Source organism: Microbulbifer variabilis, from assembly GCF_056232115.1.
Genome location: NZ_CP174325.1, coordinates 1,787,351 through 2,018,036 on the forward strand (window position 1 = coordinate 1,787,351; position 230,686 = coordinate 2,018,036).

Below are 230,686 nucleotides of genomic sequence, written 5' to 3' on the forward strand. Positions count from 1 at the left end.
CGGGCTCGTAGCCAATCTTCAAGAATAATGCGTGCGGCAATGGAGTCCACCGGGTTGTCGGCGTAACTGCCGCGGTGACCTCGCTCAGCGGCCTCTTCCTTGGCGGCACGGGTACTGAGACGTTCGTCAATCATTTCCACTGGTAACCCGGTGCGCCCGTGCAGGCGCTGGCCAAACTTGCGCGCGCGCGCGCCGAATTCACTCTCAGTGCCGTCCATATTCAGAGGAAGGCCGACCAATAGGTAGTGCGGTTGCCACTCGTCAATTAAACGCTGAACTTTTTCCCAGTCCGGCTTGCCGTCCTTCGCTGGCAGTGGGGGCAGCTCCTTGGCGCTGGCAGTCAGACTCTGGCCAAAAGCGAGGCCAATAGAGCGGGTGCCAAAATCGAAGGCGAGGGCGGTAACTGGTTTATTCATATGCCGGGCAGTTTTCATTGTAAAACATGTGGGCGGGCAGTTTACTGCAAGAGGAGTGATCAGGCGTGTCCAGCCTGTGAACCGAGGCCGGAGAGGTCAATACCGTGACGCGCCGCAGCGCTCTGCCAGCGTTTTTCCACCGGGGTGGCAAATAGGATTTCGGGTTCCGCTGGCAGGGTCAGCCAAGCGTTCTCTACCAACTCCTGTTCCAACTGTCCCGGGCCCCAGCCGGCGTAGCCGAGGGCCAGTAGCACATCGTCCGGGCCGCGTCCGGCAGCGAGAGATTCAAGAATGTCCTTGGAGGCGGTGAGACTGATATCCATATTGATTTCGGTGGTCGAGTCAAATTTGATCCCGGCGCCGTGCAGTACAAAGCCCTGCTCCGGTGACATTGGCCCCCCAAGGAGTACGGCTTCTTCGCCCCGCAGGCTGGTGTCGTCTAGGGATAACTGTTCAAACACCTCTCTCCAGTGAACCTTGCTGGGGGCATTGATCACTATACCCATGGCGCCCTCTTCATTGTGCTCGACAATAAGCGCCACAGTTTGCTTGAAGCGCGGATCCTCCATGCCGGGCATGGCCAGCAGGAACTGGCCGCGCAAGCTGCCGTGGGTTAGGTCACTGTCGATATTGGAGTTGGGCATAGCTTGATTCTAGGTTGCCTGAGTGAAACGCAAGTTTAGCCGCGCTCGGGCAGCTCACCTGCACTGGTGGAGAAGCCGGTCATCTCAAAGCGCCAAGTGCGGATGATTTCCAGGCGATCGGCGTCCTTGCGAATTTCAGCAGGAAAAGGTGCAAAGGGCGCCGCCAGGCGAACAATTTGCTGGGCGGCATCATCGAGAATTCGCTCCCCGGAGGATTCAAGGATGACTACCTCCTCTACCGCGCCCGTGGGCAGTAGGCGTACCATCATACGCAGGCTGCCAGTAATTTGTTGCTGCAGGGCCTCTTCGGGGAAGTTGTCACTGCCGATGGCCTCTACTTTCTGGCGCCAGTCGTGTAGATATGTGGCGTCTGCAGATGCTTTGGTTGCGACTGAAGTTAGGCGGCGCACCCGTGGGCGCTGGGCGATTGTCTGGCGGATTTTATCCAGGCGGGCTTGCAGGCTGGCGATCTCGGGGTTGGTGCGGGTCAAATCACTAGGAGCATCGCCACGCTTTTCTTCAGAAAATTTGTCTTCGGCAGGGAGTTCCGGAGCCTGCTGCGGGCTATTGCCAATAGTGGTGATCAGTTGTCGGCGCTGATCAGCTGGGCGAGCGGCCTGTTGCTGCGGCAAAGGGTTTACATCGTGAATTTGTGTGTCGTCAAACTCCGCGCGGCGATTGCTCGATAACTCCTTGGGGGTGTCAGCAGTGCCGCTGGCTAGTTGGTTATATTGTGCCAGATAGTCAGCGTCTTCCGGTGCTTGTGCAGAATTATGTTGGGCCAGTGTGACTTCCAGAGTAGGCGCCGCTCGGCGCCCTTCAGGATCGGTAAAGGCCACGCCAAAAATCAAAAGCGCATGAATGGCGCCGGCGAGAAATAGCGAGAACACAAAACGCTCGCGTTGGGCTGCGTTAAGTGGCGTCGTGTTGGCGGTGGAATTCATTGTTTGTTATCGATTACTGCTTTTGTTGCCGAGCTTTTGCTCGGCTTTCCGCCCGGTCCGTTCACTGGCAAACAGCCTGGGTTAATTTAAAATTAAGCGCCCAGTTTACCCTTTTTGTGCCAATCGGTGTGTGATGGCGCTCATTAGTCGTGCACCGATATCGGTATTGTAAGCCGCATCAATCTCACGCACGCATGTTGGACTGGTGACATTGATCTCGGTGAGGTAATTGCCGATCACATCCAGGCCGACAAAAAGCAGCCCTTTCTTTTTCAGAGAGGGGGCAACCTGCTCCACAATCCAATGGTCACGATCAGTAAGTGGACGCGCTTCACCACGCCCACCAGCGGCCAGATTGCCGCGTGTTTCACCCGCCTCGGGAATTCGCGCAAGGCAGAAGGGAATCGCTTCACCATCGACAACAAGAATCCGTTTATCACCATCCTTGATTTCGGGAATATAGCGTTGCGCCATGATCTGCTGGCGCCCATGTTTGGTGAGCATTTCCAATATTGCACCAAGGTTGGCACCATCAGGCTTACAGTGAAAAATACCGGCGCCACCCATGCCATCCAGTGGTTTGAAGATTACATCTTGGTGGGCCTTGTGGAATTCACGCAGCCTGCGCATATCTCTACTTACCAGAACAGGTGGGCAGCACTGCGGGAAAGTGGTAGCGAAAATTTTCTCGTTACAGTCGCGCAAGGACTGGGGGTTGTTTACTACCAGCGCACCTTCGCGTTGTGCGGCCTCGAGAATATAAGTGGAATAAATGTACTCATTGTCAAAAGGGGGATCGACACGCATCAAAATAGTATCTAGTTCGCCCAGCGGCACTTCCTGAGGCTCCTCCAGGGAAAACCAGCACTTGGAATCGTCAAATACTTTGAGGGCCCGTGCCCTGCCAATTGCCCGGCCGTTGTCCAGATACAAGTCTGTTTGCTCGAAATAAAATAACTGAAAACCGCTGTCTTGTGCGGCCTGTAACAGTGCGAGTGTCGTATCTTTTTTAAAATTGATTTGGGCGATGGGGTCCATCACCACACCGAGGGAGTAATTCATATGGGCTTCCATATTTGATGGGATATTTCATCCCGCGCCGCGGTGGTTGTGGCTTTAGTAGTATGGCCACTCCCGATTTTTAAGATGGATAAGGTAAGAGCAGCTTCGTCAAGGTGCAACTTTTTAACACCTCCGACCGGGAGGGCGTGCAAAGTGGTGATAATTTGAGCTGCATCGCTAGGGGTATGTCGACTCTGCTAGATTCACCTGGGGTTCTGTGATAAAAGTTCCATCCAGTGTGCGATCTTGGCTAAGCGAGACACCCAGGCCCCATAGGCGGTCCAAATAAGGGTGCAGGTAAAAAATTTTCGCGTGCCCGAAAATAAGTAAACAGGGGATTCAAAAAAGACTATGGAGCTTAACTGGGAAAGTCTGACTGTAATGGTGATTGACGACAGTAAGACAATTCGCCGCACTGCTGAGACGTTGTTGCAAAAGGCGGGTTGTACTGTAGTCACAGCAACCGACGGTTTTGATGCGCTGGCAAAAATCGCGGACTCCCGTCCGGATGTTATTTTTGTCGATATTATGATGCCGCGCCTTGATGGCTATCAAACCTGCGCACTGATCAAAAATAACAGTGAGTTCCGCTCTACCCCTGTTGTAATGCTGTCGAGTAAGGATGGTTTGTTCGATAAGGCAAAAGGGCGCGTAGTTGGTTGCGATCAATATCTAACCAAGCCGTTTAGCAAGAGTGAACTTTTGGGCGCTATTTCCGCCCATGCTAAGCCGCACCACGCGGCTTGACAGCGCACATAAAAAGAAAAAGGCCCTGTGGAGGCCACAAGCCTGCCGCAGGGCAGGATTTATATTGAGGGAAGCGCGATTTTTTCATCTATCAGGATGAAAAAATCCTGTAGTCAGGCAGTAAATTGGTAGTAAGTGCAGACTTGGCACACGCTAACAAAGATAATGACAATAATACCGCCAAGCGCTGTCGTTGTTGCACAGTTGCCGATTAGAAGATGTCATGGGGGAAATGATGGCAAGAGTATTAATAGTTGATGACTCTCCTACCGAAACACACAAACTCACCACGATTCTGGAAAAGAACGGCCACGCAGTAATTACTGCACCTAATGGTGAAAATGGTGTGGATGTGGCGCGTACGCAGCGCCCGGATTTAATTCTGATGGATATTGTGATGCCGGGTCTAAACGGCTTCCAAGCCACTCGCCAGTTGAGCAAGGACGGTAGCACAGCTGGAATTCCAATCATTATCGTTACCACCAAGGATCAGGACACGGATCGTGTCTGGGGGATGCGTCAGGGTGCGAAGGCCTACCTGACCAAGCCTGTGGATGAAGGCAAATTGTTGAGTGCCATTGAGGAGGTGTTGGCCTGACGGTCAGCTGCTCAAAGTGCAGTCACAAACACCTTATTTAGCTCTTGTTGATATCGCACGGCGCGCAAAGGCGCAGGCCACAGGCCTGCCTGGGCGCCGGGAAATCAAACCCTATTGGACCGGAATCGGTTTTTCTCTTCTAGACCATAACTTTGTCGCCTCTATGGATGACGTTGTGGAATTGCTCGAAGTGCCACCGTACACCTTTATTCCTGGAGTGGAACCCTGGGTAAAAGGTGTTTCCAATGTACGTGGCCGCCTGTTACCCCTGATTGATCTCGCTGCCTTTTATGGTGGCAACCTCACCGGGCCACGTCAGCAGCGTCGTGTTTTGGTGTTGGAGCGAGATAAAACCTATGTGGGACTGATTGTCGACAGGTTGCACGGAATGCAGCACCTGGCATTTGAATATGCCCGGGAAGCTCCAACAGATTTGATTGAGCCATTTGCGCCGATGGTGCATGGCCAGTTTATTTTGCAGAAGGACCGATGGCTGGTGTTCGACATGCGGGCTTTGATTAGTGATTCCCGCTTTATGGATGCCGCTGTCCATTAAAAATCCAATCTGATTATTTCCAGCATTTCGTATCGAGATGCTGGGGATGACCCGCAAGCGGTGCAGGGATGTCCGCACTGGCTGAGGGCCATTGTCGTTAAAGCGTTAAAAGTAAAAAGTGGTATTTAACCGGCCTCATGCTAGGGCCCGCTAGGAGTAAACTATGAAAACAGGCTCCCAGAGTTCCTTTTCCGCGTTGCGCAGTAACCCTGCCGCGCTGGGTTTGGGTCTGCTGGTACTCGCCGTACTGGCGGGACTGATTGTCAGTATCTATTTGGTGCAGACCCGCAGCGATCGCGATAAAGAATACCTGCAACAAGTCGCGGAACTGCGTGCACTTTCCTATCAGGTGGTTTCCTACGCACCTGCGGCTACTTCCGGTGATGATGCTGCATTTGCGGAATTGGAAAAGGTCTCTGGACAGATGGCCAGTGCCTGGAACCAGTTACAGGGTATGGATAAAGGGAGCCGAAAAGCTCTCGATGCTGAACTGGCTACCTATGGTACCGTTTGGCGCAAACTGCGCGAGCAGGTAGATACCATTATCGGTAACAAGGAAACCATTATCTTCCTAAACGATGTGGCTACCACGCTTAGTGCCTCGCTGCCTGAACTGCAGGCAGAGCACAACAATATTGTGGAGATACTGCTCGCCAACAATGCCCCGGCGAATCAGGTGGAACAGGCACAGTTGCAGGTATGGCGTGCGGAGCGTATCGGTCGGAATATCGACAAAATGCTGCAGGGCGGTGACGATGCGGAGTCGGCCGCTGATCAGTTCAATACTGATGCCAGCCTGTTCGGTAAAGTGGTGGATGGCATGAAGAGCGGTGATGTGGTGATGGGCATCTCCCGCGTTACCGATGAAGAAGCACGCCGCTCTCTGGATGAAATTACTGAGCTGTTTGAATTCGTAAGTTCCTCTGTACGCGAGATATTTGAGGCGACTCCAGCCCTGTTTGCAACACGCCAGGCCTCTGACGGCATTATCGCTTCTTCGCCGCAGCTGCTCGAAGCCCTGAGTACCCTGAATGACCGCATCGTAAACCTGGCGGACGAACGCCAGCCAAACAATATGACCATCACCATTCTGGCAGCGGCATTCGTGCTTCTGATCTTTGCGATGATGGGAATGGCGTTCTCCGGTACCCGCCGCAGCCTGATACAGGAATCCGATACCAACGAACGTAACCAGCAGGCCATTATGCAGCTGCTGGATGAGCTGGCAGACCTCGCCGATGGTGACCTGACTACCTCCGCGACAGTAACAGAAGCTTTCACCGGTGCGATTGCCGACTCCATCAACTTTACAATCGACCAGCTGCGCGTTCTGGTATCCCGAATCAACGGAGCTGCACAGGAAGTATCCGGTCTGTCCCAGGAAACCCAGCAGACCGCGCTGCATCTAGCCGAAGCCTCTGAACACCAGGCACAGGAAATTGCCGGAGCCTCTGCGGCGGTGAATGAAATGGCGGTGACCATTGACCAGGTATCTGCAAACGCCTCTGAATCTGCCCAGGTAGCCGAGCGCTCGGTACATATCGCGAGTAACGGTGCCAAGGTGGTACAGAACACCATTAAAGGCATGGATAACATCCGCGAGCAGATTCAGGACACCTCCAAGCGAATCAAGCGTCTGGGTGAATCATCCCAGGAGATTGGCGATATCGTAAGCCTGATTAACGACATTGCTGACCAGACTAACATCCTGGCCTTGAATGCAGCCATCCAGGCGAGTATGGCTGGTGATGCTGGTCGGGGCTTCGCGGTGGTTGCGGACGAGGTTCAGCGACTCGCGGAACGTTCCGCCGCCGCTACCAAGCAGATTGAAGGCCTGGTTAAAGCCATTCAGTCTGATACCAACGAAGCGGTAATTTCCATGGAACAGACCACCACTGAGGTGGTACGTGGAGCCCGCTTGGCTCAGGATGCCGGTGTTGCCCTGGAAGAGATCGAAAGCGTATCCAGTAACTTGGCATCCTTGATCCAGAACATCTCCAACGCTGCCCGCCAGCAGGCCTCTTCTGCAGGTCATATTTCCAACACGATGAACGTGATTCAGGAAATTACTTCGCAGACTTCTGCTGGTACCCAGGCTACTGCCCAGTCCATTGGTAACCTGGCACAAACCGCCAGTGCCTTGCGTGAATCTGTTGCCGGCTTCAAGCTGCCACAAGACGAGAGCATTGAGACGAACAGTGAACTGTACGATGTGGAACTGCCGGAGATGGACGCTGAGACTTTCACTATCGATAGCGAGGAATCCGATTCCTTGTCCCGTGAAGATCGGGCTCTGGCCTAACCCACTTATAAAACCCGGTAGCCAATTGGAGACCGGGCACATAGGGGCGCACGGAGTACCCTCCAGATAATCGCGGATTCAGGTTCGCATCGGGGTATAGCGCCTGTGTAGAGAATGAATTATTGGGGGCTCGGCGTGAGTCACGACAATCCGAACTTCATGGCCCTGGATTGGCTGATTGGTGAAATCAACGAGACCCTAGCGCAGGCGCGCCAGTTCCTCGAGACATTTGCCACGGATCCAGAAGCGGGTGCAACACTGCTGCAGAATAGTTTGTCCCTGGTTCACCAGGTACACGGCAGCCTGCATATGGCTCAACTCAGTGGCGCAGCGATGCTCGCCGAAGAGATGGAACAACTGGTACAGGCCCTTGCCAGTGGCAGTGTTGAAAACACCGACGAAACGCGCGAATTCCTTATGCGCGCATTGTTGGAGTTGCCGCTCTACCTTGAGAAGGTCTCTTTTCAGCGTCGTGATAACGCAGTCCTGCTGTTACCCTTACTCAATGACCTGCGTGCGGTCCGCCGTGAGCGCCTGATCACCGAGGGTGCGCTCTTCTCTCCAGACCTATCCTCCCTGGATCGTATAAGTGGCAAGCGCCAACCACTGACTGCTGATAGTGCACGTTTGCAGGAGCTTGTAACAAAGCTGCGCAAAATGTATCACGTAGCAGCTGCCGGCCTGATTCGGGATGTGAACAGTGGTGAGAGTCTGGCGTACCTGAATAAAATCATTGAGAAAATGCAGCTGCTTTATAGCGGCAGTCGGCGCCAATCTCAGTGGGAGATTTTACTGGGGCTCCTGGAGGCGCTCGGCGAGCACCGCATCAATGTCCAGCCGGCCCTTCGCCATCTGTTGCGCCGTGTAGATGTGGAATTCCGTTTATTGCAGGGGCGCGGTGCCAAGGTGTTGGATGCCCGCCTTGATGCGGATTTCCTGCGAAACCTTCTTTTTTATGTATACCTGGCGGGCCCAAATGGCCCGCGCTGTCAGGATTTATACCAGCGTTTTGCCTTGGATAAAGCGGTTCCGGGGACACCACGACCGGATACAGAGGACGTGCTGGCCATGGGCCCTGAGGCTCTGGGTACTGCGATCGCCGCACTGCGGGAAGAGTTGCAATTGGTTCGCGAGGCGCTGGAACCGAGTGGCGCCAGTGAGCAACCACCGTTAAGTGATACCGCTGCAGTTGCCAAGCGGATCGCAGATACCCTTGGCGTACTTGGCTTGGAGGCGCAGCGCGGCCGCGCCCGCGGCATCTATGAATATCTGCGTGATGCCTCCCGCGGCACCGATGTCGAGGAATACCTACTGCGTGCTGCCGGTGAGCTGGTACAGCTTGATTCGGCCCTTGCTGCCACTGTTGACCGCAATAAGCAGGTCGATGATGAACAGCCGATAATGGGAGATGCCACCGACTCAGTTTTGCGCGAGGCGCGCCTGGGCCTTGAGGCCGTGAAAGAGGCGGTAATGGAGTATGTCGCCAGCCATTGGGATATCAGCTATTTAAGCCGGGTACCGCAACGTCTGCAGGAAGTTTGTGGTGGTCTGGAAATGGTAGGCTACCAGCGTGCTGGTGAAATTATTGCCTGTTGTAACCGTTACATTAATAAATCCCTAATCGAGCAAGCTGAACAGCCTGAATGGCGCATGCTCGATACCCTGGCTGATGCGATAACCAGTGTCGAGTATTATCTGGAGCGCCGCTCAGAGGGGCTGGAAGATACTGAAATGCTGTTGGCGCTGGCTGAGGATAGCGTGGCCAACTTGGGCTTTGCCCTCGAAAGTCCTCAGATTGAGGCTTCGGAAGTAATTGCTCCCCAGGACGAAGCACCGCAGGCCACTGTGGAGAGTCAGGAGGGGGATGATGGCTTTAATCTGCTTGACCCCGAATTTGCCATATCCGGGGAAACTGGAAGTGAGTCAACCGATCACCATACTTTTGTACCTGAATCGGTAGAATCGGAAGCAGTTAATGAGTTGCCGGGTGGCAGCGACACTGATGAAGAAGCAACATTACCATTTGAGAGTGTTGCCGGTGGAGACGATGTTACCAAAGCGGAATCCATTTCCGTTTCTGCTCCACGCGTTGCCAAAGAAGAGCTTTCCACTACGGCTGATCAGGACGATGACAGGCTCTCAAATAATGGGGTAAATGCACAGGCTGAAGTAGCTACACAAGCGGTAGAGAATTCCGCTGTTGAGACTTCGGAAGTTGAGGCGCCCGTACCGGCAGGGGAGCAAACTAGTGTTCAACCCGTTGAGGGGCCGGCCCAAGAGTCTGCAGAACCCCAGGTATTTGTGGACGACAGCGAAAGCTTGATCGACGATGAGATCATTGAAATCTTCCTCGAAGAGGCCAGTGAAGTCCTTACCCATATAGGCAACTACTTCCCTGAGTGGGCGGCAAATTTTGCCAATACTGATGCTCTGGTGGAATTCCGACGTGGTTTCCACACCCTCAAAGGGTCCGGCCGTATGGTTGAGGCGCTGGACATCGGTGAGCTCGCCTGGTCAGTGGAGAATATGCTGAATCGGGTGATTGATGACAGCGTCACGCCTCAGCGGGCCCATGTACTCCTGATTGAGCAGGTCTTCCAAAAACTGCCCTCAATGGTTGAGGCTTTCCGCCTTGGCAAAGGGGACCCAGATCAGCCTCTTACCCTGCAATTGCAGGCTTGGGCTGAGCAGCTTAGTCAGGGGCAGATCCCTGAAGAGCTGTTGGCGTTGGATGTTGGTGAAGCCTCAACGAGCGATACTGTTGAAGATGACAACAGCGACGATCGCGCGCAGCTTTGGGAGATTTTCGCCCAGGAAGCTGAGACGCACCTCGCTGTTGTTGATGATTTCCTCATGGAAATGCGCGCAGTTGCCCCGGTATATGGAGTACCAAGCGATCCGCTCCATCGCGCGTTGCACACCCTCAAAGGCTCTGCCCACATGGCGGAAGTTAAGGTGGTTGCCGAGATGATGGCGCCGCTGGAGCGCTTTGCGAAAGAACTGCGCATTTATCAGGTGCCCATTGATGCGGATATCTTCGAGCTGATCGGTGATGGTGCCAGCTATGTTCGTCAGGTATTGGGGCAGATTCGCGCGGCCGAGCTCCTTCAGGTAGAAAAGTCTGAGCAGTTTGTTGCTCGCGTAGCGGAATTGCAGGAGCGCTCTGTAGGCCATCTGATACGTGAGCGCGAGGCCAACGAACCGAAAGCGGTAGACCCACAGTTGCTTGCGGTGCTGATGGCCGATGGCATGCGGGTTCTGTTGGATGCCGACCAGATGCTCAACCAATGGCGAGCGAATCCCACGGATAAAACTCAAGTCAACGAAGTTGCTGAAGAGCTGGACGTCCTGCAAGAGGCTGCCAGTCGTGCGCAGTTGCCCATTCTGGCCGAACTAGCACAATTGCTATTGGCTGTTTATCGCAAGGTGCTGGCCGGCAAGCTTGAGGAGGAGCCTGCACTTTGGGCTTCTCTGGAACAAGGACACAATGAGCTGCTCGACCTTGTTGATGCCGTGGCTGCAGCCCAGGATCTGCCAGAAGTGAGTGAAGCCGTTGAAGAGGCGCTGCGCTATCTGGCGGAGGACGAGGCAACTGTCGAGGCTGCGGAGGAAGACTACGATCTGAGTGAATTGGGGATAGAGCCCCAAGAGCTGGACTCTGTCGCATCCGCAGAAGAGGAGTCAGAGCAGGTAGCTATCGCTGTAGAGATTGAAGCGGAGCAACCAGTACTCGAGCCGGATGATTATGAGTCGCGGCCAACAGCTGAAGTCATTGAGCCGGACAGTAATATTGAAGTGGCTGAGCCCCAAGCAGAAGAGGCCCAGGAACCCACACTGGATGACCTGTATCAGGCACTCTCCGAGACTCCAGCTGATAGTCGTGCCGATAGAGCTATCACTGAGCACCCTGATCCGGAGCTTATCGATATCCCTCAGGAACTTACAATCGCGGAGGAACCTGTAACGGCGATCTCTTTGGTTGCTGAGCCAGCTGCTATCCACAGCGAAGACCGGGTTGCGGAACAACAGCGTCTGCTGGCTGACATTGATCCCGATGTGGTTGATGTCTTTATGGAGGAGGCCGGTGATCTTACCGACGAGCTGGAAGAGTTGATCCAGAGCTGGGAGGACGTGCCAGAAAGTCACGAACAAGCGGAAGCCTTGAAGCGGGTGTTGCATACCTTTAAAGGTGGTGCGCGTATGGCTGGCTTGATGGGGCTTGGTGAAGTTGCCCACCGTTTTGAAACTGTCATTGAGGGTATGCGTGATAATACGCGCCCCACGCCAGAATTTTTTGCCGATGCTCACCGTATCCACGATCGAATAGCTGACGGGGTTGAAACCATACGCGCCTGGATGGTGGGTGAGCAGCTGGAAGCTTTCGTTCAATTGCTCAGTACCGATTGGGCAGATCGACATGTTGCGTCAGCAGCTGCAGTGCAGGTTTCTGGCAGCGAAGCGCCTCTGCAGGAAATGCCCGTTGAAGCACCTCCAATCGAGGGAGAGGTAAACAACGCTGTCGAAGAGCCTATGCCGACAGTAGAGTTGCCGGGTCAGACCCCGGTCGACTCATCCGACATTCCTTCCCTGCTGCCGGAGCCAGTGGAAAACCCGGAAGGCGGGAACGTATTGCCGTTTATTCGCAAGTCCAGCACTACCAATACAGAGGTTGCGACTCCTACTCGTAACCAACCCCAGGAAATGGTACGTGTTGCCGCTGAGCTTCTGGAAGAGCTGGTTAACCTTGCCGGTGAGACTGCTATTTCACGTGGTCGCCTCGAAGAGCAGATGAGTGAGTTCGGCCTGGCCCTGGACGAGATGGATGCAACTCTGTTGCGCCTCAATGAACAGCTGCGCCGTCTGGACCGGGAAACCGAAGCACAAATTCTCTTCCGCCAGGAGCAGTTGGCGGAACAAGATGGTGACTTTGACCCACTGGAAATGGACCGCTACTCATCTATTCAACAGCTGTCCCGCTCTCTATTGGAGTCTACCTCTGACTTGATGGAACTGCGCTCAACGCTTGATAACAAAGCGCGTGATACAGAGACTTTGTTGTTGCAACAGTCACGGGTGAATACCGAGCTGCAGGAAGGCCTGATGCGCAGCCGCATGGTGCCTTTCTCCCGTCTGGTACCGCGTTTGCGTCGTATTGTGCGTCAGGTGAGTGCCGAACTTGGCAAGCAGGTTGAGCTCGTTTTCTCCAACGTGGAGGGTGAGCTGGATAGATCCATGCTCGAGCGTATGGTTGCGCCACTTGAACATATGTTACGCAACGCCGTGGACCACGGTATCGAGATGCCGGGAGAACGTCTTGCAGCTGGTAAAGCAGAGCGCGGTCGTATCGATGTAGCCCTGGCGCGAGAAGGTAGCGAAGTGGTTTTGACCATTCGCGATGATGGCGCCGGAGTTAACTTAATCAGGGTGCGGGAGAAGGCCGTCGAGAATGGCTTGATGCGCCCGGATGCTGAGCTGTCCAATAATGAGATACTGCAGTTTATCTTGCAGGCGGGGTTTACTACTGCAGAAAAGGTAACCCAGATTTCCGGTCGAGGTGTGGGTATGGACGTAGTTTCCGCCGAACTCAAGCAGATCGGTGGCAGTGTACATATCAACTCCGAAGCAGGTGCCGGAACTGAGTTTGTCGTGCGGTTGCCGTTTACGGTATCTGTTAACCGCGCCTTGATGGTAAAAATCGGTGAGGACTTATTCGCCCTACCGCTGAATACTATCGAGGGTATTGTGCGTCTCAGTCCTTTTGAGCTGGAGCATTACTACCGTTCCGAGGATGCGCGCTTTGAGTACGCCGGTGAACTTTATGAAGTGAACTACTTCGGTACCCTACTGAAGTCCGGTGCCCAGCCCAAACTCAGTGTTGACGATATGCAGCTGCCAGTTTTGCTGGTGCGTTCAGAAGGGCACGCCATGGCTTTGCAGGTTGACGCTATCCGCGGCAGCCGGGAGATTGTGGTGAAGAGCCTGGGGCCACAATTTGCAGGGGTTCAGGGAGTTTCTGGAGCTACAGTAACCGGTGATGGCACCGTAGTTGTGATTCTCGATGCACATGCCCTGCTGCGCCGCCAGGCAACTCAGCTCGCTCGCCCGGAAATGCCACAGTTGCAGCTGCAGGCTGAGCCTAAGCCCGAACCGGAAGATCGCCAGCAAACAGTGATGGTGGTGGACGACTCCGTGACGGTACGTAAGGTAACCTCGCGTTTCCTTGAGCGCGAGGGTTATTTGGTAAGTACCGCCAAAGATGGCCAGGATGCGGTGATCCAGCTTCAAGACAAGATTCCCGATTTGATTCTGCTGGATATAGAAATGCCACGTATGGATGGTTTTGAGGTTGCGCGCCATATCCGCTCCAGCAGTCGCTTAAGGGATATCCCTATCGTGATGATTACCTCGCGTACCGGTAGCAAGCACCGGGATCATGCCATGTCGCTAGGGGTAAACCATTACCTGGGCAAACCATACCAGGAAGATGTTTTACTTGAGGCAATCCGTGAATATGCAGGTGCTTCAGCTGTTGGCAGCTGAAGCGGCCTCGAAGACTATAGACAAGAGATAGGCAATGAGTGAAGTTGAAGCACTGTCAGTAGATGTTCCGCAGGAAGTGAGCAGTTTGTTGTTGCCCCTGCAACAGGGACAGATGCTGGTGCCCGTAGAAAGCCTCTCTGAGGTCATTGCGATACAGACCCCTGTGGCTGTGTACGATGCCCCCGAGTGGTATCTCGGAGACTTAATCTGGCGTGAGCAGAGGTTGCCACTGCTGTCTTTTGATGTGATGCGCGGTGAATCTCTCAGTAGCACTTCTGAAAATGGACGTATTGCGGTGCTAAGTAGTGGTAACCCTGATGGTGACCTGCCGTATTTTGCGCTCATTCTGCAGGGTACTCCTCGACTGGTACGGGTGACTCCAGAAGAGCTGGCTCTGCGTGAGCATACATTGAATCCTGGTGAGTTGATGCACGTGGCACTTTCCGGTGAAGAAGCTGTGATCCCCGATCTACAGGGACTGGAGCGGGCCTGTCTTAAGTACCGTGAGATGGACTGAGGCTACTCCCAAATAGTGCGATATCTTTTTGGATAGAGTGTTAAAAAAGGGGCCATTAGGCCCCTTTTTATTTTTGTAATTGGCAAATGCCCCTTCATATTTGCCGAAGCAAATCTACTAGAATAGTTCCTCCGGCAGGGATTCTCTCGGTTGTTCCCGTCCGGGCATATCCCGATCTTCATCCGTATAGCGGTTGCGATAGGGGTTGTAGACCTCGCGACTGGGCACCCGATTGGTGCGGAAAATTTCGAACATGCCGCCATAGGAAGTACGCAGGCCGTTCTCCGGGTTGATGCGTACGGTCTCAATGTCGTCGGGCTGGGCCAAATGACGCTCCGGCAATCCCTCCAGCGCGGCCGTCATAAAGTCTATCCAGATAGGTAGAGCTGCAGAGCCACCGTATTCATTTTTGCCCAGTTCGCCATAGGAGTCGAAGCCGACCCAAGCGCTGGTGGCCAGGTAGGGGCTGTAGCCCGAGAACCAGGCATCGCGGGGTCCGTTGGTAGTTCCGGTTTTACCAGCGATATCCCCGCGTTTCATGGCGAGTGCACGGCGGCCGGTGCCTTTCTTGATCACATCCTTGAGGATGGAATCCATGATGTACGCTGTCTCTGGTGACATGGCACGCGGCGCCAGTGGCCTTGCCTGGGATTTTGTCGGGTCCATAGGGCCGACAGGAAGAACCTCTAGTTCTGGGGGCGTCTCGCCTTGATCTGGCCCTTCCCCTTCCTGTTGCAACACTGCCAGATCCACGGGTTCCCGATTAAAACCCTGGGGTTCGTTGCCGGGCTCTGGACAGTCGTTACAAACGGTGAGCGGTAAAGCTTGGTAGAGCATTTTGCCATTAACATCCAGCACTCGGTCCACCAGGTAGGGTTCCACCCGATAACCGCCGTTGGCGAAGGCAGCATAGCCACGAACCATTTCTAATGGAGTCAGAGCCGAGCTGCCGAGCGCGATAGTCAGGTTGCGTGCCAGCTTGCTGCGCTCAAAGCCGAAGCCCTCCACAAAGCCCAAGGCATAGTCCAGTCCCAGAGCCTGCAGCAGGCGAATGGAGACCATATTGCGTGACTTGTAGAGTGCCATACGCAATCTGGTTGGGCCTAAGAATGTGCCGCCATCATTTTCGGGGCGCCATACATCTTGAAGGTTGGTTTCCTCAAAAATAATCGGGGCATCATTGATCATGCTGGCGGCAGTGTAGCCCCGCTCGATAGCCGATGCGTAGATAAAGGGTTTAAAGCTCGAACCGGGCTGACGTGCCGCCTGGGTTACCCGGTTGAAGTGACTTTGGCGGAAGTCATAACCGCCCACCAATGCGCGTATTGCGCCATCCTCAGGGGCGATGGAAACCAAGGCTCCCTGGGCGGCGGGTACCTGGGTCAGCTCCCACTCTTCGGTGACCTGGGGCTCCTGGGGATCGGGACCCTCTTCTTCAGGACTGGCGAAAGGATCGGGTTGAGGCACTTCTTCCGCCACGCTCACAGTTTGAACTGCAGCTTGGTCCTCATCAGTTTTATCAATTTCAATGCGGCGTAACCGAACGACGTCACCGGGGGCAAACATTTTGTCTGCGGACTGCAAAAGTGGTCCGCGAGCACTTTCGGAGATATAGGGGCGAATGGATTTAAGTCCATTCTCCCAGGGAACCTCTACAACCCGGCGATCCCGTAACTGAACCTGTAGGAGCTTGGGCTTTACTGCCGTTACTACCCCTGGCTCAAGCCCTCCCAGGACTGGTATTTCATTGAGAAGATCGATCAACTGGTCGCTATCGTGCAGCAGCTCAGGTGGTAGGCGTTGCTCGGGACCACGATAGCCATGGCGTGAATCATAGGTTTCCAGGCCATGCTGAAGGGCTTTGCGCGCTTCGTCCTGAAGGCGGCTATCGACAGTAGTGATGACTTGGTAGCCATCTGTATATGCGCTGTCACCAAATAGCTCCACCGCTTCCTTGCGTGCCATCTCGGCAATATAGGGGGCATCCAGGTCCAGGTCGCGGCTATGGTAGCTGGCGGTCACAGGAGCGGTAATGGAGTGTTTGTATTCATCCTGGTCGATATAGTCGAGATCGAGCATGCGTTTCAAAATCCAATTACGCCGCACCAGGGCACGGGTCGGATTGGCAATTGGATTGAATGTGGAGGGCGCCTTGGGAAGGCCCGCCATCATGGCCCACTGGGCCAGGTTCAGGTCTTTGATATCGCGGCCGTAGTACACATGAGCGGCGGCCTGGAAGCCGTAGGCGCGGTTACCCAGGAAAATTTTGTTGATATATAAGGCGAGAATTTCATCTTTGCTGAGTTCGCGCTCAATCTGTAAAGATAGCAGAATCTCATTAAACTTACGTACGAAGCGCTGTTCCCGGCTCAGGAAGAAGTTGCGCGCCACCTGCATGGTCAGGGTACTACCGCCCGATTGAATTGAGCCGGTTCGAATTAGTTGTGAAGCCGCGCGGATCAAGCCTTTGATTGAAACACCATTGTGAGAGTAAAAACTCGCATCCTCGGCAGCTAAAACCGCTTTGATAAAAGGCTCTGGCGTCTGCTCAATGGTAATCGGGTTACGTCGTTTCTCCCCGAACTCCCCAATAAGCTTCATATCCTGTGAATAGACTCGCAGGGGAGTCTGCAGGCGAATGTCGCGCAGACTCTCAACGGAGGGCAGCCCGGGCTTTAAGTAAAGATAAATGCTGGCGAGAGTCATGGCTGCGCCGGCCGTCCCGGCGAGACAGAGCCAGAGCAGTGCTAGTAGACGATTTCGGGCTTTTACGGTCATGAAACTGCTTCTGTGTACTTCATTTGTAAGATTCGGTGAATAATTATACGAATATTGTGCGCTATTACCTATGCAAATGCTGGTTGAAGCGGTAATTTAAAGTGCTATAACATCAAACTTTCATAACCCACGGAAAAGATAAGAAAAATGGGGATTTTCCCTTTTCTGGATAAAGGCCCGAAGGCCATGCTGGGACTCGATATTAGCTCGACTGCAGTGAAGTTGCTGGAGCTAAGTCGCAATGGTGATAAATATCGTGTCGAAAGTTACGCCGTGGAACCTCTTCCACCCAATGCGGTGGTAGATAAGAACATCAATGATGTTGGAGCCACAGCCGAAGCTATTCGCAAGGTGGTGCGCCGGTCCAAGACTCGTCTGCGTCGTGCCGCAGTAGCCGTTTCCGGCTCGGCAGTAATCACAAAGACTCTCGAAATGCCCGCAGATCTCTCCGATGAAGATCTGGAGGCGCGTATAGCTCTCGAAGCTGATCAGTACATCCCCTACCCACTTGAAGAGGTGAGTTTGGATTTTGAGGTGCAGGGGCCATCTGAAAAGGGTGAGGATCAGGTGGAAGTTCTGCTCGCGGCTTGTCGCAGTGAAAATATTGAGCAGCGAATTTCTGCTCTCAGCGAAGCGGAGTTGGAAGCGGGTGTTGTCGATGTGGAGGCTTATGCCATCGAGCGAACTTATACCCTGTTGGAAGATCAATTTCCGCCTCAGGAGCAAATGGTTGTCGCTGTAGTGGATATTGGTGCCACCATGAGTGCTTTGTCAGTTCTTGTTGACGGCAAGACTGTTTACACACGTGAACAGCTTTTCGGTGGCCGCCAGCTTACTGATGAAATCCAGCGCCGTTATGGTCTGTCTGCCGAGGAAGCCTCATTGGCCAAGCACCAGGGAGGCAGCGGATTGCCGGATGATTATTACGCTGAGGTACTGGAACCTTTCCGCGATGCTGTCATTCAGCAGGTTACTCGCTCACTGCAATTCTTTTACTCCTCCACCTCATATAGTGATGTGGATTACATTCTGCTCAGCGGTGGCGTCGCAGCAATGGAGGGGTTATCCGAGTTAGTTGGTGAGAAATTGGGTAAACCCACACTAGTCGCTGATCCTTTCCATGGGATGAGCCTCTCCTCGCGAATAAATCGCCAGTCTCTGGCCAATGAGGCACCTGCGTTGATGATTGCCGCAGGGTTAGCGATGCGGGAGAAGGAGTACTGATATGGCCAAAATAAACCTGCTACCCTGGCGCCAGGAGTATCGAGCTAAGAAGCAAAAGGACTTTCAACAAGTAGCTTTGCTAGTGGTAATTGCTGCAGCGCTATTAGTGTTTGCATGGATAGAGACTGTGGACGAGCAAGTTTCAAACCAAAACGCGCGTAACCAGCTTCTTCAGGAGAAAATCAGTGCGCTAAATAAACAGGTGCGTGAAATTAAAGATTTGAAGAAACGGCGCCAGGAGCTCATTGACCGCATGCGGGTGATCCAGGAGCTGCAGGGGAATAGACCTCTAGCTGTGCGCTATTTTGATGAATTGGTCCAAGCGACCCCAGAGGGGCTCTGGTTAAATTCTCTCCAGCGGAAGGGAAATAGCCTGGAAATATCTGGAATCGCTGAATCCAATAACCGGGTTTCTTCTTTTATGCGAAACCTGGATCAGTCTGATTGGTATGATTCCCCAAATCTTACTGGCGTCACTGCGAGCCCAGCTTTTGGCGAGCAAGCCAGCGCTTTTCAATTGGCGGTAAATCTCAGTGGACGAAAAAAAGAGAATGAACACGTCGATGAAGCAAATTAAAGGATCCTGATCATGGCATTGGGGGATACGTTAAAACAGCTTGAAAATCTGGATATCAATGATATCGATTTTAGCCGTGTTGGAGTTTGGCCCTTACCTGGGCGTGTTGCTCTACTAGTGATCATTACGGCAATTATAATTGGTCTCGGTTATTATTTTTGGGTTGGTGATTTATATAGCAGGCTGGATATTGCCGCTAAAAAAGAGCAGGACCTTTTTACTCAGTTTGAAAAGAAACAATTTGAAGCTGCGAACTTGGATGCTTATAGGGAACAGCTGGTAGAAATGGAGGAGACTTTCGGTGCTCTTCTTAAGCAGCTACCGAAAGATACTGAGGTCCCAGGTCTGTTAGAGGATATAGATGAGTATGGTCGTGGCAGTGGTTTAACTATTGAAAAAGTTGCTCTGCAAGACGAATTGGTAGGCGAATTTTATGTGGAGCTGCCAATTAGAATCCAGGTTCATGGTGGCTATCATGAATTTGGCTCTTTTATTAGTGGTATTGCGGGCATGCCGCGAATCGTGACTCTACATGACTTTAATATTTCAGCGAGCCGTGACAGTGGTGGTTTGCTCAATATGGTGATTAATGCCAAAACATATCGTTATAAAGACCAAGGGGATGAGGAATGATAAGACTTTCCATCCTTGTTATCGCGTTCGTTACAGTGTCAGGCTGTAGTTTGAATGCAGACCATTCAGATTTAACAGAAAGAATGGCTGAGGTTGAAAGAAGACCCCAGGGGCAGATAGAGCCAATTCCGACGTTTACTCCTTACAGCCCATATGTATACAGCGCTGCGGCACTGAGAAGCCCGTTTACAAGACCCATATTGGAGTCAGAGCAACGCTTAGTGGGACGAAAACTGGATATTGCCCCCGATATGAGCCGTCGTCGCGAGTTGCTTGAAGGTTTCAACTTTGACGCTCTTTCTATGGTGGGTACTTTGTCACGGGATGGCCAACTATGGGGGCTGATAGATGATGGTGCCGGAGGTATTCATCGAGTGACGATAGGAAACTATCTTGGAAAAAATCACGGCCGAGTGGTCAATGCTAATGCCGATCAGCTCGATGTATTGGAAATTGTACCTGATGGCACTGGTGGCTGGATTGAGAGGCCGCGGGCACTGACGTTGGAAGAAAAGGACAACGGATAATGATTAAAAAGCAACTTGCCAAGTTTTTAGCTCCGTTTCAACTATTATTGCTCGCTTTATCGGTACTTCCAGCTGCCTTACAGGCTCAAATAAATCAGCTTAATGATATCCAGTTTTCTGAGCTGCCTGGTAGCAGGGTGCAATTACGTTTAACGTTTACCGATGTACCCCCTGAGCCAACTGGATATACGATTGAGCAGCCAGCACGAATTGTGATGGATCTTGCTGGTGTAGAGAGTTCTCTGCCACAAAAGAAGTATTCTCTCGGAATAGGCGGGGCTCGAAGCGCAGTAATTGTCTCGAGTGAAGATCGAACCCGCTTGATAGTCAACCTGGACCAGCTTCCGGCTTATACCAGTGAGGTTAAAGGTAATCAGCTGGTTTTGGAGATTGGTGCCGGTTCGGTTGAGCAGGCAACGGTAGTCGCTCCTTCTGACACAATGACTCATGATAGTGGCCTTAGTATTGGAGGTGAAAAGCAGTTTCGCACTTCAGGCTCTATTGCGATTAACAATGTTGATTTTCGCCGCGGAGAAGAAGGAGAGGGCAAAGTAATAGTCAGCCTTTCTGACCCAGCAGTAAATATTGATGTAGAGCGTACCAAAGGAAAGATTTATCTAACTTTTCTGGGGGCGAAATTACCTGAGTCATTGCGTCAACGTCTTGACGTCACTGATTTTGCTACAGTGGTAAATTCAATCGTTGTTGACTACGATGGACAAAATACAGTTATAGCTGTTGACCCCACCGATGTTGATTATGATTATCTCGCCTACCAGGCAGATACGGAATATGTGCTCAGTGTTAAGCCTCTCACTGCTGAGGAGATAAAGGAGAAGGAAAAAGAGTTTCAGTTTAGTGGTAAAAAGTTATCGCTGAACTTCCAGGATATTGAAGTGCGATCTGTCCTTCAGATAATTGCCGATTTCACGGGACTGAATCTTGTAGCAAGCGATACAGTTGAGGGAAGAATTACCCTGCGACTTGATGGAGTACCTTGGGACCAAGCATTGGCTTTGATTTTGAAAGCAAAAGGTCTGGATAAGCGTCAGGAGGGCAGCGTGATCATGGTTGCGCCTGCCGCTGAGATTGCTGAGCGGGAGCGCCAAGAGCTTGAAACCCGCAAACAGCTTCAAGAACTGGCTCCATTATTAACTGAATATATCCGTGTCCGCTATGCTGATGCTGGAGAAATATTCACTTTATTTTCAGGGAAAGATAGCGATAGCTCCGGGCAAGGTGGATTTGCTGGTGGAAATAGCCGGGATGTCAATAAAGCGAGTATTTTGTCACCTCGCGGTAGCGCAATTGTAGACGAGAGAACAAACACAATTATTCTGACGGATACGGAAGATAAAATTGCTCAGTTTCGGGAGTTGATAGAGGTTATTGATATCCCAATCCGCCAGGTGATGATTGAAGCGCGCCTTGTTACAGCTAATAGTGACTTTGCCAGTGAATTGGGCGTTCAATGGAATTATGTTGGCGCTGATGAAATTAATGATAGTACTTCGGGAGTTGGCGCTGGGGGGCATTTGCCTCTTGATGAGGATGATGACGTAGGAATTGTCAATGGAGTTTTGACTGGCTCACCAAATGTATTGGACCCCTTAATGGTGGACCTTGGTGCGCCAAATGCGGTGGGAAGTTTGGCCTATGCTATCTTGAAGGACAATTTTTACCTGGGGCTCGAGCTGTCAGCTATGGAAGATGTGGGTAAGGCTGAAATAGTTTCCCAGCCTAAAGTTGTTACAGGGGATAAGCAGGAAGCAACGATTCAATCTGGTGTGGAAATCCCTTACCAGGAAAGAACCTCATCAGGTGCCGCATCTATAACTTTTAGAGAAGCCGTATTGGAGCTTACGGTACTTCCGCAAATTACCCCAGATAACAACATTATTATGGCACTAAATATCAAACAGAATAGTGTTGGTGAATTGATTGAAGTAACTGATTTTGCATCAATACCCTCAATTAATGTTAATAACCTGTCAACTAAAGTATTAGTGCGAAATGGTGAGACTATTGTCTTAGGTGGGATATTCGAAAGTAATATCCTTGAAAGTGAAACTAAAGTGCCTTTATTGGGGGATATTCCTTATTTAGGTAACCTATTCAAGAGAAGCGTTCGAACTGATGATAAGAGAGAGCTTCTCATGTTTATCACTCCTCGAATTATGGAAGATGAGAATTTTTACTCTAAGTGATTAACCGTTCCATATTTTTGGTCGGCCCCATGGGGGCCGGCAAATCTACCATCGGCAAATTGCTTGCTGCACAATTACAGCTGCCGTTTGCCGATACCGATAAGGTGCTGGAAGAGCGTACCGGTGCCGACATTCCCTGGATTTTTGATGTAGAAGGGGAGGCGGGTTTTCGACGCCGTGAAAGTGAAGTACTCGAAGAACTATGCCATGGAGAGTGTCAGATTATCGGTACTGGTGGCGGAATAGTGCTGTTGGAAGAGAACCGCCGGCAGTTGCAAAAGTACGGCCTTGTTGTCTATCTGCAGGCCAGTGTGGATCAGTTATTCGAACGTACCTCAAAAAACAGCAACCGACCGCTTCTACGGGTTCCGGACCCACGTGCGCGTATTGAGGAAATATTGCACGAGCGCGAACCTCTCTATCGTGAAGTGGCAGATGTTATTTGCGATACTGATAACCTGACACCCAAGCAGGCTGTAGCGCTGGTGGTTGAACGATTGCAGAACACCCTCTCCCAATAACCTCCCTGGACTCTGTGCTAAAGTGCCTCTCATTTACTCAGTTCGCTGAATCTCAGCGGTGGCGGGAAGGAGAGCACAATGCATTGCCTGAATGTAGAGTTGGGGGAGCGTAGCTACCCAATTATTATTGGTTCACAACTCCTGGGTGATTCACAGTATCTGCTGCCCTATATACGTGGACAGCAGATTTGTATTGTTACCAATGAAACTGTTGCCCCCTTATATCTAGAGCAATTACTCAAGGGCTTGTCCAGCTTCGACAAGGTCGATGTTGTCGAGTTACCTGATGGCGAGTCCTTTAAGACCCTCGATACACTAAATCGCATTTTCGATACTTTACTGGAGCAGCGTCATAACCGCACAACAACCCTGATTGCATTGGGTGGTGGTGTTGTTGGAGATATGTGTGGTTTTGCTGCAGCTTGCTACCAGCGCGGCGTTGATTTCATTCAAGTGCCTACGACACTCCTCGCACAGGTCGACTCTTCTGTCGGCGGTAAAACAGGTGTAAATCACCCACTTGGTAAAAATATGATTGGGGCTTTTTACCAGCCGCGCCTGGTCTTGGCGGATATGGATACTTTAGTGACCTTACCTGATCGGGAGTTCTCTGCTGGCATAGCCGAGGTCATTAAGTATGGCCTGATTTGTGATGAACCATTTTTCTCTTGGATCGAGCAAAATATTGACGCCCTGTTGAGCCGTGATCCGCAGGCGCTGGCTTACGCCGTTGACCGGTGTTGCCGGGATAAGGCTGAAGTTGTGGCCAGTGACGAGCGTGAGGCTGGACGTCGTGCCATATTGAATTTTGGCCACACATTTGGTCATGCCATTGAAGCCGTCCAAGGCTATGGACGTTGGTTACACGGAGAGGCGGTTGCCGCAGGGATGGTGATGGCACTGGAGTTATCACGATTGCAAGGCGATGTAGATGATGATTTATTAAAGCGGGTTCGAAGCCTACTAGCTAAAGCCCAACTACCGCAGCAATCCCCTGCGGATATGACCGTTGATCATTTCCTGCAAGCTATGCAGGTGGACAAAAAGGTGGTGGATGGAAAACTGCGATTGGTGCTCTTAAGGGCGTTGGGCAATGCAAAAGTCGTCGATGACACACCGAGGGAAAAGGTTATAGAAGCGCTAAAGAACTGTGGTGCTAAGTGATGACCGCCTCGAAAGATCCTAAAATCGGAGTACTGGATAACTAGAATTCGCCAATACAGGAAATATATCTGCTTAATTGGTGTTTGGCAGATAAAAAAACTACAAAATATTGAAAAGCTAGTGTTGGGCAAGTAATATTGCGCGCCCCCCGAAAATAATGGCGGGGCGTGACGACCGCCAACAAGAACAATAAAGAAAGCCCCACCAGAGGGCTTTTTTTATCTCGGGATCTTTTAGCCAGGGACCGCAGGAGAGCGTAGCGCAAAGCTTTGAGCATTTTTTGCCCATAACAGGTAGAGCTTTGGAATTACCTGTGGTCCCCCAATCGATAGTGACGAGGAATTCTATGGGTAGCAGTCTGTATCAGTTGGATGAGTTCAAAGACAACTGTGGTTTTGGTCTGATCGCTCATTTGCATGGTGTGGCGAGCCACAAATTAGTGCAGACAGCCATAGAGTCCCTTACCTGCATGACCCACCGCGGTGGTATCGCTGCCGATGGAAAAACCGGCGATGGCTGTGGCCTCCTGTTACAGAAGCCTGATGCATTTCTGCGCGGCGAAGCCCGCGACCTACTTAATGCTGAACTGACGGACGTCTATGCGGTAGGTTCGGTAATGTTGCCCCTCGATGAAGGCGAAGCCCAAAACGCCCGCCGAACAATAGAGAAAGAGCTGGAAGCCCAGACCTTGCAAGTCGTCGGCTGGCGCACCGTGCCAACCAATCCAGAGTGTCTAGGGCCTATTGCCCATGACTGCCAGCCTCGCTTCGAGCAACTGCTGATCAATGATTCCGAGGCGCCTCTGGGAGAGGCCCGTTTCAATGCGCGTTTATATGTTGCACGGCGCAAGGCCGAGCAGCAGCTGAGTAGTGATGTATATATTGCCAGCCTCTCAACCAGTGTCCTCTCCTACAAGGGCTTGATGATCCCGGCAGACCTGCCAAAGTTTTTTCCAGAGTTAGCCGATCCGCGCCTGGAAACTGCAATTTGTGTGTTTCACCAGCGCTTTTCTACTAATACCATGCCGCGCTGGCCATTGGCGCAGCCTTTTAGGATGTTGGCGCACAATGGCGAGATCAATACCATTACCGGCAACCGCAACTGGTCGGTAGCGCGTACCAACAAGTTTGTTACTGAGTTGATCCCGGAGCTGAATGAGCTGACCCCTCTGGTAAACCGTGAGGGCTCCGACTCTTCCAGTCTGGATAACATGCTGGAAATGCTGCTTGCTGGCGGGATGGAGTTACACCGTGCACTGCGCATGCTGGTACCCCCTGCGTGGCAAAATGTTGAGGGCATGGACGCAGATCTGCGCGCCTTCTACGAATATATTTCCATGCATATGGAGCCCTGGGATGGACCTGCCGGCCTGGTAATGACGGATGGCCGCTATGCCGTATGTACACTCGACCGCAATGGTCTGCGCCCATCCAGGTGGGTGATTACCAAAGACGATATTATTACCGTGGCCTCAGAGATTGGGGTTTACGATTACGCGCCTGAAGATGTGGTGGCCAAGGGGCGCCTGGGGCCAGGTCAGATGCTTTCTGTGGATACTCTGGAGGGCAAGCTGTTCCACACTGCTGATATCGACAATATGCTCAAGCGCGCCCAGCCCTATAAGCGCTGGTTGAAAGAGAAGGCGCGACGCATTCGCTCAAAACTGGTTACCGCCCCTGTAGACAACAATTTCTCCCATCAGCAGTTCAAGGTTTACCAAAAACTGTTCAGCTCTTCTCTGGAGGAGCGCGATAAGGTAGTGCGCCCGATGGCGGAAGCCGGCCAGGAAGCGGTTGGTTCCATGGGGGACGATACGCCGATGGCGGTTTTATCCCGCTACAACCGCTCCCTTTACGATTACTTTCGCCAGCAGTTTGCCCAGGTTACAAATCCGCCGATAGATCCGTTGCGCGAAACTGTGGTGATGTCCCTGGAGACTTGCCTGGGGCGTGAGAAATCTGTATTTGAAGAGACACCAGCACATGCAGACCGGGTGATACTGTCTTCCCCGGTTCTGTCCCACATGAAATACACCGCATTGCTATCCCTGGATCGCCCTGGCTTTGATGCGGAAATATTCGACCTGAATTACGACCCGGCGGAGCTGGGCCTGAAGGTTGCAATTGAGAGACTGTGCGCACGGGTTGAGGCCTCTGTCCGAGCCGGTACAGTTATTGTTGTGCTCTCTGACCGCGATATTCGCGAAGGTCAGCTGCCTATTGATGCGTTGCTCGCCACCGGTGCAGTACACCACCACTTGGTGCATGCGGGCCTACGTTGTGATTCCAATGTGGTGGTGGACACTGCCAGTGCTAGAGATCCACACCAGCTGGCTTGTCTGGTAGGTGTTGGCGCCACAGCTGTGCACCCCTATTTCTCTTACAGCATTATCAATCATCTGATCGATACCGGTGAATTGCTGCTGGATGCCGCAGAAGCGCAGAAGAATTATCGCAATGGCATTATCAAGGGTTTGCTGAAAATCCTATCGAAAATGGGAATTTCCACGGTGGCCTCGTATCGCGGCGCCCTTCTGTTCGAACTGGTGGGGCTCTCCAGAGAAGTCGTGGATCTGTGTTTCCCCGGTGCGCCAACCCGTATCGAAGGTGCCGGTTTTGCTGAACTGGAGTCGGATATGGCATCGCGTGCCAGTATTGCCTGGAAGGCGCGCAAGCCGGTCTCTCCCGGAGGGCTGCACAAATACGTGCACGGTCAGGAGTACCACACTTTTAATCCAGATGTTGTGACCGCGCTGCGCCGCGCTGCCAGTACTGGGGACTATTCCGCTTGGCGTGATTATGCGGAATTGGTAAATCAGCGTCCGGTAGCAACCCTGCGGGATATGCTCGGATTCAAAGAAAATATTGAGTCAGTACCTCTGGAAGAGGTGGAGCCAGTTGCGGCAATTGTGCGCCGCTTTGATTCTGCCGCTATGTCTCTGGGGGCCCTGTCGCCCGAGGCTCATGAATCACTGGCCCAGGCAATGAACCGGCTGGGCGGCCGTTCCAATAGTGGTGAGGGTGGTGAAGACCCGGCACGCTTTGGCACTGATAAAGTCTCCAAGATCAAACAGATCGCCTCCGGTCGCTTCGGGGTGACACCGCACTATCTGGTGAATGCCGAAGTATTGCAGATCAAGGTGGCCCAGGGTGCCAAGCCCGGTGAAGGAGGTCAGTTGCCCGGCGGTAAGGTGAATGGCCTGATCGCACGCCTGCGTTATTCTGTGCCCGGTGTGACGCTAATTTCTCCGCCACCTCACCACGATATCTATTCCATCGAGGATCTTGCCCAGCTGATTTTCGATCTAAAGCAGGTCAATCCGGACGCGTTAGTGTCGGTGAAACTGGTTTCGCGCCCGGGCGTTGGCACCATCGCTGCAGGTGTGGCCAAGGCTTATGCGGATCTGATTACCATCTCTGGCTACGACGGCGGCACTGCGGCTAGCCCTATAACTTCTATCCGTTACGCGGGATCTCCATGGGAGCTGGGCTTAGCTGAAACCCATCAGACCCTTCGCGCGAATGATTTGCGCGACAAAGTGCGGGTGCAAACTGACGGTGGTTTAAAGAGCGGTCTCGATGTGATCAAAGCAGCCATCCTGGGAGCCGAGAGCTTTGGCTTTGGTACCGCACCTATGGTGGCCATTGGCTGTAAGTACCTGCGTATTTGTCACCTGAATAACTGTGCTACCGGCATTGCTACCCAGCGTAAGAATCTGCGTGATGAGCACTATATCGGCACTGCTGAGATGGCGATGAACTTCTTCCGCTTCGTTGCCGAAGAGACCCGGGAATGGATGGCGCGGTTGGGAGTGCGCAGCCTGGAAGAACTGGTTGGCCGCGTGGATCTGTTGCGTGTGTTGGAAGGAGAGACCGACAAACAGAAGAAGCTCGATCTTTCTCCACTGTTACATACCGATGAACTGCTCGATAGCAAACCGCAAACCTGCCAGTCTGCCAGGAATGAGCCCTGGGACAAGGGCGAACTGGCCGAGCGAATGGTGGAAGAGATTTTGCCTTCCATTGAGAAACTTGCTGGTGGCGAGTTCAGCTATGACATAACCAACTGCGACCGCTCCCTGGGGGCAAGGCTGTCCGGTGAGATCGCCAAGCGTCATGGTAATCAGGGCATGGTAGAAGCACCGATCAAGCTACAGCTTAAAGGGGTGGCAGGGCAGTCGTTCGGTGTTTGGAATGCAGGTGGCTTGGAGATGTATCTGGAAGGGGATGCTAATGATTACGTCGGCAAAGGTATGGCCGGTGGCAAGCTGGTGATACGACCACCTGAAAACAGTACCTTCGCCTCCGAGGAGACCAGTATCGTCGGCAATACCTGTCTGTATGGCGCTACCGGGGGCAAGCTATTTGCTGCAGGCCGCGCTGGGGAGCGTTTTGCCGTGCGTAACTCTGGTGCTTTTGCCGTGGTAGAGGGAGCTGGCGATCATTGCTGTGAATATATGACCGGTGGCATGGTTGCAGTACTGGGTCGCACCGGCTTTAACTTTGGTGCCGGTATGACCGGTGGCTTTGCCTATGTGCTCGACCTGGAACGGGATTTCTTCGACCGTTGCAACCATGAGTTGATTGAGTTACGCCGTATTAGCAGTGAAATTCTTGAGCCGCATCAGAGCCACCTGCGCGAGGTGATAGAAGAGTATGCCGCCGAAACCGGTAGCGCCTGGGGCGCGGAGCTACTGGATAACTTTGATGACTACCTGAGTCGTTTCTGGCTGGTAAAACCCAAGGCGGCGAGCCTTGCGGATCTACTCTCTGACGTGCGCAAGCGCGGCGAATAAGGCTGGGGTGGAGAAACAATATGAAAGACAGACTGAATAACGATTTCCAGTTTATCGACGTATCCCGCATCGATCCGCCAAAGAAGGACGTCATTACTCGCACTAATGAGTTTGTAGAAATCTACCAGCCCTTCAGTGAGAATCAGGTAGCTAGCCAAGCGCACCGTTGCCTGGACTGTGGCAATCCCTACTGTGAATGGAAGTGTCCGGTGCACAACTATATTCCCAACTGGCTGAAGCTAATCAGCGAGGGGAATGTGATTGAGGCGGCAGAGCTTTGCCATGAAACTAATACGTTGCCAGAAGTCTGTGGCCGCGTTTGCCCACAAGATCGCCTGTGTGAAGGTGCCTGCACCCTTAATGATGGTTTTGGTGCCGTAACTATCGGGAATGCGGAAAAGTATATTACCGATACAGCTTTTGCGCTGGGCTGGCGGCCGGATCTGAGTCATGTGGAAAAAACGGGCAAGAAGGTTGCGATTGTTGGTGCCGGCCCCGCGGGCCTGGGCTGCGCCGATATTCTCGTGCGCAATGGTGTGCAGCCGGTAGTATTCGACAAGCACCCGGAGATCGGCGGCTTAATTACTTTCGGTATCCCAGAGTTCAAGCTGGAAAAGTCAGTGATGCAGAAGCGTCGCGAGGTTTTTGTGGAGATGGGGGTGGAGTTTTGCCTCAATACCGAAGTGGGCAAGGACATCACCTTCGAGCAACTGCTCAGCGATTACGATGCGGTATTCCTTGGAATGGGTACCTACAACTATATGAAGGGCGGCTTCCCTGGTGAAGACCTCCCTGGGGTTCACGATGCCCTGCCATTTCTGGTGGCCAATGTGAACCGCAATATGGGGTGGGAGAAAGACCCCTCGGAATTTGTTCCTGTGGAGGGTAAGCGTGTGGTGGTACTCGGTGGTGGTGATACCGCTATGGACTGTAATCGCAGCTCCATTCGCCTAGGTGCCAAGAGCGTCACCTGCGCCTACCGCCGCGACGAACAAAATATGCCCGGCTCCCGCAGAGAAGTGGCCAATGCCAAAGAGGAGGGGGTGCAATTCCTATTTAACCGCCAGCCGGTGGAAATTGTCGGTGACGGCAAGGTCTCTGGAGTTAAGGTGGTGACAACGAAATTGGGTGAGCCAGATGAGAATGGCCGCCGTCGCCCACAAGTTGTGCCTGAATCGGAGGAAGTGATCCCCGCCGATATTGTATTGGTTGCCTTCGGCTTCCGCCCGAGCCCCGCGGAGTGGTTTACTGAACACAATATTGCAGTCGCCGATTGGGGTGGCGTTGTCGCTCCGGAAAAGCAGAAGTACAAGTTTCAGACTTCAAATGAGAAGGTCTTCGCTGGCGGTGATATGGTGCGCGGCTCCGATTTGGTGGTTACCGCTATTTGGGAGGGGCGTCAGGCCGGTGAGGGTATCCTCGACTACCTGGATATCTGATGGACCTCGCAGGATAGGAGAGGGTGACACCCCTCTCCATACTTTTCTTTGTTGATCTTCCCTATCAGCTCAAGGCTGCGCACCGCTATATTTTTGCCACTCTATTTATAGTGGCCCCGCCCCCTGTACAATGGCCGCTTTTTTAGCCCGCTCGGTGTGCTTATGTCTGATATTAAATCGCCCGAATTGAAAAACGATCGTTTCCTTCGCGCCCTGCTACGCCAGCCTGTGGATCGAACACCAGTGTGGATGATGCGCCAGGCGGGTCGCTATCTGCCAGAGTATCGTGCCAGCCGTGCCGAAGCTGGTAGTTTTATGGACCTGTGCCGCAACACCGAGCTGGCTTGCGAGGTGACACTGCAACCTTTGGAGCGCTACCCTCTGGATGCGGCAATCCTATTTTCCGATATCCTTACTATCCCCGATGCCATGGGGCTGGGCCTCTATTTTTCTGAGGGCGAAGGCCCGAAATTCCACAAGCCTCTGCGCACTGCGGCAGATATTGAGTCACTGGAAGTGGTTAACAGCGAGCGGGACCTGGATTATGTGATGAATGCCGTGTCCACCATTCGCCGAGAGCTGAATGGGCGTGTACCACTGATCGGTTTTTCCGGTAGTCCTTGGACTCTGGCCACCTATATGATTGAGGGTGGCTCCAGCAAAGATTTCGCTCGCTGCAAAGAAATGCTCTATAACCGTCCTGAGTTGATGCACCAGCTGCTATCAGTATTGGCCGATTCTGTAACCGACTACCTGAATGCGCAGATACGTGCCGGTGCCCAAGCTGTGCAGATCTTTGATACCTGGGGTGGAGCGCTGAGCCACAGTGCCTACCGCGAGTTCTCCTTGCAGTATATGGCGCGTATCCTGGGCGGCTTGATTAAGGAGGTCGATGGCCGTCGTGTGCCCGCCATCCTGTTCACCAAAGGCGGTGGGCAGTGGTTGGAGGCGATGGCGGAAACTGGTGCCGATGCATTGGGCCTGGATTGGACTACAGATATTGGCAGTGCCCGTGCCCGTGTCGGTGAACGAGTTGCCCTACAGGGTAACCTTGATCCCTCAGTCCTCTATGCCAGCCCCGAGCGTATCCGCCAGGAAGTGGAAACTATCCTGCAGGCATTCGGTCATGGTAGTGGCCATGTATTTAACCTCGGTCACGGAATTACTCCAAAGGTCGATCCCGCCCATGCCGGTGCCATGATTGAGGCGGTAGTAGAGCTTTCTGCGAAGTATCACGCTTAATGGTGGTAACTAGTGTCTGAGTCTGTGAATGCAGTCTCACTTTGGGCGGGTGCTCGCCAATATCTCTCCGTGATATAAATGTGCGCCTGCCCAGAGGGTTCCGAGTTAGGCACCCTGCTCCTTGGCATTGGGCGGCTTTCAGAAAATTATCTCAGTGGTCGGCACCTCTCCAAGTGGCAATCGAACAGGCAAAAATCTCCGTCGGTGACCTACAGCGCGGCATGTTTGTTTCCAGGCTGGACAGGCCCTGGACACGAACACCTTTTGCGCTGCAGGGCTTTTATATCCGCGACCTGGAGGAAATACGGCAGCTGCAAAAATGCTGCCGCTTTGTCTATGTAGATGTTCACAAGACCGTTGGTAGTGCTGGTGCGACCCTACGCCGCCTGGTCGGTGGCAGCGGTGCTGGTATAGTTGGTGAAGGTCGCACCCCCCGCGTTACTGTCCCCTGTCGTCCAGTGGCAATTTCTCACAAAGCATACCCTCCGCCACAGCCTGCCCGGCGCGAAGCCAGTAATGCACGCAAACTGCATGGGCAGATATTGCAGGGCATGGGGCAGGTGATGGGGTTAGTGGCGAGCAACCGGCCGCTACCGGTACAACAGGTCAACCGGGTGGTGGAAGACCTTGTGGATAGTGTGTTGCGCAGCCCCGATGCTTTCGCCTGGCTGGCTCGGGTGCGGGATAAAGATGAGCATACCTATAGCCACTCGGTGAGGGCGAGTATCTGGGCAGTACTGTTTGGCCGCCATATCGGTTTAGGGCGACGTGAACTATTACAGCTGGGGGTGGCGACTCTTCTAAAGGATGTCGGTAAATTGGCTATCCCTGCGGAAGTGTTGCAGATGAAGCAACGAGATCCACGCAGTGAGCTGGAGTATCGAAAGTTTGTGCTGCACAGTGCGAATATGCTTGCTGCCGATGTACAGATGGACCCACAAGTAATTAATATTGTTCGCTGCCACCGCGAACGTCACGATGGAAGTGGTTATCCGAAAGGCCTGCGGGGTGACAAGATTCCCGTGTTAGCGCGTATGTGCGGGATTGTGACCTTTTACGATGAAGCAACTAACCCCCGTGGTGTTAGCGAACCTATAGCTCCATCTCGTGCCGTGGCGGGCCTGTATGACTTGCGAGGTATCGCCTACCAGGAGCAGCTGGTAGTGGAGTTTATTCAGGCGATAGGCCTTTACCCAACGGGTACCCAGGTGGAGCTTTCCAATGGTGAAGTGGGCGTGGTAGTGGAGCAAACTTACGATCGTCGCCTTAGGCCGAAGGTGATGATTGTACTGGATGAGAACAAGCGCCAATTGAATAAACCTCGCCTTCTCGACCTGGCTGAGACTGAGGATCGTGCGAAGAAGCTGATTGAGCGAGGAAAGATGAGTGCTCAGGCGCAAGTGAGTATTTTGCGTGATATCGAGCCCGGCGCTTACCCCCAGGTGGATACTGCTGCGGTGCGGGATACTTATTTATTTAAAGGTAATGGGCAGCTATCCCGTTTGATTTCCCGCCTGGCGAAATAACTGCTGCTACTCACTACCCAGACTATCCACGATGGGCGGTTTATGCCGCCCCTCTCAAGTTCAGTCATTCTCAGCGATAAGGTTTCCGAAGTGCTCACCCATTCGTACGGTGGTTTCCGCATCCAATGAGTCCAGCCAGCGCACTTGCTCCTTGCCGAACAACATAATAACGGTGGATCCCAGTTTAAAGCGGCCCATCTCTTCGCCCTTTTTCAGGTGGATTGGTGCGGTGTCTAGATAATTGGTGCTACGCACATCGCGCTTGTGTGGGGTTACCTGGCCTGCCCATACGGTTTCGATACCGGCAACGATCATAGCGCCGACAAGAATCATAGCCATGGGGCCTGCCGCAGTATCGAATACACACACCAGCCGCTCATTGCGGGCGAACAGGCGAGGAACATTTTCCGCTGTCACTGTGTTGACTGAAAAGAGTTGGCCCGGCACATAGATCATGCTGCGCAAGGTGCCGGCCATAGGCATATGCACACGGTGGTAATCCTTGGGCGACAGATAAACTGTGGCGAAATGGCCGTCGTTAAACTGTGCTGCCAGCTCCGGATCACCGCCCACAAGTTCGAGCAGGCTGTAATCGTGCCCCTTAGCCTGGAATATGCGGCCGTTGTGAATGCCTCCCAGCTGACTGATGGCACCATCCGCCGGGCAAGCAAGGCTGTGCTCACCGCTGACGATTGGGCGTACGCCTTCTTTTAGTTCGCGGGTGAAAAAATCGTTAAAGGTGCGATAGGCGGTACAGTCGGTCTCCTTTGCCTCCTGCATATTGACACCGTACTTATCCACAAACCAGCGGGTGAAGGGATCTTTGATCGATTTGATCTGTGTGTTCGCCAGCCAGCCGGCAGCACGTGAAAAGGCATGCTGTGGGGTCAGGTACTGCAGTGTGGCAAAGAGTTTTGGATTCATAGAATTACAACGTTTCTTGATGATTCTTACTGTTCTACCGGTGTATCGGGCAGGTTACCCCACTCGCTCCAGGAACCGGGATAGGCGTGTATATCAAAGCCCAGGGATTTACCCACCAGCCAGGTGAAGCCAGAGCGGTGATGGCTTTGGCAATGGGTAACGATTTTGTGCTTGTCGTCAATTCCCAGCTTGGCAAGAAATTCCCGTGCATCGGTGCGGATACGCAAGTCGCGCTGAGGATCCATTAGCTGGGTCCACTCGCAGTTGATAGCTCCGGGAATATGGCCACCTTTCATGGCTAATACCCGTTCACCAGAATATTCCTGCGGTGAGCGCGCATCCCAAATAATGAAATCCGGGTTGCCTAGTTGTGCCTGGATTTGTTCGGCGTCAATGGACGGGGTTGAATCGATGGATATTTCGATATCGCTGGGGTTGGCTTGTGATTCGTCAGTGGAGAGAGGCAGGCCAGCACTGCGCCAGGCGTGCATACCACCATTCAGATAGCTGTAGTTATGGTGGCCTATCATCTCCAGGGTCCACAGAAAGCGTCCAGCCCAGCCGCCTCCTTCATCGTCGCAGGCGACGACATGGGTTTCTGGGCGCAAGCCAATTGCGCGGAATATTCGGGTCAATTGTTCCAGGTCTGGCAATTTACCGGGCGCTGGAGGGGTACCGGCCATCAAAGCCTGGAAAGGCAGGTGCAAGGCGCCGGGAATATGGCCGCTCAAATAGTTTTGGTTGGAGCTGAGGTCGACAATTAGCAGCTCCTCACGCTCTAGTTCGGCAGCGAGATCTTCCGCTTCGATAATCAGGTTCAAAATTTATTCTCCGATTCCAGGCTGTTGCGCAGGTGTAAGAAACTGTTCATGCGGCGTTCGGTGATGTCGCCACTGGACAGTGCTTTGTGGATGGCGCAACCGGGTTCACCCTGGTGACGGCAGTCCCTAAAGCGACAGTGGCCGATAAAGGGGCGGAACTCTACAAAACCTTCCAGCAGCGCAGTTTCCTCCATATGCCAGAGGCCAAATTCACGGATGCCAGGGGAGTCTATCAAATCGCCGCCACTTGGCAGGTGAAACAGTTCCGCCGCAGTAGTGGTGTGCGTGCCTTTCAAGGTGGCTTGTGAAAGCGCACCAGTACGTGCGCCGGCACTTGGGAGCAGTGCGTTCACCAATGATGATTTTCCCACGCCGGATTGTCCTACAAAAACACTGCTGCCCAGGGCCAGGGTTTCCAGTAATTGGGGTAAGCCCTCACCGGTTTTCGTGGAGAGTTTTAGTACCGGATAACCCAGGTCTGGGTAAGGGGCCAGCAACTCATCCAGTGCTTCGCGGTTACTGTCGTTGATCAGGTCGATTTTGTTGAGCAATAAAATAGGTGGAATGCCGGTGGTTTCTGCCGCTACCAGGTAGCGATCGATAGCATTGGCGAAGGGCTCGGGATAGGGTGCTATAACGATGACAATACGATCGATATTGGCGGCGACGGTTTTTAAATCGCCGTAGCGATCTGGTCGCTGTAATTCCGATGTACGGGGTAGGCGTGCACCGACCACACCATACCCACCATCGCTGTCACTCGTGGCCGGGCGCCAGGCAACATGATCGCCGGTAACCAATGTCTCAATATTGGCGCGCAGGTGGCAGCGCTGGCGCAGGGAGGAATCACTTTCACTCTCTACCAATATCTGGGTGCCATAATTGGCGATCACCAGGCCGGTCTGTTCCTGGGCCAGCTGACCTTCATCCATCGCTTGTTCCGCCGACTGCTCGCGCTTGCGCGCGCGGGCCTCGCGTTCCTGCTGGATTTTGGCGATACGCCATTGCTGGCGCCGGTTCAATTTGCGTTTACTCATGCATTGGTACCTGGGGATCAGCGGCGGATTATAGCTATTGCCGGGTAGTTACGGTAACTTGCGCGGAAAGTTTGAGGAGACCCCCTGTGGATCAGAACAACCTGATCTGGATCGATCTGGAGATGACCGGCCTCGATCCAGAGAAAGAGCGCATTATCGAGATTGCTACCATTGTGACCGATTCGCGCCTAAATGTTCTCGCTGAAGGCCCTGCAATGGTAATTCATCAGAGTGATGCTCTGTTGAATGCAATGGATGATTGGAACACTGAACAACACGGTGGTTCTGGTCTGGTAGCACGGGTGAAGGAGTCGACCATATCCGAGCGAGAAGCGGAGCGTGAAACTATTGAATTCTTGCGCCACTGGGTACCGGAGGGTGCGTCCCCTATGTGTGGTAACTCTATTGGCCAAGACCGCCGCTTTTTAGTCAAATATATGCCGCAGTTGGAATCCTACTTCCACTATCGCAACCTGGATGTGAGTTCGGTGAAGGAGCTGGCCAGGCGCTGGCGCCCGGAAGTGCTGGAAGGGGTAAAGAAGCACAGTAACCACCTGGCTCTTGATGATATCCGCGATTCGATCGGAGAGCTGCGCCATTACCGCGAGACTTTTTTTCGTCTCTAATTCTTGCCCCTTAGCTTTGCGTGTCGCTGCGCGGCCTAGGTGGGAGCGCGCTTGATCTTGCGCTTGCGCTTTCGGCCACCACGCAGGCGTGCCAGGGCCCAGTCAATATGTTCAAGCACTAATGGCGTGGCGGTTTGCCGCGCTTGTTCCAGGGTGTCCAGGACTCTATCGACGGGTTCGCCATTGCCGAGGGCAACCGCCAGATTGCGTTGCCAGCGTTCGTAACCAATACGGCGAATGGGGGAGCCTTCAGTTTTGCGCAGAAACTCCTCTTCGCTCCAGTTGAATAGTGCCAACAGCTCGCCGTTATCCAGTCCGTGGCGTGGGTGGAAATCCTGTTCGGCGGTGGGTTTGGCGAATTTGTTCCAGGGGCAGATCGTCTGGCAGTCATCGCAGCCAAATACACGGTTTCCGATGGGCTCGCGAAATTCTTCGGGTATCGGCCCTTTATTTTCGATGGTCAGGTAGGAGATACAGCGGCCCGCATCCAGGGTTCGAGGACCGATAAAGGCATCGGTTGGGCATACCCGGAGACAGGCCACGCAGTCGCCGCACTCATCGACGAAGTCACCTTCGTCGATAGGTAGCGGTAGGTTGATATAGATTTCTCCGAGGAAAAAGAACGAGCCGGCTTTAGAGTTAATCAGTAGGCAGTTCTTGCCCACCCAGCCGAGTCCGGCTTTGCGAGCTAATGCCCTTTCCAATACCGGGGCGCTATCGGTAAATGCACGCCCTTTGGATTCGATCCCGTGCTCGGCACAAAAAGCATCAATTTTCTTGGCCAGGTTAGCCAGGCGTTTGCGAATCAGCTTGTGGTAATCGCGCCCGTTGGCATAACGTGAGACATAGGCTTTACTGGAGTCTTTCAGTATTTTGATGGGTTGGGTATCCGGTGGAAGGTAGTCGAGACGCACACTGATGGCGCGGATAGTACCTTCCTCCAGGAGTGCTGGGCGCCAGCGCTTTTCCCCATGAGCACCCATCCATTCCATATCTGCGCTGTAACCGGCATCAATCCATGCGCGTAGGCGCTCGCCATCCTCCTCCAGCTGGCAATCAGTAATGCCAACTTGCTGGAAGCCCAGCTCCCGCCCCCAGGTTTTAATCAGGTTGGCTAATTCTGCGAGCAGTGAATCGGTCATAGGTAAAAGCGGCTCGATATCCCAGGCAAGCACATTGATTGGCCGGGGCGGTATACTCTGCTGACAGAGCAACTGACAGCGATGCAATCGCCTATTTTGCCACAGATGAATTCTTGACCACATTGCGGGAGCCGCATGGACACGCCTCAATCTCTGTACAGTGCCGAATCGGTACGGGAACTCGACCGACAAACCATAGCTGCGCTGGAAATTCCCTCTATTCAATTAATGAAACGCGCCGGCCGCGCGGCCTTCAAGCATTTGCAGGCACAGTGGCCCGATATTGGCCGAATACAGGTCTTTTGTGGCGGTGGTAATAACGGTGGGGATGGCTATGTGATTGCGGCCCTGGCTGCGCAGAAAAAGATCCCGGTTACGGTTTATGCCTGTACTGAGCCGGGCAAGCTGAAAGGTGATGCGCGAGAAGCCTGTGAATATGCCCTTCGAGAAGGCGTACAGGTGTTGACTTCCTTAGCAGAGTTGGACAATGCCGATGGCAATACCCTGATCGTGGATGCCCTGCTTGGTACTGGGTTTAGTGGGGCTTTGCGCGAGGATGTCGCCCATGCGGTGGAGAGAATTAAGAAGAGTCCTGGGCCGATATTGGCTGTGGATATCCCGTCCGGTCTAAGCGCCGATACGGGAACCGCTGACCTCGCTGTACATGCGGATATGACGGTGACTTTTATCGGGCGCAAACTCGGCCTCTATTGTGGTCGAGGCCCGGCGCTATGCGGTGAGGTCCAGTTCGAGGATCTGGGCGCGCCAGCGCAGGCCTACTGTGATGTTGATGTCTCAGTGCACCGCTACACGGCGGAGGGTATTAAACGCTTGCCAGTGCGTGCTGCGGACAGCTTTAAAAACCAGTTTGGCCATATTCTGATCGTTGGAGGCGATAGCGGCTTTGGCGGTGCTGCACTTATGGCTGCTCAGTCCAGCGCGCGGGCTGGAGCCGGTCTGATTTCTCTGGCGACTCGCCCTGAGCACCTCTCTGCAGCTTTGACTCGTTGCCCTGAAGTTATGGCTTATCCGGTAATTTCCGGCCAGGAGCTGGAGCCACTGCTGGACGGCCCCAGTGTTATAGCTGTTGGTCCCGGCCTCGGGCGCTCGCCCTGGAGCGAACAGCTGTTAGCCCGCGCGGGGCGAGCAGAGGTGCCATTAGTGGTGGATGCGGATGGGTTAAATATCCTGTCCGAAGGGCGGGTATTGGCCGGCGTGAAACGGAATGATTGGGTACTGACGCCCCATGTGGGAGAGGCGGCACGCCTGCTCGGTTGTGACACTGCCGATGTACTGGTCGATCCCCGTGAAGCAGCTGCCGCAGTTCAGGAGAAGTTCAGTGGTGTGGTGATACTTAAGGGCGCAGGTACCCTGATTGCCCACGATGGTGGTGTAGATCTGATAAATAGCGGTAATCCGGGTATGGCCTCTGGTGGTATGGGCGATCTGCTTACCGGTATCGTCGCTGCACTGATCGGGCAGCACCTGCCCCTGGTTGAAGCGGCCCGTCTGGCAGTTTGGCTGCATGGAGAAGCCGGTAATCGCGCTGCTGAGGATGGCCAGCGAGGTTTGTTGGCCACCGATTTATTGCCTTGGATTCGACGGTTGGTAGATTGATAGTGAGTGAACTCAAAATACATTTGGCGGACGAAGAAGCAACAGTCGCCAGTGGAGAGGCGCTGGGGCGCGCATGCCTGGCCAGTGGCCTGCAGCATGGACTGACCCTGTATCTGAATGGCCAGTTGGGTGCTGGGAAAACCACTTTTTGCCGTGGCGTGTTAAGGGCTTTTGGTCATGACGGCGCAGTAAAGAGTCCCACCTATACGTTGGTGGAGCCCTATGAGCTGGGTACGCAACGGGTTTATCACTTTGATCTATACCGGCTGGGTGACGCCGAGGAGCTGGAGTTTATGGGGGTGCGGGATTATTTCGCTGCCCACAGTCTGAGTCTGGTGGAGTGGCCGGAGCGCGGTGCTGGTGTTTTACCGGAGCCGGATTTGCAATTGGACCTGGAGGTGCCAGATAGCGGAAGACAGTTATTGCTGATTGCTCACTCCAAACAGGGCACAGTAGTGCTCGATACGCTGGAAAAATTGCTGCAATAGTATCGGCAGACCTTAATTCGAGGGTGTGTGAATAACAATAAGCGAAAGGACTGAGATGTAATGAGTTTGATGTGGCGGTCACTTTTGGCCCTGATTTTTGGGCTGGTGATAGTAGTGCCGTTAAAGGCGGCAGAAGTGGAAGGTGTACGCCTGTGGCGTGCGCCGGATCACACACGCCTGGTTTTTGATTTGAGTGGGCCGGCGGAGCACAAGCTCTTTACCCTGAGTGGACCACACCGGGTAGTGGTGGATATTACTGATACCAAATTGAAAGCTCAGTTGGATGCACTGGATTTAAAAGACACCCCTATTGCTCAGGTACGTCACGCGCGCCACAACAAGAAAGATCTGCGTGTGGTGCTCGATCTCAAACAGCAGATCAATCCACGTAGTTTTGCCCTGCGTCGCCACGAGAAATTACCAGATCGACTGGTAATCGATCTTTACGACAAAGTTGAAAACCAAGAAAAAACTCTACTACAAGTAAGTAGTGAACGAGATATCGTTATTGCTGTAAATGCTGGTCACGGGGGCGAGGATCCGGGGGCTCTAGGTCCTGGAGGTCTGCGGGAGAAGGATGTAGTGCTGGCGATCGCGCGCAAACTTCAGCGGGAACTCGATCGAGAGCGGGGGTTTAGCGCGAAATTGGTAAGAACAGGTGATTATTTTATCCCCCTGAGACAGCGAGTGAAAAAAGGGCGCAAAATGCGCGCTGATTTATATGTCTCGATTCACGCCGATGCCTTTACCCGTAAAGAGGCTCGTGGTGCTGGTGTCTACGCAGTTTCCTCTCGAGGAGCGACCAGTGAGACGGCTCGCTTCTTGGCCCAGCGAGAAAATGAGTCTGATTTAATTGGGGGAGCGGGAGACCTGAGTCTGGATGACAAGGATGATACTCTTGCCGGGGTGTTATTGGACCTGTCGATGACTGCGACTATGAATGCGAGTCTTGACGTTGGTGCCAGCGTACTGAGCTCCCTGGGTAGTTTTACCCATTTGCACAAAAAGAAAGTGGAGCAGGCAAATTTCTCAGAGCTACGTAATCCCGATGTACCTTCAATCCTCGTAGAAACAGGTTTTATCACTAATCCCTATGAGTCTCGACGCTTGAGTGACCCTAAATTCCAGCAGCGCATGGCAGAAAAACTCAGCGAAGGTATAGTGGGCTACTTCAGCCGTCGTCCACCGGCAGGCACTTGGCTAGCAGCTAACCAGGGCACCAAGTCGCGGCGTCATATAATTGCCCGAGGTGAGACACTATCCGGGATAGCTGCGCGGTATAATGTCTCTGTTACAGCCCTAATGAGGGCTAACGGCATTAAAAACTCAGTGATTCGCGTGGGTCAAACCCTGAGTATTCCCTCGGGGTAAGATCGAATTCCATAGCCTTTCAGGCCGGTCAAATAAGCGTTAACAGGCCAGTGTCATGCACGAACGTATCCAGCAATTATCGCCCCGCCTTGCCAACCAAATCGCCGCTGGCGAGGTGGTAGAGCGCCCGGCTTCAGTTATCAAGGAGCTGCTGGAAAACAGTCTCGATGCAGGTGCCACGCGTTTGGAGGTGGATGTCGATAGCGGCGGTATCAAACGTATGAAAGTGCGCGATAACGGTAAAGGTATCGAACGCGAAGACCTGCCTATGGCTCTGGCCCGCCACGCTACTTCAAAGATTCATGTGTTGGAAGACCTCGAGGCTGTAGCGACCCTTGGTTTTCGCGGTGAGGCTCTCGCCAGTATTTCCTCAGTAGCGCGCTTGGCGCTGACCAGCAGCCGTGATGAGAGTGGCAAGGGTTGGCAGGTGAGTGCAGAAGGGCGTGATATGCAGGCGCAGCTATCCCCGGCTGCCCACCCTCGCGGTACCACCGTGGATGTGCGTGATCTATTTTTTAATACCCCTGCGAGACGCAAATTCCTGCGTACCGAGAAGACTGAATTTAACCGCATTGATGACACCATTAAGCGCTTGGCCCTGTCCCGTTTTGATGTCTCCATCAGTTTGCGCCATAACGGCAAAGGAGTGCATAACCTGCGAGCAGGCAGTGGCCGTGTTGAAATGGAACGCCGTGTTGCCCAGGTTTGCGGCCCGGCTTTTATGCAAAATGCCCTGCATATTGATGTGGAACGAAATGGTCTGCGTCTCTGGGGTTGGGTGGCTGAGCCTGCATTCTCACGCTCCCAGGCCGACTTGCAGTTTTTCTATGTCAATGGCCGTGCAATTCGCGACAAGGTAGTGAGCCATGCGGTGCGCCGTGCTTTTGCCGATGTGCTCTATCACGGTCGCCATCCTGCATTTGTACTCTACTTGGAACTGGACCCCGCATCAGTGGATGTTAACGTGCACCCAACCAAGCACGAGGTGCGCTTTCGCGATGGCCGTTTGGTGCATGATTTCCTGTTTGGCAGTTTGCACCGGGCCCTGGCTGATGTGCGACCAGGACAGCGTGAAGAGGCCGTAGAGGAGGCGGCTGAGGATACAGAAGTTGCGAGTGCAGACAGAGTTACTGGTATCCAGGCCGGGGAGTTTGCCGGACAGCAGAAGATGCCGCTGAGCAATAAACCTTCTCCTGGAAACCTGCAGCAGCAGATGAAGGCCTACGGTACTTTGCACCAACCCTATCAAGGGAGTGGAGCGGTGGCTGAGCTTGTAACTAGGGGGGCTGAATCTGGCAGTATGGCAGCGGTGGCACCGGCACCTCTGGGGGGGGAAGTAAGTTCTGGAGAAGAGGCGCCACCTCTGGGTTTTGCTATTGCCCAGTTGCACGGGATTTACATTCTCGCGCAGAACGAGCAGGGCATGGTTGTGGTGGATATGCATGCCGCCCATGAGCGTATTGTTTACGAGCAGATGAAGGTCGCTCACGCTGCCGGGGGTATCCAGGCCCAGCCGTTACTGGTGCCGGTGAGTCTTGCAGTAAGCCAGCGCGAAGCGGATTGCTTCGAGGAGCGCAGTGAAGTCTTTACGTCTCTTGGCTTTGTATTACAGCGCGCCGGTCCTGAGACCCTGCTGGTGCGCCAAGTGCCTACCATGTTGCATGGCGCGGAGGTGGAGCAGTTGGTGCGTGATGTCCTTTCCGATTTATTGGGGCAGGGTGATAGTGAACGTATCGGTGAGCGCATTAACGAAGTGCTTGGCACCATGGCCTGCCACGGTTCAGTGCGTGCCAATCGCCGTCTGACGGTGCCTGAAATGAATGCCCTGTTACGGGATATGGAGCGCACCGAGCGTAGCGGCCAGTGCAATCACGGCCGCCCCACCTGGACCCAGGTTAAACTGGCAGATATGGATAAGTGGTTTATGCGCGGTCAGTAGCCGTGAACTGGAAGTAGGTGGTGATTTGAACAAGCGCATTTTGGGTGACAAACCCCGCGCAATTTTCCTGATGGGCCCCACGGCATCGGGCAAGACGGATCTGGCAATGGCGCTGGCGGACAATCTGCCGGTGGAGTTGATCAGTGTGGATTCTGCTTTGGTGTATCGAGGTCTGGATCTGGGTTCCGCAAAACCATCCCAGGAAGAGTTAGTGCGCTATCCTCATCGCCTAATCGATATTTGTGATACCAGTGAATCCTATTCCGCAGGTCGATTTCGAAAAGATGCCCTGGAAGCTATGGACGAAATCAGTGCAGCAGGTAAGATCCCTCTTCTGGTAGGCGGAACTATGTTGTATTTCCGTGCTCTCCTGGAAGGTATGGCAAAACTACCTGAAGCCGATGCACAATTGCGTGCAGAAATTGAGGCTCGTGCTGAACAAGAAGGTTGGCCAGCCCTGCACGCAGAGTTGGCTGAAGTGGATCCGGATTTGGCGGCGGAGTTACATCCGAATCACTCGGTACGAATCGAGAGAGGGCTGGAGGTTTACCGTCTCACCGGAGTGCCCATGTCCCAGTTGCGTCGCGAGCAGGCCGGTAGTGGGGTACAGAAACGCTACCAGCTGAGCCAGTTGGCGATTATGCCGAGGGATAGGTTGTTGCTGCACCAGCGTATTGAATTGCGCTTTAAGAGGATGCTTGAAGCCGGGTTTGTCGATGAGGTGCGTGGGCTACGTGCTCGGGATGATTTGCACGAGGACCTCCCGGCGATTCGCGCTGTGGGTTATCGTCAAGTTTGGCATTACCTGGATGGCCGCTGTGATTATGATGAAATGGTTGCGGCGGGTGTTGCGGCTACACGTCAGCTGGCCAAGCGACAGCTGACTTGGTTGCGACGCTGGCCAGACCTGCAAACTTTGTATACTCAGGATGCCGATGGCAGGGTGCGTGAGAATGACGAAATATTGGCGGAAGCCTTGAAATTTCTCGCCTGAGCATCCATAACGTGGTTGGGCTAATAAACGACAAGCTCATTCAGTCAGTTTTCAAAGGGCCGGCCTTTTCCGGCTTACTACTACACTACTTACACGCGTATTCAACCTCAGTCGTTCTTTGATCCGCGCTCTTCGCGGATGCGATTGCGGCCTGCATACCGCATTCAGCTTTTTGACAAGGAGAAAAAAGATGTCAAAAGGGCATAGCTTACAAGACCCTTACCTCAACGTACTGCGCAAAGAGCGTATCCCGGTTTCTATCTATCTGGTAAACGGCATCAAGCTCCAAGGGCAAATTGAATCTTTCGACCAGTTTGTGGTGTTACTAAAAAACACCGTTAGCCAAATGGTCTATAAGCACGCTATTTCCACTGTTGTTCCGTCCCGAGCTGTGCGTGTGCCCTTGCTGAATCCGGCGGCACAACACGGTGGTGAAGGTAACGGTGAGGGCGGAGAGCGCGAATCCTTTAGCTGATAAGCCACCTATTTTGACCAGCGCCTCTTTACGAGGGGTGCCTGCAGCGGGTGAGCCCTGAATGACTTGCCCACTGCCACTTCAGTCTGGAAGGTGGATTGCTGTCCACTTCCGCATATAGAGATTTCCCATTGTTTTTCGATCGACCGGAATCCGGTGAGCTGGCGGTGCTGGTTCACCTAGAACTCTCCGCAATCGACAGTCCCGAAGACCCTCGTGAATTTGAGGAGTTGGCCCTCTCTGCCGGAGCAGATCCGGTCAGTTTTATTTTTGGCCAGCGCGCAACGCCGGACCCGAAAACTTTTGTCGGGCGCGGTAAGCTGGAAGAAATTCGCCAGGTGGTAAAAGAGCAGGGCGCGGAGCTTGTGATCTTTGATCACATTCTTTCTCCTAGTCAGGAGCGCAATATTGAGCGTGAGTTGAAATGTCGGGTGCTAGACCGTACAGGACTGATCCTGGACATTTTTGCCCAGCGCGCACGTACTCATGAGGGTAAGTTACAGGTAGAGTTGGCACAGCTACGCCATATGGCTACCCGGCTTGTGCGCGGTTGGACTCACTTGGAGCGCCAGAAGGGTGGTATTGGCCTGCGTGGACCAGGTGAAACGCAGCTGGAAACTGACCGCCGCTTGTTGCGTGCGAGGATTGATTCTATCGAAAAGCGCCTGGAGAAAGTCAGGCGACAGCGGGAGCAGGGCCGGCGCGCGCGCTCCCGTGCGGATGTGGCCACGGTATCCTTGGTGGGTTATACCAATGCCGGCAAGTCCACTCTGTTTAATCGCCTCACCGATGCAGAAGTTTATGTGCGTGACCAGCTGTTCGCTACGCTGGACCCGACCATGCGCCGGGTTGAATTACCCAATGTTGGCGCCATGGTATTGGCTGACACGGTTGGTTTTGTCTCCCATTTGCCTCATAAACTGGTCGAGGCATTTCGTGCCACGCTAGAGGAGGCTGCTCAGGCAACCCTGTTACTGCATGTGGTAGATGCCTCGGCAGAAGACCGTCTGCATCTGATAGAGGAGGTGCAGAATGTTCTCGAAGAAATTGGCGCAGCGGACCTGCCACAGCTGTTGGTGTATAACAAAATTGACCTCCTGGCCGATTGTGAGCCCCGTATCGATCGTGATGAGGATGGTATACCGCGCGCGGTATGGCTATCCGCAGCTACTGGAGCAGGATGTGAGCTTCTGATAGAGGCTATTGCTGAACGCTTGGGAGAACAGATGGTGCGTGGTCTGTTGGTGGTAAAACCTCAACAGTCCCGACTGCGAGCGCAGCTTTACCAGGTTAACGCAATCCAAAGTGAGGTGTATCGCGATAATGGCGACTGTGAATTAGAGCTGCTGTTGCCGCGTAGCGACTTCCAGCGCCTGCTGGCCCAGTTTACCGTCGATGGTGAGGGCCCCGAGTGGTTACCACAAGAATGTGAGGGGGAGGACAATGGAGAGGCAGAATATTAGCGCTCCTGGTGTCATAGTGTTGGTGCTATAGAGAAAGGTTTCTGCGCAACTACGGTTGCGACAAACTTGCCACCAGTTGAGTCCTGGCGGCAATATTTTGCCGGCGGGGGATGCTAGAATCCGCCGGAGACAAAGCTTAAATGATCAGAGTTGGAGTAAGTTAGATGGCCTGGAATGAGCCGGGTGGTAAAGATAAAGACCCGTGGGGTGGTGGCGGTGGCAATCGCAATAATGATGGACCGCCGGACCTTGATGAACTATTTCGTAAAGTCCAGCAAAAGTTAGGTGGTCTGTTTGGAGGCGGTAGCCCCAGTACTGGTACAGGCAACTTTCCTTGGATGCTGGTGATTGGTGTCGCCGTATTAATCTATGCGGGCCTGGGAATCTATCAGGTGAACGCCAATGAACAGGCAGTAGTATTACGCCTGGGTAAGTACCACTCTACAGAATCTGCGGGATTGCACTGGAATCCGCCCCTGATTGATAGTGTCACTAAGGTCAATATGACCGAGGTGCGTACTGAGCGTACGACAGGTCAGATGCTGACGGAAGACGCCAATATCGTTGAAGTCGTATTGACCGTGCAATGGCAGGTTGGTGATGCGGAATCCTTTGTTCTGCGTGTGCGCGATCCTGTGAAGAGCCTGCAAGAGGCCACGGACAGTGCCCTGCGCCATGTGGTCGGCTCCTTGACCTTAAACGGCGTTATCTCTCAAAACCGTACCCAGGTATCCACAGATACCCAACAGCGTCTTCAGGAGTACCTCGATCTTTACCAGACGGGAATTCGTGTCGATGTGGTTAACCTGACTGATGCCAAGGCGCCGCGCGAAGTTCAGGATGCGTTTGACGATGTTACCAAGGCTCGTGAAGACGAGGTACGTTTGCAGAATGAAGCCCAGGCCTATGCAAACCAGGTGATTCCGGTGGCCCGTGGTCAGGCCCAGCGGATTATTGAAGAGGCAGAAGGCTATAAGGCCCGCGTAGTGGAGAGTGCCCGCGGTGAGGCGGTTCGCTTCGAGAAATTGCTGGCTGAATATGAGCGTGCCCCGGAAGTGACCCGCGAGCGTCTCTACCTGGATGCGGTCCAGGAGGTGATGTCCAGCACCTCGAAAGTGATGGTGGATGTCGAAGGTGGCAATAACATGATGTATTTGCCATTGGACAAGTTGGCCCAGGAAAGCACCAGCAAGGCGGTACAGCGCAAAGACACCTCACCGATCGTGATTGAGGAAGTCTACCAGCGCATTGTCGAGCGTTTGCGCCAGGATGCTGCCAATGGCCGTCGCAGCCAGTCTGTCCGCTAGGAGGTGATGGAATGAACAACAAGACTTTGGGAATCATTGCCATACTGCTGGTTGGCATACTGGTGGTATCTTCCAGCGCTTTTGTGGTGAAGGAAACTGAAAAGGGCGTACTGCTGCGATTTGGTGAACTGATACGCACCTATAACGAACCGGGACTTTATTTCAAAATCCCGTTTGCAGAGAAACTGCGCAAATTTGATGCGCGTATCCAGACTGTGGACTCCAGCCCGGTGCGTATGCTTAATAGCGAAAACAAGTTCATGATGGTGGACTCGTATGCTAAGTACCGTATCTCCGATGTGAGCAAGTTTTACATCGCAACCCGTGGTGATGAGCGCAACGCTGTTCGCCTGCTGTCCGAGCAGATCAATGACCGATTACGTAACCAGTTTGGTGTGCGAGACCTGCACGAAGTGGTCAGTGGTGAGCGCGATGAGCTGATGGCAGAGATCACAAAAAACCTGAATCAGGTAGCGCAGAAAAACCTCGGTGTGGAAGTGATTGATGTGCGTGTTAAGCGTATTGACCTGCCACCGGAAGTGTCCGAATCAGTGTTCCAGCGTATGCGCGCCGGACGTGAGCTGGAAGCACGGGATCACCGCGCTAAAGGCCAGGAAGCCAGTGAGCGCATCCGCGCTAATGCCGACCGCCAAAAAGTGGTTATTGAGTCTGAGGCCTATCGCCAGTCTGAGGAGTTGCGTGGTGCCGGCGATGCAGAAGCTGCGGCTATTTATGCCTCGGCTTACAACAAGAACCCCGAGTTCTATCGCTTTACCCGCAGCTTGCAGGCGTACAAAGAGTCTTTCCAGAGTAAATCGGACATGCTATTGGTGGACCCGGACAGTGAATTTTTCCGCTATCTGAAGGATCCTAAAGGGCAATAAACCTTATTAGGGGTTAAACGGCAGCTGATTACTCATTTCAGCTCGCCGTTTTCGGCGAATCCAATCTGTCGTCATCAATACCCCCAATAGCCCTACCTTCCCAGCAGCACTTGATGCTAAAATCACGCAAACCGGGCCTAGCCCGGTTTTTTTGTGGAAGCTGCTGGCTCGCCTTATTAACCCTGATAAACCCGTTTCACCATGACTCAAGCTGATCGCTGGATGTTGCCGGATGGCATCGCGGAAATTTTGCCTGCGGATGCCATTCAGGTTGAGACCCTGCGCCGCCAACTGCTGGACCTCTACTCCTGCTGGGGGTACGAGTTGGTAATACCGCCAATGCTGGAATTCACCGAATCCCTGTTGATCGGGATGGGGCGTGATGTGGATCTGAGTACCTTCAAGGTTACTGATCAGATCTCCGGCCGCACTCTCGGTATTCGCGCTGATATCACTCCGCAAACCGCGCGTATTGATGCGCACAGTTTTCCCCGCGTAGGCGCTAACCGCCTGTGCTATGCGGGTCATGTTCTCTATACCCGACCGCGTACTGCTATGGGCTCGAGGGCTCCAATTCAGGTTGGTGCGGAGCTGTTTGGTGTGGATAGCCTCAGTGGTGATATAGAGGTGATCTCCCTGATGCTGGAGAGCCTGCAGGTCGCTGGGATTGAACAGATTTACCTGGACCTGGGCCATGTTGCCATTTACCGCAGTCTTGCCGAGGCGGCAGGATTGGGTGAGGTTCAGCAGGATGAGTTGTCGGCGCTGCTACAGAACAAGGCGAGTGCCGATGTGCATAGTTGGGTCGCTGCAAACGTTGCAGATGCGCAGGTAGCGAACTGGTTGCAAGCGCTACCTGGCCTTGCCGGGGGTTCGGACTGCTTGGAGAGAGCCCGCGAGTTGCTTAGCGGCGCTCCAGAGCCGCTCCTGGCAGCGCTATCCGACTTGTACCAAGTCGCCGAGGCGCTGGGAGAGCGCTACCCGATGGTAGAGCTGTTTTTTGATTTGAGCGAAGTGCGTGGTTACGACTATGAAACCGGATTGGTTTTTGCTGCCTATAGTCCGGGCCATGGCCAAGCCCTTGCTAATGGTGGGCGTTACAACGGTATAGGTGCTGTGTTCGGACGGGATCGTCCGGCTACTGGCTTTAGTAGTGATTTAGTGGCCCTGAATACCTTGGGTAATAGAGCTGAGCCCAAGGGTGGCGCCATTCTCGCGCCGGAAGTCAGTGGCCCGGACGGTGTTGGACTTTGGCATGCAGTTGATGAGTTGCGCAGGCAGGGAGAGGTAGTAATCGCTACCTTGTCCGACGGCGCGGACAGTGATCTCCACTCGCGTTGCGACCGCGAGCTGGTGCTCGAAAGTGGTTCCTGGATAGTAAAAAGCCGCGGGACTGATTGAGGGCGGGCGCAGTGGAAGTGCCAGTATAGGTGCGGTGTTCACCGCAAGATCCATTGATGTCGGGGGCTCCAAGCACCCGCCGAGAGAAACCTGAGTTAGAGATTTATACAGATGGGCAAGAACGTAGTAGTGCTGGGAACCCAGTGGGGTGATGAAGGCAAGGGCAAAATTGTCGATTTGCTGACAGAGCAGGTCTCCCTGGTAGTGCGCTTTCAGGGCGGACACAACGCCGGCCACACGCTAGTGATCGATGGTGAAAAAACCGTACTGCACCTGATTCCCTCCGGTATCCTGCGCCCCAGCGTAACCTGCCTCATTGGCAACGGCGTGGTGCTATCCCCTGAAGCGTTGCTCAAGGAAATGAAGGCGCTGGAAGAGCGCGGTGTACCTGTGCGTGAACGCCTGCGTCTGTCGCCGGCTTGTCCACTGATCCTCCCAGTGCATGTGGCACTGGACCAGGCTCGTGAAAAAGCCCGCGGTGACAAGGCGATTGGCACCACCGGCCGGGGTATTGGTCCTGCCTATGAGGACAAGGTGGCTCGCCGTGGCTTGCGACTCGGCGACCTGTGTAACTGGGAAAGTTTCTGCAGCCAGCTCAAAGAGCTGATCGATTACCACAACTTTGCTTTGACCCAGTATTACCAAGTGGCGCCGGTGAGTTACGAAGAGACTTTGGAGGAGGCGAAGATCTGGCGTGAACAGCTGATGCCGATGATTACCGACGTTGCGGATCACCTGCATAAGACCCGTGAACAAGGTGAACATATTCTGTTTGAAGGCGCTCAGGGTTCGCTGTTGGATATCGATCACGGCACTTACCCCTATGTAACCTCCTCCAATACCACTGCAGGTGGAACCGCTACAGGTTCTGGCTTTGGTCCACTTTATCTCGATTACGTTCTGGGTATTACCAAGGCTTACACCACCCGTGTTGGTAGCGGCCCGTTCCCAACTGAACTGGACTGCGAAGTGGGCCGTCATCTGGGCGAGAAAGGCCACGAGTTTGGTGCCACTACCGGCCGCCAGCGCCGCACAGGTTGGTTTGATGCGGTGGCGGTACGCCATGCAATTCGTATCAACAGTATCTCGGGCCTGTGTTTGACCAAGTTGGATGTGCTCGATGGTCTCGAGGAAGTGAAAATCTGCATTGGTTACCGCAATAGTGCCGGTGAAGAAGTTCCGGTGCCCTTCGATGCCGCCGGCTGGGAGGGAGTTGAGCCAGTTTATGAAAGCATGCCCGGCTGGGAAGAGACCACAGAAGGTGCACGCCGTGAGTCAGATCTGCCGGCCAATGCCAAGGCCTATATAGCCCGCATTGAAGAGCTGGTTGGTGCGCCTGTAGATATTGTTTCTACCGGACCTGACAGAAATGAGACCATTGTTCGCGCTTCTTCCGCTCTGTGTGAAATGGGAATCCATAACGCCAGCGAATAAGTGGTTATGGTCCGGTTGTGAACCCCTGGTCTGATCCTGGCCTTGCTATTTTGGGTGAGGCCTCTGATCATTAGACCTGATTCAAGTTATTGGTCGAGTGCCGTTGATGTACTTATGACCAGAATTCAGCCGGGCCAATTTATGACTTCGACCGTTTCCGTTGCCAGCCGCTATAGCTTCGCAGAAGAGATTGCCAATAGCGTTACTCACGGTGTCGGGGCCCTACTGGCTATCGCCGGCCTGGGTGTTCTCACAGGTTTCGCCGCATTGCGCGGTGATGCTTGGCATATCGTCAGCTCCAGCGTTTACGCCTCTACACTGATTCTCTGCTTCCTTGCCTCGACTCTGTACCATGCTGTCAGTCATATCGGTGCCAAGGCGATCTTGCGTACCCTGGATCACTCCTCAATTTTCCTTTTAATAGCGGGGACTTATACGCCGTTCACCCTGGTGACTCTCCGCGGTCCATGGGGTTGGTGGTTATTTGGGATTATCTGGGGACTGGCACTGCTCGGGTTGATAATTCAGTTCACCCCGCTGAAAAAAATTCGCGCCCTGTCTATCACTTTAAGCGCCTTAATGGGCTGGGTAGTTATCGCTGCAATCAAGCCACTGGCGAATAGTCTTGAGACTGGTGGTTTGTGGCTGCTGGTTTTGGGTGGGCTCTGTTATACAGGTGGTATCGCTTTCTACCTGTGGCGCAGTCTGCGTTTCCATCATGCGATCTGGCACTTGTTTGTACTCGCAGGAGGGATCTTGCACTTCTTTGCAGTTCTTTTCTATGTAATCCCATAGTTTTGTGGCCCTGACAACAGGGCTGTGACACAAGCAGAACTTTCCCGCAGGTTTATCTGTCAACATTGATGACTGGTCGGGCGGATGACACCATTTGATAAATCCGCCTTTCGGAAAAGGGAGGCTCGTCCTAACCTTGAGCGAGCAAAAAGTTGTGTCAAAGGTACTCTCATGCCCAGATTGTCCAGGTTCCCCACGCTTTCCTATTTTCTCGCCCTATACCTGGCGCTGATATCGCTAGGTGTTCACTCAGCAGATAAGCCGGACCCGGCCTTTGAGAAATGGGTTCGGGACTTTCGCCAGACGGCGATAAAGAGTGGTATTTCCCCCCAGGTTTATGATCAGGCATTTAAGGGCATAACCTCTCCTGACCAGTGGGTATTGGATCGTGCCAGCTACCAGCCCGAATTCAAGGCACCGGTATGGCAGTATTTCGACAACAGGGTACAGAAACGAGCTATAGAGCGGGGTAAGCAGGAAAAAGAGAAGATGAAGCCCTGGCTCGACAAGATCCAAAAGCGCTTTGGAGTTGACCCAGATATCCTTTTGGCGATCTGGTCGGTGGAGTCGAGTTTTGGTGGCATCCTCGGTAATGACAAAGTCATGCGTAGTGTGATCCGGTCCCTGGCTACCCTTGCCTACGCAGACCCTCAGCGCAAGAAGTTTGGTCGCCAGCAGTTACTCGCGGCTCTGAAGATATTACAGGCCGGGGATGTCGAGGGGCAGCACCTGTTGGGGTCCTGGGCCGGGGCCATGGGGCACACCCAGTTTATCCCCACCAGTTATCAAGCCTATGCGGTAGATATCGATGGCGATGGCAAACGTGATATCTGGAATTCGGTGCCAGATGCACTGGCTACAGCGGCCAACCTGCTGTCGAGCAATGGGTGGCAAAAGGGCAAGCCCTGGGGCTATGAGGTCACTATACCCTCGCGCAAGATGCCGGGAGGTAAGTTGACTGTAGCAGAGTGGGAAAAGCTCGGGGTCAAACGCGCCAATGGTGAATCATTCCCAAATAAGAAAGCTGTGGCAGAGCTGAAGCTGCCGGATGGACGTAACGGTCCCGCCTTTCTGGTTTTCAAAAACTTCTTTGTACTGAAGCGCTACAACAACTCCGATCGTTATGCGACCGCTATTGGCCTTTTGGCGGATCGCATCGGTGGCGCACCACCTCTGGTAAAGGACTGGAATCGACCCTTTACCCCACTCGATGGCAGCCAGGTGGAAGAGTTACAGAAGTTGCTGAAACAGAAGGGGTTTTATACAGGTGAAGTCGATGGTAAGGCCGGCCCTGGCACGCGCAAGGCTATTCGGGAGTTTGAAAAACGCGCTGGTGTCGAAGTGAAAGGGTTTCCCAGTAAGGAAGTACTGGAGTTATTACAGCAGCAATAGCGCCCTAGAAATTTTCGTCTGGCAGCAGGCTGTCCTGAAGCAATTCGAGGTTTTCAACTACTTCCTGTGGCTTGCGGAAATAGGCGATGTGATACATCGCCTCGCCCTCGAGCACCAGGGGAATGTTCTGCTTGCCAATAATGATCCCCTCCCCGTTAGATCGCACCTGGTCGAGTTCCTTGCCGTAAGGGTCGGTAATAGTGGCTAGTAATTCGCCCTCGTATATGTGATCCCCCAGAGCCTTGATATGTTTTGCGATACCACTATCTCCAGCACGCAGCCAACCGCTGCTACGGGCAATAAACGGCTCTATCGAATTGCCACTGCGGCCTTTTGGCAGCATTTCCAGGTGCCGCATTACGTTGATTACGCCCTTGACCCCTGCGCGAATACACAATTCATCAAAACGCAGCGCTTCGCCTGCTTCATAAAGCAGGATTCTTACTCCAAGATCGGCGGCGGCCTGGCGCAGGGAACCATCGCGGATGGAGGCGTTGAGCAGTACCGGTACACCAAAAGCTCTGGCCATGGCACGAGTGTCGGTATCGTCCAGGTTGGCGCGGACCTGAGGTAAGTTGCTGCGGTGCGCAGCGCCGGTGTGAAGGTCGATGCCGTAATCACATTTGGCCACTATCTCCCGCAGGAATACATAGGCCATACGAGCGGCCAGGGAGCCCTTGGCTGAGCCGGGGAAAGATCGGTTCAGGTCGCGCCGATCGGGTAAGTAGCGAGTGTGTTGAAGCACGCCGTAGACATTGACCATGGGAACAGCAATCAGAGTGCCGCGCAGGGACTTGAGTCCGCGGCTCTGAATCAGGCGGCTGATTATCTCGATGCCATTAAGTTCATCTCCGTGTACCGCCGCACAGACAAAAATTGTAGGGCCGGTCCGCTTGCCGCGCTGTACATAGACAGGGATTGCCATATCCGTATTGGTATACAGGCTAACCACTGGCAGGTTTATACGACGGGACTCCCCCCTGGCCACTTCAATACCGCCGATTTCAAAGTCCGGGGAATCTCGCATATCTCAGCCACTCTATTGGACTTAATTGATTGTAGAGGGCGGAAGGGGAAGCCCTGTGGAGTCTTCCCGATAGGTTGTATCAGGCCACTGACCTTAAAGTTTGGCCAGAGAAGAGTCGGGTGTCGAGCGGGCAAAAACCTGGGTGCCATTCAACCAAATATTCAGCGCCGGGTTCCAATATCCTGAGGTATGGTACCAGAGGCCGGTTTCGATATCGGCAATGAGGTTGGCACCACGCCAGGGGCTGGGTTCCTGGCCAAAGCCGCGGTTGGCAGTAACTCCGGCCTCGCTGCCGCGGGACCATTGTATCGAGCCCTGCGACTCAAAGATGGCCAGGGGCTTGCCCTCCGGATCGGTCAAATAGTGCTCGCTGGTACCTGAACTCCAGTGGCAGAGAAGTGAGCCGCTCAAGGGGTGTTGTATCCAGTGTCCGATACCGCGTGATTTTCCATCAATCTGGTGTGCTTCCGCCCAGATGCCAAGACCGCTCCAGCTGGTAGTCACACGGCGTTGGCGTGTCGACTTGCGATGCGTACAGGTTTTACTCAGACGGCGCCCAAACGGGTCATAGCGGAAATAGGTTTTGAACTCACCACACTCTGCGTTACTCATCAGACCCCAGCCATCGTACTGGTATTGGTAGTCCTTGCGTCCGGGAATCTCCCGCTCAATGGTGATATTGCCGCGTTGATCTCGCTCGATATGTGCCTGGGCGAATCCAGCCTGGCGAATAGGCGTCGTGAGTTGCAGCGGCGCTTGTCGATCAAATTGCCAGGTTAAGGCGAGGCCACTGTCCAGGGCTGCTAGCCGGCCTGCGTCAAATTTATAGGTGCTGCGAATATCCCCCTGGACATGTATATGGTTTTGTCCGTCTATTTCAGTGCGGAGGATTGGCTCACCATTGGCGTCAATACCGTACAGGGAACCACAAGGTGTCAGGGTATAGGCTAGATCGAGATTATCGGAGCTGGCACTTTTCAGCCATCCGCGTGAGTCGTACTGATATCTCAGGCTGAAATCGCGAACGTCGCTGCTGTCGTGGTTCTCGGCGATCACCCGGTTGCGCTGGTCGTATTTAAAACGCACGGAAGAGTGTAAATTGTTGGCCTGGATCAGGCGCTGGTGCGCATCGTAATGAAATTCACTGCTCTGGCCGTTGTTGTTTCGGATTCCGGCAATGGAGCCATTTTCATTGTAATTAAAATACCAGCGGCAGTCGTTGTCGCAGTATTCGCTGATGCTGCCATCAGTATTGTAGTGCCAGCGCAATTGGCGTTTATCCGGTGTGTGAAATGAGACTAACTGGCCGACGGGGTCGTAGTGCCAGCGGTAGCTCCCTTTAGCAGTATCCAACTGGGTTAACTGGCCGTGGGCATTGCAGTGCAGTTCCCAGCTGTTGCCATCGGCAAATTGGATCTGGCATATATTGCCGGCACTATCGTATTCGCAGTGCAGGCTCTGGCTGTTGCCGGCGTGAATTGCGTAGGGTAGTCCCCGCTCTGAGTAATCCAGGCCATATTGGTGCATGCCAATTCGGGACTCACGCAATTCACCTTCCGGACCATAGCGCCATTCGCACCAAGTGTCCTCATTGACAACCAGTGCACTCATTCGCTGCCAGTGATCGTACTCAAACCCCCAAGCTTTATCCCCGTAGCGTACGGTTTGCAGCTGACCCTGCCCATCCCAGGTGAAGTCCACCCGGCCGCCCTCAGGGTCGACGATCTGCGTCAACTGCCCGCGATCGCTGTAGAGGAATTTCCACTCCTGTTTTCCTGGGTCGACGATTGTCAGCGGCCGGCCTTTATCACTAAAGCGATACAGCCATGGCTGGTCCCCATTGAGTAGTATGCCTTCGGGGAAGCCGTTCTCATCGTATTGATAACGATTGCTGGTGCCTGCGCAAGTGCTGCGTCGGATTCGTCCCAATTCATCGTAGCGGAGGAAGGTGTTCAGCCCATCTGCTCCGATATGTTGGCAGAGATTGCCGTAGGTGTCATAGAGCCAACTGCACTGGCGCTGGCCCTGGACTTCATGAATCAGTTGGCCGAAGCGATCAAAGCGAAGCTGCTGTGATTCCCTGTCGATGGTTTCTACAAGGCAGGTATTGTGCGTGTGCTGCCAGCTGAGGAGGGTCTCTGTCTCCTCTCTTCTCAACTTATGGCAGCGGCCCTGGTGGTCGTACTCAAACTGGGTACTGCCATTTCGGCTGCTGTGCGCCTCAACCAGAGAGAGATCATGGTAACTGTAGTGTTCCCTCTCGCGACCCCGGGAAACACCAGTGAGCAGCCCACCGTGAAAATCGTAAGCACACAAAGTTTGTTGCTCTTCAGGGGCGTGGCTGTTGAGCAGCCTGCTAATGCGACCACCGTGGCTGTGGAATTCCAGTACTCGCCCCCAGGAGCTTACAATTTTCCTGGGCAGTCCCTCGCTGTAGTCGATGGTCAGGGCATTGCCAAACTGATCCCGGATTTCGGTAAGAGGCAGGGCGCTGTTGACCCCGTCGGCTCGAAAAATTTTGTGAGGCTCGCTAAATGCCGTGAGGCGATAGCTATGCAGGCTCTGGCGAAACAGCAGCAGGCGCTCAAAACGGTTGTAACAACCGTGGCCAATCGCGGGCAGTTGAAAGTGGACCCTACGCCCCTCCGCAGTGTGTAATTCGACGGTATTGCCCTGTACTGACAGTTTTTCGCTAAGGGAGTGGCGCCAGCCGGTGCCGATGCCACAGTCGTCGCTAATTGAGGAGCGATAGTAGCGTTTCCATTGGAAGGGCAGTGGGCCCGGTAGTGCTAAGTCAATGCTTTCGAAAGCCAGCTCGCCACTTGCCCCGTTAACCCAGCCCTCAATGCGCAGGCTGCGCTGCATTGGCGGGACACAGGTGTCGAGGGGATTGACTCCGGGAATATTGATCAGGCTTGTCGGGCCATCGCCGATACCGGGAAGTAATTGCCCCGCAGGTGCTGAGGCGAGGGTGTAGGTATTAACTGATACGTCAGGAGCCTGTGGCCACAACGGGTGGATATGATCGGTAGTATCGGTTGGTGAAAGTAAGTTCTGAATTTCAGCCAGCCAAAGGCAAGCCGCGGCCGGGTCCCCCTGTGAGAAAGTAACAGGGGGAGGGCTAAGGGTTTTGAACAGGTTGGGTACTAGCTGGGTGAGACGTTCCGGTGTCATGCTTCAGCTTCCGGCAAACAGGTTTAGCGTTGTGATTTACGGATAGTCACATCAGGTGACTGCGGTCTTTGAGTCACACTCTGCTCTTGTGCGAGCATCTGTGGCATAGATTGGGAGGAGTATTCGAGGATGCCTGCACTGATATTGTCTCGTCCCCCCAGTCTGTTGGCATCGTCGATAAAGCGGTATACGCATTCCAGAGCGGGGCGATGAGTGGCAAGGACCCGCTCGATTGCATGGTCGTCCAGATATTCAGTTAGGCCATCACTACATACAAGCAGCAGCGCGTTTTCAGTTAGTTTCCAACTGTTAATTTCTGCTTCCACACTGCTGGAGATACCCAGGGCGCGGGTAATATGATTGCGCACATTGGACTGCTTGGCCTGTTCCGGGGTCATTTGACCGCTATCGACCATTTCCTGTACCACGCTGTGATCTCGTGTAAGGCGCTGTAACCCGTAGTTGTTCCATAAATACGCCCTTGAATCCCCTATATGGGCAACGATCAGGAAGTCGCGCCACATAACTGCAACAACAATAGTTGTTCCCATTTTGGAAAATTGGGGGTTCATATTTTTGGTATTCAGAAGCGCACTATTGGCATTGTTGATGGCATCAATCAGGGTCGCGCGTAAAATCAGTTGTTGCTGTTCAGGTGTGCAGGAAATAAAGGTGTGTTCAAGCAGATTGTCCAGGTGGGATTGAATGGTCTCAGCCGCGATTTTGCTTGCTGTGGCACCGCCCGTATAGCCTCCCATACCGTCGGCTACGACCATGTAGGCGAAGGGTTTATCCGCGCTAGCATGCCAGCGGATGCTATCTTCATTTTCCTCGCGAACTTGACCGATGTCAGTGCGCCCGTTGACCGCCAGACTTATCTGATCCATGTCTGGTGCAACTCCCCTTTATTAAATAGCAATAAAATGCGGCGTAACATTATTACAACCGAATAACCAGTTCTTATGTTAACTTGGCCGCAGACTAAGTTTGAAATTTTTTTCCTTGGTTTGCGATAATAAAACCTTTAATCATCACTAGAAAAGGCACTGCGCCTGTTTAATAAGGATTCGCTGGCAAAATGCCCCGTTTGCCTAGGCTCAATCTGATAAATATTCCCCAGCACATAGTGCAGGTTGGTCACAATAACCTGCCTTGTTTCTTTGATGAGGAAGATTATCAATATTATTTGATTAGTTTGCGTAATGCCGCTGACCAGTACAGCGTAGATGTTCACGCATACGTTTTGTTACCCAATATGATCCAGATTATTGCGTCGCCACGGATTCCCGATGGAATATCCTCAATGATGCAGTCCCTGGGGCGTCGCTACGTCCAGTTTGTAAATCACCGTTACAAACGCTCCGGTACCCTCTGGAGAGGGCGCTATAAATCAAGCCTGATTGACTCCGATGCCTACCTGCTGACCTGTTACAGGTATGTCGAGTTGCGCCCTCTCTATCTGGGATTGGCGGACTCCCTTGGGAACTACCAATGGTCGAGTTTTAATCATCATGTGAACGATAAACATGACCATTTGATTAAGGATCACCATTTATACACCGCCCTGGGAGAAAGTGCTCAGGAGCGTGCTCAGGCATACAGAAAACTTTTCCGTTACAGCTTTGATAGACGTCTGCTCGATTACATTGCAGAAACCATTAAATTAGGGCATGTATTGGGTGGCGATGCGTTTAAAGAGAAAATTGAACAAATTGCGAATCAGCGAGTACGGCCATTAAAGCGAGGCCGCCCCAGAAAGACAAAAAAAATCGAAAAAGAAGCTATAGAAACCGAATAAATAAAAACGCATGATGGGTACAGGGAAGTAGCGCTAATCGCTGCGTAGTTTTTGCCGCCATTGGAATCTTAAAAAGTGAGTAGAGCCACCATAGCGACGGGATTTGAAATTCCCGGCGACAATAAAAAAGGAAGAAATATGGATTTGGGCACTGATAATCTGAAGGTCGCAATTATCGGCGATTTTAGTGGGCGAGCCAGCCGTCGCCAGTGTGAGCCGGATACTATTGCCGAGCGCCGTGTTTACTTGTTAAACCGTGACACTTTTGAAGGCGTATTCGCCGACCTGGGGGTGAGCCTACAGCTGCCGGTTATGGAGAAACCACTGTTTCTTCCCTGTTTTGATGACTTGCACCCGGACTACCTGTACAGCCGCCTGCCGCTATTCAAAAAATTTATTGAGCTGGAGCAGCGCCTGCGCGACCCAGTGCAATTCCAGCAGGCCGCAGAGGAAATTCAGCAGTGGAAGCCCGAATTACGTGAGCCTTCTACTGAGGCTACCTCCTACTCTGCTGATCAATCCTTTCTTGATGAAATTCTTGCAGCGGGTCGCGAGCGCCATGCCAGAGAGAATGGCAACAGCCTCGAAGTGGACCAGTTGATAAAGGATATCGTTGCGCCCTATGTGCAGAAGAGTGCCGACCCTCGCCAGGGTGAATACCTTGATGCACTTACTGAAGCTACTTCGGATGTGATGCGCAAGTTGATGCATCACAGTGATTTTCGCCAGCTGGAGGCAAGCTGGCTCAGCCTGCAGTTTTTACTCAGGCGTTTAGAAGAACATCCCAATTTACAACTGTACCTAATCGACATTAGTAAAGAGGAGTTGCTTGCCGACTTTGCCAGTGCGGAGAGTGACCTGGAAAATTCACAGGTCTTCAAATTGCTGGTCGAAAGGGAGACCGTATCAGGTAGTCGCCCATACAATTTGGTTCTAGGTGATTTTTATATCACTGATGAGGAGCGGGACCTGCATCTGCTGATCGACCTTTCAACGATCGCTGAAGCGGCTGGCAGTGCTTTGTTGTTAGGTGGTGATACCAAATTGGCGGGCTGTCCCAATCTGGCAGGGTCCGTTGACCCCGATGATTGGTATTACCCCTTGAGTGAACGTTTTGCAGAGAGCTGGCAAGCCGTGCGGGAGTACTCCGGGAGTGAGTATGTGGCGTTGGCGGCCCCCCGGTTTATGTTGCGTCTGCCTTTTGGCAGCGAAACATCTACTACTGAGCACTTTGATTTCGAGGAGTTGACTCCCGAGCAAGGGCACCAGTATTACCTGTGGGGTAACAGCGTTTATCTGCTGGCTTTGGCTATATGCCAAGGGTTCTCCGCAAGTGGCAGACTTCGTGCGCCGTCATCGGCCACTTATGAAAGCCTGCCGTTGCATTTGCGCAAACTCCCCCAGGGACAGTGGATTACGCCCTGTGCCGAGGCTTTGCTTACCGATCGCGGAGCAACAAGATTTATGCAAGCGGGGCTCAGTACCATGCGCTCTGTACAGGGACGGGACCAGATTATTCTGCCCCGATTAAGTTCCCTTGCCGGTGGGGCCCTGAAAGGCCCCTGGGACTAAAAGAAATGAACTGGATTGTCTTTGGCAGCCCGGATTAATTGACATGACTGGCAGATTTTTCCCGATCATTTTGCGTGACTTGGCGGCTTCCGGAAGCCGCCTGTGTTATTGCAAAGTCTATTAACAGCGTGAGTCAGGAAGACATGGATCTAATTCTCTCGGTATTGGCGGATCCCGCAGGGGCCAATATGCTCAAGCATACAAAACTGTTCACGAAAGAGGGGGGCAGTTTAGGTCGCTCTGCAGATAACTACTGGGTGTTACCTGATCCCGATCGCGTCGTCTCTTCCAAGCACGCACAGATCTCTTTCAGTGAGAATCAGTTTTTCCTGATAGATACCAGTACTAATGGCACCTATCACAATGATGGTGACAGCCCCTTGGGCAAGGGCAATAAAATAGCGCTTAAAGAGGGGGATATTGTTAATGTGGGAGAGTATCGACTCAAAGTGACGCTGCGAAAACCGCAGGCGCAAAGTGACTTGCCCAAGGGGCTGGACAGCGCAGATTTTCTCGATACTTCGGATCGCACAACTTTTAATGCCAGTGCCATGGCAAAGATGCAGAGCCAGGCAGAGGCTAAGCAGTTGGATAACTGGCTGGAACCTGGTGCTGGCAGCAATAGTGATATCTCTCAGACCGGTGAGTGGGGTTATGTTACTTCAGGCAGCCAGAGTGCGCCTTCAGGAGATAGCCTTCTCGGTGCGGATTCTGGGCCCCTGGATCCACTTTCTACTTTTGACAAGCCACAGGCTTTTGCTGGCACAGAGGCTCCCGGCCTGGGATCACTGCCCGGATCCACCGGCCAGAATGATTCGAGCCAGTGGTCGGACGATGAATGGTGGAAAGATGGTAGTGATCAGGACCATGTACCAGCGGATCGTCATGCAGTACATATCGCTCCAGAGCCACAGCCTGTGGAGCCAATGCCTCCCGTACAGCCGCAGGTAACACCACCACAACAGTTCCAGGCTCCCCCTGTGCAGCCTCAGTTGGCGCAACCGCAAGCGCCAATGGCTCAACCGCAGACACCTGTCACGCCTCCTCAACCCCAGGCGCCTCCGGCCCAGGTCCAACCGCAGGTAGCTCCTCAAACTCCACAAGATAACCCGTTCGCCGATTCCTTTGCGGCGATACAGGGGCAGCAGGTTGAAGGTGCTCCAGGTTTTGATACGTCTCAGGGGCTGGCGAGCGGCCCGGCCAATTTTGCCGCGCAGGGGCAGAGTTTTTCCCAGCTACAGCAGCCGCAAGCTCAACCACAGGTGCCCGAACCGCAGCCCGAACCACAACCACAAGCGGTGGCACCACCATCCGTCCCTAGTGCTGGTGTGTTGGCCTCGACCCTGGGCCTGAATATAAACCCAGCCCAACATCAGTTGGCCGATCAGCAGGCGGCGGAGATTGTACGCGAGACCGTTGCGCGCCTGATTGACCTGCTGCGTGCGCGTACCAGCATTAAAAATGAGTTGCGTGTACAGCGCACCATGATACAGACCGAGGCCAATAACCCGCTTAAATTCAGTGCTACAGAGCGCGATGCCCTCGAAGCGATGTTTGCCGGCAATGGGGCCTTTATGCAACCTAAAGAGGCTGTGCGCGATAGCTTCGATGATTTGTCGGATCATCAGGTGGCAGTGCTCGCCGGAATGCGTGCAGGTTACAGTGCGATGCTGAAATATTTCAGCCCTGACAATATCGAGCGTCGCCTGGGAAACACCTCGGGGATGTTTGGCAATAAAAATGCAAAAAAGTGGGAAGGTTTCAGTGCGATGTATCGCGACCTGGTTGGCGATCCCGATGCCTGTTATCGCAAGTTATTTGGCGATGAATTTGCAGTGACTTATGAAAATCAACTGTCTGAGCTGAAAAATGCCAGACAATTGAAAAATTAATTAATTGATCGAAAAGAGGGAGTTGGTCGTGTCGATAAGAAAATTATTGCATTTTACTTTGCTGGGAATATTAGTGATTACCCTGACGGCTTGCCAGACCACCAGGCGTACCCTGAATCTGGAGACCAGTGTGGAGTTGTCGGTAAATATCCGCGAGGACGTCAATCCCGATGATGATGGGCGGGCTTCGCCAGTTGTGGTGCGGGTATTTATGCTGGCGGATGACCGTCAGTTTGCCCGCGAGGATTTTCTGAACCTATATGAAAATGCACAGTCGCGGCTGGGCAAGGATTTGTTGGATACCGTAATCCTGAAAGAGTTTGCACCCGGAGAGCAGCGTATAGAAGAATTGCAGCTGACTCCAGATGTAAAATATATCGGCCTTCTTGCTGAATTTGTGCAGTATCAAAAGGCCGACGCTCTGCTGGTCTTGCCGATTACGGATCACAAGAAAAATGAGTACCGCGTAGCCCTGGCCGATACCCGTATCGGTACGCCAGATGATATTAATAAGCGCCGTCGCGGAATTGTTTCTCCTTTGTCTCGTCAGGATTCCGGAAAGCGCCAGAGCGATACTGTGACTATTTCCAGCGAAGATTATGAGGCGATGCAAAAACGCCTGCAGGAAATGGAAAAATCTAAATAGATCGGTAAACCTTTCTGATCAGCCCCTTTTATTGAGCCCCTCCTGAAGCGAGATGGGCCCTGCAAGGAAGACTTATGTCGGCAAACAACAAGGTGATCTGGAGCGAGGGTATGTTTTTACGCCCTCAGCATTTTCAACAGCAGGATCGCTATCTTGAACAGTTGGTTGAGGCGCGCACGGCCTCGCTGGGGCCCTATACCTGGGGTGTGATTGAGCTGGGCATCGACAGTGAGCCGCTGTCTATGGGTAAAATTTCCGTGTCCCGCGTACGCGCTATCTTTCCTGATGGTACCCCGATATTGGCACCGGAAAACGAGCACCTGCCTGACGTTTTGGATGTACCGATCAATACGCGCGATGAAGTGGTTTACCTCTGTGTGCCGATGAAACGGCCGGGTAGCCAGGAATCCATACGGGATCAGGAAGATTTTCCCCAGGCGCGCTATCAAACGGCCAATTTCGACGCGCGTAACAGCGCCGCTGCTTCTGGTGAGTCTGCCCGCATCCAGGTGGGTAAGTTGCGTGTGTGTCTCAAGCTGGAAAGTGATGACCTGAGCGGCTATGCCGCGATCGGTATTGCGCGTATACGTGAGCGCCAGCCAGAGAAGCCGGTGGAATTGGATGCGGACTATATTCCACCGCTTTTAAATACAGAAACCTCGGCGGTAATTAAAGCCTATATCGAGGAGGTTAAGGGGCTACTCGACCATCGTGGTTCGGCTCTCGGGCACCGCCTCAGTGATAGTGGCAGAAGCGGCTCTGCGGAGATCGCCGATTACCTTTTACTGCAAGTGATTAACCGTTTCGAGCCACTACTGAAACAGATTACTGCCCAGCCGCGCTTGCATCCGCACTGTCTGTTTGTGGAACTTCTCCAGCTGGCTGGTGAGCTATCGACTTTCACTTCATCGACCAAACGCCCGCCGGATATTCCCAGTTATGCGCATGAAAACCTGCAACTTAGCTTTGCCGGGCTGTTTTCGGCTCTTCGCCAGTCGCTCTCTACCGTGCTGGAGCAGACAGCCATTCCCATGGAGCTGGTGCAGAGAAAATTTGGTATTTATGTCGCGCCAGTTACCGATCCCTCACTACTAAAGGGCGCCAGCTTTGTGATGGCCGCGAAAGCGGATATGCCTGGTGACCTGCTGCGCAGCCGTTTCCCCACCCAGTCCAAAGTGGCACCGGTAGAAGCTATTCGCGAATTGATTTCTGCGCAGTTACCCGGCTTGAAATTGCGCCCACTGCCTGTGGCGCCACGGCAAATTCCCTATCATGCCGGGTTTACTTATTTTGAGTTGGAGCGCAGCGGTGAGCTGTGGCAGGCGATGTTACGGTCTGGCGGTTTTGCCGTGCATCTCGGAGCGGAGTTCCCCGGGCTGACCATGGAGCTCTGGGCGATAAGGAATAACTGATATGAGCAATGAAAGCTTTACTCCACCGCCGACACCCAATGCGGGTGACAGAACCGTAATGATTCCAACTCCGGGTGCGGCAGCCCCGGCGCAGCCGGCAGCGCCGTCCCAGCAGCCATTTTTTGCCAGCCCTGGTGGCAGTGTGGATATGCAGATCCGCAACAGCTTAAACCCGCTGGTTTCTGCCGCCTCCAAATTGCTCGGTGTGATCATCAAGCTGCGCACAACCATGAATCATTCCAATGTGCCGGATTTACACAAGCGCTTGACCAAGGAAATCCAGGCGTTTGAACGAGAGGCCAAACAGTTGGCTCTGGCTCCGGAGTCGGTTCTCACTGCGCGCTACCTGCTGTGTACCGTAGTAGATGAAGTGGTGCTTACTACTCCCTGGGGAACCGCCAGTGGCTGGAGCCAGCACTCGTTGTTAAGTCTGTTCCATAAAGAGACTTTTGGTGGAGAAAAATGCTTTGCTATTTTGCAGCGCATGCTCGAAACGCCGGCCTCCCATCTGGAACTGCTGGAGCTTTTCTACTTGTGCCTAAGCCTCGGCTTCCAGGGCAAGTACCGATTGGTGCAGCGCGGCCACGAACAGATCGAACAGATACGCGATGAACTGTACCGAACGATTGAGCAACACAAGCCGGCTATGGACCGGGACCTGTCCCCCCGCTGGCAGGGCTGTGTCGAGCGCAAATCAGGCCTGATTCACTACGTGCCCTTATGGGTCGTTATGAGTGTTGCCTTGGGCCTGTTGGTCGCCACTTATAGCGGCTATCGCTGGTGGCTATACGAAACGACGACGCCAGTGGCTGATCGCGTTGTAGATCTCACAGGCAGTGACAGCGAAGCCCCGCAAGGGGAAGAAGGGTAACACTCGGACTGAACCGATCCGGCGCGGCAAAGCCCCGGGGAGATGGAGCTATTCATGAAACGCTTGCGCGACTTTTTTACCAATAAATGGGTGCTAGGACTGATCGGACTGTCAGCACTCTCTGTGCTCATTTGGTTTGGGGCGGATTACATCAAATTTGGCAGTGAAAACGCCACTCTTTCGCCAACTATTCGTATCACAATAATCGTATTTATTTTCGCCCTCTGGCTGGTGTGGAACTTGAGCCAGTGGTTGGTGGAGCGCCGCCAGAATCAGGCATTAATTAAGGGCATTGAAGAGTCTCAGGAGGCAGCACAGGATCCGGATGAGGAGCACTCCCGCGAGGAACTGGATGCACTGTCGGGGCGTTTCCGTGAAGCTATGGAAGTGTTGCGCAACGCCCGCTTCAAGTCAGACAAAGGTAAGATATCTCTATATCAGTTGCCCTGGTACATCATTATTGGTCCGCCTGGATGTGGTAAAACCACGGCTCTGGTGAATTCCGGCTTGGAGTTCCCCCTTGCGCAAAGTCACGGGAAAGAGGCTTTGGGTGGGGTTGGCGGTACGCGCAACTGCGATTGGTGGTTTACCAATGATGCGGTGCTGATAGATACCGCAGGCCGCTATACCACTCAAGATAGTCATAGGGTATATGACAACAGTGCTTGGAAGGCTTTCCTGGGGTTATTGAAGCGCTATCGTCGCCGCCGCCCGATCAACGGCGCCATGGTTGCTATCAGTTTGCAGGATTTGATGGTGCAAACTGAGGAGCAGCGCCAGCATCAGGCAAAAACAATTCGCCAACGCGTAAATGAACTGCAGCAGGAATTGGGCATTCGCTTTCCTATCTATCTCACCTTCACCAAGTGTGACCTGGTGGCGGGCTTTAGTGAGTTCTTTGATAACCTGTCCCAAGCTGAGCGTGAGCAGGTTTGGGGCGTGAGTTTCCCACGCGAAACCAATGCTACGATCGGTGCGCCTTTGGATAACTTCAAGGCGGAATTCAACCAATTGATAGAGCGCCTGAATCAGCGCGTTTTGTGGCGAGTGCACCAGGAGCGCAATGTAGAGAAGCGCGCTTTATTGCAGGGTTTCCCTGCTCGAATGGAAAATCTCGCAGATATTCTGGCCGACTTTATCAAGCAATCCTTCGAGCCAAACCGCTACGAAACTGTGCCAATGGTAAGGGGCATTTACTTTACCAGTGGTACCCAAGAGGGTAGCCCGGTAGACAGAATGATGGCTTCGGTCACCGCAGACTTTGGTCTTGAGCGCAGTGTTGCGCACAAATTCCAAGGGGCGGGGAAGAGCTTTTTCCTACACCGCTTACTCAAGGATGTTATTTTTCCAGAGGCGGAGCTGGTTGGCGTTAACCGCAGGGTAGAAACAGCCAATCAGTGGCTGCGCAGAGCGGTGTATGCCACGCTGGCGGCGGTATTCGTGGGCTCGATTTTCCTTTGGAGTGGCAGTCTTGCGTCAAATAAGCTGTCTATGGGGGAGGTTAATGACAGCCTGGCTGCCTATCAACAGGCTGAGGATGAGCTCAAGGGTAAACGGCCCACGCCAGCAAATACCTTGAAAATGCTTGAACCCCTGCGCCGGGCAACCTCAGTGTACGATCGCGAGGAGCACCCCTGGATATCTAACCTGGGTTTGTATGACAAACGCATCGACCAGGCGGTAGACCAGCTCTACCGTCATAAATTGGAAACTGTTTTCCTGCCGGCATTGTTGCGCGATATTGAGAGTAACCTCAGCCGCTTGGGCAGTGATGACCCGGCTCTGGTCAGTACGCTGAAAACTTACTTGATGTTCTTTAACCCGGACAAGCTCGATATTGCCAGTGTTGAGGGTTACTACAATTCACGCTGGGAGCGACAGTTGCCGGGGGAGGCCGGTGAGCAGGAGAATTTGCGCTATCACCTCGACCAGTTGTTAGCCCAAGCGATCCCCGCAAGTGTCCAGCAGAATGATCGCGTAGTGGCGCGTGCGCGCCAGCAGCTGCGACGTATCCCGGTACCGCAGCGTCTTTTCGCCCAGCTACAAAATAGCGATCTGGGTCAGACCTCGGTAGATCTTTATCAGGAGATTGGAGGTGATACCCAGCAGGTTTTTGGTGTAGCAGCTAACGATCCACGATTCAGTATCCCCTTCTTGTATACCAAAGCCGGATACAAGGAAATGGACTTCGGGGCCGATTCCCAGCTGATGACAAACATGGCTGAGGAGCGCTGGATTTATGGTGGCGATCTCACTGGTGAGGACTTTACCGAGGCAGATCGCGCGAAACTTGGCGAGGATGTGAAGCGTATTTATTTGAGTGAATATCTGCAACAGTGGCAGTCTTTCCTCGGCGGTTTCAGTATCCGGAGATTTAACAGTACCTCCCAGGCTCTGGAGGTTCTCTCGACATTATCTGATCCCATCTATTCACCACTACTGGCCGTGACAGAAATCACAGCGGATAACACTCGTCTGACCCCTCGCCCTGAACTGCCCGTAGATGCTAAAGGCGTGCCGCTGCCGGTATCCAGCACTACTCGCAGGCTCGGGGGCGCTGCGCTGGATAGTGCTGCAGGTGCCCTTAAAGACCACTACAAGCCCAATATTGTCGATGTGCGTTTTGAAGAGGTGCAGCGCATTACCCAAAGTGAAAAGGGCAGGCCGGCGAGGATTCAGGAGTACCTTGTCACCATCAACAAGATTCAGGAGTACCTGACTGAGATTGATAGTGCACCCGATTCCAATGAGGCCGCTTTTGCTAGCGCCAAGAGTCGTTTTGCAGGGGGCGGTGACGCTATCAAGCAGCTGAGGGTTAAAGCGGCCAATGCGCCAGCTCCCTTTGATAGGTGGCTAACAGATATTGCTGACGGCACCTGGGCACTGGTGATGAGCAAGGCAAAAGGCCATCTCAACCGGGTGTGGCGGGAGCAGGTCTATTTCAGTTATGCCAATACCCTGGCCAACCGCTACCCACTGCGCAGTGACCGCGACCAGGAAGTACCGGTGATGGAATTTAATCAATACTTCAAACCGGGTGGCATTCAGCAGAAGTTTGTCGACGAATACCTGAAGCCATTTGTCGATACTAGAAACTGGAAAGTGAAATATGTGGAGGGACAAGGCATGAGTCTTTCCCAGGAGACTCTGTCACAGTTGCGACGTGCGGAAAAAATCCGCAAGACCTTCTTCGCTGCAGGAGCAAACGCATCCTATTCGTTTCGCATTGAGCCGACCAAGTTGGATTCCAGTGTGAGACTGTTTGAGCTGGAGCTGGGAGACCAACGGGTTCCTTATTCCCATGGGCCCAAGACCAGTAAGAAACTCACTTGGCGCGGTGGTGAGAGCAACAGGGCGCGGATTATTTTTGAAGACCTGAATGAAACTGTGCACCGCAAACATTTTGAAGGGGACTGGGCATGGTACCGTCTTCTCGCCAGTTCTGATGTGGAATCTGGCCGCAGTAATGCTGAGCGATTAGTGACCTTCTCAGAAGAAGGGCGTAAGGCACAGTTCAGGCTGATCGCCTCCAATGTAAACAATCCGTTTGATCGCAGCCTGCTGCGTGGGTACAGGTGTCCAGAGACCCTGTGAGCAGAGAGAGAGTAATTTGCAAAACTCTATAGGTATTTTTGGCAAGCTGCCGGGACATGGGGATTTTATCCAACGCCAGTTACCCGCCAGCTTTGTCAGTGTGTGGGATGAATGGCTACAGCGCGTTGTACATGGCTCCCGAGAGATTATGGGCAATGAGTGGCTGGATTATTATTTAACCAGCCCGGTCTGGCGCTTTGTGCATGCTAAGGGAGTGATTGATGAAAGCGCCTGGGCGGGGATCCTGGTTCCCAGTGTGGATAGCGTTGGCCGTTATTTTCCGCTAACGATCACGGCACCGTTGCCCGCAGCTACCGATGCATTTACCTTCATGGCGCATGAAAAAGACTGGTTTCAGGGACTCTCTGAACTGGCGATCGGCGCTCTGCAAAATATGCTGCATGTCGATCAGCTATCTGTGGCTTTTGCACCAGTTCCTACGGGGTTATATACGACGATTTTGCCCGGACCTCAATCAGACTTTTATGTATCCAGTGGTGATGCATCGGGTATTGAGAGCAGTTATGCGGGGCTGCTAGGACAGTTGTGTAAAAAGAGCTTTGCCAGCTACAGCTTGTGGTGGTGTGAAGGGTCACAACATCTGGCTCCGACCAGTCTGTTATGTCCGTCACTGCCGAGTCCTGAGTTCTACTGTTCCATGCTGGGTGCAAGGCAGCCGCAAGTGGCGATGTAAGAAGTGGAGGGAAATATCGCGTGGCACAAATGATTATATTGGACAAGAACAAACACCACAGGCACAGCGTTCTGGTGGGGGATATTTCTCATAGTGATAAGCGACATATCTGTCCGGTTTACCCTGGTGAATTCCATACGGTAGCGCAGGACTGTCCAGTTGTGTTTGCCAAGTCCGATGACGGCCAGGCGCTGGAAAGCTGTGCCATGTTGGGAATCAAGCCTGGCAAGAATCTGTTTTGGCAGGAGGGGAAGTGGCAGGGCACTTATATACCGGCAGTATTGAGAGCCCATCCCTTCTACTTACATTATCAGGATGTGGACTCCAAAAGTGCGGTGATTTGTATTGATTCATCGGCATTGTCGGCGGAAGCTGGTGAGACAGCCCACAAACTTTTTGAGGAAAACGGCGAGCCAACTCAGCATTTAGCTGGGGCCAGGAATCTGTTGTACAAAATTCATCAGCAGAAGTTGCAGGGTAAAGAGTTTATCCGCTGTCTCACTGAGTTGGATCTGTTGCAGGAGCAGGTTGTATTAGTTGACCTGCCGGGTAATACAAAACACCACCTCACCGGGGTGTTTTGTGTATCAGAGAAGCGCCTGAATGAGCTGGATGAGCGGGATTTTTTAACTTTGCGAAAGCGTGGTTATTTAGCATATATCTATGCTCATATTTTCAGTTTGAAGCAGTCAGTGAATTTGAGTGGCTTGTTTAAAAAATATCACGCTCGTTCACTACATTGATTTATCGGGTCATAAGTATGGAACTCAATTAATAATAGAGTGATTGAGTTGAGAAAATAATTGATCGATGGTCTCCCCTATGGGGGGTATCGCTTGTTGGCAGGACATGCGGAGTGTGTCCAGAGGTTGCCTACCTATCAATCGCTGCAGGAAGCTAGGGTTAGGGTATGTCTTACGTGGTGGTATTTACAGGGGAAATAAGGAAGCTTTATGAAAGGCGCCGGGCAATTGCGGCACTGGATAGTGATTTTGGATTTAGTTTCAGTCAAATAAAAGCCCTGATGGCCAGCTCCAGGTCACGATTAAAGAAAACTGATGATAGGGCGGAAGCCTGTCGATTTATGCACAAATTGTGGAACTCCGGTTGGCACTCTCAATTGTACTTGGACGTTGAGCTTTTGCACTGCACTAAAGCATCCAGTGAAAGTGGTGGATCGGAGTTGCCAGTAGTACTGGGTAAACTGCACAGTACAGATCCCGGAATTTCTGTGAGTGCGCCGCGCAGCTGGAGTTCATGTGATAACCTGAATCCTGGTGCGGTGATTCAGGCTGGAAATGTAGAGGCCAATCGCTATCTGATTGTTTTGGCGCAGAACCGTTCAGAGCTTCCTGCTGAACTCACGCTTGCCGATTACGGTGAAGCGCAGATGAAGCAGTGCCTGGAGAAGGTTGCTGGCGGAGAGCGGTTGAGTGGCCCCGATCCGGTGGAACACTCATGGCAAACAGGACTTTTGTACGAGATGAGTGCGAATATTGGCCAGGATTCCGTGCAGTATCTGGTCGCTTTTTTTCAGAATTCGCAGAGTTTTTATACCTTGTTTTTGTGGACCGATTTGCAAAGCTTTACACAGAGCAAAGTAGAATTTATTCAGGTAGTGGCTACTTTCCAGTCATTACATCCTGATTCAGGTACCGCAGAAAATAAGGGCTCAGCTGTAATCACCGTGTAATGACTCCTGAAAAAATCCTAAATACTAAAAATTTAACAAAAATAATTTGCACAACTTTGTGCTTCATGCACTTTTTTTAGGGTAATGTTGGCTCATCGTGTCATTTGCCTTGATTAGATCTTTACAACGTGTACTCTTCTCGAGATTCTTATTGAAGGAATTGTTTCGGTAGAAGGGACTTATTTTCATGGCATTCCCAAATACAATAAATATCGAAGAACTCATTGCTCCAATCACCTCGGACAGCCCCGTCGGAGAGGATATCCGAGAGGATCGCTCTCCAACCTCGGATTACTACTCCATCAAGGATGCGCGCAATAGCGCCCGGGCTGCTGAGCGCTCGGCTATGTTCGATGAAACAGATGCTGATCTTCTGGCGCCCTGGCGTGATGTAGCTAAATCTGCCGAAAAGATTCTTACCAAGAAAGGTAAGGATCTGGAGGTGGCCAGTTGGTATACCGAGGCACTTATCCGGCTGCATGGCTTTACTGGGCTGCGCGACGGTTTCCAATTGATAGACCAGCTTATAGAAGAATTTTGGGATGGCTTATTCCCGTTGCCGGATGAGGATGGCATTGAGACAAAAGTTGCCCCCCTGACAGGCCTCAACGGTGATGGCGGCGATGGTACTCTAATGATGCCGATCCGCAGTGCACCGGTCACTCCCGAAGGAGACTACGGAGATTTCTCCTTCTTCCAGCACCAGCAGGCGCGAGATGCTGATCGCATTGCTGATGACGATGCTAAAGCCGCACGAATTGAAACTTTGGGTTATAGTTTTGAGGACGTCAATCAGTGTGTGAACAGTGCGAGTAATGAGTGGGCTCAGAACCTGATTGAGACAATAGAGTCCAGCATTGCTCACTACAAAAATATTAATGATGTGCTGCGTAAGAGTTGCGGCCATGATGCCCCTCCTTCGACCAATATTTCCTCTCTTTTGGATGAAGTGCTGCGCACAGCCAGATTTATTTATAAAACCCAGTTGGAATCGATAGCGGCTCAGGCTGAAGCAACAACGACCCAAGGTGATGAGTTAGCATCAGCTGAGGCTGTCTCAGATGATGCTGTCCCAAATGTTGCGGCCACATTGGTGGCCAATGCTATCGCGGCACCTACAGGGCCTGTGTCCTCGCGTGAGGATGCACTTCGCCTGTTAGAGCAGGCCGCCAAGTATTTCAGGACTTACGAGCCCCATACTCCGCTGGCACCAGGTCTGGAACGACTGATTGGCTGGGGGCGTATGACGGTTTCAGAATTGATGACAGAGTTGCTGCCGGATGAGCAGTCCCGAGCGCTCTATTCCCAGCTCACAGGAGTGCGCCTGGATGGCACCGATACTCAGCGCTACGTGGCGCCACCAGTATCGAGCAGCACCCCTTCGTCTGCACCGGCTGCATCTGAGCCTGCGCCTGCCACTTCTGAGCCAGCGCCTGCCTCCGATGATGCTTGGGGCGGTCAACCACAAGAAGAAGCCAGCACAGGTTGGTAGTTAATTGAGAACAGCAGTCCCTAAATCTAGGAAAGGAGACCTGAGATGTCTGAAAGCATCCACAATAAACTAAAGCGTGTGCGCAAGCCGCGTGTACATATTACTTATGATGTTGAAACTAATGGCGCAGAAGTCAAAAAGGAGCTTCCTTTCGTGGCGGGCGTTATGGGCGATTATTCAGGTGATAACACTGAAAATCGCAAGGCGTTGAAAGATCGTAAATTCGTTCAAATCGATCGTGACAATTTCAACGATGTAATGACCAAGGTAAACCCGAAGTTGAACCTACAGGTGGAGAACACCCTGTCAGGTGACGGCAGTAAAATGGCCGTGGATCTCGATTTCAGACAAATGGACGACTTTTCCCCAGAGCAGATTGTGGATCAGGTTGAGCCGCTCAAGCAGCTTTTGGAGGCGCGCAGTAAATTGCGTGACCTATTGAGCAAGGCTGACCGTTCAGAAGAGCTGGAGAAAGTTCTGGAAGATATTCTGAAGAGCACGGAAAACGTAGGCGCTATTTCCGAGCAGCTGGGCCTGAACAAGGATAAAGGAGAGGACTCAGAATGAGCACAGAAGTAGAAAATGTAGCGGAAAGCGAAGCTGAGGAACAATCTTCCAGCCTGTTGGACCAGGCGATTGCCGCAACTAAGCAAACTGAGCCTCAAGAAGCGCAAGACCTGATTGCAAACCTCACTGAACAGGTCCTAAAAGGTACCGTTACCTGGGATCGCAACCTGACTCAGACCATTAAAACTGCGGTTAGCGCGATTGACCAGGCTATGTCCAAGCAGCTGTCCGCAATCCTGCACGATGAAAAATTCCAAAAGCTGGAAGGCTCCTGGCGTGGGCTCAACCACTTGGTGATGAACTCTGAAACCGGGGCGACAATGAAGATCCGCATGCTCAATCTGAGCAAGCGTGAACTGTTCCGTGACCTGGACAAAGCTGTTGAGTTTGACCAGAGCCAGACCTTTAAGAAAATCTATGAAGAAGAGTTTGGCACCGCTGGTGGTGAGCCTTATGGCTGCATGATTGGTGATTTCGAATTTACCAGCCACCCAGAAGATATCGAGCTGCTGAGCAAGATGTCGAATGTTGCTGCAGCGGGCTTCTGTCCGTTTATTTCCGCTGCCGGCGCCGGTATGTTCGGTTTTGATGATTACACTGAGCTGTCCAAGCCCCGCGATCTCGGCGGTATTTTTGAGTCAGCTGAATACATTAAGTGGCGCAGCTTCCGCGACAGTGATGATTCCCGTTTCGTGACTTTGGTAATGCCGCGCACCCTGGCTCGTACCCCTTATGGCGCCAACACCAAGCCCATCGAAGCTTTTGATTTTGAGGAGTTTGAAGTTGATGAGTCCGGTGTTTCCCGTCCGGCTGAGCACGACCAGTACTGCTGGATGAATGCTTCTTATGTTATGGGTACCACCATGACCAAAGCTTTCGCTGAAAACTCCTGGTGTACTGCAATTCGCGGTGCAGAGGGTGGTGGTAAGGTGGAAGGTCTGCCCTCACACGTGTTTAAAAGTGATGACGGCGATCTTGACCAGAAATGCCCTACTGAAATCGGTATTACCGACCGCCGTGAAGCGGAACTCAGTGCTCAGGGCTTCCTGCCGCTGTGCCATTATAAAAATACTGACTATTCCGTATTTTTCGGTTCCCAGAGCGCACAGAAAGCCAAGACTTATGATGACCCGGACGCAACTGCAAACGCAGCTATTTCCGCGCGTTTACCTTATCTGATGGCCACTTCTCGTATCGCCCATTACCTGAAAGTAATGGCTCGGGACAAGGTGGGTTCTTTCATGGAAGCCAGTGACTGTGAGCGCTGGTTGAACAAGTGGATTTCCCAATACACCAACTCAAATCCGGATGCGAGCCCGGAAATGAAGGCGAAGTACCCGCTCTCTGAGGCCCGTGTGGAAGTGAAGGAAATTCCAGGACAGCCTGGCTGTTACAGTGCAGTTGCTTATTTGAAGCCTTGGCTGCAGATGGAAGAGCTGACTACATCCATGCGTATGGTGGCGAATATCCCGTCCGCTGGATAATGCCACAGGCCCGCCTGTTTGAGGCGGGCCACCTCTTCAAAGGGCCTTGCTCAAGGCCAGGATTCTGTCGAATCTCTCAGGAACAATGCTTGTGGGAGTTTTCCGGTGCCTTGCGCAACACATGACCAGATAATGGAAGATCACGTAGACGTACTACCGGAAAAGTTGGCCAAGGGAGAGCAGAGCGAACTTCGGCGCTTTTTAAGTGAGCCGGATGATCTGTTTGCCTTTGAATATTGGCTAACTGAAATTTGTCCCTGCTCAAAGAAGGATAATTTTTCTGTTCGCCAGTATCTCAGCCGCGTGATTATGGAGCTGGATGAGCTTATTTGTGATCAGGTAAACCGGATCATTCATCACCCTCGCTTTCAACAACTCGAAGCAAGTTGGCGTGGTTTGTCCATGCTGGTTTTTAATACGCCGCACTCGGACAATATTAAGATCAAATTACTGGATGCCAACTGGCGGGATTTGAGCAAAGATATGGAAAGAGCTCCGGATTTTGATCAGTCCGGTCTTTTCCACCTAATCTATAACGAGGAGTTCGGCACTCCGGGTGGTGAGCCATTTGGCCTACTACTGGGCGATTACTATATCTGCCATCGACCAATGCCGGATCACCCCTACGATGACGTATTTACACTGCAGGGGATAGCGCATACGGCAGCAGCTGCTTTTGCTCCTTTCATTTGTGCCGCCACTCCGTATCTCTTTGGTATTGATCATTTCGATGACCTTGCAAAACCAATCCAGTTTTCCGAAGTTTTTCGCCAGAAAGAGTATATTCGCTGGAATAGTTTGCGCGACCTGGAAGATAGCCGCTTTGTTGCGGTTACCCTGCCGCATGTACTTATGCGCGAGCCTTACAGTGTTGAATTTTCCCGCTATCGTGGATTGCGATTTCAGGAGCAGGTTAATGCCTCTCACAACCGACACTATTTATGGGGTAATGCCTGTTTTGCCTTAGGCGCCGTGCTGCTGCGTGAATTTAGTGAGGTGGGATGGTTTTCCCATATTCGTGGCGTAGCCCGCGATCACCTGGGTGGCGGTCTGGTAACCCAGTTGCCGAAAATACCCTATAGACCGGATAGCAATCCTTCCATGGTGCGTATGTCCACCTCGATTCTGGTTACAGATTTTGCGGAAAGGGATTTGTCTGAGCTGGGATTTGCCTGCTTGAGCCACTGTTATGATACCCCTTACAGCGCATTTAATAGTGTGCCGTCTCTACAAAAGGCTAAGCAATACACCTCGAAAGCCGCCACAGCGAATGCGCGTATCAGTTCCATGTTACAGCAGATTCTTTGTGCGTCCCGCTTTGCACATTATATCAAGGTAATGATCAGGGATAAGGTTGGTGCCTATATGAATGCCGCTGACTGTGAACGCCAGTTACAACAGTGGCTCGATCGTTATACCACTGGCCGTGACGATCTTTCGTGGGAGATGCTTGCGCGCTATCCATTGCGCGAGGCACGAGTCAGGGTGGTTGATGAGCCTGGCAAGGCAGGTAGCTATCAAAGTGTTATCCACTTGAAAAGTCATTATACCGTTGATCATTTGGTTTCTGAACTGAAGCTGACTACGGCCTTGGCGACCATAGGTGTAGGAGGCACTTAGGTTTATGGCAAAGGAAAAGCGCCTGCTGGCACCGGTTCTGGACAGACTGCTGGATTCTTCTAGCAGAATGGATATACATCAATCCCATCAGGTTCTGAGGCAATTACGTGAGGGAGTGCGACGCGATCTCGAGTACCTATTTAATACGCGCTATCGCTGTATTTCTGCTCCTGATGGACTGGATAATCTTGAGCACTCTAATATTAATTATGGTCTCCCGGATTTATCCACAGTAAATTTATCTTCATTGGGCAGCAGGAAACAGTTTTGCCGGGATATAGAAAAAACAATCCTAAATTTTGAGCCAAGAATTCGCTCGGTAAAAGTCACAACCCAGGAAAAGGTTGATGTAGAGGATCCGAGTATTCGTTTTCGAGTCGAAGCTGTATTGCATGTGAATCCGGCGGCAGAAGTGATTGTGTTTGATTCGGCCCTGAACCCTGTGACCCAACTGGTAGACGTGTCTGAGATTATGTAATGAGTGAAAAATTAATCGATCTCTATGAGCGCGAATTAGCCTTTATTCAGCAAACTTCTGCTGAATTTGCTCGGATGCATCCCGCAGCGGCCTCGCGATTACAATTGGATGCGGAAACAGTTGACGATCCTCTCGTGGGACGCTTGTTATCGGGTTTCGCTTATATGAATGCGAGGGTACAGCAGAAACTCAGCGATGATTTTCCCGAGCTGACAGATGCTATGCTGGAAACCCTTTATCCGCATTATCTAAGGCCAATTCCCTCCTGCGCTATTGTACAGTTTGAGCCGGATGCAGATCTTGATGCTATCACTCCGGTGGCAGCTGGTGCTTTATTGGAAAGTGAAAGCTTTCAAGGACAGACCTGCCGCTTTACTACTAATTATCCGGTAGATATCAGTCCATTTCAGCCCGTGAGCGCTAGTCTGATGCCCAGGCCCTTTATTGCACCTGGTTGTAATGATATCCAGGGGGCAAATGCGGTTCTTAAATTGTCCTTAAAAGCTTTGAGCCCGGATTTAAGTTTTGCGGAAATGACACCGGAAAATTTGCGTTTTTTCCTGCGCGGTCAAGCTACGCACGTATATGCTCTTTACGATTTGTTGCTGACAAAGTGTGTAAAGTTGGTAGTAGCCAATGGTGAGAGTGACCCTAAACCAACATTTCTATCTCCTGATGATATCAAACAGGTAGGGCTGGACGAAGATCAGGGATTGTTGCCTTACCCCGATACAGCATTTATTGGCTATCGGCTACTGACAGAATATTTCGCTTTTCCAGAAAAATTCCTATTTCTGGATATTGCCAATTTGCAGAATGCTCTGAATGAGAGCTATGGTGATACACTAAATCTCTATTTCTATCTTTCTGAAACCCATGAAGAATTGGAAAAACAACTGGTTCCCAGTATGTTTGCCCTTGGCTGCACTCCGGTAATCAACTTATTTAGTCAGAGTGCTGATCCAATCCCCTTGAGTCACACTCAATATAATTATCATATTGTGCCCGATGCTCGCCGCAGTGATGGCTTGGAGATTTATTCCATTGACGAGGTCGCTGCGACAGATGGTGATGGAGAAACGACCAATTACCGACCATTTTATGGCATTAAGCATAGTCAGCATCATGCGGAGCAATCGGCATTCTGGTACAGCCAGCGCAGAGATGTTATTGAAGGTGAGCATCGCAATGAACAGGCTTCAGAGGTTGATATCAGCCTGGTAGATCTCGATTTTAATCCACACAGAATCAGTGACCAGACGCTGGATATTAAGCTAACTTGCTGTAATCGCAATTTGCCAAAAAAACTACCCAGTGGAAATTCGCAACCTTATCTAGAGGTGGTGGATGGAGATGTTCCAGCCAGTCGTATTTCCAGTGTGGTTGCGCCAACAGCGACATTGAGACCTCCGAGAAGAGAGCGTGGTTTCTGGCGATTAATTTCGCACCTGAATTTGAATCATCTTTCACTATCAGGTGATCAGGGTTGTGACGCCCTCAAGGAGATATTCAGGCTATATGACTTTCGCGATTCTGCCAGCACGCGCAACTTAATTGAGTCGTTGCTTAAGTTGCAAACCAAGCCTGTTACCGCACCGATACAGATCGATCAGAGTGTAGTTTTGTGCCGGGGTACTGAAGTGGAAATAGAACTCGATTCTATGATGCTTACTGGTACTAGCCCACTCTTATTTGCCAGTATTATTGAGCGCTTTTTAGGACTCTATTGCTCTATTAATTCATTTACCAAATTGATTGCCACTATGAGTGGCAGAGATGGAGACTTGAAGAGATGGCCACCTCGCGCCGGCGAAAAAGCTTTACTGTAATAGAGCGGCTGCGCCGAGAACCCTACAATTTCGACTTTTTTCAGGCTGTACGTCTGGTAGAGCGGGCAGTGTCAATGTCGGATGGCGGGTTCTGTAAAGAGCCTATTGCCGGAGCCGCACCACCATCCAAAGAATTGGTGCGTTTTAGCGCTCAATCGGGGCTTTCATTTGTTGGGTCAGACGTTCTACGACTTGAGAAAAAGCAATCCGTTGGGGCACAAGGGCAGGACTCCGATGTCAGCCAATGGCATATGGAGGTTGGGTTTACCGGTTTGATCGGTAGTCAGGGGGTTATGCCTTACTACCTGACTGAGCTTGTGCAAAAAGAGCTGAGGGAAAATAACACGGCTCTGCGTGATTTTCTCGATATGTTCAATCATCGTCATGTGTCACTGCTCTACCAAGCTTGGTACAAATATCAACTTCCAGTGAATTATGAACGGCAGCGCCTGCGCACTGAGCGTGAACCTGATCTTTTCACCCAAGCTATTGCTTCCCTGGCTGGACTCGGCACGAGTGAAATGCGTTACCGGATGCCTATACCTGATGAGGCAATGTTGGGAATGGCCGGCCACCTTGGTCAGGAGCGATGCTCTGCGGCAGCTCTGACCAGTATGATCAAGCACTACTTTAATCTTATCGTGAGTATTGAGCAGTTCCAGGGGCAATGGGATGCGTTACCCAAAGATATTCTCTGTAGACTCCCGTGTGATGAGGCTCCTGATGGGGTGAATAATTGCCTTGGTACCAACACGATCCTGGGGACTCATTGCTTCCAGGCACAGAATAAATTCCGGGTGATTATAGAACCAATGGCCTATGAGCAATTTATGACAATTGCTCCTGGAACCCAGAAATTGGAAGCATTAAAAGCGTTTATTAAGTTTAGCGCAGGTATTGAAATGGATTTTGAACTTTCCGTATCACTGCCTTCCAAGCAAGTGTCACCGGTACAGTTAAATCGGAAATCTGAACATGAGCCCCTGCTGGGATGGAATACTCATATGGCCAGTGAGCAGGAAGCTGTAGATCCAGTGCAGATTACGCTAAGTGCTGAAAATTTATCACCCGATGAAGCTTTACCAGCAGCATAAGTAATATTTAACAATAATTTTTAAAAGGACCTTTACGCCGTGATTAATATTGATCTGAAGCGGTTAGTGGATACCATGACACCGCACATGCGTGACTCTCTTGAGGGGGCTGCCGGCTTGTGTTTGGCACAGAACCAGTACAATGTAGAGTTAGAGCACTGGCTACTCAAATTGTTGGACCAGTCTGATACAGACCTGTATCACCTGCTGGAAAAACATGATTGTAACCCAGCCAATTTCGCCAAACAGTTGGCAACGGCAATTGCTGGGTTCCGTTCCGGAAGCAGCCGCCCACCGGCGCTGTCTCCGACTATTGTAGAGGCAGGTAAAAATGCCTGGATGCTTGCTTCAATTGACTATGGCCATCGTGCTATCAGTTCCGGGCATTTCCTGGCGGCGCTATTATTGGAAGAAACTTCCCGCCGACAAATCCTAGAGTCTTGTCCCGAACTCAAGAATATAGCCCCGGAATCTGTCCGTGAAACAGCTAGAGCGATGTTTGGTCAGAGCGGAGAATCCAGCCATGTAGGAGCTGCGGCAGCCAGTAGTGATGGAGCTGCTGCGGTGGCCGCAGCGGCCAGCAAGGCGCCGGCGTTGGACAAGTACACTATTAACCTCACCGAAAGAGCCAAAAAGGGTGAGATCGATCCTGTACTCGGCCGAGATGAAGAGATTCGCCAGTGTATCGATATCCTAACCCGTCGCCGACAAAATAACCCAATTCTTACCGGCGAAGCCGGTGTTGGCAAAACCGCCGTCGTGGAAGGGTTTGCATTGCGCATTGCCAGTGGTGATGTACCAGAGCCATTGCGTGGTGTCGCTGTACGTACACTCGACCTCGGCCTGTTACAGGCGGGCGCCAGCGTAAAGGGCGAGTTCGAGAATCGCTTGAAATCGGTTATCGAAGAAGTACGCGCTTCAGCTACGCCAATAATTTTATTTATTGACGAAGCCCACACCATGATTGGTGCTGGTGGTAAGGAAGGACAGGGTGATGCGGCTAACTTGCTGAAGCCTGCGTTGGCCAGGGGGGAATTGCGTACTCTCGCCGCAACGACATGGGCGGAATACAAAAAATATTTCGAGCGCGACCCAGCCCTCACCAGACGCTTCCAAGTGGTAAAAGTGGAAGAGCCAGATGAAAACAATGCTATTGATATGATGCGTGGTATTGCTACTTCCCTGGAACAGCATCACAAGGTGCGTATTCTGGATGAAGCAGTTATCGCATCAGTGAAATTGTCCCATCGCTACATTCCCGGCCGCCAGCTTCCCGATAAGTCGGTAAGTCTGTTAGACACCGCCTGTGCTCGGGTGGCTTTGAGTCAGTCGGCTACGCCGGGGGCAATTGAAGATGCTCGGATTAATATTAATCGCACTACTACCACTCTGGCCAAGTTGGAACGTGAAAATGCGGCAATGGGTGAGCACGAAGAGCAATTGGCTGAATTGAGAGAGTTTAAGCAAGCTGAAGAGCAGCGCCAGGCCTCTCTGGAGCAGCAACTTACTCAGGAAAATGAGCTGATTGAGCAGATTCAGAAACTGCGTGATCTGATTGACGCTGAGTTTGTAAAAACTCAGGGTGGTAATAGTGAAGAGACTCCCGATGCTGCCTTGTTGGCAGACTACCAAGAACAACTTAAAGTTCTTATCTCTGATCTGGAGGCGATCCAGGGAGATACACCACTCATGCAGCCTGCGGTGGACGAGCAGGCAATAGCTGCGGTAGTTGCCAACTGGACTGGAATCCCGGTAGGCAAAATGGTGAGCGATGAAATTGTTGCAGTGAAGACACTGGCCGACCGGCTGAATAAGCGTGTCATAGGACAGCCACACGCAATTGAGGCCGTTGCCCAGGCAATCCGTACCTCCCGTGCTGGGTTGACTGATCCCCGTAAGCCTGTCGGGGTATTTATGTTCTGCGGTACCAGTGGTGTGGGTAAAACCGAAACTGCGTTGGCTTTAGCGGATGAGCTATTTGGCGGTGAGCAAAGTATTACCACAATTAATATGGCTGAGTTCAAGGAAGAGCATAAAGTTTCCATGCTTCTGGGCTCTCCACCAGGGTATGTTGGTTACGGAGAAGGTGGTGTGCTCACTGAAGCTGCACGACGTAAGCCTTATTCAGTAATCCTGCTAGATGAAATGGAAAAAGCCCATCCGGGTGTGCAGGATATTTTCTACAATTTGTTTGATAAAGGCACGATTAAGGATGGTGAAGGTCGTGATATCGACTTTAAGAACACAGTTATTATCATGACTTCAAACGCTGGTGAAGACGCTATCAGAGCTATCTTTAACCAAGTTGAGGAAAAGCCTGAACCGGATGTATTGTTGGATAATATCCGTCCTCATCTGTTACAGAAATTCAAGCCGGCTTTCCTCGGCCGGGCTAATGTAGTTGCCTACTACCCGCTGGATGACGAGGATCTGGTTGAGATTTGTAAAATCAATATGCGCAAGGTTGAGAAACGAGTGCGTGAGCACTACGGAGCATCTTTCTCATATGATGAGGATGTACTTATCAATATCGTAGCGCGATGTCATGAAGCTGATACTGGCGCCCGTAATATTGAGGTGATCTTAAATAAAACTCTGTTACCTGAATTGGCTAGTGAGTGCCTGGATAAGATGGCGAAAGGTGAAGAAGTTAAGGTAATTAAAGTTTCCGCGACTGAAGAAGGTGACTTTGCCTATAACGTAGAATAATCAGAAAACTAGCCCAGTAGTGGAGTCAACTGGATTGCACTACTGGGCTGGGTACCACTTAATGCCATATTACTATAGTTACTTCTGCTAAGTCAGATTAATGAATCATTCTTCCTGCTCTCATTACTAAGTCAGAGATAGCCCGATGCATACGTAAGAACACCATGCGCATAAATGAGACCGTGATATCAACTCCTTCCACAATAGTCATACCGATTAACTGAGCAAATCTACGTATTAGCCGCATTACCCAGAAGGAAATATCTTTACTTACTTGGTAGGCGTTATGTAGGAATATTGCCAACCTGTCTAAGATGGTAAATGTTGTACTTCCTGCGACAACCAAAGAGATTCCAGCTAAATGACCGATCTTCTTTAAGACCCAGAGTAACGCCTCTCCTGCAATCCAAGCGGTATTCATGGATAATGAGAGAATACCATCTGATTTTAGCCAGGCTTCGATACTTTTATCCAAATTACCTTTAGGCTTTCTTTGTCTAACAGTATCCCAATCTAGACTCGTTTCATTTGGTGCGACAGAGTCAATATAGGTTTCGCTGCTATGATTAGTAAGAGGACTATAGCTTGGGCTTGGTAGTTCAAAATCTCCTATTCCACCGCTCGGTACATGAACAAATGGCCAAGTAGGCACCATAGGAACAGCATCGGCTCGATGATAAACTCGGTAGATATTGTGAGGAGTTAATCGGCGTTTACAATTATTGGAGAATTGATCAAGTCCAACCCTGGGGCTCCCATAGGTGTAGAGTTTTACAGTTTTTCCTGTGTTAGAGGAGAGCCAATCTGCAGCTAGAGTCGCTAGAGCCCCACCCAGGCTATGTCCAACGCAGTGTATTGTATGTATGTTAGATGGAAGATTTTGAGAAAAATTTTCTAGCTGGGGAAAGAAACTTTCAAAAGTATAGTAGAAGCCCTGATGTACTGACCCGCCAGTATGGAATCGTTTAATACCTGCATTTAGATCTGTTAATAGGTCGTAACCGCTGGCAGTTCCTTTCAGAGCTACAAAAGCCTGCCCTTTAAAGTTATCTTTACCACATGTCGCGATGCCCATTGCGTGAGTACTTTTTATTAGAGTAAAAGCACCTGTTTTCCCTTGTATTTTATTGGGGAGGTTTTCTTTTATGTCAAAGTCATCCTTGTATAGATCAAAGAAAATCTCTTGGTCATTAGGTTTCTTGATTAAGTAAATATCCGCAGCAAGCTGAGCACTATATTGTGGTGTGAGCATTATTTTGAATCCTTTTTATGGTTAAATAAATTTGCAAGAAGTCTTTACCGCTGACTTGAACTTTCTTTCTGTTTTTGGCTCGTCAGAGAGTTCACACGATAGATTAATTGGAGCACCGTTCATTTCTGAGTTTTCACCAGGATTTCTTTTTGCATAAATCCAAATTAAATAGTTATTATTTTCATATTCCACGTTTATGCTTTGTGAGGAAATAAACTCTACAGGTAGCACCTGAGTAAATGAATTTTCAAATTTTGCAGGAAGATCAACATTTCCGTCTTCATCTGAAGTAAAGAAGTCAATTTGCTCATCTTTCCAGTCAATCGTGCGAATAATTTTTGCGCCTACGGCAGGTTCACCATTTAAGGTGAGTCGGATTTTCATTTCTGAAAATGTGCATGCTTTTAGCGGGTTTAAAAATGCCATTCCGTAAGTTCCTCCTGAAATAGATAGAAGAAGTAAAATTATTAATGTGATTTTGAGGGGCAATATTTTATTGTGCATAAGCGTAAGTTTTTCATGTTAAGATTTATGGGCTGAATTTTTAGATTTATAATTTTAAAGCTGACAAGGTTTTTTCATCTTGCCTGATTCTATTTGACGCTACCTGTGGATGAATGCCATGGGTGTATGCGCTAACTGAAGAGTAATTTTTAATATTATCTATGACAAGTTAGCCTTTGTTTCCTAAGAACTATTTATCCAGTTGTAGCTGCAGGGCTGTATTCTATGAAGTGCAAGAAAAGACCTGAAGCTAATATTTGCACTTCATCCTGAGTGGATAAGAATATATAAATTTATATGCAGCTAATTAGCTTTGAAGCTAATGGATATCAGGCTAAAAAAATAAAGAGGCTACTTGTTTTTTGTACGTAGCCCAGTTTTTCGTTACTGTCACCAGATTATTTTAAGATAAATAATCGCTTGTTTGTCTAAACAACGGTAGGTTCTTTATTATTTGCTCAGACAATCTATTGTTTATATACAAGGCGCCATAGGTGGAATATTATTTAGCCACCGATCAGTACTGTGGGGCATCCGATTACAATCTTGCCGCCATGGCCAGTTGTATCTCCCATGCGGGCAGCAGGCTTCTTTTGCAGCAGTACGGTAGTGCTGCCCATAGCCACAGTATCTGGTGGTCCTACACAGGTACAGGCACTGCCAACCGTAGCTGAGGGCATTCCGCCGATAATGACCGTTGGAGCACCTGGGCTGAGGATCGGCCCGCCGACGTGAGGTACAGTACCTGTCACCATCGGACAGACATGCATATCAGTAATTCGTGAAGCAGGCTTGCCCATATTTAGTCCTCTATCCTGCCATTACCGCCACGAGCCAGATCCAACCCTTGATTCATGTATCTTGCGAATCTTTTGCCGGGATCCACTGGATCAGATAAAACTGCAGCGAGAGTGACACTACCAGCGACGGCGTGTGCATAAAGATGTTCTGGCGGCTCAACCACAGGCTCACCTTCCGCCGCCAGACTTCCATGGCACCAACTCGCTGCTGTAGCAGCCCAGCTTGCTGGGGTTTTGTGCTTGGTTTTATCGCCCAGGGTTTTGCACTTTAACCGAGTCTCTTCGCTGGGCTTTTTGGCCCAGCTTTCCGCAGCGACTAATGCATTTACATTGTCTTCATCAGTTTCTGGGCTTTGAATATCCCGAGCTGCGAGACAGGCCCACCAAACAGCTTCCCGTTTGGGGAGCCCATGTGCCAATAGTTTGATCGCATCGGGATAAAGACCCGCGTCAACCAGTTGGTTAATGCTGACCTCGGGTGCAGTATCGGGCACCAGGTGCTCTTCCGCTTCTTCACTCACCTCAAAATTTTTTAGCAGCTCCGCCGCGGTAAGTGCTTGTACTTTGATCAGGTCAGTCATTCTTAGTTAATCCCCATCAGTTGATCATAGTCACGCCGCCTTTCAGGGTGAGCATGCCGCCGCCTTTAACTTCAGCTGTAGCATCTCCCTTGCAGGAAAGCATTGTACCTTTGATGGTGATTCCCGCTGGGGTTAGCTTAATACTACTGCCCCCAACCTTTAATTCAATTGAAGCTTTTGAGGATATTTTGATAGCCCCCATAGCATCTGTGGTTTGCGATCCTTTGCTAATCTTGAGTGTGTGATTGCCTGAACCAATCGTGACAGTCTGGTTTCCTTTATCCACATTCAATTTTTGGTCACCTTTGGCAATGGTGACTACTTCGCTACCATCAGTTACGGTAATGCTACGATCCTGTTTAACTTCCAGAGTTTGCTTGTTTTCTATTTTGCCAGTTTGGTCATTATGGATAACAAAGTTGTGATCCTTACCGGCTTCCATATAGATTTCTTCGTTGCCGCCTTTGTCATCAAAGCGCAACTCGTTAAAGGTGCTGCCCTCATACTCGGTTTTCCAGCCACTTTGGGTGGCGGTGTAATTGGGGCCTGGATTATCGCCGTTATATACTGCACCGGTAATTAATGGTCTATCCGGGTCGCCATTAATGTAGGTAACAACCACTTCCTGGTTTACCCTGGGTACAAAGTTTGCCCCCCAATTTTTTCCGGCAAAAGACTGCATCACTCTGACCCAGCAACTATTTTGTTGTGAGTTCCAGGGGAACTTCACTTTCAGTTGGGTGTAGGGGTCCTGAGAGCTGTCGGATGCGGTTGCTTTTACTTCCAAGACACGTGCCACTTGTGGTGAGTGTATTTTCTTTGCAGAAACATTCGGCTGTGGGCGTGGCATTACCGCAGATGGAATACAGCTGAAGGTATTGTGGAAGTGGGTTTCGTTACTGTTACCGTCTGCAGCTGAAACATGCACAGACGTAATAAGATACTTCCCCTTTTCTGACGACAACGTGTGATCAAAATTAAAACGTCCGCCGGCAGTAAAGGAGGGGCAGTCACTACGTCCATGGCTGACATCAAATAGCGCTTCCTGTGCTTCCATAGCACGTTCTGCCAGTGCTTTATGGTAGCTATCAGTAAATTTGTGTTTGTGTTCACCATCAGCCTGGAAGTGGTTCAGGCCATATAAGCCGCGCATGTAGTTAGAAACATCATTCAGCTTACTGGTGGTTTTAACTTGCTGCTTATTGTCTTTGGTAGCAGTAAATTCACTGTAATCTTTGAGCTCAAAACCGCCGCCATGGTAGTTGAAGTTTCTTCTCCAGCTACTCACTGTGTTTTTTGTGGGATGGCTACCGCCTCCGTCATACTCAATTTTTTCACTTTCACAGTCGTAAAAATCTTGAGGATCATCGCAGAGTACAAGCTCATGCTGCCCTTCAGAGTGCTTGAAGTAGTAGGAAATACCCTCTTCAGCCATTAAGCGATTGATAAATTCAAAGTCGCTTTCATCAAACTGTACACAGTATTCACGGGTGATGTATTCGGCATTTAGCTTTAAGGTCAGTTTGATAACCTTGCTGTATTCACCGAGCACTTCTTCAAGAATTTGCTTGGCGGACTTCTTTTCGAAAACTCTGTTGGAGCCTCCGAGGCTCGTGAACCACAGGCCAGGTTGAAGAATTGCGCTATAACTACGCACGCCTTCGGCGTTTACATCGTGAAGGGAGAACTGGGTAACATAGCCGTTAATATGGCGTGGTGTCTCAGAGTGGTGAATCGAAACAGTTACTGGTTTGCCGACAAGATCTTTTTGCTCAATAGCGTGATCATCAGAAAGAAGCTGTACTTCATAGCGGAATAGCTTGGAGACATGCTCCTCGCCTTGTAAGGTCGTTGCGATCAAAGCATCCGAGCCGACTGGGCTGTCGACCGTAATCATTCTTTTATCTTGATTGAGTGTAGCCATGGGCAGCCCCAACTATCCCTACGGTGCCAAATAAGAAATGAGATTTTAGAAATCTGCAGTTCTTTAGGTCAGTGCTCGTATAAGCACTCAGCTAAAGAACTGGAGGGCGGTAGCCCGCAGGTACTCTGCAGGCCACCGTTCAACCCGAAAAGAGTCGAACCAATTACAGCGGAGTCGCTGTGGTGAGGTCGTATCCAACCTTCATGTTCTTCGGGTTCTTGTTAGTCTTATCAGCGTGGTCGAGTTCGGCTTCGATTTTGGCAAAGCTCAGAGATACGGACTCCTGAGGAGCACCGCCGGCAGAAGCACCAATGCTGTAAGAGGAGATGATTACGTCAGTCAGCTTGTAAACAGCGTACTTTTCTACAGAGTTGGCGCCGGTCTGTACAACATGAATCTCTACGGGCACACCTTCGTCGCCAGTGACAGAAGACTTGAACAAACCACCGGAAGAAGCGTCAATACGCTTGGTGAAAGTGACTTCGCTCAGGCTGGGGCGAGAGGCTTCACGGTTGGAGGTAGCACCGGCTTCCATGGTGATACCGCGGCCAACACCAAAGTTGAAGCTGTCAACTTCGATCCAGTCTTCGTAACCTTTGGCGGTGACGTTGCCTTTGGTGGCTTTGTTATTGAAGTTCATGTAGATAGCCATGGGGATTCCCTCTTGGTTGGCTTTTGATGTTGGTGGTTAATCCTTTACCACGGCGATGAGTCAGTAGCTCAGGTAACGTCGCAGTGGCAACTGGGGTGATTTAAACAGAGAGAAAAGCAAAAAAAAACCATAATTTTTCGTTATTTAATCGACTCTGGCACCAATTATCCGAAGCCCTTTTACTGTTGTTGGGTATATGCCCGCTGAGCGTATTCGACTCTGACACCAATTAAATATACAGAGAATTACGGTTTAATTTTCCGTCCCGCCAAAATTTGGAAGAAATATGAAAATATTAAGAATTGTTAGCTTCCTTACACCAATTAAAATTATTTCAATTATCGGGGTTGTTTAAAAAACATGCATGTAAGCCTATGTAATTGGTTGTATTCATTGGCAAGCATTCCGGTTAGCTGCACCACTACTGGGATAGTGTACTTATGACGCCTGTAGGCAAATTATTTTGAATATACCTTGATTGTTGCTCCTTAACCTGTTCGATATACTTTGCCACTTTAAATTACCTTAATTGATAAGCCCGTAACATTTTTGTTATGCATTTGGATATTTGGTAATACTTTCCCAAGGAGGCGGAATTGAACGATAAGACACGTATTGTTCGGCCGAGTGGCTCTCCGCCCGGCCCGGAGCAAGCTGCAGGTGGGTTAACGGAAGATGGTGATGTCACTGTCGTTGTGCGCCAGGATGCTACCGGTTCAAATGACCATCCGCCAGTTCGTGGAGCCCAAGCGATAATTCCCAATGCTGCTGCAGATTTTGGGACTGATGCTACCGTCTTTAGTCCGGCCCCGCACAAAGCTTCTGTTCAGCAAGAAGTCGGCACTAAGTTAGAAGGTGGAATACCGGCTAATCCCATCGATACTCCTGACTCTTTCGAACCCTTACCCTCAGGTGCTGTTACAAAGACCGTGATTAAAGGGCGTTTTGAGCTTGACAAACTCTTGGGTGTTGGCGGTATGGGGGCAGTTTATAAAGCTCTCGACCGCCGAAAATTAGAAGCTAACGACAGCGAACCCTATGTCGCTATTAAGCTGTTAAACGATGATTTTCAGAAGCACCCTGATGCCTTTATTTCCCTGCAACGTGAGGCGCGTAAGTCTCAAACTCTAGCCCATCCTAACATCGTAACGGTTTATGATTTTGACCGTGATGGTGACCGCGTCTTTATGACGATGGAATTCCTGGAAGGGGCACCCTTGGATAAGCTTCTGCGAGATCATGCAGATGTGGGGCTTGAACCAGAAAAAGCGCGATCCGTATTTACGGATATTTGTCAGGCACTGATCTATGCGCATTCACATAAAATCGTCCACTCCGACTTTAAACCGGGCAATATTTTCGTCACCAGTAAGAAAGGCGCAAAGGTTTTTGACTTTGGTATTGCGCGAGCAGTATCGGAAGGAGGAATTGCGAATAAAACTGGTGAGACCACTGTATTTGATGCTGGCAGTCTTGGGGCACTGACGCCCGCTTATGCGAGCTATGAGATGTTGAAAGGGGGAGAGCCAGCCCCCTCTGATGATGTTTATGCACTGGGCTGTGTGGCCTATGAATTGTTTTGTGGTCGCCATCCCTATGACAAAACTCCTGCGGATAAGGCTTTTGAGCAGAAGTTACGTCCAAAGCGCATCAAGGGGCTGAACCGCAGAGAATGGCGTGCCCTTGAGTCTGCCTTGGAGCTGAAGCGGGAAAATCGTACCGATACCGTCGAAAAGTTTGTGCAGGCATTCTTTATTAGTAATACCTGGAAATGGGTTCTGGGTAGTGCCTTTGCCATGATGCTTATTGGCGCTGGATTTGGTTATAACCACTTGGAGCAGCAGAATACCGCCGAACAAGAGAGGGTAAAAATAGAGCTTGAACGAAAATTGCAGCAGGAGCTGTTAGAGCGCCGAATCAGTGATAAGAAAGAAGCGATTAGCCGGCTGATTAACTTGAGTATCTTAACTCCCGCCTGGGAGAACGACCTCCGTCTGGAGCTGAAGGAATACTCAGAGCTGAACCCTGGTGATGATGACTTTCTGGATGCCTCACGGCGTGAGATATCTGAGCTGTTCTTAGCTGCCGCAACTGGTCAGCTTAACTTGGGTAACCTGGACCAAGCCGACCTAATGCTTCGAAGTGCTGCTAACTGGTATGGGGTATCCAGCCGGGCAGTGGCGATTAAATCCCAGTTGGCGACTGATAGGGAGAATTTACAGGCACGTCTTGAAGCTGAGCGTTTGGAGGCTGAGCGAGAAGCGGAGCGCCTGCGCTTACAAGAAGAGCGGGCCGAGCGTCGTCGTCTGGCTACAATCAAGCAGAAACAGGTAGATGCGATTCTCAATGAGATGGAAGCGGTTCTGACTTGCAGCTTTGATATGAATGTGGGGGCTATTGGGGCGCAACTTTCCCAGCTCGCGAAAGTGGACAATATCAAGGCCCAGCAGATTCGTCCGGTTATCGGTGAAGAACTCAGTACCTGTGCTTCCAATCTGGGTGCAAAAGACCCGACCCAAACAGAGGCTCTGGTGGATGAGTTTAGGGCGCTTCTCCCCAGCTATCAGCCTCTGAAAGAGCTCAAGCTGGACTTCTGTGGGCACCTGGTACCAGGAAGTGGCGGTAGAGGAGATCGCTACAGTTGTCGTGATCGTCTTGCAGATGGTAGCAAAGGCCCGGCGATGGTCGTTATCAAAGGTGTAAGTGGCAGGCCTCTTGCTGTTGGTAAATATGAAATAAGTAATCTTGATTTGAAGCAATTCTGCAGTATCACTAAGCAGTGTAATTCGCTGGAATTCGGTGCCGACAATATGCCAGCTAATAACGTGTTATTAACTAGTGCAGAGGCATACCTAAGTTGGTTAAGCGACGAAACTGGTTACAGTTACCGTCTACCCACCGAGCAGGAATGGTTTGCCGCAGCCAGTGCGAATGGTCAGGAAGAGCTGGCTGATCGAAATTGCCACCTTAAATATGGTGGTATCGAGAAGGGAGCTGAATTTGTCCCAGCGCAATCCGGCTCTTCTAATAGGTTTGGCTTGGTGAATTCAGTCGGCAATGTGCAGGAGTGGGCACGTGGCACCGATGGTGAGTTGCTGGCCTTAGGGGGTAATCGCTTGGACCCCATGAGTCGCTGCCTGGCTACAACAAAGCGGCTCCATAATGGTCAGGCAGATGAATTTACAGGGTTTCGCATCGTTAGGGATGTTAACTAAATAATTGTAATTCGGCCTTTCCCAATTAGAAGTTCAGGGGGGCAAATAAATAAGAATTTTATTTGGGGGAGTTATGTTCTGGCTCAAACAAAGCAAACTGGCACTCTTTATTAGTGCCGGTTTTATGCTACTGCAAATGCCTGCTAAAGCTCAGGAGGAGGACTCCAGCTTTCGAAGTCGTGTAAGGCAGGCATTCGATCAAAATACACCAACTGTTAGCGAAGTAGATGTAACAAAAGACTATCTCCAGCGGACTTTTGAGGCGGAGGACCCAAACCTTAATACTGAAATCCCCGAAATTTCCCAGCGTAATCAAGGGCCACGTATTACTGTCAAAGAGTTTCGGTTTCACAGGTTAGAAGAGTATCCAGAATTTGGTATTGAGCGCACCACCATCGAGAAGATGGCTGAGGATTTGCGCATTAAATATATGAAGGAAGATAAGATTCTTGCCAGTGGATATACCGTAGAAAATTTGGAAGAGCTGGCTATCTTACTGGGAAACATGAATGCCCAATTTAATCCGGGAGGCCTTGGCCCTGCAGAATTAAAAAAGCTGGTCAGTGTTATAGAGAAGCAAAATAAGGAACGTGGACTAAGTTATGGGGACCTGGAAGATATAGCTGCAGAACTTACTAACTTTTATCGCCGTCAAGGTTTGTTCCTTGCTCAAGTACAAATACCTGCGCAAGACGTTGAAAATGGTGTAGTTACTCTCACTGTTCAGGAGGGGCTGCTGGGACAGGTTGTTGCTGAAGATAATGAGCGTTACGCCCTGGATCAACTTGCAGAGCCTTTCGAAGGCCAAAGAGGGGAATTGGTGAACCATGAAAGTATTGAGGAGGGGTTATACCTTCTCAATGATCTACCGGGCTTAAATGTTACTGGGTATTTTAGCGCTGGTGATAATCCTGGAGAAACCAAACTTAATTTGAAAGCGCGTGAAACAAGCTCTTATAAGGCTTCTTTAAGGTTGGATAATCATGGTTCTCTTTATACAGGTAATGAAAGAGCCTATGCCACGGTTGATTGGCTGAATCCACTGGGTATAGGAGATGCGTTAACGGTAAGCTATTTAAAATCTGCTCTTGAAACGGATGAAAAGCTTGGTTCTGATTTGGGTCAAATTAGATATAGTTTCCCTGTATTTTCTCCTCGTACCAGACTAGAGATTTCGGCAGATCATAATGAGTTTAATCTCTACGATGAAGAAAATAAGGAAAATGTCATCAATGCACTCAATATATCCGGTGTCAATAAAAGTTATGCCGTTTCTCTAGATCATAAATTCCGTCGCTCTCGGGATTTCAATTTGACAGGCTCTTTCGGAATAACAGAGAAGGAATCTGAGCTTGAGGGGGCGATTGCTTTTACAAACGATCATGTTTATGGCGGTGAGGTTGGTGTTTATTTGGATAGTCTCTCTAATGGCCTTTTTTCCATGTTGAATATAATGAATGTGAATCTTCAATATGGTGAGCATCAGAATGATGTTGAAGCTGGCAGAGGGGATGATTTTAATAAAGTGGCGATCAATACCAGCTCTTTGCTTTTTCTTCCTATGCCTTTTATAGATGAGCAATCAAGACTTATCCTGAAAGGACGAGCACAATATAGCGAAAGCAACTTACCCGGGTTTGAACAGATGTCGTTGGGTGGGGCTAATGGTGTACGAGCATTTGCAGTGAGGGATTTTTCCGCTGATAAAGGAGCGGTCTTATCTGCAGAGTGGTACGTGAATTTTCCTGAAGCGATCAATCCGGTTCTTTTCGGACAGCGCTTAAACGACATTGTACAGGTTGCCCTTATAGCAGATGTTGGTTATGGCTTTGTTAATAACTACGAAGAAACACTTGATGATGATTGGGCCAGGTTCTCTGGGGCGGGTGTACTCTTCAAGTTCAGTTGGGATGATCGGTTCTCAAGCAAAGTTTCTATGGCTTGGCCAATTATGTCGAGTACCTCGATAACAAATATTGCTGTTGGTGAAGATGAGCCAACGGTTTATGCTGATTTTTCAATTTTTTATAACTAATTATTAAATTTCTGAATTACTAACGAAAACAAAGTTCCTCTTCGCAGGGTTCTGGTATGAAAGCTAAAAAGAAAACGCTTGAAGTAAGAAGATTAGTAACTGCAATAAAATTATCAAGCCTTGCTTATGCTGGTGTGCTTGCGGGGATTTTGAGCCCCATGGCTTATGCGGGTCCTGAGGGCGGTGTAGTGACCGGAGGTGAAGGTACGATTGATGTGGATGGTTCAACCACAACAATCGATCAGGTCACTGATTTGCTATCGATAGATTGGGAATCATTTAACCTAAGCCCGGAAGAACTGGTCAAGTTTTTACAACCTGATTCCTCATCCATCGTACTTAACCGTATTTTAGGGCAGGATCCAACTACGATTCACGGATCAATTGAGGCGAATGGACATGTAATTCTTGTTAATCCGCGAGGAGTGCTTTTTACTGAAACTGCAACAGTGAATGTAGGTGCCATCACCGCTTCTGGGCTTGATATGAATCCAGAAGACTTCATGAATGGGGATTTTATTTTCCAGGGTGAAGATGGTTCATCGGGCATTGTCGTAAACCGTGGGGTAATTAATGCATCCAGTGCGCTATTGGTAGGAAAACAGGTTACCAATGCATCTTCAGGGTTGATTAGTGCAGAGCTGGTTAGTTTGGCTGCGGCTGATGAAGCATTACTCACATTCGATGCGGATGGGCTTATTGGTCTCAAAATTACTAAAGAGGTCATGGAGAATGATCTGGGTGTAGATAGTGCCGTACTAAATGAAGGAGCTATTGAGGGCGCGCAAGTATTAATGGAGGCTAGCGTCTCTGGTGATCTATTTACAGCTGCAGTAAATAATGAAGGTACGATAAAGGCAAAAGGCATTGATACCAGCGGGGGAAAAATTCGCTTATTTGGTTCTGGTAGTGGTGTTGCCAACAGTGGAACTTTAGATGCCTCAGGCATAGCTGGTGGTGAAATTGTATTAGAGGGTGATACTGCTGAGCACACCGGACAAATAAGTGTTACGGGTAATTCCGGAAATGGTGGTTATGTTGCGGTGTTAGGTGACGAGGTTTTCCTTGCAGGCGATATTGATGCTCGTGGTACAGATTCCGGCGGTGAGGTACTTATCGGGGGAGATTATCAAGGAGTAAATCCCGAAATTCGCAATGCCGAATTTACGACGGTCACAAGTGAGGCAAATATTAATGCGAGTGGTATTGGAAATGCTAAGGGTGGCAAGGTCATCGTATGGTCCGATATTACTACGGAGTTTGGCGGGACTATCCTGGCGGAGTCAGGGGCTGCTGGCGGTGATGGTGGTTTAGTAGAAACTTCTGGTAAGCAATACCTTCATCTTGATGAAGAGGATATGTTTGTATCCACATTGAGCCATGGTGATGGAGAAACGGGTAACTGGCTACTGGATCCAGGCTGGATGGAAATTGCTGACGATCCTTGTGTCACAAACAATTGTGTTTCGGTTTCAGCTGTAGTAAGTGCACTGGCGAATAATAATATAGAGATCAGTGTTACTGATGCTAATAATGGTTCAGGTCCCGGTGGACCTGTAACCCCATCTGGCGGTGATTTTTCAGATGGAATTCTTGTTGCTGACTCCATTGCATGGACTACGGCTCATACTTTGACGCTGACCTCGTATAGCGGTGTAAAAATTGATAATGGAGTTACAGTTTCAGCAGTAAATGGTGGCCTGACAGTTAATGCTGGAGGGTCGTTTACCAATGAAGGTTCAATTACTGTTTCCGACTTCTCTCTCTCGGTTGGTGGTACAGATGACAATACGATTAATGAACTTGGTGATATCACAGTCACAAACTCCGGGACCGTTGTAGCTAACAGTGGTGACGACTTGTTTACCCTATCAGATAGCGCCGATTCCTTAATAGTCAATGGAACTAAATCTTTTTCTATCGATGCTATCTCTTTTTCTGGGGTGGAGAAGGTTGATTTGGGGGATGGCACCGACAGCGTAACTGGCGCAGACGGTGTTAACTGGGAACTCACTGGTACCGACTATCAAGCAAAAAATAGCGGGATCACCTTTAGTAATGTCGAGAATCTCACAGCGACGAATGCAGCTCTTGTGGGTACAACGAATGCAGATGCATTTATTTTACAGGCCGATGGGAATGTAAAAGCTTATGAGCTGACGGTTTCCGGCATGTCCTCCGTGAACGGCAATGGCGATAGCGATAGCCTGGATGCCAGTGCTTACAGCGATGGCCTGGCGTTGACAGGCGCTGTGAATCAAGTCACTGCTGAATCAGGCACCCTGACTTTTGATGGTATCGCCAGCGCGGTGACCGCGACGTTGACCGGCAGCAGTGGTGTCGATGCCTTTGAGATTACCGGCAACAATGCCCTGGATGTTGCGGACATCAGCTTTAGTGGGCTGAGCACTGTCAATGCAGGTTCAGGTACCGATAGTGTTGCGGCATTGGGAGTTGTGACTCTGACCGGAGTCGATAACGAAGCCTCCACAAGTTTGATCGATTTTAGCGGTATCGACAGTGTTACTGGCGGTAGCCTGGAGGGTTCTGCGAATGCAGATACCTTCGTAGTGGTTAGCAATACCAATGTCACCGCGAACAGCATCAGCTTCACTGGTTTTAGTGGGGATATTGATGCGAAGGATGGTGCCGACAGCGTAACTGGCGCAGACGGTGTTAACTGGGAACTCACTGGTACCGACTATCAAGCAAAAAATAGCGGGATCACCTTTAGCAATGTCGAAAACCTCACAGCGACGAATGCAGGTCTTGTGGGTACAACGAATGCAGATGCATTTATTTTACAGGCCGATGGGAATGTAAAAGCTTATGAGCTGACGGTTTCCGGCATGTCCTCCGTGAACGGCAATGGCGATAGCGATAGCCTGGATGCCAGTGCTTACAGCGATGGCCTGGCGTTGACAGGCGCAGTGAATCAAGTCACTGCTGAATCAGGCACCCTGACTTTTGACGGTATCGTCAGTGCGGTGACCGCGACGTTGACCGGCAGCAGTGGTGTCGATGCCTTTGAGATTACCGGCAACAGTGCCCTGGATGTTGCGGACATCAGCTTTAGTGGGCTGAGCACTGTCAATGCAGGTTCAGGTACCGATAGTGTTGTGGCATTGGGAGTTGTGACTCTGACCGGAGTCGATAACGAAGCCTCCACAAGTTTGATCGATTTTAGCGGTATCGACAGTGTTAGTGGCGGTAGCCTGGAGGGTTCTGCGAATGCAGATACCTTCGTCGTGGTTAGCAATACCAATGTCACCGCGAACAGCATCAGCTTCACTGGTTTTAGTGGTGATATTGATGCGAAGGATGGTGCCGACAGCGTAACTGGCGCAGACGGTGTTAACTGGGAACTCACTGGTACCGACTATCAAGCAAAAAATAGCGGGATCACCTTTAGTAATGTCGAGAATCTCACAGCGACGAATGCAGCTCTTGTGGGTACAACGAATGCAGATGCATTTATTTTACAGGCCGATGGGAATGTAAAAGCTTATGAGCTGACGGTTTCCGGCATGTCCTCCGTGAACGGCAATGGCGATAGCGATAGCCTGGATGCCAGTGCTTACAGCGATGGCCTGGCGTTGACAGGCGCTGTGAACCAAGTAACTGCTGAATCAGGCACCCTGACTTTTGATGGTATCGTCAGTGCGGTGACCGCGACGTTGACCGGCAGCAGTGGTGTCGATGCCTTTGAGATTACCGGCAACAGTGCCCTGGATGTTGCGGACATCAGCTTTAGTGGGCTGAGCACTGTCAATGCAGGTTCAGGTACCGATAGTGTTGTGGCATTGGGAGTTGTGACTCTGACCGGAGTCGATAACGAAGCCTCCACAAGTTTGATCGACTTTAGCGGTATCGACAGTGTTAGTGGCGGTAGCCTGGAGGGTTCTGCGAATGCAGATACCTTCGTCGTGGTTAGCAATACCAATGTCACCGCGAACAGCATCAGCTTCACTGGTTTTAGTGGTGATATTGATGCGAAGGATGGTGCCGACAGCGTAACTGGCGCAGACGGTGTTAACTGGGAACTCACTGGTACCGACTATCAAGCAAAAAATAGCGGGATCACCTTTAGCAATGTCGAAAACCTCACAGCGACGAATGCAGGTCTTGTGGGTACAACGAATGCAGATGCATTTATTTTACAGGCCGATGGGAATGTAAAAGCTTATGAGCTGACGGTTTCCGGCATGTCCTCCGTGAACGGCAATGGCGATAGCGATAGCCTGGATGCCAGTGCTTACAGCGATGGCCTGGCGTTGACAGGCGCAGTGAACCAAGTCACTGCTGAATCAGGCACCCTGACTTTTGACGGTATCGTCAGTGCAGTGACCGCGACGTTGACCGGCAGCAGTGGTGTCGATGCCTTTGAGATTACCGGCAACAGTGCCCTGGATGTTGCGGACATCAGCTTTAGTGGGCTGAGCACTGTCAATGCAGGTTCAGGTACCGATAGTGTTGTGGCATTGGGAGTTGTGACTCTGACCGGAGTCGATAACGAAGCCTCCACAAGTTTGATCGATTTTAGCGGTATCGACAGTGTTAGTGGCGGTAGCCTGGAGGGTTCTGCGAATGCAGATACCTTCGTCGTGGTTAGCAATACCAATGTCACCGCGAACAGCATCAGCTTCACTGGTTTTAGTGGTGATATTGATGCGAAGGATGGTGCCGACAGCGTAACTGGCGCCGGTGGTGCCAACTGGATCTTAACCGGCACCAGCAAACAAGCCAGTAACAGCAGTATTACCTTCTCTAATGTAGAGTCCCTCACTGCAGTCAATGCCAATCTGCTGGGCACCAGTGGCACAGATGCATTTGTGCTGCAATCCGGTGGGGATGTTGCGGTTTACGACCTGACCGTGAGTGGTATGTCTGCTGTGGACGGCAATGGCGGCGATGACAGCCTGAATGCCAGCGCCTATAGCGATGGCCTGACCCTGACCGGCACCAACAATCAGGTGGCCGCGGGCTCCCTGACCTTCGACGGCATTGTCAGTGCGGTGACTGCAGCACTGACCGGTACCGACAATGCCGATAGCTTTGTGGTGGATGGCAGCAATGCCGCCAGCAGCTACGGTATTGCCTTCAGCGGCTTGAGCACGATCAATGCCCTGGATGGCAGTGACAGTGTGATCGGTGCCGATGGTGCCAACTGGACCTTAACCGGCACCAGCAAACAAGCCAGCAACAGCAGTATTACCTTCTCCAATGTAGAGTCCCTCACCGCGGTCAATGCCAACCTGCTGGGCACAGCGAGTGTAGATGCCTTCACCCTGCAATCGAATGGGGATGTTGCGGTTTACGACCTGACCGTGAGTGGTATGTCTGCAGTGGACGGCAATGGCGGCGATGACAGCCTGAATGCCAGCGCCTATAGCGATGGCCTGACCCTGACCGGCACCAACAATCAGGTGGCCGCGGGCTCCCTGACCTTCGACGGCATTGTCAGTGCGGTGACTGCAGCACTGACCGGTACCGACAATGCCGATAGCTTTGTGGTGGATGGCAGCAATGCCGCCAGCAGCTACGGTATTGCCTTCAGCGGCTTGAGCACGATCAATGCCCTGGATGGCAGTGACAGTGTGATCGGCGCCGATGGTGCCAACTGGATCTTAACCGGCACCAGCAAACAAGCCAGCAACAGCAGTATTACCTTCTCCAATGTAGAGTCCCTCACTGCAGTCAATGCCAATCTGCTGGGCACTAATGGCACAGATGCATTTGTGCTGCAATCCGGTGGGGATGTTGCGGTTTACGACCTGACCGTGAGTGGTATGTCCGTTGTTGATGGCCAGGGTGGCGATGACAGTCTGAATGCCAGCGCTTACAGCGATGGCCTGGCGTTGACAGGCGCTGTGAACCAAGTAACTGCTGAATCAGGCACCCTGACCTTTGACGGTATCGTCAGTGCAGTGACCGCGACGTTGACCGGCAGCAGTGGTATCGATGCCTTTGAGATTACCGGCAACAGTGCTCTGGATGTTGCGGACATCAGCTTTAGTGGGCTGAGCACTGTCAATGCAGGTTCAGGTACCGATAGTGTTGTGGCATTGGGAGTTGTGACTCTGACCGGAGTCGATAACGAAGCCTCCACAAGTTTGATCGACTTTAGCGGTATCGACAGTATCAGCGGGGGTAGCCTGGAAGGCTCAGGTAATAGTGACACTTTTGTAGTCACAGGCCTGAATGCGCTGACGGCTAATAAAATTGCTTTCAGCAGTATCAGTAGTGTGGATGCAAAGGGTGGTAGTGACAGCGTAACCGGCGCCGATGGTGCCAACTGGATCTTAACCGGCAGTAGCAAACAAGCCAGCAACAGCAGTATTACCTTCTCCAATGTAGAGTCCCTCACTGCAGTCAATGCCAATCTGCTGGGCACCAGTGGCACAGATGCATTTGTGCTGCAATCCGGTGGGGATGTTGCGGTTTACGACCTGACCGTGAGTGGTATGTCTGCTGTGGACGGCAATGGCGGCGATGACAGCCTGAATGCCAGTGCTTACAGCGATGGCCTGGCGTTGACAGGCGCAGTGAATCAAGTCACTGCTGAATCAGGCACCCTGACTTTTGACGGTATCGCCAGCGCGGTGACCGCGACGTTGACCGGCAGCAGTGGTGTCGATGCCTTTGAGATTACCGGCAACAATGCCCTGGATGTTGCGGACATCAGCTTTAGTGGGCTGAGCACTGTCAATGCAGGTTCAGGTACCGATAGTGTTGTGGCATTGGGAGTTGTGACTCTGACCGGAGTCGATAACGAAGCCTCCACAAGTTTGATTGATTTTAGCGGTATCGACAGTGTTACTGGCGGTAGCCTGGAGGGTTCTGCGAATGCAGATACCTTCGTCGTGGTTAGCAATACCAATGTCACCGCGAACAGCATCAGCTTCACTGGCTTTAGTGGGGATATTGATGCGAAGGATGGTGCCGACAGCGTAACTGGCGCCGATGGTGCCAACTGGATCTTAACCGGCACCAGCAAACAAGCCAGCAACAGCAGTATTACCTTCTCCAATGTAGAGTCCCTCACCGCGGTCAATGCCAACCTGCTGGGCACAGCGAGTGTAGATGCCTTCACCCTGCAATCGAATGGGGATGTTGCGGTTTACGACCTGACCGTGAGTGGTATGTCCGTTGTTGATGGCCAGGGTGGCGATGACAGCCTGAATGCCAGCGCCTATAGCGATGGCCTGACCCTGACCGGCACCAACAATCAGGTGGCCGCGGGCTCCCTGACCTTCGACGGCATTGTCAGTGCGGTGACTGCAGCACTGACCGGTACCGACAATGCCGATAGCTTTGTGGTGGATGGCAGCAATGCCGCCAGCAGCTACGGTATTGCCTTCAGCGGCTTGAGCACGATCAATGCCCTGGATGGCAGTGACAGTGTGATCGGTGCCGATGGTGCCAACTGGACCTTAACCGGCACCAGCAAACAAGCCAGCAACAGCAGTATTACCTTCTCCAATGTAGAGTCCCTCACCGCGGTCAATGCCAACCTGCTGGGCACAGCGAGTGTAGATGCCTTCACCCTGCAATCGAATGGGGATGTTGCGGTTTACGACCTGACCGTGAGTGGTATGTCTGCAGTGGACGGCAATGGCGGCGATGACAGCCTGAATGCCAGCGCCTATAGCGATGGCCTGACCCTGACCGGCACCAACAATCAGGTGGCCGCGGGCTCCCTGACCTTCGACGGCATTGTCAGTGCGGTGACTGCAGCACTGACCGGTACCGACAATGCCGATAGCTTTGTGGTGGATGGCAGCAATGCCGCCAGCAGCTACGGTATTGCCTTCAGCGGCTTGAGCACGATCAATGCCCTGGATGGCAGTGACAGTGTGATCGGCGCCGATGGTGCCAACTGGATCTTAACCGGCACCAGCAAACAAGCCAGCAACAGCAGTATTACCTTCTCCAATGTAGAGTCCCTCACTGCAGTCAATGCCAATCTGCTGGGCACTAATGGCACAGATGCATTTGTGCTGCAATCCGGTGGGGATGTTGCGGTTTACGACCTGACCGTGAGTGGTATGTCCGTTGTTGATGGCCAGGGTGGCGATGACAGTCTGAATGCCAGCGCTTACAGCGATGGCCTGGCGTTGACAGGCGCTGTGAACCAAGTAACTGCTGAATCAGGCACCCTGACCTTTGACGGTATCGTCAGTGCAGTGACCGCGACGTTGACCGGCAGCAGTGGTATCGATGCCTTTGAGATTACCGGCAACAGTGCCCTGGATGTTGCGGACATCAGCTTTAGTGGGCTGAGCACTGTCAATGCAGGTTCAGGTACCGATAGTGTTGTGGCATTGGGAGTTGTGACTCTGACCGGAGTCGATAACGAAGCCTCCACAAGTTTGATCGACTTTAGCGGTATCGACAGTATCAGCGGGGGTAGCCTGGAAGGCTCAGGTAATAGTGACACTTTTGTAGTCACAGGCCTGAATGCGCTGACGGCTAATAAAATTGCTTTCAGCAGTATCAGTAGTGTGGATGCAAAGGGTGGTAGTGACAGCGTAACCGGCGCCGATGGTGCCAACTGGATCTTAACCGGCACCAGTAAACAAGCCAGCAACAGCAGTATTACCTTCTCCAATGTAGAGTCCCTCACTGCAGTCAATGCCAACCTGCTGGGCACCAGTGGCACAGATGCATTTGTGCTGCAATCCGGTGGGGATGTTGCGGTTTACGACCTGACCGTGAGTGGTATGTCTGCTGTGGACGGCAATGGCGGCGATGACAGCCTGAATGCCAGTGCTTACAGCGATGGCCTGGCGTTGACAGGCGCAGTGAATCAAGTCACTGCTGAATCAGGCACTCTGACTTTTGACGGTATCGCCAGCGCGGTGACCGCGACGTTGACCGGCAGCAGTGGTGTCGATGCCTTTGAGATTACCGGCAACAATGCCCTGGATGTTGCGGACATCAGCTTTAGTGGGCTGAGCACTGTCAATGCAGGTTCAGGTACCGATAGTGTTGTGGCATTGGGAGTTGTGACTCTGACCGGAGTCGATAACGAAGCCTCCACAAGTTTGATTGATTTTAGCGGTATCGACAGTGTTACTGGCGGTAGCCTGGAGGGTTCTGCGAATGCAGATACCTTCGTCGTGGTTAGCAATACCAATGTCACCGCGAACAGCATCAGCTTCACTGGTTTTAGTGGGGATATTGATGCGAAGGATGGTGCCGACAGCGTAACTGGCGCCGATGGTGCCAACTGGATCTTAACCGGCACCAGCAAACAAGCCAGCAACAGCAATATTACCTTCTCCAATGTAGAGTCCCTCACCGCGGTCAATGCCAACCTGCTGGGCACAGCGAGTGTAGATGCCTTCACCCTGCAATCGAATGGGGATGTTGCGGTTTACGACCTGACCGTGAGTGGTATGTCCGTTGTTGATGGCCAGGGTGGCGATGACAGCCTGAATGCCAGCGCCTATAGCGATGGCCTGACCCTGACCGGCACCAACAATCAGGTGGCCGCGGGCTCCCTGACCTTCGACGGTATTGTCAGTGCGGTGACTGCAGCACTGACCGGTACCGACAATGCCGATAGCTTTGTGGTTGATGGCAGCAATGCCGCCAGCAGCTACGGTATCGCCTTCAGCGGCTTGAGCACGATCAATGCCCTGGATGGCAGTGACAGTGTGATCGGCGCCGATGGTGCCAACTGGACCTTAACCGGCACCAGCAAACAAGCCAGCAACAGCAGTATTACCTTCTCCAATGTAGAGTCCCTCACCGCGGTCAATGCCAACCTGCTGGGCACAGCGAGTGTAGATGCCTTCACCCTGCAATCGAATGGGGATGTTGCGGTTTACGACCTGACCGTGAGTGGTATGTCCGCTGTTGATGGCCAGGGTGGCGATGACAGCCTGAATGCCAGCGCCTATAGCGATGGCCTGACCCTGACCGGCACCAACAATCAGGTGGCCGCGGGCTCCCTGACCTTCGACGGCATTGTCAGTGCGGTGACTGCAGCACTGACCGGTACCGACAATGCCGATAGCTTTGTGGTTGATGGCAGCAATGCCGCCAGCAGCTACGGTATTGCCTTCAGCGGCTTGAGCACGATCAATGCCCTGGATGGCAGTGACAGTGTGATCGGCGCCGATGGTGCCAACTGGACCTTAACCGGCACCAGCAAACAAGCCAGCAACAGCAGTATTACCTTCTCCAATGTAGAGTCCCTCACCGCGGTCAATGCCAACCTGCTGGGCACAGCGAGTGTAGATGCCTTCACCCTGCAATCGAATGGGGATGTTGCGGTTTACGACCTGACCGTGAGTGGTATGTCCGCTGTTGATGGCCAGGGTGGCGATGACAGCCTGAATGCCAGCGCCTATAGCGATGGCCTGACCCTGACCGGCACCAACAATCAGGTGGCCGCGGGCTCCCTGACCTTCGACGGCATTGTCAGTGCGGTGACTGCAGCACTGACCGGTACCGACAATGCCGATAGCTTTGTGGTTGATGGCAGCAATGCCGCCAGCAGCTACGGTATCGCCTTCAGCGGCTTGAGCACGATCAATGCCCTGGATGGCAGTGACAGTGTGATCGGCGCCGATGGTGCCAACTGGACCTTAACCGGCACCAGCAAACAAGCCAGCAACAGCAGTATTACCTTCTCCAATGTAGAGTCCCTCACCGCGGTCAATGCCAACCTGCTGGGCACAGCGAGTGTAGATGCCTTCACCCTGCAATCGAATGGGGATGTTGCGGTTTACGACCTGACCGTGAGTGGTATGTCCGTTGTTGATGGCCAGGGTGGCGATGACAGCCTGAATGCCAGCGCCTATAGCGATGGCCTGACCCTGACCGGCACCAACAATCAGGTGGCCGCGGGCTCCCTGACCTTCGACGGCATTGTCAGTGCGGTGACTGCAGCACTGACCGGTACCGACAATGCCGATAGCTTTGTGGTTGATGGCAGCAATGCCGCCAGCAGCTACGGTATCGCCTTCAGCGGCTTGAGCACGATCAATGCCCTGGATGGCAGTGACAGTGTGATCGGCGCCGATGGTGCCAACTGGACCTTAACCGGCACCAGTAAACAAGCCAGCAACAGCAGTATTACCTTCTCCAATGTAGAGTCCCTCACCGCGGTCAATGCCAACCTGCTGGGCACAGCGAGTGTAGATGCCTTCACCCTGCAATCGAATGGGGATGTTGCGGTTTACGACCTGACCGTGAGTGGTATGTCCGCTGTTGATGGCCAGGGTGGCGATGACAGCCTGAATGCCAGCGCCTATAGCGATGGCCTGACCCTGACCGGCACCAACAATCAGGTGGCCGCGGGCTCCCTGACCTTCGACGGTATTGTCAGTGCGGTGACTGCAGCACTGACCGGTACCGACAATGCCGATAGCTTTGTGGTTGATGGCAGCAATGCCGCCAGCAGCTACGGTATCGCCTTCAGCGGCTTGAGCACGATCAATGCCCTGGATGGCAGTGACAGTGTGATCGGCGCCGATGGTGCCAACTGGACCTTAACCGGCACCAGCAAACAAGCCAGCAACAGCAGTATTACCTTCTCCAATGTAGAGTCCCTCACCGCGGTTAATGCCAACCTGCTGGGCACAGCGAGTGTAGATGCCTTCACCCTGCAATCGAATGGGGATGTTGCGGTTTACGACCTGACCGTGAGTGGTATGTCCGCTGTTGATGGCCAGGGTGGCGATGACAGCCTGAATGCCAGCGCTTACAGCGATGGCCTGGCGTTGACAGGCGCAGTGAATCAAGTCACTGCTGAATCAGGCACCCTGACCTTTGACGGTATCGTCAGTGCGGTGACCGCGACGTTGACCGGCAGCAGTGGTATCGATGCCTTTGAGATTACCGGCAACAGTGCCCTGGATGTTGCGGACATCAGCTTTAGTGGGCTGAGCACTGTCAATGCAGGTTCAGGTACCGATAGTGTTGTGGCATTGGGAGTTGTGACTCTGACCGGAGTCGATAACGAAGCCTCCACAAGTTTGATCGACTTTAGCGGTATCGACAGTATCAGCGGGGGTAGCCTGGAAGGCTCAGGTAATAGTGACACTTTTGTAGTCACAGGCCTGAATGCGCTGACGGCTAATAAAATTGCTTTCAGCAGTATCAGTAGTGTGGATGCAAAGGGTGGTAGTGACAGCGTAACCGGCGCCGATGGTGCCAACTGGATCTTAACCGGCACCAGTAAACAAGCCAGCAACAGCAGTATTACCTTCTCCAATGTAGAGTCCCTCACTGCAGTCAATGCCAACCTGCTGGGCACCAGTGGCACAGATGCATTTGTGCTGCAATCCGGTGGGGATGTTGCGGTTTACGACCTGATCGTGAGTGGTATGTCCGTTGTTGATGGCCAGGGTGGCGATGACAGCCTGAATGCCAGCGCCTATAGCGATGGCCTGACCCTGACCGGCACCAACAATCAGGTGGCCGCGGGCTCCCTGACCTTCGACGGTATTGTCAGTGCGGTGACTGCAGCACTGACCGGTACCGACAATGCCGATAGCTTTGTGGTTGATGGCAGCAATGCCGCCAGCAGCTACGGTATCGCCTTCAGCGGCTTGAGCACGATCAATGCCCTGGATGGCAGTGACAGTGTGATCGGCGCCGATGGTGCCAACTGGACCTTAACCGGCACCAGCAAACAAGCCAGCAACAGCAGTATTACCTTCTCCAATGTAGAGTCCCTCACCGCGGTCAATGCCAACCTGCTGGGCACAGCGAGTGTAGATGCCTTCACCCTGCAATCGAATGGGGATGTTGCGGTTTACGACCTGACCGTGAGTGGTATGTCCGCTGTTGATGGCCAGGGTGGCGATGACAGCCTGAATGCCAGCGCCTATAGCGATGGCCTGACCCTGACCGGCACCAACAATCAGGTGGCCGCGGGCTCCCTGACCTTCGACGGCATTGTCAGTGCGGTGACTGCAGCACTGACCGGTACCGACAATGCCGATAGCTTTGTGGTTGATGGCAGCAATGCCGCCAGCAGCTACGGTATTGCCTTCAGCGGCTTGAGCACGATCAATGCCCTGGATGGCAGTGACAGTGTGATCGGCGCCGATGGTGCCAACTGGACCTTAACCGGCACCAGCAAACAAGCCAGCAACAGCAGTATTACCTTCTCCAATGTAGAGTCCCTCACCGCGGTCAATGCCAACCTGCTGGGCACAGCGAGTGTAGATGCCTTCACCCTGCAATCGAATGGGGATGTTGCGGTTTACGACCTGACCGTGAGTGGTATGTCCGCTGTTGATGGCCAGGGTGGCGATGACAGCCTGAATGCCAGCGCCTATAGCGATGGCCTGACCCTGACCGGCACCAACAATCAGGTGGCCGCGGGCTCCCTGACCTTCGACGGCATTGTCAGTGCGGTGACTGCAGCACTGACCGGTACCGACAATGCCGATAGCTTTGTGGTTGATGGCAGCAATGCCGCCAGCAGCTACGGTATCGCCTTCAGCGGCTTGAGCACGATCAATGCCCTGGATGGCAGTGACAGTGTGATCGGCGCCGATGGTGCCAACTGGACCTTAACCGGCACCAGCAAACAAGCCAGCAACAGCAGTATTACCTTCTCCAATGTAGAGTCCCTCACCGCGGTCAATGCCAACCTGCTGGGCACAGCGAGTGTAGATGCCTTCACCCTGCAATCGAATGGGGATGTTGCGGTTTACGACCTGACCGTGAGTGGTATGTCCGTTGTTGATGGCCAGGGTGGCGATGACAGCCTGAATGCCAGCGCCTATAGCGATGGCCTGACCCTGACCGGCACCAACAATCAGGTGGCCGCGGGCTCCCTGACCTTCGACGGCATTGTCAGTGCGGTGACTGCAGCACTGACCGGTACCGACAATGCCGATAGCTTTGTGGTTGATGGCAGCAATGCCGCCAGCAGCTACGGTATCGCCTTCAGCGGCTTGAGCACGATCAATGCCCTGGATGGCAGTGACAGTGTGATCGGCGCCGATGGTGCCAACTGGACCTTAACCGGCACCAGCAAACAAGCCAGCAACAGCAGTATTACCTTCTCCAATGTAGAGTCCCTCACCGCGGTCAATGCCAACCTGCTGGGCACAGCGAGTGTAGATGCCTTCACCCTGCAATCGAATGGGGATGTTGCGGTTTACGACCTGACCGTGAGTGGTATGTCCGCTGTTGATGGCCAGGGTGGCGATGACAGCCTGAATGCCAGCGCCTATAGCGATGGCCTGACCCTGACCGGCACCAACAATCAGGTGGCCGCGGGCTCCCTGACCTTCGACGGTATTGTCAGTGCGGTGACTGCAGCACTGACCGGTACCGACAATGCCGATAGCTTTGTGGTTGATGGCAGCAATGCCGCCAGCAGCTACGGTATCGCCTTCAGCGGCTTGAGCACGATCAATGCCCTGGATGGCAGTGACAGTGTGATCGGCGCCGATGGTGCCAACTGGACCTTAACCGGCACCAGCAAACAAGCCAGCAACAGCAGTATTACCTTCTCCAATGTAGAGTCCCTCACCGCGGTTAATGCCAACCTGCTGGGCACAGCGAGTGTAGATGCCTTCACCCTGCAATCGAATGGGGATGTTGCGGTTTACGACCTGACCGTGAGTGGTATGTCCGCTGTTGATGGCCAGGGTGGCGATGACAGCCTGAATGCCAGCGCCTATAGCGATGGCCTGACCCTGACCGGCACCAACAATCAGGTGGCCGCGGGCTCCCTGACCTTCGACGGCATTGTCAGTGCGGTGACTGCAGCACTGACCGGTACCGACAATGCCGATAGCTTTGTGGTTGATGGCAGCAATGCCGCCAGCAGCTACGGTATTGCCTTCAGCGGCTTGAGCACGATCAATGCCCTGGATGGCAGTGACAGTGTGATCGGCGCCGATGGTGCCAACTGGACCTTAACCGGCACCAGCAAACAAGCCAGCAACAGCAGTATTACCTTCTCCAATGTAGAGTCCCTCACCGCGGTCAATGCCAACCTGCTGGGCACAGCGAGTGTAGATGCCTTCACCCTGCAATCGAATGGGGATGTTGCGGTTTACGACCTGACCGTGAGTGGTATGTCCGTTGTTGATGGCCAGGGTGGCGATGACAGCCTGAATGCCAGCGCCTACAGCGATGGCCTGACCCTGACCGGCACCAACAATCAGGTGGCCGCGGGCTCCCTGACCTTCGACGGCATTGTCAGTGCGGTGACTGCAGCACTGACCGGTACCGACAATGCCGATAGCTTTGTGGTTGATGGCAGCAATGCCGCCAGCAGCTACGGTATCGCCTTCAGCGGCTTGAGCACGATCAATGCCCTGGATGGCAGTGACAGTGTGATCGGCGCCGATGGTGCCAACTGGACCTTAACCGGCACCAGCAAACAAGCCAGCAACAGCAGTATTACCTTCTCCAATGTAGAGTCCCTCACCGCGGTCAATGCCAACCTGCTGGGCACAGCGAGTGTAGATGCCTTCACCCTGCAATCGAATGGGGATGTTGCGGTTTACGACCTGACCGTGAGTGGTATGTCCGTTGTTGATGGCCAGGGTGGCGATGACAGCCTGAATGCCAGCGCCTACAGCGATGGCCTGACCCTGACCGGCACCAACAATCAGGTGGCCGCGGGCTCCCTGACCTTCGACGGCATTGTCAGTGCGGTGACTGCAGCACTGACCGGTACCGACAATGCCGATAGCTTTGTGGTTGATGGCAGCAATGCCGCCAGCAGCTACGGTATCGCCTTCAGCGGCTTGAGTACGATCAATGCCCTGGATGGCAGTGACAGTGTGATCGGTACCGATGGTGCCAACTGGATCTTAACCGGCACCAGCAAACAAGCCAGCAACAGCAGTATTACCTTCTCCAATGTAGAGTCCCTCACCGCGGTCAATGCCAACCTGCTGGGCACAGCGAGTGTAGATGCCTTCACCCTGCAATCGAATGGGGATGTTGCGGTTTACGACCTGACCGTGAGTGGTATGTCCGTTGTTGATGGCCAGGGTGGCGATGACAGCCTGAATGCCAGCGCCTATAGCGATGGCCTGACCCTGACCGGCACCAACAATCAGGTGGCCGCGGGCTCCCTGACCTTCGACGGCATTGTCAGTGCGGTGACTGCAGCACTGACCGGTACCGACAATGCCGATAGCTTTGTGGTTGATGGCAGCAATGCCGCCAGCAGCTACGGTATTGCCTTCAGCGGCTTGAGCACGATCAATGCCCTGGATGGCAGTGACAGTGTGATCGGTGCCGATGGTGCCAACTGGATCTTAACCGGCAGTAGCAAACAAGCCAGCAACAGCAGTATTACCTTCTCCAATGTAGAGTCCCTCACCGCGGTCAATGCCAGCTTGTTGGGTAGTAGCGGTGCAGATGCATTTATTCTTCAGTCTGATGGCGATGTTGAAGCCTATTCAATGGTTGTCTCTGGAATGTCTGCAGTGGATGGCCAGGGAGGAAATAACAGCCTGGATGCAGTTTCTTTTGCTGATGGTCTTGCTCTTACTGGAGCTGATAACCAAGTATCGGCCGGGAGTTTGATTTTTGATGGCATTTTTACCGCTCTCACAGGAACATTGTTCGGCACCAGTAATGCTGACAATTTTGTGGTTGATGGTAGCAATGCAGTTACAAGTTACGGTATTGCCTTTAGCGGCGTTGGTAGTGTAGATGCGCAGGGAGGCAGTGATAATGTTGTTGGGGCTAGTGGTGCAGACTGGGTTCTTGCGGGGAATAATTTCGAGGCCACTAATAGCAGCATAAGTTTTTCTGGTGTAGAAACCCTTACTGTAAATAATGCAGATTTGTTGGGCACAGGTAATGCAGATGCATTTACTTTAGTGTCTGATGGAGATGTTGAAGTGTATGGTATGACCATCACTGGAATGTCAGCGGTGGATGGCAATGGCGGTGATGACAGCTTGGATGCCAGTACCTATAGTGATGGATTAGCACTAACCGAGACTGAAAATCAGCTTGTTGCAGGCTCGCTTATATTTAGCGGCATCTTCAGCGCTAATACTCCTGTCCTGACAAATACTAACGACTCAGCGCTTTTTGAATTGCAAGGAGCCCAGGCTCTTAAAACTGCGGGGATTAACTTCAGTGGCTTGGAGACGGTAAACACCACCGGTGCGGGTAGTTTATTGCTAGGTACCGAGGATAATGATGATTTCGTGTTGGGCTCTACTGGCGATATCAGTGTGGCCGGAATTGATTTTACCGGGCTCGAAACTATAGATGGTGCTGGCGGGAACGATTCCGTTAGCTCAGATGGGGCAGTTTGGACATCAACAAGTTCAAATAACTCACTGGTAAATGGTGGGGCTGAAGCTCTGGTAAATAGTTTAACTGTAGTTTTTGAGAATCTCGAACTAGTTCAAGGTGCAGGAACATATGTAGGACAAGATGTAAGCGGTGAATACCTGTTCAGTGCTCTGGATACGATGACCATTGGAGGAGTGACTTTTGAGGGCTTGGAAAGTCTAACTGCCGGTAGCGGAAGTGATGTCATCTATGGTGCAGATATAGATGCTGAATGGAATATTAGCGACTCTCAACAGAGTGTCAGTAGCGCGGGCGAAACCCTGATCTTCAGCGGTGTAGAATCTATTTTTGCTGGTGGAGGGGGTGACCAGTTCAAACTGTCAGGCGGAACGCTCACCGAAATTGATACAGGGGCAGGCAATGATTCAGTGCTATTGGCTGGAACCACTATCAGTACTGTGTCGTTGGGTGCTGGTGATGACTATGTGCAAGTAGATGCAGATAGTGCTCAAAATACACAGTTATCCGGTGGAAGTGGGAATGACTCCTTCCAATACAATCTCTCTGGGGCCACTTGGCAGATAAATTCAAACGGTAACCTTGTTGGTAATTTTATATATGACGGTTTTGAATATCTGGATAATACCGATGGTTCGCTCACACTGGAGACAGATTTAGGTTTTGATTTCGTAAATGGAGGAGATAATTCCAGTAACTTTAATTTGGATGGGGCCGGACTCATATTCGCTGCCAGTGGTATGCGCCTTGGATATGATGGTGAAGGCGATATTAATATTACTAGCAGCTCATCGGATACTATTGGTGGCAGCCTTAAGGCTAGCAGAGCTGAGTTGACTGTTGCTGGTGATGTAAATATTGAAGTTGAAGTGAATACCCTTGCTATAGCGACATCTGGTGCAGATATTAATATCAGTGTTTTATCCCAGGGAGACCTGGTTATTGATGAGATAAATGCAGGCCGGGGTAATGTGGAATTGGCCAGCTCAAACTTTGGAGCACTAACCGCCGAGACATATGGTGATACCCATATTACGGCCTCTACTGTGAAGTTAGGCACAGATACGAAGCTGTGGACGATTATCGGTGAGTCAGTTAATCCTTTACGATTGGATGTATCTGACACTCTGGATATTTATTCAGTAAGTTACTATGAGCCGGACTTTATTGGCCAAGTCCCTACCGTTACCAGTACTGGTGATGAGCTTCAATCGATAGCAGGGTCTCAGGCCTCTCAAGGGCTGAAATCTGCGGTACAAAATGCGGTAGAGGATTTTACCCAAGTTGACCCGGCAATTTTCAGCGCTGTTAAACCGTATAGTAGCGGTGTGGATGCAGTGAACTCTCCTGAGATGCGACTTAAGTCTGGGGAGCTATTGCCCTCTACAGTTTCTGCTGGTGGTGAACCTGTTCCAGGCTCGGAATTTGATGCAGTGCTGGATGAGGGGGTCAGCGAGGCACCTGCTGACGTTGTCGGTGAGATAGTACCTTTGGCTGGCAGTGCAGGGGGCTGATTTATCTCGGTAATTAAAGTTATTCTCTGAGTGAAAAGCCGGCCCTTGAGGACCGGCTTTTTTATTTCTCTTAACTACAGCAATTTGGGGAAGATGTTTAACAGAAGAAGGTAGGGATCAAGGAGGAAGACTTGCTAAGAGTTTAAGTATTTCACAACAAAAAAAGGCCGACTCTTTCGAGTCAGCCTTTTAGGAATTGGTGCCCAGGAGAGGACTTGAACCTCCACGACCGTAAGGTCACTAGCACCTGAAGCTAGCGCGTCTACCAATTCCGCCACCTGGGCAAATCAACGTGTGTTTCGTTGAGGACGCGAACTATAAGGATCCGGAAGGGGGGTGTCAACGGTTTTGTTGCGCCTATTTCAACATATCATCTGATGCTAGGGGAAATTTGGCGAAATCGCTTATAATGCGTGCAATAGCGGCGAAATCTTGATCAATTACTCTCTATCTCTGCCGCCTGCCTTTAACCGGATAACCTCCGGATGTCACCATATAGTTGGTGGCTACCTCAACAACGGATGCTGTTTTGACACAAAAGAATACCTCAGAGCCCCTTGCTTCTGATCCGCATGCTCAGCGCGAGGCGGAGAAATATGAAAAACCTGTTCCTAGTCGTGAATTTCTACTGCAGCTTTTAGAGCAACAGGCTGGACCTGTGCCTTGGGAGACAGTAGCGGAGCTTTTGGAGCTTCAGGACGAAGATCGTCGGGAAGGGGTACGCCGTCGCCTGATTGCTATGTCTCGTGATGGACAGATTGCCAGTAATCGCGCTGGCGATTTTGGTGTGCTGGATAAAATGAGCTTGGTTCGCGGTCGTGTTATTGGCCACCGCGATGGTTTCGGGTTCGTTATCCCCGGTGATGGCGGTACGGACTTGTTTCTATCTCACCGGCAGATGCGAAAAGTATTTGATGGCGATGAAGTCCTGGTACGAGAAACCCCGGGCGGTTTTCGTGGTAAGCGAGAAGGTGCGGTGGTTCGGGTTATTAAACATAACACCGAGCAATTGGCTGGACGCTTTTATCGGGAAAATGGCATCTGCTTTGTGCGGCCTGACAATCCCCGTATTAATCTCGATATTATGGTGGCGGCGGAGGATGCCGAGGGGACGGAACACGGCCAGTATGTGGTAGTGAAAATCGTGACTCAACCGGGGCGTGACCGTGTGCCCCAGGGAGAAGTCATTGAGGTGCTCGGTGATCACTTGGCGCCGGGTATGGAGATTGATGTCGCAATTCGCAACTACGGAATTCCGCATACGTGGCCCGGCGCTCTTCAGGCAGAGGTGGATGCAATTGCTGATGAGGTGCTGGAGGAGGACAAGAGGGCGCGAGTAGATCTGCGCCAGTTGCCTCTGGTAACTATTGATGGTGAAGACGCACGAGATTTTGACGATGCCGTCTTCTGCGAGTTGCAAGCAGATGACAGCTGGAAGCTCCTGGTGGCAATTGCCGACGTGTCTCATTATGTGCGCCCTGGTTCCGCCTTGGATGAGGAGGCGCACAGTCGTGGAAATTCAGTGTATTTCCCCGATTTCGTGGTGCCCATGTTACCGGAAAAATTATCCAATGGACTCTGCTCTCTCAATCCAATGGTAGATCGGTTGTGCATGGTGTGTGAGATGCATATTGATCGAACCGGTGAAATTCTTAATTACCGTTTCTTCGAGGGTGTGATGCGCAGTCATGCCCGCCTTACCTATACCCAGGTTGGCCAAATACTCGCAGAACGCGATAACCGGGCTAGCGGTACGCGCAAGCAGTTTGCGACTCTTACTCCGCATCTAGATAACCTGCATGACTTGTATCTGGCGTTACGTGGAGCTCGTGACCGTCGTGGGGCTATCGATTTTGAGACAACCGAGACCCGTATTCTCTTCGACAGTAATCGCAAAATTGAGCGCATTATTCCTGTTGAGCGAAATGATGCCCACAAGCTAATTGAAGAGTGCATGTTGGCGGCTAATGTCTGTGCGGCGAACCTGATGGAACTATCAGGGTTGCCTTCACTTTACCGTGTGCACGATGCTCCCAAGGAAGAAAAGCTCAGTAACCTGCGCGAATACTTGGGGGAGCTGGGGCTGCGCCTGCCAGGTGGAGCCGAACCTCAGCCCAGGGATTTCCAGGAGTTGCTAGAGCAGATTGAGGGCCGTGCAGATGCTCATATTATCCAAGTGATGCTGCTGCGTTCCATGAACCAGGCGGTATACCAGCCGGAAAATCGCGGCCACTTTGGTTTGGATTATCGAGCTTACGCTCACTTTACATCACCTATCCGTCGTTATCCCGACCTCTTGTTGCATAGAGCCCTGCGCTGGTTGGTTCGTAATGGAAGCGCCAATGAGCAAGCTGTAGCCAAAAAGGTTCATGCAGTGCCGGGTGCCAAGCCTATCGGCCGGGAGCAGATACTGCCTTACGATATGCCAGCGATGTTACAGCTTGGTGAGCAATGCTCCATGACTGAGCGACGCGCTGATGACGCCACACGGGATGTGGTTAGTTGGCTTAAGTGTGAATATTTGCAGGATCATGTAGGCGAAGTCTACCCGGGGGTGATCAGTGCAGTGACCGGTTTCGGTTTGTTTGTTGAATTGGATAACCTCTATGTGGAGGGGTTGATTCATGTGACTGCGTTACCGAAGGATTATTATCGCTTTGAGCAGGCTCATCAGCGGCTGATTGGTGAGCGCAGTGGCAAGCGATATCACCTTGGCGATTCGGTTACTGTACAGGTAGCAAGAGTCGACCTGGAGGAACGTAAGGTCGATTTTATCCTTGAGGGGTTGATACCGCGCAGTAAACAAAATAGAGCGGCGAGTAAAAAGGAAGAGGCTACCAGGGTTAGTGCTCGAGCGATGGAAATGGCGGTAGAGCACCAGCAGGAGCGAGAACGTCGGAGCAAACAGAAGAAGAAAATGGGAAGTAAAGCAGTATCTAACCCCTGGGCTAAGCATGCGGAAACCTCTACGGAGGTAGCCCCTTTCCGCAAACGTAAAGTTGGCTCTAAAGAAACCGTTTTGGTTGAGGAGTCTGCGCAGTGCAAATCTTCTTCTGCGAGGAAAAAGACAGATGATGAGGCTGGGGATCAACAAAAAACAGATATTCCAGTCAAGCGTCGCGGCAGCAAGCGTACACCTACGCGTAAAGGTGGGAAGCGCCCTGCGGTAGCTGCGCGCAAAGCGGCGCAGAAAGCAGAAAAGGCCAAGACCCGCGCAGGCAAAGTAAAAAAGAAGAAGAAAACTTCTTCTAAAAGCAAAAAGAAATAGTGATCGAGGATTAAATTGAGCCAAGAACTGGTGTATGGCCTGCACGCGGTGCAGGCGTTGTTAAAAGGGTCCCCACAGCATGTGCGGGAGCTGATGTTATTGCGTGGCCGTAAAGACCAACGCTTACAAAAAATTATTCAACAGGCGGATAAAAATGACATTGCCATACGCTTTGTTGACCGCCGTGCCCTGGATGAAAAAGTTGATGAGAGTGCGAATCATCAGGGCGTTATTGCCATTTGTGCTGGTAAAACAAAAGTCCACGATGAAAAATTCCTGATGGGGATGTTGGAACAGCTTGAAAAGGAAAGTGAGGTACCCTTCCTGCTGGTCCTGGATGGCGTAACAGATCCCCATAACTTGGGAGCTTGTCTGCGCTCCGCTGAGGCAGCTGGTGTTCATGCGGTAATTGCTCCTAAGGATAAGTCCGCCGGGCTAACGCCAACTGCCCGAAAAGTTGCTTGTGGAGCTGCTGAAGTGCTGCCCTTTGTCACAGTGACTAATCTCGCACGCACTTTGCAGCAATTGCAACAGGCAGGCGTGTGGATTTTTGGTGCGGCGGGAGAGGCTACGCAGGATGTTTACCAGAGCCAACTGACAGGCCCGCTGGCATTGGTGATGGGGGCTGAAGGTAGCGGCTTACGCAGATTGACACGTGAACACTGTGATCACCTGATTAAAATTCCTATGGCAGGTGAGGTTAGCAGTTTAAATGTTTCAGTTGCCACGGGTGTCTGCCTGTTTGAAGCGGTGCGTCAACGCAGTAGCTAGGCACTGCTCTTTGCCCCTTTATCACACTTACCCCCGGCGGCTAAGGCTACCGGGGTCCTCCTTCGTCACCCAAGTTCACGCGTAAATATACCTTTTCCCTACTTCTTATTTCTACGCTGCTAGATTTCTTGCACAGCTCGCACAACGAACGCTTTTCGATTTTTTCGTCTACTTGCGCAGTGTCACTCTTTTTGTAGGCACTTGGGTGCGATTTTATTATCCAAGAAATCCGGGGGTAGTGGTTTGTACACCTGGCCAAAAGCATTGTTTCACAAACGTTCCAGCCAGGAGCATTTCTCTGGCCTGGTTTACCCATATATTCGCACCATGTATCGCATGGCTTATCGCTGGACGGGGAGTCGTGTAGACGCGGAAGACTTGGTACAGGATGTATTGTCTGGCTTGTTAAATAAAGTTTCGATCCTAGAGAAAACCGAACGCCTGGGGCCTTGGTTAGTCAAGGTGCTTTATCACCGCTATGTGGATCTTTATCGCAGACAGTGCGCATCGCCAATTGATGAAAGTTTCGACTTGCAGGATGTAGAAAGCTGCAGCGATGGAAGATCTGAGCATTGTAGCAACCTGGATCTTGAGCGCCTTTTGAATCGAGCATTGCTAATGTTGGGGCCGGGTTGGCGTGATGTTGTGCTTTTACACGATGTGGAAGGGTACACCGCCAGTGAGGTGGCAGAAATCCTCGACATAAATGTTGGTACCGTAAAATCGCGTTTGCATCGCGCCCATAAAAAATTAAAAAAAATTATTACTGAGGGAACCATTGGTGAGGTTCATCCGTGTTAACAGGTAGAGGACAAGCCAATGCAGGAAAGAGAATTTGTAAATCTGTTAAGTGATGATGAATTGCGGCGACAGTTACGTGCATTGCCACTTGATGAGCCAGATAATGGCTTTGAAATACGGTTATTGCGCAGAGCGTTACAGCAACGAGGTCCTGAATTTCGCGCGGAGATATCTGGGCTGAAAATTGTTGGTGATTCTCTGGTGCGCCTTGGATTAGTGGCACTGATTTTTCTCACCATGAGTACAGTGTTTGTACTTCTGCCAGGCATCAAGTCTCCTGTCGCCAATTACACAGCCCAGGAGCCAGTGCCAAGCAGGTTGTCGGAAGTTCGTTCCGTGCATTTTGTTCTGCACAGTAAACAGCAAATGCTTGGAGCAATAATCCGTATCGTGCTACCAGATAATGTTTCATTCGATGGCTATGAGCACAGAAGAGTCTTGCAGTGGGAAACCGATATTTTTGCCGGCAGGAATCGTCTTTCACTACCAGTGAAAATATCGAATGAAAAAGCGGCGGGAGAAATTTTGGTTGAGGTTAAATATCGCGGGTCCAGCAAATTGCTGCGTCAAAACCTAACCAAGCTTTAAGTTTCGAAAGTGTGATGACTAATTTATTGGATCTGATCTGAAAGCCGGAGGTAACGGGCAATGTGGAAAAAGGGATTATTAGCGGTAGGTATCACAGCAGCAGTGCTACATGCGGGGTCGGTAATGGGGCAGGACATGCCATCAGATCTGGATCTCACGTTGACAGTAGTCGAGGAAACTGAGGATGCTCTCGATGTGATGAACAATATCGAATTGCCTCCAAATCTGCAGGAAATTGCCGAGGAAACCATGGCTGCTGTAATGGCCGCTGTTGCAGCAGCGCGGGAAGAGGGCGGCCGGGAAAGTGAAGAACTTGAGGAAATAGTTAATGAAGCTATGGCTCGTCATCAGGAATTAATTGCCAATGCACGCCTCTCGGCAGAGGCTGCAAGAGAGGAGGCCCTACGCGCAGCTGAAACAGCCCGTGAGGGTATTGAGGAGGCGGTAAAAAGCGCACTCTCTGGTGCGGAGATACAGGGAGTCATTGAACAAATGATGCAGGACATTCTCGATAGCCTGCCTGCGGATATACGTGAGCAAATTACAGTGGATCTCAATGCTCTTTTTGAGCAGGCTCGAGAGAACTTGCCAGAGGATTCCGATACATAGTTGATTGAATGCATGGATGGCCAATAAAAGGACTTATAGAGGTAAATGGTGGTGCGGAATACTTTGGGTGGAATTGTGCTTTTGGCACAGCTGATACTTTCTCCATTGGCGGTAACGGCTGGAGAATCTTTCAATACAGGTACTGAAGCATTCAAACAGGGGAAATATAAAAAAGCACTGAAATACTTTGAAGTTGAGGTGGAGTCTGGTAACAATTCCGCAAAGCTCAGGTATAACATCGGTGTTACCCTGATGAAGCTCAAACGCTATTCCGCGGCCACAATTTATTTTCATGGTTTGTTGAATGATGCCAAGTGGCGAGATTTGGCACGTTACAATTTGGCGCTTGCTGCAGAGCGTGATAAACGTAACTTGATAGCGGCGAAGCACTATCGCATTGTACGAGAGGGCGCTGCTACGGAAAAGTTACGAAATATGGCTGCTCATCGCTTGAATTATTTAGCTGGAGATAATCGTGGCGAAAAGGAGTTGCCCTGGCTGGCAACGATGAGCCTAAGCGCTGGCCGCGATGACAATGCCTTTGCGCTGCACAATGAAATCTTGTCGGATTCAACGATAGGCGCAGACAATTTTGCGGAGCTTTTTGCCTGGGGCCAATATCGACTGAGCGGCACTAAAAATAATGGCTGGCGGGTACACGGATACGGATTTGGACGAAAATATGAGGAGTATGAGAACTTGGACCTTGCCAGCGTTCGTACGGCTCTTTCCCGTGATCGTCAATTGTTGGGTTGGAATACTGAGCTGGGACTGGCTGCTGAGATGGTTACCTTAGGTGGAGAGCCAGTCAGCCGGCAGGCATTACTGCTGGCAAAGATGGCAAAAGCCTGGGGGCGCTCGCTTGTAAGTTTCACATTTAGTCCGGGCTATTACTCAGGGGGTGAGGAGTATGCTTATCTGGATGGGTGGCGCCAGCGCGCTGAACTTAGTTGGCAGCGGCCTGTATTTTTTACTGAGACAAGATTGTTCTACCGTTACGATGATAATGACCGTGAAGGACAGGAAAAAATCGGGGGCGATTATTATAGTTACTCCCCTGCACGTCACGCGCTGGGGGGAAGCCTAGACTGGAAAATTTCTCCAAAATGGCATTTATCCACCGGAATCGAATATCGTCGCAGCCTCTACGGTGAGAAAAACCGCATTACGGATAGTCAAGGTAATGTTGACTCCTACCAGCGCGAGTCAGACCGGGTCCGCTCCTGGATGGGAGCAAAGTACAGGATTACTCCCAATTTCAGTGTAAGTGGGAAATACCAACATATCGATAATGAAGAAAATCGAGACGTATATACCTATGATAAGAGTGAATTCAGTCTCGGGATTGGTTATACCTTCTGAGTAAAAATAATAATGCCTAATTCTTTTAATATTTTAATTGGATACGCCAGCTACTGACTCTTGTTGATTAAATGGTCGGCAGCTGGTTTTCTCAAGAGCTATCCGTACTCAGAACGAATTTGATAGCCTTTATAATTTCATCGCCTCATCATTCAAATGGTTATAGTCCAGATGATGATCAAACATTCCTATTGGTGAGTAACTCTTTACTAGATTGCCTGAGAGCTGATAAAAAAGGTTATAACTAGACAGGAATAGTTCTGGTCCACTACTGAGTCTGTGAATACCAGCCTTCCAATATTGCAGGGGTGTTTCCATTCCCGGCAACAACATTAAATTAAGGGGCATAGAGATATTTTTTGTGAGGTAATGGGCATCCTCCAAAGAGGTTAGGCCCGGAATAAATCCGCCGTTGGCTCCTGCAGTTTGATATCGTGTAAGTCTTTGAGTTACTTCTACGAGTGAATCTTCGTTGTTATCTTCCTCATTCAGATAAATATCGGTGCGCGCATTAATAAAAAATGGTCGTTTCTGCAGGACAGATCTAATGGCTGTAATTTTTTCACACAGTAGTTGCGGATTTTTGTTGCCATCCTCAATATTGATTCCAGCTACACCGAGTTTGCTTAAGGTCCTGACTAGCTCGGCAACTTGTGTGGGGTTGTCGCTATAGCCGTCCTCAAGATCTATGGATACTGGTACACGGGAAACACGCAGAATACGTTTGATGGCTCCCAGATGCTCCGCTAGTGGCAGTTTGCCGCCATCGGCGTACCCCAGTGACCAGGCGAGGGCGGCACTGCTGGTGGCAATTGCGCGGGCGCCTGCTGCCTGGCAAAGCTGTGCACTGGCAGCATCCCAAATATTGGGCAAAATGAGAGGCTTGCAGCTTTGGTGCAAAGCATTGAACTGTTCTGAGTCGGTAGTTTCCATTGTTTATCCTCTGGTAATCATTTTTTGCCTGTTTGGCGGTAGAGGGGAAAATACCTTGGCAGCTTGAGAGGTGCTGGCCAGAAACGGACATGGACAGGAGAAACTGGCAGGGAAGGGAGTCGCTTAGGATTCAAGGCAGGTAATTAGAAAAGTGTCTGAACAGTTCCTGCCTGGAATCAGTATCGAATGGCTCCAGGCAGGGTTGCCTTTTAATTAGGGGGAAGTCGCGGGTTGCCGAGCCAGCCAGCTATCCACTACTGCAATTATTGGGCGTGGATTTTTGATCCAGGAGAGGTGTGGGTTTCCCTTAGGGTAGGTTGCGGACATTTCCTGGGTTTCGCCACCGACAATCGCAGCTAGCTTGCGTGCAGCCAGCATGGGGGCAAAGGGGTCCCCAGCCAATGCGATATGCAAGGTAGGATGTTTGGCTTGTTGGCGATCACCAAACGACTTTTCTGGAGCGAAGCGGCCGCTGAATATGGAGCTTGCCCAGTCTTTCATCAACCTCCTGGCCTCGCGCCAGCCAAACCCCATTCGTGCGCCAGGGAAGTAGCCAAGCAAACTGGAGGTGATGCTGGCAATCGCCGCAAAGGCTAATAAAGCGTAGCGTCTTAGCCCGTGCCAACTACGATGGTCGACATGACCTGAGGCGATGGTTACCACCCTGGCATTACCTGTGAGGCCGGCTCGTGCAGCTAAGGTGCTGGTCTGGCCGCCGATGCTGTGGCCCAGGATCAGGGCGGCACCACCGGGGAATGACTTCTCCAGCAATGCCAACAACTGTGGGATAAAGGAAAACACCAGATCGTTGTAGCCATAGTCTGCATGTCGGTTAGGACGTGGCAAGCTTTCACCGGTACCCGGCAACTCAGTGATTGCGGTGCTATAACCGAGCCGTTGTAATTCCTCCAGCAATAGCCGGTAGCGGTCAGCCGGGACGCCCATGGCGGGAATTACTAGGGCGAGGGGGCCTTCGCCATTGTGGACAGTGGTGATTGGAACCTGGAAGGCGCCAAAAGTGAGGTTATGGGTTTCTTGGGGCATGGTACTTCTCCCTTCAATGGGAGGCACTATATGCCAGTTCATCAGTGCAAACCCATGACCAGACCGCGCACTTCAGTAGCTTAATCGATGCAAATGGTGCTTCAGTTGCAAGTTCCACAAAAGGCTGTGGGCTCAGGGAGTTGATCAACCGCTTATCGGACTGGCCAAAGTACCACTCTAAAGTAATTGATCAACTTGCAACCGGGTTGGCGAAGGCACTGCCCTAAAGTAATTGATCAACTTGCAACCGGGTTGGCGAAGGCACTGCCCTAAAGTAATTGATCAACTTGCAACCAAATCCGCAACTGCCTAGAATACGCCGCCCGCAATGGGCTCGGTATTCCCGTGCTTGTTGTACTCCTTGCCTTACCGGACTGTCCGGAAGGCTGATTAACCCGTAAGGAGCTAAAATGCGTCATTACGAAATTGTATTCCTGGTTCACCCGGACCAGAGCGAACAGGTACCTGGCATGGTGGAGCGCTATACAGCTGCCATCAAGGACACTGGTGGTGAAGTTCACCGCATGGAAGACTGGGGCCGTCGCCGTCTGGCTTACCCGATCAACAAGATCCACAAAGCCCACTACATTCTGATGAATGTTGAGTGCACCGAAGAGGCTCTGGAGGAACTGACCACCAACTTCCGTTACAACGATGCGGTTATCCGTAATCTGGTAATTCGTGAAGACGAGGCGATCACTGAAGAGAGCCCGATCATGAAAGCGGAAAAAGAGAGCCGTGAGCGCAAGGCTGCACGTGCAGAGCGCACCGAGCGTCGCGAGCGCGCTGAAGAAGAAAAGCCTTCTTCTGACGCTGCAGAAGCTTCTTCCGATAACGCTGAAAGCGAAGAGTAAGGGGATTATCAGATGGCACGTTTTTTCCGTCGTCGCAAGTTCTGCCGTTTCACTGCTGAAGGTGTTAAGCGTATCGACTACAAAGATCTCGATACCCTGAAAGCCTACATCTCTGAGACTGGCAAGATTGTTCCTAGCCGTATTACCGGTACCAAAGCCAAGTATCAGCGCCAGCTGGCCACTGCGGTCAAGCGCGCTCGCTACCTGGCCCTGCTGCCGTACACGGACAGCCACGAAGCCTAAGCCGCAGTTTGCTTAGACTCATTAATAGAGAAGCTATCTAACTATGCGCGCCGTAGCTGAATTTATTATGCGCGGACGCGTCAGGGCGGTAATCCTCACTATGGTGGGGATTCCCGTGATAAGCCCGGCGATCCTCGCTCTGGTGAGTTTACGTCGAGGTGGCAGTGACGGCCTGATGGTTTTGGCCTGGGCGCTGTTATCGGTTGTCGTTGCAGGTATGAGTGGCCATGTGCCTCCCCTGGTGACTGGTGTTTCCGCCAGCTCTTTTGCAGCAGTATTTTGCGGTGCTACGGTGCTGCGCAGCAGCCGCTCTTGGGTTGCCGCACTGCTCGCATTAACGGCAATCTCGGCTGTGGGCATATTGCTCACCTCCTACTTCAGTGGTGGTCTCCTGCAGGGATTCCTTCAGGTACTGGAGACAGCTGCGGAACAACCAAACACTGTTCCGCTCGATGAGCTGAAGAAGGTATTTCCAGGCGATTTACAATTCGCCGGTTACTGGAGCTGGGTGCTGGTAATTAGTGCCACGCTGGCCCTGGTACTGGGGCGCTACTGGCAGGCGCTGTTGTACAACCCCGGTGGTTTCCGCCAGGAGTTTCACCAGCTGCGCTTGCCGCTATGGTTGGCGGCAGTAAGTATGCTGTTGTGGGTGCTCTGCCTGGTAACACCGGGCTATGCCTTCTGGGGAGCAGTTATTGCCTTCCCGTTAGAGGTAGCGGGCATCGCGCTGATTCACTGGCTGGTCGCTAGCCGCAATTGGGGGATAGCTCCCCTGGTAGCGATGTATGTGATGCTGGTGATTGGTGGGCTGCCCCTGGCTGGATTCCTGTGTGGATTGGCCCTGGTAGATAGCTGGATAGATATTCGCGGACGCTCCTCAAAGTAGGCGCGCACCGCACAATACAGAAATTGAGGAAACCGAGATGGAAGTTATTCTGCTCGATAAAGTAGGCAAACTGGGCAACGTGGGTGACCGCGTTGATGTTAAAGCCGGTTTTGGCCGCAATTTCCTGCTGCCGACTGGTAAAGCAATTCCGGCTACTGCAGCTAACGTTGCTGAGTTCGAAGCTAAGCGGGCTGAACTGGAAGCCGCTGCTGCCGCTAAGCTGGCTGAAGCTGAGAGCCGTGCTACCAAACTGGCCGACCTGGTTGTTACCATCGCAGCTAACGCTGGCGACGAAGGTAAGCTGTTCGGTTCTATCGGCACCCGCGATATCGCCGAAGCGATCACCGCTGGTGGCGTTGAAGTAGCTAAAGCTGAAGTGAAGCTGCCGGAAGGCGCTCTGCGCGAAGTGGGTGAGTACGATGTAGACGTACAGCTGCACTCTGACGTAATTGCTGCAGTTAAAGTCGTTATCGAAGCCGAGTAAGGTTTTGCTGACGAGTGGTTGGTGCCTTGAGCGCCGGCCGCGCTACAATCGGGCGCTGCTCCCTGTCGGGTCAGCGCCTGTTTTGTTTCTGGAATACAGTAAAGTCCAATGATCGACGAATACGCCAATCCTGAAGAAGAGATCCACAGTGAGGAGAGTTCACCGCTACCGCATTCGGTAGAGGCGGAACAGTCAGTGCTGGGTGGTCTGATGCTGGACCCGGGCCGTATCGATGCCGTTGCCGAACAGCTGAGTGAAGAGGACTTTTTCAGTGCCAGCCACCGCAAGATTTTTGCGGTCATGCGCGAGCTGAGTGATGGCGAGCAGCCCCTGGATATCGTCACTCTCGCTGAAGGCCTCACCAGCCGCGATCTGCTCGGTGAAGTAGGTGGCCCTGTCTACCTGGCGGAATTGGCCGAGAATACTCCCTCCGCAGCAAACATCGTCGCCTACGCCAAGATAGTGCGAGAGCGCTCCATGCTGCGCCAGCTGATCGCCGCTGCCGGTGAGATCAGCCGCACCAGTTTTAACCCCGGTGGCCTCGCCTCTGCCGATCTGTTGCAGATGGCCGAGCGCCGGGTCGCGGAAATTGCCGAGGGGCGTGCCAAAGATGGCGGCTTCGTCGGTGTGGATACCCTGCTGAAGAAGACTGTCGAGCGTATCGACGAGCTATTCAAGACCGAGGGCGATATCACCGGCCTCAGCACCGGTCTCACCGAACTGGACCAGCGCACCTCCGGCTGGCAACCGGGAGAACTGGTTATTCTCGCGGCGCGTCCTTCCATGGGCAAGACCGCGTTGGCGTTGAATTTTATTGAGAGCGCCATGTTACTGCAGGAGCGCCCGACGCTGATTTTCAGTATGGAGATGCCCTCGGATAGCCTGGTGATGCGGATGTTGTCCTCCATTGGCCGTATCGACCAAGGGAGAATCAGGAACGGCAAGCTGCAGGAAGAGGATTGGCCCAAGCTCTCCAGCGCTGTGCAGAAGATGAAGGGCAAGGCGCTGTATATTGACGATACCCCGGCGCTCAGTCCCAGTGAAGTACGCGCGCGCACCAAGCGCACCGTGCGCGATCACATCAATAAATTAATGCGTGAGAATCCCAAGCTGAGCCGTGAGGATGCAGAGGCCAAGAGTATGCCCGCCATGATTATGGTGGACTACCTGCAGCTGATGCAGGTGAAGGGCACTACCGAGGGGCGTACCCAGGAGATCTCTGAGATTTCCCGCTCTCTAAAGGCATTGGCAAAGGAATATGAATGCCCCGTGATTGCTCTGTCGCAGCTCAATCGGGGGGTGGAACAGCGCCCCAACAAGCGACCGATGAACTCAGACCTACGGGAATCTGGGGCGATTGAGCAGGACGCAGACGTAATCCTGTTTATCTACCGAGACGAGTACTACAACGAGGACAGCCCGGACAAAGGCATGGCTGAGCTGATTATCGGCAAGCAGCGTAACGGTGAGATTGGTACCTGCCGCGCGGCCTTTGTCGGTAAATATACTCGCTTCGATAACTTGGCGGCGGAATACTACCAGGGCGAGTAATCCCTTCCGCTAAGTTTGGGGCTGCCGAGCATCGGGATCCAAGGGGGTCATATATTGTTATCCGAGCAAAAGATTCGCGCCTTGGTGCTGCAGAAACAGTTTATCCACAGCCCCTGGAATGAGGGACTTTCACGGCTATTGCAACACCTGGGCGCTTTACAGCTTGATGCTATCCAGCGAATTACCAGGGCCCACCATCACCAGCTTTACATTCGCTTGCCCCGTTACCGCGAATCACACCTGGCTGAAGCGGAGCAGCGTCGCGAAATTTTCGAATACTGGTCCCACGCCGCCGCCTATCTGCCAATGGCCCACTACCCCTATGCGCGGGTGCGTATGGATCGTATTCGCGCGGGCCAGCGCCACTGGTTTGAGAAAAACGCCAAGTTATGTCGCTATGTGCTGGATCGAGTGCGTGATGAAGGCGCTTTGCGGGCCAGTGATTTTGTGCGCACCAAAAGCGGGTGGTGGGAGTGGTCCGATGAAAAGAAAGCCCTTGAGCAGCTGTTTCACGAAGGTGAATTGATGGTCAGCCACCGTGAGGGCTTTCAAAAAGTCTTCGATCTTTCGGAGCGGATACTGCCGGCAAATACACTGACCCAAGCCGCTTCGAAGCTGGAATATGGCAGCCATCTGGTGCGCACTTTTCTTGGCTGCCAAGGTATTGGCCGCATCGAGGAAATTGCCTACCTGCGCCGGGAAGATAAACCTCTTATTCAGCTGGCAGCAGATAGCATGTTGGCGACTGGAGAGCTGACCCCCCATGGTAAAGAGCTGGTACTGACCGAACAGTTGGAGCAGAGCCTGGGGCGACCATCGCGCAAGGTGCGGCTTTTATCGCCTTTTGACCCTTTGATATTGCAGCGCAAGCGCTTGCGCCGCCTGTTTGGTTTTGAATACCAGCTGGAGTGCTATGTACCGGCGGCTAAGCGTCGTTACGGCTATTTCTGCCTGCCGATTTTATACGGAGACAGATTTGTGGGGCTCGTTGATCTGAAGGCTGACCGGGACGCGGGGTTGTTGCGGGTAGAGAGTCAGCACTGGAAAGAAAAGCCCGGCGGGTCTCTCGAGGCGAGTTACCACCGGGCTCTGGGGCAGTTTGCCCGCTTTCACGGGCTGGAAAGCGAAACAGCGCTTACAGCTTGACCACTACGTAGACTTCGCGACCATCGCGCTGGGTAGGCATAAAATAGTTACCGCCATAGCGGTAGTACTGAATGCCATTGATGATCTCAGCTGCATAACCTGTAGGTAGAGTTTCCACTACCTGGCCAGGCTGAAAACCGTCGGGGCCTGGATTTGGGGTGGCGGGAACTGTGGCCGGAGCGGGAGCCGGAGCCACTGTTGGGACGGCTACTACTGGCGCTGGAACCGGTACTACAGCGACGGGAGCCGGTGGTGCTACCACCACATAAGTACGGCTGGCAGGAACCCACTGGTAATAGGCATCAGCATATCGGTAGTAGGTCGCCCCCCCCACTTGAACCTGCACGGCTCTACTTGGCAGTGTTACAACTGAAGCACCCAGAGGCGCATTAACGACGACATAACCCCTTGGGCCATGGCGATAGAAGTGTCCACCGTGGTAGTAATAAGGGTGCCCGCCTACGGCAACGCGAACATGGCCCCTGGGCAATATGGGAGCGATAAACCCAACGGAAACACGGGGGCCGCGATAGTAGCCACCACCTCGGTGATGGTGGTGATCGCCCCCGCGCTCATAGCCGCGTGCATCTGCAGAGGGGCTAAATGCAAAAGCCGCCAGCGCAATGAAGGCACTGGCGCCAAGAACTAAATTCAACTTGTTCACAGTCTCTCCAGCGAAGTGATTACTCACATCGACATACTAACCCTTATTCTGACAGCAAAGACAGGATAATTGGTTAAGAATTGTCAAAGCGCCGGAGTGGAGCCTTGGTCAGCGGTTGCGCTGGATGATACCCATCAGTTTGTACATTAGCTGTGCAGCGGCGAAGTCGTAGGCATGAAAGCCCTCGATCGGCGCGAATTCAAGCAGATCGAAGCCAATTATCTCTCTTTGCTGTGCCACAGACTCGAACAAGTTGAGGGTTTGATACCAGCCGAGGCCGCCGGGGACCGGAGTGCCGGTGGATGGGAAGACCGATGGATCCATACCATCTACATCCAGAGTAAAGAAGACTTTTTTGGGGAAATTGTCCGGTAACTGGAATTCCTGTATGTTGCTGGGTACCAGCTGGTGAGCGTCCAGGTACCCCACATTGTAGTCCTTGCGCGCCTGCATCTCCTCTTCGCAATAGGCGCGAATTCCCAGCTGGAACAGGGGCACACCGGCCTCTACCACCAGGCGCATAACACTGGCATGGCTATGTTTATGGCCCTCATAGCGATCGCGCAAGTCGGCGTGGGCATCAATTTGCACTACGCCAAAGTCAGTTTCTCCGGCATCCAGCAGACCTTTGATAATGCCCCAGGTCACTGAATGCTCGCCGCCGATGCCTACCGGCATTTTTCCCAGTGCCAGCACCTCCTTGGTTACTGTGGCGATATTATCCATCACCTGCTCTGCAGGACCGGAAACCGATACGGGTGGGCGGGTGTAGATGCCCAGATCACATGGATTGGAGAAGTTATCGAAAGTCTCCAGCTGCCAGGAGGCCTCGAGGATGGAGGCTGGGCCCTTACCGGTACCACCGCCGTAAGAGACGGTTTCTTCATAGGGTATAGGGATGATATGAAAGAGCGCATCTTCCGGTTTCGGCTGCTCAATTTCGGAGCCGAGAAAAATGGGATAATTTTTTTCTGACATTAAATTTCGTTCCTCAGTGGGTCGGGTCTCTGTGAGACCCACCGCATCTTAATCTCGATCGGCAGACGCTTAAGAGAGCCGTCCCTTGAAATCGTCGTAGTCAAAGCTTTTGATCATTTTCAGCTCGTCGGTTTCCGAGTTCCACAGGGCTATGGCAGGTAGGGGAATACCATTGAATGTGTTGGTTTTCACCATGGTGTAGTAAGCCATTTCCTCGAACACCAGGCGCTCTCCGACCCGGAGTGGATCGTGAAAACTGTACTCACCGATACTGTCTCCGGCCAGGCAGCTCTGTCCACCCAGGCGATAGGTGTGGGGCAGCTCACCGGGGCGCGCAGCACCGGTAATTTCAGGGCGGTATGGCATTTCCAGGACATCCGGCATATGGCAGGTTGCGGAGGCATCAAGAATGGCCAGATTCTGGCCATTCCAGGCGGTATCCACCACTTCTGCTACCAGAATGCCGGCAAATAGTGAGATGGCCTCACCCGGCTCAAGGTAAACCTGCACATCGTACTTGTTGGAAAAGCTGCGCACGGCTTCAACCAACTCATCCACCTGATAATCGCGGCGGGTGATATGGTGGCCGCCGCCGAAATTAATCCACTCCATCTGTGGAAGCAGATCGCCAAACCTTTCCTCCACCGCGGCGATGGTGCGCTCCAGTGGTTTGAAATCCTGCTCGCATAAGGTGTGGAAGTGCAGACCGCTGATACCTTCCAGGGATTCGTCTTCGAACAGGGAGCGCACTATGCCCAGGCGTGAGCAGGGAGCACAGGGGTCGTAGAGATCGGTGTGGCCCTCCGAGTGCTCAGGGTTGATACGCAAACCGAAGCGCAATTCCGGGCGCTGCTTTTGCATTTCCAGGCACAGCTCCCGATAGCGCTTCCACTGGGAGAAGGAATTGAAGATTACATGGTGGGCAAACTGCAGTATTTCATGCAGCTCTTCATCTTTGTAGCCGGCACTGAATACATGTACTTCTTTGCCCTGGTCACGACCACCGTATTCTTCAAAGCCGAGCCTGGCCTCATACAAACCACTGGCGCAGGTGCCAGATAGGTACTCAGCCACGATCGGCCCTGTGCTGAACATGGAAAAGGCCTTGAGAGCGGCGAGTACCTTGGCTCCGCTGCGCTCCTGTACATCGGCGAGTACTGCCAGATTATCGCGCAAGGCAGTTTCATCGACGACAAAACAGGGGGAGGGTACGCGGTGGGGATCAAAGTGACCGAAATAATCTACGCGGGGAGTGAGGTCCATGGGTGGCGTTATATCCTGATGCGACGGGATGGGCACTGGCGCCCATCCCTAGGAGTATGCGGAAAAGTGCACAATTACTGGAAGGGTTTATCCAACCAGGTTTCCTGCCAGGGTAGGCCGTACTTATTCAAGTCGTCCATAAAGGGGTCTGGGTCCAACTGCTCCATATTCCATACACCCGGCTTCATCCACTTGCCCTCCATCATCATTTTGGCACCGATCATAGCGGGTACGCCGGTGGTGTAGGATATCGCCTGGGACTGCACTTCTTTGTAGCAATCCTGATGGTCGCAGGTGTTATAGACGTAGTAGATCTTTTCTTTGCCGTCTTTGGTGCCCCGGATAATGTTGCCGATGCAGGTCTTGCCTTTGGTCAGCGGTCCCAGGCTGGCGGGATCAGGCAGCATAGCTTTGAGGAACTGGATAGGCACAATTTCCTGGCCCTGGAATTGCACAGGCTCGATGCTGGTCATGCCGACGTTTTGCAGTACTTCCAGGTGCTTCAGGTAGCTTTCCCCAAAGGTCATCCAGAAGCGCGCGCGCTCGATTTCGGGGAAGTGCTTGGACAGGGACTCAAGCTCTTCGTGATACAGCAGGTAGATGTCTTTGTCACCGATACCTTCTGGGAAGTTGAAGATACGTTTCTCTTCCATTGGTTTGGTGGTAACCCACTGGCCGTTCTCCCAGTAGCGACCGTTGGCGGTAATCTCGCGGATATTGATTTCCGGATTGAAATTAGTAGCGAACGGCAGGCCATGGTCGCCGGCATTACAGTCGAGAATATCCAGGGTTTGGATACGATCGAAATGGTGCTTCTTGGAGTAGGCGGTAAATACACTGGTTACACCGGGATCGAAACCGCTGCCCAGCAGTGCCATCAGGCCGGCCTTCTCGAACTTCTCCTGATAGGCCCACTGCCATTTGTATTCAAACTTGGCCTCTTCCGGCGGCTCGTAGTTGGCGGTGTCCAGGTAGTGCACGCCGGTTTCCAGGCAGGCATCCATGATGTGCAGATCCTGGTAAGGCAGGGCCACATTGATCACCATGTCCGGCTTCACTTTCTCGATCAATTTGACCAGCTCAGGTACGTTGTCTGCATCTACTTCGGCAGTATCGATTTTGCGCGGCAGCATGGCTGCAATCTTGTCACACTTGCTCTTGGTGCGACTGGCCAGGGTGATATTCTCAAATACATCCGCAACCTGGGCGCATTTGTGCGCAACAACCTGGCCGACGCCGCCGGCGCCGATGATCAGTACGTTGGCCATAAAGGTCTCCTCAATCTGCAGCTTTTCTTGCCGCTATCTTCTCAAAGGCGCAGGGCCTTATTTTTCAAAATAGGTGTAACCGCTCATGCTAGCGGTATAGGTCTGTAGGATCTGCTTGCGCTGCGCGGCGGTAATCAACCCCTGTTTTACCGCACGCTCCGCCAGGCGACGGAAGCGCTCGAACAGCACTTTGGGCTGGTATTCTACGTAACTCAGTACGTCTGAAATACTATCGCCGTGAATCTCGTGGCTGAAGTCGATACTGCCATCGTCCTGGATTCGCACGCTCACTACGTTAGTATCGCCAAACAGGTTGTGCAGGTCGCCAAGGGTTTCCTGATAGGCGCCGATCAGGAAGGTTCCGAGGATATAGTCCTCACCTTCTTTTAGCTCGTGCAGTGGCAGAGTTTTCTGTTCTTTTTCGCGGCCAATAAAACGGTCGATCTTGCCGTCGCAGTCACAAGTGATATCGGCAATGATGGCTGAACGTGTCGGTGCTTCGTTCAAGCGGTGGACCGGCAGAAGAGGGAACACCTGGTCGATGGCCCAGATATCCGGCACCGATTGAAATACGCTCATATTCGCGTAGTAAATATCCGACAGAACTTCTGGTAGGGCCTGTAGATCCGCTGGGATTTCCTCAGCCTCATCGAGCAGTTTGCGAATTTCCTGGGCGCCCTGCAGGAACAGGTTTTCCGCATTGGCGCGTTCGCGCAGGCTCACCTGGCCATGCAGGTAAAGGGAGCGCAATTCATCGCGGTAATAGAGGGCATCGTTGTAGCTTTCCTGCAGGTTTTTTGGAGTGATATTGCGCACCGCATCCTGCAGGTTGAGTAGCATCTGGTGATCGTCGTCACTGATCTTGGTATGTTCGAGCTCCACCGGTTCAAAACGGGTGGTATCGAGGATATCGAACAGCAACACTGAGGAGTATGCCACAGTGGCGCGACCGGACTCGGTAATAATCACCGGATGTGCCACGCCCTCACTGTCGAGGGTGCCCATAATGGCTTCCACAACATCCACACAGTACTCATCCAGGGAATAGTTCTTGGAGTGTGTGTAGTTGGTTTTCGTGCCGTCGTAGTCCACTGCCAGGCCGCCGCCCAGATCCAGGTAACCCATGGGGGCTCCTTCCTCCACAAGGTCGGCATAGTAGCGGCAGGCTTCCAGCACACCGGTGCGAATATCTCGGATATTCGGTACCTGTGAGCCCAGGTGGTAATGCAGTAGCTTGAGACAATCTAGCATATCGTGATTGCGCAATTGGTCGACCATGGCAATCAGGTCGTTACTGCCCAACCCGAAGATACTGCGGTCGCCGCTGGTGGCATTCCAATAGCCCCCCACTTTGGAGGCGAGTTTCACCCGCGCGCCGATATTGGGTCGTACCTGCTCGCGTTCCGCACAACGAATAATGGTCTCTACTTCGGAGGGGGTTTCCACTACAAAGAAAACCTGTATACCCAGGCGCTGTGCCTGCAGGCCGAGGTTAATAAATTCCTCGTCCTTGTAGCCGTTGCAGACAATCAGGGATTCGGTGTTATCCAGAATAGATAGCGCCGCAATTAGCTCCGCCTTGCTGCCGGCCTCCAGACCGTGGTTAAAGTGACTGCCAGCAGTGGCGATCTCCTCGATCACCTGACATTGCTGGTTCACTTTGATGGGGAAGACTCCACGGAATACGTTGCTGTAGCCACAGTTGTCGATAGCGCGAGCAAAGGATTCGTTGATGCGGGCGATCTGAGCATCGAGCAGGTTTTCGATACGCAATAACAGCGGCATGCCCAGGCCGCGTTCGGTGGCGCCGCGGGCAATCTCCATCAGGGAAACACTGTAGGACTCTCCGTTTTGGCCCTCTACCTGAACTGAAATTTCACCGTTTTCATTTAGATCGAAATAGCCGGCGCCCCAGTTGCGGATGCCGTAGAGTTCGGCCGAATCTTCGCAAGTCCAATCTTTTACTTGTTGCTGTTTCATGGCGCCTTTCTGTTGACCTTTGGCGGGCGCGAATCTTGGGCCCAGCAGGGCTGGAAAGCAATAACTATAGATAAAAAAACGCTAATTTTTGATACGGCAAAACCAAATGATTACTCAGTCAATTTGAGAGGTATTTGCGTGCTGTGACAATGCTGAATTTTTGATCGGATTTGAGGGGTATGGAAGTAGGGGGAATAAAAAAGCGGCCCGAGGGCCGCAGGAGTGGGGGGGTGGTATTGGGCTATAGCAGGCCGGGTCGTGGCACTACACGGTAACCGCGTCGTACATCGTCCCACAGATAGTAGGTATCGTAAGCGACGTAGTAGTTGTAGCCGCCGACAATCACGGTGAGTGCTGAGGCTGGCAAACTGTGTACTATGGCTCCATGGGGCGCATGGGTTACCACATAGCCGTGGGATGCCGGGCGGTAAAAAATACCCTCGCTGTAATAGAAGCCGGCTGCACCGATGCTAATACTGACGAAGTTGCGAGGCAGGTGGCGCCAGCGATAGCCATAACCATAGTGCGTCGGACGGTGGTGGGGGCGATGACCGCGATAACCGTGGCGGTAAAGGGGCCTATGAGCCGCGCGATGCCCATGCCGATGGCCTTTTCTGTGGCCTTTCTTGTAGCCTTTGTTGTAGCCATCATTGTAAGCATGGCGAATTTCGCGGCGATGTTTGCGTTCTTCCCTGCGCTGTTGTCTGCGCTGCTCTTTCTTGCGCTCCTGCCTGCGACGCTTTTTTTCCTGCTGGCGATCGTAGTGCTTATCGTGATGCTTTTTATGGCTGCGCTCAAAATGACGCTGCTCACGTTGAGCTCTCCCTTGCCCATGATGGTCGTGGTCTATTGCACGCTGGTATCCCTGGTTGACTTCGGACAGCGCTGGGGTTGCTATCAGCAGCAAGCCCGCAGTAGCGATGGCGGTAGCAAGGTGTCTCATGGCAGCACTCCCGAGCACGAGTGGCTCTGTTATGTCGTTTGAGGTCTTTTGTGTATCTTGGCGGGCAGTTTGCCTTGGCGGGTCTGAACACTTCCTGAACTGTAGGCAGACCTAGTCAAAAGAAAGGCAGCTGATGGGGGTGACTGACAATCCAATTGTCAATGTTTTCTCCAATCTGGGGAGTTGAGCGGTACACTCGTCGGAAACCTATAGATAGCGGCGATTTTTGCTCTGTTGAGACACCCGGTCGCAGCGAGTATTATGCCGCGCTGATTCACAGTGAGCGGTAGAGAGATGCAAGTCTTCCACCACGTAGCGAGCCTGCGCGAGACGCTGGCCAAAGCCCGCAGGGACGGCAAGACCGTTGGGTTCGTGCCTACGATGGGCAACCTTCACGATGCCCATATAGAACTGGTCAGGATTGCCCAGCAACATTGCGATCTGGTAGTGGTGTCTATCTTCGTTAACCGCCTGCAATTTGGCCTGAACGAGGATTGGGACAAGTATCCGCGTACCATGGAGCGGGATATGGCCAGGTTGCGCGAAGCCGGGTGTGATTTCCTGTTTCATCCTGATGAGAACGAAATCTACCCCAATGGCATGGATCAGCAGACCCGTGTGGTTTGCCCGGCTATGACCGATGTACTTTGTGGTGCCAGCCGTCCCGGCCACTTCGAAGGGGTGACGACGGTAGTGGCCAAGCTTTTCAATATTGTACAGCCGGATAAGGCCGTATTTGGCATCAAGGATTTCCAACAATTGGCGGTGATTCGCCGCATGGTGGAAGACCTGTGCATGCCAGTGGAAATTGTTGCGGCCCCGGTGCACCGGGAGGTGGATGGCCTGGCGATGAGTTCCCGCAATGGTTATATCACGGTGGATGAGAGGCCCAAGGTTTCTGTGTTGAACCAGTCGCTGAACTGGGCAAAAGACGAGATCATTGCGGGGCGTCGGGACTTTGCCGCCCTTGAAGAAGAGGCGCGCAAGCGTATAGAAGATAGCGGTTTTCGCGTAGATTATTTCTCCATCTGCTATAGCAAGGATTTACAGCCGGCGGCAGATGACGACAAACAAATTACGATTCTGGGAGCGATGTATACCAGCGCTGCACGCCTGATCGACAACGTTTCCCTGGAACTTTAAAGGGGCATCCAACTATGCAAATCGAAATGTTGAAGTGCAAACTGCATATGGCCGCGGTGACCCAGGCTGAACTCTGGTATGACGGCTCCTGCGCAATTGATGGAGAGCTGGTGGAGCTGGCCGGTCTGCGCGAATTCGAGAAAATCGATATTTATAATGTGAGTAATGGTGAGCGTTTTCATACCTATGTAATCCTGGCCGAGCGCGGCTCAGGAATCATCTCTATGAATGGGGCTGCAGCTCGCCGTGTCCAGGTGGGCGATCGTATTATTATCGCTTCCTATGCGCAGATGACCGAGGAACAGGCTGATAGCCATAAGCCCAAGCTGGTCTACCTGGATGAGAAAAACAAGGTTGAGCGCAGCACTAATACTATTCCGGTTCAGTTAGCGGAAGCCTGATTCTTCTCGCTACAGGGCGTTGTGCCCTGTAGCATCTCTGCCGCTTATTGACCAGACATTAATAACACTTCCTGTTTAAACCTCTTTTCCAGGTAGGACTCATCCAGGGTGTAATGCCAGAGGTTTTTCTTTTGTCCTTTAGCTAGAGCGATTTCGCCAATTCTGCCGGGGTTGTATTTAATTGGTTGACCGAGTTGGTAATCAGCGATGGGGTCCTGATAGGCCTCTTCCAAAGAAATTATTTCCCACCCCTCCAGCCTTAGTCGCTGAGCCAGATCACCAATAAACAGTGCTGTGATATCCATTTCATGCAGCAATATTACGTGTTTGGGTGAACGTCCGAGATATTTAATTGCCATATCATCGTAGTAATTAATACTTGCCATAAGGACGTCGACATAAAAGTTGGAGAGTCTCTCCAAATCAACCGGATTCCCATCTTTCACTGCCGTTTGGAAAAGCTCTTCGATATACCAGTCGTAATTATTTAAGGTGATATAGGCATTGAGATAATTATGTTCCTGCAACAGGTTTCGCATGCCATCCCGTTTTTCGACAGTCTCCCCTTCGCGCAGGTAGGGGAAGCGAAAATAAGGCTTAAAATTGTCAAATTGCTGGAGTAACTGGTGTGCCTGTAGAAACTCCTTCTGGTAGGTGGGTAGCTCTGTATTTAGAAAGTTTGGATGGCTGTGAGTGTGATTGCCAATAATATGTCCGGCTCTGTCGTATAGGCGCATTCGCTCCAAGCCTTCCTTGTCCAGGAACCGGGTATTGGAAAAAAAGGTCACTTTGCCAATCTGATGCTCTTTCAGGCTATCAATTAACGTTTTGGCTCGGGTTGGTCCGTCAAAGTATCCATCGGCTTTACGAGGGGCATCATCGAATGTAATTGCCAGTTGCTTGGCGTTAGCCACAGGGGTTGTTAACAGGCAGATTATCAACAATAAGATTGAACGCTGCATGATTTCTGTCTCTAATGAGTTTATGTATGGGCAGTTCGCTAGGACCGGTTTGACCTGTCTTGCTAATCAGGCTTTCTGTCTCAATCTGCTTGCCAGGCAACTTATCCTCACCGTGTAATCTAAAGTACACTGACCATTGAACTGGATTCCCTATTGTGTCTTCTTTGGTCGCAGGTGTATATGACCCAAATACTAGTTAGTTCCTGCCTCCTGGGGTGTGCCGTGCGTTACAACGGTACTGATGTTGAGGTCTACAACAGTGATTTTGATTGGCTTGTGGAAACCCAGGAGATAGTTCCTCTGTGTCCGGAAGTTGCGGCCGGACTGCCTATTCCGAGAGCGCCGGCGGAGATCAGCGGTGGTAATGGAGCAGACATTTTAACGGGTGCAGCCAGAGTTATAGGAAGCGAAAAAAAAGATTTAACCGACCAGTTTTTGTTGGGGGCTAAACTGGCCCTCAAACTATGTCGTCGACATAATATTCGTTATGCAGTGCTTACTGAAAATAGCCCGTCTTGCGGCAGCGGTTATATTTACGATGGCAGTTTTTCAGGAAAGAAAATAGTCGGTGTTGGTGTCGTATCTGCGCTTCTTGAAAAATCGGGAATACAGGTATTTAGCCAGCATACTGTGGGTATTCTCAGAGAACTTATCGGTTCTTCTTGACCAAATTGAGTTTTGAGCATAAATAAATTTAGACCAATGATAACTACGCATCAAAAAGTGAGTTCTGAAGTTGTCAATTTTAAAGAAAAGCTGAGTCTTTTCTCGGAACACTGGTCCCCTAAGGTAATTGCCCAGATGAATGATTACCAGTTAAAACTGGTGAAAATCCAAGGGGAGTTTACCTGGCATGATCATCCCGATACCGATGAAGTATTTATTGTAATTTCGGGCAATATGGAGATTGAATTTCGTGATAGAGTCATTTCTCTGGGGCCCGGTGAGATGACAGTAGTGCCTAAAGGTGTGGAGCATAAACCTAAGGCTGAACAGGAATGTGAAGTCCTGCTGATTGAGCCCAAAGGGGTTGTTAATACCGGTGATGCCTGTGGAGAGTTAACTGCTGAAAATGATATCTGGATTTAATCGGTATCTGCATTTTCTGCAATAAACAGGCGATTTATTAACCAATTTTATTCCATTATCTTCTTTTTTGTTGTGGCTTTATCTTACAGGGCCTGCATAGAATTATCGCCTACCAATACACTGGGCTGTGAGATGTGGAGATTATTTCGCAGTGGCTATGTTATAAAGTGGCAAGAATAAAGCTCTAATAATTTCAGGTTTCTCTAAGCTGGCCTTGCTGCGCTAATAATAAAGGAGAGGATGATGTCTGAAGTGCATACCCGCCCGGTTCCCCCCAGTTTTGCTGCCAACGCGCTTATTAGCGCTGAAGACTACGAAAGAATGTACCGCCAATCGGTGGAGAGCCCAGAGGCATTTTGGGCGCAACAGGCCAAGGACTTTTTGCAGTGGGACAAGCCGTTTACGCAAGTTCTTGAGGAGGATCTGCACAAAGGCCACGCCGCCTGGTTTTCTGATGGTCAGTTAAACGTAACCGTGAACTGTATTGACCGACATCTGGCCAACCGTGGCGAGCAGACAGCGATTCTTTGGGAAGGGGATGATCCCGCGGACAGCAAGGCAATCAGCTACCAAAGCCTATACGAAAATGTGTGCCGGCTGGCCAACCTACTGAAGTCCCGAGGGGTTAAAAAAGGGGATCGGGTTTGTATCTATATGCCGATGATCCCCGAGGCAGCCTACGCTATGCTCGCCTGTGCCCGTATCGGTGCGGTGCACTCGGTCGTGTTTGGTGGCTTCTCCCCGGTATCCCTGAAAGATCGCATCCTCGATTCCGATTGTCGCCTGGTGATTACTGCTGATGAAGCGGTCCGCGGCGGTAAGCGAGTGCCCCTGAAAGCCAATGTGGATAAAGCATTGGCAGACTGCCCCAATGTGCATACGGCGATAGTGGTTAAACATACGGGCACAGCGGTGGACTGGGACAGTAAGCGGGATATCTGGTATGCCGAGTCCGTGGTCGAAATGGAAAGTGACTGTCCGCCAGAAGTTATCGGCGCAGAGGACCCTCTCTTTATTTTGTATACCTCCGGATCCACTGGAAAGCCCAAGGGAGTTTTACACAACACTGCTGGCTATCTATTGATGGCCACTATGACTTTCAAATATGTATTCGATTACAAAGAGGGCGAGGTTTTTTGGTGTACTGCTGATGTTGGTTGGATCACAGGACACAGCTATATCGTCTATGGACCCCTGTGCGCTGGCGCTACGAGTTTAATGTTTGAGGGAGTACCCACTTACCCCGATGCATCCCGGTTCTGGCAGGTTGTAGATAAACACAAAGTAAATAGCTTTTACACGGCGCCGACAGCAATTCGCGCGCTGATGGGAGCCGGTGATAAATTTGTAACAGGTACGGATCGAAGCTCATTACGTCTGCTGGGTACCGTTGGTGAGCCGATTAATCCGGAGGCCTGGGAGTGGTACTACAAGGTAGTTGGCGATGAGCGCTGCCCAATTGTGGACACCTGGTGGCAGACTGAAACTGGTGCCCATATGATCACCCCTCTGCCTGGAGCTCTGGCACTTAAACCCGGCTCCGCTAGCAAGCCATTCTTTGGTGTCCAGCCGGCGCTTTTAGATGGGAACGGCAGGGAAATTCATGGTGTAGGTGAGGGTTCTTTGGTGATCAAGAGAAGCTGGCCCTCAATAATTCGTGGAGTTTACGGAGATCGCCAGCGCATGATCGATACCTATTTCTCCATGTATCCCGGTTATTACTTCACCGGCGATGGGGCGCGCAGGGATGAGGATGGCTACTACTGGATTACAGGCCGCATAGATGATGTATTGAATGTGTCCGGCCACCGCCTGGGCACTGCGGAAATTGAGAGTGCCCTGGTATTGCACAATGATACGGCGGAAGCGGCAGTCGTTGGCTATCCCCACGATATTAAGGGGCAGGGCATTTATGCTTTTGTTACTTTGAAGTCAGGGTGCCTTCCCTCTGATGCGCTACATCAGGAGCTGATAGATCTCTGTTCCAAAGAAATAGGTCCTATTGCCAAGCCCGATTTCATCCAGTGGGCACCTGGATTACCAAAAACCCGCTCGGGCAAAATTATGCGTCGTATTTTGCGTAAGATTGCTTGTAATGAGCTGGATAACTTGGGAGATACCTCCACACTCGCGGACCCTTCAGTAGTTGACGAGCTGGTAGAGCATCGCGAAAATCGCTAATAGAGACTTACCACATCAATGCTTTGATTAGCCGCCATAGCGCGCTGAGACATAATGCAAAAGCCGGGTTTAGCCCGGCTTTTTTACTGGCAGTAAAAACAGCCATTTTATAGCTGACAAGGCTTGAACATAACGACAAGCTTTTAGCAGATTGGGGTAAGCCCAGTTGCTCAATGCAGTAAAGGAGAATCCGTTTGGAGCAGGGACAGTATCTTTGCGAGCACTACCGTTTTGCCGCAGATCAGCGACTCAAGGTATTTAATTTCTTTGTGGTATTAACCATGTTTGTCGAGGGGGGCATCTTCACCGCGGTAGAGAAAAACTTTCATCCCCTTATCCTGGCTCTGCTGGGCGGATTTGTGGTAATCCTGGTAACTGTATTCTGGCTAATGGATATCCGAAGCCGTCAACTACTTAAACTTGCTGTGCCGGCTCTTAAAACGTTGGAGCAGAATTTTCCAGAGGAAGCCAGGATCTTTTCCAATGACGCAATACGCAGGGGGGATCTCGCTCGATATACGTTTGCATTTCGTGTGCTACTAGTTGGCCAGCTTATCTTTGGTTTTGGGGTGGCGGCCTATGGATTACATCATTGGTATGTCACCCCTTAGATGATGACGTGAATACTAAATTTTTCTGGCCAGTTTTCCTGGCCAAATTAGATATGTCATTTGAGATTTGTATACGCAATGGCATTCTCTACAGAGTTTTTTGTTCGCTTAAAGACAGTCTCATAGGCTGTAAAAGCCGACATGATTTTCCCTAAAAAGGGCACACTTCAATCCGCTGGACTATCTTGCAGGTTGTCGATATTGCCACTGCTTTACTTTGGAAGCTTATGCATGTTGGACCATATCAAAATTCCAGTTCAGGACCTTGCGCGTAGCAGTGACTTTTACCGCCAGTCCCTCACTCCTCTGGGATATGAGCTGGTGATGGAGTTTGATAATTCTGCCGGTTTTGGCTGGGCGGATAAACCTGAGTTCTGGATCTATAGTAGCGGACCTGCCAGCGGACAATTACATATCGCATTTCGCGCGGAAGAGCGCGAGGTGGTGCGTGATTTCTACCGGGCCGCGCTCCAGGCCGGAGGCACCGATAATGGTGTGCCCGACGTCTATGAGCAGTATCATCCAGACTACTATGCGGCCTACGTTTTAGATCCCGATGGCAATAACCTGGAAGTGGTCTGCCATCTTCCAGGCGACCTGCAGGGCTAGCTAAAGAGCTTAACTTTACTGATAACTGCTGGAGAGCTTTATGGATGATAATGCTCGCGCCAAGTATCTGTCTATTGCGCTGGTTGTTGTTGGCTTGATTTTTATTCTGGCTATTTTTCCAATGATGATGTGGATATGGCCTGCGGGATGGGGCTGGACTCCTCGACAACCGGAATATGAGCAGATGATAATGGGTGTATATGCCACCCTGGGAGTATTTCTAATTCGCGCGGCCAAAAACCCGGCGGCTGATGCCAGCTTAATTTGGTTTACTATTTGGTCGAGTCTGGTGCACGCAACCATTATGTTAATTCAGGCCCTTGTTGATGTTACAGAGCGAGAAAACCTGATGGGAGATATACCTGCGCTTTATTTGGTTGCTGTAATCCTTTGGTATCTGATGCCCAAGCATGTGAAAAAATAACAGGATAATTGAGGGCATTATCTCTGGAGTAATTCAACTTTCTCTCTCAATTAATCCCCGCTATAAGAACGATAATAAGGTCCAATTTCCAGCTTATTGTTCGCCCCTATAAGCTTTTCCCCTGTGATAGAAACAACTACAGGGGCAAACCCAGCGATGAAATACCTTCCCTTATTTGCATTAACTATTGGCCTCATAGGAGGCGCCAATGCTGAGACACTTACCCGCGATAATGGTGCGCCGGTGGGTGATAACCAGAACTCCCAGACTGCAGGAGAGAATGGCGGTAACCTATTACAGGATGTGCACTTAATTCAGAAATTGCAACGCTTCGCGCGAGAACGTATCCCTGAGAGAGTGGTGCATGCGCGAGGAACCGGAGTTCACGGTGAATTTGTGCCTATAGCGGATATCAGCCACTTAACGCGCGCTGCGGTCTTTGAGCCCGGTAGCAAAACTCCCGTGTTTGTGCGCTTTTCTACTGTAATTCACTCTAAGGGTTCACCGGAAACCCTGCGCGATCCGCGTGGATTTGCCACCAAATTTTATACAGAAGAAGGTAACTGGGATTTGGTAGGGAATAACCTGCCGGTATTTTTTATCCGTGATGCGATTAAATTCCCGGATATGGTTCATTCGCTGAAGCCCTCCCCGGTGACTAATCAGCAGGACCCCAATCGCTTCTTTGATTTTTTCAGCCACGTGCCGGAATCCACCCATATGTTGAGTTGGGTCTATTCCGATTACGGTACACCAGCCAACTTGCGTCAGATGGATGGCTGGGGCGTTCACGCCTATAAGCTTGTTAATGACAAGGGTGATGTGAATTATGTGAAATTTCATTGGAAAACCCGTCAGGGTATTAAAAACCTGACTGCGGAAGAGGCAGCGGAAATTCAGAGCAAGGACTTCAGTCATGCTACCCGCGATATGTATGCGGCGATTGAAAAGGGCGAATATCCCCAGTGGGACTTGTATATTAAAGTGCTGAAGCCCTCGCAGCTGAACAGCTTTAATTACAATCCGTTAGATGCCACCAAAATGTGGTTGGACGTGAAAGAAACCAAAGTCGGCACTATGACGCTCAACCGTGTGCCCACTAATTTCTTCCAGGAAACCGAGCAATCCGCGTTTGCGCCAGCCAATATTGTTCCCGGTATTGAGCCATCTGAAGACCGCTTGTTACAGGGGCGTGTGTTTTCCTACTCTGATACTCAAATGTATCGCCTGGGCGCCAACCACCAGCAGTTGCCGATCAACCGCCCCCGCGTGGCGGTAACCAACTGGAATCAGGATGGAGCAGGCAATTACGGTCAACAGGCTTCTACTGTGAATTACCAGCCGAGCCGCATCGATGTGCGCAATGAGGACCCGAAAGGCCTTTACAGCAGTAAACCTCTAAGTGGCCGCACCCAGCAAAAGGCGATTGAGAAGAAGCTGCCTTTTGCTCAGGCGGGTGCCTTCTATCGCAGTCTGAGCCCGGAAGAACGCCAGAATCTGATCGAAAACCTGGCTGGCGATCTGGGTAAAGTGCGCGATGACAATACCAAGCACATTATGCTGAGCTACTTCTACCAAGCCGACAATGATTACGGACAACGCCTGACCAAAGCTGTTGGTGGAGATTTGGTTCGAGTCAGGAAGCTGGTTCAGTAAATTTAGCTGGAGAGCGGGTGGCTTTGTCACCCGCAATATTTGAGAGATGCAACTATGAGATCAATATTATCCACGCTGCTCTTACTTGCCCTGGGTGTTCAGGCCGAAGAGCCAGGAAATGCCGGCTCTGGTTTTGCCGAACTCTCCCGGTATTATTTTGCTGCGGCCAGGGTCGGTGATACTGAAGTATTGCGTGAATTTTCCGAAGCGGGTTTCCCCCTGGACGTTCGCAATTCCAAAGGCTATACGGCCCTTATGATTGCTACTTATAACGGCAATGCGCAGGCGGTGAACTACCTATTGCAAAAGGGCGCTGACGCCTGTGTACAGGATCGGCGTGGGAATACTGCTCTGATGGCGGCGGTTTTCCGCGGTGAATTTGCCCTTGCCCGCACTTTACTTAAGCAGGATTGTGATCCACAGCAAGCCAATAAAGCTGGGCACTCTGCAGAGGATTTTGCCAAGGTGTTTGGCCGCGACCGCGTAGTTCAGCTATTGCAGCAACAGCGGGAAAATGGCGGTTAAAATTGCATAGAGCACGGCTGGTACGTCAGAGTGTCGAACCGCAGCACTGCGCTTATTTTTCTACTGAGGCCACAGCCAGGCATAACAATCTAATTCAGTGTTTGTCCCCGCCCCTGCCACCGCGTTAGCATAGCCAGCTGCAATCCAGTTGGTACCCGCTATGGCCCAGAATCACCATCCCTACGAAGCCCTCACGCCGGACGTGGTGATTGACTGCGTTGAGAGTAGTGGGCTTGTCTCTGATGCGCGTATTTTCCCTTTAAACAGCTATGAAAATCGCGTTTACCAGGTGGGTATTGAGGGTACGGAACCACTGATCGCCAAGTTTTATCGCCCGGATCGCTGGAGCGATCAGCAGATATTGGAGGAGCACCAGTTCACCCTGGAATTGGCAGAAGAGGAAATTCCCGTAGTGGCGCCCCTGCAATTTGACGGACGCACCTTGCTGGAATCCCAAGGTTTCCGCTTTGCGTTGTTTCCCCGTCGCGGTGGGCGCCAGTTGGAAATGGATAATTTTGATCACCTGGAGCAGGTGGGGACCATGCTTGGACGCATCCATGCTGTAGGTAGTGCTAAGCCGTTTAGCCATCGCCCGTCCCTGACCCTGCAGCACTTTGCCATCGACAGCCGCGAATTTATTCTCGGTGGTGATTTCCTGCCCTTGGAGAACCGGGAGGCCTATGCCTCCGTTACGGGTCATATCATTGAGCAGGTGGCCCCACTTTTTGAGCGTGACTGGGATCTGTTGCGCCTGCACGGTGACTGCCACAGCGGCAACTTCCTGTGGCGCGATGACACCCCCTGGTTTGTTGACTTGGATGATTGCCTGATGGGGCCGGCTATCCAGGATATTTGGATGTTGATCTCCGGCAACCGCGCTGAGCAAACTGCATACCTGGACACGGTTCTCGAAGGTTATGAAACCTTCTATAGTTTTGATCCCCAGCAGTTACAGCTGGTGGAACCGTTGCGTTGCCTTCGCCAGATGCATCACGCTGCCTGGCTGGCACGTCGCTGGCAGGACCCGGCATTTCCCCAGGCTTTCCCCTGGTTCAATACGGCCCGCTATTGGGCTGAACATATACTGGCATTACGCGAGCAGCAGTCAGCGCTGCTGGAACCTCCACTGACACTGGGAGCGGTCTAACATGGAAAAACCCGCAATGAATGTCACCTGCGCAGAGGCAAAGACGGACCTGTTATGGGAAAGAATTCGTACTGAAGTAGCGCAGCAAGTAGAGCAGGAGCCCATTCTCGCCAGCTTTCTGCATGCCACTATTCTCAATCACAGCTCTCTGGAGGCGGCGCTTAGCTTTCACTTGGCCAATAAACTGGATAACGCTGTAGCACCAGCATTGTTGATCCGCGAAGTGATCGATGAGGCCCTGGAGGCGGACCCAAGTATCGGTCACGCTGCCCGCGCAGACCTGAATGCTATTTACTTGCGTGACTCTGCCTGTAACTCCCTTTTTGAGCCCTTTTTATATTTCAAGGGCTTCCACGCGCTGCAGGTATACCGGGTGGCACATTGGTTGTGGAAACAGCAGCGCCGCTCACTGGCATTATTTCTACAACATCGGGTATCTGTAGTTTTCAGTGTGGATATTCACCCCGCAGCTAAGGTGGGAGAGGGGATATTATTGGATCACGCGACTGGTATTGTTATCGGTGAAACCGCAGTGGTGGAGAATAATGTCTCCATTATGCAGTCGGTGACCCTGGGTGGCACTGGTAAAGAGAGTGGCGATCGCCATCCGAAAATCCGCTGTGGCGTCCTGATTGGCGCTGGTAGCAAAGTACTTGGCAATATTGAAGTGGGTGAATGTGCCCAGGTGGCCTCCGGCAGTGTGGTACTAAAACCGGTCCCGGAAAAGACACTGGTGGCTGGGGTACCTGCCAAGGTTCAGGGGCCGGCAACTTGTGCCCAGCCGGCTATGTCCATGGATCAATGCGCCCTTTCACAAGTGGAAAAGTAGCGATTGTTACTCCGTTTGTATTGAAACAACGGGGTAACTTCTTCCCAAGGGAAACGGATAAATGGAACTATCCTTGTACCCATGAAATACAGTCTCAGCGCCAAAAACCTCGTCTGTCGAAACCTCGAGAACCACGCCAGCTATTGTGCGGGCTTACTCAATCCAAATCACACCAAGGAAATCACCGGAATAGTGCGCAGTGATAGTGGTCTACTGTCGGGTCGTCTCAACCAGGTGGTCTCAAATTCGGTAATGCCACCGCGTATACTGCAACGGTTTGCGCTGGATTATTTTGCTGAGCGCCACAGTCCTTTTACCCTTTGGCACAGTGCCTCCAAGCCTCAGGATGACAGTGCCTTGGCAGAAATGGGTTTGCAGCGCAGGCAGTCGCAAGTGGCTATGGCGGCAGAGATCCAGCGCCTCAGCCCGGATGCTGCGGCAGGAGCAGATGAAAATGAAAAATTGGTGATATCCTCCGTAAAAAAAGAGGATCTCGCCAGCTATGCAGAAGTACAGGCGGCTGGGTGTGGCAGCGTCCAGGAAGGGGCGCAGCTGAAAAAGTTTTATCGGGCGTTGGTAGATATACCTGAACAGAAACGTGCGCGGCTCAAGTTTGTTCTCGCGCGCTTGGAGGGTACCCCAGTGGCGGCGGGTTGCCTGTTTGCCTCCGCCGATGCATTGGGTCTTTATGACCTCGTTACGTTAGAGGCATACCGGAGCCGTGGAATCGGCCGTGCACTCTTTCGTCACTTGCTTCAGCAGGCCCAGGCCAGCCACCATCGCAGCCTGGTGGCACTTGCGCCGGCGAATAAACAGCAATTGCCTCTGGATTGTGGTTTTTTTGCTGTGGGCGAAGTAGCCCGCTATGTTTACTCTCCCTAACTTACTGTACACGTTAGTGAGTAGGTATCAGTAGAATTTAGGCGCGCTCTATGGGGAAGGCGATGACATCCTCGATAGAGTCATAGCCTCCTGCCAGCATCAACAGGCGGTCCACCCCTAAAGCCACACCTGCACATTCGGGCATGCCCTCTTGCATGGCAGAAACCAGGCGTTCTTCAAAGGGGTTTGCAATGCGGTTATGGGCCCTTCGGTAGGCCAAGTCTGCCTCGAAACGACGTAGCTGTTCGGTGCTGTCGGTCAACTCCCAGTAGCCGTTTGCCAATTCCAGCCCTCCGACATAGGCCTCAAAGCGACGCGCGACCGGAATGCCCTGTTCGTCTGGAATCACTTTGGCGAGTGCGGCCTGGTCAGCGGGGAAGTCGAAGAGCAGGGTAATACCCTCGCCCATGGCGGGCTCCAGGCGATGACTCATCAGTAGATCGAGGCATTCGGCACGCTCGACAGGGGTAAAGGACAACTCCACTTCCCGTTCGACACAGGCGATCAACTCTCTGTCGCTGGCGCTGTGGGGGTCCAGTTGTAGTTCACGCTGAAAAAGCGCGCGATAACTGAGGGATTGCATCTGGGAAATACCCAGTACCTTGCGGAGTAAGTCTGCTACCTCATCCATCAGGCGGTGGTCATCCCAACCGCAGCGGTACCACTCCAGCATGGTAAATTCCGGATTGTGGCGGCTACCTGCCTCGCCCTGACGAAAGGCTTTGCCCAAGTAGTAGCAGTCGCCAATGCCTGCGGCCAGCAGCCGTTTTAAGCCGAACTCCGGGCTGGTGGCGAGGTAGGCGGGAGAGCCACTACACAGGGCACTGATAGATTCGATGTGTGGATCGCTGGTAGCGCGGCGTGATAGCACCGGTACGTCCGCCTCCAAAATCTGGCGTTGGGTAAAAAAGTGGCGGATCTTTGCTAGAAGCGAGGCGCGTTGGCGCAGGGCTTTAATGGTGGCGCTGGGGCGCCATAGGTCAGTAGTCATTGAAGTGGCTCAGGCAGCGGGCGGCCGGGTGGCCGCCCACAGGGAAGGAAAAATCAGTCTTCTTTGGCGCGGCCCAGATATTCGCCGGTGCGCGTGTCCACTTTGATGGTTTCGCCAATCTCCAGGAACAGGGGCACCTTAACTACGGCGCCGGTAGCCAGGGTAGCGGGCTTGGTGCCACCCTGGGCGGTATCACCGCGCAGGCCAGGGTCGGTGTCAGTGATTTCAAGGATCACATGATTGGGGGGGGTTACTGCCAGCGGTACACCGTTGTAAAGGGTCACAGTGCAAATATCCTGTTCCTTGAGCCACTTAGCTGCATCCCCCACGGCATCTGTACTGGCCTGGTGCTGTTCGAAAGTTTCTGGCTCCATGAAATGGTAGAACTCTCCATCGTTGTAGAGGTATTCCATTTCGCGATCCATTACATCCGCGCTTTCCAGGCTCTCGCCGGAGCGGAAGGTACGTTCCCAAACTCGTCCGGTCTTCAGGTTGCGCAGTTTTACGCGGTTAAATGCCTGGCCCTTGCCAGGTTTTACGAACTCGTTTTCCACGATAGAGCAGGGGTCGCCGTCCAGCATTACCTTGAGGCCGCCCTTAAATTCGTTGGTGGAGTAACTAGCCATAGCAAATAGAGCCCTTATAAGTCGTTTATCTATATGATTTTTAACGAGTTTTTCTTCCCGTTCAGGCCGGGTAGCTCTGTTGGCTGCCGCCAAATCTGATAGCTGCGAGCGACTCGTTCGGCTCCGGCGCAAAGAATTCACCGGCAGCCCTGAAAAGATGGGGCGAGATTATACAGGAGGGGGGCGCCTTGAACGAAGCGCTACGGCTGGGCCTAGTGGTAGATTTGAAGCAGTCCGCGAACCGCAAGGCTTGCGGACTGCAGAGGGTGACAGGAGTGTGTATCAGCTCAGGGGGTTATCGCTGGTGTTATCAATGTCCCGCAGCAGGCGCCTGGCGTAATAGGCAAAGGTTGCCTGGCTGCGCTTTTCCTGCAGTATCCAATCGTGAGCCTCGCGGCCCAACTCCGGCGCTATGTCCTGAATGGTACCTGCAGATTCCGCCAGCATCTGCAGCTGGGCGGCACGCTCGCATTGCAGGGCCATGGAGCAGGCTTCCTCCACCGAGCGACATGCGATGATCAGACCATGGTGGGCAAGGAGAATGGCACGTTTGTCCCCTATTGCCTCCGCAATAATTTCGCCTTCGTTGTTTCCTACCGGTACGCCGGGCCACTCTTTGAGGAAAGCGATATCCTCATACAACATGCAGGCGTCCATATGGGAAATTTTCAGTGGACGCTCCAGCATGGACAGTGCGGAAATATGAATTGGGTGGGAATGCACAATACACTTTACATCCGGCCTTGCTCGGTAAATCCAAGTATGAAAACGGTTAGCGGGGTTAGCCATCCCTTCACCGGACAGGACATCAAGGTCTTCGTTGACTTCGAGCAGGTTGGATGCGGTAATTTCATCAAAGCCTAAGCCAAGTCGCTGGGTATAGTAATTGCCCGGGGTTTCTGCGCGGGCTGTAATTTGCCCTGCCAAACCGGAATCGTGCCCATGAGTAAATAAAATGCGGCAGGTAAGTGCAAGCTTCTCCCGCAGGGACCATTGGGGCATGTCCAAGTGTAGTTTCATGGATTTGCTGGCGCGCTCAATAAGCTCGCGTTTTTGCATGGATAGTGTTTCAGCCATGTTGTACTCCAATGCTGATAGCATAGGATTTCGAGGGGCACTGTCTTGCAGAATGCCTCTAGAAAAATCCCATTTTGAATTTATCGCAACAGGTGTGGGGTTAGTGCTATTGCCTTCACATCCTTGTGCAGTGCCCAGCTACTTTTTAGTTGCTGGGCACACACGGCTTAGGCAGGGATTGCCTGGACTTGCTCTGGGGTCATGGCGTGGTAGGCAGTTTCGATCGAGTCAAAAAACTGCTGGCGGGCTTGTACCAGGCGGCGGCCTGCATCCAGCATAACGTCGAGTTGCGAGGCATCCTGACTGCCGATCTCGATCATAATGTCACGAATGGTTTCTGCATGACCATCATCACATTCAATGTGCAGCAAGAAGAAGGTGAGATGTTTGTCAGCGATACCACAGGAGCGGAAGCCGGCAACAATATCGCTGTACAGATCCGGTACCAAGGCTTCGGCTCCCAGACACAGTGCGCCCAGACCGGAGCTTGCTCGCAGGTCGCGACAGTGCTGGAACATAGTGTCTATCAAATATTGAGTGCCCGGCAGCATTTCCGCATTTTCCAGGCTCAAGCCAAAATGCTCGAGGGTTTCACGGTAAATTTCTGCATGTGGCTTGGGGCTGTCCGGCTCCAGGCCAAGCTCCTCCATCAGGTTTTCTGCCAGTTCGTGAACCTCTTTATTACTGGGGAGATTTGCCATCATCGCACACAGGTAACGCACGAAGTAACTACTGTAAATTCCCTGTTGTACCAGGAAAATTTTCAGCTCTTCTATGGTTACAGAGCCATCGCGGCAGCGCTTGAGGAAAGGATGAGCGCGGGTCTGCTCAATCAGTAAATCTTTATTTGCCTCAAGTAATTCGAGCTGCATTTCCATCGAATTTTTCCTTTTTGTAATTCCATTTTTCTGCAGGGCTAGGTTATTACCCCGATTTAATTTTTATTGAAATTCGAGTGCACTGAATTCAAGAAAGACAAGGTTATTATTGCTTTGTCTTTGGTTAAATTAACACCGTATTAACCCTGTTGGGAATGGGGGAATTATGAAGAATTTCCTAAAGAAATTTGTACGAAAAGTAATATTTTCAATTTGATAGTTATTTTTTTACTAAGCGTGTTTCTTTATTCAAGGATAATTCTTTGTTCTCTCGGGCGGTGAAGTTGCCGCTTCGCTTCCAGGCCAAGCCCATAGGGACCTGCTGGGGCGAACCGTATTGCTACTACTGTTTTCTCAAGCCGTTTGGCGCTAGTTTATTCTTCAATTTTTTTTTACTGTTTTTGTGATGAAGTTGAATAGACAATAGTTGGAAAATATACGGATAAACTCTTGCGTTGGGCTTGCTTCATAGGGTTCAGGTCGAGCTTTTCGGCCTGGATCGATATTTGTTGGTTTGCAGTGCGCGTGACTATATGGTTCTGATCCTCTTGCTTTGATGATATTTGGCTTCGAGCCAGGCTTATTCGGGCATGCATCGCAGAGTTGCCCGGGCTGTAGTCCGCTTCTGGTACAATTGCCTCACCTCTAGTGTTTTCCCTAATGCCTGCGTAACCCTATGGCGAATCCATCACCTATCGACAGCAAACTGATCGGCACTCGTGAGTCCCGCCGCTGGCAGGATGATTTATCTGATGTGGTCACTGATCCTGCCGAGCTAATCCGGTTGTTGCAATTGGATCCAGCCCAATTACCCGAAGCCCTGAATGCTAGTAGCCAGTTTTCCTTGCGCGTGCCGCGTCCATTTATCAAGCGTATGCGACCTGCTGACCCGAAAGATCCATTACTTCTGCAGGTTTTACCCGGTGCTGCAGAGTTGGAAACAGTGGTGGGGTTTAGTGCAGACCCTCTTCAGGAGGCTGAGGCAAACCCTCTGCCCGGAGTGGTGCATAAGTATCACGGTCGCCTGCTGCTAATTACTGCAGGGCAATGTGCGGTGAATTGTCGTTACTGTTTTCGCCGCGAATTTCCCTACAGTGAGAACCACCTGAATCGAAAGCAGTGGTCGGCGGCTCTGGATTATGTGCGTGCACATACGGAGTTGCGAGAAGTGATTTTAAGCGGTGGTGATCCTTTGGTGATCAATGATCGCCAGCTCTCTTGGCTAAGTAATGAGCTGGTGCAGATAGCACATCTGGATAAACTGCGCATTCACACCCGCTTACCAATAGTGGCGCCGAGCCGTATCACCGACGAAATGCTGTCCTGGTTTACTGGCTCACGCCTGAAGCCGGTATTAGTTCTGCACTGTAATCACGCCAACGAAATTGATGATGAGGTACGTAACGCACTTTCTTGTCTTCGCGCTGCTGGAGTCACATTGCTGAATCAAGCGGTACTGTTGCGTGGTATCAATGATAGTTGTGCAGCCCTGGAAGGCCTTAGCGAAACACTGTTTGACGCGGGCGTGTTGCCTTATTACCTGCACCAGTTAGATAGGGTCAAGGGTGCGGCGCATTTTGAAGTGAGTGATAGCAGGGCGTTGCAAATAATTGAAGAACTACGTCATCGATTGCCTGGATACTTGGTACCGAAATTGGTGCGGGAAATCCCCGGTGTACCCTCCAAAACACCCATAGAGTTATCTGAAAGCAACTAGAAAATACAGAAGGTTATTCCTCCATAAAGTACCAGGATTAAAGTGCTGTAAAAATAGCGTTAAATTGATCTAGGCTAAATGTACCGACTCGCCTATCTATATAGTTGCCGCCGACCTCTGGGCTCGTCTTAGGCTGTAGGTTGAAAGAAATAAGGTTTCCAGAGCCAGTTAGTGATTACTAATTAGCAGATGATAATTCTAAGGTGTGCATTTACGACAGGGAGATTTGTGTGACTTGAGTCACGCGTACCACCCCGATGTGGCCTTGTATGCCACTACAGGGGGCCCCTAAACTTACCGCATGCGGTAGCGGTACGCTGCCCTGAATAAATAGAGCAAAAAATGAGTAGCAACGACACTATCCGACTCCTCCTGATTCACGATATGCCCTCCGAGGCGCAGCGCTTGGTCAGCATGCTGCACAACGCGGGTCGACCCAACCGGGCTCAGCATGTTGCCAGTGAAGCGGTCTTTACTCGCTTGGTACAGGATAAAACCTGGGACCTTGTGATCGCCGCAGAGGGTAGCACCCAGATTCCGCCGGCAGTGGCGCTACGCACCATCAGTAAGCTGCAAAAAGATGTACCGGTTATCCTGTTGACCGAACGCAGTGGTTCCCAGCCAATTGTGGAGGGGTTAAAACAGGGCGCACGGGATGTGGTGACAGTAGATGAGGACCAGCACCTTCTGTTGGTGATTCAGCGAGAGATGCTCGCCTTGGATAACCGTCGCCAGGCACGCCTGCATGATCGTCGTTACCACGCAACTCTCGGTCGTGCCAAAGAGCTTCTGGACAGCTCCAAGGATGCAATAGCCTATGTATCCGATGGGCTAATCGTTTATGCCAATGACTCTTTCGCCGAGCGCTTTGGCTATGAAAGTGGTGAGGATGTTGAGTACCAGCCACTGATCGACATGCTGGCTGAAAATGAGCAGGGAGGCGCACGGGATTTTCTCAAGCGTTGTGCGATCGATAACAATGAAGTGGAAGCTAAGGAGTGGAAGTTTACTGCTCGAACCGTTGCAGGTGATCCGTTACCCACTCGCGCGGAGGTACTCAGTACTACTTACGAAGAGGAGCGCTGCCTGCAAGTGCGCATCGCCATGCGCAAGGGCGACACTGAGCAATTGGAAGCCCAACTCAGTGATATTAAAAACCGCGACCCGCTAACTGGCCTGTTTAATCGACAGCACTTTTTATCGTTACTCGACTCCACGATTAAATCTGCAGCGGACTCCCATCGCACCGGTGGCCTGATGTTTATCCAGGTGGATCGCTTTGCCGAGGAGGTGCAAAAGACCGTAGGCGTTGCAGGTGCAGACGCACTGCAGAAAGCCATGGCTGAACTGCTACAGGGATGCCAGCGAAGCGGTGATACCCTGGCGCATTATAGTGATGACAGCTTCTGCCTGTTGAGCCCGGATACCACGCCGGACAGTATTGAGCAGCGCGCGCGCGATATCCTGAAGAAAATTTCCGATACCATTTTTGACGCTGCAGGCAAAACCCAGCAGGTTACTGCCTCTATTGGAATTTCCCTGCTAAGCGAGGCCTCCAGTGGTTCACAGCAGGTGCTCGAGCAGGCGCAGGTGGCTCATAAGCAAGCTCTGGGAGAGGAGAGGCAGGGTGGCAATTTTGTCCTGTATGAGCCGGATACCGAAAGTGGCGCTGATGCTGATACTTACCACCGCGCTCGGGTGGTACAGGCCCTGGAGGCGGGTAACCTAAAGCTTTTATTCCAGCCGATCCTGAGCCTGCAGGGCACTGGGGAGCAAATGTATGAAGTGCTGGTGCGTATGCTCGATGACAAGGAAGAACTGGCACCACTGGCGTTCCTTCAGGAATTGGGCGACGCTGGTCTTTCCGCCAAGATGGACCGCTGGGTGATTCTCACCGCGATTAAGGCTGCCGCTGCGGCTCGCGCTAAGGGTAAGGATGTATCGCTGATGCTGCATATGACTACAGCTTCCCTGCTCGATACGAGTTTGCCTGCCTGGCTGGGGGTGGCTTTCAAGGCCGCCAAAGTTCCGCCAAGCACGGTGATTTTCCAGTTGCGCCAGGAGGACATCACCAGCAACCTGCATGCAGCGCGTGATTTCACTACTCAGGTGCAGCAGCTCGGTTGCCGCGTGGCTGTGTGCCACTTCGGTACCGGCTTGAACCCCTTTAAAGCTCTGGAGCATGTAAAGGTGGATATGGCCAAGGTAGATCCGTCGTTTGTGCGTGAAGTCCAGGACGAGGGAGAGAGCAGCGAATCTTTAGCCGGGCTGGTACAGCGTTTGGGTGAGGCAGAGACCAAGGTGATTGTGCCTCATATCGAGCAGGCCAGCATGTTACCCACCCTGTGGCAAACCGGTACCGATTATATCCAGGGCTACTATGTGCAGGCTCCGGCAGAGGAAATGAGTTTCGACTTTAGTCTGGATTAATTTCCGCAAGCCTATATCTGTAAGAAAAGCGCGTTTCCCATCGGGTTACGCGCTTTTTTTTACAGGACCTAGCTCTGTGAGGTCATACGTTGTAGCGGTTGCGCAGGGCAGCGATAGCATTGCGGGCCAGGGCGCCATACTCAGGCGCAGGCGCCGGTGCATTCTCCGGGGCTGTGCTCTCGCTCCAAGCGCGTTGTACGTGGTTTTGGCCGGCCTTCTGTTTGTACATCCTCGCCAGGCTAGCGTTGTAGCTCTTACTGGTGACGGTATCCACATGGTACCAGTGGGCCTTGGCACGGGAGTGGGAAACATCCATCAGCAAATAGCCGCGCTGGGTGACATTGACCCACTTTAAGTGCGGAATTAATCCGTCCATGGCGATCGCGGCTACGTCAGTTAGATGTGACTTATCGAGGAAGCTGGAGGTTACGCCGGGAGTTACAAACTCTCCCCCGAGAGCACCGCGACCGGTAAGGCGTCCGTATTCGAGAATGCTGAATGGGTTGCTGGCCAAGTCCCAGGCCCAGGAACTGTGAATATCTCCGGTGAGCACAAAGAAGTTTTCGATGTTGTTGTTGGCAATGTGATCGAATAATCGAGTACGGGAGGCGGTATAACCATCCCACTGATCCATGTTAATGGAGAAATCCTTGGCCAGGGTGAGCTGCGCCATCATCACCTGTTGTCCGAGTACCCGCCAGCGTACACCGTCCGATTGAGATTGGGTGAGGCCGCGGTACAACCATTCTTCCTGCTGTCGGCCGAGTAAGCTGCGCTCTGGATTGTCGGCTGTTTTCTGGTCAAACCAGTTGGCCTGTTCATCCCTTGCGGCGATGCGGGTATCCAGCATCATCAGGTCCATCAGGTTTCCGTAACGGAAACTGCGATAAATGGCTCTATCCCCAAATACGTCCAGAATGCCGTTGTCGCGGATGGGCATCCACTCGAAGTAGGCCTTATTTGCCACTGAGCGACGCACATACCAGTCACCTTCGCCATCTTGGGGATCGTGGTTTTCTGCCCCACCGGCCCAGGCATTGTTTGTGGTTTCGTGATCGTCCCAAACACAAATAAACGGGTGTTGGCGATGGGCTTCCTGCAAGTCGGGGTCGGAACGATACTGGGCGTAGCGCAGGCGATAATCCTGGATATCCACCATTTCCTTCGCGGGGATAGGTTCGCGTCCAAGCCCGGTGCCGGTGCCAAAGCCGCCGGGGCCGTATTCATAGATGTAGTCACCCAGGTGCAGTACCACATCCAAATCGGGACGTTGAGCGATTTCACGGTAGACGTTGAAAAAGCCCATTGGATAGTTGGAGCAGCTGGTTACTGCAAAACGCAGGCGGTCCACATGACCTACAGGCAGGGTCCTGGTTCGCCCTATAGGAGAGTCCATGCTGTTGGAATAAAAACGGTAGTAGTAAGTTGTCCCAGGCTGCAGGCCACTGGCATCCACCTTGATGGTGTAGTCCACTTCGGGGCCGGTCATGCCGTTGCCGCTGTTCACTACCAGCGCCATTTCCGGGTCCAGGGCGATTTGCCAGCTATAGGGCACCATGGACTGGAATAAAGGGTCTTCCGATGGGGTAATCCTGGTCCAGAGAATCACGCGATCGGCCAGGGGATCACCGCTGGCAACGCCGTGCTGGAAAGGCTGCTGGCCGGAGCCGTAGGCCTTAAGAAGTGGCAGGGATGCCAGGCCGGCGCTGGAAAATTGCAGAAATCGCCTCCGGGACAAAGACATAGTGCTCTCCTTTTTATGTGCTTGTTATAAAGGACACGCAGTCTGTCTTCGAAAGGTGAACGCTTTGTTAATTTCCAGTCAGATTTTTTCTGAAGCAGCTCAATTAGTCGGTAAATTCGTCCGCAGCGAGCTAAAGTGAGACTTTTGTCTATTTTGAAGGCATTAAAAAGTATGACTGTCGGCTTGAGGATGCTTTGGGGGATGATCTTAGGGCTGTTACCGCCGTCGATTAACTCCCTATCATTCCGCATCTGTGCACTCTCGGGTATGCTGTGTCGCGATTAAAAACAGAATACCCTGGGAGTAGATCCATGTTGCCCCGCTTACTTTGCACCAGCCTGATTGTCGGCGGCCTCGCCGTAGCCGGCGGGTGCTCAAAGACCGAGCCGTCTAAAGTCGAAGCTGAGAGTGCAAGCGCGTCGGTAAAAGCAGCCGCCGTGATTGAAAAGAAAAGTGCCGCTGAGAAGGCGCCTGAATCCGGTGTGGATTACCACTCCTTTGCCAACAGTAATGACTACCAGGTACAGCACCTGGATCTGGACCTGACTGTAGACTTCTCCCGCAAGGTTCTCGAGGGCGAAGCCCAGCTGGACTTCAAGCGCCTCAACGACAAGAACCTGCCGATGGTGCTCGACACCCGCGAGCTGGAAGTGGTTTCTGTAGCAGCCAATGGTGCGCCGGTGAAATTCTCCATGGGCGAGAAAGACGGTCACCTGGGCACCCCGCTGAATATTGAGTTGCCGGAAGATGCCAACAGCATCACCATCCGCTATCGCACAGTCCCTGGCGCCTCTGGCGTACAGTGGCTTGAGCCTCAACAGACGGCGGGCAAGAAGCACCCGTTCTTGTTCACTCAGGCCCAGGCGATCCATGCGCGTAGCTTTATTCCGCTGCAGGACTCCCCGAAAGTTCGTATCACTTACAAGGCGACCGTTCGTACCCCGAAAGAACTGCGCGCGGTGATGAGTGCGAACAATGACCCGCAGGCGGCCAAAGATGGCGTTTACGAGTTCGAAATGCCCCAGCGCATTCCCTCCTACCTGATCGCCCTGGCGGTTGGCGACCTGCAATTCAAACCCATGGGCAAGCGCACTGGTGTCTACGCCGAACCCTCCATGTTGGAATCTGCAGCGGCGGAGTTCGCCGATACCGAATCCATGCTGGAGGTGACCGAGAAGGTTTACGGCCCCTATCATTGGGACCGCTATGACCTGCTGATCCTGCCGCCCAGCTTCCCCTTTGGCGGTATGGAAAACCCGCGTCTGAGCTTTATCACTCCAACCGTAATCGCCGGTGACAAAAGCCTGGTGGCCCTGATCGCCCACGAATTGGCCCATTCCTGGTCCGGCAATCTGGTGACCAATGCCAGCTGGCGCGACTTATGGCTGAACGAGGGCTTCACTACTTACCTGACCAACCGCATCATGCAGTTTGTCTATGGTGACGAGCGTTACCAGATGGAAATGGCCCTGGGTTATGACGATCTGCAAGCGGACCTCGCGGACAAAGAGCCCCGCGATGAGATTATGGCGATCGACCTGCGCGGCCGTGATCCCGATGAAGTGTTCTCCAATATTCCCTACGAGAAAGGTTCACTGTTCCTGTATGAGCTGGAGCAGAAAGTAGGCCGCGAAGCGTTTGACCGCTTCCTGATGGAGTACTTCAACCACTTCTCCTTCCAGAGCATCACCACTGAGGACTTCGTTAAGTACCTCGACAAGACCCTGCTGGTTGAGCACGCCGATAAACTGGATCGCGAGCGGATTCACCAGTGGATCTTCGAGCCGGGTATTCCCGAAGGTGCACCGCACCCGCAGTCCGATGCCTTCAGCAAGTTGGACCCGGTGCGTCAGCAATGGTTGGACGGCAAATTGGCGGCGAAGGATATCGATACCAAAGGCTGGACCTTCCATCAGTGGAAGTATTTCCTCGACGGTATGCCTGAGAAGCTGACGGAAGCGCAGTTGAAAGAACTGGACAGCGCCTTTGGCCTGACCAAATCCCGCAATAACGAAGTGGCCTTCAGCTGGCTGATGATTGCTGTGCGCAATGACTATGAGCCGGCCTTCGATCGTTTGGAGAGCTTCCTCACCAGCATCGGCCGCAACAAGTTCCTGCGCCCGCTGTATCGCAATATGGTTGAGTCTGGTAAACAGGATGTGGCTGCACGCATTTTCGAGCGCGCCAAGGTGGGGTATCACCCGCTGACGGTGAAAGTGAACAGCCTGGTAATTTACGGTAAGAAAGAGGGCTAGATCGACCTTCGTCGCTTGTGCGATTTTGGTGCTGTGCACCGAAATCGCCGCCCTTTATACCGATTGGGGCCAGCGCAACACTGGCTACCACCAAGTTTTCCCTGGTTTTTTATCTGCATCTTCCCGTTTTTACTCTTCCCAAAGATTAACCAAATAAATCCGCTAAAAAGGCTTTTGGGTACCGTTTGAGCGGCGGGCAATACTAAAAAATGCCTGTGTAATCTCTTGTGTAGCAAAGCTGAACGAATTGGTACAAAAAGAAGATTTTCACGTCAATTTTCTGGCATAAAAATCATTAAACTGCTGTTCAAAGTGGAACCCTTTGCGTACCCTGCTGCTCGAATAAAAATCCATTAAGGCAAAGGGAGGTACCTATGTACAGACGGATTTTAATGCTGGCTTTTCTCAGTTTTTTGGCCGTTGGCTGTGAGTATGAGCCGAGCGCCTGTTCTGATAACAGGCCGAATTCATTTCCCTTCCCACATGCAATGACCTGACTTTTCCTGGGGCAGCTTCAGGGTTGCCCCAACTCGGCAATCTGGCGGTCGTTAAGGCCGAATAGGTATAGCGCCGCATCAAGGCCGAATAGGGTGATCGCCTGTGGTGCCTCCAGGCGTACCTTAGGCTTTGGGTGAATCGCGATACCCAGGGCACCCAGGTTCAACATGGGGATATCATTGGCCCCGTCCCCGACTGCAATCACTTGTTCCAGCGACAGCCCCATATTCCTTGCTGTTTCCTCCAGCAACAACCGCTTGCGCGTGCCGTCCACGATAGGTTCTATCACTTCACCGGTGAGTGCACCCTCGGCAAATTCCAAATCATTGGCGTATATCAAATCTACGGCAAGTCGTTCCCTCTGCAGGAAGTTGGCGAAGTAAGTAAAGCCCCCGGACAGAATGACGGTTTTGCACTCAAGCTCACGCAGGCAGTACAACAGTTTCTGTGCCCCTTTCTTTAGGGGCAATTGTTGGGCAATTTCTGCCAGGCGCTGTTCGGAGAAGCCCTTGAGTAGCGCCATACGTTTTTTGAAACTATCCCGGAAATCCAGCTCGCCACGCATCGCGGCTGCGGTGATGGCTGCTACCTGATCGCCGATACCGGTAACCTTGGCCAGCTCGTCGATCACCTCCGCATCAATTAGAGTGGAATCCATGTCGAAGCCTGCCAGTGTCGGTACTCTCTGGCTGGCCCCATCCTGTAAAACCAGGTCGGCTCCGATTTCCTCGGCCAGTTGCAGGCAAGCGAAACGCGCAGGGGAAAATTCCAACTCAGCACTGAGCTGGAGGCGAATTACCGTGCACTCATGCCGGTGGGCGAGAGTGTCGATAGTGTTGATTTGCCATTGTTGTTCGGTACAAAGCTTTAGTACGCGTTGTAGCTGTGTCAGGGTGGCGGCTGGGCTCAGAAGGGTTAAACACCAAGGGGACTGTACGACTGAAGGCTTAGCACTGGGCAAGCTCAGCTCACAACTGGTGGCGTCCGGAAAAGGGTCTGCACCTCTGTATTCAAGCCCCAGTCGCGCATAGTTGCCGCTATAGGTGAGGTAGCGCACAGGGCTGTCCAGGGGCGACTGGATAACTTGTGCCAGGGGCAGATGAAATTCTTGTGCTTTTGTCTCGTCGCCCATGGCGCAGCTCCCCAATTTAATCAATAAGCGACGCATTATAGCTCTAGCGGGAATCTTCGTTAAAATCAGCGCCGCAGCCTGGGCCCGCTTATTTGTTACAAAATAAAAAAACCCGTGGAACTATTTTGTTGCCGGATCGACCAACGGCACAGGAAATTACACTGGGCCTTATTGGCTTTTTGTGAGGATAAAATACGCCGCGGCCGTAGGCCGTCGTGAGCCTAAAAACACCAGTGGGTCCATGCACCTTTGCCAGTGTTTTTTGGGCGACGTCTTTATCAGTCAGGATGATTTATAAAGACGAAAGGAAAAAGAAACGCAAGGTAATAAAAAAACAAGGCAAGGTATTTCAGCCGCTTAATATGTCTGTATCGATTATTTCTCTGTTGCGCAAGTTGCCCGAACAATTTGCACGCCTATCTAAACGTATTCGCCAGCGCCTGCTGGCCGTAGCGATTTGGGTGATTCTGGCCGTATTCTGCAGCGCTGCTCTTGGCCATTACTATGGGCAGCGACATGCTGATGCTGTGGAAAAAGACCGGGCCTCGGCGCAGGCTGCCGCCAGTTTTCTCGCAGGGCAGAGCCTGGAGCGTATCGTTGCTGATGATCGAATCAGCATGCAGCTACTGGCCCGGCAATTACTAGAGTTGCCTGCCGTCGTTGGTATCTCTATTGAAGATGTGGAGTCCAATAGTCTGGCAGAAGTGGGCGATTTAAAAAATGGTGAGACCATCAGTGTGCCAGTTGTGTTACACGATAGTATCGCTGGCAATGTTACCGTGGCCCTGGCTCCCGGTGCGGGTGTTACTTTTCCTTGGGCCAGTTTGTTACTGACCCTGGTCTTTGCTTTGCCTTTTAGTGCAGTGGCGGCACTGATGGCAGGAGGCTTCTCCGCACCGCGCAGTCTGCCTTCTGAAGAGTCTCACGCATCGGTGAATATTCCTGAAGAAAAAGGGGACTCTATAGGCCTTTACCTGCGCCCCCTGAATTGGGCTCAGTTGACCAACCAACTGAGCCGCAGTGCGCTTGAGGGAATACAGCGGGAACTGGATGGGCGCATGCAGCTACTGCGCCGAATTTACGGTGCCCACCCTCTGAGTAGCGCCGGGCCTCAGGTTGGCCTGGGGTTTTCCGGCACTGATGCAGCCTTTCGCGCGGTCTGCTGTGGTCTATTGTTGCGGGAGATGCAGAGTGTCAGCCGAGCCACTGGTCTGAAGCTGGCCCTGGCTGTGGTGCCCTGCGAGCCTGGCTCGCCGGACTTCTCCGCCGAGCAGCTGCTAAATCAATCTCGTGGATTGTTCCTGCATCCGGAGCTGCTGGAGGAAACCTCCCTGGCTGGACGCATCGAGCACCATGGCGCTGGCTGGAACCTGGAAGTTACGGGGCTGACGCCCTCGTATCAAAAGTTGCTTAACAACCAGTTGCAACAGCTATTGGGCGCCTGAATACCTACCGCTGGTCACAGCGGCGAGTAAATGACCCGTTTGCTCTCCGTAGTTATTTTTTGGCACCTGCCTTACGTTTACGTTAACGTAAACTCTTGTTAGGCTTGGTTGCGTCTCGAGGAAGTACTTATGAAAGCCAAAGCCAGTATCGTAGAGCCCCATAGTTACAGTATTTCGGAGTTGGCCCGTGAATTTGATATCACTACCCGCGCCATCCGTTTCTATGAGGACAAGGGACTGCTCAAACCTGAGCGGCGCGGCCAGACCCGTGTTTATAGCCCTGAGGAGCGGGTACGGCTGAAGCTGATTTTGCGCGGTAAGCGCTTGGGGTTCTCCCTGGATGAGAGCCGCGAGATTATCGATATGTACGATCCCGCTCATGGCAATGTGGAGCAGTTGCAGCGCCTGCTGGAGCGCATTGCCCAGAAGCGTGCACTGTTGCAGCAGCAGCTGAGAGATATAGAAAGCCTGATGGGGGAGCTGGACGAAGCCGAGGTCCGTGCACAAGCGGCCCTGGTGAAGAGCCGCAGAGAGGACAACCCCTAAACCAAAATCCTGAAAATTTCGGCAAGTGTGCGATTGCCGGTGACCTCCAGAGGTTTTACGGGGGCGCCTGATGTAACGGCAGTCGCAGGCGCGGCCAATTTAATTAAAACTCGCAAATTTAACGTGGAGTCATTATGAATACCTCCTACCCAACTCTGAATTTCGGTCTCGGTGAAGACATCGATATGCTCCGTGACATGGTTTACAAGTTCTGCCAGGCGGAGCTGGCCCCACGCGCGGCGCAGATCGATGAAGACAACCTGTTCCCAGCGGATATGTGGAAGAAGTTTGGCGAGCTGGGTCTGCTGGGCATGACCGTGGAAGAGGAGTTCGGCGGTTCCAATATGGGTTACCTGGCACACGCTGTGGCCATGGAAGAGATTTCCCGCGCCTCTGCTTCTGTGGGCTTGTCCTACGGTGCCCACTCCAACCTGTGCGTAAACCAGATCCGTAAAAATGGTACCCGCGAGCAGAAGCTCAAATACCTGCCCAAGCTGTGTTCCGGTGAACATGTAGGCGCCTTGGCCATGAGTGAACCCAACTCCGGTTCCGACGTGGTAAGTCTGCAACTGCGCGCCGAGAAGCGCGGTGATCGCTTTATTTTGAACGGCAATAAAATGTGGATCACCAACGGTCCCGATGCCGATACCTATGTGATCTACGCTCGCACTGAGCCGGGCATCAGCTCCGGTGGTATCACTGCATTTATCGTTGAGCGCGGTTTTGCCGGCTTCTCCCAGGCGCAAAAGCTCGACAAGCTGGGCATGCGCGGTTCCAACACCTGTGAGCTGGTGTTCGAAGACTGTGAAGTGCCGGAAGAAAATATCCTCGGTGAACTGAATGGCGGTGTACGCGTATTGATGAGCGGTCTCGACTACGAGCGCACCATTCTCTCCGGAGGCCCTGTCGGCATTATGCAGGCCTGCCTGGATGTGGTGGTTCCCTATATTCACGAGCGCAAGCAGTTCGGCAAGGCCATCGGTGAATTCCAGTTGATGCAGGGCAAGATCGCCGATATGTACGCTGACCTGAATGCCAGCCGCTCTTACCTGTACGCTGTGGCCCGGGCTTGTGATCGCGGTGAGGACTCGCGCAAGGACGCCGCCGCTGTAATCCTGTTTACTGCGGAGCGCGCAACACAGATGGCCCTGCAGGCTATCCAGACACTGGGTGGCAATGGCTACATCAACGAGTACGCCACTGGTCGTCTGCTGCGCGATGCCAAGCTCTACGAAATCGGCGCGGGCACTTCTGAAGTGCGCCGTATGCTGATTGGTCGCGAGCTGTTTAAAGAGACCCGCTAAGGCTGGGCATTTCTTCTCGCCGCCGGCGCCTGCCGGCGGCAGCTGTCTCCAGCCGGGCACTGCGGCAATAAGCTGCGCCCTGTGGAGGTCTTTTCTCCGGGAAAGTGAATCGGACTTTATGAATCAGTTGCAGAGCAAAATAAACACGCGCGATACCGCCTTTGGCGAAAACCGCGAGCAGATGCAGGCGCTGGTGGCAGACCTGCGCGAGAAAGTGGAAGCCATCGCCCAGGGCGGCGGCGAGCGCGCAAGGGAAAAACATCTGGCGCGAGGAAAATTATTGCCACGGGACCGTATCGATGCGCTGCTCGATCCGGGTAGCCCTTTTATGGAATTTTCCCAGCTGGCCGCTCACGAGGTTTACGGTGAGGATGTTCCGGCTGCGGGTATTATTACCGGCATCGGCACCGTCTCCGGTCAGCCCTGTGTGATAGTGGCTAACGATGCCACTGTAAAAGGTGGAACCTATTATCCCCTCACAGTAAAAAAACACCTGCGCGCGCAGACCATCGCCGAGCAGAACAATCTGCCGTGCATTTACCTGGTGGATTCCGGTGGTGCTAATTTGCCGCGCCAGGACGACGTTTTCCCAGACCGTGAGCACTTCGGTCGCATCTTCTTTAACCAAGCCAATCTCTCTGCACAGAATATTCCGCAGATCGCGGTGGTTATGGGTAGCTGCACCGCCGGTGGAGCCTATGTGCCGGCCATGGCAGACGAATCCATTATGGTGAAAGAGCAGGCCACCATCTTCCTGGCGGGCCCGCCCCTGGTGAAAGCGGCCACCGGTGAAGAAGTTTCCGCTGAGGAGCTCGGCGGTGCCGAGGTGCACTGTCGCACTTCCGGGGTTTCCGATCACTACGCCAATAACGACGTACATGCGTTGCAGTTGGCGCGCCGCTCTGTAGCGCGCCTGAACCGCATCAAAAATCCCGGCCTGGATATCCAAAAGCCAGTGGAGCCGATTTATCCACCGGAAGATATTTACGGTGTGGTGCCCAAGGATTCGCGCCAGCCTTTTGACGTGCGCGAGATTATCGCGCGGGTTGTGGACGGATCTGAGTTCGATGAATTTAAAGCGTTGTACGGCACCACTCTGGTAACTGGTTTTGCCCGTATCCAGGGCTATCCGGTGGGAATTGTTGCCAACAACGGCATCCTGTTTGCGGAGAGTGCACAGAAGGGCGCGCACTTTATTGAGCTGTGTGCGCAGCGCAAGATTCCATTGGTTTTTCTGCAAAATATCACTGGTTTCATGGTGGGCAAACAGTACGAGGCGGGCGGCATCGCCAAACACGGCGCCAAGATGGTGACCGCTGTCGCTACCGCCAAGGTGCCCAAAATTACCATCCTCATCGGCGGCTCTTTCGGCGCCGGTAACTACGGTATGTGTGGCCGCGCCTACGATCCCAACTTCCTGTTTATGTGGCCCAATGCGCGCATCTCGGTTATGGGGGGTGAACAGGCTGCTGGCGTATTGGCCCAGGTGAAGCGCGACCAGATGGCCGCTCGTGGTGAATCCTGGAGCGAAGAGGAAGAGCGCCAGTTTAAACAGCCGATTGTGGATAACTACGAACACCAGGGGCACCCCTACTACGCCTCCGCGCGCTTGTGGGATGACGGCGTTATCGATCCGGCGGATACCCGCCGCGTGCTCGGTCTGTGCCTGGCGGCGGCGAGCCACAAGGAGCCGGAAGAGACCAGGTTCGGCGTGTTCCGTATGTAAGGAACCGTGGTTGCGGCGCCAATGAAATGTTCCGGTGCCGCTTTTGAGAGACGCCCCAATCGAGGAATAACAATGAGCGATAAATTGCTGTGCGAAGTGGATAGCGAGGGCGTGGCCACGGTCACCCTGAACCGGCCGGAAATCCACAACGCTTTTGATGATGAACTGATCCACGAGCTGGCCACCACCTTTGACACCCTGGCGCAAAACCCCGCTGTACGTGTGTTGGTACTGGCTTCCAATGGCAAGAGCTTTTCTGCCGGAGCCGACCTCAACTGGATGAAGCGCATGGCGACCTACTCAGAAGAGGAAAACCGCCGAGACGCCGCTGCGCTTGCCGCCATGCTGTACAAGCTTGATACCTTCCCTGCGCCTACTATCGCGCGGGTACAGGGCGCTGCATTTGGCGGTGCTGTGGGCCTGGTGAGCTGCTGCGATATGGCCGTGGCCTCTGAGCGCGCCAGCTTCTGTTTGTCTGAAGTCAAAATCGGGCTGCTGCCCGCCACCATCAGCCCCTATGTCATCAATGCGATCGGCACCCGCCACGCGCGCCGTTACTTTGTTACGGCGGAGCGCTTCTCCGCCGAGCGCGCGGAACAAATGGGCTTGGTATCCGAAGTCTGCGCCGAGGGCGACCTGGACCTGCATGTGCAGAAATTAGTGAATGCCATCGCCGATAATGGCCCCAAAGCGGTCGCCATGGCCAAGCAACTGGCCATGTCCATGTCCAACCGGGTTATCAACGATGAATTGCAGGGCCAGACCAGCGCGCTGATCGCTGCCGTGCGTGTATCGCCGGAAGGACAGGAAGGGTTGAGTGCGTTTTTGGAAAAGCGCGCACCCAAGTGGATGAATGGTGGCGAAGGATAATTTTATGATTCGCAAACTGTTAATAGCTAATCGCGGCGAAATCGCCTGCCGTATTATAAAGACCGCCCGCCGCCTGGGGGTGGCCACCGTTGCCGTCTATTCCGATGCGGATGCCGACGCCCTGCATGTGCAGATGGCGGACGAAGCGGTACACCTGGGTCCGGCGCCGGCCAGGGATTCCTACCTGGATATTGACAAGGTATTGGGTGCTGCGAAGCAGACAGGCGCGGATGCCATCCATCCGGGTTACGGCTTCCTGTCGGAAAATGCCGAGTTTTGCCGCGCCTGCGATAGCGCCGGCATTATTTTTGTCGGCCCGCCCACCGGCGCGATTGAGGCGATGGGCTCCAAGTCCGCCGCCAAACGTATTATGGAAGAGGCCAATGTGCCCCTGGTGCCCGGTTACCACGGCACCAACCAAAATGAAGAGCTGCTGGAAGGTCACGCCAACCGCATCGGTTACCCGGTATTGCTGAAAGCCGCTGCCGGCGGTGGTGGTAAGGGCATGCGCCGTGTCGACAGTGCCGGTGAATTCCACGAAGCACTGGGCGCTGCCAAGCGTGAGGCCATGAATGCCTTTGGCGACGACATCATGCTGCTGGAGCGCTATGTGGTGAGTCCCCGCCATGTGGAAATTCAGGTGTTCTGCGATCAGCAGGGCAACGGTGTCTATCTGTTTGAGCGGGATTGCTCGGTGCAGCGCCGCCACCAAAAAGTAGTGGAGGAAGCTCCCGCACCGGGCATGACTCCGGAGCTGCGCGCCCGCATGGGTGAAGCGGCTCTGCGTGCGGCCCACGCGATTGGTTACGTGGGTGCCGGCACGGTGGAATTCCTGCTGGATGCCAGCGGTGCCTTCTACTTTATGGAAATGAATACCCGCCTGCAGGTGGAGCACCCGGTGACGGAAATGATCACTGCCCAGGACCTGGTGGCCTGGCAGCTGTCAGTTGCCGCTGGCGATACCCTGCCCATGGGCCAGGATGAGCTGCAGATCAATGGCCACGCCATGGAAGTGCGCATCTACGCCGAAGACCCGGATAATGATTTCCTGCCGGCAACTGGCGTGTTGGTGCGCCACCAGCCCCCGGCGGAAGGCGAGGGCGTGCGGGTGGACACCGGCGTGCAGACCGGCGATGAAATCAGTGTGCATTACGACCCGATGATCGCCAAATTGATCTGCCACGGCCGCACCCGCAAAGAAGCCTTGGCCAAACTGGATCGCGCATTGCGTGATTATCAGATTGCCGGTGTGCGCCACAATATCGAATTCCTGCGCAGAGTGATCAATCACCAGGCATTTGCCAGCGGTTGTATTTCGACCCATTTTATCGAGGATTACGAAGCGGAAGTACTGCACCAGGAGCAGACACTGACGCCGCTGAAATGCGCTGCTATTGCCGGTTATTTGCAGCAGCGTGAAGAGCGCGATCTGCGCAACAGCGCACCCCAGCGGGATCCTTTCTCTCCCTGGCATAATGGCGATAACTGGCGCAATGCTCTGGCTGGCAGTCGCACCCAGACGGTGGACTACCGTGGCCAGCACGCTCAAATTCGCTTTGTTGCAGAGGGCGATAGCCTGCGCTGGACTTGCGATGCCTTGCCTGAGGAACAGAACAGCGGTGACATTCGCCTGCTGCCGGGACGCGACTTGATGCTGGTGGATGGCCGTCGCATGAGTTTCTCCGCCGTGGATACCCGCGATGGTGGTGCTGTATTTATCGATGGCACCCAGGTGGAATTTAAGTTGCTGCCACCAGATATCGGTGAGAGCAATGACCAGGCCCACGGCCTCGATGCCCCCATGAACGGCACCATAATTTCGCTGCTGGTTGAGCCCGGCTCTACAGTAGAAAAAGACCAGCCGCTACTGGTCATGGAAGCCATGAAAATGGAACACACCCTGCGGGCTCCAGCAGCCGGCACTGTGCAGCAGTTCTTCTGCGCCGAAGGTGAATTAGTGGATGGCGGTAGCCTGCTGGTGGATTTTGCCGGGGAGGAGCAGTAATGACTTTGCCCAAGCAAGTCAAAATCGTCGAAGTGGGCCCCCGCGATGGGTTGCAAAATGAAAAGCAGCCTATCTCTGTGGAGACCCGTATCGCGCTGGTGGACAAGCTCAGTGCCAGCGGGCTGTCGGTTATTGAAGCCGGCAGCTTTGTCAGCCCCAAGTGGGTACCGCAAATGGCCGCCAGCGAGGAAGTGCTGGCGGGTATCCAGCGCAAAGACGGTGTTATCTACAGCGCCCTCACGCCAAACTTAAAAGGCTATGAGCGCGCAGTGGAAGCCAAAGCGGATGAGGTCGCTGTATTCGGCGCGGCCTCAGAAGCCTTCACCCAGAAAAATATTAATTGCAGTATTGCTGAGAGTCTTGAGCGCTTCCGTCCACTGGTGGAAAAAGCCAAGCAAGGCGGTATACCCGTGCGCGGATACGTATCCTGCGTACTTGGTTGCCCCTATGAAGGCGATATTGATCCGGCCAAAGTGGCAGAAGTCAGTGCCGCTCTATTGGAAATGGGTTGCTACGAAATTTCCTTGGGCGACACCATCGGTGTCGGCACCCCGGAAGCCGCCAAGCGTATGCTGAAACAGGTGATGGCCCGTGTACCTGTGGAAAAACTTGCGGTGCATTTCCACGATACCTACGGCCAGGCCTTGGCCAATATCTACGCGGCCTTACAAATGGATGTCGCAGTAGTAGATTCCGCCGTAGCTGGCCTGGGCGGCTGCCCCTATGCCCGCGGCGCTTCCGGTAATGTTGCCAGTGAGGATGTACTCTATATGCTCAATGGTATGGGTATTGAAACCGGCGTGGATTTACAGTTGCTGGCAGAGGCTGGGAACTTTATTTCTGAACAGCTGGGGCGGGAGACCAACTCCCGTGTGGCCAAGGCTTTGGTGCCTTGCTGAGAAATTTCTAGGGCGGTTGGAACACCGCCCAGATACTATGGATTCACTTATTAGCGAAGATCAGATATTTACCCGATAAATTAGTGGGTAATTATTTCCGTTACCTTCCCGGCAATCCTCTACTCCAAAACCTACAGTATTAGATTTTGCAAAATATGCAGACAAAAGTGATGAGAATTGCTCTTTCGTGTCATTATTATTTGTTCCATCATTGCGGTCGAATTCTATGACTACATGGTTGCTGGAAGCTGATGGGCAGCCTTCCCCTAATTCGTTGCCGCTAGCATTTGGTGAGAATTTAATAACTGCATAGTATTTATAGGTAGTAATGCCTTCGATAGTTTTATTAGGCTCAATGGTGCTTGATGCAAAACTGGTGCTGGCTAGTAGCGCTAGTAGTAGTCCGGAGAATAAATTTTTCATTTTCATAATATAATTAAAAACTCTTAACTCACTTAAGTGTAATGAAAATCATCTGTCAATTTTTAGCCCGGCCATTTTATGGTTAATTAAGAAAGATTGAAATCGATTTATTATTATTTTGTACCCCTCGTTTAATTGGAATTAACCGCCATATTTGCAAGTGATAGTTATTACTAGAAGCTCCCGTGCTGCGCCTAAAAAAGGAAAGAGTAGGTGTGGATAATAATTTTTAACCTGGGTTTTTTGGTTTTCTATATAGGGTTAATTGTCGCAGGTGGTAAGCTTTTTTGTTTCTATTTCAGTAAGTTTTTGTTGGTTGGTTGTTTTAAGCTGATAGCTAGAAATTGCTGTATTTGCTTCTTATTGTCTTTTTGAATTTGAGTTGTTGAATAATTATAGCGATTCAATATTCCGATTTGGGTATAAGGTTAAAGGTTACCAATTTAGTAATTATTTTTAGATTTGGGCGCTAAAACCCTAAATGGCCGCATCATATCGTAATCCTCATGGGAGAGTAGATGGCAGTGCCATACATAGAGTCCCTCGCGGTCGAATCGGGCTATTACCCGTGTTACTTGGCCGGGAAGGGCAATGACCGTATCTTTAGGGCCGCTTTCTTCCGGTTGTGGTGGAAGGGGTTTCCCCTGTAGAGATGTTACTTCCAGTCGTGCCCCCTGAAATACCTTATCGGTATGCATAAATTTCTGCGGCTTGGGGATAAGTTTGCCTTTAAAAGGCTGACGATCCAGTACCTGGAATTCCACCAGATGAATATGGATTGGATGAGCCGATACTGTAGGGTTGTATATCTCCCAGATCTCTACGGCGTTGTGCTGGATAATTTCCGTGGTAGGGTCCTCGAAAAATAGGGAGCCTTCTTTTACTGGACCTAACATCAGCAGATTACGGCCATAGGGGTCGTCCAGGCGGTAGGTGGCAAGCTGTCGTGTGTAGTTCGCTTGACTAAGCCTATTAAGTGGAGGGCGCAGGGGAGTATTCAAGGTTAGCTTTAAATCTCCAATCATATCTTTGACCGCTGCTTTCTGTTTATCGGGAGAGGCTTTTGCAGGTGCCGAAGCAATATGGAATTGCAAAACTTGGCCAGTGGTATCGGGGTCGGTAGCTGGTGTGGTGCCACCGCGTCCATCACTTAATACACGTTTACCATCAGGGTTGTATACCAGTGGAATTGAACTCTTTGGATCATTGGCCTCTACAAATCCCTTAAAAGGGATATCCGGTCCAAAATTTCGCAGTGTCAGTTTGTGTCCTTCATAACCACTGAAATCCACTAAAACATCTGCTCGCTCTGCGGGCGCCAATACCAGCTCGTTAAGTTGCACAGGGAGATCGAGAAAGCCACCGTCGCTGCCGACCTGCACAAAGGGGGTACCTTCGTCGATCCTGAGTATCAGTGTGCGTGTATCGGACGCATTGAGTAATCGCAGTCGATAAACGTGTGGTGTGACGTTGACTTTGGGCCAAGCCATGCCGTTTACCAACATAAAATTGCCAAAAAATTCGTCCAGGTGAGAAGGGTTGGGCCAATTGGCCTTCACTGCCTTGTGGGAAACCGGTGATGGAGGCTGGTCCCTCCAACCAGGAAAATAGAGCTGCCCATCTGAGCTAAACAGGCTGTCTGTAATAGCGGCAACCAAGGTACGCTCTTCTGTGGGAAGTAGTTTTTCCTGTATCAGGCGATCTTCATTGTCGTCGCCGACCAAGTAAAAACCGAATAATCCTGCATAAACATTAAGTCGGGTCATTCCCAGGGTGTGATCGTGATACCAGATAGTGGTGGCATCCTGGGAGTTGTCGTATTCGTAAATCTTTTTTTCAAATAACGGGCCCGTCTCGTGATAATTTCGTGTGTACCAAGCGAGGGGATTGCCGTCACTTTTCCATTCTGTATGCCCGCCGTGAAGATGAATAACCATGGGTACAGCTTTGGGATCTTTTACATCGGCGAGGTGAATGGATCGATCCACCGGAAATAGATGCGGCCCCGGTAGCTCATTGGCCCAGTGTACAAATACCGGTTGGCCTTCCCGGGCGCGAATAGTAGGGCCGGGAGAGTGGATGCGACCTGCATACTCAAAACCCCAGGCCTTTGTCATTAAACGTTTGCCTTCCTTATCCCGTAGCCCCATCCAAACCTGGGTGGGCCTTGCTGGCAGTTTGAGTGGAGCTGAGCTCTTGGGTCGGATCTCTACAGGTATTGGCAGCTCGTTAACGAATTTATCCACAGTTGTTGGATCCAGGAGGGTCAGGGGAGGTGCCTTGACGACGGAAATTTTTTCCTCGCTAGCAATTAGGGAAACAGGAAGTGATAACAATAGGCAGAAGAATATCCGAAGCATTGGCTGCTCATGGTGGTTCGTATTTAACAGCCAAGTATAGGTAAGGGAGTACTGTCAGATCGGAGAGACCTTAAGTGCAGACAAAGGCGCACAGGGCCCTTACCTGATGCGACCCTTCACTAGATAAAGCGATTGATCGCCGTTTTGGCATTGTCCTGATAGGTAGGGTTGTCCAGGTCCGGGAAAAGCTTCCGCTGTTCACCTAGAGGTCCTGTCAATCCGCGTTCACTGCCGTAAAAAATACCTGTGCGGAAGGATGTTGTATCCAGCAGGGCATCGATATAGCGCTTGGCGCCTATTTCGACTTTGTGGACTTTGCCCAATAGCAGCATAATCCGCATCATGCCCTTCATCATATATTGCTTGAATAACGACAGTGTATTGAAGCCCTCTGTGCCTACAGTAGCCCCCGGACTCATGGTTACGAAGCGGATATGGGGGAATTCCCGTGCCATGGAAGACATCCATAGGGCGCCCATATACTTTATCGGACCATAGGGCACCGTAGCGTCTTTGGTACTGGCATAGAGCTCTCCTTCACAGATCTGCATAAATTCCTCCACAGAGGCGCTTTTCAGGTCTGGTTGCTTCATACCCATCTCTTTTACGCCGCGAGCGGCCTCGGAGCCGGCGTAGATAGCAGCCTGGGTTAATTTATTGGCTTTCAGCAACTCGTTAGTCAGTAGTGCATGCCCGAGCAGGTTGACGGCGAAAATTTGTGTGACTCCCTCAGGGGTTTTCTTATAAAACTCTTTACCTCCAGTGCCGCCAGCATTCATAACCAGTGCATCAATTGGGGAGTCTAAGGTTTGAACCGCCTCTTTCACGGATTGTTGATCTGCGACATCGATCAGCAATACTTCGAAGATATTCCTTCCTGTTTCCGACATCAGCTCGGCCTGGGCTTTTTTGGCTCTCTGCAGATTGCGGCACCCGAGATAGATCTTGTTAATCTGCTGGTACTCCGCCAGTTGCTTGGCGCACTCCCTGCCTAAGCCTGCATTCGCTCCGGTAATCAATACACTCTTAATCATCTTTCTGTCTCTGTGGATATTGGGAACTGGTGCCCAGATATGGATATACCCGGCTGTTGGAGGGAAAGATAAGCGGTTAAGCGCCTCGGGTTTTGATATTTCTTGCTGTCCTCATGGGATACCAAGACCGCAAGAAATATCAAAAATTGGGCCTTACCGACCAATATGATTAGGTCATCTCTTCAAATACGGCAAACTAAGGTGACACTATGAATCAGGCGAGTTCTATAGAAAGAAAAATTTTCCAATTGTTAGTGGTAGCACTGGCAGTGATCTGTTTTGTTTCTGGCGGGATCAGTGCATTTGGGGGGCTGAATGGCAGTGCTGCCCTGAGTGGTGGTGCTATGCTTTTTGGCCCGGATAGCCCCTTGAGAGGATTTGGGGATAATCAATATCGATTTGCCTTTGGTGTTTTCTTTGCCCAGGGGTTGGTTCTACTGTATTTCCTGAGCAATATCGAAAAACATAAAGCATTGTTTTACTTCGTGGCTTTATCCCTCTTCATTGGCGGTCTGGGTCGCTTAAGCAATATTCTGGAATTTGGATTGGTGGATGACCAGGTTTTACCGCCTACGATTATTGAGCTTGCGATAGTTCCACTTCTGGTTTTTTTGCATAGGCGAGTGGCCTCTCAAAGTTAGTCATTAGAAGCTCTTAGTCAAGCAACTTAAAATTTTTTATGCTTAAGAGGTTATTGCTTTGTTACCAGTATTTTTACATATAGAGTCTTCACCAAACCTACAGGAATCGCAGGCTCTTCAGCAGTATATAGGTTTGGCTCCGCAATTAATGCAACAGTATGGGGGGGTGCCTATCGCCTCTTATGATGTGGAAGAAGCCCTGGACGGAGGTCGGTCACCAAAGGCATTTGTTGTGGTATCTTTTCCGGATCGGGAGGCGATCTATGCATTCTTCAATGATCCAGCCTACCAGGCGATTATTCCTTTGAGGGACAAGGCATTTGCCCATTTACGCTTTTTTATCACTAGTGAACGAATTTGATTTAAAGGCATGCTAAACCGGGAAGGTATTCCTCAAAAATCTCACCGTCCCAACGTAAATAGGCAGTAAAGGAGCCTCTCATGCAGCGATTTTTTAAAAGTATCAACTTTGTAGAGCAGCATCTATACGACAAAATTTCTGTTCACGAAATTGCCGCTGCCTCTCATTACTCCACCTACCACTTCAGCCGTATTTTTAAGGCATTAGTGGGGGACTCACCGAAAGAGTATTTGCGTAAGCGCCGATTGACCGTCGCTGCAAAGAGGTTGTTGAGTGAAGATATTGGTATTCTTGAGCTTGCCATGGAGTGCCAATTTGATTCCCAAGAAGCGTTTACTCGCGCGTTTAAAGCTTTATTTAATGTAACCCCGGCGCAGTATCGAAAGCAGCAGGACCCTTTCCGGTTGCTATATAAAGATCAATTTAGCCCCCATATGCTGCACTTCTTGAAAAATGAGCTGTCCATGGAGCCACAAATTATTTCGCGCCCAGCGATGCAATTGGTGGGGATAGCGCAGGAATACGATCATGAAAATCTCAGCTTGCCAAAGCTCTGGTCTGCATTTCGACCTTACAGGGATAAAATCCCCAATCGTATCAACGATGAATCGTTTGGCATCTATGAGTGTTATGAGGAAGCGGGTGATGAAATTCAGTTTAAGTATGTCTGCTGTGCGCCGGTTGCCGACCTGACTCAGGTACCGGAGGGAATGGTGGCGCGGGAACTACCGGAGCAGCTATATGCAAAATTTGTTCACCGCGGATCTATTACCACCCTGGAGCAGACATTGAAGTATATCTGGGGGAGCTGGCTGCCAAAGTCTAATTATGACTATATCGAGAAACCAGACTTTGAGCTCTATCCGCCCAGGTATCAGGTTGCCAACCCGACAGCCGAAATGTACCTCCATATCCCCGTTAAAGAGAGACAATGATCGTTTAACAATAACGCAGATTTATCACTATTCAACATTTTTGGCTACTTGATCTGTGCCATACCGATTTTGCAGATTGCTTCTTCGATCGAAATTTTTATGTAATAAATTTTATATTGGAGGGAAGTACTCCCTGCAGGTGTTCGCGAAAGAAGGCAAGCTTATCGGATGGAAAGGTAAATTCTGGAATTTTTCCTGGTGAAATCTGGTTGTAGGATAGGGAAAAAAATAGCCACGCTCCTCAACTGAGTCAATGGCTATCTTACTTATTTCGGATTTTTTGATTGATAAATTGCCAATAAAGGAAAACGTTTCATCGAGTCGTACATGAGAAACGGCAAAGCCGATCACTATGGTGCTATAGGAGAATGGCCCCTTTTACTTTAAGTTGTGAGAATTGTTCTGCCCTTCAAAAAGAAGAATAATTTTTAATTTCTTAAGCAGAACTCCCTTACTCTATATCTTAGTTTTCTTGGCTTCTCTAGATAATGGTTGCCAAAGTGGATAAGGCGCTATGCCCAGTGGTTTATTTTTAGAGTGGTTCTAAAGAGTAGCAACTATAAACCTTGCTGGTTTCTATCTTGGTATTTCGATCGTACTAGTTTCTGCATAATCTGCTAACATCGGCGTAAATCCTGTTGTTAGATCAATCCCTATGAAACTATTACGTTGGCTCCTGCTTATTGTGCTTGTCTTATTGGTGATTTCCGCCCTTGCGGCGCCGGGTTTCATTGGCCCCAAGGTGGAGGAGGTCTGGAAACAGCAGGTCGGTAGGTTACAAGGGGGTAATTCCACGAGTTACCAGCGTGGCTGGTTTGGTGCTGAGACTAATACTGAGGTTGGACTGCAAAATGGTACTACTGAGCTGCATACTGAAATTCACCATGGCCCTGTACTGTTTACTTCCCAAGGGCCGAGATTAGGGGTTATCTATAGTGAAACACGCTTGGAATTGGAGCAGTTAACCCCTGAACTGCGCGCACGGCTTGAGAACATATATGGCCGTTTACAGGATAGCCCATTGGTGCTGGAAACTCTTGTAACAGCCGATAACCGCGTACTGAACACACTGCGTTTTGAGCCCTTCAAAAATACCGGTACCTATGGCCAGCTGGAATTTGGTGGCGGTGAAATCACAGTAAAAACGGATTATAGCGGAGCCATGTTAGATGGCGTTATTGATTTGGGTAGCCTGCGACAGATACGGGGCGGGGTGGAGGTATTATTTACTGAGCCCCTCAAGGGTGAGTTTCAAGTAGAGCCCGGGCGCGGTGGTAAGGCGCAGCTGCAATTATCGTTGTTACGTGCTGAGTCTGATTCGGGACCTGTACAACTGCGAAATATTACTCTCGACCTGGATTTGGAAATGCTTGCTGCACAGACTTTAAAAATTGTAAGTGATTTGCAGTTGCCCAATGTAGAGTCTGCAACTCCGATCATCTCCGCTCGTCAACAGATGACCTTGCCCGAAATCACCGCTGCAGACTTGGGCCACTACCTGCGTGTGTTGTTGCCCAATCCTGAGCGCAACTGGGCCCGTGAGATGCGCCCACCTTTGCGTCTTCAACAGCAACTGGTAGTGGAGTCACATAATGGTCCGGTGTTAGTGGATGCGGATATTGACTGGAAAGGGTTACAACGTCCACCTCGTCACCGTGGGGGCAGCCCACTGAATCAATGGTTGAAACCACTGGTGGGCACCATGACATTGAGCGCGGCGGAGTCAGCCCTATTGCAGTCACCATTAGTAGCTCAAGCAATGATGTTACGAGAATATGGGCTGCTACTGGAAAAAGATGGTGAGCTGCAAATGCACCTTGAAGTAAAACGGGGACAGTTGGAAGTGAATGGCCAGGATTTGCCACCGGACCTATTTATCATGGCGCTTACCGGGCGGTTTTGATCGGAACTAAATAGGGGAGCGGCCCGTCCGCTCCCCGCATACTATCGAGTGGCCTCGATTTGATCACACAGCTGTGCTGCACTTATCTTGGAACAGGTTTCCCACTACCCTCAACCAGTATTGCGCATACCGGCTGCAATTCCGGCGATGGTAACCATTAAGGCACTTTCCAATACCGTGTCGGCCTCCCTCTCCCGCAAACGCGCCATCAGCTCTGCCTGGAGCAAGTGAAGTGGATCTGTATAGGGGTCACGTACGCGTATCGACCAACGCATTACCGGATTATTATCCAACAGACTTTCCCGCCCGGTGAGCCGCTGCAGTGCACTCACTGTGTGGCTGAGGCGCTCTCGGAGGTTCTCACCAAGGGCAATCAATTCCTGATCGTCGGTCAGTCGCTCCTCATACCAGGAGGCGACCCGTGTATCGGACTTGGCCAATACCATTTCCAGCATATCCACCACGCCTTGGAAAAAGGGCCACTGGTGGTTCATATCGCGCAGAGTATCGGCCTCGTCAGCGTGCTTTAAGGCCTGCTCCAAGGCGGTACCGGTACCCAGCCAAGCGGGTAACATTAAGCGAATCTGGGTCCATGCGAATACCCAGGGAATGGCACGCAATGTTTCCACGCCGCCACCGGGCTTTCGTCTTGCAGGGCGGCTTCCCAGAGCGAGCCGGCTCAACTCCGTTTCGGGAGTGACGGTGCGTAAGTAAGCGACCAGCGCGGGGTCGTCGCGAACAACCTCCCGGTAGCTATCGACAGAGATATCCGTAAGGCGCTCCATTTGGTTGCGCCACTCAGGTCGTGGTTGCGCGGGTGGCATTAGGGTGGCCTCAAGTGTTGCAGCCACGTACTGCTCCAGGTTATAGGCAGCAACTGCCGGACGGCCGTATTTAAAGCGGATCATTTCTCCCTGCTCGGTAACCCGGATGCGGCCGGCAACAGAACCTGGCGGCTGAGAGAGCAGAGCCATCCGCGTGGGGGAACCGCCACGGGAAATGGAGCCTCCGCGACCATGGAATAAAGTCAGTGGAATACCGTGGTTGCGAAAGATATCGGTGAGTGCTTCCTGGGTGCGAAATTGCGCCCAGGCGGCACCGAGGAAGCCGGCATCCTTGGCGGAATCTGAATAACCAATCATTACCTCCTGGCCATCCAGCACACGTTGCTTGTATTGGGAAATATTGAGCAAGGTGCTCATGGTGGTGGCAGCATTGTTCAGATCGTCGAGGGTTTCAAACAGTGGTACTACGCGCATTGGTTGTTGAACGCCGGCAATTTTTTGCAGCAGCATTACCGCCAGGACATCGGAGGATTTTTTCGCCATGGAAATCACATAGGCACCGAGACCTTCGGTGCCCTGCTCAGCGACTACCTTGCAAGTTTCCAGCACTTCGCGCACATCTTCATCGCAGAAATCTGTTTGGTAAAAATCTGCGTTGATCAATGGCCGGCGGTTGTCCAGCTCTGCCAGTAGGAACTCCAGTTTGCGCTTCTCATCCCAGGTGGCGTAGTTGCCAATACCGAGATAGCGAGTGATGGCATCGAGAGCATCTGCATGGCGAGTGGATTCCTGGCGAATGTCGAGACGTAGCAAGGTAATGCCGAAACAATTGAGACGGCGCAGGGTATCTTTAAGCTGGGCATCGGCAATTGCGGAGAGGCCCATCGAGCGGAGGGAGCGGTCGATTAGGCGCAGTTGTTCGGACAGTTGGGCGCTGGTGAAGGTTTCGCCCTTGGGCTTCGGTTGGTTATTGATGCACGCTTCTATCTGCGCGCGAGTGTTGCGCAAACGGTTGCGGATCTGGCGCAGCACCAGGCGATAAGGCTCGTGGCTAGGTCCAGTATGCGCTAATAACTCTTCGCTGGCTTTGTGCATCGATAAGTCTGCAAGCAGATTTTCCACATCCCGCAAGTAGAGATCGGCAGCCATCCAGCGCGCAAGTAGCAACACCCTACGGGTTACCGAGGCAGTGACATTGGGGTTGCCATCGCGATCGCCCCCCATCCAAGAGGCAAAGCGGATAGGCACCCAGTCTTCCGGCAGAGGCGGTAACTCCGCCAGATCAAGCTCTTTCTCAATGGCGCGCATGCTTTGGGGAACTGCCTGCCACAGGGATTGTTCGATAGTGGCAAAGCCCCACCTGGCCTCGTCGACCGGTGTCGGCCTTTCGCGCCGAATTTCATCGGTGCTCCAGGCAGAGAGAATCTGTTCATGTAAATGTCGCCGTAGCTCCTGGCTTTCCTCTACAGTGAGGTCTGGCCGGTCCAGCTTAGCGAGCAGGTCAGCAACTCGGTCGTACTTGCGGATCAAGGTGCGGCGGGTAACCTCTGTAGGGTGGGCGGTAAGGACCAGCTCTACTGACAGGTTCTGCAAAACCTTGTGAATTTCATCCGAGGGTATCTTGGCCCGTTTCAGCTCCTCCAGCACCTGGCGTAGGCCGCGATCGGTGTCTGGGTCGCCGGAGAAGCGCTGGTGCTGCCGGTGCAGGCGTTCGCGATGGCGTTGCTCAGCAATATTCGCCAAGTTCAGGAATTGGCTAAAGGCGCGCGCTACCTCGAGCAGGGTCTCATCATCGAGGGGATCAAGTAGATGACGCAGGCGATCTACCTGCATCTCTCCAGTGCTGCGGCTCTCTACAGCGGCCTGGCGTATCGTTTCGACGGTATCGAATAGCTGCTCGCCAGCCTGCTCACGCAATACCGAACCCAGCTCCTCGCCAAGCAGACGCACATCTTCCCTCAGTGGGGTATTTTGATCCTGACTCACGAATCCTATTCTCCCTAGCAAAGGCAACGAGGCGATTATCTTCGCATAATTTCACCTGCTGGGGGATTGGACTTCTAGCCATATTGAAATTCAGGGCGAATAATCCGAACAATAAGAAATTTAAATTAGTAAGTATTCAACTAATTAATAGCTGGTTGGTAGTTATTTGTCATAAATTTACACAAATTAGGGGAGGAGGCTTTTTCTAGTGGAATTAGTGAATTTAGAGAGGCAAAAACATTTTACTTCGAATAATCGAGCAGAATCTTTGTTTCTTTTGTCACTGGGTGTGTGTTCTTAGCAGTAGTGATTAAAAGGAAAATATTGGCTTTAGGAAGGCTTACAAAAATTAAAGAGAATGTAAAACCTGCGCAATATGTTGCGCAGGTAAAACGCATATTTTGAATTTATTAACTTTTGCAAAGTCAGTAGGCTGGGCGACGATCTACGAGTACCAGCCAGCCGCGGATGACACGGTAGAAAACCCAGATCCAGTTAATGGCGAGAACGATATAGCCAAGGCCAAAAATCCATACGGTGCAGATGCCTACGATGGTCCACAGCAGCCAGAACCAGAAGGTACGAATCTGCCAGCGAAAATGGGATTCTGCCAGGGTGCCGCGCACATCGCTGCGTTTAAAGTAGTTGATCAGCACACCAATAAACATTGGAACAGCAGTAAACAGGCTGATGGCCTGGATTAAATAAACCATGATGGCCAGGTCGCGTCCGCTTTGCTCTCGGGCTTCCTGGGACCGCACGGGGTACTGCTCAGACATAACTTTATTCTCTTAAGGGTTCAGTAAAATATAGTGTGGCCTGAGCGATTCAATTCAACTTAGGTGAGTTGGAATGGCAGTTATTTGCGACAATCGGATGTGGTCGCCGCCTTTGACGATATGGAGCTACCCCTTTTATTTCAAGGCCCACTCTGTGTGTACATTGCGTTCACGCCAGGCTTTTAGTTGGCGAACGGATTCACGCATAAGTTGCAGCAGCTCCGTGCGCTGTTGCCTGCAGTGCTCCCGCTCGCTGTCGATCGATAGATTGGCTGCGAGGCTGCGCAGGCGTGCGGCGACACTGTCGAGCCCAACCTCTGATGCAGCTCTGGATATATTTTGTGCCTGTTTTTCCGCATCCCGCCAGTGGCGTCCAGTCAGGGCACTGGTCAGGGTGGTTATCCGTTTGGGCAAGGTGGCACTGCGATCACTGAGGAGTTCGGCGAAAGTCAGGTGATCGAGAGTGTCCCGCTGGCGAAACAAAGTGTTGGTATTGAGAAGTTTTGCTGGCCGCGGTTTTTGTTGGATATTGGCGTCCTGGCTGCGTCGCCCGGCCCAGCTCATTAATTGCATTATTTGGCGGTCGGCGACAGGGTGAGTAAGCACCCCGGTAAAACCGCGGGCCTGGTAGCGCTCTTTGTCTCCAGTATTAGTATTTTGCAGCAGGGCAAAAATTGGGAGTTCAGCGCCGCGTTCACGGCGAATTTCACGTACTGCTTCAACACCATCCATTAGTGGTAGATGAGTGTCCGTGAGAATCAAATCAAATGTTTTTTGCAGCGCGGCACTACTGCCGTCAATACCATTACATTCCCGTTGCACATGGTGTCCCATGGATTCCAGGACTGACTGGAGGGATTCGTGTTTATTATTTTCTACTAATAACACTGAAAGGCGAGTACCGTTATTTCCAATAACTTCCTTTGGCAACTTCAGTTCCACCATTTCCACTTTTCCAACCTGGCGAAGGTCATCCAGGGATTTAAGTACCGCATTAAGTTGGCGCTTGCCGATTTCCACCAGGGCCTTGATGTTATTGTCTTCACTACGTGCCAGTAAATTAAGGGTGCCGAGTAAAGTATCTAGTGGATGGTGTAACTGGTGACGGGCGATAGTGAGTAGATCAGATTTTTCTTGTCGTAAAAGTTCCAGGCTTTCGCGAGTTTCTTCCAGTTGCTTTCCCATAGCATTAAATTCGCTATTGCGGCTGTGCACTTGCTGAAACAGACTGGTATTTTCCGCGCCCAGACTATCAATGCGTCGGTCAGTTTCCCGTTTTAATTTGCTTAGACTCAACTGTCTATTCAGTGCAAAAGCACAAACTATCAAAAACGCAATGACCGTTAAGACGAGCCAGATAATTGGCAGCTGTTGATCGAGAGTGGGCAGCTCGTAAGCCTGTGCGATACTGGAGATAAACACAGAGCCACATACTATTGAGCCGATCAGCAGGGCGTGTAATGAAACACGACGAGAGGGTACCCTCCCAGAAGATATGGTTTTTATCATCCTTGTAACCATTTTTTTGTTGGGGCGGACTAAATCCTGCAGTCCGCATTCTGTTTTTTACGGTGGGTTTCTATAGATACTCCCGAATACTTCAGACCGTTTGATACTGCAATATTGCACAGGGCACAAGAGATATTTTTTGGATGAAGGCCCTATGCAGGAGGAGAAAACAGTCATATGTATGAATGCTTTCTCTACTATCCAAGTAATATCGCGCCAATCAGGCATTGGCGATTTTTTTGTAGGGGTTAATAGGTAGGAATTGCAGCCTATTACAAAGGCTGGGAGGACAGACTTTTTTACAGGACGCGTACGAGGTTTGGCGAGTTCACAACTCAGGCTAAACGGCGCGATTCCCTGTGAATAAAACCCTGAGGCAATTAGGCGGCCTGGGGTAAACGCTCCTGCAGTAGCTGTAACATACGCTCTGAAGGGAGGAAGAGACGGATGCCATCGCAGTGGGCGAGTAGCTCCTGATAGAAATAATCAAAGTGGGTGCAACCCAGGATCAGGATTTGCACGCCGCTTTTTACCAGTGCGGCAACGAGGTCATCGAGGGCATGCTGCTGCACGATCATTTCCGCGGCGAGACCGTCCTCAATATCCTCGACAATCTGCAAGTTGCCGATGCCAATTACTTTTGCAGTTTTATTGCGCTCGAGGATTTCACGCTCGATATTGGCGCAACTCTGGCAGTTAGCTGCGAGCAGGCCAAAGTTGCGATAGCGCTGTGTCAGCTCGGCGTAGACTTCCAGGGGCGAGACAACCTCAATGGGGGAGGCGGCTTTGACTGCCGGCATATCTACCGCACCGGAAAGGGAGTTGCAGTAGATCATGGCAGCATCAGCACCTGCTTCGTGCAATTGCTTGATGGCTTCGATCAGTTGCTGAGTGAGGGCACCGCGCTCCAGGGCTTGCAGTTGGGTCTGGGCTTGTGGCGATGCTGAAAGTGAAAGGCCCAGCCCGCGAAACTGTCGTGCAGCAAGGAAATCGAGACCAAAGCGGGTATCTGTGGGGGTGCCGGCGACTATGCCAATGGTCATCGAACTCTTCTCAATGGCGTTATAGGTCAACACAGCGAATTTCCTCTCTCTCGTAATGCTCAGTCGAGTGTTATTGTTCGCCTAGGAGACCCTTCTGCTCCACAGGGAACTGACATTATTAATCCATACTCGGCGCACCCAGTCGAGATAAATCCCATAAGGGCGCCCGAGAGCGCCGGCGATTAGCATAAACGTGATACTGGCAGTGGCGATTTCATCCCAGCTGGCGCCGCCGAGGCGCATATTGCACAGATACAGAGGAAACTGAAAGCTCAGAAATACGAAGGTGTCCACGAGGTAGGCATTGACCACACCGCCTCCGCCAAATCTGTTCACAATCCAGCTGCGATAAACACTGAAAGGACGTGCTATCAGAGTGTTGAATACCAGCGCCATCAGTCGCACTTTCAGGTGTTCACTCCAGCTCATACCGGCCAGGACCAGCTCAATGGGAATTGCCACAGCCCAGGAGAAGCTGTTCATTGCGAAGATATCCAGCAGAAAGTCCCAGCGGCGAGCATTGGGCGTTTCTGTGTCGGCGTCTGGGCTGGATGGAGTGATTGCGGGCGCGGACATGGAGCTGGAAACCTCGTAGACTTCTGACCGCCTGATACAGGGTGGCGGCAAGCCGGCGATTATATCTACAATTGGCATAAATGCTAGCCCCTACATCTCGACTGGTAAGACTTGTCGAGATAAACATCCTAAATTTTTTTAGAAAATTAATCTAATTATCTTATTGGCTCCTGGTGCCTCCTGGCTATAAGGGCTATTCAGCAGTTAATATGCAACTCTTTGCATAAGCTTAATCGGAGTTCCTATGTCCTTGCGCTATGCTGTCCTCACCTTGCTGGATATCGAGCCCGGCAGCGGTTATGACCTAAAGCGCCGTTTCGAGCGCAGCGTTTCGCACTTCTGGAGCGCCAGCCACCAGCAGATGTATCGGGAACTACACAAGTTACACGCTGAAGGTCTGTTGAATTGCGTGGAACAGCCCCAGGAGGGAAAGCCGGATAAGAAAGTCTACAGCCTCACTGATAAAGGCCGAATGGAACTGCGCGACTGGGTGACCCAGCCAGCGGCGCCGCAAAAGATCCGCGAGCCCTTCTTGGTGCGTATGTTTGCCGGCCACCACCTGAGCCAGGAAGAGCTACGCTCGGCACTGAATACGCAACTAAGGCTTCACCGGGGACTTCTGGATAACTACAGTGAGCAAAACGAGCGAGTACTAAATAGTGATATTGCCCTGCAAGAGCGCTACTGGCTCGCGCACCAGACCCTGTTGTTGGGTATTGAGGCGGAGAAGACCTGGATCACCTGGGCGGAAAAGTTGCTCGAAGAGCTGGATGAGAAGTGCGAAGAGGATGGCCAGGCAGTGAAATAAAAAAACCGGGCCCGGCCCGGTTTTTTCAGGTCTGAAGTAAGTCTAATCAGACCGCGATCTTTTCTACCACCAGACTGCCGATGGAATAGCCGGCGCCGAAGGAACAGATAATGCCGCGATCTCCAACCTGCAAGTCGTCACTGTGCAGGTTGAAGGCGATTACCGAACCGGCGCTTGCGGTATTGGCATAGCGGTCGAGTACTACTGGGGCGCGCTCGATGCTGGCTTCGTCTCCCATCAGTTTCTTGGCGATCAGGTTGTTCATATTGATATTGGCCTGATGTAGCCAGTAGCGGCTCACGCTTTGCGGATTGGTATCGGTTTCCTGCAGGTGCGCCTCAATATGGGCTGCAGCCATGGGGCAAACCTCCTTAAAAACCTTGCGACCGTTCTGGCGGAACAGTTTGCCAGGGCCGAAGGGATCAACATCCGCGGCGCGCGCTGCATATCCGAAGTTTGAGCGGATATTGTTGGAGTAGACGGTCTTGGCTTTGGTGCCGAGTATTTCCCAGGCACTATCTACAGAGCATGTCTCACGGCGCTCGATTACGCTGGCTACAGCCACGTCCCCGAAGATAAAGTGACTATCGCGGTCTGTGAAGTCCACTTGAGGGGAGGCCAGCTCCGCGTTAATCACCAGCACAGTGCGCGCGGCGCCGGAGCTGATCGCATCTACCGCTCGTTGTAAGGAGAAGGTTGCTGAGGAGCAGGCGACTTCCATATCAAAGGCAAAGCCGTCGATACCGAGAGCACCCTGGATTTCGATAGCAATAGCAGGGTAGGCACGCTGCATATAAGAGGCGCCGACGATTACCATATCCACATCGGAGGCTTTCTTACCGGCTTTTTCCAGCGCCAATTTGGCAGCATTCACGCCCATCTCGGCCTGTACACAGAGATCGTCGTCATTGCGCTCGGGGATAAATGGGCGCATGCGCTCTGGGTCGAGAATCCCCTCGCGGGTAACTACATAACGGCTTTTAATCCCTGAGGCTTTCTCGATAAATTCTGCAGAGGATTGGGGTTTGGCTTGCAGTTCCCCATCTTCAATTTGCTGCGCGTGCTTCAGGTTATACTGTGTAGCGTAGGTATTGTAAGCATCTACCAACTCTTCATTGCTGATAGATTCTGGTGGGGTCCATAGGCCTGTCCCGCTGATGACAATGCCCCGTGGCAATTTGTACTCACTCATCGCTGAATTCCTGGCCCGCACCAAAAATCGTGCGAGCAATTAGTCACTGAATAGAACCTTAGCAGCGCTGGCTGATGTGGGACTTTCGTGCCAGAACGGCAAGGCATAATATTGTGACGCTATTGTGACTACTGGTCTATCTGCGGTCGCGCCGATGAGTCATGGCGTTCTGGCCAAAATAAAGGCACTTACCTTGGTTGCGCCTGCTTCAAGCAGTTTCAGCGCTGCTGCTTCCAAAGTGGCGCCGGTGGTCAACACATCATCTACCAGGCCGATGTGTAGCCTCTCAACATTCTCATCGACAGAGAAGCTATGGAGTAAATTGCGCAGGCGCTGGTTACGGCGCAATTGAGATTGTGTCTGGGTGGCACCGAATTTTCGCAGTAATCGAGGGCGTACCGGTAGTTGCCACTGCTTTCCCAACTCAGCTGCTACCAACTGCGCCTGGTTATAGCCGCGCTGCCAATAACGACGCCAGTGAAGAGGGATGGGGACAAGCAGGTCTGGCCCTTGGTTGGCTGGTTTTAACGCTTGGGCGGCCAACTGGGCAAGGCTGTGACCCGCAGCCAGGTCGCCATGGTATTTGAAGCGTTGTATCAGTTGGTTTATCGGGTAAGCATAATGCCAGGCGGCGCGGACTCGGCTGTAGTGTGGTGGCTGCCTCAGGCAGGCGGGGCAAAGCTGGGAGGGCGGCAGCAGCGGCAAAGCACAGGTCTCGCAAGCGTTTTCCAGAAAGGGCAGATCCTCTATGCAAGCGGGGCAGATCCCATAATCGCCGGCCCGGTCACCACATAAAAGGCATTGGGCCAGGTTTCGGGTAATAAACAGTGGGGAGATAATCCTGTAAACCATAATCGGGTGATTGAGTTGACAGCGATACGGGCCTGGCTAAACTGGCCAGTCTGTTTGGTCGAGTCTGCCACTGCAATTAGTGATAGTCACCACGGCCCTGCGAATAAAAAAACAGTACGAATAACTCCAGCAACTAGAGAGAGTAAGCCCTGTGACTGCCGCCCAGCAATTACCCGCCGCTGAGATCCGCCACGATTGGACCCGCCAGCAGATTCTGGACCTCTTTGCCCTGCCGTTTAGCGACCTGATATTTACCGCCCAGCAGGTGCATAGGGTGCATTTTGATGCTAACCGGGTGCAGGTGAGCACGCTCTGCTCGATTAAGACTGGCGCCTGTCCGGAAGACTGCGCCTACTGCCCCCAGAGTGCTCGCTACGATACCGGGCTGGAGCGGGAAAAGCTGATGAAGGTGGAAAAGGTTTTGGAGGAGGCCAGGGCGGCCAAAGCCGGCGGCGCTACCCGTTTCTGCATGGGTGCTGCATGGCGCTCGCCCAAGAAAAAGGACATGCCCTACGTCACCCAGATGGTGCGTGAAGTTAAAGCGCTGGGTATGGAAACCTGTATGACCCTGGGTATGCTGAATGATGACCAGGCGCAGGAATTAGCGGATGCCGGGCTCGACTATTACAACCACAATCTGGACACCTCACCGGAGTATTATGGTGAGATTATCACCACCCGCACCTACCAGGACCGTCTTGAGACTCTGGGTAGGGTGCGCGAGGTCGGTATGAAGGTCTGCGCTGGTGGCATTGTCGGTATGGGTGAGGGGGACAAAGATCGCGCAGGGCTACTGATGCAGCTGGCCAACCTGCCTGAACACCCGGAGTCGGTGCCGATCAATATGTTGGTAAAAGTAGCGGGTACGCCGTTAGAGCAGGAAAAGGATCTGGACCCCTTCGAGTTTATCCGCTGTATTGCCGTGGCCCGAATTATGATGCCCAAGTCCCATGTGCGCCTGTCTGCCGGACGTGAGCAAATGAGCGATGAAATGCAGGCAATGGCTTTCCTCGCCGGTGCCAACTCCATCTTCTATGGGGAGAAGCTGCTGACCACCGCTAACCCTGAGGCCAACAAAGATATGCAGTTGTTCAACCGCTTGGGAATCCTGCCGGAGGAATACCAGCAATACGCTGACGAATCAGAAGTGGAAGCTGAGCTGACCGCCCAGATCAGCGAGCGACAAAACGATGCCTTTTTCTACGACGCGGCCAAATGACCCTGGATCAAACCCTGCGCCAGCGCCTAGATGAGCGGCGCAGGCGTAACCTCTACCGGGAAGTCAAGACTCTGGATTCGGTGCCGGGGCCCGAGGCCAGGGTTAATGGCCGAGAGCTGCTTACTTTCAGTAGCAACGACTACTTGGGGCTGGCAACCCATCCTGAGGTCATCCGCGCCCAGCAGGCCGGAGCTGAGCTGGGCGCTGGTACCACTGCCTCTCACCTGGTCAATGGGCACTTGCAAGTCCATCAACAGCTGCAATACAGTCTTGCTGAAGTCACCGGGCGCGAGGCTGCATTGGTATTCTCCAGTGGCTATATGGCTAATGTGGGCACGCTTTGTGCGTTACTGGGCCGTGCCGACAATATTATTTCCGACAAGCTCAACCACGCTTCACTGATCGATGGAGCACGCTTGTCTGGCGCTAACAGCTTGCGCTTTCCCCACAACGACCTTATTGGTCTGGATCGCCAATTACGGCGTGCTGCCAGTCGAGGTGGCAATATCCTGGTGGCGGTCGACGGTGTTTACAGTATGGATGGTGACCTGGCGCCGCTGGCAGAGATTGCTGATCTGTGTCGTGAGTATGGTGCCTGGTTGATGGTGGATGAGGCTCACGGATTTGGGGTAATGGGCAGCGAAAAATTTCCTTTCGCTGGCAGTTGTACTGCGGCGGGTCTTGACCAGTCCCAGGCACCAGTGATCATGGGCACCCTGGGCAAGGCCGCTGGTAATGCCGGAGCCTTTGTGGCTGGTTCTCGCGAGCTGATTGATTATCTGGTGCAATTTGCCCGTACGTACATCTACACCACTGGGATGCCTCCGGCGGTGGCCGCGGGCTGTGTTGCCGCTGTTGATTTGATGCGTAGACAGCCTGAGTTGACCAGGCGCCTGGAGTCTAACATTGCCCACTTTCGCCACTGCGCCAGGCAATTGAATTTACCTCTGGCTGACTCCCCCAGCGCAATTCAGCCGCTCCTGCTCGGCTGTGAAGAAACCGCTATTTCTATTTCTGAACAGTTGGAAAAACGCGGTTTTTTGGTGAGCGCTATTCGCCCTCCGACAGTGCCCGCGGGTACTGCCCGCCTGAGAATTACCTTGAGTGCTTCACATAACCATCACCAAATCGATGCGCTTCTCAATGCCTTGGCGGAGGTCCTCCGGGAAAACAAGGCGGTGCACTTGTGAGCCAGATAGAGAACCTGGTGTTCTTGCATGGTTGGGGCGGAGACAAGGGGCCCTGGCAGCCACTATTGGAGGCTGTGCATGAACAACTGGGGCTACCGCTGATTTGTATCGAGTTACCGGGGTTTGGTGAACGCAGGGAGCAGGCATGGCCAAGGCTAGAGGTGCTTCTACAACAGCTTTACCAAGCGCTACCGCAAAATTGTGTTTTGGTAGGGCACTCCCTTGGCGGCATGTTGGCTCTGCAGATTGCCGCCAGGCCAGGACAAGAGAAAATCCATGGAGTTGTCACCATCTCCGCCAATGCTTGCTTTGTAGAGAGGGACAATTGGCCCGGCATGCCCCGTCGCACTTTTGATAGGTTCCGTAGCGCTTTCGTGCAGGATCCCTATGCTACCTGGGAGCGCTTTTGCGCCCTGCAGTCCCATGGTGATAACGCCATGCGTGACCTGGTCAAGCAACTGAAAGCGCGCAAACCCAACATTAACCCCGGAGCCTGGGTTAAGGCCCTGGACTGCCTGGCAGAGCTGGATAATCGGGATCTTCTGCAGTCGCTGGAAATCCCCGCTCTCCACCTGTTTGGCAAGCGGGATGCCCTGGTGCCGCTGGCGGCCATAGAGGAAATCCAGGCCTATGGTGCGGCAGTAGAGGTGATGGAGGGCTGCGGCCACAAACCACAGTTGTCACAACCTCGCCAAGTGGCAGAGCGATTACGACACTTTGTCGAGAGTTTATCCCCCTCTAGTGCCCTAGCGTCAGAGCCCTTTGATAAATCTGCGGTGGCGCGCTCCTTCGGCCGTGCCGCCGCCAGCTATGACGATTGCGCACATATACAGAGAGCGGTGTGCCGTCAACTGATGAAAATGGCGGAACGCCACTGGGAACCTCGTATCATTGTTGATTTGGGCAGTGGCACCGGCTTTGGCAGTGAGTTGCTGCGCCAGCATTTTCCCAAGGCAAAAATTATCGCCCTGGATCTGGCAGAGGACATGTTGCGCTTTGCCCGCACAGAGAGGCCGCTGGCAGATGGCTATATCACTGCGGATGCGGAGCAACTGCCCCTGGCGGATGGTACTGTAGATCTGGTGTTCTCCAGTATGGCACTGCAATGGTGCTACCGATTGCCGCAGTTATTCGCCGAGTTGCGTCGGGTACTTTCTCCCGCTGGACAATGTCTGGTGGCGACATTGGGGCCGGGTACCCTGGCAGAATTGCGCGATAGCTGGGCTCTGGTAGACAGCGGTGTTCACGTTAATCGCTTCCTGCCACTGGCCAACTGGCGTGAGGCAGCGGCGCAATCGCAGCTTTGTGGTGAAGTACTCGACGAGCAACGCCTGTTGCATTTCGACAGTCTGCGCCAGCTGATGAAGGAATTGAAAGGTGTGGGAGCACATAATATCAACCGCGCGGCCAAGCGAGGCATGACTGGGCGAGCCCGGTTACAGCGGTTGGCCGAAGTCTATGAAGGTCTCCGGCAGCCAAAGGGGCTGCCGGTGAGTTACGAGGTGATTTATATGAAGCTGGCCCTGGGGGGTAATCAAGGGTAGATATCGATGGGGATGGGGGTTTTCACCAGAGCCCAAATTTCATCCATCTCCCGGTTGGAAGCTACGGCGATACAGCCATCGGTCCAGTTGTTACGGCGCAGGTGGTTTTCCATATAGGCCCATTCGGGTTTGATGCCGTGGATCATGATATCGCCACCGGGGCTGACCCCCATCCTGGCCGCCCGCGCTCGGTCCTGTTTATTCGGGTAGGACACGTGGATGGAGCGGTAGAAGCGGCTATTGGGGTTTTTCCAGTCCAGGGTGTAGCGTCCTTCTGGGGTTCGCTCGTCCCCTTGGCGGACTTTGTGTCCCCTGGGGTTATCGCCGAAGGAGACTGTGTAGCTTTTCACTACCCGGCCGTCGCGAATGAGCTGCATCAGCTTCTTCGACTTGTACACAACAACATGATCGACAGGGGTTACTTTTGCTGAGGCGAGCAGTGGCATCGCCAGCAATAGGGCAAGAGTCAGGTATCGCATGGTCTCTAAGCTGCTTGAATGTTTTCAGTTATTTCGAGATTTTCCGCGTCCCTGCAGAGCATTTTCCCCTTTTGGGGGAGTTATTTTGTTAGCGCTACCCCGTGCCTTTGTTATCAGTGCTCGGCTTGATTTGTTCAAAATCTGCGCTACATGGCTAAATTATCATCAAGTTGATGGCGTGAAAAGTCACCACAAGAAAAAAATTGAACTTTTTTGATTAGCGGAGGCGATGGCCTTGGGCAGAACCTATTTTGTGGCCGGTACCGATACCGAAGTGGGCAAGACCTTTGTCAGTACAGCCCTGCTTACAGCAGGCGCAAACGCGGGATTACAAACCGCTGCGGTGAAGCCGGTAGCGTCTGGCTGTGAGCGGACTGAAGATGGATTGCGTAATGAAGATGCCCTGCTATTGCGGGAGGCGATGACCCTGCAGCTGCCTTACCAGCAGGTGAACCCTTTTGCGCTAGAGCCTGCAATCGCACCTCATATTGCCGCTATTGAGGCGGGAAAGCAGTTGAGTGTGTCACGTATGGCGGGCGTTTGCCGTGGTGTGATGTCTGCCGGCGCCGACCTGGTGCTGATTGAGGGCGCTGGAGGCTGGCGTACCCCTCTGGGACCAAGGAGCTTCCTGTCCCAGTTGCCGAGGGAACTGAATATCCCTGTGGTACTGGTGGTGGGTATGCAGCTGGGTTGTATCAACCACGCTCTACTTACTGCCGAGGCTATCCGCCGTGATGGTCTGCCGTTGGCTGGCTGGGTGGCTAACTTTGTTCGTCCGGGCATGGAGCGAGCCGAGGAGAATCTGGCCACCCTTGAAGCTCTGATACCTGCATCATTACTCGGTGTACTGCCCCATAGCGAGGGGCGGGATTATCGTGAGGCAGCCGAAAACCTGGATATCCGCCCGTTGCTACCCGCCTGAAGAACCCACCGTAAAGGCCGTTCCATCCGGGACCCGAGAGGGCCCAAACCAGTTGACTTTGCCCGCCTTCGGCCCTAGATTCAAACAAGCGTTTGAAACACTTGAATGAGGATTGGGAGCATGGCCGACTACAAGGCGCCCCTGCGGGAGATGAACTTCCTGCTGCACGAAGTCTTTGCTGCAGAAAAACTCTGGACGGAACTGCCCGGACTTGCTGGGGTGGTAGATCGCGAGACCGCAGATGCGATTCTCGAAGAAATGGCCAAGCTGGCTTCCAATACCCTGGACCCTATCAATCGCAGCGGCGATGAGGAGGGGTGTCACTGGAATGAGGGGGTTGTAACCACCCCGGAGGGCTTCAAGGAAGCCTATGCGACTTTCTGCGAGGGCGGCTGGGGCGCACTGCTGGGTAACCCGGAGTATGGCGGTATGGGTATGCCGAAAATGTTGGGTGCTCAAGTCGAGGAAATGATCAATGCCTCCAATATTTCCTTTGCTCTCTACCCGGTATTGACCAACGGCGCCTGCCTGGCGATTGATGCCCATGCCAGCGAAGAGCTGAAACAGAAATATTTGCCCAAGATGTATGAGGGCACCTGGGCTGGCGCCATGGACCTGACCGAGCCCCATGCGGGCACCGACCTTGGGATTATCCGCACCAAGGCAGAGCCCCGCGAGGATGGCAGCTACAGCATAAACGGCAGCAAGATTTTTATTACCGGCGGCGACCAGGACCTGTCCGATAACATTATTCACCTGGTACTAGCCAAGCTGCCGGACGCACCCCAGGGCCCCAAAGGCATCTCCCTTTTCCTGGTGCCGAAATACAAAGTGAACGAAGACGGCAGTGTTGGCGAGAGCAATAACGTGAATTGCGGCTCTATTGAGCACAAGATGGGCATCAAAGCCTCCGCCACCTGTGCGATGAATTTCGATGGAGCCCAGGGCTGGCTGGTGGGCGAAGAGAACAAGGGTCTCGCCGCCATGTTTACCATGATGAATTACGAGCGCCTGGGTGTAGGTATCCAGGGCCTCGGCGCTTCCGATCGCTCCTACCAGAATGCCCGGGAATACGCTCGCGACCGTATTCAGAGCCGCTCTCCGGCCGGTGCCCAGCAGCCAGAGAAAGCAGCCGATCCGATTATCGTACACCCTGACGTGCGCCGGATGCTGCTCACCCAGAAAGCTCTGGTTGGTGGTGGCCGCGCCCTGTCCACTTATGTGGCCCAGTGGTTGGATATTTCCAAGTTTGGTGAGGGTGAAGAGAAGAAGAATGCCGAATCCATGGTGGCATTACTGACCCCGGTGGCCAAGGCCTTTACCACCGATATGGGCCTGGACTGCACCGTAATCGGTCAGCAGGTATTCGGCGGCCACGGATATATTCGTGAGTGGGGTCAGGAGCAGCTGGTGCGCGATGTGCGCATCACCCAGATTTACGAAGGTACCAACGGTATCCAGGCCCTGGATCTGGTGGGCCGTAAAACTGTCGCCAGCGGTGGTGCCCTGTTTGAGCTGTTTGCCGCGGATGTACAGAAATTTATCGACAGCCAGGTGGATCGAGAGGCGATGGCGGAGTTCGTGCAGCCGTTGGCAATCGAGCTGCAGCGCCTGCGCGAGGCCACCGAGAAGATGATTGCGGCTACCCAAGAAGATCCCCACGCGCCTGGTGCGGCATCTGTAGAATACCTGCATCTATTCGGTTATGTGGCCTACGCCTTTATGTGGGCCAAGGTGGTTGCAGTAGCACTGGACCAGCAGGAGGCAGATAGCTTCTACAAAGGTCAGGTGAAAACTGCGCGATTCTATTTTGCGCGTTTGCTGCCGCGCACCCAAGCACTGGCTGCAAGTGTAAATGCCGGCAGCGCGACCCTTATGGATCTGGAGGACGAGCTGTTCTAAGGGGTCTGGAGAGAGTCCCAAAAAGCCCCGCATCGCGGGGCTTTTTTATTTTGGTTGTTTAGGTTTCAAAGCTTGTCACGGCTTGGCTTCAGCAGTCAAAGTCAGTCCGTTAAATGCTTCGTAGCCATGCAGGGCGATATACCATGTACCGGCAGAGGGGTTATTGAAAGAGCAGCTCTCAGTGTTATATCCGTTGGTGTTTCCTACCCACTCGTAAGGTACGCAATTCTTAGTATCATTCACTACGCTCCCCCTGGTCGGGCTGCTTCCGTAACTAACATAAAGGTCGACTTCACCGTTATCGTTGAATATCTCAATATCCAGGGAGGACATGCCTGGCTCTACCTCAATCTGGTATGTCAGCCAACTGCCAGACGCACCTGCAACATTAGTTTCCACAAGACTGGTGCCGTTGCCGGTATTGCCATTTCCGGTAATAGACGCTACCGCAGCCGCAGCATCGACGATGCCTGCACCACAGCCAGTACATGAAGATGGGAAGCTACGGGTAGTGTTACTGAGTACGGATTCAACTTCATCTGGAGTCAGGTTCGGGTCTACCGAGTAAAGTAAAGCGGCTACGCCGGCAACATGTGGCGCGGCCATGCTGGTGCCTTGGCTGTAGTAGTAGGCATCACTTCCGGGGCTTCTGGTACCGCTATTGTCTGTCGAGAGGATGCCATTGGAATCATTGGCGAAGCTCTGTGCGCCCCCAGGAGCGGCCATATCGACTGCATTGCCGTAATTGGAATAGTAAGCGCGGCCGCCATCGCGATCTGTTGCGGCAACGGTGATAACGCCATCACAGCTCGCCGGGGTGTATCTACTTGCGTAATCATCGTCATTACCGGCGGCCACGACAACGGTTGCGCCGAGACTGCGTGCGGTATTAATAGCCGTTTGGTAGGCCGAGCCACAGGCACCCTCACCACCGAGGCTCAGATTGAGAACCTGTGCCGGGTTGGCATTAGTCGGTACACCGGAAACACTGCCCCCTGCAGCCCAAACGATGGCATCTGCGATATCTGAAGTCAGACCGCCACAGCGGCCGAGTACTCGAACTGGGACCACCTTGGCTTTGTAAGCGACGCCGGCCACTCCCATATTATTGTTAGTAGTGGCTGCGATAGTGCCGGCAACGTGGGTACCGTGCCAGCTGCTGTCGCTTTCGTAATTTCTGGGGTCATCACTCTGGCAGGCATTGTCTGTGTGCCAGTCACCTGGGTCAGTGGCATCGCCATCACGTCCATCGCCATCGACTGAGACAAACGTATTGGAAATCATATCGTAGCCAGGTAGCAGGTTGTCGACCAGGTCGTGATGGGGGCGATAGCCGGTATCAAGGACGGCTACTACAGCGCCCTCACCCTGTGTGACATCCCAGGCTGAGGGCAGATTGAGGCCACCTGTGGATTCCCGGTAGTGCCATTGATTCCAATAACTGGGATCATTCGGAGTTGCCATTGGACGCATCAATAAATCTGGTTCTGCGTACTCGACATTGGGGTCCTGCTTTAGCCGCTCAACTATTTTTTTCAGTTCCGCCTTGCTTTTGCGGCCCTCTAGGCGCATAACTTGGGCTCCTGAAGCCATACGGCGCTTGTGGCGTAACTTGTGGCCGGCTCGCTGAGAGGCCTTATCAATAGTGTCTTGTGCGAGCTTGGCACCATGACCAATTTTTGAGTTTTTCTTGTACTTGATGATGATGCCGTCAGTCAGGCCGGTCTCATTCGCATGAGCCGCGAAAGGGGTAGCACACGCAAGCGAAACTGCCGTTGCGATTGCTGTTTTTTGCATCAGGGCTTTTATTGATGAGCGCATTATTATTGTTTTCTCCACAACTTTTGGAATTATCCGCACTGGCTACTTTGTCAGTACGTTTTTCATTGTTGGCTCCAGATGCGCTCGCTAGCCTAATAAGTTTGACTGATCCCTGAGCGGGCGGCCTTAGCCTCAAGGCTCTGTGCATGTAAGACACAGAGTCCAGGAATTTCATTCTTCAATAAATACTCACCTGGGCATATTTTGTAACGAATTCATAACGTTAGCCTTCAGGCTTTAATTGAATTTTTCTTATAAAATTATCTAATAAAGTTATTACTTGTTTGCCGGTTGAGGGTAACTTGGGCCCACTTCCCTTCGCTTGGGAAACCTGGGTATAGGGAGTGGCCCTGATATCAGTCTCCCGGGAATTTCGCTGTTTCATAATATTAAGCAATAGGAGATGGCGTTTTTTGTGGAGTCACTTTTCGCTTTCTCCTACACTCGGGACAAAACAATAACGAGCGAAAGAGCCAATGTCCGATACCCCCCAAAAGAAACTGTCCGCAGAAGACCAGGCCCGGGTCGATCAGTACCTGCAAAGTGGTGTGAATCAGGTGGAGCGAAAGCCCTTCAGGCCCTGGTTATTGCTGCTGGTGGTTGTGGTTGTACTAACTCTCTTGTCACTGCTCAGTGTGTTTATCGCACAGACCAAAGGCGTGGTTTGAGGGGCTGGATATGACGACTGAAAAAATATTCCAGCCTTTGAATTTTACCCACCTTGACGATGATGAGATGCGCCGTCGTGCCGGTGAGTTCTTCCGACTGATGCGCCGGCGCCGCTCGGTGCGGGACTTCTCTGCAAGGCCCGTACCTCGTGAAGTTATCGAGGATGCCGTGCGCGCTGCGGGCAGTGCTCCCAGCGGGGCTAATATGCAGCCTTGGCATTTTGTCGTAGTTGAAAGTGCGGAGGTCAAACGCCGCATTCGCCAGGCAGCAGAGGAGGAAGAGCGTGAGTTTTACCAGCGGCGGGCCTCTGAAGAGTGGCTCAATGCCTTGGAACCACTGGGTACGGATGCGCACAAACCTTTCCTGGAAACCGCCCCTTACCTGATCGCAATTTTCCTGAAGAAATTTTCCAGTGCGGAAAATGGTGAGCGATTAAAAAATTATTACACTGCAGAATCAGTGGGTATTGCTACTGGCATGTTGATTGCCGCTTTGCATAATGCCGGTGTGGCGACCCTTACCCACACCCCCAGCCCGATGAAATTTCTCAATGAAATTCTCGGTCGCCCGGTTGAGGAAAAGCCCTATATGATTTTGGTGGCCGGGCTGCCGGCGGAGGGCGCCCAGGTGCCGGCGATTGCCAGAAAATCCCTGGATGAAATCTCTGATTTTATTTGAGTTATGGCTAAAGCAAGCGTAGGGCTCAGTAAAAAATAGGTACACTGGCAGAATTTGAGCTTGGGGTCCTATGCCAAAAATACTGATCGTTGAAGATGAAGGCGCTATTGCCGATACCCTGGTCTATGCCCTGCAGACCGAGGGGTTTACCACTCGCTGGGTGGGGGTGGCCGGCGAGGCGCTGGTACTGCTTGAGAATGAGCCTTTCGACCTGGTGATCCTGGATGTGGGACTGCCGGATATCAGTGGCTTCGAAGCCTGTAAGCAGTTGCGTCGTTTCTCCGAAGTGCCGGTGATATTCCTCACTGCCCGCAATGCAGAAATAGACCGGGTAGTGGGGCTCGAGATCGGTGCTGATGACTATGTGGTGAAACCTTTCAGTCCGCGCGAAGTGGTGGCGCGGGTTAAGGCCATCCTTAAACGCATGACATCGGGCCCTGATAAGTCACAAAAAACAGAGCTGAAAGGGCCTTTCCGCATAGAGCAGGGGAGTTACCAGATTCATTTCCGCGAGCAGTTATTACCTCTGACGCTCAATGAATATCGCCTGCTGGAAACCCTGTTAACCCAGCCGGGACGAGTGTTTTCCCGTGCACAATTACTCGATGCACTGGGGGTGGCACTGGAGGCGGGTTATGAGCGTAATATCGATAGTCACATCAAAGGGCTGAGAGCCAAATTGCGAATGATTGCACCTGATGCCAAGCCAATACAGACCCACCGGGGCTTGGGGTATAGCTGCTGCCTGGAATCCTAAAATGTCATTGGGCATTCGTATTTTCGCTGTCTATTTCCTGTTTGTTGGCTTGGCCAGCTGGTTTGTATTGAATACGGTGATGGAGGAGATCCGTCCCGGGGTACGCCAATCCACCGAGGAAACCCTGGTAGATACTGCCAACTTGCTGGCGGAAATCCTGCGTGATGATGTCAGGAGCGGTAATCTGGCTCAGAGCCAACTACCTGAGTTGCTGGAAGCTTATGGTCGGCGTCAGCCACAGGCAAATATCTGGGGACTGACCAAGAGCCAGGTGAATCACCGAATTTATGTCACCGATGCTTTCGGCCGAGTTTTATTGGATTCCAGCGGTCGGGCGGTCGGCCAGGACTATTCTCGTTGGAATGATGTCTACCTAACCCTGCGTGGCGATTACGGTGCGCGCTCTACGCGCGAAGATCCTGACAACCCGGATTCCTCGGTGATGTATGTGGCGGCGCCCATACTCGACCGGGAAGAAATTATCGGTGTGGTCTCCGTGGCCAAGCCCAATCAAACCCTACAGCCTTATATTGATCGGTCGCAACGGCGTTTGATGTGGCTGGGGGTGGGATTGGTCGTACTGGGATTATTGGTCGGCGCCCTGTTGTCCTGGTGGCTGGGCCGCTCACTGGGAAAACTGACCCAGTATGCCCAGGCTGTGAGTGCGGGGCAACGAGTCGAGCCACCGAAAATGTCTGATGGTGAGCTGGGGCAGCTGGCACTGGCCCTGGAACAGATGCGCTCTGAGTTAGAAGGCAAGAATTATGTTGAGCGCTATGTGCATACTCTGACCCACGAATTGAAAAGTCCGCTGGCGGCCATTCGCGGTGCTGCTGAACTGCTCGATAGTGAGATGCCCGCGGATCAGCGCCGGCGTTTCATAAGCAATATTCAACAGGAGACCTCTCGTTTACAGCAGTTGAGCGAACGATTGTTGCACTTGGCCCAGGTAGAGCAGCGTCAGGGGCTGGAGGAGAGGGAGGCCATTCCACTGGCACACTTGGTGGAAGAGCTGTTGCAGGCCCGACAGGCGCGTATTACCGCTGGCGGTTTTAGTATGGAGTGGGCAGTGGAAGATACTCTGAGATTGTATGGCGAGCGTTTCTTATTGAACCAGGCCCTGGCCAATTTGCTCGACAACGCATTGGATTTCACTCCACAAGGTGGCCTGCTTCGCATTGGCGCCGGGCGGTGTGAGGGATGGATAGAAATCTGCCTATACAACCAGGCTGAAGCTATTCCCGAGTATGCCCTGGCGCGCCTGACGGAGCGTTTCTACTCACTGCCTCGTCCCAGTGGTGGACGTAAAAGTACTGGTCTGGGACTCAACTTTGTAAAGGAAGTGGCCGAACTGCACGGTGGTGAATTGACTATCGCCAATGTGGAGAGGGGTGTTGAGGTGCGCCTGACTTTGCCAGCTGATTAAGTTGAAGGCCAAAGTTCACATAATCTCCACAAAATCTCCTTTTAGACCCCATCGGCATCCCACCCGGGCCGCTCAGACTCAGCAGATCGAAATTCGACACTGAGGTCTGAACCATGAACCGAACCCTGGCATTTAAATTGGGCGCGATCGCCTTTTTGGTGTTATTGCTGTTGATACCGCTGACTATGATTGGCGGTTTGATCGATGAGCGGCAGCGATACCAGGGAGAAGTACTTCGGGATATTGCCCGAAGTTCCAGTTACAGCCAGAAAATCGTTGGGCCTATTCTGATAATGCCATATACCAGAACAGTGCAGCACCTGAAGATAAACGACCAAACTGGCGAACGTTATCAGGAGCAGCGTGAAACCAGTGGGCGGCTGTATTTTCTGCCGGAGCGATTTATTTTTGATGCCGAACTGGGCACCGAGCGCCGCGCTCGGGGTATTTATGAGGCGCTTCTTTACCATAGTGATAGCAAGGTGAGTGGGGTGTTTCGGTTGCCACAGAAGTTGGGTTTGGGTGAAAAACTGGATCAATATCGCTTTGATGCACCCTTCCTCTCCGTTGGTATCAGTGATATTCGAGGTATTCGTAAAGACCTGAAATTGCGTTTGAATAACGAAAGTCTGGAGTTCGCGCCCGGCAGTGGTACCTCTATGCTTGGCGCGGGTGTTCATGCGCAACTGCCCATGATAAATCCAGAGGGTGGTCAGGACCTGGAATTTGCCTTTGATCTGAACTTGCAGGGTACCGAGCATTTGCAGTTGGTGCCGGTAGGTCGCGATAGCCGGGTGATGCTGGCTGCTGACTGGCCCCACCCCAGCTTTATCGGCGAGTACCTACCGAGTCGCCGAGAGATCACCGATCGCGGTTTCACTGCCGAGTGGCAGACCAGTTTCTTTGCGACCAACCTGGAAGAGGTGTTGCAGCAGTGTGGGAAAGATAGCGAGTGTGCAAATTTACTCGGGCGCAGCTTTGGCGTCAGCTTTCTTGACCCTGTGGATCAGTACCTGAAGACTGATCGGGCGATTAAATATGCACTGCTATTCCTCACTTTGACCTTTGCCACTTTCTTCCTGTTTGAAGTACTCAAGCGACTGTCCGTGCATCCGGTGCAATACGCACTGGTGGGTTTGGCGCTGGCGTTGTTTTACCTATTGTTGTTATCGCTGTCGGAGCATATTGCTTTTGCCAAGGCCTATGCAGTTTCTGCAGCAGCCTGTGTCGGCCTGATTGGTTTCTATACCAGTTCTGTGTTGCGAAGCTGGCGTCGGGGTTTGGGTTTTGCCGCTCTGCTGGCAGCGCTTTACGGACTCCTGTATGGATTGCTCAGTGCTGAGGATTACGCCCTGCTGATGGGGTCACTGCTGGTATTCGCGGTACTTAGCTGCACTATGGTGTTGACCAGAAAACTTGACTGGTACAGCGTGGGACGTTCCCCTCACGAAGATAACTAAATTACCCGCAGCGGCGCCAAAGGCGTCGCTATGCCGTCAGCTTAGTCCGAGTTCGAGAATAGTGTCCCACTCACTTGCTTTTACAGGCTGTATCGACAAGCGCCCCTGCTTAACCAGTACCATCCCCTCAAGTTCAGGGATCTTCTTGATTTCGGCCAGTGGAACAGGTCGTGCAAACTCACTGCGCCAGGTTACATCGACACAGTACCAGCGAGGATCGCTGTGGCTGGCCTTGGGATCGAAGTATTTGCTCTCAGGGTCGAATTGGGCCGGGTCTGGATAGGCGGCCCTTACCACTTCGGCGGTACCCACCACCGCTGGCACCTTGCAGGCACTGTGATAGAACAATACTCCATCGCCCACTGAGACCTGATCGCGCAGGAAGTTGCGCGCCTGAAAGTTGCGGATTCCATCCCAGCGTCCGCTGCCAGTGTTTTCGGCGGCGAGGTCCTGCAGGCTGTATTCGTCCGGTTCGGATTTGAATAACCAGTATGACATGCGGCAGTTTGTCCCTGTGCTGCGCCGGTTGGTGTTTCGCCGGCGATCGACCCCATTTAGTATGAAGCCATACAAAAGTGTCAAATCGACACCATATTTTGATGTCTTCAGCGGGAGATTATGGGAAATAAAGCATTTCAGTGGCTTTCACAGCGCCTTTCGAGCCATAAGTCCCAATACTGGGCCCTGCAGCTCAGCGGTTGGGCCGGCTACACCCTAATGACTTTTATCAGTAGTTTTTTCTGGGTAAAAGACCACTGGGTCCATTCGGGCTATATCGCCATGGCCACCACTGCCGGGATTTTGCTGAGCGGTTCCATGCGCTATGGCTTCCAGCGCCTGTGGAACAAGCCCCCGGCAACCCGTTTCCTGGGGTCACTGCTCTTGGTAGTGCTGGTAGCCGCGCTCTGGGCAGCCATCAAGTTCGGAGGTTTTTTGTGGTTGTACGGTAAAGTGAGCGATGAAAACCCGGTTTGGCAAGCCACCTACTGGTTTTCCTATTCATTTATGATTCTCACCACCTGGGCGGCACTGTATTACGGCATTAAGTATTATCAAACCTCGCAGACCCAGCAGGCGAAGGCCCTGCGTGCTGAATCTATGGCGCACCAAGCCCAGCTGAAAATGTTGCGCTACCAGTTAAATCCCCACTTCCTGTTTAACACTCTCAATGCCATTTCCACACTGATCCTGGATAACGATGGGCGCACCGCCAACAATATGGTAATGCGTTTGTCACAGTTCCTGCGCCACTCCCTGGACAACGACCCCATGCAAAAGGTCACCCTGGCCAAGGAGGTGGAGGCACTGATGCTCTACCTGGATATTGAGAAAGTGCGCTTTGCCGATCGTCTCGGTGTGCGCCTGGATTTACAGGGAGAGTCGCCTCAGGCGCTGGTGCCCAGCCTGTTGCTGCAGCCTCTGGTGGAAAATGCGATTAAATACGGCATTTCCCAGTTGGAGTGGGGCGGGGAAATCGGTATCAAAGCGCGGGTCTTTGCTGGAGAGCTTCTGTTGGAAGTCACAGACAATGGTCCAGGCATGTCGGAAAAGGAGTTGCGCCTGATTGGCAAGGGCTATGGTGTTGGCATTCGCAATACCTGCGAGCGCCTGCGCGCATTGTATGGCGAGGATCAGAGAGTGCGTTTCCGCAATCGCCCGGAGGGCGGCCTGTCGGTAAACATTCGCATTCCCTATGAACAGGAATAACGAGATGAGTGCAGTTGAAAACCTGACCGCAATTATTGTCGATGACGAACCCCTGGCCCGCCGTGGCCTGCGGCTGCGCTTGGAGCAGATGCCTGGTGTAAAAGTGGTCGCGGAGAGTGGTAATGGCCGAGATGCCCTGGAAAAAATTCTCGAATTCGGGCCCGATGTGGCTTTTGTGGATATCCAGATGCCGGGCATCAATGGGCTGCAGCTTGTGCAACAGATTCCTTTAGAGAAGTTGCCGCAAGTGGTGTTTGTCACTGCTTACGATCAGTACGCTGTAGAGGCGTTTGAAGTTAATGCAGTGGACTATGTATTAAAGCCCATTGAAGAGGAGCGTTTAGCGTTGGCGCTGGCGCGCGCTCGCGAGAAAATGTCCACTGCAGATATTGCCATCCAGCGTGAGCAATTGCTGGAGGCTGTGGCGGATTTAACCAAGGAGTCTCCGGAGGCCTTAGAGCAAAAGCTGGTGAGTGGCCAGTTTGCCGGTAGTGCCTATCCAGACAAAATTGCAGTTAAGGATTCGGGGAAAATCACCCTGGTCCCAGCGCGAGAGATTGACTGGATTGATGCTGCCGGGGATTACATGTGTGTACACGCTCAGGGTGAAACCCATGTCATGCGTATCACCATGAAAGAATTGGAGCAACAGCTGGACCCTAAACTATTTCAGCGTATCCACCGCTCCACAATTGTGAATTTGAGCCGCGTGCGCGAAATTAGGGCGCATATAAATGGGGAATACCATTTGGTTTTGGATAATGGTGAGTGCCTGAAAATGAGCCGCAGCTACAAGAGCAAAGTGCAGCACTTCCTTTAACTTTCCTGTGGGCCACATCATTGGAAAATATCGGATGTGGCCTGATCGATAATTCCCGGCACTTGATCGCAAGTCTCTTGTTTGCCGTTTTTATTGCATTAGCCTTCACACTGGTTGGTCCGGCAAGCTTTTTCCGGATGAATTACGCGGCATAGGACAGTGCAGCAATAGTGTGAGCCCAAAAGCATGAAGTCTGTGTAAAAAGCTGCATGGTTTTTTCGGAAATCAGTAAACAGGGGCGGGAAGCTCCGTCTTATTCTGTATTTATAACTAAAAAACAAGGGCCTATGGAATGGCGCTGACGAGAGCCGCTTTGAAAAACCCCGCCGCAGCCGGCGTGGCTGTGGTATTGGCTGTATTACTGGGAGCTTTTCTTGCCAGTCGCCTGCCGGTACAGCTTTTCCCCGATATAGAAAACCCCCGTATTGCCATCCAAGCTGGCTGGCGTGCCGCCGCGCCGAAAGAGGTGGAGGCGGAAATAGTCGAGCCTATCGAATCGGTACTGCAGGGCCTCACTGGCCTGGAAACCATGGAGGTGAATGCAGGTCGAGGCGGCGCCTGGGTGAACCTGGAATTCACCATGGGCACCGATATGGATAAGGTGCTGATCGATGTGATCAGTCGTATGAGCAGCCTGCCGCCACTGCCGCGGGATGCGGAGCCGCCGAGGGTTATGCTTGGAGGATGGGGCGGCGATGCCACCGCTCTCACCTATTTCTTTTTGCAAAAACTGCCTGGTAACGCCAATCACCTCGATGACTATGCAGGTCTGATTGAGGATGTACTGCGGCCGGAGCTGGAGTCTGTACCGGGTGTTTCCAGTGTGGAAGCTCAGTCCGGTCGCGCCGCACAGGAGGAGCTGCAAGTCATTTTTGACCCCTGGAAAGCGGCTGAGCTGGGCATTCAGTTGCCGGCGATCAGCCGTCAGCTGGCCTCGGCGCGGGACGTCTCTGGTGGATTTACCGATGTGGGGCGTCGCCGCTACACATTGCGTTTTGTCGGTGAATATGAGCCGGCCGATTTATCTGAGCTGGTGCTGGAGTGGCGCGATGGCCAACCGGTGCGACTCGGCGATATTGCCGAGGTGCGGGTTGGACCGTCTGAGTCCCGTGGGGTTACAACGCAGAACGGCAATCCTGCGGTATCTATGCGCATTAACCGCACCAACGACGCAAATATGCTTGCCACCCTGGAGCTGGTAAAGCGGAAAGTTGCGGAGCTGAACGAAACCAAACTGAAAAACGAACAGCTGGTGCTGGTGCAGTCCTTCGATGCCTCGGTGTTTGTTTACCGCGCCCTGAATTTGCTCGGCGGCAATCTGATACTGGGCATACTGCTGGCGGTAGGGGTGCTTTGGTGGTTCTTGCGGCGTATGCGTGCCACCCTGATTGTTGCGGCGGCGATCCCTATTTCCCTGCTCTCGACCTTTGTAGTGCTGTCCGCTGCCGGACGCAGTGTGAATGTCATCTCCCTCGCCGGCCTCGCCTTTGCCACAGGTATGGTGCTCGATGCCGCGATTGTGGTGCTGGAAAATATTGTGCGTCTACGGGAAAAAGGCCTCGGCCCCGAGGAGTCATCAGAGCAGGGAGCCGGGCAGGTTTGGGGAGCACTGTTGGCGAGCACAGCAACAACTGTGGCGATCTTCCTGCCGGTATTTTTCCTCAATAGTGTCGAAGGGCAGGTATTTGGGGACTTGGCTCTGACTATTGCCGTGGCAGTGGTGTTTTCCCTACTGGCCGCTGTGGCAATAGTGCCACTGGCGGCGAAGCTTTGGCTGCCCCCTATTTCCAGCGAGGATCGCCTGGCGCGCGTTTGGGGAAAAATCACTTCCCAGGTAATGGCACTAACCAGCACACGCGCTCGTCGCTGGCAGGTCATAGGTGGCTTCCTGTTGGTACCTGTTGCCGCGACATATTTTCTTTTACCAAACCTCGATTATTTACCCCCGGTAAAAAGGGATGCGGTGGATGTGTGGATGAATTTCCCTTCGTCCACCAACACCAAAACAATCGAAAAGGAAATCGTCAATGAGCTGGACCGGCGCATGGCACCCTATATGAGTGGTGAGCGGGAGCCGGCCCTGAAGAACTATTACATTATTTCCTGGCCCAATGGCGGCACCATGGGTGTGCGCGTTAAGGATATGGACCAGGCCAAGGAGATGGAGCGGCTGCTGCGTGAGGAAATCCTGGTGGATATTCCCGATTTTCAGGGATTTGCTGCCCGCGGCAATCTGTTTGGCCAATTCGGTGGAGATCGCCGGATAGCTTTGCACTTACAGTCGCGCGATGCCGATGGCCTGATGCGTGCCGCCGCCCGTGGTGTGGAAGTCATGGAAGAGGTGATGCCGGGCACACCGGTGCAGACCAATCCGGGGCTTTCTTTATCGGAACCTGAGCTAACTGTGCGCCCGAACGACCGTGCAATGCTGGAGCAGGGCTGGAACCGCCAGGATATGGGCAGCTTGATTCGCACCCTGGGTAATGGTCTCTACGTGGGCGAATATTTTGACGGGGAAAAACGTCTGGATGTGATTTTCAAGGCACAGCCCTGGAGCACCCCGGAGCAGTTGCAGAATACCCCGCTGGTCACGCCCCGCGGTGAGGTAGTGCCGCTCAACCAGCTTGCCAATGTTGAGCGCACTGTGGGTCCGGGCAACCTGCGCAGGGTGGATGGTCGCCGCACTATTACATTGAATATTGTGCCGCCCGATGATGTGTCCCTGGAGGAAGTTCGCGCGCAGCTGGAGGCGGAAGTGCTGCCACAAATCCGCGAGGCTCTGCCGGATGATGGCAGTATTCTGGTGGGTGGTAATGCCAGTGATCTGGATAAGGCCCTGGTATCCCTGTCACAGAATTTTGTTTTGGCGTTGTTGATTCTATTCCTGTTGATGAGTGCCTTATTCCGCTCTTTGCGTGATGCTGGGCTGGTTTTGCTCACCGTGCCACTTGCCACGGTGGGTGGAGTGTTGGCTCTACAATTCCTGAATTTAATTGGCTTCCAGCCTCTCGATCTTCTCACCATGATTGGCTTCGTTATTTTGCTGGGCCTGGTAGTGAACAATGCCATTCTGTTAGTGCACCAGACCCGTGCTGCGGAAGATGCCGGCGCTAGCCGGGTAGAGGCAGTAGAGCAGGCATTGCGCCTGCGTCTGCGCCCGATCTTTATGAGTACCCTGACCAGTGTGTTTGGTATGTTACCCCTGCTGGTCGCGCCGGGTGAGGGCAGTGTGATCTATCGCGGGCTGGCTGCGGTGATCGTCGGCGGCATGGCAGTCAGTACCCTATTTACCTTGATATTGTTGCCGGCGCTGCTGCAGACCGGGCGTGTGCCACTACCGCAATTTACCCGCCTGCGCCAAAGATTGGCTGTGAGGAGTTCCCAATGAGAAAGTTTTTAGTCGGGGCCGCCTTGTCCCTGCTCATCGCCGAGCCGGTTTTGGCTCAGGGCGGGGCAGTGGCAGTCACTGTCGATAGGGCGCAAACCCGTGAAGTGGTGCCGAGCCAATGGTCTGCCGGGGAGGTGGTGAGTCGTCGCGATATCCTGATTTCCTCTGAATTGGATGGCGTGCTGGAATTTGTCGCCGAGCCGGGCAGCCTGGTGAAAAAAGGCCAGCGCCTGGCACAGTTGGATGCCACGCACTGGCGCCTTCAATTACGTAACAGCGAGAGCCGGATAGCGCAATTACAGGCACGCCTCACTTATATGGATGCCCAGCTGCAGCGGTTGAGCAAGCTGGCGGAAACCAATAGTACTTCGCGCTCGGCGCTGGAGGAACAGCACGCCGAACGCGAGGCAATGGCCCAGGATCTGCTGGCTGCGCAAATTGAAAGAGACAGGCGAGCTTACGAACTCTCCAAAACCAAAATTGATGCGCCTTTTGATACTTTGGTGGCGAGCCGTGAATTACAGGCAGGGGAGTATGTGCGCACAGGTTCCGAGTTATTGCGCGCCCTGGATATGTCGCAACTCGAAGTGGAAGCGGATATCCCGCTAGCCGCTCTGCCGTTGATCGCTGCTGGCGATACCATAGCCGTGCGCAGTGATGTGGTATCTCGCTCTGAAGGAGAGCGCACCAGCGACCAGGTTTTCACTGGCCAGGTGCGCCAGTTTGTACCCGTGGCCAGTGATAATTCGCGGCGGGTGAAGCTGATGGTGAAGTTACCGCAGAGCGCACCACAACAGTGGGACTGGATTGTAGGAATGCCGGTCCAGGTCGCTGTGCCCCTGGCCGAAGCCCGCGCGACTATGGTGGTGCCGCGGGACGCTCTGGTTCTGCGTAATGGTGACACCTTTGTATTCCGCGTGGGCGATGAGGATAAAGCGGAGCGCTTGTCGGTCCGTATTGGTAGCGGTGATGGAGAGTGGATAGCCGTTTATGGTGACCTCGATAGTGGTGACCGGGTGATTGTTCGCGGTGCTGAGCGCCTGCAGCCGGGGCAGGAAGTGAAGATACTCTCAGAGGTGGTACGTGATGAGGATGGTACCAGTATTGAGGGGGATAGCTGACCAGTTTTACGGTCACAGTTTTATTTAAATAAATTGGGGAACAGTGTTCTCTGACAATACACTTCTGCGACACTTAATTGCTCGTCGAGGTGTCTCATGCGTTTCCTGTTTGCGCTGCTGTTAATGACTATTACCTCAGCACCCCTAGCGGAAACGCAGGCGGAGCGCCTGCCGGATGGGGCGCGCCTTGTTGAAGCCAATGATGAGATTTATTTCTACGTGGGTGGATACTTCTATCGCCAGGGGCCGGATGGGTATACCCGAGTGGAACCGCCTCTGGGAGCTAGGGTGCCGGAAGTACCTACGGGTACTTCATTTTTCCTAAATGGAAAGGACTACCGGCGGGCGGGCAATGGCACCTTTTTTGAGTTTGACCCGCAGGACAACCAATTTGTCGTAGTCACACCGCCAGCTAACTGGCGCAATTACAATCGCAATCCCCTCGCACGCCAGGTGGAAATCTATCAGCGAGCCTACCCACCCAAGTATGAATCTCCCCGGCGTGTTAGTCAGCTGCGCAGTTTGCGCAGTTCGGATCGTAACATCGGCCGCAGGGAACTGTTTTGTAAGGCCAGGGCCGCCAATCTTGTGAGAAGTGTGCACCAGCCCGGCAGGGTGTCAGTGATCAGCTCGCGCGCCTATCGCAGGCAGTACCTCAATTGTATGCGTAAGTATGGTCGTAGACGTTATTGATACCACTTTGAGCCGTCTGTCCCTGGAGTCTGGTCGCTCTCGACTACACTGAAATATATGCCCTCGAGGGGGCATATTTTCTTCCTCGCGATTGTTTCTCCACGGACAGATGTAATCTATGGCGGGCGCTGGCGGTTTCTCCCTCCTTCGAAAGAATTCCACTGAATGCCCGCTGCTTCGCCTGCTTTCTCTCTTTACTCTCCTCATTGTTGTCGCGCTATTCTCTCTGCCCGCAAGTGCACAACTGCCTGGATCGAAGCCGAAGGAATTTAAACCGGAAATTCCCGACTTTGCTGAACCTTCCGCGGATTGGTGGACGGGATGGAGCAATGCCTCACCGGAGCAGCGACGCGAGTGGTTGGACGCATTGCAAACTGCTTGGTCTGAGTGGGAAGGAGAGTTACCGGAAGACGACGAAGCACTACAAAAAGGCGCGAAGAAAATTTCCCAGAGCCTGGATGGGATAGAGATAACCTGGAAGAAGCGTCAGGAATATTTAAAAGTAGAACTGATGCCGGAGGTGAAATTCCCGGAAAATCCGACAGTACTCGACTGGGCCAGAGCGGACTCGGCAATCAGTCGTGGGCGGCGACGTTTGAGTGGGGTACAGCTGGAGGCGCGGCAGCTGCGGGATACCCGCTCCCAGTCCCTGTCGCAGTTGCGCAGGCAGGTGATTGTACTGCGCGATGCCAAAGGCAAGGAGGAAGATGAAGCGGCGCAAGCACTGCTGCTGGCCCAGATTAATCACCTCAATATTATTGAGCAGCTGGCGACAGTGAATGATTTCCTCGGTACTTGGCAGGAGAAAATTGAACTGGCTGAAAGCAAGCTGCGACGCATGCTCGACGATCTGCAATTCAGCGAAAAAGATGCCAAGGAACTCGAAAAAGCTATTGCTGATACAGATAAGAAAATTGAGCGTATAGCCGCAACCCGTACCAGTATACAGAGTACCACCGAGCCCTCCACCGACCCCGATACCAATATGAAAAAAGATCTCACCCTGATGCAACTCGAGGTGGATCTGCTGGAGGAGCACCTCGGCAAGCGCAAGAGCGAATTGCTGCAGTCTATTAACACCGTACTGGACCCGGCGGCAGAGGAGCGCCCGTTAATTGTCAGCAGGGAACTCTTGGAGAATGCAAATACAGTGATTGATGCTACGTCGCGGGAACTCGCTATCCGTCAACGCCAAGTGGTGGCCTGGCGGGGCGAAGATGAGAGCGAGGACCTCAGTCGCTGGTGGAATTATTTTGAACGGATCGGCAGTGGTTTGGCTCGGGCCAACGACCTGGAGCAGGATATCCAGCGCTATGAAAAAGCACAGCTGGAAGTTTACCGCGAGCGCCAGGGTTGGTGGGCCACAGTGCGTGAGCGTGTCTCTCTGGCTGCCCGCCAGGTATACAAGCGCTGGCGCACTTTGGCTGATTACCAGTTATTTACCATCGCACAAAACCCGATTACCCTGCGCCTGATTGCCAAGATGATATTTGTCTTGGTGTGTGCCTGGCTCCTGTCGGTGTTGACCAGGGCTTTCTTGCGCCGCCTGGTGCGCAGGGAGCATGCCAGCGAATCCTCCATGTATAACCTGAGCAGGGTGTTGCACTACACCTTTGTTGCAGTCGCCCTTGTTATTGTATTGAGTATGCTTGGGCTGGATACATCCAAGCTAGCGCTGGTGGCTGGTGCGCTCTCCGTAGGTATTGGTTTTGGTTTGCAAGCCATTTTCTCCAATTTTATTTCCGGGCTTATTTTGTTGTTCGAACGGCCCTTGAAGGTGGGAGATTTGGTGGAGCTGGAGTCTGGTGTCTTTGGTCGGATTCGCGACATCAACGTGCGTTCTACCCGTATTACCACTCGGGACAATGTGGATATCCTGGTGCCTAACACCGAATTTGTTGCCGGTCGTGTAATCAACCATACCCTGGATGATCCGGTGCGACGTATCCATGTGCCTTTTGGTGTTTCATATTCCTCAGATCCAGACCTGGTACGTGAAGCAGCGCTGGAGGCTGCTGACCGGGTCAATATCACCCACACCGACTGGAAACGCAAAACCGAGGTTTGGTTGATGGAGTTCGGTGATAACTCGCTGAACTTCAAGCTGGTCGTGTGGGTAAACAGCAATATGGTCACTTCTTTGGGGGACTCATACGCGCTTTATAACCTGGAGTTGTTGAGAGAGTTTCGCGAGAAGGGGATCGAGGTGCCTTTCCCACAGCGGGACCTACACCTGCGCAGCTGGGATGTACCGGCCATTATTGGCCGAGCGGCTCGGAAATAGGCCAATAGCACCGCGGCGGGTATTCAGCCTCGGCGAATATGCGTAGTATTTTCCCTGCGGCCGATGTGACAATCGGCCCCGTCCAATTCACTTTGTATTGCTGCGTTTTGCTACCGGGCGCTCGAGCAATAGTAACAAGGAAACGCCCGTGCTGATCATCCCTATCGAGAATAAGCCGGACTGGCGCCGCCCGCCGTTGATGTGCTTTGCGTTGATACTCGCAAATTTACTGGTATTTATGTTTTACCAAGGCGGTGATGAAGCTCGTTGGCTGGAGGCTGAAGATTACTATTTTGCCAGTGATCTTCCGGATCTGGAGGAGCAGCGTTTTCTGATGTATGTCGATGAAATGCATCCCGAATGGCGCCTACAGATGGATGCGGAAGGCGAGGAGTTTGTCTACCGGGAGCTGCTGTGGAATCCGGAGTTTCACCACTGGCTGTTACCTAAATTAGAGCTGGAAGGGCAAACCCTGTGGCTGCAGCAGCGCGAGCACTTTGCCGGGTTACGTGATCGTATCAGCAGTATGGCCTTGGGCCTAACACCGGCGGAGCCGAGTATTGGAGGCATGTTTGGGCATATGTTCCTGCACGGAAGTTGGGATCATCTTATCGGCAATATGATTTTCCTGCTGCTATTTGGTTTGTCGGTAGAGCTGGCGCTTGGCGGGCTCTGGTTTATCACACTCTATTTGCTTGGGGGCCTGGCCGCTGCTGGCTTACATATGCTGGTGGAGGCTGGTAGCTATGTGCCAATGGTCGGTGCTTCTGGAGCCGTGTCGGCGATTATGGGAATGTTTGTCGCTATCTACGGAGTGCGGCGCCTGCGTTTTTTCTACACTGTTGGCTTTATGTTTGGCGAATTCAGTGCCCCGGCACTAATGGTATTGCCCTTGTGGCTCGGCAAGGAAATTTTCGGCTATCTCTACGGAGATGCCGGTATTGCTTACTGGGCTCATACCGGTGGCCTTTTGGCTGGTTTTGCCTTGGCGCTAATGTTGATTTACTGGCGTCCGCCAGTCCGGGTAATGCCAGAAGAAGAGGAAGAACTGCCGTCGCCACAAAAAAGTGCTCTCACTCGTATCGATCGCTTTCAGGAGGAGGGCAAATTGTTGGAGGCCGCCGACGCTGCGGCCGCTGCGGTGCGGCAGTACCCGGATTTTTTGCCGCTCATCCTGCGCTATATAGAACTGACCGCTGTTTCCCCGGATAGTGAGGCCTACCACCGCGCCAACCTGGCACTATTTTCCCAGGCGGCCAATTCGCGGATTGATACTTATGTCCTGGCAGATGGATATCGCAGCTATTTGCAGGCTACTCAACAACCTCACGCATTGAGCTCTAAAGCGTGCCTGTTAATGGCACGCCGCGCTGCGGAAGCTAAAAACTGGCCGTGGTTGGAGGAGCTGCTTCAGAGACTAATTTCACAGGGGGTACAGCACCCATTAATACCCAAGCTCGGTTTGGCCCTGGTAAATTATTACCGGCGTATGGGAGAGGAAGGCAGTGCGCGGAAAATGAAAGAATTAACCCAGGCAGTGGAGATACAGGGGCAGTCCTAGTAGCGACCTTTTAAATTTGGTAGGGAGAGCACAATTTTTAGGTCACCAGTAAAAGATTGGATAGGTTAAGGAAAAGCATGAGTAAAAATATTCTTAAGAATGAAGAAATTCTGGAAATGGAAGGCGAAAAGAAGGTGCACTTCCTCAATCCAAATGCCGTGCGCCGCAATAAATCTCTCGGAGATATGACCGGAATTACCGGTTTTGGATTTCATGTTATTGAAATAGAACCGGGTTATGAGTCTACGGAATTTCACTGCCATCAATTCGAGGATGAGTGTGTTTACATCCTGCAAGGTCAGGCGCAAGTTCAAATTGGTGAGAAGGTATACGGGGTATCGGAAGGGGATTTTATTGGTTATCCGGCTGGTGGACTGCCACATGCAATGAAAAATACCGGCACTGAGACCTTGCGCTGTATTGTAGTGGGCCAGCGCCTGGATCATGATGTGGCCGACTACCCCAATAAAAGTAAGAGGATTTACCGCAATAAAGGGCTGCCCTGGGAGCTGGTAAATCACGATGATATCGAGAAACCCAGGTAAATTGACCGATTTCTTTCCTCATGACCGCCAAGATTCGTGTTTTCTATAATTCCGCCTGCCCAGTGTGCAATGCGGGTATTAGTGCTCAAAAGAAAAAGCTGAGTACCTGTGAAGTAGCCTGGGAAGATGTACATCTGGATAATGCCAAGGCAGAAGAGCTCAATGTGGACCTAGAGTCTGTGCGTGAGCGTTTGCACGTGATTGATACACAAGGGAGGCTACAGGTTGGTTTCGAGGCGTTTATTACAATTTGGGAGAACTCCCCTGGCGAGCATTGGAAAGCAAAAGTGTCCAAGGTTCCAGGAGTGCGTTGGGGACTCAACAAAGCTTACAATGGATTTGCCCGCTGCCTATATCTGTGGAATAAGGCTTTAAAGCACTGGTGATCTCTTCTGTCAGATCGATCAGTTTGTGGTTTCTGCGTTACTCAAAACTTTCCACTGGCTGTGTGCTTGGTGAGTAGCAAATAAACAGCATCCAGTTGTGGATATTTTCCTTGTGAAGGCTATTTAGCATTTGTGCTACCAGTTGGTAACTGTGTTGTTGATAGAGCAATTGGAGCAGGGCGTGACAAATTCCCAGCTTTTTACACTAGAGTGGATTCCATGGCGAGATAAAGCTCGGTTGCTTTATTAGGCCTATTTAATATTGTGTGGAGAGAAGAAGACGGTAGTAATACTCTTTGAGAAATTTATCGTTGGGATAGTGGCGTAGTCGTCGAGTATTTTTGACGTACTGTTAGAATGTAAAAAGAACTGCAAAAAATTGGCATAAAGGTTTCAAGAAAGGTGTTGTATGACAAAAGCTATGCGCGTTCAGCTGGTTGAAGGTAAGGCAGGTGATCCGTGGGGCGATTCTGCGCTTTTGAGTTTTACTGGTGGCGATGCTTTTATCCATATTGGCGCAAGCAATGGTGCCTCTTTGGTAGCTGCACAACGTGCAGCTCGCCGGCTGGATGGCATGGGAGTAACCGAAGTTGCCCTGAGTGGCGACGGCTGGGATATCGAAAGCCGCTGGGCCTTTTGGGCTGGTTATTTCAATCCCAAGGTAACCAAGACTATCCATTGGGGCTCAGAGGATGACGAAGAGATAAAAGAACTGGCTGCCCGCGAAAGTGCCGCACGTTGGGTACGCGAGATTACAAACGGCACACCGGATGATGTCTCTCCCCGTGTACTGGCAGAAAGTGCTGCTGAAATGTTGCAAAAACTCGCCCCTCAGGCCTTAAGCTACCGGATTGTTGCGGGAGATGATCTGCTGCGCGAGGGCTTTGTGGGTATCCATAACGTGGGCCGTGGTAGTGTGCGTGAACCGGTGATGCTTCAGGTGGACTACAACCCAACCGGAGAGGATACTGCGCCGGTAGATACCTGTTTGGTGGGCAAAGGCATTACTTTCGACTCCGGTGGCTACAGTATTAAACCGTCAAGTAACATGGCCACCATGAAGTCTGATATGGGTGGTGCCGCCATGGTCACTGGTGGCCTCGCTCTGGCTATTGCTCGCGGTTTGAACAAGCGGGTGAAGATGTACTTATGCTGTGCTGAAAATCTGGTATCCGGTCATGCTTTCAAGCTGGGCGATATCATTAAATACAAAAATGATGTCACTGTGGAAGTACTGAATACCGATGCCGAAGGGCGTCTGGTACTCGCCGATGGACTAATCGCGGCCTCTGAGGAGCAACCGCGCTGGCTGCTAGATGCTGCTACCCTGACGGGTGCTGCGAAAATGGCTGTGGGACGTGATTTTAATTCCGTATTCAGTTTTGAGGATGAAATGGCCCGAAAAGTCCTGGATGCTGCAGCTCAGGAAAACGAAAAAGCCTGGCGGTTACCTTTAGAAAATTTCCATCTGGAGCAGACTCCCTCCAGCTTTGCGGATATATCCAATATCGGTATTGATGGCAGTCCAGGCGCCTCCACCGCAGCGGCTTTCCTGGCTCGCTTTGTGCCCAATGAAGGCCGCAACTGGGTTCATATGGATTTATCCGGTTCCTACCAGCCAGCAGCTAACGATCTTTGGGCCACTGGTGCCAAGGGCCACGGCTTACGCACTATCGCGCGCTTTTTACAGGAAAATTGACTCTTATTGCCGCACAAAACGATTACTGAGACAGTAGAAAAACGCGTCTATTATAAGGCGCGTTTTTCTATTTGGGACTGATGAAATTGGCACAGCTGGTGGTCCAGTGTTTTGTTGAATCCAGTGTGATTAATATCCAGTGGCTAGTTAACCAGCAACAAAGAATTTTGTAATACTATCCGCGCTCTGGTAAGAAAATAAAAGGGGAGATGTAAATGAGTACCTCTGGGGTAACAGAAACGAACTCGGTGAAGCAGATCCGTTGCGCCAACTGCCAGACTGAATTACTGGGGCCACACTGCTACTCCTGTGGCCAACCTATTAAGGGGATGGTTCGGCACTTTTCTTCTATAATAGGAGACCTTTTTGACACCCTGCTAGCATTAGACTCCCGTATCTGGAAAACCCTGCCATCACTTCTTTTTAAGCCTGGCTTTCTAACCACTGAATACTTTGCAGGTCGCAGGGTACGTTATGTCAGTCCTGTACGTCTGTTTATTTTTTTGTGCGTAACTACATTCTTTGTAGTGCGTATGAGTAGCGACTGGAGTATCAACTTCGGTGCTGATAGTAGTAGCTCGAAAGAGGCAGTTAATATTGCTGAAAAAAAAGTAAACGACGCCCTGGATACAGTGGAGCAGGCAAAGTTAGCTAATGCTAATAATCCAGAACTTTTAGCTGAGCTGAATAAAGTTCAACTAAATTTGACGGATGATACTGAGGCGTTGCAGGATGAGGCAGCCACTATTGAAAGTGGAACAAGTGAGCCGGAGAAATTAACGAAAGCTGAGGTTACCTCGGGCTTAAAACAGGCAATTACCGAAGTAGACCGGGATTTTTTAGAAATTGATGGTTTACCGGAGGGGTTCACGAATTGGCTTGATAAAGAGGTTGCCAGGGCACAAGATAATATTGCACGAGTCTCCGATGACCCAAATCGCTTTAAAAAGGCGTTTCTGGGTTCTCTTCCCTCTACGTTACTTATTTTGGTGCCACTCTTTGCACTAATGCTTTGGGTAATTTATCTCTTTAAGCGCCGCCTCTATATGGAGCATCTGATAGTCGCTCTTCATAGTCATGCCTTTATTTGTTTTGTATTGTTGCTGGTGACTTTACTGGGAGATCTTCAAGATTGGCTAACTAACTACAGTTTGATTGATACTTTATGTAATTGGACCCTGGTAGCACTTATCTTATGGATACCTATTTACCTTCTGCTTATGCAAAAACGGATTTACCAGCAGGGTTGGATTATAACTCTGATGAAATATTGGGCATTGGGTATTTTGTACCCTGTATTGTTGATATTTGGTGCAACCCTGACAGCCCTATATACTCTTGCTGAACTTTAAATATTGAAAATAACGAATTGGCTTTCAACGTTAACGCTCCTTTATCATAGAACGATGATATAAAAAACAGAATACACTTATAAGAAAATAGTAATCCTGGGAAAATCTAATGCAGTACTTTCTGTGATTGCTTTGGAGTGACTGTTGCTAAGGGAATCATCAATTCGCCTGAGTTTGGGGTTATATTTTGCTCTAAAATTTGATGCTTCTGAAATTAGTATATAAAAAAATCAACAAATAAGATTAATTTAGGTTGTACTTTTATAATACGTTGTTTTCTATTCTTTTCCCCTAGAAGTATTTTTGTTGGGTGGGTAGGGTTAGTTGAAGTGAGTCTGTATGTGAGTAGTTTAGCGCCAGTAACTGTTTTTGGCTCGTTTAAAGAGTTGTACCGCTTATTTCGATCGAGGTAAATATCTTTAAATTATTTGTTTTTGAATTATAAGCAGGCTATCAGGAGCTATTTCACTAGAAATATATCCTTACAGTGCTTATACATGAATTGAAACTACGCCATTATTTTTCGATAGTACATAGAAATTTATAAATGCCTCCTTAAAATCGGTTTGCTCATCAAGTAATCCTGAAACTCTTACCAGTTATTGATTGAGCATATTTTTTGATATTAATATTTCTTAGGGAGGATGATATGTTGAGGCATTTATTAGCTCTTTTGGCTTTAGGATTAACTTGGTCCTTGGTAACTGTTAGTTATGCAGATCCAATCCAGGATCTGAGTATGCAGAACTACGAGGCGGGTTGGTATCCCAATTTTTGGCAGGGTCAAGGTCCTTTGACCTGTCGTAGAACCTGTTCGATCTGGGTGGGAGGTGTGCCAGAATCAGAAATGACTAAGGATATAACTGAGGAATTTGAGCGCACTAACGTTTGTAAAATTACGCGAGATCCGGAAATTATTGAAAAGCCGATTAATGATCCGCTTTCCCATTGGCTCTATGGAAATCAATTTGATGATAAAGCCAACTGTTATGTCGGTACGCCTTATGGAGTGAAAGAGGATGATCATTATATGTGCTTGTGTGTTTGCGACAAGCCGGACTTAGTGGTGAGTAAAATATATGATCCAGTTTGGGATGGCGGATCGGGCCAGTCGGTGATAACCGTGGATATCACCAATGTCGGCGCATCGGCTTCTATAGCCAGTTTTGCCCGACTGATAGACCCAGATACTCTGGCAAATGATGTTCAGGCTACGCCGGTTATTGCTCCGGGAGCAACTGTGACACTGGTTTTTACTTTGGGCTATTGGGTGTTTGATCCAGATGCGCATCTAGAAGTCACAGCCGACTATAAGGAAATAGTCGAAGAGTGTGATGAGACCAATAATACCTTGGTGTACAGTAAGCAAGGATAAGAATATTTAAATAGGCCTCCCCAGAACAGTGATTGGGGAGGCTGGGATCAGATTAATGAGTTAGCGGGCGAGATAAACGTTAATTACTTGGCAATTTTGTTTATTGACTGTAGCAGTGGGGGAACCCCCTTCTTTCAATTTCTTGTCGAGCTTTTTTGGGACTATCAAATACATACGTGGATAGTTACGCACCAGATAGTCTTTCTTATTGGCGCTTTGCCAAGGGTATTCATAAGTAATAGCAGCTACGCCTCTAGCGAGCGCTAAACCATCGGTGCAGGTATCTGGGGTTGCACTGGTTGCAAGCAGGGCTATAGCAATAGAAGAAAGGCTCATACTCGTTTGGCTACAGTTTGAGAAAAAGTGGTACATCTCGACGAATAAGCCCGAGTATAGCGTAAGGTAGGAAATATCTATAGTACATGGCTCTAGATGCCTATCTATTTAGACGACGAAGTGATTGAAGCATGACTCAGGTGAAACTTAATCTATTTATGTTGCTAGAGGAAATTTCAGGTGCGTTTCAAGTTGGAATTTAATAGAGCTCGTTTGTTGATGTATCATCTTTGGCATAATCCAAGTGAAGCCAATAAAACAAGTATCGCTCTCAGGTTGAGATTCAGATTATTTACTTTCTCGTAAGGCTTTTACATTCAACTTTAAAATTCTTAGGTGAAATAATCTATTTCATTAACGGCAGTAAATAATCGAACTGCCTAAAAGCAGTAGACTTCCATCTCTCCTTAAGACCACATCGTCATGAAAGCCACCATCAAAGCCAGTGAAGTATTTGATATTAAGGTTTTACGATCTTTATGAGTTAGGAGTATTAAATGTCTGTTTAGGCCGTATTTGTGTCTTTTCCGACTTGGATGAAGGTTTAAAATGCAGTCACGGAGGAGGCAATATGGCTAAGAGAATAGGTTTTTTTATTGCTAATGGGTTCCAAGCTTTAGACCTTTTTGGTCCCCTGGATGCATTTATGGAGGTAAATAGCTTTGTAAGTGAGGCTTATATTTGTAGCCTGATTGGCCTTGAGGCCGGCCATGTCAAAACCGCTTATGGTCAGTCTCTAACTGTAGACGGCGATATTTATCAGCTACCTCAGTTGGACTACTTGGTTATCTGTGGTGGAATTGGCATGCGGCAACTAGAGCTGAGCTCCAAGCAGCTCAATGCGCTAAGGTTAATTGCAAATAGTGCCAGTAGGGTTGTGAGTATTTGCACCGGTGCCTTTGTTTTGGCTAAGATCTTCCCCGAGCAGAGCCACAGAGTTACTACACACTGGCGTCATTGCCAGCAACTGGCTCGGCAGGCCATTAATTACCAGGTAGAACAAGATCCATTGTTTATTGAAAGTGGAGTGATTTGGTCCTCCGCTGGTGTTTTGTCCGGTGTCGATTTGGCCTTGGAGATTATTCGTCGGGATCATGGTAATACGATTGCAGCGAGTGTGGCGAAGGAGCTTGTCATATATCTGCAGCGTCGAGGAGGTCAAGCCCAGTACTCAGACCTGCTTCAGGTACAGTCTGGCGATAGTATGCGTCTCAACCCATTATTGGAGTGGTTGGCTGAGAACTACCAGAAATCTATCAGTGTTCCGGACATGGCGGAGAGAATATCAATCAGTGAGCGCCAGCTTACTCGCTTATTTAAACGCCATTTGCAGAGCACACCAAGCCAATATCTAAATCAGATACGTCTAAATCGCGCGAGGGACCTTATTACTTGTGAAAGTCTCAGCCTGGAACAGGTTGCTTTGCGCGTTGGATTCGCTAGTTATGATAGCTTTCGTCGTGCGTTTTATGCCCAATTTGGCGTATCTCCCTCCTACTTCAGCAGAAATCATGGTTAAACAGAAATTTCTTTGTGCATTTGGGAAAATAAATAACCCACTAGATCTGCGATCACTGGATTTCCTGTTTCCGCCGTTATGTGTAAGAGCAGCTTAAAACGTAGCGAAAGGAAACTTTTTATTTCTACTGGGTCTTAGCTACACAATATCTTCCGAGAAGCTGACGTAATCATTTCCTGGCTTATTCTCATAATTAATAGATACTCGGATAGTTATCTATCCCCTTGTTAAGTGAAGTCAGTAATTCTCTATTTAAATTTAGTGGAGAGTTTTTAGCTTATCCCCGCATCAGGGTTTTAAAATCCTGTTGCGGGAGGTAAAAAATTTTTTTAAAAGTAATTACCACTCTACACAGATTTTTCCAAAGTGTGACCCTTTGGCCTGGTGCTCGAAGGCCTTTGCCAGATCAGTAAAGGGGAGGGTTTTATCAATTACCGGATGGATATTATTGGCTTCCAATGCGGCCACATAGTCTTGTTGCTCACAGCGATTTCCCACAACAAGCCCTTGTAAACGGGCTTGTTTACCCATCAGCAGGGCGGTTGGAATTTCACCCTGCCTCCCAGTCAAAACACCAATCAGTGAAATATGCCCACCGACCCTGACTGATTGAATCGATTGTTCCAAGGTGGCAGGGCCGCCTAATTCAATAATATGGTCGACACCTTTTCCATGGGTTAACTCCAATACTTTTTCTGACCACTGGGCATGGGTTCTATAGTTGATACCCTCAGTCGCCCCCAAGGCTTTTGCCCGCTTCAGCTTCTCATCAGATGACGAAGTCACGATCACTTTAGCCCCTAGCATGTTGGCAATTTGAATCACTGCTATTGATACGCCACCGGTGCCGAGGGTTAATAGGGTGTCACCTGGCTTCACTTTGCCGTCACTCACTAGGGCTCGCCAGGCAGTGAGGCCGGCTGTAGTGATCGTGGCGGACTCTGCATGGCTCCAGCCTGTAGGTGCGAGGGTAAATGCGTTGGCGCTACGAACAACATACTGAGCAGCCATTCCATCAATACCATCGCCCGGCGTATTGCCGAAGCCCCAGACGTTGTGGCATGCAGGCCCTGCTTGCCACTGGGGAAAGAAACAGGAAACTACAGAATCGCCAACTTTAAATTCACTCACACCTTCTCCAACAGCTTCCACTGTGCCGGCGCCATCTGACATCAGGATGCGGCCGTCTTCCGTGGGTATACTGCCGTTGGCGACAAGCAAGTCATGGTAGTTAAGTGAAGATGCGCCAATAGCAACTCGAATTTGATTTGGGCCTGGCTCCCCTGGGTCTTGCATATCGCTTACAGATATGTGATTCAGTCCACCAGGTGCTTTTAGTGTCAGTGCTTTCATTATTTTCTTCCCTTAATCTTAAGTGCCTCTGTTCTCAGGCCCTCTAGCCAATCTTGGTGGCCATTAATCATAGGGTTAGGTCGTGTTTTCGCTAATTCAATGGCTGGTAAACCATTTTGTGTTTCCTGGGTGAGGATACGTACTCGGTCGCCGGATAGATCTTCTATTAACCAGGCGTGGTGAACATCTAGACGAGCATCTCCTTCACCAGCCCATCCATGCCAAGCTACTCGCGCGGGCTGCCCTTTGACCGGGGCAAGGTACTCTACACAGCGCGCTTCAACCGGAAAGCCGAAAGTTTCAAATGAAAACCGCGTACCCTCTCTCAATTCAGGCCCCAGCCCATCCTGGAATTGGATATTGGCAGAGTTCGCATAGTAGCGGGGCCATAGCGATGGGGTGTTGAGTAATGGCCATATATCCGCAGTAGATAATCCGGCGACAATTAGCTCATTAGAGCAATAGTTATCGGTAAATCCTGGAACAAAGCCCTGAGGCCAAATAATTTCACTCATTGTGATTTTCTCGATTTTGACACCGGCCATTCACTTATTCCCTGCGGGTTTACCGGCATCTCGTTCAATCTTGCAGGTCTACTTCAGGGAGTTCATAAGATCATAATGGCGGATAAATATAAGTCTAATTTTAATTTATAATTTCTTATATAGCCAAAGCTTATATCTGATTGACGTGTTGAGTTCCCCCAATAAATTTGATCAGAGGGTTAAAATTACATAAACCAACAATTGTTTAATTAATTAAAAAGTATTTGGCGTTCTTGTCTGCTTCAAGCTGCTATAAGTATTTAGCAGACATACACCGCTGGTTAACTGGTTATCGCTCATGACGAAGATATTGAATGGGAATAAATTTCTGATGACTCTGATAGTTTGTTTATCAGTAACAAATTTTGCATATTCTGAGAGTTACGACACTGGTAATGAGCGAGACTGGTTGTTAAACGCAGAAAGTGAGAAAGATCGCTTGATTTTGCTGCAAAACTATCTTGGTGGTTTTTCTGCTTCAATGTGGGAAGTGGGATATCGATACAAAAGCATTTTCTTGGCTTTACAGGATGAGAATTTTGATCTTGCCATATACCACTGGAAAAAAATAAAAACTGCTATTGAAAATGGCTATCTCAAGCGCCCTGCACGCAAAGCCAATGCCGATGCTATTTTCTTGGACTTGGTATACGGTAATGTGCTTGGTTCATTTGAGAGTAGAGATATCAAAAAGGCATGGCAGGGATTTTCTAATGGTCGTTCAGCCTGTATGAAATGCCATGCTGCTGAAAAAATTCCATGGATGAATAATCAACCATTATTTCGAACTACTGTAGCTCCACTGTAGTACAGGTTTTCTTTTATATGATATTCGGTATTGAGCTTTAAAATACCATGGTATGTAAGCTTTTTAGATCGTTAAGATTTTACTTCTTAAAATATCTTTGATAGGCAAATAAGTGTCATTTTATGACAGCCTATATTTATCTTTTCGAATTATGGTTTGGCCGGACTGTACATGTTGATGATGTTGAGATTGTTTTTTGGCAGGGTAATAATCTAACAGGAATTTTAGAAAATTCTTCTATTGAGTGGCTCTAAAAATATTTTTCAGCATAGTTTTTTGAATTTTATAGTTAGTTGTTTGCTATCACTTAACTCCTATGCCGAGCCTCTGGTTGTGACATCTAAGGGGATTCTGGTTCCGGTTCTCTTCGTGCTGTACTTTCCATAGCCTCTAAACTTTCGACTCCTCCTATAATTAGCATTGTAACAGGCGGTGATATTTCAATTGCGGAGCCTTTGGAGTACTCAGGTAAATTGCCTTTGGTTATCCATGGTGTGGACAAATTAGTATAACTCAAAATAATGTTGACCTTTTACGAATCAGCGAGGAAGCTGATTTATCACTCTCAAATCTGAATTTTGAAGGCCCTGGTTGTTTTCATATTGAGAACAGAGTGGATCTTGCTGAACCTGGTGGGAAAGGTATTTATCTCAAGGTAGGCGAGAGTCAGAAGGGCATTGTAAATATAATTCTTGAAAAAGCTCATGTTAGCGGATCGGCTTATCATGGTATTCACATATCCGACTGTGTTCTTCGCGATAAATGTGGAGGTGGCTTGGGTGGCGGTGGTGATGGTTCACCAGCGTCTATATCTGCACATTTGGCGAATGTAAAGATAGAATCTGTCGGGTATGGAGCCTTTGATGGTGATGGTATTTGGATTGATGAACGTGGCGAAGGCAGTATCTATACAACTGTCATTGACTCACTTTTTTCGCGTGTTGGTGCTGACGGTATTGAGCTTGATGAAGGGAATAAGGGAGATGTTATGGCACAAATTATTCGAAGTCGTTTTGTAGATACTGGAAATTATTGTGATCCGACTGTTCTGAAAAAGTGTATCTCCAAGCGGCAAAGCGAGGAAGAGCTAAGAAATTAGCTTTTAAGTTTTGGGGGAATATGGTCCCTCCGTCAGCCGAATTGACTTTCTAACTCACTGATATATGAGTTTTGTGTTCATTCCATATGCAATGTGCCTCCAAATACTTGCGATGATATTGAGGGTCTATTCAATTACTAGTATGCGCTATTTATTAGCCCATAAAAATTGAATTATGCAGGGCTGATATTTAAAAATAGCTTAGGTTTTTTTTAAATTATGCGTAGTTTTTAATTGGTCACCAGAAAAGTGGGCCGAGGGCGTAAAGCTAACGAGCGTAAGTATGGATTGTAGTGGGCTGACTGAAGATGTTGGGAAGAGAAGGCGAGTGGAGATTTTTGAGAGGGCTTTGCTGTTCTGTCTTCGGTCAGTTTTGCTTATCTATGGAATATAACCTGGCCACAAGGGACACTATATGGTTTCAATAGGGCCTCAAGATGCGGTGGATAATTTAGCTATCCTATGGGACCAAAAGTTGGCCAAAGCGGACAAGCTTTGATCGCAACAACATGGGGTTCACTGGGGGATTTAAAGGTGGTGGGCCCTCCGGGACTCGAACCCAGGACCTGCCGATTATGAGTCGGATGCTCTAACCAACTGAGCTAAGGGCCCACACTTTGCTTGCGGGGATCGTTGCAAGCGGTTGGGGAAAGTACAAGATTTTTCCTTTCAAATCAATGCCTTTGTGGCAGAGATTTCCTCTCGGCAGCCTTTGCCTGCCAACGTGAACTTTATCGTTTATTTTTTATACGAAATACTTGGCGGTGTATTTTAGTGTCAATGGTAAGGCGGTTGGAATTTACAGATTTCTATATTGGTACGACCGTATTATTTTAGGGTTTTAATTGGTACTGCCGTTTAGATGGGGCGGGAAGTTAAGCTTCCCGCTTTTCTCTTCGAGCTTTTACACAGATCGCGGTTAGATTGGCAGCTTGGGAATTACTATGCAGCCCCAGACAATCAGCCATGAAATAAGAGCCACGGCTACGGCGGCGGAGCCTGTGTCCTTGGCAATCTTGGCCAAAGGGTGTTTTTCTGGGCCTATGCGGTCCACGGTAGCCTCAATGGCGCTGTTGATTAGCTCAAGGGGCAGTACCACCAAGCTTACGGCGATTAATATGGCGCGCTCTGCCGGTGTATCTCCGACCCAGATGGCGAGAGGGATAATGAAGATTACGAGGATGATTTCCATACGGAAGGCTTCCTCATTACGCCAGGCGGCGGCGAGGCCTTCGCTCGAATATCTGGCGGCGGCGATCAGTCGAGCAAGGCCTTTTTTGCCCGGCTTATTGGCGACTCCTTCAGACTTTTCCGGTTTGCTGGCGACTTCTTTTTGCATATTACTCTCCTGCCATCCGTAGACCCTTGAGGGTGGTCTTTATTGTGTCACATAAAAAAGCCCGGTCGAAACCGGGCTTTTTAGTTGGCGCTTACTCGTCGAGGAAGCTCCGCAGGTGCTCCGATCGGGACGGGTGTCGCAGCTTACGCAGGGCCTTGGCCTCAATCTGTCGGATACGCTCACGGGTTACATCGAACTGCTTACCCACCTCTTCCAGAGTGTGGTCAGTGTTCATGTCAATACCAAAGCGCATACGCAGTACCTTGGCTTCACGCGCGGTCAGGCCGGAGAGCACGGAGCGGGTGGCATCATGCAGGCCGGTCTGGGTGGCGGTGTCCACCGGGGAGGACTGGTTCTGGTCTTCGATAAAGTCACCCAGGTGTGAGTCTTCGTCATCGCCGATGGGAGTCTCCATGGAGATGGGCTCTTTAGCGATCTTGAGGACTTTGCGTACCTTGTCTTCCGGCATTTCCATACGCTCGCCCAACTCTTCAGGAGTGGGTTCACGCCCCATTTCCTGCAGCATCTGGCGGCTGATACGGTTGAGCTTATTAATAGTCTCAATCATATGCACTGGAATACGGATGGTACGTGCCTGGTCAGCAATGGAGCGGGTGATCGCCTGACGAATCCACCAGGTGGCGTAGGTGGAGAACTTATAACCGCGACGGTATTCGAACTTATCCACAGCCTTCATCAGGCCGATGTTGCCCTCCTGAATCAGATCCAAGAACTGAAGGCCGCGGTTGGTGTACTTTTTGGCGATAGAAATCACCAGGCGAAGGTTGGCTTCCACCATTTCCTTCTTGGCGCGGCGAGAGCGGGCCTCACCAATGGACATACGGCGGTTGATCTCTTTGATCTGGCCTACGTCCAGTCCGGAGCGTTCCTGGCACTGGGCCAGTTTACGCTGGGCGCGTACTATATCGTCCACTACATGGCGCAGGGCGTCGGAGTAGTCGCGCTTCTTTTTGATGATCGCCGGGATCCAATCCTCATTGGTTTCGTTACCGGGGAACTCTTTGATAAAGGTCTTACGCGGCATGCGTGCACGCTTGATGCACAGGTTCATAGTGATGCGCTCTTGTCTGCGCACACTGTCGAGAATATCGCGCACTTCGCCGTAGAGCGGATCGAACTGGCGCGGTGCCAGTTTGAAGTAGCGGAAGACTTCAGCCACGGCTTCGAGGGCTTCGCCTGCTTCCTTGGAGTCGCGTCCGTGGGCGGTAATGGCTTCGTCTGCAACTTTCTGAGCAGTGATTAGCGCATTCATGCGCTCTGCCAGTTCCTCTGGGTCGAGGCCACCGGCGTTTTCCTCTTCTTCCTCTGAGGTACTGTCGTCATCCTCGTCGTCGGCAGATTCGTCATCGCTATCGCTAGTCTCACGGGATTCCGCGGCTTGGCCAGCTTGAGCACCAGGTGGTACATCTTCGGCGGGGTCGAGCCAGCCGGAAATGACATCAGGAACACGGCGCTCTTCTTTTTCGATTAGCGCGTACTCATCAATGATCTGTTGTACTGCACCTGGCCAATAGGCGAGAGCGGCCATCAGCTCACGCAGGCCCTCTTCGATACGCTTGGCAATGGCGATTTCGCCCTCGCGCGTGAGCAGCTCAACGGTGCCCATTTCGCGCATATACATGCGTACCGGATCGGTGGTGCGGCCTACATCGGATTCTACGGCGGCCAGTGCGGCTGCTGCTTCGGCTGCGGCGATCTCGTCAGCGGAGCTGTCGCCTTCAGCCATCAACAACTCTTCGGCATCTGGTGCGCTTTCGAACACCTTGATACCCATGTCGTTGATCATGCCAATAATGTCTTCCACCTGATCGGGGTCGGAAATATCTTCCGGAAGGTGGTCGTTTACCTCCGCGTAAGTGAGATAGCCCTGCTCTTTACCGCGGGCGATCAGTTCCTTAATGCGGGAGGTCTGTTGCTGGGTTTTGTCGGTCATGCACAACCCTGAATTCTGGGGATGAAAATACGGGACAAAGACGCGGGATTATAGCGTATTTGCAATAGCAATAACCACTCTAGCTGTCAAGTAACGGCGTTAGTGCGTAGTTTAGGGTGCTGGGGTTCCCGTTCCCGCCCGGCGGGGTGTGTGAATATAGTGTTGAGCCCACAGTTTTCAAGGGGTTAATGCAGATTAATTGTCTTTTCTGCGCCAGTTGGCCAAAAGCGCCAGCTGTTCTTCCTGGCTGAGCTGGGTGCCACTTTTCAGTTGGGCGAGTAAATCACGCTTACGCTGCTTGTCAGCGGTTTGTTTCAGGCGCTGCAGGCAGTCGCTGAATTCAGTTTGTGGATCGTATTCCAGGTTGCTATTGCCTTGTGCTAACTGGCGAATACTGGAGACCAGCTGGGATGCGGCGAGCTGGGCCAGGGTATCGCAGGATTCGGCACCATGATGGGCGCGCCAATAGCCAAGTAGCTGATTGAGGTTATATTCGGGGCGGTTCCTGAGTAGTTCTACCAGCTGTGCAAAGAGTGCCAGATCGGGGTCACTACTTGTCCGGAAGTGCTCCAGGTCCTTTATTTGTGCAGAAAGTTGTGGATGGTGCAGCAGAAGGGCAATAAGCATACGTTCCGGTGGCAGGCGGTATTGCCCGCTGCGTCGCAGGTTACCAGGTTCCTGTGGGGAGGCTTCCGCCAGATAGGGGGCGCGATCTCGTGGCCAGGGCTCTGGCGGAGTGCGATGCTGGGAGTCCTGATTGGGCTCTAGCGGCGCCCTATGTTCTTGTTCGGCTGTTGTTTGTTGAGGTTGGCTGTGCTGTACCTGGGTGTTGCGGGCTTTCTCCGCTTGGATAACCTCCTGCAAAGTCTCTTTGTCGAGACCTGTGCGTGAGGCGAGTTGTTGGAACATCAGTTGGCGGTAAACACCTTCTGGTAGCAAATCCAGTAGAGGAGCGGCGAGTTTGGACAGGCGCGCGCGGCCGTCCATGGTTTGTAGGTTGAGATCCTCGCTGAGCAAATCAAAGAGAAAATCTTCCAGTGGCAGGGCCTGTTCCTCCATTAGCTGCTGAAAGCGCTCTCCGCCCAGCTGGCGCACCAGGGTGTCTGGGTCCTCACCTTCCGGCAGCAACAGGAAGCGAAGGCTGCGGCCATCCTGCATTTGTGGCAGAGCAGACTCCAGGGCACGTCGCGCGGCAGTGCGGCCGGCGCGGTCGCCGTCAAAGCAGAACAGCAGCTCTGTGGTGTGGCGGAAGGCGAGTTGGATATGGTCTTCGCCACAAGCGGTCCCCAGGGTGGCGACGGCGCAACGGATATCGAACTGGGCCAGGGCCACCACATCCATATAGCCCTCTACCACAATCAGGCGTTCAAGGTTGCGATTGGCCTGACGTGCTTCCCACAGGCCGTAGAGCTCACGGCTCTTGTGGAAAATAGGGGTTTCAGGGGAGTTCAGGTACTTGGGTTTCTCATCTCCCAGTACTCGTCCACCGAAGGCGATAGCGCGTCCGCGCTGGTCGCGGATTGGGAAAATAATACGATTGCGGAAACGATCATAATGGTGGCGCGAGTTGGGCTTAGTATTGCCATCGCTATCCTGGCGGCGAATGGCCAGGCCCGCCAGTTCCAGCTGGTCCGCTTTTTCTGGAGTATCGGCCAGTGCGTTGAGCAGGTTATCCCAGCCCGGGGGCGCCAGGCCTATACCGAAGTCGCGGGCAATCTCCCCTGAAAGGCCGCGGTTGCGTAGATAAGCCACGGCATTGCCGGCGGTAGGGTGGCTGCGAAGTTGCTCGCGGTAGTAATCTGCGACTTTCTCTGTGAGTTGGTAGAGGGACTGGCTCTCTTTTTGGCGTTTCTCTTGCCCTGGTGCGAGTTGCTCCCGGGGTACCTCAAGGCCGCGGGTTGCAGCGAGTTTTTCTACCGCCTCAGGGAAGGGGAGGCGGTCGTACTCCATGAGAAAGCCAATGGCGTTGCCGTTGGCGCCGCAACCAAAGCAGTAATAGAACTGCTTGTCTGGACTTACGGTAAAAGATGGAGTTTTCTCATCGTGAAAGGGGCAGCAGGCGGAGTAGTTTTTGCCGGTTTTGCGCAATTTAACCCGGCTGTCCACCAACTCGACAATATCTGCTCTGGCGAGCAGGTCGTCGATAAAATGCTGGGGGATCTTGCTGGGCATAGTGCTTCCCGTGTGAGGATTAGCCCAGTTGGGCTTTTACCAGCTTACTTACTGCGCCCATATCTGCACGGCCCTGTACCTGGGGTTTAACCTGGGCAATAACCTTGCCCATATCAGCCATGCTGCTGGCGCCTGTGTCTTGCACAGCGGAAGAGACGATTTCGTTGATTTCAGCCTCGGTCAGCTGCTTGGGCAGGAACTCCTGGATTACCTCGATCTCAGCCTGCTCCACTGCCGCCAGCTCGGCGCGGCCTGCCTTTTCGTACTGGGCGATGGAATCGCGACGCTGTTTGGTCATCTTGTCCAGCAGGGCGAGGATGCGGGCGTCATCAAGGTCGATGCGCTCGTCGACTTCAACACGTTTAACTTCGGCATTGATCAGGCGCAGGGTAGCCAGGCGCTCTTTGTCTCGCGCTTTCATTGCGTCTTTGGTGGCCTGGGTCAGGGTTTCCTTGAGAGTGCTCATAACGAGTGTTCCGGGATTGTTGGCAATGAATTTTGGTTTCGGGTGCTTAGAATAGCTTGTCTGCTGGGCGGGGGAAAATGCGTTAGCCCAAACGCAAAACGGCGCGCGAGTATGGCTCGCACGCCGTTCTTTATAGCTCCGCTACGAGCTGAGCCCGTCCGGCCGTCTCGCTGCGACAGGCTTATGCAGCCTGCGGCTCTTAGTAGAGACGCTGGAACTTGCGATTTTCGCGCTGAAGCTTTTTAGCGTGACGCTTAACAGCGGCAGCAGCTTTGCGCTTACGAACAGCGGTGGGCTTCTCGTAGAACTCGCGACGACGTACTTCAGACAGTACGCCTGCTTTTTCACAGGAGCGCTTGAAGCGGCGCAGGGCGATATCGAAAGGTTCGTTGTCTTTAATTCGTACAGAGGGCATTAGGATACCTGTTAAAATTCGTTTCTCTCGGCCATTCCGGCAATGCTCTCGCAGTTGCATCCGGTGGCCGGTTCACAGCGAGGGCGCAAATTCTAAACACTCCCCTACGGGATCGCAACCCCATTTTCAAGTATGATAACGGCCCCTCGAAGCAGTCACGAGTGTGAGATCAAGTGCGCGTCCTCGGTATAGAAACTTCCTGCGATGAAACTGGCGTAGCTATCTACGATTCAGAATCCGGCCTGCTAGGCCATGCCCTGTTCAGCCAAGTGGATCTGCATGCAGATTATGGTGGTGTGGTACCGGAGCTGGCGAGTCGCGATCATGTGCGCAAGCTGCTACCCCTGGTGCGCCAGGTAATGGCCAAGACCAATACCAAGCCCTCTGACCTGGATGGCGTAGCTTATACCGCGGGGCCTGGTTTGGTTGGTGCCCTAATGGTAGGTGCCTGTGCTGGCCGCTCCTTAGCATATGGTTGGGATGTTCCAGCGGTGGCGGTGCATCATATGGAAGGGCATCTATTAGCACCCATGTTGGAGGAAAACCCTCCGGCCTTTCCTTTTGTCGCCTTGCTGGTTTCCGGCGGACACACCCAGCTGGTGGAAGTGCGTGGTCTTGGTGACTACGAACTGATGGGGGAGTCCCTGGATGATGCCGCCGGTGAAGCCTTCGATAAGGCCGCTAAAATGCTCGACCTGGATTACCCAGGCGGCCCGCGTTTGGCTGCCCTGGCGGAGAAAGGTGACTCCAAACGCTTTACCTTCCCGCGCCCCATGACTGATCGGCCAGGGCTGGACTTCAGTTTTTCAGGTCTTAAAACCTTCACTCTGACTACCGTGCGCCAGCACGCCCTCGAAGATGGCTTGCCGGATGAGCAAACCTGCGCGGATATCGCTGCGGCCTTTCAAGAGGCCGTAGTGGATACCCTGGTGATTAAGTGTCGGCGCGCCATTAAGGCCTCCGGTTATAAAACCCTGGTGATTGCCGGTGGGGTTTCCGCAAATAAACAGCTGCGCGAGCGCCTGGAAACAAGTCTGAGCAAGGACGGTGCCAGTGTCTATTATCCGCGCCATGAATTTTGTACCGATAACGGCGCCATGATTGCCTATGCCGGTAGTTTGCGTTTAAAAGTCGGGGAGCAGACTGATTTAGCCGTGGATGTGCGCCCGCGCTGGCCTATGACAGAATTGCCCAAGACCGAACTTTAAAAATCCCAGGAGCAGCCTGGCAGTTAAAAAGAAAAGAGCCAATAAATGGATATTGTTTATATACGGGATTTAAAAGTGAATACCATTATTGGTATTTACGATTGGGAGCGGGAAGTGCGCCAGACCGTCAGCCTCGATCTGGAGATGGCTTTCGATATCAGTGAGGCGGCACGCACAGATAATATCGAGTACACACTTAACTATAAGGCGGTAGCCAAGCGCTTGATTGCCTTTATTGAAAGCAGTGAGTTCCTGTTGGTGGAGACCATGGCGGAGCAGGCTGCGGCAATTGTCAGGGAAGAGTTTTCAGTAAGCTGGCTGCGACTGCGTTTGTCCAAGCCGGGTGCGGTCAGGGGGTCCAGGGATGTGGGTGTCATTATTGAGCGTGGCGAAAGGCCAGCAAAAGGTGCAGCAGCGATGTCTGCGGGAGTGTAAACGTGGCTCAGGTGTATCTCAGCCTCGGCAGTAATATCAATCGCGCGCAACATATTCGCGCGGCTCTGGATGCCCTGGCCGGGCAGTTTGGCGAATTACAGGTGTCCCGGGTCTTCGAGAGTGAGGCGGTGGGTTTCCTGGGCGATAATTT

The 230,686-nt window shown here is 52.0% G+C and carries 174 protein-coding genes and 2 tRNA genes (2 of these 176 cut by a window edge); 120 read left to right on the forward strand and 56 right to left on the reverse strand.

The genetic code is table 11. From position 1 onward, the window contains the following. The 4 genes from ruvX to gshB form a co-directional block, all read right to left on the reverse strand. Positions 1-416 carry the 5' portion of a Holliday junction resolvase RuvX gene (gene ruvX, locus ACJJI7_RS07885; protein ID WP_026305114.1) on the reverse strand. It extends 10 nt beyond the left edge of the window, so the window shows 416 of its 426 coding nt (coding positions 1-416); its start codon is at positions 414-416; its stop codon lies beyond the left edge, outside the window. A 59-nt stretch (positions 417-475) separates the two neighbouring features. Beyond that, positions 476-1,060 (reverse strand): YqgE/AlgH family protein, encoded by a 585-nt coding sequence (locus tag ACJJI7_RS07890; RefSeq protein WP_020413654.1) that lies wholly within the window; start codon positions 1,058-1,060, stop codon positions 476-478. A 35-nt stretch (positions 1,061-1,095) separates the two neighbouring features. Then, positions 1,096-2,004, reverse strand: a complete 909-nt coding sequence (locus ACJJI7_RS07895; RefSeq protein WP_020413653.1) for an energy transducer TonB — start codon at positions 2,002-2,004, stop codon at positions 1,096-1,098. A 105-nt stretch (positions 2,005-2,109) separates the two neighbouring features. Continuing rightward, on the reverse strand, positions 2,110-3,066 hold the full coding sequence (gshB, locus tag ACJJI7_RS07900) for a glutathione synthase (RefSeq protein ID WP_444902349.1): 957 nt from the start codon (positions 3,064-3,066) through the stop codon (positions 2,110-2,112). Positions 3,067-3,417: 351 nt separating this feature from the next. Between gshB and pilG the strand changes: the two genes are divergently transcribed. The 6 genes from pilG (at position 3,418) to ACJJI7_RS07930 (ending at position 14,326) form a co-directional block, all read left to right on the forward strand. After that, complete coding sequence (gene pilG / locus ACJJI7_RS07905) at positions 3,418-3,813, forward strand: twitching motility response regulator PilG (protein WP_020413651.1); 396 nt, start codon at positions 3,418-3,420, stop codon at positions 3,811-3,813. A gap of 235 nt (positions 3,814-4,048) precedes the next feature. Further along, positions 4,049-4,411 carry a twitching motility response regulator PilH gene (gene pilH, locus ACJJI7_RS07910; protein ID WP_026305112.1) on the forward strand — a complete coding sequence of 121 codons (363 nt, stop codon included), beginning with the start codon at positions 4,049-4,051 and terminating at the stop codon, positions 4,409-4,411. Positions 4,412-4,427: 16 nt separating this feature from the next. After that, positions 4,428-4,967: a chemotaxis protein CheW gene (locus ACJJI7_RS07915; protein WP_020413649.1), complete on the forward strand. Its 540-nt coding sequence runs from the start codon at positions 4,428-4,430 to the stop codon at positions 4,965-4,967. A gap of 163 nt (positions 4,968-5,130) precedes the next feature. Beyond that, positions 5,131-7,269: a methyl-accepting chemotaxis protein gene (locus ACJJI7_RS07920; protein ID WP_020413648.1), complete on the forward strand. Its 2,139-nt coding sequence runs from the start codon at positions 5,131-5,133 to the stop codon at positions 7,267-7,269. 159 nt (positions 7,270-7,428) lie between these two features. Continuing rightward, positions 7,429-13,809, forward strand: a complete 6,381-nt coding sequence (locus tag ACJJI7_RS07925) for a hybrid sensor histidine kinase/response regulator (protein WP_444902619.1) — start codon at positions 7,429-7,431, stop codon at positions 13,807-13,809. Positions 13,810-13,843: 34 nt separating this feature from the next. Next, a complete protein-coding gene (locus ACJJI7_RS07930; RefSeq protein ID WP_353375740.1) occupies positions 13,844-14,326 on the forward strand; it encodes a chemotaxis protein CheW in 483 nt (160 codons plus the stop codon). 117 nt (positions 14,327-14,443) lie between these two features. Here the strand turns inward: ACJJI7_RS07930 and ACJJI7_RS07935 are convergent, their stop codons facing one another. Then, the gene (locus ACJJI7_RS07935; RefSeq protein ID WP_282951892.1) at positions 14,444-17,104 is read right to left on the reverse strand and encodes a penicillin-binding protein 1A; all 2,661 of its coding nucleotides are present in this window, start codon (positions 17,102-17,104) and stop codon (positions 14,444-14,446) included. A 147-nt stretch (positions 17,105-17,251) separates the two neighbouring features. Here ACJJI7_RS07935 and ACJJI7_RS07940 point away from each other — a divergent pair, with 147 nt between their 5' ends. The 11 genes from ACJJI7_RS07940 (at position 17,252) to ACJJI7_RS07990 (ending at position 32,959) form a co-directional block, all read left to right on the forward strand. Beyond that, positions 17,252-18,328 (forward strand): pilus assembly protein PilM, encoded by a 1,077-nt coding sequence (locus ACJJI7_RS07940; RefSeq protein WP_282951891.1) that lies wholly within the window; start codon positions 17,252-17,254, stop codon positions 18,326-18,328. Position 18,329: 1 nt separating this feature from the next. Beyond that, positions 18,330-18,905: a PilN domain-containing protein gene (locus ACJJI7_RS07945; RefSeq protein WP_020413643.1), complete on the forward strand. Its 576-nt coding sequence runs from the start codon at positions 18,330-18,332 to the stop codon at positions 18,903-18,905. Between the two features lie 12 nt (positions 18,906-18,917). Continuing rightward, complete coding sequence (locus ACJJI7_RS07950; RefSeq protein WP_020413642.1) at positions 18,918-19,538, forward strand: type IV pilus inner membrane component PilO; 621 nt, start codon at positions 18,918-18,920, stop codon at positions 19,536-19,538. Next, positions 19,535-20,065 (forward strand): pilus assembly protein PilP, encoded by a 531-nt coding sequence (locus ACJJI7_RS07955; RefSeq protein ID WP_020413641.1) that lies wholly within the window; start codon positions 19,535-19,537, stop codon positions 20,063-20,065. The genes ACJJI7_RS07950 and ACJJI7_RS07955 overlap by 4 nt, the downstream gene beginning before the upstream one ends. Then, positions 20,065-22,272 (forward strand): type IV pilus secretin PilQ, encoded by a 2,208-nt coding sequence (locus ACJJI7_RS07960; protein ID WP_444902348.1) that lies wholly within the window; start codon positions 20,065-20,067, stop codon positions 22,270-22,272. The genes ACJJI7_RS07955 and ACJJI7_RS07960 overlap by 1 nt, the downstream gene beginning before the upstream one ends. Beyond that, positions 22,269-22,793, forward strand: a complete 525-nt coding sequence (gene aroK, locus ACJJI7_RS07965) for a shikimate kinase AroK (protein ID WP_020413639.1) — start codon at positions 22,269-22,271, stop codon at positions 22,791-22,793. The genes ACJJI7_RS07960 and aroK overlap by 4 nt, the downstream gene beginning before the upstream one ends. A 78-nt stretch (positions 22,794-22,871) precedes the next feature. Then, positions 22,872-23,957: a 3-dehydroquinate synthase gene (gene aroB, locus ACJJI7_RS07970; RefSeq protein ID WP_020413638.1), complete on the forward strand. Its 1,086-nt coding sequence runs from the start codon at positions 22,872-22,874 to the stop codon at positions 23,955-23,957. 346 nt (positions 23,958-24,303) lie between these two features. Beyond that, on the forward strand, positions 24,304-28,752 hold the full coding sequence (gltB, locus tag ACJJI7_RS07975) for a glutamate synthase large subunit (RefSeq protein WP_444902347.1): 4,449 nt from the start codon (positions 24,304-24,306) through the stop codon (positions 28,750-28,752). Positions 28,753-28,772: 20 nt separating this feature from the next. Continuing rightward, positions 28,773-30,191 carry a glutamate synthase small subunit GltD family protein gene (locus tag ACJJI7_RS07980; RefSeq protein WP_020413636.1) on the forward strand — a complete coding sequence of 473 codons (1,419 nt, stop codon included), beginning with the start codon at positions 28,773-28,775 and terminating at the stop codon, positions 30,189-30,191. A 162-nt stretch (positions 30,192-30,353) separates the two neighbouring features. Then, positions 30,354-31,433 carry a uroporphyrinogen decarboxylase gene (hemE, locus tag ACJJI7_RS07985; RefSeq protein WP_020413635.1) on the forward strand — a complete coding sequence of 360 codons (1,080 nt, stop codon included), beginning with the start codon at positions 30,354-30,356 and terminating at the stop codon, positions 31,431-31,433. 173 nt (positions 31,434-31,606) lie between these two features. After that, entirely contained in the window at positions 31,607-32,959 is a 1,353-nt protein-coding gene (locus ACJJI7_RS07990; RefSeq protein WP_444902346.1) for a cyclic di-GMP phosphodiesterase, read from the forward strand. A 60-nt stretch (positions 32,960-33,019) separates the two neighbouring features. On the opposite strand, the gene asd is transcribed toward ACJJI7_RS07990, so the two are convergent. Genes asd through rsgA form a run of 3 tightly spaced genes read right to left on the reverse strand, consistent with a single transcriptional unit; the run spans position 33,020 to position 35,741 of the window. After that, positions 33,020-33,883: an archaetidylserine decarboxylase gene (asd, locus tag ACJJI7_RS07995; RefSeq protein ID WP_020413633.1), complete on the reverse strand. Its 864-nt coding sequence runs from the start codon at positions 33,881-33,883 to the stop codon at positions 33,020-33,022. A gap of 26 nt (positions 33,884-33,909) precedes the next feature. Then, entirely contained in the window at positions 33,910-34,704 is a 795-nt protein-coding gene (locus ACJJI7_RS08000) for a sulfurtransferase (protein ID WP_020413632.1), read from the reverse strand. Then, on the reverse strand, positions 34,701-35,741 hold the full coding sequence (rsgA, locus tag ACJJI7_RS08005; protein WP_282951882.1) for a small ribosomal subunit biogenesis GTPase RsgA: 1,041 nt from the start codon (positions 35,739-35,741) through the stop codon (positions 34,701-34,703). Before rsgA ends, ACJJI7_RS08000 begins: the two co-directional genes overlap by 4 nt. A gap of 86 nt (positions 35,742-35,827) precedes the next feature. Here rsgA and orn point away from each other — a divergent pair, with 86 nt between their 5' ends. After that, on the forward strand, positions 35,828-36,367 hold the full coding sequence (orn, locus tag ACJJI7_RS08010) for an oligoribonuclease (protein WP_020413630.1): 540 nt from the start codon (positions 35,828-35,830) through the stop codon (positions 36,365-36,367). 35 nt (positions 36,368-36,402) lie between these two features. On the opposite strand, the gene queG is transcribed toward orn, so the two are convergent. After that, on the reverse strand, positions 36,403-37,509 hold the full coding sequence (gene queG / locus ACJJI7_RS08015; RefSeq protein ID WP_444902345.1) for a tRNA epoxyqueuosine(34) reductase QueG: 1,107 nt from the start codon (positions 37,507-37,509) through the stop codon (positions 36,403-36,405). A 135-nt stretch (positions 37,510-37,644) separates the two neighbouring features. Between queG and ACJJI7_RS08020 the strand changes: the two genes are divergently transcribed. The 13 genes from ACJJI7_RS08020 (at position 37,645) to ACJJI7_RS08080 (ending at position 53,069) form a co-directional block, all read left to right on the forward strand. After that, positions 37,645-39,126 carry an NAD(P)H-hydrate dehydratase gene (locus ACJJI7_RS08020; RefSeq protein WP_282951880.1) on the forward strand — a complete coding sequence of 494 codons (1,482 nt, stop codon included), beginning with the start codon at positions 37,645-37,647 and terminating at the stop codon, positions 39,124-39,126. Positions 39,127-39,128: 2 nt separating this feature from the next. Next, entirely contained in the window at positions 39,129-39,614 is a 486-nt protein-coding gene (gene tsaE / locus ACJJI7_RS08025; protein ID WP_444902344.1) for a tRNA (adenosine(37)-N6)-threonylcarbamoyltransferase complex ATPase subunit type 1 TsaE, read from the forward strand. 60 nt (positions 39,615-39,674) lie between these two features. Beyond that, entirely contained in the window at positions 39,675-40,985 is a 1,311-nt protein-coding gene (locus ACJJI7_RS08030; protein ID WP_020413626.1) for an N-acetylmuramoyl-L-alanine amidase, read from the forward strand. A gap of 55 nt (positions 40,986-41,040) precedes the next feature. Next, a complete protein-coding gene (mutL, locus tag ACJJI7_RS08035; RefSeq protein ID WP_020413625.1) occupies positions 41,041-42,924 on the forward strand; it encodes a DNA mismatch repair endonuclease MutL in 1,884 nt (627 codons plus the stop codon). A 70-nt stretch (positions 42,925-42,994) separates the two neighbouring features. Beyond that, the gene (gene miaA / locus ACJJI7_RS08040; protein ID WP_040628948.1) at positions 42,995-43,918 is read left to right on the forward strand and encodes a tRNA (adenosine(37)-N6)-dimethylallyltransferase MiaA; all 924 of its coding nucleotides are present in this window, start codon (positions 42,995-42,997) and stop codon (positions 43,916-43,918) included. A 190-nt stretch (positions 43,919-44,108) separates the two neighbouring features. Continuing rightward, on the forward strand, positions 44,109-44,393 hold the full coding sequence (gene hfq / locus ACJJI7_RS08045; protein ID WP_020413623.1) for an RNA chaperone Hfq: 285 nt from the start codon (positions 44,109-44,111) through the stop codon (positions 44,391-44,393). A gap of 131 nt (positions 44,394-44,524) precedes the next feature. After that, on the forward strand, positions 44,525-45,856 hold the full coding sequence (hflX, locus tag ACJJI7_RS08050) for a ribosome rescue GTPase HflX (protein WP_020413622.1): 1,332 nt from the start codon (positions 44,525-44,527) through the stop codon (positions 45,854-45,856). Between the two features lie 164 nt (positions 45,857-46,020). Continuing rightward, the gene (gene hflK / locus ACJJI7_RS08055; RefSeq protein WP_020413621.1) at positions 46,021-47,163 is read left to right on the forward strand and encodes an FtsH protease activity modulator HflK; all 1,143 of its coding nucleotides are present in this window, start codon (positions 46,021-46,023) and stop codon (positions 47,161-47,163) included. Between the two features lie 11 nt (positions 47,164-47,174). Further along, the gene (gene hflC / locus ACJJI7_RS08060) at positions 47,175-48,047 is read left to right on the forward strand and encodes a protease modulator HflC (protein ID WP_020413620.1); all 873 of its coding nucleotides are present in this window, start codon (positions 47,175-47,177) and stop codon (positions 48,045-48,047) included. A 201-nt stretch (positions 48,048-48,248) separates the two neighbouring features. Continuing rightward, positions 48,249-49,448 (forward strand): ATP phosphoribosyltransferase regulatory subunit, encoded by a 1,200-nt coding sequence (locus ACJJI7_RS08065; RefSeq protein WP_026305107.1) that lies wholly within the window; start codon positions 48,249-48,251, stop codon positions 49,446-49,448. A gap of 111 nt (positions 49,449-49,559) precedes the next feature. Beyond that, on the forward strand, positions 49,560-50,882 hold the full coding sequence (locus ACJJI7_RS08070) for an adenylosuccinate synthase (protein ID WP_353375736.1): 1,323 nt from the start codon (positions 49,560-49,562) through the stop codon (positions 50,880-50,882). A 114-nt stretch (positions 50,883-50,996) separates the two neighbouring features. Further along, a complete protein-coding gene (gene trhA, locus ACJJI7_RS08075) occupies positions 50,997-51,677 on the forward strand; it encodes a PAQR family membrane homeostasis protein TrhA (protein WP_020413617.1) in 681 nt (226 codons plus the stop codon). Between the two features lie 171 nt (positions 51,678-51,848). Then, positions 51,849-53,069: a lytic murein transglycosylase gene (locus tag ACJJI7_RS08080; RefSeq protein WP_444902343.1), complete on the forward strand. Its 1,221-nt coding sequence runs from the start codon at positions 51,849-51,851 to the stop codon at positions 53,067-53,069. Positions 53,070-53,073: 4 nt separating this feature from the next. On the opposite strand, the gene ACJJI7_RS08085 is transcribed toward ACJJI7_RS08080, so the two are convergent. The 3 genes from ACJJI7_RS08085 to ACJJI7_RS08095 form a co-directional block, all read right to left on the reverse strand. Further along, positions 53,074-54,096 (reverse strand): succinylglutamate desuccinylase/aspartoacylase family protein, encoded by a 1,023-nt coding sequence (locus ACJJI7_RS08085; protein ID WP_020413615.1) that lies wholly within the window; start codon positions 54,094-54,096, stop codon positions 53,074-53,076. Positions 54,097-54,189: 93 nt separating this feature from the next. Then, positions 54,190-57,270 (reverse strand): DUF6531 domain-containing protein, encoded by a 3,081-nt coding sequence (locus ACJJI7_RS08090; protein ID WP_444902342.1) that lies wholly within the window; start codon positions 57,268-57,270, stop codon positions 54,190-54,192. 23 nt (positions 57,271-57,293) lie between these two features. Continuing rightward, positions 57,294-58,157 carry a Stp1/IreP family PP2C-type Ser/Thr phosphatase gene (locus ACJJI7_RS08095; RefSeq protein WP_020413613.1) on the reverse strand — a complete coding sequence of 288 codons (864 nt, stop codon included), beginning with the start codon at positions 58,155-58,157 and terminating at the stop codon, positions 57,294-57,296. A 191-nt stretch (positions 58,158-58,348) separates the two neighbouring features. On the opposite strand from ACJJI7_RS08095, the gene ACJJI7_RS08100 reads away from it, so the two are divergent. The 18 genes from ACJJI7_RS08100 (at position 58,349) to tssH (ending at position 82,715) form a co-directional block, all read left to right on the forward strand. After that, complete coding sequence (locus ACJJI7_RS08100; protein WP_020413612.1) at positions 58,349-59,068, forward strand: transposase; 720 nt, start codon at positions 58,349-58,351, stop codon at positions 59,066-59,068. 75 nt (positions 59,069-59,143) lie between these two features. After that, positions 59,144-60,640 carry a type VI secretion system contractile sheath domain-containing protein gene (locus ACJJI7_RS08105; RefSeq protein ID WP_444902341.1) on the forward strand — a complete coding sequence of 499 codons (1,497 nt, stop codon included), beginning with the start codon at positions 59,144-59,146 and terminating at the stop codon, positions 60,638-60,640. Between the two features lie 143 nt (positions 60,641-60,783). Next, entirely contained in the window at positions 60,784-62,532 is a 1,749-nt protein-coding gene (gene tagH, locus ACJJI7_RS08110) for a type VI secretion system-associated FHA domain protein TagH (RefSeq protein ID WP_444902340.1), read from the forward strand. Between the two features lie 28 nt (positions 62,533-62,560). Further along, complete coding sequence (gene tssJ, locus ACJJI7_RS08115) at positions 62,561-63,178, forward strand: type VI secretion system lipoprotein TssJ (protein ID WP_245556697.1); 618 nt, start codon at positions 62,561-62,563, stop codon at positions 63,176-63,178. A 74-nt stretch (positions 63,179-63,252) separates the two neighbouring features. Beyond that, on the forward strand, positions 63,253-64,590 hold the full coding sequence (gene tssK, locus ACJJI7_RS08120; RefSeq protein ID WP_282951870.1) for a type VI secretion system baseplate subunit TssK: 1,338 nt from the start codon (positions 63,253-63,255) through the stop codon (positions 64,588-64,590). A 1-nt stretch (position 64,591) separates the two neighbouring features. Beyond that, the gene (gene icmH, locus ACJJI7_RS08125) at positions 64,592-65,461 is read left to right on the forward strand and encodes a type IVB secretion system protein IcmH/DotU (protein WP_282951869.1); all 870 of its coding nucleotides are present in this window, start codon (positions 64,592-64,594) and stop codon (positions 65,459-65,461) included. 54 nt (positions 65,462-65,515) lie between these two features. Beyond that, a complete protein-coding gene (tssM, locus tag ACJJI7_RS08130) occupies positions 65,516-69,055 on the forward strand; it encodes a type VI secretion system membrane subunit TssM (protein ID WP_282951868.1) in 3,540 nt (1,179 codons plus the stop codon). 16 nt (positions 69,056-69,071) lie between these two features. Then, complete coding sequence (gene tagF, locus ACJJI7_RS08135) at positions 69,072-69,749, forward strand: type VI secretion system-associated protein TagF (RefSeq protein WP_282951867.1); 678 nt, start codon at positions 69,072-69,074, stop codon at positions 69,747-69,749. Positions 69,750-69,778: 29 nt separating this feature from the next. Continuing rightward, a complete protein-coding gene (locus ACJJI7_RS08140; protein WP_282953636.1) occupies positions 69,779-70,492 on the forward strand; it encodes a SapC family protein in 714 nt (237 codons plus the stop codon). A 167-nt stretch (positions 70,493-70,659) separates the two neighbouring features. Further along, positions 70,660-71,442, forward strand: a complete 783-nt coding sequence (locus ACJJI7_RS08145) for a hypothetical protein (RefSeq protein ID WP_282951866.1) — start codon at positions 70,660-70,662, stop codon at positions 71,440-71,442. 187 nt (positions 71,443-71,629) lie between these two features. Then, on the forward strand, positions 71,630-72,934 hold the full coding sequence (tssA, locus tag ACJJI7_RS08150) for a type VI secretion system protein TssA (protein ID WP_282951865.1): 1,305 nt from the start codon (positions 71,630-71,632) through the stop codon (positions 72,932-72,934). Between the two features lie 45 nt (positions 72,935-72,979). Next, positions 72,980-73,501, forward strand: a complete 522-nt coding sequence (gene tssB / locus ACJJI7_RS08155) for a type VI secretion system contractile sheath small subunit (RefSeq protein WP_020413601.1) — start codon at positions 72,980-72,982, stop codon at positions 73,499-73,501. After that, positions 73,498-74,985, forward strand: a complete 1,488-nt coding sequence (gene tssC / locus ACJJI7_RS08160; RefSeq protein ID WP_020413600.1) for a type VI secretion system contractile sheath large subunit — start codon at positions 73,498-73,500, stop codon at positions 74,983-74,985. The genes tssB and tssC (ACJJI7_RS08160) overlap by 4 nt, the downstream gene beginning before the upstream one ends. Positions 74,986-75,117: 132 nt before the next feature. Further along, entirely contained in the window at positions 75,118-76,605 is a 1,488-nt protein-coding gene (gene tssC, locus ACJJI7_RS08165; RefSeq protein ID WP_282951864.1) for a type VI secretion system contractile sheath large subunit, read from the forward strand. A 4-nt stretch (positions 76,606-76,609) separates the two neighbouring features. Continuing rightward, positions 76,610-77,083, forward strand: a complete 474-nt coding sequence (tssE, locus tag ACJJI7_RS08170; protein WP_020413598.1) for a type VI secretion system baseplate subunit TssE — start codon at positions 76,610-76,612, stop codon at positions 77,081-77,083. Continuing rightward, positions 77,083-78,912 carry a type VI secretion system baseplate subunit TssF gene (gene tssF / locus ACJJI7_RS08175; protein WP_282951863.1) on the forward strand — a complete coding sequence of 610 codons (1,830 nt, stop codon included), beginning with the start codon at positions 77,083-77,085 and terminating at the stop codon, positions 78,910-78,912. The genes tssE and tssF overlap by 1 nt, the downstream gene beginning before the upstream one ends. Continuing rightward, the gene (gene tssG / locus ACJJI7_RS08180; RefSeq protein ID WP_282951862.1) at positions 78,876-80,006 is read left to right on the forward strand and encodes a type VI secretion system baseplate subunit TssG; all 1,131 of its coding nucleotides are present in this window, start codon (positions 78,876-78,878) and stop codon (positions 80,004-80,006) included. Before tssF ends, tssG begins: the two co-directional genes overlap by 37 nt. A gap of 39 nt (positions 80,007-80,045) precedes the next feature. Further along, entirely contained in the window at positions 80,046-82,715 is a 2,670-nt protein-coding gene (tssH, locus tag ACJJI7_RS08185; RefSeq protein WP_444902339.1) for a type VI secretion system ATPase TssH, read from the forward strand. 97 nt (positions 82,716-82,812) lie between these two features. Here tssH and ACJJI7_RS08190 read toward each other — a convergent pair whose 3' ends face one another. From ACJJI7_RS08190 to ACJJI7_RS08215, 6 genes are all read right to left on the reverse strand, one after another. Then, positions 82,813-83,967, reverse strand: a complete 1,155-nt coding sequence (locus ACJJI7_RS08190) for a lipase family protein (RefSeq protein ID WP_282951859.1) — start codon at positions 83,965-83,967, stop codon at positions 82,813-82,815. A 21-nt stretch (positions 83,968-83,988) separates the two neighbouring features. Continuing rightward, entirely contained in the window at positions 83,989-84,393 is a 405-nt protein-coding gene (locus tag ACJJI7_RS08195) for a DUF6795 domain-containing protein (RefSeq protein WP_444902338.1), read from the reverse strand. 584 nt (positions 84,394-84,977) lie between these two features. Continuing rightward, positions 84,978-85,271 (reverse strand): PAAR domain-containing contractile injection system baseplate protein, encoded by a 294-nt coding sequence (locus ACJJI7_RS08200; protein WP_020413592.1) that lies wholly within the window; start codon positions 85,269-85,271, stop codon positions 84,978-84,980. A 2-nt stretch (positions 85,272-85,273) separates the two neighbouring features. Beyond that, positions 85,274-85,852, reverse strand: coding sequence for a DUF6931 family protein (locus ACJJI7_RS08205; protein ID WP_020413591.1), 579 nt, complete (start codon positions 85,850-85,852; stop codon positions 85,274-85,276). Positions 85,853-85,868: 16 nt separating this feature from the next. Beyond that, positions 85,869-87,776, reverse strand: a complete 1,908-nt coding sequence (locus ACJJI7_RS08210) for a type VI secretion system Vgr family protein (protein WP_282951857.1) — start codon at positions 87,774-87,776, stop codon at positions 85,869-85,871. A 163-nt stretch (positions 87,777-87,939) separates the two neighbouring features. Next, a complete protein-coding gene (locus ACJJI7_RS08215) occupies positions 87,940-88,428 on the reverse strand; it encodes an Hcp family type VI secretion system effector (protein ID WP_020413589.1) in 489 nt (162 codons plus the stop codon). Positions 88,429-89,024: 596 nt separating this feature from the next. Between ACJJI7_RS08215 and ACJJI7_RS08220 the strand changes: the two genes are divergently transcribed. The 3 genes from ACJJI7_RS08220 (at position 89,025) to ACJJI7_RS08230 (ending at position 112,463) form a co-directional block, all read left to right on the forward strand. Beyond that, positions 89,025-91,643 (forward strand): bifunctional serine/threonine-protein kinase/formylglycine-generating enzyme family protein, encoded by a 2,619-nt coding sequence (locus ACJJI7_RS08220; RefSeq protein ID WP_282951856.1) that lies wholly within the window; start codon positions 89,025-89,027, stop codon positions 91,641-91,643. Positions 91,644-91,716: 73 nt separating this feature from the next. After that, entirely contained in the window at positions 91,717-93,678 is a 1,962-nt protein-coding gene (locus ACJJI7_RS08225; protein ID WP_282951855.1) for a ShlB/FhaC/HecB family hemolysin secretion/activation protein, read from the forward strand. 56 nt (positions 93,679-93,734) lie between these two features. Next, complete coding sequence (locus ACJJI7_RS08230) at positions 93,735-112,463, forward strand: filamentous hemagglutinin N-terminal domain-containing protein (RefSeq protein WP_444902337.1); 18,729 nt, start codon at positions 93,735-93,737, stop codon at positions 112,461-112,463. A 197-nt stretch (positions 112,464-112,660) separates the two neighbouring features. On the opposite strand, the gene ACJJI7_RS08235 is transcribed toward ACJJI7_RS08230, so the two are convergent. Further along, a tRNA-Leu gene (locus ACJJI7_RS08235) sits at positions 112,661-112,747 on the reverse strand. A 245-nt stretch (positions 112,748-112,992) separates the two neighbouring features. On the opposite strand from ACJJI7_RS08235, the gene rnr reads away from it, so the two are divergent. From rnr to ACJJI7_RS08265, 6 genes are all read left to right on the forward strand, one after another. Further along, positions 112,993-115,731 (forward strand): ribonuclease R, encoded by a 2,739-nt coding sequence (gene rnr / locus ACJJI7_RS08240; protein ID WP_444902336.1) that lies wholly within the window; start codon positions 112,993-112,995, stop codon positions 115,729-115,731. A gap of 15 nt (positions 115,732-115,746) precedes the next feature. After that, complete coding sequence (rlmB, locus tag ACJJI7_RS08245) at positions 115,747-116,502, forward strand: 23S rRNA (guanosine(2251)-2'-O)-methyltransferase RlmB (RefSeq protein WP_020411635.1); 756 nt, start codon at positions 115,747-115,749, stop codon at positions 116,500-116,502. Between the two features lie 243 nt (positions 116,503-116,745). Continuing rightward, positions 116,746-117,303: an RNA polymerase sigma factor gene (locus ACJJI7_RS08250; protein ID WP_020411634.1), complete on the forward strand. Its 558-nt coding sequence runs from the start codon at positions 116,746-116,748 to the stop codon at positions 117,301-117,303. A gap of 18 nt (positions 117,304-117,321) precedes the next feature. Beyond that, entirely contained in the window at positions 117,322-117,891 is a 570-nt protein-coding gene (locus ACJJI7_RS08255) for a hypothetical protein (RefSeq protein ID WP_444902335.1), read from the forward strand. A gap of 60 nt (positions 117,892-117,951) precedes the next feature. Next, a complete protein-coding gene (locus ACJJI7_RS08260; RefSeq protein WP_020411632.1) occupies positions 117,952-118,500 on the forward strand; it encodes a hypothetical protein in 549 nt (182 codons plus the stop codon). An 81-nt stretch (positions 118,501-118,581) separates the two neighbouring features. After that, positions 118,582-119,862, forward strand: a complete 1,281-nt coding sequence (locus ACJJI7_RS08265; protein WP_444902334.1) for a hypothetical protein — start codon at positions 118,582-118,584, stop codon at positions 119,860-119,862. A gap of 129 nt (positions 119,863-119,991) precedes the next feature. Here the strand turns inward: ACJJI7_RS08265 and ACJJI7_RS08270 are convergent, their stop codons facing one another. Together ACJJI7_RS08270 and ACJJI7_RS08275 are read right to left on the reverse strand one after the other, a co-directional pair. Further along, positions 119,992-120,795 (reverse strand): isocitrate lyase/PEP mutase family protein, encoded by an 804-nt coding sequence (locus ACJJI7_RS08270; RefSeq protein WP_444902333.1) that lies wholly within the window; start codon positions 120,793-120,795, stop codon positions 119,992-119,994. Between the two features lie 213 nt (positions 120,796-121,008). Continuing rightward, on the reverse strand, positions 121,009-121,839 hold the full coding sequence (locus tag ACJJI7_RS08275; protein ID WP_444902332.1) for an alpha/beta fold hydrolase: 831 nt from the start codon (positions 121,837-121,839) through the stop codon (positions 121,009-121,011). A gap of 410 nt (positions 121,840-122,249) precedes the next feature. Between ACJJI7_RS08275 and rpsF the strand changes: the two genes are divergently transcribed. The 6 genes from rpsF to ACJJI7_RS08305 all read left to right on the forward strand — a co-directional run bounded on the left by rpsF (position 122,250) and on the right by ACJJI7_RS08305 (position 127,003). Beyond that, positions 122,250-122,693, forward strand: coding sequence for a 30S ribosomal protein S6 (gene rpsF, locus ACJJI7_RS08280; RefSeq protein ID WP_020411627.1), 444 nt, complete (start codon positions 122,250-122,252; stop codon positions 122,691-122,693). A gap of 12 nt (positions 122,694-122,705) precedes the next feature. Next, the gene (gene rpsR, locus ACJJI7_RS08285) at positions 122,706-122,936 is read left to right on the forward strand and encodes a 30S ribosomal protein S18 (RefSeq protein WP_020411626.1); all 231 of its coding nucleotides are present in this window, start codon (positions 122,706-122,708) and stop codon (positions 122,934-122,936) included. A 43-nt stretch (positions 122,937-122,979) separates the two neighbouring features. Beyond that, on the forward strand, positions 122,980-123,822 hold the full coding sequence (locus ACJJI7_RS08290) for a hypothetical protein (RefSeq protein ID WP_444902331.1): 843 nt from the start codon (positions 122,980-122,982) through the stop codon (positions 123,820-123,822). A gap of 37 nt (positions 123,823-123,859) precedes the next feature. Beyond that, positions 123,860-124,306 carry a 50S ribosomal protein L9 gene (gene rplI, locus ACJJI7_RS08295; protein ID WP_020411624.1) on the forward strand — a complete coding sequence of 149 codons (447 nt, stop codon included), beginning with the start codon at positions 123,860-123,862 and terminating at the stop codon, positions 124,304-124,306. 108 nt (positions 124,307-124,414) lie between these two features. Beyond that, positions 124,415-125,857 carry a replicative DNA helicase gene (dnaB, locus tag ACJJI7_RS08300; protein WP_444902330.1) on the forward strand — a complete coding sequence of 481 codons (1,443 nt, stop codon included), beginning with the start codon at positions 124,415-124,417 and terminating at the stop codon, positions 125,855-125,857. 54 nt (positions 125,858-125,911) lie between these two features. Continuing rightward, positions 125,912-127,003 carry a winged helix-turn-helix domain-containing protein gene (locus ACJJI7_RS08305; RefSeq protein ID WP_282951844.1) on the forward strand — a complete coding sequence of 364 codons (1,092 nt, stop codon included), beginning with the start codon at positions 125,912-125,914 and terminating at the stop codon, positions 127,001-127,003. Here the strand turns inward: ACJJI7_RS08305 and ACJJI7_RS08310 are convergent. The 6 genes from ACJJI7_RS08310 to ACJJI7_RS08335 all read right to left on the reverse strand — a co-directional run bounded on the left by ACJJI7_RS08310 (position 126,993) and on the right by ACJJI7_RS08335 (position 134,099). After that, positions 126,993-127,667, reverse strand: coding sequence for a DUF6515 family protein (locus ACJJI7_RS08310; RefSeq protein WP_020411621.1), 675 nt, complete (start codon positions 127,665-127,667; stop codon positions 126,993-126,995). The two genes, ACJJI7_RS08305 and ACJJI7_RS08310, sit on opposite strands and share 11 nt — an antisense overlap. A gap of 108 nt (positions 127,668-127,775) precedes the next feature. Continuing rightward, positions 127,776-128,645: an agmatinase gene (speB, locus tag ACJJI7_RS08315; RefSeq protein ID WP_282951841.1), complete on the reverse strand. Its 870-nt coding sequence runs from the start codon at positions 128,643-128,645 to the stop codon at positions 127,776-127,778. A 69-nt stretch (positions 128,646-128,714) separates the two neighbouring features. After that, positions 128,715-129,908 carry a carboxynorspermidine decarboxylase gene (gene nspC / locus ACJJI7_RS08320; protein ID WP_282953635.1) on the reverse strand — a complete coding sequence of 398 codons (1,194 nt, stop codon included), beginning with the start codon at positions 129,906-129,908 and terminating at the stop codon, positions 128,715-128,717. Positions 129,909-129,982: 74 nt separating this feature from the next. Next, complete coding sequence (locus ACJJI7_RS08325) at positions 129,983-131,176, reverse strand: saccharopine dehydrogenase family protein (protein WP_444902329.1); 1,194 nt, start codon at positions 131,174-131,176, stop codon at positions 129,983-129,985. 57 nt (positions 131,177-131,233) lie between these two features. Continuing rightward, positions 131,234-133,156 (reverse strand): biosynthetic arginine decarboxylase, encoded by a 1,923-nt coding sequence (gene speA / locus ACJJI7_RS08330; protein WP_020411617.1) that lies wholly within the window; start codon positions 133,154-133,156, stop codon positions 131,234-131,236. Between the two features lie 241 nt (positions 133,157-133,397). Further along, on the reverse strand, positions 133,398-134,099 hold the full coding sequence (locus tag ACJJI7_RS08335; protein ID WP_020411616.1) for a DUF6515 family protein: 702 nt from the start codon (positions 134,097-134,099) through the stop codon (positions 133,398-133,400). A 294-nt stretch (positions 134,100-134,393) separates the two neighbouring features. Between ACJJI7_RS08335 and panC the strand changes: the two genes are divergently transcribed. Both panC and panD read left to right on the forward strand, forming a co-directional pair. Then, entirely contained in the window at positions 134,394-135,242 is an 849-nt protein-coding gene (gene panC / locus ACJJI7_RS08340) for a pantoate--beta-alanine ligase (RefSeq protein WP_020411615.1), read from the forward strand. Positions 135,243-135,256: 14 nt separating this feature from the next. Beyond that, positions 135,257-135,643, forward strand: a complete 387-nt coding sequence (gene panD, locus ACJJI7_RS08345; protein WP_020411614.1) for an aspartate 1-decarboxylase — start codon at positions 135,257-135,259, stop codon at positions 135,641-135,643. A gap of 44 nt (positions 135,644-135,687) precedes the next feature. Here the strand turns inward: panD and ACJJI7_RS08350 are convergent, their stop codons facing one another. Further along, a complete protein-coding gene (locus ACJJI7_RS08350; RefSeq protein WP_020411613.1) occupies positions 135,688-136,605 on the reverse strand; it encodes a polysaccharide deacetylase family protein in 918 nt (305 codons plus the stop codon). Between the two features lie 222 nt (positions 136,606-136,827). On the opposite strand from ACJJI7_RS08350, the gene ACJJI7_RS08355 reads away from it, so the two are divergent. The 11 genes from ACJJI7_RS08355 to ACJJI7_RS08405 all read left to right on the forward strand — a co-directional run bounded on the left by ACJJI7_RS08355 (position 136,828) and on the right by ACJJI7_RS08405 (position 146,558). Further along, positions 136,828-137,271: a 2-thiouracil desulfurase family protein gene (locus ACJJI7_RS08355; protein WP_475717119.1), complete on the forward strand. Its 444-nt coding sequence runs from the start codon at positions 136,828-136,830 to the stop codon at positions 137,269-137,271. Between the two features lie 57 nt (positions 137,272-137,328). Next, positions 137,329-137,694: a cupin domain-containing protein gene (locus ACJJI7_RS08360; protein ID WP_282951838.1), complete on the forward strand. Its 366-nt coding sequence runs from the start codon at positions 137,329-137,331 to the stop codon at positions 137,692-137,694. A 243-nt stretch (positions 137,695-137,937) separates the two neighbouring features. Continuing rightward, entirely contained in the window at positions 137,938-139,875 is a 1,938-nt protein-coding gene (gene acs, locus ACJJI7_RS08365) for an acetate--CoA ligase (RefSeq protein WP_282953634.1), read from the forward strand. A gap of 194 nt (positions 139,876-140,069) precedes the next feature. Continuing rightward, the gene (locus ACJJI7_RS08370; protein ID WP_020411609.1) at positions 140,070-140,486 is read left to right on the forward strand and encodes a RipA family octameric membrane protein; all 417 of its coding nucleotides are present in this window, start codon (positions 140,070-140,072) and stop codon (positions 140,484-140,486) included. A 231-nt stretch (positions 140,487-140,717) separates the two neighbouring features. Next, positions 140,718-141,095, forward strand: a complete 378-nt coding sequence (locus tag ACJJI7_RS08375) for a VOC family protein (RefSeq protein ID WP_020411608.1) — start codon at positions 140,718-140,720, stop codon at positions 141,093-141,095. 40 nt (positions 141,096-141,135) lie between these two features. Then, the gene (locus ACJJI7_RS08380; RefSeq protein ID WP_282951836.1) at positions 141,136-141,519 is read left to right on the forward strand and encodes a DUF6632 domain-containing protein; all 384 of its coding nucleotides are present in this window, start codon (positions 141,136-141,138) and stop codon (positions 141,517-141,519) included. 156 nt (positions 141,520-141,675) lie between these two features. Then, positions 141,676-143,175, forward strand: coding sequence for a catalase (locus ACJJI7_RS08385; RefSeq protein ID WP_444902327.1), 1,500 nt, complete (start codon positions 141,676-141,678; stop codon positions 143,173-143,175). Between the two features lie 54 nt (positions 143,176-143,229). Next, positions 143,230-143,700: an ankyrin repeat domain-containing protein gene (locus tag ACJJI7_RS08390; RefSeq protein WP_444902326.1), complete on the forward strand. Its 471-nt coding sequence runs from the start codon at positions 143,230-143,232 to the stop codon at positions 143,698-143,700. 160 nt (positions 143,701-143,860) lie between these two features. After that, positions 143,861-144,847 (forward strand): SrkA family protein kinase, encoded by a 987-nt coding sequence (locus ACJJI7_RS08395; protein ID WP_444902325.1) that lies wholly within the window; start codon positions 143,861-143,863, stop codon positions 144,845-144,847. Between the two features lies 1 nt (position 144,848). Then, positions 144,849-145,676, forward strand: a complete 828-nt coding sequence (cysE, locus tag ACJJI7_RS08400) for a serine O-acetyltransferase (protein WP_245556646.1) — start codon at positions 144,849-144,851, stop codon at positions 145,674-145,676. Between the two features lie 81 nt (positions 145,677-145,757). Further along, positions 145,758-146,558: a GNAT family N-acetyltransferase gene (locus ACJJI7_RS08405; RefSeq protein WP_444902324.1), complete on the forward strand. Its 801-nt coding sequence runs from the start codon at positions 145,758-145,760 to the stop codon at positions 146,556-146,558. 37 nt (positions 146,559-146,595) lie between these two features. On the opposite strand, the gene epmA is transcribed toward ACJJI7_RS08405, so the two are convergent. The 4 genes from epmA to ACJJI7_RS08425 all read right to left on the reverse strand — a co-directional run bounded on the left by epmA (position 146,596) and on the right by ACJJI7_RS08425 (position 150,130). Next, positions 146,596-147,549, reverse strand: a complete 954-nt coding sequence (gene epmA, locus ACJJI7_RS08410) for an EF-P lysine aminoacylase EpmA (RefSeq protein ID WP_444902323.1) — start codon at positions 147,547-147,549, stop codon at positions 146,596-146,598. Positions 147,550-147,602: 53 nt separating this feature from the next. Then, on the reverse strand, positions 147,603-148,175 hold the full coding sequence (gene efp / locus ACJJI7_RS08415) for an elongation factor P (protein WP_020411600.1): 573 nt from the start codon (positions 148,173-148,175) through the stop codon (positions 147,603-147,605). A 282-nt stretch (positions 148,176-148,457) separates the two neighbouring features. Further along, complete coding sequence (locus ACJJI7_RS08420) at positions 148,458-149,252, reverse strand: aldolase (RefSeq protein WP_020411599.1); 795 nt, start codon at positions 149,250-149,252, stop codon at positions 148,458-148,460. 167 nt (positions 149,253-149,419) lie between these two features. Then, positions 149,420-150,130 (reverse strand): iron-containing redox enzyme family protein, encoded by a 711-nt coding sequence (locus tag ACJJI7_RS08425; RefSeq protein WP_020411598.1) that lies wholly within the window; start codon positions 150,128-150,130, stop codon positions 149,420-149,422. A gap of 676 nt (positions 150,131-150,806) precedes the next feature. On the opposite strand from ACJJI7_RS08425, the gene epmB reads away from it, so the two are divergent. Beyond that, positions 150,807-151,847 carry an EF-P beta-lysylation protein EpmB gene (gene epmB, locus ACJJI7_RS08430; RefSeq protein ID WP_020411596.1) on the forward strand — a complete coding sequence of 347 codons (1,041 nt, stop codon included), beginning with the start codon at positions 150,807-150,809 and terminating at the stop codon, positions 151,845-151,847. 342 nt (positions 151,848-152,189) lie between these two features. Next, a complete protein-coding gene (locus ACJJI7_RS08435; protein ID WP_444902322.1) occupies positions 152,190-154,277 on the forward strand; it encodes an EAL domain-containing protein in 2,088 nt (695 codons plus the stop codon). An 82-nt stretch (positions 154,278-154,359) separates the two neighbouring features. Here ACJJI7_RS08435 and ACJJI7_RS08440 read toward each other — a convergent pair whose 3' ends face one another. Further along, positions 154,360-156,021: an alkaline phosphatase D family protein gene (locus tag ACJJI7_RS08440; RefSeq protein ID WP_444902321.1), complete on the reverse strand. Its 1,662-nt coding sequence runs from the start codon at positions 156,019-156,021 to the stop codon at positions 154,360-154,362. Between the two features lie 311 nt (positions 156,022-156,332). On the opposite strand from ACJJI7_RS08440, the gene ACJJI7_RS08445 reads away from it, so the two are divergent. Then, positions 156,333-158,276 carry a M1 family metallopeptidase gene (locus tag ACJJI7_RS08445; RefSeq protein WP_020411593.1) on the forward strand — a complete coding sequence of 648 codons (1,944 nt, stop codon included), beginning with the start codon at positions 156,333-156,335 and terminating at the stop codon, positions 158,274-158,276. Between the two features lie 514 nt (positions 158,277-158,790). Here the strand turns inward: ACJJI7_RS08445 and serB are convergent. Further along, a complete protein-coding gene (gene serB / locus ACJJI7_RS08450; protein ID WP_282951828.1) occupies positions 158,791-159,906 on the reverse strand; it encodes a phosphoserine phosphatase SerB in 1,116 nt (371 codons plus the stop codon). A gap of 362 nt (positions 159,907-160,268) precedes the next feature. Between serB and ACJJI7_RS08455 the strand changes: the two genes are divergently transcribed. The 7 genes from ACJJI7_RS08455 (at position 160,269) to ACJJI7_RS08485 (ending at position 168,701) form a co-directional block, all read left to right on the forward strand. Further along, positions 160,269-161,351: a hypothetical protein gene (locus ACJJI7_RS08455; RefSeq protein WP_282951827.1), complete on the forward strand. Its 1,083-nt coding sequence runs from the start codon at positions 160,269-160,271 to the stop codon at positions 161,349-161,351. Between the two features lie 129 nt (positions 161,352-161,480). Further along, positions 161,481-161,897 (forward strand): MerR family transcriptional regulator, encoded by a 417-nt coding sequence (locus ACJJI7_RS08460; RefSeq protein ID WP_020411590.1) that lies wholly within the window; start codon positions 161,481-161,483, stop codon positions 161,895-161,897. Between the two features lie 134 nt (positions 161,898-162,031). Continuing rightward, a complete protein-coding gene (locus tag ACJJI7_RS08465) occupies positions 162,032-163,201 on the forward strand; it encodes an isovaleryl-CoA dehydrogenase (RefSeq protein WP_108731530.1) in 1,170 nt (389 codons plus the stop codon). A gap of 118 nt (positions 163,202-163,319) precedes the next feature. Next, positions 163,320-164,927: a carboxyl transferase domain-containing protein gene (locus ACJJI7_RS08470; RefSeq protein WP_282951826.1), complete on the forward strand. Its 1,608-nt coding sequence runs from the start codon at positions 163,320-163,322 to the stop codon at positions 164,925-164,927. Between the two features lie 72 nt (positions 164,928-164,999). Next, positions 165,000-165,797 (forward strand): enoyl-CoA hydratase/isomerase family protein, encoded by a 798-nt coding sequence (locus tag ACJJI7_RS08475; RefSeq protein WP_282953633.1) that lies wholly within the window; start codon positions 165,000-165,002, stop codon positions 165,795-165,797. Positions 165,798-165,801: 4 nt separating this feature from the next. After that, positions 165,802-167,802: an acetyl/propionyl/methylcrotonyl-CoA carboxylase subunit alpha gene (locus ACJJI7_RS08480; RefSeq protein WP_282951825.1), complete on the forward strand. Its 2,001-nt coding sequence runs from the start codon at positions 165,802-165,804 to the stop codon at positions 167,800-167,802. Further along, the gene (locus ACJJI7_RS08485; RefSeq protein ID WP_444902320.1) at positions 167,802-168,701 is read left to right on the forward strand and encodes a hydroxymethylglutaryl-CoA lyase; all 900 of its coding nucleotides are present in this window, start codon (positions 167,802-167,804) and stop codon (positions 168,699-168,701) included. Before ACJJI7_RS08480 ends, ACJJI7_RS08485 begins: the two co-directional genes overlap by 1 nt. Before the next feature lie 60 nt (positions 168,702-168,761). On the opposite strand, the gene ACJJI7_RS08490 is transcribed toward ACJJI7_RS08485, so the two are convergent. The 3 genes from ACJJI7_RS08490 to ACJJI7_RS08500 all read right to left on the reverse strand — a co-directional run bounded on the left by ACJJI7_RS08490 (position 168,762) and on the right by ACJJI7_RS08500 (position 172,518). Continuing rightward, a complete protein-coding gene (locus tag ACJJI7_RS08490; protein ID WP_444902319.1) occupies positions 168,762-169,130 on the reverse strand; it encodes a hypothetical protein in 369 nt (122 codons plus the stop codon). Between the two features lie 437 nt (positions 169,131-169,567). Further along, on the reverse strand, positions 169,568-171,484 hold the full coding sequence (locus tag ACJJI7_RS08495) for a multicopper oxidase family protein (protein WP_444902318.1): 1,917 nt from the start codon (positions 171,482-171,484) through the stop codon (positions 169,568-169,570). Between the two features lie 119 nt (positions 171,485-171,603). Beyond that, positions 171,604-172,518, reverse strand: a complete 915-nt coding sequence (locus tag ACJJI7_RS08500; RefSeq protein ID WP_444902317.1) for an SDR family NAD(P)-dependent oxidoreductase — start codon at positions 172,516-172,518, stop codon at positions 171,604-171,606. A 209-nt stretch (positions 172,519-172,727) separates the two neighbouring features. Here ACJJI7_RS08500 and ACJJI7_RS08505 point away from each other — a divergent pair, with 209 nt between their 5' ends. From ACJJI7_RS08505 to ACJJI7_RS08520, 4 genes are all read left to right on the forward strand, one after another. Then, positions 172,728-173,159: a DUF4345 domain-containing protein gene (locus tag ACJJI7_RS08505; RefSeq protein ID WP_444902316.1), complete on the forward strand. Its 432-nt coding sequence runs from the start codon at positions 172,728-172,730 to the stop codon at positions 173,157-173,159. Positions 173,160-173,217: 58 nt separating this feature from the next. Beyond that, entirely contained in the window at positions 173,218-173,520 is a 303-nt protein-coding gene (locus ACJJI7_RS08510; protein WP_020411580.1) for a DUF1330 domain-containing protein, read from the forward strand. A gap of 80 nt (positions 173,521-173,600) precedes the next feature. Continuing rightward, the gene (locus ACJJI7_RS08515) at positions 173,601-174,455 is read left to right on the forward strand and encodes an AraC family transcriptional regulator (RefSeq protein ID WP_444902315.1); all 855 of its coding nucleotides are present in this window, start codon (positions 173,601-173,603) and stop codon (positions 174,453-174,455) included. 655 nt (positions 174,456-175,110) lie between these two features. Beyond that, positions 175,111-176,358 (forward strand): DUF945 family protein, encoded by a 1,248-nt coding sequence (locus ACJJI7_RS08520; protein ID WP_444902314.1) that lies wholly within the window; start codon positions 175,111-175,113, stop codon positions 176,356-176,358. Between the two features lie 110 nt (positions 176,359-176,468). Here ACJJI7_RS08520 and ppc read toward each other — a convergent pair whose 3' ends face one another. The 5 genes from ppc to alaE all read right to left on the reverse strand — a co-directional run bounded on the left by ppc (position 176,469) and on the right by alaE (position 183,114). Beyond that, positions 176,469-179,129 (reverse strand): phosphoenolpyruvate carboxylase, encoded by a 2,661-nt coding sequence (gene ppc, locus ACJJI7_RS08525; RefSeq protein ID WP_444902313.1) that lies wholly within the window; start codon positions 179,127-179,129, stop codon positions 176,469-176,471. A 425-nt stretch (positions 179,130-179,554) separates the two neighbouring features. After that, positions 179,555-179,908: a DUF4870 family protein gene (locus tag ACJJI7_RS08530; protein WP_282951817.1), complete on the reverse strand. Its 354-nt coding sequence runs from the start codon at positions 179,906-179,908 to the stop codon at positions 179,555-179,557. Between the two features lie 135 nt (positions 179,909-180,043). Next, complete coding sequence (locus ACJJI7_RS08535; RefSeq protein ID WP_282951816.1) at positions 180,044-181,417, reverse strand: response regulator; 1,374 nt, start codon at positions 181,415-181,417, stop codon at positions 180,044-180,046. Positions 181,418-181,797: 380 nt separating this feature from the next. After that, on the reverse strand, positions 181,798-182,493 hold the full coding sequence (locus ACJJI7_RS08540; protein WP_020411574.1) for an aspartate/glutamate racemase family protein: 696 nt from the start codon (positions 182,491-182,493) through the stop codon (positions 181,798-181,800). 48 nt (positions 182,494-182,541) lie between these two features. Beyond that, entirely contained in the window at positions 182,542-183,114 is a 573-nt protein-coding gene (gene alaE / locus ACJJI7_RS08545) for an L-alanine exporter AlaE (protein WP_282951815.1), read from the reverse strand. Positions 183,115-183,280: 166 nt separating this feature from the next. On the opposite strand from alaE, the gene ACJJI7_RS08550 reads away from it, so the two are divergent. Then, positions 183,281-183,844, forward strand: coding sequence for a PadR family transcriptional regulator (locus tag ACJJI7_RS08550; RefSeq protein ID WP_020411572.1), 564 nt, complete (start codon positions 183,281-183,283; stop codon positions 183,842-183,844). 46 nt (positions 183,845-183,890) lie between these two features. Here ACJJI7_RS08550 and ACJJI7_RS08555 read toward each other — a convergent pair whose 3' ends face one another. Together ACJJI7_RS08555 and ACJJI7_RS08560 are read right to left on the reverse strand one after the other, a co-directional pair. After that, positions 183,891-185,036: a beta-ketoacyl-ACP synthase III gene (locus ACJJI7_RS08555; RefSeq protein WP_282951814.1), complete on the reverse strand. Its 1,146-nt coding sequence runs from the start codon at positions 185,034-185,036 to the stop codon at positions 183,891-183,893. A 159-nt stretch (positions 185,037-185,195) separates the two neighbouring features. Further along, positions 185,196-185,888, reverse strand: a complete 693-nt coding sequence (locus ACJJI7_RS08560) for a ComF family protein (protein WP_282951813.1) — start codon at positions 185,886-185,888, stop codon at positions 185,196-185,198. A 151-nt stretch (positions 185,889-186,039) separates the two neighbouring features. Between ACJJI7_RS08560 and bioB the strand changes: the two genes are divergently transcribed. The 3 genes from bioB to bioC are packed head-to-tail and all read left to right on the forward strand — an operon-like array spanning position 186,040 to position 189,841. Beyond that, a complete protein-coding gene (bioB, locus tag ACJJI7_RS08565) occupies positions 186,040-187,107 on the forward strand; it encodes a biotin synthase BioB (RefSeq protein WP_444902312.1) in 1,068 nt (355 codons plus the stop codon). Continuing rightward, positions 187,104-188,297 (forward strand): 8-amino-7-oxononanoate synthase, encoded by a 1,194-nt coding sequence (gene bioF, locus ACJJI7_RS08570; protein WP_353377091.1) that lies wholly within the window; start codon positions 187,104-187,106, stop codon positions 188,295-188,297. Before bioB ends, bioF begins: the two co-directional genes overlap by 4 nt. Next, positions 188,294-189,841 (forward strand): malonyl-ACP O-methyltransferase BioC, encoded by a 1,548-nt coding sequence (bioC, locus tag ACJJI7_RS08575; RefSeq protein WP_444902311.1) that lies wholly within the window; start codon positions 188,294-188,296, stop codon positions 189,839-189,841. The genes bioF and bioC overlap by 4 nt, the downstream gene beginning before the upstream one ends. Here bioC and ACJJI7_RS08580 read toward each other — a convergent pair. Further along, complete coding sequence (locus ACJJI7_RS08580; protein ID WP_020411566.1) at positions 189,832-190,320, reverse strand: L,D-transpeptidase family protein; 489 nt, start codon at positions 190,318-190,320, stop codon at positions 189,832-189,834. The genes bioC and ACJJI7_RS08580 overlap by 10 nt on opposite strands. Before the next feature lie 229 nt (positions 190,321-190,549). Between ACJJI7_RS08580 and bioD the strand changes: the two genes are divergently transcribed. Both bioD and ACJJI7_RS08590 read left to right on the forward strand, forming a co-directional pair. Further along, positions 190,550-191,242, forward strand: a complete 693-nt coding sequence (gene bioD / locus ACJJI7_RS08585; RefSeq protein ID WP_020411564.1) for a dethiobiotin synthase — start codon at positions 190,550-190,552, stop codon at positions 191,240-191,242. A gap of 120 nt (positions 191,243-191,362) precedes the next feature. Beyond that, complete coding sequence (locus ACJJI7_RS08590; protein WP_282951809.1) at positions 191,363-193,144, forward strand: acyl-CoA dehydrogenase C-terminal domain-containing protein; 1,782 nt, start codon at positions 191,363-191,365, stop codon at positions 193,142-193,144. A 75-nt stretch (positions 193,145-193,219) separates the two neighbouring features. Here ACJJI7_RS08590 and ACJJI7_RS08595 read toward each other — a convergent pair whose 3' ends face one another. Next, positions 193,220-194,965 carry a S8 family peptidase gene (locus tag ACJJI7_RS08595; RefSeq protein ID WP_282951808.1) on the reverse strand — a complete coding sequence of 582 codons (1,746 nt, stop codon included), beginning with the start codon at positions 194,963-194,965 and terminating at the stop codon, positions 193,220-193,222. A 476-nt stretch (positions 194,966-195,441) separates the two neighbouring features. On the opposite strand from ACJJI7_RS08595, the gene ACJJI7_RS08600 reads away from it, so the two are divergent. From ACJJI7_RS08600 to creD, 5 genes are all read left to right on the forward strand, one after another. Further along, positions 195,442-195,633, forward strand: coding sequence for a DUF3094 family protein (locus ACJJI7_RS08600; RefSeq protein WP_020411561.1), 192 nt, complete (start codon positions 195,442-195,444; stop codon positions 195,631-195,633). Positions 195,634-195,643: 10 nt separating this feature from the next. After that, the gene (locus ACJJI7_RS08605; RefSeq protein ID WP_444902310.1) at positions 195,644-196,312 is read left to right on the forward strand and encodes a nitroreductase family protein; all 669 of its coding nucleotides are present in this window, start codon (positions 195,644-195,646) and stop codon (positions 196,310-196,312) included. Positions 196,313-196,382: 70 nt separating this feature from the next. Continuing rightward, complete coding sequence (creB, locus tag ACJJI7_RS08610) at positions 196,383-197,069, forward strand: two-component system response regulator CreB (RefSeq protein ID WP_444902309.1); 687 nt, start codon at positions 196,383-196,385, stop codon at positions 197,067-197,069. Position 197,070: 1 nt separating this feature from the next. Beyond that, a complete protein-coding gene (gene creC, locus ACJJI7_RS08615; RefSeq protein ID WP_444902308.1) occupies positions 197,071-198,495 on the forward strand; it encodes a two-component system sensor histidine kinase CreC in 1,425 nt (474 codons plus the stop codon). 113 nt (positions 198,496-198,608) lie between these two features. After that, a complete protein-coding gene (creD, locus tag ACJJI7_RS08620) occupies positions 198,609-199,955 on the forward strand; it encodes a cell envelope integrity protein CreD (RefSeq protein WP_020411557.1) in 1,347 nt (448 codons plus the stop codon). Positions 199,956-199,991: 36 nt separating this feature from the next. On the opposite strand, the gene ACJJI7_RS08625 is transcribed toward creD, so the two are convergent. Beyond that, positions 199,992-200,453 carry an EVE domain-containing protein gene (locus tag ACJJI7_RS08625; RefSeq protein ID WP_282951802.1) on the reverse strand — a complete coding sequence of 154 codons (462 nt, stop codon included), beginning with the start codon at positions 200,451-200,453 and terminating at the stop codon, positions 199,992-199,994. A 120-nt stretch (positions 200,454-200,573) separates the two neighbouring features. Here ACJJI7_RS08625 and ACJJI7_RS08630 point away from each other — a divergent pair, with 120 nt between their 5' ends. The 12 genes from ACJJI7_RS08630 to ACJJI7_RS08685 all read left to right on the forward strand — a co-directional run bounded on the left by ACJJI7_RS08630 (position 200,574) and on the right by ACJJI7_RS08685 (position 216,886). Further along, on the forward strand, positions 200,574-201,662 hold the full coding sequence (locus ACJJI7_RS08630) for a sensor histidine kinase (RefSeq protein WP_020411555.1): 1,089 nt from the start codon (positions 200,574-200,576) through the stop codon (positions 201,660-201,662). Between the two features lie 4 nt (positions 201,663-201,666). Further along, complete coding sequence (locus ACJJI7_RS08635) at positions 201,667-202,482, forward strand: LytR/AlgR family response regulator transcription factor (protein ID WP_020411554.1); 816 nt, start codon at positions 201,667-201,669, stop codon at positions 202,480-202,482. A gap of 292 nt (positions 202,483-202,774) precedes the next feature. Then, positions 202,775-205,870, forward strand: coding sequence for an efflux RND transporter permease subunit (locus tag ACJJI7_RS08640; RefSeq protein WP_282951801.1), 3,096 nt, complete (start codon positions 202,775-202,777; stop codon positions 205,868-205,870). Continuing rightward, entirely contained in the window at positions 205,867-206,991 is a 1,125-nt protein-coding gene (locus ACJJI7_RS08645; protein ID WP_444902307.1) for an efflux RND transporter periplasmic adaptor subunit, read from the forward strand. Before ACJJI7_RS08640 ends, ACJJI7_RS08645 begins: the two co-directional genes overlap by 4 nt. 96 nt (positions 206,992-207,087) lie before the next feature. Continuing rightward, complete coding sequence (locus ACJJI7_RS08650; protein ID WP_020411551.1) at positions 207,088-207,684, forward strand: DUF6515 family protein; 597 nt, start codon at positions 207,088-207,090, stop codon at positions 207,682-207,684. A 118-nt stretch (positions 207,685-207,802) separates the two neighbouring features. Beyond that, complete coding sequence (locus ACJJI7_RS08655; protein ID WP_282951799.1) at positions 207,803-209,968, forward strand: mechanosensitive ion channel domain-containing protein; 2,166 nt, start codon at positions 207,803-207,805, stop codon at positions 209,966-209,968. A gap of 148 nt (positions 209,969-210,116) precedes the next feature. Beyond that, positions 210,117-211,529, forward strand: coding sequence for a rhomboid family intramembrane serine protease (locus ACJJI7_RS08660; protein WP_020411549.1), 1,413 nt, complete (start codon positions 210,117-210,119; stop codon positions 211,527-211,529). Between the two features lie 77 nt (positions 211,530-211,606). Then, positions 211,607-212,074: a cupin domain-containing protein gene (locus tag ACJJI7_RS08665; RefSeq protein WP_282951797.1), complete on the forward strand. Its 468-nt coding sequence runs from the start codon at positions 211,607-211,609 to the stop codon at positions 212,072-212,074. A gap of 20 nt (positions 212,075-212,094) precedes the next feature. Then, positions 212,095-212,460, forward strand: coding sequence for a thiol-disulfide oxidoreductase DCC family protein (locus ACJJI7_RS08670; protein ID WP_282951796.1), 366 nt, complete (start codon positions 212,095-212,097; stop codon positions 212,458-212,460). A gap of 409 nt (positions 212,461-212,869) precedes the next feature. After that, positions 212,870-214,159 (forward strand): aminopeptidase PepB, encoded by a 1,290-nt coding sequence (gene pepB / locus ACJJI7_RS08675; protein ID WP_282951795.1) that lies wholly within the window; start codon positions 212,870-212,872, stop codon positions 214,157-214,159. Between the two features lie 215 nt (positions 214,160-214,374). Next, positions 214,375-215,511, forward strand: a complete 1,137-nt coding sequence (locus ACJJI7_RS08680) for a DUF3667 domain-containing protein (protein WP_444902306.1) — start codon at positions 214,375-214,377, stop codon at positions 215,509-215,511. Positions 215,512-216,358: 847 nt separating this feature from the next. Next, on the forward strand, positions 216,359-216,886 hold the full coding sequence (locus tag ACJJI7_RS08685; protein WP_444902305.1) for a CARDB domain-containing protein: 528 nt from the start codon (positions 216,359-216,361) through the stop codon (positions 216,884-216,886). 60 nt (positions 216,887-216,946) lie between these two features. On the opposite strand, the gene ACJJI7_RS08690 is transcribed toward ACJJI7_RS08685, so the two are convergent. After that, entirely contained in the window at positions 216,947-217,222 is a 276-nt protein-coding gene (locus ACJJI7_RS08690) for a hypothetical protein (protein WP_353377079.1), read from the reverse strand. 571 nt (positions 217,223-217,793) lie between these two features. On the opposite strand from ACJJI7_RS08690, the gene ACJJI7_RS08695 reads away from it, so the two are divergent. After that, entirely contained in the window at positions 217,794-218,741 is a 948-nt protein-coding gene (locus ACJJI7_RS08695) for a GlxA family transcriptional regulator (protein WP_282951790.1), read from the forward strand. Between the two features lie 339 nt (positions 218,742-219,080). Here the strand turns inward: ACJJI7_RS08695 and ACJJI7_RS08700 are convergent, their stop codons facing one another. Both ACJJI7_RS08700 and ACJJI7_RS08705 read right to left on the reverse strand, forming a co-directional pair. Then, positions 219,081-220,094 (reverse strand): zinc-dependent alcohol dehydrogenase family protein, encoded by a 1,014-nt coding sequence (locus tag ACJJI7_RS08700; RefSeq protein ID WP_444902304.1) that lies wholly within the window; start codon positions 220,092-220,094, stop codon positions 219,081-219,083. Further along, the gene (locus tag ACJJI7_RS08705; protein WP_353377076.1) at positions 220,094-220,639 is read right to left on the reverse strand and encodes an SRPBCC family protein; all 546 of its coding nucleotides are present in this window, start codon (positions 220,637-220,639) and stop codon (positions 220,094-220,096) included. Before ACJJI7_RS08705 ends, ACJJI7_RS08700 begins: the two co-directional genes overlap by 1 nt. A 331-nt stretch (positions 220,640-220,970) precedes the next feature. Between ACJJI7_RS08705 and ACJJI7_RS08710 the strand changes: the two genes are divergently transcribed. Further along, entirely contained in the window at positions 220,971-221,447 is a 477-nt protein-coding gene (locus ACJJI7_RS08710; protein ID WP_282951787.1) for a hypothetical protein, read from the forward strand. 613 nt (positions 221,448-222,060) lie between these two features. Next, positions 222,061-222,546 (forward strand): hypothetical protein, encoded by a 486-nt coding sequence (locus ACJJI7_RS08715; protein ID WP_282951786.1) that lies wholly within the window; start codon positions 222,061-222,063, stop codon positions 222,544-222,546. A 535-nt stretch (positions 222,547-223,081) separates the two neighbouring features. On the opposite strand, the gene ACJJI7_RS08720 is transcribed toward ACJJI7_RS08715, so the two are convergent. The 6 genes from ACJJI7_RS08720 to rpsU all read right to left on the reverse strand — a co-directional run bounded on the left by ACJJI7_RS08720 (position 223,082) and on the right by rpsU (position 228,892). Beyond that, positions 223,082-223,158: transfer RNA gene (locus ACJJI7_RS08720), tRNA-Ile, on the reverse strand. Positions 223,159-223,465: 307 nt separating this feature from the next. Next, complete coding sequence (locus ACJJI7_RS08725) at positions 223,466-223,885, reverse strand: diacylglycerol kinase (RefSeq protein ID WP_353377074.1); 420 nt, start codon at positions 223,883-223,885, stop codon at positions 223,466-223,468. Positions 223,886-223,976: 91 nt separating this feature from the next. Further along, positions 223,977-225,839, reverse strand: coding sequence for an RNA polymerase sigma factor RpoD (gene rpoD / locus ACJJI7_RS08730; RefSeq protein WP_020411533.1), 1,863 nt, complete (start codon positions 225,837-225,839; stop codon positions 223,977-223,979). A 195-nt stretch (positions 225,840-226,034) separates the two neighbouring features. Further along, on the reverse strand, positions 226,035-228,011 hold the full coding sequence (gene dnaG, locus ACJJI7_RS08735) for a DNA primase (protein WP_282951785.1): 1,977 nt from the start codon (positions 228,009-228,011) through the stop codon (positions 226,035-226,037). 19 nt (positions 228,012-228,030) lie between these two features. After that, positions 228,031-228,477 carry a GatB/YqeY domain-containing protein gene (locus ACJJI7_RS08740; protein ID WP_020411531.1) on the reverse strand — a complete coding sequence of 149 codons (447 nt, stop codon included), beginning with the start codon at positions 228,475-228,477 and terminating at the stop codon, positions 228,031-228,033. 199 nt (positions 228,478-228,676) lie between these two features. Continuing rightward, on the reverse strand, positions 228,677-228,892 hold the full coding sequence (rpsU, locus tag ACJJI7_RS08745) for a 30S ribosomal protein S21 (RefSeq protein WP_020411530.1): 216 nt from the start codon (positions 228,890-228,892) through the stop codon (positions 228,677-228,679). A 173-nt stretch (positions 228,893-229,065) separates the two neighbouring features. On the opposite strand from rpsU, the gene tsaD reads away from it, so the two are divergent. The 3 genes in view from tsaD to folK are tightly spaced (at most 45 nt apart) and all read left to right on the forward strand, a layout consistent with a single transcriptional unit that may run on beyond the window. Beyond that, positions 229,066-230,100 carry a tRNA (adenosine(37)-N6)-threonylcarbamoyltransferase complex transferase subunit TsaD gene (gene tsaD / locus ACJJI7_RS08750; RefSeq protein WP_020411529.1) on the forward strand — a complete coding sequence of 345 codons (1,035 nt, stop codon included), beginning with the start codon at positions 229,066-229,068 and terminating at the stop codon, positions 230,098-230,100. A 45-nt stretch (positions 230,101-230,145) separates the two neighbouring features. Beyond that, a complete protein-coding gene (gene folB / locus ACJJI7_RS08755) occupies positions 230,146-230,535 on the forward strand; it encodes a dihydroneopterin aldolase (protein WP_020411528.1) in 390 nt (129 codons plus the stop codon). Between the two features lie 2 nt (positions 230,536-230,537). After that, positions 230,538-230,686 carry the 5' portion of a 2-amino-4-hydroxy-6-hydroxymethyldihydropteridine diphosphokinase gene (folK, locus tag ACJJI7_RS08760; RefSeq protein WP_282951784.1) on the forward strand. 343 nt of this gene lie beyond the right edge of the window, so the window shows 149 of its 492 coding nt (coding positions 1-149); the start codon lies at positions 230,538-230,540; its stop codon lies off the right edge, out of view.

Coding starts and splice junctions, on each gene's coding strand:
- pilG (WP_020413651.1), top strand. CDS start 3,418: ATGGAGCTTAACTGGGAAAGTCTGACTGTAATGGTGATTGACGACAGT.
- ACJJI7_RS08535 (WP_282951816.1), bottom strand. CDS start 181,417: ATGATAAAAACCATATCTTCTGGGAGGGTACCCTCTCGTCGTGTTTCA.
- ACJJI7_RS07980 (WP_020413636.1), top strand. CDS start 28,773: ATGAAAGACAGACTGAATAACGATTTCCAGTTTATCGACGTATCCCGC.
- panC (WP_020411615.1), top strand. CDS start 134,394: ATGCAAGTCTTCCACCACGTAGCGAGCCTGCGCGAGACGCTGGCCAAA.
- ACJJI7_RS08600 (WP_020411561.1), top strand. CDS start 195,442: ATGTCCGATACCCCCCAAAAGAAACTGTCCGCAGAAGACCAGGCCCGG.
- ACJJI7_RS08140 (WP_282953636.1), top strand. CDS start 69,779: ATGATTATATTGGACAAGAACAAACACCACAGGCACAGCGTTCTGGTG.
- tagH (WP_444902340.1), top strand. CDS start 60,784: ATGGATCTAATTCTCTCGGTATTGGCGGATCCCGCAGGGGCCAATATG.
- rpsF (WP_020411627.1), top strand. CDS start 122,250: ATGCGTCATTACGAAATTGTATTCCTGGTTCACCCGGACCAGAGCGAA.
- ACJJI7_RS08440 (WP_444902321.1), bottom strand. CDS start 156,021: ATGTCTTTGTCCCGGAGGCGATTTCTGCAATTTTCCAGCGCCGGCCTG.
- icmH (WP_282951869.1), top strand. CDS start 64,592: ATGAGCAATGAAAGCTTTACTCCACCGCCGACACCCAATGCGGGTGAC.
- ACJJI7_RS08590 (WP_282951809.1), top strand. CDS start 191,363: ATGGCCGACTACAAGGCGCCCCTGCGGGAGATGAACTTCCTGCTGCAC.
- ACJJI7_RS08455 (WP_282951827.1), top strand. CDS start 160,269: ATGTCTGTATCGATTATTTCTCTGTTGCGCAAGTTGCCCGAACAATTT.
- tssA (WP_282951865.1), top strand. CDS start 71,630: ATGGCATTCCCAAATACAATAAATATCGAAGAACTCATTGCTCCAATC.
- ACJJI7_RS07890 (WP_020413654.1), bottom strand. CDS start 1,060: ATGCCCAACTCCAATATCGACAGTGACCTAACCCACGGCAGCTTGCGC.
- acs (WP_282953634.1), top strand. CDS start 137,938: ATGTCTGAAGTGCATACCCGCCCGGTTCCCCCCAGTTTTGCTGCCAAC.
- ACJJI7_RS08470 (WP_282951826.1), top strand. CDS start 163,320: ATGAATCAGTTGCAGAGCAAAATAAACACGCGCGATACCGCCTTTGGC.
- rplI (WP_020411624.1), top strand. CDS start 123,860: ATGGAAGTTATTCTGCTCGATAAAGTAGGCAAACTGGGCAACGTGGGT.
- ACJJI7_RS08705 (WP_353377076.1), bottom strand. CDS start 220,639: ATGGCCGGTGTCAAAATCGAGAAAATCACAATGAGTGAAATTATTTGG.
- ACJJI7_RS08100 (WP_020413612.1), top strand. CDS start 58,349: ATGCCCCGTTTGCCTAGGCTCAATCTGATAAATATTCCCCAGCACATA.
- ACJJI7_RS08490 (WP_444902319.1), bottom strand. CDS start 169,130: ATGAAAATGAAAAATTTATTCTCCGGACTACTACTAGCGCTACTAGCC.
- ACJJI7_RS08080 (WP_444902343.1), top strand. CDS start 51,849: ATGCCCAGATTGTCCAGGTTCCCCACGCTTTCCTATTTTCTCGCCCTA.
- ACJJI7_RS08205 (WP_020413591.1), bottom strand. CDS start 85,852: ATGACTGACCTGATCAAAGTACAAGCACTTACCGCGGCGGAGCTGCTA.
- ACJJI7_RS08270 (WP_444902333.1), bottom strand. CDS start 120,795: ATGGAAACTACCGACTCAGAACAGTTCAATGCTTTGCACCAAAGCTGC.
- ACJJI7_RS08290 (WP_444902331.1), top strand. CDS start 122,980: ATGCGCGCCGTAGCTGAATTTATTATGCGCGGACGCGTCAGGGCGGTA.
- ACJJI7_RS08645 (WP_444902307.1), top strand. CDS start 205,867: ATGAGAAAGTTTTTAGTCGGGGCCGCCTTGTCCCTGCTCATCGCCGAG.
- ACJJI7_RS08445 (WP_020411593.1), top strand. CDS start 156,333: ATGTTGCCCCGCTTACTTTGCACCAGCCTGATTGTCGGCGGCCTCGCC.
- ACJJI7_RS08090 (WP_444902342.1), bottom strand. CDS start 57,270: ATGACACCGGAACGTCTCACCCAGCTAGTACCCAACCTGTTCAAAACC.
- ACJJI7_RS08095 (WP_020413613.1), bottom strand. CDS start 58,157: ATGGATCAGATAAGTCTGGCGGTCAACGGGCGCACTGACATCGGTCAA.
- ACJJI7_RS08665 (WP_282951797.1), top strand. CDS start 211,607: ATGAGTAAAAATATTCTTAAGAATGAAGAAATTCTGGAAATGGAAGGC.
- ACJJI7_RS08740 (WP_020411531.1), bottom strand. CDS start 228,477: ATGAGCACTCTCAAGGAAACCCTGACCCAGGCCACCAAAGACGCAATG.
- gltB (WP_444902347.1), top strand. CDS start 24,304: ATGGGTAGCAGTCTGTATCAGTTGGATGAGTTCAAAGACAACTGTGGT.
- creD (WP_020411557.1), top strand. CDS start 198,609: ATGAACCGAACCCTGGCATTTAAATTGGGCGCGATCGCCTTTTTGGTG.
- bioD (WP_020411564.1), top strand. CDS start 190,550: ATGGCCTTGGGCAGAACCTATTTTGTGGCCGGTACCGATACCGAAGTG.
- ACJJI7_RS07945 (WP_020413643.1), top strand. CDS start 18,330: ATGGCCAAAATAAACCTGCTACCCTGGCGCCAGGAGTATCGAGCTAAG.
- miaA (WP_040628948.1), top strand. CDS start 42,995: ATGGGCCCCACGGCATCGGGCAAGACGGATCTGGCAATGGCGCTGGCG.
- rsgA (WP_282951882.1), bottom strand. CDS start 35,741: ATGAGTAAACGCAAATTGAACCGGCGCCAGCAATGGCGTATCGCCAAA.
- trhA (WP_020413617.1), top strand. CDS start 50,997: ATGACCAGAATTCAGCCGGGCCAATTTATGACTTCGACCGTTTCCGTT.
- ACJJI7_RS08480 (WP_282951825.1), top strand. CDS start 165,802: ATGATTCGCAAACTGTTAATAGCTAATCGCGGCGAAATCGCCTGCCGT.
- ACJJI7_RS08515 (WP_444902315.1), top strand. CDS start 173,601: ATGCAGCGATTTTTTAAAAGTATCAACTTTGTAGAGCAGCATCTATAC.
- ACJJI7_RS08650 (WP_020411551.1), top strand. CDS start 207,088: ATGCGTTTCCTGTTTGCGCTGCTGTTAATGACTATTACCTCAGCACCC.
- ACJJI7_RS08325 (WP_444902329.1), bottom strand. CDS start 131,176: ATGGCCAACGTACTGATCATCGGCGCCGGCGGCGTCGGCCAGGTTGTT.
- ACJJI7_RS08680 (WP_444902306.1), top strand. CDS start 214,375: ATGAGTACCTCTGGGGTAACAGAAACGAACTCGGTGAAGCAGATCCGT.
- ACJJI7_RS08350 (WP_020411613.1), bottom strand. CDS start 136,605: ATGCAGCGTTCAATCTTATTGTTGATAATCTGCCTGTTAACAACCCCT.
- mutL (WP_020413625.1), top strand. CDS start 41,041: ATGCACGAACGTATCCAGCAATTATCGCCCCGCCTTGCCAACCAAATC.
- hflK (WP_020413621.1), top strand. CDS start 46,021: ATGGCCTGGAATGAGCCGGGTGGTAAAGATAAAGACCCGTGGGGTGGT.
- pepB (WP_282951795.1), top strand. CDS start 212,870: ATGACAAAAGCTATGCGCGTTCAGCTGGTTGAAGGTAAGGCAGGTGAT.
- dnaB (WP_444902330.1), top strand. CDS start 124,415: ATGATCGACGAATACGCCAATCCTGAAGAAGAGATCCACAGTGAGGAG.
- efp (WP_020411600.1), bottom strand. CDS start 148,175: ATGGCTAGTTACTCCACCAACGAATTTAAGGGCGGCCTCAAGGTAATG.
- ACJJI7_RS08635 (WP_020411554.1), top strand. CDS start 201,667: ATGAGTGCAGTTGAAAACCTGACCGCAATTATTGTCGATGACGAACCC.
- ACJJI7_RS08275 (WP_444902332.1), bottom strand. CDS start 121,839: ATGCCCCAAGAAACCCATAACCTCACTTTTGGCGCCTTCCAGGTTCCA.
- ACJJI7_RS07935 (WP_282951892.1), bottom strand. CDS start 17,104: ATGACCGTAAAAGCCCGAAATCGTCTACTAGCACTGCTCTGGCTCTGT.
- ACJJI7_RS08580 (WP_020411566.1), bottom strand. CDS start 190,320: ATGCGATACCTGACTCTTGCCCTATTGCTGGCGATGCCACTGCTCGCC.
- ACJJI7_RS08020 (WP_282951880.1), top strand. CDS start 37,645: ATGGACACGCCTCAATCTCTGTACAGTGCCGAATCGGTACGGGAACTC.
- ACJJI7_RS08385 (WP_444902327.1), top strand. CDS start 141,676: ATGAAATACCTTCCCTTATTTGCATTAACTATTGGCCTCATAGGAGGC.
- tssB (WP_020413601.1), top strand. CDS start 72,980: ATGTCTGAAAGCATCCACAATAAACTAAAGCGTGTGCGCAAGCCGCGT.
- ACJJI7_RS08200 (WP_020413592.1), bottom strand. CDS start 85,271: ATGGGCAAGCCTGCTTCACGAATTACTGATATGCATGTCTGTCCGATG.
- tssG (WP_282951862.1), top strand. CDS start 78,876: ATGGCCACCTCGCGCCGGCGAAAAAGCTTTACTGTAATAGAGCGGCTG.
- ACJJI7_RS08145 (WP_282951866.1), top strand. CDS start 70,660: ATGTCTTACGTGGTGGTATTTACAGGGGAAATAAGGAAGCTTTATGAA.
- ACJJI7_RS08625 (WP_282951802.1), bottom strand. CDS start 200,453: ATGTCATACTGGTTATTCAAATCCGAACCGGACGAATACAGCCTGCAG.
- ACJJI7_RS08260 (WP_020411632.1), top strand. CDS start 117,952: ATGTGGAAAAAGGGATTATTAGCGGTAGGTATCACAGCAGCAGTGCTA.
- queG (WP_444902345.1), bottom strand. CDS start 37,509: ATGACCGATTCACTGCTCGCAGAATTAGCCAACCTGATTAAAACCTGG.
- ACJJI7_RS08335 (WP_020411616.1), bottom strand. CDS start 134,099: ATGAGACACCTTGCTACCGCCATCGCTACTGCGGGCTTGCTGCTGATA.
- ACJJI7_RS07960 (WP_444902348.1), top strand. CDS start 20,065: ATGATTAAAAAGCAACTTGCCAAGTTTTTAGCTCCGTTTCAACTATTA.
- ACJJI7_RS08085 (WP_020413615.1), bottom strand. CDS start 54,096: ATGCGAGATTCCCCGGACTTTGAAATCGGCGGTATTGAAGTGGCCAGG.
- hemE (WP_020413635.1), top strand. CDS start 30,354: ATGTCTGATATTAAATCGCCCGAATTGAAAAACGATCGTTTCCTTCGC.
- ACJJI7_RS08655 (WP_282951799.1), top strand. CDS start 207,803: ATGGCGGGCGCTGGCGGTTTCTCCCTCCTTCGAAAGAATTCCACTGAA.
- gshB (WP_444902349.1), bottom strand. CDS start 3,066: ATGAATTACTCCCTCGGTGTGGTGATGGACCCCATCGCCCAAATCAAT.
- asd (WP_020413633.1), bottom strand. CDS start 33,883: ATGAATCCAAAACTCTTTGCCACACTGCAGTACCTGACCCCACAGCAT.
- ACJJI7_RS08375 (WP_020411608.1), top strand. CDS start 140,718: ATGTTGGACCATATCAAAATTCCAGTTCAGGACCTTGCGCGTAGCAGT.
- ACJJI7_RS08560 (WP_282951813.1), bottom strand. CDS start 185,888: ATGGTTTACAGGATTATCTCCCCACTGTTTATTACCCGAAACCTGGCC.
- ACJJI7_RS08420 (WP_020411599.1), bottom strand. CDS start 149,252: ATGGCTGAAACACTATCCATGCAAAAACGCGAGCTTATTGAGCGCGCC.
- ACJJI7_RS08425 (WP_020411598.1), bottom strand. CDS start 150,130: ATGGAAATGCAGCTCGAATTACTTGAGGCAAATAAAGATTTACTGATT.
- ACJJI7_RS07930 (WP_353375740.1), top strand. CDS start 13,844: ATGAGTGAAGTTGAAGCACTGTCAGTAGATGTTCCGCAGGAAGTGAGC.
- ACJJI7_RS08395 (WP_444902325.1), top strand. CDS start 143,861: ATGGCCCAGAATCACCATCCCTACGAAGCCCTCACGCCGGACGTGGTG.
- ACJJI7_RS07940 (WP_282951891.1), top strand. CDS start 17,252: ATGGGGATTTTCCCTTTTCTGGATAAAGGCCCGAAGGCCATGCTGGGA.
- nspC (WP_282953635.1), bottom strand. CDS start 129,908: ATGGACCTCACTCCCCGCGTAGATTATTTCGGTCACTTTGATCCCCAC.
- ACJJI7_RS08495 (WP_444902318.1), bottom strand. CDS start 171,484: ATGCTTCGGATATTCTTCTGCCTATTGTTATCACTTCCTGTTTCCCTA.
- bioF (WP_353377091.1), top strand. CDS start 187,104: ATGACCCTGGATCAAACCCTGCGCCAGCGCCTAGATGAGCGGCGCAGG.
- ACJJI7_RS08530 (WP_282951817.1), bottom strand. CDS start 179,908: ATGTCTGAGCAGTACCCCGTGCGGTCCCAGGAAGCCCGAGAGCAAAGC.
- ACJJI7_RS08670 (WP_282951796.1), top strand. CDS start 212,095: ATGACCGCCAAGATTCGTGTTTTCTATAATTCCGCCTGCCCAGTGTGC.
- speB (WP_282951841.1), bottom strand. CDS start 128,645: ATGTCAGAAAAAAATTATCCCATTTTTCTCGGCTCCGAAATTGAGCAG.
- ACJJI7_RS08690 (WP_353377079.1), bottom strand. CDS start 217,222: ATGAGCCTTTCTTCTATTGCTATAGCCCTGCTTGCAACCAGTGCAACC.
- ACJJI7_RS08435 (WP_444902322.1), top strand. CDS start 152,190: ATGAGTAGCAACGACACTATCCGACTCCTCCTGATTCACGATATGCCC.
- rpsR (WP_020411626.1), top strand. CDS start 122,706: ATGGCACGTTTTTTCCGTCGTCGCAAGTTCTGCCGTTTCACTGCTGAA.
- aroB (WP_020413638.1), top strand. CDS start 22,872: ATGCATTGCCTGAATGTAGAGTTGGGGGAGCGTAGCTACCCAATTATT.
- serB (WP_282951828.1), bottom strand. CDS start 159,906: ATGGGCGACGAGACAAAAGCACAAGAATTTCATCTGCCCCTGGCACAA.
- ACJJI7_RS08725 (WP_353377074.1), bottom strand. CDS start 223,885: ATGCAAAAAGAAGTCGCCAGCAAACCGGAAAAGTCTGAAGGAGTCGCC.
- tssK (WP_282951870.1), top strand. CDS start 63,253: ATGTCGGCAAACAACAAGGTGATCTGGAGCGAGGGTATGTTTTTACGC.
- rpoD (WP_020411533.1), bottom strand. CDS start 225,839: ATGACCGACAAAACCCAGCAACAGACCTCCCGCATTAAGGAACTGATC.
- tssE (WP_020413598.1), top strand. CDS start 76,610: ATGGCAAAGGAAAAGCGCCTGCTGGCACCGGTTCTGGACAGACTGCTG.
- ACJJI7_RS08710 (WP_282951787.1), top strand. CDS start 220,971: ATGACTCTGATAGTTTGTTTATCAGTAACAAATTTTGCATATTCTGAG.
- ACJJI7_RS08465 (WP_108731530.1), top strand. CDS start 162,032: ATGAATACCTCCTACCCAACTCTGAATTTCGGTCTCGGTGAAGACATC.
- creB (WP_444902309.1), top strand. CDS start 196,383: ATGCCAAAAATACTGATCGTTGAAGATGAAGGCGCTATTGCCGATACC.
- ACJJI7_RS08390 (WP_444902326.1), top strand. CDS start 143,230: ATGAGATCAATATTATCCACGCTGCTCTTACTTGCCCTGGGTGTTCAG.
- ACJJI7_RS08475 (WP_282953633.1), top strand. CDS start 165,000: ATGAGCGATAAATTGCTGTGCGAAGTGGATAGCGAGGGCGTGGCCACG.
- ACJJI7_RS08605 (WP_444902310.1), top strand. CDS start 195,644: ATGACGACTGAAAAAATATTCCAGCCTTTGAATTTTACCCACCTTGAC.
- epmA (WP_444902323.1), bottom strand. CDS start 147,549: ATGACTACTGACCTATGGCGCCCCAGCGCCACCATTAAAGCCCTGCGC.
- tssF (WP_282951863.1), top strand. CDS start 77,083: ATGAGTGAAAAATTAATCGATCTCTATGAGCGCGAATTAGCCTTTATT.
- ACJJI7_RS08230 (WP_444902337.1), top strand. CDS start 93,735: ATGAAAGCTAAAAAGAAAACGCTTGAAGTAAGAAGATTAGTAACTGCA.
- ACJJI7_RS07895 (WP_020413653.1), bottom strand. CDS start 2,004: ATGAATTCCACCGCCAACACGACGCCACTTAACGCAGCCCAACGCGAG.
- ACJJI7_RS08630 (WP_020411555.1), top strand. CDS start 200,574: ATGGGAAATAAAGCATTTCAGTGGCTTTCACAGCGCCTTTCGAGCCAT.
- folB (WP_020411528.1), top strand. CDS start 230,146: ATGGATATTGTTTATATACGGGATTTAAAAGTGAATACCATTATTGGT.
- ACJJI7_RS08520 (WP_444902314.1), top strand. CDS start 175,111: ATGAAACTATTACGTTGGCTCCTGCTTATTGTGCTTGTCTTATTGGTG.
- ACJJI7_RS08555 (WP_282951814.1), bottom strand. CDS start 185,036: ATGAGTGAGTACAAATTGCCACGGGGCATTGTCATCAGCGGGACAGGC.
- ACJJI7_RS07955 (WP_020413641.1), top strand. CDS start 19,535: ATGATAAGACTTTCCATCCTTGTTATCGCGTTCGTTACAGTGTCAGGC.
- ACJJI7_RS08190 (WP_282951859.1), bottom strand. CDS start 83,967: ATGCTCACACCACAATATAGTGCTCAGCTTGCTGCGGATATTTACTTA.
- ACJJI7_RS08380 (WP_282951836.1), top strand. CDS start 141,136: ATGGATGATAATGCTCGCGCCAAGTATCTGTCTATTGCGCTGGTTGTT.
- ACJJI7_RS08030 (WP_020413626.1), top strand. CDS start 39,675: ATGAGTTTGATGTGGCGGTCACTTTTGGCCCTGATTTTTGGGCTGGTG.
- ACJJI7_RS08405 (WP_444902324.1), top strand. CDS start 145,758: ATGAAATACAGTCTCAGCGCCAAAAACCTCGTCTGTCGAAACCTCGAG.
- ACJJI7_RS08640 (WP_282951801.1), top strand. CDS start 202,775: ATGGCGCTGACGAGAGCCGCTTTGAAAAACCCCGCCGCAGCCGGCGTG.
- hfq (WP_020413623.1), top strand. CDS start 44,109: ATGTCAAAAGGGCATAGCTTACAAGACCCTTACCTCAACGTACTGCGC.
- ACJJI7_RS08685 (WP_444902305.1), top strand. CDS start 216,359: ATGACTAAGGATATAACTGAGGAATTTGAGCGCACTAACGTTTGTAAA.
- ACJJI7_RS08505 (WP_444902316.1), top strand. CDS start 172,728: ATGAATCAGGCGAGTTCTATAGAAAGAAAAATTTTCCAATTGTTAGTG.
- pilH (WP_026305112.1), top strand. CDS start 4,049: ATGGCAAGAGTATTAATAGTTGATGACTCTCCTACCGAAACACACAAA.
- ACJJI7_RS08070 (WP_353375736.1), top strand. CDS start 49,560: ATGGGCAAGAACGTAGTAGTGCTGGGAACCCAGTGGGGTGATGAAGGC.
- ACJJI7_RS07920 (WP_020413648.1), top strand. CDS start 5,131: ATGAAAACAGGCTCCCAGAGTTCCTTTTCCGCGTTGCGCAGTAACCCT.
- ACJJI7_RS08595 (WP_282951808.1), bottom strand. CDS start 194,965: ATGCGCTCATCAATAAAAGCCCTGATGCAAAAAACAGCAATCGCAACG.
- ACJJI7_RS08195 (WP_444902338.1), bottom strand. CDS start 84,393: ATGGCATTTTTAAACCCGCTAAAAGCATGCACATTTTCAGAAATGAAA.
- cysE (WP_245556646.1), top strand. CDS start 144,849: ATGGAAAAACCCGCAATGAATGTCACCTGCGCAGAGGCAAAGACGGAC.
- creC (WP_444902308.1), top strand. CDS start 197,071: ATGTCATTGGGCATTCGTATTTTCGCTGTCTATTTCCTGTTTGTTGGC.
- rpsU (WP_020411530.1), bottom strand. CDS start 228,892: ATGCCCTCTGTACGAATTAAAGACAACGAACCTTTCGATATCGCCCTG.
- panD (WP_020411614.1), top strand. CDS start 135,257: ATGCAAATCGAAATGTTGAAGTGCAAACTGCATATGGCCGCGGTGACC.
- ACJJI7_RS07950 (WP_020413642.1), top strand. CDS start 18,918: ATGGCATTGGGGGATACGTTAAAACAGCTTGAAAATCTGGATATCAAT.
- ACJJI7_RS08550 (WP_020411572.1), top strand. CDS start 183,281: ATGTCCTTGCGCTATGCTGTCCTCACCTTGCTGGATATCGAGCCCGGC.
- alaE (WP_282951815.1), bottom strand. CDS start 183,114: ATGCCAATTGTAGATATAATCGCCGGCTTGCCGCCACCCTGTATCAGG.
- ACJJI7_RS08255 (WP_444902335.1), top strand. CDS start 117,322: ATGCAGGAAAGAGAATTTGTAAATCTGTTAAGTGATGATGAATTGCGG.
- dnaG (WP_282951785.1), bottom strand. CDS start 228,011: ATGCCCAGCAAGATCCCCCAGCATTTTATCGACGACCTGCTCGCCAGA.
- ACJJI7_RS08225 (WP_282951855.1), top strand. CDS start 91,717: ATGTTCTGGCTCAAACAAAGCAAACTGGCACTCTTTATTAGTGCCGGT.
- ACJJI7_RS08700 (WP_444902304.1), bottom strand. CDS start 220,094: ATGAAAGCACTGACACTAAAAGCACCTGGTGGACTGAATCACATATCT.
- ACJJI7_RS08695 (WP_282951790.1), top strand. CDS start 217,794: ATGGCTAAGAGAATAGGTTTTTTTATTGCTAATGGGTTCCAAGCTTTA.
- ACJJI7_RS08460 (WP_020411590.1), top strand. CDS start 161,481: ATGAAAGCCAAAGCCAGTATCGTAGAGCCCCATAGTTACAGTATTTCG.
- hflC (WP_020413620.1), top strand. CDS start 47,175: ATGAACAACAAGACTTTGGGAATCATTGCCATACTGCTGGTTGGCATA.
- ACJJI7_RS07925 (WP_444902619.1), top strand. CDS start 7,429: ATGGCCCTGGATTGGCTGATTGGTGAAATCAACGAGACCCTAGCGCAG.
- ACJJI7_RS08485 (WP_444902320.1), top strand. CDS start 167,802: ATGACTTTGCCCAAGCAAGTCAAAATCGTCGAAGTGGGCCCCCGCGAT.
- tssC (WP_282951864.1), top strand. CDS start 75,118: ATGGAAGATCACGTAGACGTACTACCGGAAAAGTTGGCCAAGGGAGAG.
- ACJJI7_RS08210 (WP_282951857.1), bottom strand. CDS start 87,776: ATGGCTACACTCAATCAAGATAAAAGAATGATTACGGTCGACAGCCCA.
- tssM (WP_282951868.1), top strand. CDS start 65,516: ATGAAACGCTTGCGCGACTTTTTTACCAATAAATGGGTGCTAGGACTG.
- ACJJI7_RS08065 (WP_026305107.1), top strand. CDS start 48,249: ATGACTCAAGCTGATCGCTGGATGTTGCCGGATGGCATCGCGGAAATT.
- epmB (WP_020411596.1), top strand. CDS start 150,807: ATGGCGAATCCATCACCTATCGACAGCAAACTGATCGGCACTCGTGAG.
- tssC (WP_020413600.1), top strand. CDS start 73,498: ATGAGCACAGAAGTAGAAAATGTAGCGGAAAGCGAAGCTGAGGAACAA.
- speA (WP_020411617.1), bottom strand. CDS start 133,156: ATGAAACAGCAACAAGTAAAAGATTGGACTTGCGAAGATTCGGCCGAA.
- ACJJI7_RS08500 (WP_444902317.1), bottom strand. CDS start 172,518: ATGATTAAGAGTGTATTGATTACCGGAGCGAATGCAGGCTTAGGCAGG.
- ACJJI7_RS08215 (WP_020413589.1), bottom strand. CDS start 88,428: ATGGCTATCTACATGAACTTCAATAACAAAGCCACCAAAGGCAACGTC.